This window comes from Hymenobacter crusticola, assembly GCF_002154225.1.
GTDB classification, from domain to species: domain Bacteria; phylum Bacteroidota; class Bacteroidia; order Cytophagales; family Hymenobacteraceae; genus Hymenobacter; species Hymenobacter crusticola.
In genome coordinates this window covers 1-230,686 of the sequence record NZ_MTSE01000007.1, presented here as the reverse complement: position 1 = coordinate 230,686, position 230,686 = coordinate 1, and the positions used below count along the sequence as shown (strand labels likewise).

The following is a 230,686-nucleotide window of genomic DNA, read 5'->3' as shown; positions in this document are numbered from 1 at the left end:
CTCGTTCCAGTGCTTGCGTATATTGCTCGTATAAGATCCGTTCGCGCGCGGCCGCTTGGTCAATGAGCATCACCCCCGACTTCACAGGCACCATCAGATACTGTTGATTGATCTGAATAGCTCGGCTTCCTGGGCCGCTGCTGCTTTCGCGCAGTGGCAGCTCAGCGGCGGCTGGCTCCGTAGGCGTTGGCGGCGTAGCGCTAGCAAACGAACTAGGCGGAGTTGTAGCAGGCACGTCGGGCACTACCGTCTGACCAAGGGAGCGGTAAAAATCTTCCAGGCCGCGCTTTGCTTCCTCCGTCGGGCGCGGTGGCGCATTTCGCTCGGGGGTAAACTTTTCCTTTGAGCTAGCTTCCCGCGGTGTAGCCGCCGCCCGCGCGGCAGCCGAAGCAAGGGCATCCGGACGGAAGTTGGTATCGAAGCTATTCTTGGCGGTATCCGAGATGCGTAGCGGCTGAATAGGCGCAAAGTTCACGTCGCCCTCAAAGTCAAGCGAAGGCGCCATGTTGTGGATACCTAGCGACTGCTTCACAGCGGCACGCACGATGGCATACACCGTTTTCTCGTCCTCAAACTTGATTTCCGTCTTCGTGGGGTGCACGTTGATATCAATCGTTTTGGGGTCGAGCTCCAAGAACAGCACGTAGAACGGATGAGTGTCGCGGGGCAGCAGGCCTTCGTAGGCGGCCAGTACAGCATGGTTGAGGTAAGCCGAACGAATAAAGCGGTTGTTGACAAAGAAAAACTGGTCGCCCCGACTTTTCTTCGCCGATTCGGGCTTACCGATATAGCCCTTCACGCTAATAAATGGCGTCACCTCCTCGCACTGAGCTAGCTGCTCTTTATAGCCATTCCCGAGCAGCGCCACGATGCGCTGGCTAAGCTTACCCGCCGGTAAGTTGAACACCTCTAGCTCGTTCTGATGCAAAGAGAAAGCAATCTGGGGATTGGCCAACGCCACGTGCTGAAACTCATCCAGAATATGCCGCATCTCTACCGCATTGCTTTTCAAAAAGTTGCGACGAGCGGGCACATTGTAGAAAAGGTTCTTGACCGAAATGCTCGTACCATCGGGGCAAGCAACGGGCTGTTGGCTGGTCACCTGCGAGCCGTCGACTAATAGCAACGTGCCCGTATCGTAGTCGCGCTGCTTGGTGCGCAGTTCCAACTGCGACACAGCCGCAATACTCGCCAGCGCTTCGCCGCGAAAACCTAGGGTACGAATTTTAAAGAGGTCCTCCGTGGATCGGATCTTGCTGGTAGCATGGCGCTCCAAGCTCATGCGGGCATCGGTGGGCGACATACCCGCCCCGTTGTCGACAACCTGCACAAGCTGCTTGCCCGCTTCCTTAATAATTAAGCGGACCTGCGTGGCCTTGGCATCCACCGCATTTTCCAGCAACTCTTTGACCACTGAGGCCGGGCGTTGCACCACTTCTCCCGCCGCAATCTGATTGGCTAGGTACTCGGGAAGCAACTGAATCACGTCCGCCATGGGCCGGGAACTGAAGTTGAGAATGAATAGGTTAACAAAAGCAAAAGTGGCCGGGCGAGGCTGAGGCTACATTTGGCCTCGGGAAATAATCCGTAACTTCGCGGCCGACCTTTGTTTGCGCAGCCCCAAATGGAATTTTGGGCTGGTGCTTTTGGAACGTTTGACGCCACCTAGGAGGCAGCTAAAATTGGCCGCCAACGGGGCGTTTATCGCTTTCAATAGTAGACAAAAGTACGGCTATTTCCACTCGAATTCAACATTACGTTATCATCACGGGAGCCGATGCTCAAGGATTTTCAGATTAGACTCTTACTGCTTTTACTGGCCGTTACGGGTCTATTAATCTCTTCCTCCGCCCCCAACGACAAAGGTGAAAGGCCCATTACGGCGGCCGAGCAGAATTGGGTCGACAGCGTGATGAACACGCTCACGCCCGACCAGCGCATGGGTCAGCTGTTTATGGTGGCGGCCTATTCTAATAAGGATAAGAAGCACGTCCAGCACATCGATGACTTGGTGCGCAACTATCATATTGGCGGGCTAATGTTCTTGCAGGGTGGACCACGGCGACAAGCGATTCTCACCAATCGCTACCAAGCCGAAGCCAAAGTACCGCTGCTCATTGCCCTTGATGCTGAGTGGGGCCTCGATATGCGCCTCGATAGCTCCATGCACTTTGCCAAGGAGATGACCCTAGGTGCCACCGACGATGACCAGTACGTGTATCAGATGGGCCGCGAAATCGCGCTCAAGATGAAGACCTTGGGCGTGCAGGTGAGCTTCTCGCCCGTCATCGACGTTAACTCCAACCCCGCCAACCCAGTGATTGGCAATCGGTCGTTTGGCGAGAACAAGGATCAGGTATCGAAGCTCGGGGTAGCTTATATCAAAGGGCTGCAGGATCACGGAATTATTGCCGTAGCCAAGCACTTTCCTGGCCACGGCGACACCGATATTGATTCGCACGTGGCGCTGCCGGTCATTAATACCGATATGGCTCGGTTCACCAACATTGACCTGTACCCTTTTCAGCAGTCCTTCGAGGCCGGCGTGATGGGGGTGATGGTGGCGCACCTGTACATGCCGCTCTTTGACACGGTGCGTACCCAGGCCACTACTCTTTCTCGGAACTTAGTGACTGGACTGTTGAAGGAGAAAATGGCCTATAAAGGCCTGGTTTTCACCGACGCCCTAAATATGCGCAGCGTTGCGAACCTCTACAAGCCCGGCGAAGTAGATGCCATGGCACTCGTGGCCGGCAACGACGTGCTGCTGTTCTCGGAGGACGTACCGATTGCGCAGCAGAAAATCCGAGAGGCTATTACTGCTGGCCGCATCACCCAAGAAGAGATTGACGTTCGGGTGCGCAAGATTTTGCGGGCAAAATACTGGGCTGGGCTCAATCATTACCGACCAGTAGATCTGCCAAATCTGATGCAGAACCTAAACCGGCCGTTGAGCCGCACGGTGCAGCAGGAAATCTACGAGCACGCTGTTACGGTGGTGAAAAACGACGACAAGTTGCTGCCGTTCACGCGGCTCGACACGTTGCGCATTGCCTCCGTCACCATTGGTTCGCCCGTGGGCAGCACCTACGGCGACATGATGAACAAGTACCAGGCAGGCCCGGTGTACTCCGTGCCGAACCGCTACGCCGTCGACTCTACTTTTACGCGTATTCTCACCCAGCTAGCTCCGTATAACACGGTAGTAGTCAGCCTGCACAACATGAACAACACGCCAACCCACAGCTACGGCATTGGGGAAGGCGCTATCAAATTCTTGCAGCAGCTACAAGCCAACAAGCGCATCAAAACGGTAGTAGTGGCGATGGGTAATGCGTACTCGCTCAAATACCTGGAAAGCGCCCGCACGCTGGTTTGTGGCTACGAAGACAACTACCCCTCGCAGCTTGTAGTGCCGCAGGTTTTGTTTGGAGCATTGCCGGCCCGGGGCAGACTACCCGTTACTGTGTCGCCGACGTTGAAGTCTGGGCAGGGTATCCAAACTGCCAACCTGCAACGGCTGCGCTATGCGACACCCGAGAGCGAAGGGCTGGATTCTAAGATGCTCAGCCAGATCGATAACATTACGCTCGAAATGGCGGCTTATGCGGCGGCACCTGGCTGCCAGGTACTTGTAGCCAAGAATGGCGCCGTGGTATTCGACAAAAGCTACGGCTACCAAACCTACGAGAAGAAAAGCCCCATCGACGAAAGCACGCTCTACGACCTAGCCTCCGTTACCAAAGTGGCCGGTACGCTCCAGGCCGTGATGTACTTGAAAGATCAAGGCAAGCTGAACCTAGATGCGAAGCTGGTAGAGTACTTGCCCGAGTTGCGCGGCACCAACAAGCAAAACATGACCGTGCGCGACGTGCTGTTGCACCAAGCTGGCCTCAAGCCTGGCATCCCGACCTGGGAGCGGACGGTAAACAAAGGTGCTCTGAAGCCGACCTTCTACGCCAGCGCCCGCTCCGGCGACTTCCCCAACGAGGTAGTTCCCGGCACCTACAGCCTCAAAACCGCTGATGACTCCGTTTGGACGTGGATTCAGCGGTCTACCTTGCTACCCAAGGTGAAAGGCAAGTATCCCGTAGAGTATAGCGACCTGAGCTTTATCATCCTGAAGCACGTGTGCGAGAAGCTGCTACAACAGCCCATCGAACAGTTTTTACAAAAGACGTTCTACCAGCCCCTAGGGTTGAGTACCATGAGCTTCAACCCGTTGCAGCACTTTCCGCAGGTGTGCATCGCCCCGACGGAAAACGATACGTACTACCGCCACGCCCAATTGCAAGGTACCGTGCACGACCAAAGCGCGGCCATGGTGGGGGGTGTTAGTGGCCACGCGGGGTTATTCTCAAATGCCAACGACCTAGCTATCCTGATGCAGATGAACCTGCAAAATGGCCAGTACGGCGGCCGGCGTTATTTTCAGACGCCCGTGGTATCAGACTTTGCTAAATCGCAGACCAACAACAACCGCCGGGGCCTAGGTTGGGACCATGGCACCCCGGAAAAAGCCGAAGGACCTACCTCCAACCTGTCACCGGCTAGCACCTTTGGTCATACGGGTTTCACGGGCACCTGCGTGTGGCTCGATCCTGAAAACAAAATCCTCTACATCTTTCTTTCCAATCGGGTGTATCCCGATGCGGGCAACAACAAGTTGCGTCAATATAACATCCGCACGCGCATCCACGACGTGATTTATAAGTCTTTGCTCAAGACATGATGTGTTGCTGTTTTCACCCGTATACTCCTTGACCCGCAATTGGCGGTAAGCATCTTGTTGGATGACTTGCCGCCAATTTTTGTTTACGGCGCGAAGCTCCAGCTTCGCCCTTCGTTGCGCAGATAGAGGTGCATCTGCCAACGAGAAACTTTTAACGAGGCACGAAGCTGGAGCTTCGCGCTACTGCCCGCCCCTCTTTACACCATGAACATCGGCATTGTTTGTTATCCCACCTTCGGCGGTTCTGGCGTTGTTGCTACCGAGCTCGGTAAAGCACTAGCGCTCAGAGGACATCGGGTGCATTTCATCACGTACAGTCAGCCTGTGCGCCTTGATTTCTTTAACGAAAACCTCTTCTACCACGAAGTATATGTACCGCCTTATCCGCTGTTTCAATTTCCGCCTTACGAGCTAGCCCTAGCTTCGAAAATGGTGGACATTGTGCAGAATGAGAAGCTCGACGTGCTGCACGTGCACTATGCCATTCCACATGCTTCGTCGGCCTACATGGCCAAACAGATTTTACGGACGAAGGGCATTACCGTGCCTGTTATCACAACGCTGCATGGCACGGATATCACGCTAGTGGGCAAGGACGCTAGCTATGAACCGGTAGTCACCTTCAGCATCAACCAGAGCGACGGAGTAACGTCGGTATCTGCGGATCTGCGGGCCGAAACGTACCAGCACTTTGCCATTGAAAAGGACATCGAAGTAATTCCCAACTTCATTGACCTGACGCGTTTTAAAAAGCAAAACAAGGGACACTTCCGGGCGGCCATTGCCCCGCAGGACGAAAAGCTGCTCGTGCACACGTCTAACTTCCGCTCAGTGAAGCGCGTGGATGATGTTATCAGCATCTTTGCTGGCGTGCGGGCTCAAATCCCCGCCAAGCTTCTGCTGGTAGGAGACGGCCCCGATCGTCAGCGCATTGAAAAAGTAGTGCGTGAGCTAGAGCACTCCAATGATGTTCGCTTCCTCGGAAAGCTCGAAGCCGTAGAAGAAGTACTCAGCGTGGCCGACTTATTTTTGATGCCCTCAGAGAAAGAGAGCTTTGGCTTAGCAGCCTTAGAGGCTATGTCGTGTGAAGTACCCGTGGTGAGCACCGACGCCGGCGGCATTCCTGAGCTGAATGTAGACGGCGTAACGGGCAGCATTAGCGCCATTGGCGACGTGAACGACATGGTACAGAAGTCCTTGTTCATCCTGCAAGACGACAACCTACCTAGGTTCAAAGCCGCCGCCCGCGCCCGCGCCGAGGAGTTCGACATCAACAAGATTGTCCCGATGTACGAAGCGTGCTACCAGAAAGCCATCGACACGCAGCTAGCAGCAGTATAGCTCAAGCTAAGCTGGCTATATCATGAAAAAGCGTCATGCCGAGGCCACTACCTCAGCATGACGCTTTTATTTTCTGATGTACAGCAACTTAAAATAGCCCGGTCGCCTCACGCTTTACAGCACTGATTGCCTGCGCGGTGGGGTCGGCTTCGTCGGCCATCAAGCCTTCCAAGATGCGCTTTGCTAGCTCAGTACCACGGGCTTGTTGGGGCGTATTGATGCCCTGATACGCTTGGTTGATAAGCCCTAGAATGTGTTCCTTGGCCTGCCGAACTTGTTCCCAAGCATCAGGGCTCATATAGAGCTGCTGGCTCAGGTTATGGTCGTATTCGGCGCGAACTTCTTGCAGGAGCAAGCGGTGAAACTCAGATGCTGACTGCCCGGCGCTGTTTAGGCGAACCAATAAATTGTTAGGCGTGATGCGCTCCAAGAGCAAAATCACCCGCTCGTAGGCTTGCAGGCGCACCGGCAACACTTCTTTGGTGCTCTGCAAACGCAACTCAATTAGGCGGCGCTGCTGCTCTTTTTCCAAGTATTGCCGAATCAGCAAGAACACAGAACCGGCCACGATAAGCGCGGGCAGAATGATTTTGAGAAGGTCGAAAAGGTAAAGAGTTGTATTCATGCGGGTAAGCGGGGCAAGCTGGCAGCTTGCAAATCAGTAGATAAGAGAAATGTGGTATGGCAACCTATGAACGAAACGCTGGCGTAATAGTTGACAAAGATAGTTGTGAACCGGATGGGCACCCTCGCTGTTAAGCAACAGAGGGTCGTGCAACGATTCTACCGACTTCGTATCTTCGTACTTTCTTTACTTAACCAGGAACGCACCATGGCAACAGCCGTTTCCACCAAGCTTGCTCCTATCAGCCTCACTCCTCGTGCCCTGGAGGAGGTTAGAAATATCCTTACCGAGAAAAACGTACCAGCCGAATATGGCTTGCGCGTAGGCGTGCAGGGCGGCGGTTGCTCGGGCCTGAGCTACCTACTAGGCTTTGATAAGCCGAAAGAGCAAGACGAAACCTTTGACCTCGACGGCGTCATCCTCATCATGGATAAGAAACACGCCATGTACGTGATGGGCATGGAAGTCGATTTCCAGGATGGCTTGAACGCTCGGGGCTTTGTCTTCAACAACCCCCAAGCAAAAAGCACCTGCGGCTGCGGCTCGTCGTTCTCGGCGTAAGCGCAGCCTTCGCAGCCCATAATACCTAGCCCCGGCAACCTTGGTTGCCGGGGCTTTGCTTTTACAATACTTTCTCGCCGCTCATAATCTTGACGGCAGAGCCATCGGCCATAAACACAGACCTAGGTTCCTGCTGCAACGTCTCAACGAACTCGGAGCCATAAAGCGCCGCCACGTTGCAGTGGAAGGAAAAATCAGACACCGTGCGAATCGTCCAGCGCGGGTGCACCACCTCATATTCTGAGGTTTTAGTTGCACTTCGCCGCGTGAAACCCCAGTAGTTTTCGGCTAGGAATTCCGCCTCGCTATGCTCCAGCATGGGCTCCGAGCTAGCGGCAGCCGTACCACGCAAGTAGTTCCATTCTCCTTTTATCTTCCAGTTGTAATCCAGCGTCAGCTCGCCGGTGGGGCTAGCTTCGATGCGGTGTCGCATGGGCAAGGCCACATATTTCTCTTGGTAGAGCGTATTAGCGACCAACACGATAGCTGGCTTCGATACGATTTCTTTCACAAACACCACCCCATGCTTCCACCCCGCGGCCGTCTTGCGCCGGACATAAAAGCGCAGGTTCACCTCGGCAAAATTGCGGTGCCAGGGAAAGCCAATACCTAGCATGCGAGTATCTTCAAACAGCAGCCCAACCATGCTCGCGTAGTGCGTGCCGTTCCAATCGTCGAGTTCTACCCCGGCTGGTAAGTGACGCCGCAAGACGCTCGCCTCAACCGGATAGTTTGCGAGAAGCAGATAACGCCAATCGGCCGTGAGAAAGGTGGTTTTTGTTGCCATGCACTGTGAAGACAGCACAACGACCAAGGTTGTTTAATAAATGTCGGATTCGGTATTCTTGGCTTCAAAAATTATTTGACTAAGAAAAGATAAATAAATGGTGCCAACCAAATCAGCATGACTAAAGCTTGATTCAGGAGAAAAGCACGCAAATAAATAGCACCTGCCTTTGTTCGATTTATAAATGTTCCAGCAGGCGCTAACCAAATAGTAATGATAAACAAAGGGATACCGAGGTATAAGGCGGCCCAAGCATAATACATAAATAACCAACCTAGTGTCAGACTAAATGGCAAACCTTTAGGATATACATTAAATGCTATTGCCGTGAATAAACCGTATATGTTGAGTATTAAGTTGGCGTAAACAAAATTTAACCCTAATGCCTCTGATTTATTCATTGCATACTTTATTTTTATTATAAAGCACAGAGCTGCTTAACTTCTTATCTATTAAAGTTATTTTTCTACGCTACTTAATTAGCAGGCCAACAGTTAATTAAAATCATAAGGATAGCCAATTTCTTGTAGGTCTCGTTCGAGCTGCTGCCAATCTTCTACATGGGGTACAATGGCCAGCGCTAGGTCCTTGGTTAGTGGTTTACCTTGATAGATGCTCGTTACAGCATCCAAAGAGGGCGCCGGCCGATCCTGGTCTTCATCATAGTATTCGCTAGCCCACTCGATATAGGTGTGCGGGTTGCCATCGAAGATGTCAAGAAAGTTTTCGGAGCCATCTTCATCCGTTTCGAGCTGCCCAATCTGCCACTTGTGCGCCGGCGTGTACCACAGGCAGAAGGTTGTACCGATAGAGTTAACAGGCTCACCGAAGATAAACTCATCAAAAACGTCCGGTAAGCCACGCGTTAGTTGGTTCTTATCAGATTCCTCATAGTCAGAGGCATACCCGTTGATGACGCAGCCTTCGGCTCGAAAGAGAATGAGCATCTGGTCCCCCTCGCCGTCCTGCATCTCGAATACTTCTTCGCCTTCTGCCCACCCCTTGTTGTAGGAATAGTAGCGGTATTCGTACTCGGGTGAGTTCAAGGCATCTAGTACCGCTACAGCCTTGCAGATGGCTTGCAGCTTTTCTTGGCTAGGTAGCGCGGTGTAGGTTAGGGTAGAGAGCATAGCGTCATTAATACGTCTTCGTCATGTCAGTTGGCACCACCAATACGTAATCGGCTTTTTGCTCGTTTTCCTTCTCCAGCTTGCCTAGCTGCTCTTGCGCCACCGTCGATATAGTTAAAATCTTCAGCTTCGGGTCGGCTTGCTTGAGGTACCACACGATGCCGTCGTGGTTGTCGGAGTGGTAGCTGCCATTGAAGTGGAGTAGCACTTGGCCGGGTTGGCGGTTTTGGCGAATGAAGTAAGCCATAGTGGCATCTTTGAGCGCTTGGGCTTGGATGATGTTCTGCACGCCGGCTCCGTGGGCCGCGTCGCCCCCGAACATAGCTTGCATGTTCTTGTATCCCGGCAGCTCGTAATCGACGGTGATGGGCAGCGGCGCCAGCCAAGCTTTTTCACTGGCGGGCAATGCATCCAAGGAGCCAAGGCTAGCTTTGGCCACCTGCGACGCGTAGCGGCGCGGCACATTGGTGCCCACTACTCGCAGCTTTTGTTGCTGGGCTAGCTTGAGCAGTGGTTTGTAATCGGTGGCGTAGTTAGGCCACGGGCGGCTTTGCTCCTCAAAGGCTTTATCATCTAGCTCGCCCACGTTGTATTGCTCCACCAGCGGTTGCACATCGCGCTCAAACATCTCCATGCCTAGTACAACCTGGCCGGCTTTACGCTGGGCTAGGTCTTTGGCTACCTGAAGCTCCAGCCAGTGCGCAATGGGGTCGTTGTGTTGCTCTCCAAATAGCACTACATCAGCCTGGGCTAGCTCTTTAAGCATCTGGTCGTAGTCGCCCGATTTGCCATTGGCGATGAAGAGGCGATACGCGGGCCGGTCGGCGGCGGTAAAGCTGAGCAAGGCAAGTAACAAAGGCAGCAGAAAAAGCTTGTGCATCATGAGAAAGGAAGCAAAGTAAAAACGCCACTTGTTGTCAGCCGCGCTTCGTGATTAAGCTATAACGTCGTAGAGACACACAACTCCACGTCTTCTACCAGAACAACCCAACCTAGCTTTTTAGGTTCGTTTGCTCCAGCAAGTCAACGCAAAGTAGCGCGTCTCTACGACGTTATAGATTGGCTAGTGCCGATTTATCCTTTGTAGAACATCCATTTCCCTAGCTCCCGGTAAGTCACTTTCTTGCCGTACATCAGCACGCCTACGCGGTAAATGCGGGCCGCCAGCCACACCGTCCCAATGAAACCGGCTATCAGCAGGGCCACCGACAAACCTAGCTGCCACAGCGGCACGCCAAACGGCAACCGTATAACCATGGCAATAGGAGAAGTAAACGGAATCATCGACATCCAGAAGGCAATCGGACCATCCGGATTGCGCAGAATAACCGACACGCCAATGATGTAGCTGAGAATGAGTGGTATCGTCACTGGAAACATAAACTGCTGCGTATCCGTCTGATCGTCGACGGCCGCACCAATGGCACCAAACAGGGCACCGTAGAGCAGATAACCACCAAGGAAATAGATGAGGAAACCACCCATAATCATTCCGATTGGCAAATCACCTAGGGCATCGAAAATAGCCGAGCGCCCGCTCATCATTGCTGTTTCCGGGCGGGTATTGGCTGCGTTTGCTTGAGCAGTTTGCTTGTTGTCCGTTTCGGCAGAAGTGGCAGAGCGTGTTGCAGCGGTTGCTACGGGCTGAGCATTGTTGCCGCCAAACACGGCTGAGCCTACTAGCGAACTAGCCCCAAACGAAAGCACACCCCACAACAGAAACTGCGTAAGGCCGACCGCGGCAATACCCACAATTTTGCCCATCATCAGGTCAAACGGCTTCACCGACGACAGCATTACTTCCATAATACGGTTCGACTTCTCCTCCCCTACGCCGCGCATAATTTGCACGCCGTAAATGAAAATGAACATGTAAATGAGCAGTGCCAACGCGTACGCCGCGGCCGTAGTCGCCATGGTGTCGCTGCTCTTCTCCTGCCCTTGCTCATCCAAGGCGACGGTCGTGAGCAAGACTTTGGAGCGAAGCCGGTCGAGCTGCTCTTGCGTCAGCCCCGACTGCTGCATCTTCAGGTCCGATAAGGTTTTGTTTAGCGCATTCTCAACGGCCCGCTGCTTGCGCATACTCACGTTGCCCTTGGCGAAAAGCTGAATACCCTGCGGATTCTGCACATCCAAATTTGGCGGGAGGTAGAGCAAGCCATCGTGCTTCGACTTCTGAAAGCTTTGCTTCGCCTCGGCCAGCGACCCAGCCGCTGGCAAAAACAACAGCTGCTCCGTTGTGGGTAGTCGGCTCGTGAGACCTAGGTTGGTGTCGTCGCGCACCTCAATGACGTCCACTTTGTTGTCATCGGACTTCGCCAGCTTTGCGACGAACGCGAAAACGCCCGCCATCAGCAGCGGCACAAGTACTGTCAGCACCACGAAGCTCTTTTTGCGGACGCGCGTCAGGTATTCGCGTTGGGCGATCAGCCAAAATTTGTAGTTCATCTCTTCAACTAGGTATATAAGGGACTAAAGAACGTCATGCTGAGCTTGCTTAAGCATGACAGCAGGTTGTGCATTTACTGGGTTACTTCCTCCACCAACGATTCCGGCATGGTCTCCTGCACGCGCCGAATAAAAATCTCGTTGATGCTCGGAATCTGCTCGCGGAAGGCGTGCACCTCCACATTATTGATGAGGTAGCGCAGTAAATCATTGGGTGTGGCACCCGCGTGCAGCCTAATTCGGTCGTAGAAGAAGCCGTTTTCGCGCTCTTTGTGCTCCAATACCTCAAAATCGGGATGCACTACCATGAGCCGGCCTTTGCCCTCTACCTCGTAGGTGTTGGTTTTGAAGGTATTCTTGATCTGCCCCACGGGTCCGTCGAGCACCTTGCGGGAGCGGTTGATCAGGGCAATATTGTCGCACATTTCCTCCACCGATTCCATGCGGTGGGTGGAGAAGATGATGGTAGCACCTTGCTCCCGTAAGTTGATAATCTCATCTTTGATGAGGTTGGCGTTGATGGGGTCGAAGCCCGAGAACGGCTCATCCAATATGATCAAGCTAGGTTCGTGCAACACCGTGGCAATGAACTGCACTTTCTGCTGCATGCCTTTGCTGAGGTCTTCCACAAACTTGTTGGCCCAGGGCTTCAGGTCTAGGCGCTCCAGCCACGCTTTGATGCGCTGGGTTGCATCAGCCCGACTTAGGCCACGGAGCTGGGCTAGGTAGAGCAGCTGTTCGCCCACCTTCATCTTCTTATACAGCCCGCGCTCCTCCGGCAAGTAGCCAATTTGGGCAATATGCTTTGGGTTGAGCTTCTCGCCCCGGAATCGAATTTCGCCCGAGTCAGCGGCCGTAATCTGCGTGATGATGCGAATGAGCGAGGTCTTACCCGCCCCGTTCGGCCCTAGTAAGCCGAAGATGCTACGTTCCGGAATTTCGAGACTAACGCCACTCAGGGCGACGTGCGCAGCGTAGGCTTTGCGCACATCAATGGCTTGTAAAATATTGGTCACAGTTGCAGGAAAGGCGTTAAAAGTGGAATGTGCTAAATGTAGAAACTTTGCTAGGCATCTAGGTCAGGATTTTACCCAAGCGGTAAATTTAGGCCCCCAACTCGCGCAAAACGGCCTCTAAGCGGTCAATATGCTGGCCGTAGAGGCGCTGTAGGTACCAGTGCGTAAAGCGGCGCATCAGCCCGTAGGTAAACCAGCCGATGAGCGCGTAAGCTGCCAGCAGAACTATCAGCATGCCGGCTAGCTTTAAGCCGTATTCGTTTCGCGCAAACCGCAGCGCCTGCATCACCAGACCAATGCCGAACGTACCAACGAGCGTGAGCATGGTGAAACGGTAGTAGATCTGCACCAGATGGCGCAAGCCCGCCGTTTGCTGTATTACTTGCTGCTGTAGCGCCTGCGCCGTGGGTCGCAGTTGGTCGAGCGCCCGTAGTTTGTGATAGAAATAATACAGTAAGCCCACGCACACCAGCATCAACCACAGGGCCATCACCCGCGGATAGGTTTCGCGCACGAACAACAATACCCCAGCAGTCACCGGCAGCAGAAGCAGCGTAAAAATTGCTTCGTATCGAGCGTTGCGGCGGATGCGCAGCAGCGGACTGTTAGCAGCCTGGTTGAGATAAGCTTGCATAGCTTCGGAAGTCAAGGGTGGCGTGGGTTCAGTGGGTTGCTGCCGCCAGCGCTGGCGCAAGTCATCGAGTTCCATCAGGCGGGGTGAGTTAGCAGTTGGCGAAGTTTCTCCTGAACGCGGTGCATTTTCACCCGCACGTTGTTTTGCGTGATACCTAGGATGTCGGCTATTTCCTCGTAAGTGCGCTCTTCCAGGTAAAGCAGCACAAACGCCTTTTCGACTTCCGACAGCCGTTCGATGGCGCGGTAGAGCTGGGCTAGGTCGTCAGCATCAGGGCCGGCATCGAGCGGCAGGGCTAGGTCCGGCATGGTGTCGCCGAAGCGGGCAGCTGATGGCTTGCGGGTACGCTGGCGCAAGTCGGAAATAGCCACGTTCAGCGCCACACGGTAGAGCCATGTGCTAACCTTCGCCCGCGGTTCGTAGTGCGGATACGCTCGCCAGAGTTGCAACACAATTTCTTGGTACAAGTCCTGGCGGTCGTCAGCGCCCTGGCAGTACAATCTGCACACGCGCTGAATCAGCGCTTGGTGGGCGTTGATGAGGGCGACGAAAGCGGCTGAGTCGAGCGGCAAGGTGAGGCGGTCAGGATTTACACGATATGAATCGCCAACCTAGGTTTTGCATTACAGAATAGGCAAAAAATATTTATAGCGGGCTTGTAACCATTGACTCAAACTTTCGCAAAAACGACAACGCCCGCCTTCCTGTGGGAAGACGGGCGTTGCCTACAATCGAAATGCTAAGGCTTACTGAAAATACTCCTTCACTTTCTCGAAGAAGCCCTTCTCATTTTTGCCGGGGTTCGGCGTGAAATTCTGCGCGTTACGCAGCTTTTCGAGCAACTCGCGCTCTTCGCCGCTCACGTTCTTCGGCGTCCAAACATTAATATGAATGAGTTGATCGCCGCGGCCGTAGCCATTGATGTCCTTGATGCCCTTGCCGCGCAGACGCAAAATCTTGCCAGGCTGGGTACCAGGTTCCACCTTGATCTTTACTTTCCCTTCGATGGTAGGCACCTCGACGCTAGCGCCTAGGGCCGCATCGACGAAGGAAATGTACTGATCGAACATGATGTTGTTGCCGTCGCGCTTCAGGAACTCGTGCGGCTCCTCTTCGATTTGGATGAGCAAGTCGCCGGGCACACCGCCGCGCTCCGGGTAGTTGCCTTTGCCGCCCATCGAGAGCGTCATTTCGTCCACTACGCCGGCTGGAATATTGATCGGGATGATTTCCTCTTGTAGCTGACGGCCTTCGCCGTGGCACACGTCGCACTTCTGGCTCACGATTTTGCCTTCGCCGTTACAGGTGGGGCAAGTCGACGAGCTAACCATTTGCCCAAGCATGGTGTTCACTACACGCTTCACTTGGCCTTGGCCATGGCAGGTGCCACACTCTTTTACCTCGGTGCCATTCTTGGCGCCGGTACCTGAGCACGTGTTGCACGCTACGTAGCGCTTTACTTTAATCTTTTTCTCAACGCCGTTGGCTATTTCCTCTAGGTCGAGTTTGAGCTTGATGCGCAGGTTGGAGCCTTTCTTCACCCGGCGGCCACCAGCCGAGCGGCCCTGCCCACCGAAGAAGCCTTCGAAGCCACCGCCACCGAAAATATCGCCAAACTGGGAGAAAATATCCTCCATGTTGGGTCCACCGCCGCTCGCGCCGCCCACACCCTGGTGACCAAACCGGTCGTAGCGGGCGCGCTTGTCGTTATCCGACAACACTTCGTACGCTTCGGCCGCTTCCTTGAACTTCTCTTCGGCCGTTGGGTCGTCGGGATTCTTATCGGGGTGAAACTTGATGGCTACCTTTCGGTAAGCCTTCTTAATCTCATCACCCGACGCGGTTTTCGCCACGCCCAACACCTCGTAATAATCTCGCTTCGTTGCCATATCTCCTCAGTACAGAGTATTTTGTATTGAGTATTGAGACTCGTTGACTGATTTTGTAGCGGCCCCGGCAGGCAATGCCTCCCCTAGCTTACTACTCAATACCAACTACTCAATACTAGCCTAGCTGCCTAGCACCACTTTCGCGTGGCGAATGACCTTGTCACCTAGGTAATAGCCTTTTTCTACCTCATCAACTACCTTGCCTTTCAGCTCTTCCGAGGGAGCCGGAATCTGGGTAATTGCCTCATGCAGATCAGGATCGAATGCGCCACCCTTTGTTTCCATCGGGGTGAGCCCTTTCTGTTGAAGCGTTTTGAGCATCTTGTTGTAGATGATATCGACACTCTCACGCACCACGTTCACGTCTTCGGAAGACTGCGTATGGGTGCGCGCACGCTCAAAATCATCGATTATTGGCAGCAACACCTGCATTAGCTCTTGGTTAGCCGTCTTGAATAAATCCTGACGTTCCTTGGCGGTGCGGCGCTTGTAATTATCAAACTCAGCCGCCAAACGCAAGTACTTGTCTTTCAGTTCAGCTAGCTCTGCGTTGGTTTTAGAGGCCTCCGCTTGCGGAGCGCCACTTTCAGCGGCGGCTGTATCCGTCACTTCGCCAGCTACGTGGTCGGTGTCGGCGGTCAGGTTGTCATCCTGGGGTACGTTGTTCTCGTCAGCCATTTTATCAAAAAGTCGTCGAAACGGGTTTTTCACTGATTTTTAGCCGATTGGCAAAGGGGTGCGGGCAAGGAGTTTGCCAAAGGCTAGGTTGCTGCCATTGTGGCACGGAAACCTACAAGCACAGTAGTTAGTTCAGACGAGGTAGCGTCAAGTCGCGTCATTATATAAGCTTCGTCGTAGGCTAACCCATTCCGAAATGACTATCCATCTAACGCGCGACAGTGTAGCCGCCAGCGACGATCTAACTAGCTCCCGCTTTATCGTACCGGATAGTACCACCTTGCCTGAGGTTCTACAGCTTGTGGTCGCTCAATCTTACCTAGCTTCTATTGCGGGCGGCAAGGCTACTTGGGTAGCGGAGCTGCAAGGAAAGCCAATAGTAGTACTGGCCCAACAGTGGCAACGGCCCGTTTTTTTGTCGAGCGAGTTATCGGCTTTGCCAGTTAAGAAGAAGGCGCTTCAACTGCACTTTCGCTACTACACGCAGCAAAATCCAGAAGAAGTACTCTCCGCTTTGCGCCAGACAATAACCTAGGTTTCCTTACTCATGCAGCGCCTTCCAGATCATATCTTTTAGGGGCTGAATATTCTTATTAGTCAGGCTAGAAATAAAGACGCTCGGCACATCCGCCGGCAGCGTGACTCGCATCTCGGCTTCTAACTCGTCGTCGATCAGATCCGCCTTCGTAATAGCGAGTACCCGGCGTTTCTCCAGCAATTCTGGGTTAAACTGCTCTAGCTCACTGATCAGCACTTGATACTCAGCGGCAATATCGTCGCTGTCAGCCGCAATCATGAAGAGAAGCATAGAGTTGCGCTCAATGTGCTTGAGAAAGCGCGTACCGAGGCCCCGGCCTTCTGCTGCCCCTTCGATGATGCCCGGAATATCGGCCATCACAAACGACTTGTAGTCGCGGTAGGCCACCACACCTAGGTTGGGCACCAGCGTGGTAAAGGCGTAGTCGGCAATCTTTGGCTTAGCGGCCGATACTACCGAGAGCAGTGTACTTTTGCCCGCGTTCGGGAAGCCGACTAAGCCGACGTCTGCCAGTAGCTTCAGCTCCAATACCACCCATTCTTCAATACCGGGCTCGCCGGGTTGGGCGTATTGCGGCGCTTGGTTGGTAGCCGTTTTGAAATGGTCGTTGCCAAGGCCACCGCGGCCACCAGGCGTCAGAATTACACGTTGGCCGTGCTCGGTTATTTCTACTTTCTTCTCGCCTGTTTCGGCATCGCGGGCAATGGTACCGAGGGGCACGTGCAGAATCACATCTTCTCCTTGGGCACCACTGCGCAGGTTTTCGCCGCCGCCCTGACCGTGGCCGGCAATCACGTGTTTCTGATACTGCAAGTGCAGCAAGGTCCAGAGTTGCGAGTCGCCTTCTAGGATGATGTGGCCTCCCCGGCCGCCGTCGCCGCCATCAGGCCCACCATTGGGTAGCCCTTTGGCACGAAAAAAGTGGTGCGAACCTGCCCCGCCCCGCCCGGAGCGGCAGCAGACTTTAACGTAGTCAATGAAGTTATTAGAAGCCACTTTCTTGGAAGTGTTGAAGGTTGAGAGTTGATTGTAAGCAGTCCTTGACAATAAGGCGAAGGATCTGAGTTAAAAGCCAGAGCCTGGCAGAACAACTCAGCTTACCTCGCCTGCGCGGAAGGACAGACCTAGCTTTTCCGCCAAGGCTAAAAACGGCTGTCATCCTGACGAAGGAAGGACCTTATCAGGTGAAAACGAGTTGTTGGTAACAACCGTTCTTACGTGATAAGGTCCTTCCTTCGTCAGGATGACAGCTGTATGCGGTTATAGCCGCAAAGTTACGCTTTTACTTCGTCAGTGGCTTGTTGCCCGTCCGCAACGGATGTTGTGGGCTGGTGCTTGTTGATAATCTCGCTGATTTGCTGGAAGATCTCATCGATAGCCCCAATGCCGTTCAGCGAATGGAATTTCCCTTGTTCTGCATAGTAGCCAGCAACTTGCGCGGTTTCCGTGTTGTAAACCGTCACGCGGCGGCGAATTTTGGTTTCGTCCTGATCATCGGGGCGGCCGCTGGTTTTGCCACGCTCTAGCAGGCGTTTTACGAGCTCTTCCTCAGCCACTTCCAGCGCAATCATGCAGGAAATGCCAGTGTCGTAACGCTGCGTAAGCGCGTCAAGGGCTTCCGCTTGCGCCACCGTACGGGGGAAGCCATCGAAGATGAAGCCGTTGGCCTTGGTGTTGTTTGCTAACTGACTTTCGATCATCCCAATGACAACTTCATCGGGTACTAGTAAGCCTTCGTCCATCAGGCGCTTGGCGCGCAGACCTAGCTCGGTCCCTTGCGCAATTTGGGAACGCAGCAAATCACCCGTCGACAGATGCACCAAGTTGTAGCGGGCAATCAGGTTTTGGCTTTGCGTTCCTTTACCGGCACCGGGAGGGCCGAAGAGCACGATATTCAACATAATAGTAAAACGTTGCGCGAGAGAAAGTGGGCTGGGTTGTGAAAAGATACTAAAACTACCGCAATCAAAATTCTACGAAGAGGGCGTTGTGCTGTACGATGTTGCCCTACAACACCTTGTACACATCGGGGTAGTTGCGGCCTAGCCCATCGTAATCAAGGCCATAGCCAACAATAAATTCGTTGGGCAACTCAAGGCCAATGTAGCGCAGGGCTAGCTCATGCTGCAGGCACTCGGGCTTCGTGAACAAGGTGGCGACTTCCAATGAGGCAGGTTGCTTGGCTTGCAATTGTTGCAGCAACTCTTGCATGGTGTGCCCTGTATCAACGATATCCTCGACAATAATCAGGTGGCGACCAGCTATTTCTTCCTGCAAGCCCATGATTTCCTTTACTTCGCCGCTGCTGGTAGTGCCTTGGTAAGAAGCTACCCGGATGAAGGTTACTTCGCACTCAATGGTCATTTCCTTCATTAAGTCGGCGGCAAACATGAAGGAGCCGTTCAGAACCACCAAAAATAACGGACGCTGCCCAGCGTAATCTTGGTTGAGGCGCGTCGCAATCGTACGCACCGCACCTAGTATTTGAGTAGCCGGCAAGTAAGGAGTGAATTGCTTGTCGTGCAGTGAGATAGTAGACGGCGACATCCGGGTTTGGTTGAGCTCTGGTAATGAAGACGTCAAAGGTAGTACAAAAAAGCTGCCCCTCCGGTGCGGAGGAGCAGCTTTAGCAGCCACAAAGCTAGGTAATAGTACCTAGGCCGTGCTTCAACGCAGTAGCAGTTGCGTAGCGGCCTGCCTTTTTGCTAGCTCCACTGGGGCTGGCGCCGGAAGAGAATTAGTTGCGGCCCACTGCTGTGTTTGATGCGTTGGCACTGGCGCCATGGCTTTATCGGGCGCGGCAATATGCGGGGCGATTACCAGCGACACGATAGACATCAGCTTGATCAGAATATTCATAGAAGGGCCCGACGTGTCCTTGAAGGGGTCGCCGACGGTGTCGCCAGTGACGGAGGCTTTGTGCGCGTCGGACCCTTTGTATTCCATCTTCCCATCAATCAGCACGCCTTTTTCAAACGACTTCTTGGCGTTATCCCAGGCGCCACCCGCGTTGCTTTGGAACATAGCCATGAGCACGCCCGACACCGTTACGCCGGCCAGCGTTCCACCTAGCACTTCGGGGCCCATCGTGAAGCCAATAATAATCGGCACGACGAGCGCAATAGCGCCTGGCAGCATCATCTCTCGAATAGCGGCCTGCGTCGAAATAGCCACGCACTTCTCGTACTCCGGTCGGCCGGTTCCCTCCATGATGCCCGGAATTTCGCGAAACTGCCGGCGTACTTCCTGCACCATGGCCATGGCTGCGCGCCCCACCGCCGAAATAGCGAGAGCCGAGAAGATGAAAGGAATCATGGCCCCCACAAACAAGCCCGCCAATACGCGTGCGTTGCTGATATCGATGCGCGCAATATTGGCCGTGCCCATAAAGGCCGCAAACAGAGCTAGGGAAGTAAGGGCCGCGGAGGCAATAGCGAAGCCTTTTCCCGTAGCAGCGGTGGTGTTGCCAACGGCGTCCAGAATGTCGGTTCGCTCGCGCACCTCTTTAGGCAACTCACTCATTTCGGCAATGCCGCCAGCGTTATCGGCAATGGGTCCAAAAGCATCAATGGCGAGTTGCATGGCTGTCGTAGCCATCATGCCCGCGGCAGCAATGGCTACCCCATAAAGCCCAGCAAACTGAAACGATAGAATAATGCCAGCGGCTAGCACCAGAATCGGCAGCACCGTCGATTCCATGCCCACAGCTAGCCCCCCGATGACCGTCGTAGCGTGTCCAGTGCTGCTTTGCCGCACAATGCTCAGCACGGGCCGCTTGCCCATGGCGGTGTAATACTCGGTGATAATGCTCATCAGCGTCCCAACGATCAGCCCAACAATGATGGCGTAAAAGACGTCGAGCGACGTGAAAGGCACGGCCCCAGACCGCCCGATGATCAGGTCGCCGGGGGGCAACATCCAGCGCACCAAAAAGAAGGACGAAGCCGCCGTAAGCAGCACCGAAACGTAGTTGCCAAAATTCAGCGCCGCTTGCACGTTGCCACCCTCCTTTACCCGCACCATCAGCACGCCAATTAGGGAGGAGATGATGCCAACACCAGCTATGACCATTGGCAACAAGATGGGCGATAACCCGTTGAACTTGTCGCCGACGGCTACCACTTCACGCCCGAGCACCATGGTCGCCAAAATAGTTGCCACATAGGACCCAAACAGGTCGGCACCCATACCGGCTACGTCGCCTACGTTGTCGCCTACGTTATCGGCAATAGTGGCCGGGTTGCGCGGATCATCTTCGGGAATGCCGGCTTCCACTTTGCCCACAAGGTCGGCGCCTACGTCGGCAGCTTTGGTGTAAATACCACCTCCTACGCGCGCAAACAAAGCAATGCTCTCGGCGCCCAACGAAAAACCCGTCAGCACTTCCAGCGCCTTTTCCATCTCGATGCCATTGGCCCCCGCTCCTACGTTGACCACAAACAAGTTGTAGAACACAATGAACAGAGAACCTAGCCCCAGTACTGCCAAACCGGCCACGCCCATGCCCATCACCGATCCGCCCGAAAACGACACGTTCAATGCCTGCGCCAAGCTCGTGCGGGCTGCTTGAGCTGTGCGCACGTTAGCCTTCGTGGCAATTTTCATCCCGATGAAACCGGCTAAGGCAGAGAATACAGCGCCAATAAGAAATGCAATGACAATGATGGGGCTGGATTTTTCGCCGGTGCTACCTAGATATCCTAAAAAAGCGCACGCAATAAGGGCAAACAACGCCAAAATGCGGTATTCGGCCCTAAGGAAAGCAATAGCTCCATCGGCGATGTAGCCGGCAATGGTTTGCATGTGCTCATTGCCAGCGTCTTGCCGGGCCACCCAGCCCGCCCGAAGCCACGTGTAAAGCAAGGCCAGCACGCCAAGCGCCGGCGCAACGTAGAGAATACTCATCATAAGCGCTGAAAGTAAGAAGGTGGGAGTTTGGAGAAGAATGGGTTGAGGCTGGTAAAATAGACCTTTTAACCGCAATGTCAACCCCCTACTACCCAACTACTTTCAGCCTTTTTGAGCTGCCTTCCAGATTCTTCGTCGTGGCACCTAGCTTTGTGCTGCTACGCCCGGCCAAGCAGGCTATAATTCTCGCATTAACACCTGATATAAAGCAAGCATACTGGCAATGTCCCGTTTGTCCACTATTTCGTCGGGAGAGTGGACGTTGTCTTCCGGAGCACCCACGAAGCACCAATCCCAGGGGTACGCGCTGTGCTGAAGCTCCTTGGCGTCGGAACCGCCCCCACCTTCTACTTCCAACTGATGCGGAATACCCGAAGCTCCAGCAATAGCGCGAATCCGGTCGACGTAGGAGCGCCGTGGAATGAGCGAGTCGCGAAGTGAAATTGCGACCCCAGCGCCGGGGCGTACTCCCTCGGTTACCCAAGTAATATCCGAGATAAGGGCCTGCCGTACCCCATATTCTTCGTAGATGTACTTCGCTAGGTAAGCCACCGAGCCACCACCGTGCTCTTCCCAACAGCCAAACGCAATGATGCCATCGGTGAGCGTTTCGGCCAGGCGCAGGGCATTCCACACCCCCAGGCGATTGTCGAGGTAGCAGGACTGCACCGTATCCGCCGTTTCGCGAAAATCGCAGTAAAAGGTGAGCTCCGTACCGCGTTCAATATCGCGGGTGAACTCATAACCTAGCTCACCGGTTTGCCTTTCTACAGTAAGAGTACACTCCACGGGCCCGTGCCCATCTTGGCCCACCAACCGGTAGCCAGGCTCTGTGCGCGGACCACCAATACACACAAGTTGGCGCCCGTAGCGCACCGTGAACCCAATGCTATCGAGGTGGGCAAAAACAGCCGTCCGGGGCTTACCGAAAACGAGTATTATGCAATCCTGAAAACGCTCATCATACACTATTTTCGGTTCGGCTTTCCAACTTGCCTGCTGCTCACGTATATACTGCAACAAAAAGTTGGTCAGGGGTGCTTCGTTGCCAGAAGGCGCGGCGATCTGACACAAGGTGCGTAAAAGGTCCATTCTCGTTCGTCTACTACTTCAATACTAGGATAAAAGCCATACTTTAGCCTTTCTGTTAGGCGGCTTACGCGCAGCTAAGGTTGCTTGTTCGGCCGCAATTAGACGCCTCCATGCTCCAAAAAAACTTCTTCGTCTTCTTCCTGGCTTTGTTGTCCATTCCTGCCTTGGCACAACAGCCCGACACGGCCAAAAAAGCGCCCATGCGCAATATTGAGGTCGAGAATGTAGATGTGATGCCGGGCGCTATCGACACAAAAGGGTGGTTGCTGCTAGACAAAGACATTCAAACGGAGTTGGATGGGGCCGTACAGAACCTCTACAACTTTAAGTTCGACAAGGCAGAAAAGCAGTTTCGCTCGTTGCGTCGGCGCTACTCACATCATCCTATGCCGTACTTTCTGCTCGGCCTAAGCACTTGGTGGAAAATTGTGCCGAGCAACGTGCAGACGAAGCAGTACGACAACATCTTTTTCGCCTACATGGATACAGCCATCGTGAATGGAGAGAAGCTTTACGAAGCCGATCATAAGAATTACGAAGCCTGTTTTTTCCTAGCCGCCGCTTATGGGTTCAGTGCCCGCTTGCACGCGGAACGCAAGGACTGGCGCAAGGCCACCGTCAACAGCAAAAAATCACTCGATTACCTAGATAAGAGCAAGGAAGCCAACGGCCTCAGCCCAGAATTCCTGTTCGGGCAGGCGCTTTTCAATTATTACGCCGTTTGGATTCCAGAAAACTATCCGTTGCTCAAGCCGGTATTGCTGTTCTTCCCTAAAGGGAACAAGCAGCTAGGTATTCAGCAGCTGCGCAATGTGGCGGATAATGGGTTTTACGTTGGGCTGGAAGCCAAGACTTTCCTGATGCGTATTCTCAATAACGAAGAAAACAACCCGGCGCTGGCCATGCCTATCTCGCGCTACCTAGCTACGCATTACCCCGACAATGCGTACTTCCAGCGCTTTTACGATTTGTTGTGCTTCAATAACGGCGAGTTTCGCGAATGTGAACGGGTAAGCAACGAGATTCTGGACAAGCTAAACCGCGGCTTGCCAGGCTACGAAGGCATCAGTGGCCGTTATGCCACTTACTTTCTAGGATGGCTGATGCAGAACAAGTACAAAGACCTTGTGAAAGCAAAGGACTATTACCAACGCTGCATTGTTTTTGCCGAAAGCACCAATGACACTGCTGGCGGCTTTTACCTCTATTCTAACCTCAACCTAGCTCGCCTTGCCGAACGGGAGAAAGATAAAACAGGAGCGCGGCGCTATTACCAAGCCGTAGTAGACCACGCCGACCACGACCTAGAGCAATACAAAGAGGCGAAGGCCTACCTCAAGAAAAATAAAAAGTAAGCGGGCGCTACGTGCTGTTGTATGGAATTAAAGGACCTTTTTCTTACGCCCATTTACTTGTTGCTCTTCTACGGCATTGCCTTCGCCGTACGGAAAAAAGTGACGAATAAATTCACGAAAAAGTATTTTATCCCTGCACTCACTGCCAAGTTCGTCGGTGCTCTTGGCCTAGGTTTGATTTATCAGTTTTACTACGGTGGTGGAGATACGTTTAACTATTTCGCTCATACCAAAGTCGTTTATCAAGCATTCAGCGACTCTGCATCTGTTGGTCTGAAACTCATTTTCGGCGACAACACCAAATTCGACCCTGAATTAACGCGCTACATTGCGCAGATGTACTGGTACGGTTCCTCTACCGAATACTTTGTTGTGCGTGTGGCCGGCTTTTTTGCTATTTTCTCTTTCTGCACCTATGCGGTAATCGGGTTGATGTTTGCGGCCTTGAGTTTTACAGGCATGTGGGCTACCTACATCACATTTGTCCGTATTTTTCCCTTAGCTTATCAAAAGCTAGCATTAGCCGTATTTTTTCTTCCCTCCGTTTTTTTCTGGGGTTCTGGCTTGATGAAAGACTCCCTATGTGTTGGAGCACTAGGCTGGACCTTTTACGGCTTTTACCATGCCACCATCGAGAAGAAAAACATCCTATTTGCTGGTGTACTGGGCGCTCTAGGAGCTTATGTCCTTGTCTCGGTTAAAGTTTACATTCTGTTATCCTTTTTACCGCCAGCATTGCTCTGGGTGTTCAATGAAAATAACCAGCGTATCCGTTCCGCTAGCGTACGCATGCTGCTTAAGCCGTTCTTCTTGGTTTTAGGTGGTGCCACTGCGCTTCTAGGCACTACCAAACTAACGGCGGGCGATGATAAGTACGACGTAGATAAAATTGGCGAGCGGACTCGAATCAATAGTACCTATCTGACCTCGCAGGTTGCTACAGGCTCGGCTTATAACATTGGTACGTTCGACGGTTCTATCGGCTCCATGGTTAAAGTAGCGCCACAAGCGGTAGTTGTCAGTTTATTTCGTCCTTTCTTGTTTGAAGCGCGCAACCCAGTCATGCTGCTGTCGGCACTGGAGGCCACTTTGTTCCTGTATTTAACAATAAAGCTATTCTACCGGACAGGTATACTTAAAAGTTTAAAACTCATCGCTTCTCAACCTATTCTGACGTTTTGCTTTCTTTTCTCTATTGTATTAGCAGTGGGGGTAGGCACTAATAGCGGCAACTTTGGTACGTTGGTGCGTTATAAGATTCCGTTAATGCCCTTTTACTTATCGGCCCTTTACATTATGCAGTATAAGGCTGCCGTACCAAAGAAGCCCAAAAGGCCTCAGCTGAACAGGCTGAGAAATACTCCTCGGTTGGCCGTTACAGAATAGCGCGCTTCCACGGTTGCGCGGGCAGCCTGCCCTAGGTGCTGGCGCAGGGATGCATCTTGCAGCAGGGCACGTAACGCCGTTTCCCATTCGGCAGGCGTGGCACACACATAGCCGTTTACTCCCTCTGTTACGACTTCTGTGTTCATACCAACGGGCGACACAAGCGCCGGAACGCCGAGTGCCATGTATTGCAGTGCTTTGAAGGCGCATTTTCCATTTGCCCAAGCATCATCTTCTAAGGGCATCAAGCCTACATTGAAAGCCAGCAAGTCGGCTATTTCCGTGTCTTTTCGCCACGGCTGGTACACGAGTGACTTGAGAGGTAATTGGGGTGGTTGATTGGAAATGACGCGAAATTCAAAATCGTATTCTTGTTCAAGCTTCGTTAGTACCGGTACTACTTGCTCGATGTAGCGTAGAGTGGAGTGCGTACCCGTCCACCCGATAACAAACCTGCCTGACTGCGTCTGATTTTTTACCTGGTTATGCAGGTTGACCGTGTCAATTGTGGTTGGGTTGACAATAGCCTGCGAGTTGAACCTTTTGGCATACGTCTGCAAATAAGCATTGCCGCAGCTTACTTTATATGCCCAGCGGCAGATGCTACCTACTTTCTGATGCCATTTCACCCCAGCCACGAGCTTATTCGCCTCAGATGTATTGGGAATCCAAATAGCGTCGTCGAAATCGTAGATAATTTTTTTCCGCAGAATCTTTGCTATGATCCATTCAAAGATAGGTGGGCCGATTGGTGATGCTTCCCGGTGAATAAATATGTAATCGTACTTGGCAGCAGTAGCCATCAGTAAAAAGCGTCGGCCAAAGCCGGCAAGTATGCCTCTAGCTTTGGCAAGCGTATGCCCCGGCTTGTACAAGATGCCCCAGGTTGCATCAGAAATAAACGGGGCCATGTGCCACGTGTGCCCGGCTTTGGTTAAGAAGTCAAGGTACTGCTCGAACCGGAAGCGCTGAGAAGGCGCTTTGCCAGGCGGGTAAGGCACAATAAAAAGCAACTGCATAAGAGAATAACGAACTAGCAAGAGCCAACAATAAGTTTGCAAAGGTCGGCAATGCGAGGCAGATAACGCGGCAGGTGTTCCGCTTATGCTAGCTTTCCCTTCCTCTGCTTTGCTACTGCTTATGCCGTCACTGTCGTGGAGTCGGTAACTTTCGCAAGAATCATCTTTCAGCCTCACCGAGCGAGCTGCTCTCCCCTACCAGTGCTAGCTTCCATCCCTTTCAACAAACCGTACCTTTCTGGCCAGGAGCTAGCTTACATCCAGCAGGCCCTGCGCAACGGAAAACTCTCTGGCAACGGTTGGTTTACCCAACAGTGCCAACAGTTTTTTGAACAACGATACGGTGTTCGCAAAGCGCTGCTTACTACGAGCGGGACGGCAGCCTTGGAAATGGCCGCGTTGCTACTTGACATTCAGCCTGGTGATGAGGTAATCATTCCTACGTTCACTTTCACATCTACAGCCAATGCTTTTGTGTTGCGGGGCGCCCATGTTGTTTTCGCCGATAGCCTACCCGATCATCCCAATATCGATATTACGCAACTTGAGCAGCTAATTACGCCGCGCACACGCGCACTAGTAGTCGTTCACTACGCCGGTGTTGCCTGCGACATGGCAGCCGTAATGCAGCTAGCGCAACGTTATAATCTGTTTGTGATAGAAGATGCCGCGCAAGCCATCGACAGCTATTACCAACAGCGCCCCCTAGGTAGTATCGGTCATTTGGCAGCCTTTTCCTTCCACGAAACCAAGAATGTGATTGCAGGCGAAGGCGGCTTACTGGCCATTAATGATGAGCAATTTCAAGCACGGGCCGAGATAATTTGGGAAAAAGGCACTAACAGAGCGGCCTACTTTCGGGGCGAAACCGCACGTTACCAGTGGGTTGATGTGGGCTCTTCCTACCTAGCCTCAGAATTAAACGCAGCTTATCTCTGGGCACAGCTCGAAAACCTAGCTTTCATCCAAGCACAGCGCCAGCAACAATGGGAACAGTACTATACTGCCTTGGTACCATTGGCAGCTGCCAATGCCTTTGCGTTGCCCATGGTACCTGCTTATGCGCGGCACAACTGGCACATCTTCTATGTAGTATGTCGCACGTTGGAGGAGCGTACTGCTCTTATCAAGTACCTAGGTACCCACCGTATTTTAGCGGTTTTTCATTATCAGACGCTTCACAATAGCCCCTTTTATTACGCTCGCCATGATGGTCGTGCGTTGACTAGAGCTAGCTTTTATGCTGATCATCTTGTACGCCTGCCTTTATTCTATGAGTTGACGCTTGCTGATCAGCAAAGAATCATTGCGGTCCTACACGAGTTCTACGCTTTGGCACCCAATAATTCCTGATAAATACGCCCTAACTTCTCATACGTGGTGGCCTGCTGAAACTTGTGCCGCACATAGTCTCTCCCAGCAGCGGCAAATCGTGCTCTTTCTGCCGGATCAGCCGCCAACCTACCTATGGCTTCTGCCATGGCATCTACATCCCGGTTGGGCACCAGGAGCCCTGACTTTCCGTGCTCAAACAGCTCCGCCGGTCCGCCGCAATCGGTGGCAATGAGAGGCGTACCATAATACAAAGCATCAAGGCAAGTAAGGGAGAAGGACTCAGACTCAGAGAAGTTCAGCAAGATATCTGCCTCTTTGATACGCTTTTCTACGTCGGTCACGAAACCGCCAAAAGTCACTACGGCGGCTAGCCCGTGCTGTTGCACCTGTACCTCTAGCTGCTGCCGGAACTGCCGGTTCTTTTCTAGGCCCATGTCGCCACCCACAAACGTCAGACGTAAACGGTCATTGCGCATGTATGCTTTGCGAAAAGCTTCGAAGGCAAAGTTCTGCCCTTTCCCCTGGATATAGTTGCTCAAGTACAGCAGTTGCACAGTTTTATCCGAACGCTGCGCCGGCACAACCGACACAGCATGCTTTTCTGCCGTCGGAATAGGATCAAATACTACACGTACCTTGTCAGTGGCGCTGAAGTAACGCCGCACGGCTTCAGATACACAGAGTACCCGATCAGCAAACCGTTCGGCCAGCCAACGCCACGTACGAGCTAATGGCTGCGGCAGGCTCTGCGGCAAAAACCGTACGTGCGTCACAACTTGCAACTTACCTAGGCTAAGTAATTTGGCCACATAGCCCGTTAGGTTATAGAAGTCGTTAAGATGGATGATACTAGCCTTATGAAGTTGCGCTAATCTGTGCAGTCGCCAGCCATTCAGTAGGAGCATAGGTCCGTAGCGTAGCAGCGCTGTTTTACGCCGGCTAATTTCTACAAACGGTAGCTCGTGCACTTGGTAGCCAGCTTGCTCTAGCACTTGCTTACCTGAACTCCCAGTAGGCAAGATGTATACAAACTCGTATCGCGCTTTTAATTGGTCAGAGGCATTACGAATAGCAACGAGTGCGCCCGTCACCGCCACTGAATTATCAGCAATAAAAATGACAGGTCTGGAATTCAACAAAGTCTGAAATAAAAAGCTAAAATAATGACAGTAAGTATAAAGGCTGCAAATGATAAGACTATTAGCTACCTAAAACTTCATCTATTATTTGGCTCCAACGCTGGAAGGTGCGGGTGTGCGAGAAATCATCAGAACGCTGCTGTGCCAATTGCCCTAAGCGCTTGCGCTCGGTTTCATCATTTAATAACCGCATTAACGTATCTACCCATATTTGCTGGTCAGCGCTCAACGTAGATACGTTATTAAGCATCGGCATTAATACTCCGTATTCAGCCACCTCGGCAGTGCGAATAGGCGTAGCGGGGGTAGTAGAAGAAGGGGCTAGCATTTCTCGCGGACCAGTTGGACAATCCGTAGTTACTACAGCTACCCCACAAGTCATAGCTTCGCCGAGCGCAAGCGGAAAGCCTTCCCAAGATGAGGGAAATACAAATAAGCTAGCAGGCCGAATGTATTTGAATGGGTTCTTCTGCAAACCCATAAAGTATACGTCGTAGTTAGGAGAAAGGACATCTCCAGCCCACGCTTCGTACACGCGTAGACCTAGGTCACGTGCCTGACGAGTCAGGGAATTACGTAAATCGCCATCGCCAATAAAAACCAATTTAGCAGTTTGCCGCCTAATCAATTCAGCGAAAATAGTTAATAAGGGCGCTTGGTTTTTTTGTATGGCTAATCGTCCAGATGTTACTAATACTGGAGCTGTTGCATACACAGCCTGCATAGCAGCGTCCAGAGTTTCGAGCGACTCAGCCCGGACCTGTTCCACCTCAAATGAATTATTGATAGCAACTAGCTTATCTGGAGATACGCCAAATTCGTCTACCATTTCCGGGATTATATCTCGACTTACCGTCACTATACGATCGGCCCTTCGATATAGCCAAGGCATGAGTCCTTTCTTACGCAGCCATCCAATAGGGCCGCTAATATTATGATCATGCGTTTTGGACCCCTGAATTAATAAAATAACTTTCTCACGCCCCTTGCTTAGCAAATTTATATAGTCAGCTCCTTCCAAATGGCTAATGCAGATATCTGTACTCAAACGTTGCTTTAGTTCCCGAAGACGAACAATTCGTTTTCTAAAATTTGAAGCTTTATTAAAGGGACTTCCACCACCAGACACTCCCAAGCTTTCCACGGGGTTGCCGCTAGGATAGATGTTGGGCTCATCTAAATTGAACACAACCTCCGTCACTTCGTAGCGTTTCTGCAACTCTACGCTATGGTCATGAAAGGCACGCTGAGCACCACCTAAACCTAGGTTCGGAATCACCATTAATAATTTTGCCTTCTTCATGAAATCTCACAAGCCATCACCCTAGCTTAGTTTAAGAAATTATTTTGACAGATGAGTAAAAATAAAATAATACACTAAAATATTAATTACCACAAAAACAATCAAAGTATTACTACCCAATCATTCATTTAAACAGCTTACCTAAACCATATAACTATAGCAAGTACACAGATTATAAACAAACTCTCCTATCATATAAAATGATAGTTATGTATTCTTTCTAACCCCTACTGAATTAGCTAAAGCTATGAATTTTTTCTCGATTACCAGATAAAATACATAAGAGCCTAGTATAGCAAATAGCAAGCATAGAGCTAAAATAAGTATCTTATTCACCAAGGATGTAGGGTCAACAATTTTAATGAGAAAGTATTCACAAGTAGTCCCAATTAGAACATGAAGCAAATAGAAAGAATAAGATATTTTACCTAAAAAATCGAAAGCAGGATGCTTGAACCTAGCAAAACTAATAACAATAGCACTTACAAATCCAGTTAAAGCCATATAAAAACTAAGCTGAAAATAGGCAATAGTGGAAAATATTAGAAGCAATATAAAATACTCAATTATGTTTATTTTCTTAATATAATACAATAGCGCTGTTCCACCAAGAGCAAAGAACAAGCTAAATCTAAAGAAATTCTCATTACTTTGGAATGGCAAATACTGAATAATATTCAACAATGTAAAAATTATAACAAATTTATATACATTAAAATCTTCAAATAAATTTCTAAAAATTAATCCGATTATTATATAGAATTGAAATTCTATTGCGAGTGTCCAAAATATTCCTAACACCCATTTATATTTACTAAAAGGAACTGTAAAAAGAATATTATTCAAAATCTGCCCCCAAGAAACTCCCGCAGTATAGACAACTTTATGTGCAATAATATAATCAATGAAAAAACCTTGCATTAACACCAAAGCTAAAGCAACATATGCTGGAGGATTTATCCTAACAACTCTTTTCTTCATATAAGCAAGGAACCCATTAATTCCGTGCTGTTTACCAAGAAGACTATAAGGAATAATAAATCCTGACAACACAAAGAATATATCTACACCTAACCACCCGTTACTAAAAAACATTTCAATTCGAGGGTCTCTTATCTTAGGCAAAGCGCCTCCTGTAAAATGATATAAGCAAACGCATAAAGCGGCAACTCCTCTCAAAAATGTAAGACCTTCTACAAATTTCTTTTTGGGCGTAGTAACGACTTCATTCTTCTTGTCTTCTTCGGTAGCAGCCACATCAATCATTTTTTGTAATTAAAAGTTACTTTTACAAACACTTAATCTATAGTAAATGCTTTATTGACGCCAAAAACCTCCGCCGCCAAATGACGGAAGGATCTACTTGTAACGCTTTACCCAAATACCATAACGTATCCAAACGCCGCTTTTTTGACAATGCCAACGCTAAGGTGATAAAGGTATACCGATTGGCAATAAAGTAATTAACTTGCTGAGGATAACGCTGTCGAAAGCTAGCGTTTTGGCGAATGAGTTGTCCGAAGAGCTCATCACGGGCAATAATGGCATCGGGCGCAATAGTATTAAGACTGCGTCCTTCGTGCTCTCGCAGGCAGAACGTTTTGACAGAAATACTGTGAAACAAATATTGGCTTGCCAAGCGTAGCCATAGTTCCCAATCCTCTGCTGATGCCAGCCGTCGATCTTCTACAAATGGGTTAGCTAGCGCAATGTCACGACGTACGAAGACTGTATTACAGGCCAGGAAGTTATTTTCTATGAGACCTTCGTTAGTACTCTGTTGAAAGTTGCATACTTCCAAAACTACGTGTCCAACAGCATCAACAATTTCGTATCCTGTATGCACTATTTCTATTGCCCCTTTCTGATCGAGAAAGTCCTTGACAACCCGAAGATGATTAGGATACATCTCATCATCGGAATCGAAGAAATTTAGATACTGACCACGAGCTTGTTGAGCACCATAATTACGAGCTGCACCACGCTCCCCATTTTCCTTATGAAAGTAGCGAACACGCGAATCTGTAATAGTTGCTACTATCTCCCGCGTGTTATCCCAACTACCGTCATCGACCAAGATTAACTCAAAATCTGAGTATTCTTGACGCAGAATAGAGGCTACTGTGTCGAGAATTATAGTAGCGCGGTTGTAACAGGGTACGATGATCGAGAAATAAGGCTGCCGCATCAGCTAGAAGCATTGGAATGGGCTTGCAGATCCCGGCCAGTCAATAGACGACCATATTGCTGAGCTAGATGACGGTTTGCTTTGCTGCGACCACCTGATAACAACAAGTTCACAATTTTGACACAATAGTAACTTGCCGTAGCTAATGATCCATACTCACGCCGCAGAAAAGTATCTTCATTGCGCAAAATCATGTTCATTTGATTAAGCTTCTTCTCTCGACGGGTGCTCTGTGAAAAGTGGTGAAGAATTCGTGCTTCGGGCAAATACTGAATTTCGTATCCTAGCTTACGTATGGCATAACACCATTGCAGGTCTTCAGCATACATAAAAAAATCATCTGGTAACTTACTATCAGGTAGTTCATCAATAACACGCCGCTTAACATGAAAATAGGTGCCCCAGATCCAATCTGGATTTAGAGCTGTTTCATGCCCAAAAAAAGTGCCTAGCATTAAATGACTACGTCGTCGAGAGTTCATTAACTTTTGTAGGCGTAGTAGCTCCACTACCTGCAAACTTAGGGATGGGAACCTACCACACTGGTATTGCAGCCGCCCATCAGGATATTGGAGCCGTCCAGTTGTCACACCTACTTTCTGATCAGCAGCTAAAGCCTGGTAAGTTATAGTAAGAGCATCATTAAGCAACGCGGCATCGCTATTGAAGAGCAGAATAGTTTCGCCTTGGGCATATTTAATACCTAGGTTGTTGCCCTTAGCAAAGCCAGAGTTCTCAGGATTACGTACTAGGCGTATCGCAGGAAACCGTTCTACAAACCGGCCGGGGTCGCACTCGGTGGAGGCATTATCTACTACTATAATTTCATAAGTCACGCCCTGCGTGTAAGTAATAATGGATTCAATTGCCTCACAGCTTAATTGAAATGTATTATAGTTGATAATTATAACGGAAACCTGAATCATAATCGCTTATTTTCTTGTGTCTTTTTCAGCTAGCACTTTCTGAAAAAGCCTTTCATACTTTTCTGCACAAGCTGCCATTCCAAACGTTTCGCGAATATGCTTAGCTGCTACCCCATGTTGTATCCGTAAGTTTGAATCAGTAGCATAAACCGACATCTGTTCTACCAGATGCTCAATGCGGGGAGTTGCATCGGAGTTCATTGATACCAGCAAACCGCCCGGTGTACCATCTTTAGGCTGTACTATCTCCGGAATCCCGCCTAAAGTACTGGCGACTACCGGTATGCCATGTTCATAGAACTCGATAATAGACAAAGGTAAGCCTTCGGAGAAACATGAAGCCATTATCCCTATATCACAGGCCGGCATCCAACTGTGCGGGTCATCAACGCTGCCGATGAAATGAATGTCCGAATGACTAGCTCCTACTTGCTTCTGTAGTTCATCAAGCACTGGCCCGGCTCCCATGCAAATGAAAGCCATTAGTTGAGCGGGAAGTTGCTCCTTCAGCTGCATGTATGCCCGTAGTGCATACTCCCAGCCTTTTTGCGCAGTTCCCCGTCCGATCATCCCAAAAACCAGCGTCGTAGCAGGAATATTTAGTCGCTGACGAATGGTAGCACGCGCTGGCAACTCACCCTGATGGACTTGTACCCCATTATAAATGGTGTATACCGGCACCGTCAACGGGACCTTGGTAACTAGCTTACCAGAATGACGTAAGCTACTAGCTTCCGCCTGAAAGTCTGCGGCAATAATTCTTGCTCCTGTTTTCTTTAGTGCTTCACTATCAACCGCCACGTCCGACGCATCCTGCTCGAGCAAGTGGCGGGAGTACTCAGATACTGCAACAATGGCGCTTCCTAAGTTGGCATAAGGCGTAAATGACCGATCCCCCATTTTGATAAGCATGGAGTACCCGCCATGATCTGTAACAACCAGTGGAATGCGACGACTCAGCTGTACCAACCTGGAGGTTCCAACCAGAAGCTCATGGCTATGCACCAAATCAATCTTGTATCGTCTTACTACATAAAATAGAAGAAGCGTTTTACAATACTCATGAAAAGATGCTTTTACGCCCAACCGTTTTAGTAAGCCGTTCAACTTCCAGCAGAATGCATTGAGCACCGGATAGCTATCCATTCCGATTACTGGAATTTCAGGTCGTAGGTACTGTGCTACCATGCCGCTATCCACCAGCTGTTCTCCCTGATTGAATAAGAATAGCTGATGGCCACGTTCGGCCATGGCGGAAGCTAACGACAACGCAAGCACGTGCGAACCAGCCTTCTCTAAACACAAAACAGAAACAAGAATCCTCATTAGTAGCTACTAGGCTTGGATGGCTAATACCTGCTGAAACGCTTGCTCGTATTGTGCGGCACAAGTTTGCATAGTAAACTGTCGGCTAGCCTGCTGGGCATTATGCGCATGCCTATTATATAGATCTGGTTCTGCATAATAGCGTCTCATTGCATGAGCCAACATTTTGACATCAGACGTATGAGTAACCGAGTTTAGTTCAATCAATTGCCCTGCAGAACCAGAAATCGGCTCCAACAACTCTGCTATACCACCTATACGAGTGGCAATGGCAGGTTTGCCACTTATCATATACTCAATAATGGCTAGTGGCAATGCTTCCGCTTGGAAGTGAGTAGGTAACAGGCCAACATCGAAACCTGCGATATAAAAATCTGGGTCAGGTACTTGCCCAACGAAGACAATATTTGTGTCAGTAGCGTAAGTATCTTGTAGGTGTTGCAAATAATCGCTCCCTCCAATGAACACCAGATAAGCTGGGCGCTGTGATACAAAACCGCAGAACTGTTGGAAAGCTTGTATAGCTTGCTCCCATCCCTTTTCCTTGATGCCCCGCGCTACCATTCCAAAAACAAAGGCGTCTGGGGGCAACGACAAACGTTGCCTCATTCCCGCTGCCGTGTGCTTACTGTCCGTCCTAACGCCATTGTAAACCGTCTGCACGCACGGAAGGTCCGTAAATGTTTGTTGTATTATTTGCTGGTTGTACTTCGAAACAGTTAGGATTCGACTGGAGGCACGCAGTGTGTCCACAAAATCACGACGTCCCTCCTGTATAAAGCGACTGTATTCACCATGCTCAGTTATGACTAGTGGTATCCCAAGCCCGTGCACAACTGGAGCACATATACGATCCGAATAAGTTGCGTGGCTGCTAACTAACTCGATCCGGTAGCGTCGCAGGCAGGCGCCTAGGTATGCTTGTTGGCGTTGCTCGTAAAATGTAGCCGCTTTGCCCAATGCTCCTTGCAGTGCATTTACCTTGTAAGCCCAATAGCTGCCGAGAGGATTATCCGCCATTGACAGCACCTTCACCTGAGCCGGCAGTAGGCGCTGTACCAGTGCATCATCAATCAACTCGGCTCTTTGGTTAAATAAGACTACTTCGTGGCCACGGCTTACTAACTCTGCCGCTAAATTCATAGCTAGCACCTCTCCCCCACCTACCTGCAACGACCATGTAGAAATTAATATCCTCATCAACCCTTACACTTTCCTGCAAAGATACAGGGAAGCATTGTGTCCTGGTGCTTTCCCTCCCTACTCTGATGCGCTAGCCTCACACTTGTTAGGCTAAGCCCCTGGCTGTTTACAGATAGTTCAGCACGAAATACAGCGCCTTCAGGGATAGCCGCCGTAGCTTTGCTAGCTCCAGTAACGAGAACACAACTCCGAACTTACGCTTATCGGAAGCACGGAGGTAGGTAGCTATGACAAAGGGGAACTTCGGATCATCTAAGGTAAGCTGATCCAGACTTCTCTTGATATTGAACACTAAACCGGCTTTTAGCAGCTGGCGCTTGGCAGGATAAGCAAAGTACAAATCGGATAGCGCCTCAACTGCCTGGGTTAAATTAAAACGACCTGTATTTGTGCTAGATACGGAAGCGCCATGCTCGCGATAAGCTGAATAGATGCCGGGTATGCATACCAGCTTACTGCCTGTCAGCAGCATCTTCAGCCATAAATGATAATCCTCAGCATTTTGAATAGGAAGTAGTTCGGTAAAGCCACCCGCACGCTCAATTGCGCTACGCGTAGCTAGCACCGTCAGAATAGGGATACTGTTATACTGCAACAGCACCTGTAATCCTGCTTCTCCGACGTAGAGCCCAGGAACTGACTGCATCGTCTTGGTTGAATCATTAAGTGTTAGCTCATCATGAAAGACGTAGGTATTCGAGAATACCAAATCAGCTTCCTCTGCCTCTAGCGCTTGCACCTGGACACTTAGCTTGGTTGGCAGCCACAAATCGTCTGCGTCCAAGAAGGCGATATACTCACCCGATGCCTTAGCAATACCATTGTTACGAGCCCGTCCTTGGCGGGCATTTGTCTGGTATACGTATTTGATGCGTGGGTCTTGGTGGCAATATTCTTCTACTATGGTGCGGGTGGCATCCGTGGATCCATCATCCACTACGATTAACTCCCAGTGGGTATATAGCTGCGCCAGTACACTTTCAATCGACTGAGCAATATAATGCCCCGCATTGTAAGCGGGCATAATGACGGATACTAGTGTGCTCATTCAGACAGCAGCAGAGAACAGACAACTTCTTTTTACCAAGGCCAGTCGAAATCCTTATTTTCATCTAACAAAGGCACCATCCACTTTTGAATATGGCTGACATCCCGCATTATATGATTTGACAATTGATAATACCACTTCAGCTGAGAGTAAAACTTTGCAAGCATCAATTGATAATGCTCTTCTCTCGGCTTCAGCCAGTATGCCAGGTGCTGCTTCGTTGTCATGTACGATCCATACTTCAGAATCGCAGATAGCACCTGCTTTTGAGCGGTGTACTTTCGTACTATCTTATGCTCTCTGTTCGCTTTTACTGCTACTTTGTAAAGCGCCATAAAGTAGCTTACATACCCTAGCACCTCAAAGTTACTTTTAAGTTTGTTCCAGGTAATTCTTTCAACCGGCATGAAGTGCCGATACTTGAGGCCTGGGGAATAGTAAGCCTTGCGACCCAGAATAATTAAGGCTAGCGCTAACTCAGTATCCTCTCCAGCAGCCTTCCCTGCTAGCTTGCTAGTCAGAAATGCGAAACCGTTTTGGCGTAGATAGACCCAATCCTGCCGCTTAAATACCATTCCCGCTCCCCAAACATCAAAATTATTCTTGGGGTAATACCCTGCCTTTTCCACGGGGGAGCCAATGATGAAGTATAGTTCATTCTCCTTTACCCAGGTAGGAGGGGCAACTTCAAATACCCCCTCACTCATCCCTTGAAGAATACCCACGTCAGGATGAGCAGAAAACAAATCGATGGCTTGCACCAGGTACTGTGAGTCGAGCCAGTTGTCATCGTCGACTGTCAAAATGTAGGAGTAGCTAGCAGCGTCATACCCTGTCTCGACTGCATACCCCTTGCCGGCTCTGCTCTCTGGTAAAACGATCAGGGGATAGGGAGCACCTAACTGTCCCCAAACTTGTTTAGCAAAAACTTCGGTCTGATCAGTTGACCCATTATCAATCAGCAGAAGCTCCACATTATGACCAACAGGCAGCTGTAAAGCAGCAAGATGCTCTAAAGTTGGCTTTAAACGGTTATAACCATTATAGGTGCATAACACAATAGAAAAACCGTTTGACACTACCTGAAGCATTTTCTACTCAGTGATGAACTTCAATAAGGTTTCTTCGGGGCGAATGTCAGTGATGCTTACAGCATGGTGGAAGGCATCTCTGCCCATTCCCTCAAGGTTAGCCTTATTATTCCAAAGATCCTCCAGGCACTGCGTCAGGCATTTCACGGAAGCCACATCGGCTAGGAACCCTGTTTTAGCACTAATAACGTAGCGTCCACTGTCTCCCACGTCGGTGGCTAGAGCAGCCCGGCCAGACAGCATTGCTTCCACAAGTGCCAGCGGTGTGCCCTCACTCAGTGAGGGTAAAACCAAAACCTGGTTTGTCTCCCATATCTGGTCTATATCGCTGACCTGGCCTACTATGGTTACTTTATCCCGAAGCTCGTAGAGCCCAATAAGCTTTTCAATATGCCTAAGGTGAGGACCTGAACCATATAGCTTAAGATGGTAAGCCCTATTCTTCCAAGTACTGCTTGCTAAAGCCTCTAGCAAAATATCCTGCCCTTTGAAGGCACAATCGAATCTGGCGACGCAGGCCATCAACAACGTTTCTGAAGCAGGAAAGGGTTTTATAGCTGGCGTTGTAATATTAATAGGATTACTTACAACCTGCGTGTTAGGAATAAGACACGCGAGTTGCCGCTCGGCGCTCTCCAAATTTCTCTCTGCAACAAAGAAGTTTTTGCTTGCTCCGCTGAAATAGCGAACAACGTACTCTACCTGCTCTAGAGTAGGAATATTACCGTTCTCAAAGTTGTGCTGGTTGATGATAAGATAAGGCTTCCCAGTCTTCGTAACAGCGTTTACAATGTCAGCTTGAGCTAGGCAATCCAGTACCGTTCCGCTAGACATGACGTAAACATCAGCATCGACTGCAGGTATCACATTCGCGACACTTTTCTGCAACCTAGCTTTTATTTTAATTCTATCTAATAAAGAGTAGTTCGCCCTTTGATAGAATGTTGTATCAGCCCCTGCTTTTGCCAGTTCAGCAATCTTACCAGGAATAGCTTCCCATTGTTGAGTGAGAGAGTAGACTTCGTGCCCTTCTGCTAGTGCGAGTTTGGCAGTTCTGAACCATAGTTCCTCACTTCCACCCCAGGGAAGCACTCTTAGCAACGAAACAAATGCTATTCTCATGCTTATGCTCTCATAAATAAGCTAAATTAAATTTATTAAACCCCTTTTAAGGTAATGTAGTATGTGCTTCAGATTTTCTAGATAACTACCTGTAACACGGGCATTATAAAGAAAGAGCTCTATTCCTTTTCTAAATTTCTTATCATTGAAATACATGCTCCCTAAGCGTTGACTTAGCTCAATCAACCTATCCATATTATATTGAGCTATATCAACATAAATTTTGGAAGCAAGATCAGTTCTTAGTAGCAAGCGCATTTCCCGCTCGCCTATTACCATTTTGATGTTATCGTAGCTAGCACTTGTTTCGTGTACGCGTACGTAGGAAAGACCTTCTACTGCATCATCATAGACCATGTGCATGCCAGCTAGTGCAAACTTTATCCATAAATACCAATCTTCATTATAACGCATTCCTTCTTTGAAGTGGCCCGTCTTATCCAAAGAAGCTTTCTTTATCAAGGGTGATTGAATTACCATAATATTACTTTTCACTAAGCGAAAGAGTATACCATACCCCTTCCCACTTACCTTGGGCATCCAAGGAATAAGTGATTTATCTAGTGACTCTCTAAATGAGCCAAAGCAGCCATTGTCAAAGTACTTTACTGGCCCATAAACTAAATCAACTTGTGGATTCTGCAATAAATAATTTAAGTGAACCTCAAGCTTTCGATCAGCCAGTAAATCATCAGCGTCTAAAAACTGGATGTACGTTCCTCGCGCGTGTTGCAGACCATTATTGCGGGCCCGAGATACTCCTGTATTGGTCTGATATATATACTTAAACCTTTTGTCACGCTTAATAAAGCTACGGGCAACCTGCTCTGTATCATCCTGTGAACCATCATTCACCACAATACACTCCCATTGCTGATAAGTTTGGGCTAGTACTGACGATAATGTCTCAGCTAAAGCCCAACCATAGTTAAAACAAGGAATAATAATGCTGATTAACTCCATTATTTGAACAACTCAGCTAAGAACGGGTAAACCACCGAAGCAAAAATTTAGGCAGAATATTATGCTTAACTATTTGCCGAGCTAATGTAGCATTAAGAGGATGTCTACTTCTACGAACGACAGCTAAACACGCGCCAGCAGAAGCGAAATCCTTCATCTCATTGTAATACTGTACAGCTTGCCATGCGAAATAGCGCATGAACGAATCTAACTCTGCCACTGGGATGTTTACAGGATATTTTGTAGGGCTAAATTTCTTAAAGTCCAATATATTACGTCTCATGAAGTTAAGTAATGAAGGAGTATTATCAATACTTAACACTATATTGTAAAACACCTTGCGAATATCTTCTTCAAAACGCATATTTTCCGCTACCGATTTGGAAGTCTCATGCAAACGAAAATACGTCAAGAGCTTATCCGAAAACGATACTCTATCCTGTCCAGTCTTTAACAAATAACGATACCATAGATCAAGATCCATAGTATAATGAAATTGTTCATCTATATCTAGCTCCTTTATTACTGAAGCTTTGAAGAACGTAGAAGGTTGATTTATTTTATGGCTTAAGATAGTATCTCCAACTGTACTCGATAACCCCATTCGCATATTACGTAAATCTAAGTTCTCTAACTCACCTTTAAAGTAATCACAATAGCCGCACAGAACATCTTTATTTGACAAATCCAACTCATTGGCAATAGCATAAAATGCACCAGGAGCTACTATATCATCACTGTTAATCCAATTGACAATATCACCCGTAGCAATCTGTAAGCCTTTGCGAATTGCGTGACTTTGGCCTCTGTCTTTTTCGCTTACCCAATAGGTGATCCAGGGCTCATATTTATGAATCACATCCAATGTACTGTCGGTACTACCTGCATCAATTATTATTATCTCATAATTAGGATAGTTTTGCAACACAATAGACCGTATTGTCTCTTCTAAATACCGACCTTGATTGTAGCTAGGTGTGATTATAGAAATCTTAGGCAGTTCTTTAGTTATTGCAGAAATCGCTACGCCAGCAGCCATCCATGGCCAACCTTCCTTTCCATGTATTTCAGGAAAAAGGGTATTATCAACTAACTTCATGACTTCTTATTAAAAACGAACACTAAACCAAGACAACTATGATCTTAAGCTATATTTCAGTATCAGTCCTTCCAAAATTTATTTTGTTAAGCGATAAAAAAGTTAAATTTTAAATTTCTGATAAATCCTATCAAAATTTATAACAGAAGGATAATGAAAATATTTTCTTTCATAATAATTTACAATAAAATCAACATTAAATATTCTAGACTTGCGAATAAAATTCGCAACCTTACTTAAAATATTATACAAAATTATTATTCTTTTGTCCAATTTACTTAACTCCTCAGATTTTATCAAGCTATCTGCTTCCCCTCTATATTCATTCAGTGAATCTAAGGACAATTGATTTTTTGATCTTTGTCTAAATCCACCTATTAAAGCTGGTGTCACATAGAGTTTCTCATAACGAAAAAATCTTAGCCATAATTCCAAGTCTCCAGCTAATCTTAGATTGGTATTCATTTTTCTCCCAGACTTATTCCATAATTCTTTACTCCAAAACACAGATTCCTGCTGTATCCACTCATAGTTAAATATATAATAATTGTACTTAGACCACCTTTGTAAACTAGCACAGGCAACAGTTCTTCCATACTCATCAAATGTGGTCGGAATACCTTGTAACCAATGCACATTTTTAAAAGAAGAAAATATTTCGGCTACTGTAAAAAATGCTTTAGCATGATACATATCGTCCGAGTTTATCCAAGCCATTATATCACCAGACGCTTTATCAAAGCCTTTTTGTATAGCGTCGTATAAACCATGATCAGGCTCACTTACCCAAAACGATATTCTACTTTCATACTTTTTTATTATTTCAATAGAGTTATCTGTGCTACCACCATCAATTATTATATACTCAAGATTAGGATAACTTTGCTCTAGTACCGATAAAATTGTTGATTCTAAGTACTCACCGCCATTAAAATTCGGTGTAACTATTGATATTAATGGCAGTGTACTCATACAAGAAAAACAGTTAGGGTAGATAGCAAAACAAAATTAGATGCAATTCTGCAAAATAGCATAACAAAATGAAAAATAATTAAATACAAATAACAAAGTGTGTCATAGCTAAATGATCTGCTAGTATCGTTGATACACCGTTATGCTTGAAATATAATGCAGTTTTATCACCAACTATAGGCAGATGCTCTCCTTCAAGTATAGTATATTTTATATTATTGGAACGAGTTTAATTTTGAATAAGATCAATAATAGTTAGCATCAATCTTTTTACTATTTTTTTACACGAATTTTTTTCAAGTTTTCTAAATAATTTATAAAATCATCATATTTATCATACATTTCCATATGTTCAACCCATGACTGCAATCTTACCATATATGACAAGCTAAACTTATCAGTTACCTTTTTATGAGATTTTAAATAATGGTATATACTATAAACACCTTCTTTCTCTAGGAACATCTTGCTTCTTTTGAAGAGGCTAGTGCTCCACTTTTTGTCATAGTTTCTATTATCTAGTAAGTCCCAATAATATGCTAATTTGTATGATGCTTTAGCATGTCCAAGCATCAATCTCACTACATATGACCACTGCAATCTATCAGAGGACATAAAGTGTTTTAATTGAAGTTTGGATGAATAAGCAAGTTCATACCCAAGAAGTATTGCTCCAAAGCATATTTCAGAATCTCCTCCAGAAGACAACTCTACACCTTTTCTATCTGACAGCTGTGACGTAAATTGTTTCTCTTTAAGCTCTTCAAATATTTTTTTTCTTATTACCATGCCTGCTCCCCATATATAGAACCGTTTCGTGACGCCATCTTTGTCACCTTGTGTTCCACAAGCATATTCTGATTTTAATTCCTCAAACCACGAGGGAAAGTCACTCTCTGCTACTGCTGTATTGTTTCCCCCTACAATGCCAAAGTATGAGTTGTCCTGCATTATACCATAAGCAGTCTGCACATAATTACTATTTAACCAATTATCATCATCACAGAAAATTAGTATATCATATCTAGCCTTATTCACCCCTGCTTCTCTTGCAAAAGACAATCCGGGCTTACTTTCATTAACAATAGTGCATGTAACAGACGAGGTATACTTTGCCCACTCTTCTTGTACTACTGCTACTGTTTGATCTTTGGAGTTATTATTTACAATGATTAACTCCCATTCAACGTTGCTGTCTACTTGCTGATCTGCTAGGTGCTTTAGAGTCTGAGGCAGCTTTTTAGCACTGTTATAGCAACAGATTATTACAGAAACGCCTCTCATAAAATCAATTGTATTAAAATTTTATTTACACCCAATTATTTTCTAACTCCGATAACATATTCACCACTACGACTTATTGAAAAATCTTTTTTCAAAATATCTAATATTTTATTTTCTATATCATACTCATCATGAATTTCAATTGCAACAATTTTTGTTATTTTCAGGAATTCTAAGCCAAAACCAGTTTCATTAAATATAAACCTTTCTCCACCTTCTATATCGATCTTTAACAAATCTATCTCTTCTAAAGAATAATCTTTAACTATATCATTAATACTTACTGCTTCCACAAAATCCGAACTATTGGCTTCTTCAGTCAGAGAAATAGACCATTCTTTACCATCTCTAAAGGATCTGTCAAAATAAAGTTTACATGACTTATTCCATATCCCTTTTTTAATTAATATAGCTGAAACGTTATTTGCCTTAACATTTTTCTGCAGGACTTTAAAATTATCAGCATCTGGTTCTATAGTAATAATCTTTGATTTTGGAAATACGTTACTAAATTTAATTGTCGACAAACCAATATTGCCACCAGCGTCTATTATACTGTTCACACATATATTATTCTGATTGATTATTTTAAACAAATCCTTAAATTCATCTTGAACAAAAATTTGTTTCACAACATCAAGGTCACTTGAGAATCTTCTGCAAAATATTTTATTAAGACCGTCTTCAACAGTAAAGTAGTTATTATTTTTTACAACATTATAATTGCTATTCCTAAGCTCTTCAATATTATCTCTATCATTAACTAATTTCCTAAACCTATCATTTCTAAAGCTACTCAGACGACTTCCTATTACCAGTCTAAAAGCATCTGTTAAACTCCATACAGCAAAGAGATTATTAACTCTTTTCACAATTTTAAGCGTAGACATCTTTTTGATCCTTAGAAGAAACAAACTCCGTATGTTTTAGTTATTGGGAGCAATACTTGAGAATGGAACAACATAGCCGTGGTCTGTTGTGTGTGGAAAGAGTCTACCTTCAGTTGGTGATTCAACAATCTCAAAACGCAAAATCTCGTTTTCAAAATCTATTGTTTGATCGTTATGAGACCCTGCCCAAAAACTCACAAAATACTCTCCAGGAATTAATGGAGGTAACTCAATAGACAATTTATAGTTAGAATACTCATTACTTCTAAATTTTAAGAATTTATCTAAAGTTGGCAGCGCTTGCATCAATACATTTTCTCTACTATCGTGTAAATCAACTGCTATAAATGAATCTTTATGGATTAAATTATGAAAATAAGTCAAACTAATTTCTATGCTAATATTCTTTTCTCCTGCAGATATTTCATTAATTTCAGCCGAAATAAGTTTCAAGGACACTTTCGACATATCACCTTTATATTTCCATTTCAAGGAAGCACTTTGATGATTTTCCGTTAAGTACTTCTCTATTACTTTACCAGTATAGCCTGAGAACCCGACTACTCCTTTATTCAACAAGATAGATTGAGTGCATAGTCTTTGTATAGCGCTCATATCATGACTAACAAATAATATAGTCCGGCCATCATTCACACTTACATCTTTCATTCGTCCCAGACACTTCTTTTGAAATTCCGCGTCGCCTACGGCTAATACTTCATCTACAATTAAGATTTCTGGTTCTAAGAAAGCAGATACTGCAAAGGCTAAGCGCACGTACATACCACTGCTATATCGCTTGACAGGAGTATCGATGTAGCGTTCTACTCCAGAGAAGTCTACAATCTCATCGAACTTGCTACGGATTTCGGCTTTGCTCATACCTAATATAGCACCGTTCAAAAAGATATTCTCTCGACCTGTCAACTCAGGGTGAAAACCAGTGCCTACTTCTAACAGAGAAGCAATACGGCCATCTATTTTAATCTTACCTGTAGTTGGCGCTGTTATTTTCGAAAGAATTTTAAGCAAAGTAGATTTACCGGCGCCATTACGACCGATTATCCCAAGCACCTCTCCTTTTTTTACTTCAAAATTTACGTCTTTCAGTGACCAAACAAAATCACTGGTACCTTTACTTGTACGATCATTAGTTTCTCCAATTGTAGCGAAAGGATCTTCTTTGCCACGCACTCTGGCCCACCAGCGATTTAAATCCTGGCTTATCGTACCCGTACCTACTTCACCCAAACGGTAAAGCTTACCTAGGTTTTCTACTTTTATCGCAATATCACTCATTCGTCTTCGGCTTATTGAGAAGCAAAATAAAAAGCAGTAAAAGCTGCCTTATACCGTATCAGTAAAGCTTTTTTGTACGCGGTTGAAGATGATGATACCTGTTAGTAGAATAACTATTGTGAACGCTAAACTATATACCAGGTAGCTCCACGCGAATGTACCAGACCCTAAGAAGGCGTAGCGGAACGACTCTACGATTGACGTCATAGGGTTAGCTAAAATGAGCAGACGATATTTTCCTGTAATACTGGATAGAGGATAGATAACTGGTGTAGCATACATTAATAATTGTACGCCAAACGCCAGCAACATTGCCAGATCTCGGTATTTGGTGGTCATGGCGCTGAAAATCATCCCTAAACCCAGAGACATCAACCCCATAATTATTATCAGAACAGGTGTAAGCGCAATGAACCAATTAGGATGTATGCCACTTCCTCCCTTCAGCAAATAGTACAGCCACACAATAACGAATAACCCGAACTGAATGGCAAACCGTACCAAGTTTGAGATAACAATAGATAAGGGCATAGTAAGCCGAGGAAAGTATACTTTACCGAACATACCAGCATTGTCACGAAAGACAGTAGAAGTATTTGTCAACGTCTGAGCAAAGTAATTCCAGATGGTGATACCGGAGAGGTAAAAGACCATCATGGGCAAACCATCAGTGGAAAGCTTAGCAACGTTACCAAAAATGATAACATAAGTAATAGTAGTCAGCAGCGGTTGAATGAAAAACCAGATTGGTCCTAGCACCGTCTGCTTATAAGTCGAGACAAAGTCACGACGAACAAACAACATTACTAAATCTCGATAGCGCCATACATCTTTTAGCCCTAGGTCCAGCAAATTAGTTCGGGGCTGGATGACCTCGGTCCACTCCTCTGACTCTACAGATGGAAGTGTTGGGCGCTCAGGTTTGGTTAAAACGTTAGTAGAATCCACAGTGAACTATAAGAGGCTATTTGGGGGCACAAAGTTAATCAAAACAAAACCAAGCGCTGTTATCACGATTTTATGCATGGTGTTAGCAACGATTTCTCCTCTTAGGCGGCTCTCCAATAAACAAGCCATCTGTGCTTACTAATATTTCATAATAAGCTGCAACTATCTGACTAATAATAGTATATCATTTTATAGCACGGTAGAACGAGCTATCGAAAACGTAGTACTAGGAAGCTAGTCGGGTAGGTTTTGTGCCTCCTTTTGCTGTCCATGTACCTGTCGTACTACATACAACGGCCGCTTACGAGTGGCATCCAACCCACGCCACACATACTCCCCAATAATACCTAGCGCTATCATCTGGAAGGCCGCGACGAACAACATGACGACCATCAGGCCCGTCCAACCTTCGACCTGTATATCACCAATAGTACGCAGCACCGCCAGGTAGATGCCGTAAAACAATGCGCTTAAACCAAGCAGAATACCGAGCACAGAAATTGCGCGGATTGGAAAAAAGGAAAAAGCCATAATAGAGTCTATCAGGAGCTTTACCTTCTTTTGAAGCGTCCAGCGCGACTTCCCGAGCTTGCGTTTGCGCCGCACATAGGGAATGTTGACATAAGGGTAACCTAGCCAGACCATTAGGTAGAAGATATTGCTATTGCGCTCCTTGATGCGCAGTATTTCTTCACTTACTTGCCGGTCAAAGAAAACAAAGTCGAAGCCGCCGTCGGGGATATTGGGGAGAGCAATACGCTTCATCAACGCATGAAAAGCATTGGAGAAGAGCTTTTGTATACCTGTCTCTTCCCGGTCTTGTCGGTTGCCAATAATAAGCTTCAATCCTTTTTTCCAATAGTCGTACATCTGTACCATCAGCTCCGGCGGATCTTGCATATCAGCGGTAATGATGGCTAGGCAGTCGCCTGTAGCGTACTCCATGCCGGCTACAATAGCATTGTATGACCCTACATTGCCAGCGAGTTCTACTACTCGCACTTTATCGGGATGCGCGGCCTGGAATAGCAGTAGCTGCTGCAAAGTACCATCACGTGAACCGTCGTCGACCATCACGTATTCAAAGGCGACCTCAGGCGGGAACAGGGCTTCGTTAGCAATCAGCTCGTGGGCAGTAACGGGAATGTTCGCCTCGTTAAAATAACACGGAACGACGATAGAAAGCGTAGGCATAGGCAGTAAAAGTAAGCAGCCTAACGATGCAATGCAGCCACTTGCAGGGACTGTTCCTTTAAGGTTGTGCTAGCACGCTGTCTACTCCATAATAATGCGCAAAGCCAACTACATCATTATCGTTATAAGGTACTGTGTACAGGATCTTTGGCTGTTTATAACTCTCTGGGGCGGAAAGAACTGATGCAACACGTCCAACTTTACCTGAGTATTGAGCTTGTTGCATATCGAGTGTGCGTTGCAAGGTGCGTTGATAGTATTCAGGGGCACGAAACTTTAGGTCCAAGTAGGCGATATTCGTATTACTATTGCTTCCGCCGAAACAGATCAATAGAAATGCTATCCGACAAACCAGCTGCACTTTGTCTGTAAGAGCCCGCTCGAATATGGCATACCTAGGTCGTAACCAACGAAAGGCTATTGAGGCACTAAATGCCCAGCCTAAAAGGAAAAAGCCGTAAACGCACTGCCAAGTATGTTCCCAGACGTCCTGATAAACAAGGATAGAAGGGAAAATGCACACGCTTAATCCGGCTACTAACCAAAGTAATAGGCTGATTACGCGTCGTGCCTTGGGAATACTTAAAAAGCTAGAGCACTCTTGTTGGCGGTGAGTCACAAACGGTAGCAGAACGATGGTTCCGAGTATCAGCAGCAAATTGTTGCTCCAACTTAGGAGCATGCTACTCATAAAATAAAGACTCTTTACCCCAGAGACCATGATGCGGCCAACAGCGAATAGATGGGTATCGCTAGGCAACGCAGTAGCAGCCCGGCTGAGGTTGCCGGGAGCACTCAGAGAGAAACAAGCACTCAGCAGCCATAGTAGAAACAACGACAGCCACCACCAGCGAGTACTCCCCTTCTGTTTGAAGGTTACGATTAGGCCCGTTGAAAGCAGCCAGCCGAGAGCTAGCAACACAGTTTCATAGGTCCCTACTCCGACGATAGTAGCTAGACATGCCCCTACGAAATAAAAAAAGCGTTCGTAGCTACTGCGCTGGGTCTGGTGCATCGCGGCTAGACAACTCAGCAACATCAAGAAAATGATAATGCCCGCTGTGTAGGCAGTATAGCCATCAAACCAGTAAAAGACTGGTCCAACGCTTGAAAGACCGTTAAGAAATAAAGTAAAGAGTAGCAGACTACTAGCGAAAGGAGACTTTATTTTTTTCTCCTTGGCTAACACCTTCAATAGGCCATAAATACTAGCGAAAAAGCCTAGAATGACACCAACAGCACCTATTTTTTCTAACTGCCATGCATTTTGGTAAGTCAATGGCTCCAGATAGGCTTTCAATACGAGCTCCGAGTAGCGTCCACTCCAGGTATAGTAAGTCTTAACTATATAGTGCGCACGGCCACCACGAAGGATTGCATTGGCTGTCAAATAGTTGTCATGGATGCTCGGATAGGTGTAGCAGGCTAACAGTAAAAAAGGTAAAATAGTCAGCGCTAACAGCACCATCCAGACTCTACTTACCTTTCTCTCCTGCTGGGTGCTACTGATCAGAGGTGCGCTTACCCGCTCTTTCACCTTACTCATGCTTGTGGTGGAAAGAATGAATATGCTCCGCAATAGTCTTCACCTGCTCGTGACTCATACCCGGCCACAGCGGCAAGCTCAAGCAGGTAGCTGCTATTTCTTCAGCCACGGGAAAGTCGCCCGCTTGATAGCCTAGGTTTTTGTAGGCTACTTGTGAATGAGGAGGAACAGGGTAGTGAATAAGTGTGCCGATGCCTTGCTCAGCTAGATAGCGCTGCAGAGCATTGCGCTTCGACGAACGCACTACATACAGATGGTAGACGTGCGTGGCATCCGGAGCCACAACAGGCAAATGCAGCTCCGGGATACCAGCAAGTTCTGCTTGATATTGGGCAGCAATGGCTTGGCGCTGCTGCGTCCACTCAGTCAGGAAAGGCAGCTTGACACTCAGTACGGCTGCTTGCAGCTCATCCAGTCGGGAGTTGTAGCCAAGCACTTCATTGTAATACTTCTGCTGCGAACCGTAGTTTCGCAGGGCCTGCAGTTGCTGTGCTAGGTCTGTATCGTTCGTGGTGATGGCGCCTGCATCCCCTAGGGCACCTAAGTTTTTACCTGGATAAAAGCTGGTTGCGTTGAGTATCCCAAAGCTTCCCGTTGGCTGTCCGCCGAAGGATGCGCCTTGAGCCTGTGCATTATCTTCCACTACATGTAGGTTGTACTTTGTCGCAATAGCCATAATTTCCGACATCTGACAGGCCTGCCCATACAGATGCACCGGTAGGATAGCGCGAGTGCGTGGTGTGATAGCGGCTTCCAGCCGCGCCGGATCTAGGTTGTAGGTGGCAAGGTTCGGCTCGACTGGCACTGGCGTAGCACCTACCATCGATACGGCCAGCCAGGTAGCGATGTACGTATTGGATGGTACCAGCACCTCGTCGCCAGCGCGAATACCGAGCGCACGCAAAGCTAGGTGCAGGGCATCTAAGCCATTAGCAACCCCTACACAGGCAGCCGTTTGATTGAAAACGGCGTACTCGGCTTCAAAGCGCTTTACAGCTTCACCTAGCACGTACCACTCCGAGTCAAATACTTGTGCCATGGCAGCTAGCACCTGCGCCCGTATTTGCTGATTTTGTGGTCCGAAAGACAGAAAGGGAATAGACATGATACCGTACCTCAGGTCAGTTGGAGCAGGCCAGGATGTGGCTACACCCACCTAGCTTAAAACCCAGTTTTTCGCACGTCCGGAATACGGCGCGGTTAGTGGCCTGCGTGGTCATCAACACATAGCGTTGGTTGAGCTGATGGGCACGCTGAATAGTTTCGGCGACTAACTTCAAGTGCCAGCCCCGATTAGCGATACCCACGGCTGCCAGAACAACGCGCGAGAAGCCACAGCCTAGATAAGCAGCATCGGAATTCAAATCGCTGATAGCTAAGAAGGAATCAACAGGAAACCCTGGCTCATTTGGGACCAACACTTGGTCGCAGTAGCCAAGCACAGCGGCGGATGCATAGCGCGCCAGAAAAGCATCGGCTACCACTGGCCCGAACCAACCATCGGCGTGAAATCGGTCGTACTCATTGCGAGCAGTGGCCGCTATTGCCCCTAGGTGAGCCGCTTCGTCTGCGCGCGCGCTGCGAACAGAATACCGACTGTGTTGGAAGGTGGCAACGGCATCGTGGAAGTACGTCAGTCTATTTTCTACGCAACGCCACCCAGCACTAGTAAGCGCCTGAATAAGCTTGCTATCTTCGGCAGGTATATCTGCGAAACAATAGAAGCGAGCCTGCTGTAGCTCCTTTTTGAATACTTCGGCCGCGTGAGCTAATGCTTCCAGTGATGTATTATCGGCGAATAGAACCGTGAACAGCTTATAGCTAGGAGCGCCAAAAAAATCAGTATCCCACGATAAAAGCTGATACAAAAATTGGATAGGCCCAGCCGGTGACACTACTTCAAACAAGTAGTGCTGGGGATGAGTCGTGAAGGACCTAGCTTTTCCAATACCAAACAACTCTTGTTGTTTCGTGGTATCGAGGGTGCGCAAGCCGGCATAAGGCGAATAGAAAAATAGCTTTGCGCTACGAGCAACTATTAGCGCTTCTATTACCTCGCCCATGTTTCCCGAAACACGTTATAATCCCGGATGTAGTCCTTCTCGTTGTAGGATGATGAGGCGAATACCAACTGTACAGCGGTGTGCGAGTACTGCATCGTATGCCAAACGTTTGGCGGAATGTACACGCCGACGTCTGCTCGCTCTAGTGGAAAAGTAAGAATTTCGCCATCCGGCAGCTCAGTAAACACCACAATGCGCCCGGTAACGGCTATTAGCACCTGTTCGGTTCGGTAGTGTGCATGACGTCCCCGTACGATGCTTTCGGGCGTGAAATAGGTCCAGAAGCTACGCTTGATTTCAAAAGGAATTTTTCCGCCACCCTCCCCCACGGATATATACCCCTCGTGCGGGTTGCCAATCCTTGGAAATTCAATTAAGTGTGGCTTGCTCCAAGAGTGGTCATTTTGCATAGGTGAGGACAGTGCGCGGCAGAGAAATAATTGGTAAATTTATATAAAATATTAAAAAACCCCAACCACCTACCGGTGGTTGGGGTTTTTTAATTAAGCTATTAAAGATTTAAGCTACTGGCACGTGCTCTTTAAAGAATTCAAGCGTACGACGCAGGCCTTCAGCACGATCTACCTTCGGCTCCCAACCCAAAATTTCTTTAGCCTTGGTAATGTCTGGCTTCCGCTTCATGGGGTCATTCTGCGGCAGCGGCTGATAAACCGGTTTAAACTCTACGCCAGCTAGCTTAGCAATCTCTTCTCCGAACTCCTTGATCGTGATTTCGGACGGGTTGCCGATGTTCACGGGAAGCGGATAGTCGGAGAGTAACAATCGGTAAATACCCTCAACCAAGTCGTCTACGTAGCAGAACGAACGGGTTTGGGAACCGTCGCCGAACACCGTTAGGTTCTCGCCGCGTAATGCTTGCGACAAGAAAGCTGGCAGTACCCGGCCGTCGTCTAGACGCATGCGCGGACCATAGGTATTGAAGATGCGAATAATACGCGTTTCTAGGCCATGGTGTGTGTGGTAAGCCATCGTAATGGCCTCCTGAAAACGCTTGGCCTCGTCGTAGCAACCGCGCGGACCCACAGGGTTTACGTTGCCGAAGTACTCTTCCACTTGAGGGTGAACTTCGGGATCACCATACACCTCGGAGGTGCTGGCGATGAGAATGCGAGCATTCTTTACCCGGGCTAAGCCTAGCAGATTGTGCGTACCCAGCGAACCTACCTTCAACGTCTGAATCGGAATTTTCAGATAATCGATAGGCGACGCGGGCGAGGCAAAGTGCAGGATATAGTCGAGCTTACCAGGAACAAACACGAATTTTGATACATCGTGATGGTAAAACTCGAATTCTTCGCGGCCGAACAAGTGCTCAATGTTTGCGAGGCTACCAGTGATGAGGTTGTCCATGGCAATAACATGGTAACCTTCCGCCAAGAAACGGTCGCAGAGGTGAGATCCTAGAAAGCCGGCGCCGCCGGTAATCAGTATGCGTTTTTTGTCTGACATGTAGTTGATGGTTGATTGCTGATCGCTGACTGTCAGGTTGCAAGTACAATTACTTAACAAGTAACAGCCAGCAATCAGTAATTGACTTTACACAGAAGCTGGTTCTTTATGGGCCGTCTTGATACCAATGCAGTGGTACGTGTACCCTAGCTCCGCCAGTTCCTTCGCATCGTAGATGTTGCGGCCATCAAAGATTGCTTTCTCTTTCATCAGCTTGCCTACTACCCCAAAGTTAGGAGCACGGAATTCAGGCCACTCCGTTACCACAAGTAGCGCGTCGGCATCAATCAGCGCCTCGAACGGATCTTTGGCATACGTAATAGTATCACCAAGAGAATGTTTGGCTTCCTGTATAGCTACCGGATCATAAGCAGATACAGAGCAACCTGCGTTGAGCAGTTTTTCGATGATTACCAGCGATGGGGCCTCCCGCATGTCATCGGTTTTTGGTTTGAAGGACAAGCCCCATATAGCCATTTTCTTGCCTTTCAACTCGCCGCCAAAGTGCTTGCTTACTTTGTCGAACAGCACAGACTTCTGTGCCTCGTTTACGCTTTCCACGGCCTTGAGCACTTGCATGTCATAGCCATTTTCGGAAGCTGTCCGGATCAGGGCTTTCACGTCTTTGGGGAAGCAAGAGCCGCCGTAACCGATACCAGGGTAGATAAAACGGTGGCCGATGCGGGCATCGGAGCCGATACCTCTGCGCACCATGTTCACGTCAGCACCCATGATTTCGCATAGGTTAGCAATATCGTTCATGAACGATATCTTAGTGGCTAGCATTGAGTTGGCCGCGTACTTCGTCATCTCCGCTGATGGAATGTCCATGAAGATGATTGGATGACCATTAAGCAAGAAGGGCTTATACAGCTTGCTCATTACGTCTTCAGCCCGCTCAGAAGATACTCCTACTACAATGCGGTCGGGCTTGAGGAAGTCGTCGATAGCTGCTCCTTCTTTCAGGAACTCAGGGTTGGAGGCAACATCAAACTCGATGTCAGCGTCGCGACGCTCCAAGGCAGCCTCTATCTCACGCCGCACTTTGGCAGCCGTACCAACAGGCACGGTGCTCTTGGTTACGACTACGCAGTAGTCGGTCATATTCTCCCCGATACTGCGGGCTACAGCCAACACATATTTCAGGTCTGCGGAGCCATCTTCGCCGGGCGGTGTGCCCACGGCAATGAAAGCAACATCGCACTCCTGAATAGCTTCGCCTAGGTTAGTGGAGAAGTGCAGACGTCCTGCATCCACGTTACGAGATACAATTTCTTCTAAGCCAGGCTCGTAGATAGGTAAAATACCTTGCTTGAGGTTGTCAATCTTCTTCTGGTCGATGTCGATACAAGTAACATCAATGCCCACTTCGGCGAAACATGTGCCTGTTACCAGGCCAACGTAGCCCGTACCAACTACTGCGATTTTCATGACGGTAAGATTAGATATGAGAAACCCTATTTATCTTATTTTGGCGAAATATAAGAATATTCCGCTATTACATCATCCACTTCTTCCACCAATGTTGAAAAACAACCAGCGCCCAGATGCGCGCATGCACATCACCAGGGTTACGAGAGAACAATTGTTCTTTCAACTTACGGATGGCGTCTACGTCGAATACTCCTTGCGCCTCGACAAAAGCATCGGAAAGTAAATCATCCGTAATTAGAGGACGTAGCTCATTGCGAAACCACTTTAGCAGAGGCACTTCGAATCCTTGCTTAGGCCTTTTGTACAGCTCTTCAGGCAGCATCGGGCGAAATGCATCCTGAACAAGCCGCTTCTTCATCTTTGCATCAATCTTACTTTCGACTGGCAAGGAGAAAGCAAAGTTGACCACGTTCGGGTCTAAGAAGGGCGGGCGCACTTCCAATGAGTTCGCCATGCTCATCATGTCCACCTTTGTGAGCATATCGTAAGGCAGCACGAGTTGCATATCGGTAAGCAGCACCTCGTTTAGGTCTCCCTCGGCATGCAGGTTTTCCAGGATATCCCGACGGCGTTTCTCTGCTAGCTTCTTACCTACCTTTTTGCGGGCGTCAACGCTTAATAGGTTGCGTGCATCCTTTTCATTAACGAACGACGCCCAATCCCAGTAGCGGTCTTTGGGCCCGCTGAGCATACCCCGCGAAAAGCGTTGGAACTGCCGGATGCGGTTGCCAAAGAAGGAATTTCGCGACTTTGGCAGCACATCCCACAGCAAGTTCAACCCTGTTACGGCTTCGGCTTTAAAGCCGCCTTGTCGCACCTGCAACTCGCCCATGTGTTTGTTGTAGCCAGCAAACATTTCGTCGGCCCCATCGCCGGAAAGCGCAACTGTTACTTGCTCGCGCGTGCGTTTGCTCAGAATGTACACCGCCAGCGCCGACGAATCGGCAAAGGGCTCGTCGATATAGTTAAGGACGTCGAAGATATGGTCATACAAGTCTTGGTTCGTGAGCGAGAAGACTGTGTGATTAGTTTTATACTTATCAGCCACCAGCTTAGCGTACTTCGTTTCGTCGAAGAAAGGCTCGTCGCGGTAACCAATACTAAACGTATTCAGGTGCTGTGTATGGCGGGAAGCTAGGGCCACGATGACAGAAGAGTCAATGCCACCACTGAGGAAAGCGCCCAATGGCACATCAGCTACCATCCGCCGCGACGTGGCTTCGTCCAGCAGTTCGACTAGCTTTGTTTGCTGCTGCTCGTAGCTCAGCTTGTTCTTCTGCACCTTCTTCGGATCGTAAGGGATCTTGTACCAGCGCTTCCGAACAATTTTCTTCCCTTTGATATATAAGTAGTGCCCCGGCAACAACTTCTTCACTCCTTTGAAGATAGTAGCTGGGCCCGGAATATAGTTGAGCTGTAAGTAATGGCTAAGCGAAACGTAATCCAGCTTGCGCGGAATACCGAGCGCCAGTAGCGACTTCATTTCCGAGGCAAACAACAGTTTATCCTCGTCGCGGTAAACTAGCAAGGGCTTCTCCCCCATCCGGTCGCGCGCAATGAAAAGAGAATCTTCCTCCTTATCGTAGATAGCTAGACCAAAAAACCCATTTAACTTCTTTAGGAACCCGCGGCCTTCAGAAATATAGAGCTGCAAAATCACTTCGGTATCGGTTTGTGAATGAAACCGATATCCTTTCTTCATGAGTTTTTGCCGTAACTCACGGAAGTTAAATATTTCGCCGTTAAAGACGATTGTATACCGTCCAGCTTCGTCAGTCATAGGCTGATTACCATCAGCAGTCAGATCGAGGATAGCGAGGCGGCGGAAACCTAAGCCGCAGCGGTCATATACAAAGTGTCCTTGTGAATCGGGCCCGCGGCTAACGATGGCATCAGTTGAAGCCTGCAACGAGGCTAAGGAGGCGCGCCCGGCGTCCGTAAAAGCAAATGTTCCGGTAATTCCACACATAATGAGGCCCAAATTACAAACTATCGAGGCTTGCTTGGCGCAAGGTAGCAGCCACGGCTCGTAACCAAAGCTATGCCATGCTAGTACACGAAATTAATTCCCCTTTCTAACTATATGGCCATGGACCTTCAGAATCGAATGAATTTGCAGCAGCAATTTGAGGCCGCCGTGTCGCGCGTAGATAGCCTACCTCCTGCTGAGGCTGCCCCCCATATGACGGATCTTTACGGACTTTACAAGCAAGCCACCGCAGGTGACCACGACGCCAAAACGAATGAAGTAGGCGATGACACGCCCGATAACCCAAGCGGCCCCGAGGGCATGTCACAGGCGCAGTGGGATTCGTGGAGCAAATACAAAGGCACCAGCCAAGAGGACGCCCAACGGCAATATGTTGCAAAAGTAGAGGAAATAGCCGGACCGGTTAGCGAAAAGACAACCGTAATTACAGGCAACGGTCAGCCAGCCACCGGCTCTCAGGTGAATACAGATAATACGACTACCGCACGACAGCCCGAGAGCAGCCCTGGCATTTCGAACGGTGGCTTGCAAGGTGATATTACCGCAGGAGCGCCGTACGGCGGCGAGGACAAACTGAAAGGCGAGCAGTAAACCTGAACCACGGATTCGGTCGGATTTTACGGATTCCGCGGATTTTGTGGACACTATTAGAACACAAAAGGCATCCTGAATAGGATGCCTTTTGTCTTTACAACGTGGTGATAAATTCGTGGAAGTCATCCGCGGAATCCGTAAAATTCTACTAAATCCGTGGTGTAGATAGACTTAGAATATTTTGCCAGGGTTCATGATGCCGTGAGGGTCGAATACTCGCTTGATGCCTCGCATTAGCTCTAGCTGCACCTCACCGATGGCAATACCGATATAGGGCTTCTGCACGAGGCCAATGCCGTGCTCGCCGGAGATTGTACCACCTAGGCTCACGCACAACCGGAACAACTCCTTTATAGGCTCGCGCAGTCCATGGTTCCACATCTCATCCGACAGGTTCCCGCGGATAATATTGATGTGGAGGTTGCCGTCCCCAGCGTGACCGTAGCATACAGAGTTGAAGCCATAACGACGCCCGATTTCTTTCACGCCCTTCAGCAGCTTCGGCAGCTCAGCGCGGGGTACGACGGTGTCCTCTTCTTTATAAACCGAATTGTAGCGCACGGAATTACCCACATTGCGACGAATTTTCCAGAGTTCTTCTTTCTGCGCAACCGTGTCAGCGAGTAATATTTCTCCGATGTCGTACTTCTCCAGTACGCCATACAGGTTTTCAGCTTCCTTATATAGCTGATCCAGATCTTGCCCATCCAGCTCAATGAGCAAGTGCGCAAGGATATCTTCGGGCAACGTGAGCGGAATATTCAGGTAGCGTGATGACCATTCGATGGCTTCTCGTTCCATAAACTCCATTCCGGAAGGCACAATACCCTGACGGAATATCTCGGACACGGCCGCTGCGGCTTGTTCTTCATTCCGAAACGGTACCAGCAACACGATGTTCTGCTGCGGGTACGGAATCAAGCGGAATACAATACGCGTGATAATACCTAGGGTGCCCTCCGAACCAATCATCAATTGGGTCAGATTGTATCCCGTAGCATTCTTCAGTACGTTGGCTCCAGTCCAGATGATATCACCTGTGGGTAACACTACTTGTACATTCAGCACGTAGTCCTTCGTCACACCATATTTTACGGCCTTCGGTCCACCACTGCTTTCGCTTAGGTTACCGCCCAAAAAGCAGCTGCCTTTACTAGCCGGATCGGGTGGATAGAACAATCCCTTTGCCTGCACCGCTTCCTGAAATACCTGATTGATTACGCCTGGCTCTACTGTAGCTTGCAGGTTTCGCTCATCAATCTCGATGATTTTGTTGAGGCGTTCTGTACTGATTACTACACCGTTGTGCACAGGCAATGCACCTCCACTCAGACCCGTACCGGCACCGCGGGGCGTTACGGGAACATGGTGCTCGTGGCAAAGCCGCACAATTTGGCTAATCTCTTCAGCGTTAGCCGGACGCAGCACCACATCAGGCGCGTAATGCAGGTCTTCGGTATGGTCGCGGCCGTAGTCAGCGTATACGTCGGCTTCGACGCCTTGGGCGGTGAGCACGTGGTGCTGGCCTACAATTTGTTCGAAAGCAGCAACCAATTCAGGTGTTAGCGGTTGAAAATTCATAGAGACAGAAGGTCGAATGGCCTATTCACGTATCTTTGTCCCCCGATGCAGGAACAGGTTGCGAAGGTACAGCATTCAGGGCGTTGGCGCTGCTTACTAACGGTAATTATGCTCGGGATTATTACTTGGCTGGCAAGTTGCGGGCCTACCCGAAAAGTGAACTACCGGAATGGCCGTTACCATTCAGCCCGCGAGATGGCACGCCTAAAAGCCAACGCACGCCGCCGGAGCAGCACTCCTACTGTGCGCTCAAAATCGAAAATTTCTTCTCTTTCCGGCAACACCAAAGTAGTAATCAAGCGCGCCCCGTCTGAGCGGCGTCCACTGCCCGCTAATTTGCCCCAAGCCCTTGCCACAGTCATCGAGACAGCCCGTTCCTACGAAGGCACACCTTATAAATATGGCGGAACAACCCGCCTAGGTATTGACTGTTCTGGCCTGCTTTATGCTGCCTTCGCGGCTATTGATGTTCAAATTCCTCGTTCCTCTAACGAGCAAGCAGTTTGGGGAGACCCCGTGAAGCCGCAAAATCTTCAAGTTGGTGATTTGGTATTTTTTGGAGCCTCGCCGGGTAGCTCTGTCATAACGCACGTGGGATTAGTGACGCAAGCTACAGCCGAAGATGTGCAGTTTATTCATTCTTCTACCAGTTTAGGAGTAGTAGAAAATACTTTTGACACGGACTATTTTCTGAGTCGGTTCATCAAGGCGGTCAGGCCAAAACTATGATTATCATCTTGTTAATGTAGCATTATCACGTTTTATTACCTAGGTTACTTGGTAGTAACAATTCGGTAACCTATTGCTCTAAACTCGTTCGTAGCTTTGTGCGGCTTTTGCACACACCACTTCAGCCTCTTTTTTCACTTTTTTCACTCTTTATGAAACAAATACGTTTACCCCATCTACTGCTGCTGTTGCTGACATTACTGTCAGTGCACACGGGTTGGAGCCAGGGCATAACGACCTCTAGTATGACCGGTGTCATTACTGATCAATCTGGAGCCGGCTTGCCTGGAGCTACAGTCATTGCGGTGCACACACCTACGAACACTCAGTATGTAGCGCCTACAAACTCAGATGGCCGCTTTAATCTGCAAAATATGCGCGTGGGTGGCCCTTATACCATTCGTGTAACGTTCGTAGGCTATCAAGATGTTACGCGAGAAGGTATCTTTCTAACTTTGGGTCAGACTCAACGTCTCGATATCAACTTGAGCGAGACCAGCACGCAACTAGCTGGTGTAACAGTAACAGGAACTGATCCACGTTCCGTTCTTAATGCAGAACGCTCTGGTGCTGTCACGAACATTGGCACACAGGAAATTCAACGTCTACCTACTATCAACCGTAGCTTGAATGACTTTTTACGTTTGACTCCGCAGGCCGCAACTACAACTGGTAACGCAGCTCCTTCCTTCGGTGGTGGCAATTACCGACAGAATAATATTACTGTAGATGGCTCTGACTTTAATAACAACTTTGGCATTGGCGGCAACCTACCAGCTGGTGGCTCGCCTATTTCGCTGGATGCTATTGAAGAAATTACGGTAAACCTCACTCCTTTTGACGTTCGTCAATCAGGTTTCATTGGTGGTGCTATTAATGCTGTAACTCGTTCAGGCACTAATGACTTCTCGGGTTCAGTCTATGAGTACTGGCGCAATCAAAATTTCGTGGGCAACGAAGTTGGCTACGATAAATTCACTAAGCAGTCACAGAATATCAAGCAATACGGTTTCCGTTTAGGTGGCCCAATCATCAAGGACAAGCTCTTCTTCTTTATAAATGCGGAGCGTGGTAACGAAACCAACCCCGGTCAACAGAATATAGCTTCTACTACCGCGGTTCCTTATGGTGGCAGTAACTCGCCCGCTAACGTAGTGCGGCCTACTGTTGAGAATTTGGATGCTTACAGTGCTTTTCTACGCGAAAAATATGGTTACGAGACTGGCCCATACCAAGGTTATAGCTTCAAAAGCGACAACACTCGCATTCTAGGTCGTCTCGACTGGAACATTAACGCTAACAACCGCTTTACGGTACGTTATAACCAGGTTGAAAGCAAGTCACCTTCTTTTGTTAGCACCTCACGTAGCCCTTTAAGTGGTTTTCCAAACTCGCGTACTAGCAACTTTGCTCTGTCTTACGAGAACTCAAACTATTTCCAGGAAGCGAACTTCTATTCATTCGCAGCTGAGTTGAACTCGACTATTGGCGGCAAGTTCTTTAATACCTTGCGTGGCACCTTCACACAACAGAACGATCCACGTAGTTCTAACAGTACGCTTTTTCCGTTCGTTGATATTCTGGATGGTACTAGCCCTAGGAATGCTGCCAACACTACTTATACTGGTTATGGTAACCCTTACACTTCGTTCGGATACGAACCATTCACGCTCGGCAACCTACGGGATGTAAAGACTACCTCTATTGTTGACTTTGTAACAACAACTGTGGGCAAGCATACCTTGACGGCAGGTCTCCAAGGTGATATGCAAATTACCAAGAATGGCTTCCAGCGTTTTGCTACTAGCTATTATACTTTCAACTCTTGGAGCGACTTTGCAGAAGGTCGGAACCCCATCGATTTTGCGCTTACCTATTCGCTACTACCTGGATACCAACAAGCTTTCCCACGCTTTAAGACAGCACAGGGCTCTATATATGCTCAAGATGAATATGCAGTTACAGATCGTCTGCGCATAACGGCTGGTCTGCGTGCTGAGTTGAATGCCTATTTGAACGTAGACGAAGTAAAAACGCACCCGTTGGTTGCTGAACTGAACTTCACAAACGGCAGAAAGATTGACACGGGTGTTCTGCCTAAAAACCGCGTTTTGCTATCGCCCCGGGTTGGTTTCAATTACGATGTGAAGGGCGACCGTACGCTGCAAATCCGTGGTGGTTCGGGTATCTTCGCTGGCCGTGTGCCAACTGTATGGATTGTATCTCAGTCAGGTGACGCTGGCCTGTTACAGGTGACGCAAACTTGGACGACGATAAACAACCCTAACGGCTTACCCACTGGTATGAACGGCTTCAATCCTGATCCGAATGCATATCTTCCAGCGATGCAGCCGACTCCAGGTTCAGTTATACCGAGCACTATTAGCGCGACTGATCCTAACTTCAAGAACCCACAAGCTTGGAAAAGCAGCTTAGCAGTGGATGCTCAATTGCCTGGTGGTATCGTTGGTACCTTAGAAGGTATTTACAACAAAGACATCCGCGTAGCATTAGGACAGAACTACAACTTGGTAAACCCAGTGAAGTTGACTGTAAATGGCTATCCTGACAACCGGGATATTTACCCAAACTCACCCACACAGAAGTTTACGGTACCTTTGACTGGTACTGGTCTAGCTAGCTCGACTGGCACTACGGCCTTCAACCCAATTGTTTTGACCAATGGCCATAAAGGTTATTATTGGTCGGCTACAGCTAAATTAGATAAGCGCTTCAGCAACGGCATGTTTGCTTCGTTAGCTTATGTACGTAGTGATGCTCGCGTACTATATGATGGTAGCGGTGACCAATTGATCAACACATGGTCTCTTAATTCGGTTGTAAATGATGCTAATAAACCGACCTTGAGCTATGCTAACTATGTTGTTCCAAGTCGTCTAGTAGCTTCGTTCTCATACCGTAAGGAATACTTAAAACACTTAGCTACTCAATTCTCTGTATTTTATTCAGGATCTGCACAAGGTCGCTTCTCATACCTCTATGGTGGTGACTTAAATCGTGATGGACAAAACAATGACCTGATCTACGTACCGAAAGACGCTACGGAGATTACCTTCACTGATTTCAATTATGGTACAACTGCAGCACCGAACAACTATACGGCTCGTCAGCAAAGTGACATGTTTTTCCGTTACATTGAACAAGATCCTTACCTCAATTCGCGTCGTGGTCAATATGCAGAGCGCAACGGCGCTAAATATCCCTGGCGTAACCAATTTGACCTTAAGTTCGCACAGGATGTATTCGTAACAGCTGGCAAGCGTAACACCCTACAGTTTACACTTGATATCTTCAACGTTGGCAACTTGCTCAATAAGAATTGGGGTATTTTCCAAACAGTGAACAACAACTCGATCTTGGTACCAACAAACCAAGCTAACTTGGTTCCTGGTGGTACAGTTAGGCCAACTTTCCGCTTAGCAACGGACCGTAATCAACCTATCACGTCGACGTTCCGTAATACAGTCTCTACTTCTTCGACTTACTACATGCAAATGGGCTTACGTTATACCTTCAACTAGGTCAGCTCATTATCAATTTAAAAGCAGGCGGAGAAGAATCTCCGCCTGCTTTTTTTGTGAACAGTTTCAACTTTTTTCCACAAAACATGCTTTACGGTCTTGCAGATTTAGAAAACCGCAGTACTTTTGTCCCACCAAAACGCGAATGGCGGTTGGTACAAAAGAATTGGGGGATTAGCTCAGCTGGCTAGAGCGCTTGCATGGCATGCAAGAGGTCATCGGTTCGACTCCGATATTCTCCACTCCAAGAACAAACAAAAAGGACCTAGCTAATCTTAGCTAGGTCCTTTTTGTTTATGATAGTTAGGTTTCTGGGCCTTGCGCTACTTGCCCGAGCAAAAAAGCCACGCTGTTGTAGCGTGGCTTTTTTGCTCTCGGAAACGCTCTTAGTTAGACAAACAGCCCTTCTACTGACAAATACCGCTCGCCTGTATCGTAGCAAAAGGTGAGTACGCGGCTGCCTTCGGGCATCTCTGGTAGCTTCTTGGCAACGGCAGCTAGCGAAGCACCCGACGATACGCCCATAAAGATTCCTTCCTCACGAGCGGCACGCCGAGACATATCGAAGGCCTCCTGTTGGGTTATTTGAATGGTGCCATCTAAAATATCGGTGTGCAAGTTCTCGGGGATGAAGCCGGCGCCAATACCCTGAATTGGGTGCGGACCAGGGGCCCCTCCGCTAATAACTGGTGACAGTTCTGGTTCGACTGCGTAAGTCTTCAGATCTGGGAAGTGCTGCTTAAGTACCTGGGTAACGCCCGTGATGTGGCCGCCGGTACCAACGCCCGTGATGTGATAGTGGAAGCCTTCGGGAGCATCGCGGAGAAGTTCCTGCGCCGTAACGTCCACGTGCGCTTTGATATTGGCGGGGTTAGAGAACTGCATGGGCATCCACGCGCCTGGTGTGTCACGCACAATCTCGTTGGCCTTTTCAATAGCTCCCTTCATGCCTTTTTCGCGCGGCGTTAGCTCTAGGTTGGCACCATACGCCGTCATGAGGCGCCGTCTTTCAATGGACATTGACTCGGGCATCACTAAGGTTATTTTATACCCCTTCACGGCGGCTACCATAGCTAGGCCTACGCCGGTGTTACCGGAAGTAGGTTCTACGATGAGGCTATTGGGGTTTAAGATGCCATCTTCTTCGGCTTGCTCGATCATAGACAGAGCAATACGATCTTTGATACTGCCGCCCGGGTTGGCACGCTCTAGCTTCACCCACACCTCTACGTCGGGGCGGGAAGCGAATAGGCGATTCAACCGGAGCAGAGGTGTGTTGCCGATGGTATCAAGGATGGTAGTAGCTTTCATTGTTGAGTGGTTAAGTGGTGGGGCAATTAAAGTGGTAATAACAAACAAAGGCTATTTGTTGGCGCCTTCTCGCTCAATGAGGCGTAAGTACATAGCTAGTAGAAAGTATGCTTTATGGCACCTAGCCCTATCCTTACTTCTCGTGAAACAAGTATAGTAAGCATTCTATTCAATTGCTCAAATGGAAAAGGTAATATCCGCTAAGGGGTCTTCTGTGCGCGTTACTTGAATCTGGGCGCGGTGATATACGCGAGAGTGTGACGGGACGCTCTCGGTAAGCCAGACGTTGCCGCCAATAATGCTGTGACTACCTACTACTGTGTTACCGCCCAGAATGGTAGCCCCTGCGTAGACGACCACATGGTCTTCGATGGTCGGGTGACGCTTGATACCCTGCAAATGCTTGGCGACACTGAGTGCCCCGAGTGTAACCCCCTGAAAAATCTTGACGTGAGCGCCAATAACGGTGGTTTCCCCAATGACGATACCCGTCCCATGGTCGATGCAGAATGAAAGGCCAATGCGGGCACCAGGGTGAATGTCGATGCCCGTGCGGGCGTGCGCATACTCGCTCAAAATACGTGGCACGCGCGGTATACCTAGCTGGTACAGCGCGTGCGAAAGCCGGTGCAGCGCAATAGCGTAGAAGCCTGGGTAAGTAGCAATTACCTCCGTCAGGCCCTGAGCCGCCGGATCGGCGGCAGCAATAGCGGCGGCATCATGCAATAAGTGATTACGCAAGGTGGGCAACTGCGCGACGAAAGCAGCTACCGTTTCCGTTGGGGAGTTGGGCAACCCCGCTACGAGGTGCAATAAATCTGTGAACTCAGCACGTAGTTGACTTAGTAACGCCGCAACGGCATCGGCGCTACCAACGGGGCGAGGCGCACGCTCAGGGAAAAGCAATTGGAGTAGCTGCTCGGTGAGTTGGCAAAAAGCTGCTCCTGGCAGCGGCGCCGCCACTTGCTGGTGAGCTAGTGCTAAGGATCGAACGAAAGCGGAATGCATAGAACGAGGAAGTGACGCGGAGGGTAGCTAGGTCTGACAGCACGCTACGGATAGTCACGGACAATAGGTGCAATAGTCATGAACCTGTGGCGAGGCCTAAGGTTTTGCAGGACACCTTATCTACGCGACAACGAGTTAGTAATAATAGCTAACACCCGGATTTTAACAGACCACCTTACTGCTTCCTAACAACCACAGCCATACCCTAGCCGTTAGCGAAAGCGCATATCGTTTCACTTTAAATAGCTCCTGTCATGGCTGATACCACCATCACCAAAGTAGATTCTCAATACTCTCCACAAGGAAAAGACGGCGAAAAGTACCTAGCCTCTGGCGTGCACGTAGCAATGCGCCTCTGGGAAAATGAACAACCCGGCGAAGCAAAAGAACCCGTGGCACGCCCCTACGAAACCGTAGGCTACGTGCTGAGTGGCCGCGCCGAGCTGCACTCAGAAGGCCAGGTTGTCGTGCTCGAGCCAGGTAACTCTTGGGTTGTTCCGAAGGGTGCCACCCACACGTACAAGATTTTGGAAGCTTTCAGTGCCGTAGAAGCCACTACGCCCCCCGCACAAGCACACGGCCGCGAAGACAAGTAATTCTGTCTGCTAGTCGGCTCTCGCAGGCGCCAGCTCCATCCGGGGCTGGCGCCTTTTTTGTATGCCCTTTTTGCACTAATTCAACAGTTGGTGCACTATCCCATGGCCCTATTTTTCGTCACGCTTTGGGCTAGCTTCTTCTTCGTTCTATAATCTATCCTTTCGTGTCACTGAGTCAACACCAAGGAGCTTACTCGACTACATGCTAAAACCATTACCTACTTTCTCTACTGTTGCCAGCCTAACTTTATACCTAGGTACCTGTGCCCTAGTCGCTTCCGCACAAACGAGTTTAGCCCCGGCACAGCTTTATGTGAATGATGCCACCACCAGTGGTGACCGGTTTACCACAGCGGCTGGCAGCGACGTAACCGGTGATGGTAGCGCGGCCGCCCCTTTCGCGACAGTAAAGCAAGCCTTGGCGCACGCCAGCGCCGGCACAACGACCATCCTCATCGACGCTGGGACGTATAATGAGCGGGTTATCTGGAACAAGAATATCAGCCTACGAGGCGCTGGTACGCTGGCCGCCGACTCTACCGCCGCCACTATTTTTGATGGTGGCCTAGCTCCTTCGGCCGCGCAGACGAGTGAAGTTGGCATTTTTATGACGGCCAGCGGTGGCACGGCAACAGCACCCCTCACGCTGTCGAACCTTACCATCAAAGCCTATGACTTTGGGCTCCAAACTGATAATGGGACCAACAGGGCTCATATTCTGCTGGAAGACGTGGAGACGGTTCGTAATCGTCAATGCGGGATTTACTGGAATAGCTTAGGTGGCCGATCAGAGGCTATTACATTCCGACGAATTCGTGCGGCACGTACCGCCCTAGCACCCAATACGACTGCTAATGGCGCGGGGCGCGGCTTATTCCTGGTAAATGGCAGCAAGGTGAATATTCTCATCGAGGATGGCTCGTACGAGTTAAACCGCCGCTCAGGCATCGACGTGAACGACGGCAGTGTGAGTGGCCTGGTCATCCGGAACTGTCAGTTTGCATTAAACAGCGGCCCGGCCATGTCGGTTTTGGGAGCAGGCGGTCTGCGCAATGGCTCCGTATTTACGACGCCAGCCGCTCTAATAGAGCATAATACGGTTCGTAACAACGGCTCTCAGGGGCTGGAGCTGAAGTCCTGCACGGGCAACGGCCGGCCGGCTGGTCCGGGCAGCTTTGTGGTGCGCAACAACTACATCGTGCGCACCCTCGGCGCGCCCACGCGTATTACCTCCGACAACGCGGGCATTGCCTTTGTCGACCGCGACCGGAGCGCCACGGGTATTGTGGGTGGCATCAACGGTGATTTAGTAACGGGTGGCGCGTTTATTCAAGGCAACACTATTCGGGGGTACCTCGCCAACGATACGGTTAGTGCTTTTAACATCAATGGGTATGGCATTGTGCTGGAAGGAGTTAACAACAAGGTATTCAATAACGTGGTGGCGCAGTGTCAGCGCGGCGTGCAGGTACAGGACCGCCCCACGGCTAGCACCGGAGTCACCCCTTTCTTCGATATTTCGGGCAACCTAGGTTTGCTATCCAGCGGCGACAGTATCCGCAACAACCGCCTGGATAGTTGCGCCACCGCCATCCGAACGATAAATCTAACCCAGCCTATAGATGCTTCTTTTAACTGGCTAGGTAGCAACGCCGCTTCGGCCGTACAAGGTCCCGATGGCAAAAAGGGCTTGGTAGTCACGCTGCAAGGTCCGTCCGCAAATTTCGCGGAGGTTCCGAAGGCGGATGCTGCCAGCCGGGTAGACTACTCCCCTTTTCTAGACACCCGTACTGATGCTGCTTCTGCTAGTGGCTTTCAACCAGACCTAGCGTACCTACATGTTGATTGCAACAGCGTGCAAACTGGTAATGAAAATCACTTGCAAGAAGCGGCTTCTGCCATAGTTGAAGGTGGTACCCTTGAAGCTGCTGCTGGTACCTACGTTGGCACTACTACCTTCAGCAAAAGTCTGACGTTGACCAATACGGGAACCACAACGCTCGGCAGTATTACGTTGGACGGGCCTGGCAAAACGGTACTGCTAGGTGCTCCTTTCCAGCTAGCTGGCCACCTCGGACTTTCTAATGGCGTGCTGTACACTACTGCTTCTACCCTGCTGACGCTCACAGACGACGCAACAGCTTCGGCGGGCAACGCGTGCTCTTACGTAGCGGGGCCACTTCGGAAGCTAGGTTCGCAAGCTTTCGTTTTTCCGCTGGGTAAAGCGGGTGTATGGGCACGCTTGGGTATCTCCGCCCCTGCCGAACCAGCAACAGGTTTCACGGCTGAGTACATGGGCACCCCGCCTGCTACCACTACCGTGACGGCTCCGCTTCAACGCATCAGCCAAGTAGAACACTGGACACTTACGCGCACTGGCTCTACAAGCGCCGTGCAAGTACGTTTGTACTGGGAAGACGCTTTTCGTAGTGGCATCAATGATTTCTCACCCGCTTTGCAAGTAGCCCGCTTCGATGGTACAACTTGGGTAACTGAAGGCAACGGCAACCTAGGTGGCAGTCTGACGGCCGGCTCTGTGGCTTCGGTAGGTCCGGTGGCTAGCTTCGAGGCTTTCACCTTCGGCTCCGCCTCTGAAAGCAACCCGCTGGCAAAAGAGCTACTCAGCTTCCAGGTCACCCAGGCGCAACCACGAGTAATCAATCTAACTTGGGTAACACAATCCGAGAACAACCCGCAGGGCTATGCCGTTGAGCGCTCGTTTGATAGCGTGATTTGGCAGTCTATCGGCTTCGTTGAGGCAAATAGCCGCAGCCTCGTGGCGACTACATCGCACACGTATTCCTACCAGGATCGACCCATTACGACGGCTACTCAGGTGTATTATCGGCTGCGTCAAGCTGGCTTAACGAGCGGCAACCGGTATTCTGGTACGCAGGTAGTTGCTCTGCAGCCGGTTATACTAGCTACACGTACTACTGCCGTTGATCAGCTTTCTCTTTACCCCAATCCTGCAACGGACCATTTCACGTTGCGTCTGCCAATGGCGGCAGGTAGTGTACACGTGACGTTGCTGGATGTAGCCGGCCGGCCCATTTACACGCAGACTACTGCCGTTGATGCAGCACATGAGCGACAAGTACAGTTGCCAGCTTCCCTCCCAGTCGGCACGTATCTGGTACAGGTGCAAGGAGCTAGCTTATCCCGCTGTACTATTCGCTTTGTGAAGCAATAAAGCGTATTTCTTTTCTTTAACGACAACGGCCGCTCGTAAGAAGCGGCCGTTGTCGTTAGTAGCCATTTTTTTACTGACCTAGGTCAACCCGCTCAATTCGGTCGCCGATTTCGAGGCGACTGACCACATCCATCCCACTAACTACTTGGGCAAATATGGTGTAGCGACCGTCGAGGTGGGGTGTGGGCGAGTGTGTAATAAACCACTGGCAACTTTCGGTGTCTTTGCCGGCAGAAGCTAAGCCCACTGCGCCTTCGCCGTAGCGTAAGTCAGCAAATTCAGAGCGAATATTATAATCGGTGCTGCCCCATCCATCGCCGCGCGGGCAGCCGCCCTGCGCAACGAAGTTGGGAACGACCCGGTGAATGGTTTTGCCATTATAAAAGCCTTGGCGTGTTAGCTCCACGAAGCTAGCTACCGAGCCAGGCGCTTCATTCACTAAAAGTTGAAAAACGATGGTACCCTTACTCGTACGCACCGTTGCCCGCTGACTGGCTGGGATGGTTTGCACCACGGCCCAATTGATAGGATGGGAGGCGGCTTTGGCAATAGGGAAGGGGGCAGTGGGCACCTTATCGAGGTAGGCAACCGTTTGCTGCAACGACTCCCAGGCCTCCAGGTCGCGAGGCAGAGTGAGTTTATCGCGCGCCGATTTCAGAAAGTCGCTGTTTACGAACAAGGGCCGCAAGGCTAGCTTTGGGTTTCGGATGGCTTCAGCCGCAATACCCATCATAGCTACATCACCGGTAGCGATGCCGCGCTGCAGGGTGAGCGCGAAAGCAGCCTGCTGCTCAGTAGGAAAGTCTGAAAGGCTGCGCATGCTCACCAAAGCTTCCATGCCATAGGTGCCGACCACCAACGCCGCAGGCTTTGGGAAGATGGCCTTCTCCACAAACTCGTAAGCGGCAGGGTCTTCCGCTAGCGCTCGTAACAAGTACCCTTTCTCATAAACATCAGAGCTGGCAACATACCGCTGCTGGACGGCCGCTCGGATGGCTCCGCGTGTAGAGCCGCCATACTTCAAAGCGGCCGCTAACAGCGTGGCCCGCACCCGCCACGGGGTTAGCTGATTAGCCTTCTCTAAAAAGATGGTTCCAGGCTCCCCGTTTGCATTAGCAAGGAAATACTCGGCGGCAGTGAGTGCTACTTGATCGTTTTTGTCGGTGAGAGCTACCCAAACACCCTCCTTCACTGGGGCGTACATGGCAGGCGTCATGGCCCGAATGGCACTAAGCCGTACGCGGTAATCAGAATCGTGACGAGCTAGGTTGGCTAATACCCCAGGCACTGCTGGTGCAGTAGACGCTTTGCCGAGGGAAGCCGCCACGGCGCTGCGCACTGCATAGCTAGGGTCGTTTTGGGCAACACTCAGCAAGGCGGTAGCATACGGCGCCAAATTCAGACTACGCGTACGCGCCAGCATATTGGCTGCCGCCAAGCGCGCGCCGTAAGGATTCGTCGGTGCCAGCAGCTGCACGACACGTCCGACAGCTGCTTCGGAGGTAAGCCCGCGCAAGCCAGCCCGATACAGTCCCCACGCTTGTCCGGTTAGCGCCGCCGTATCCGTAGCGAGGTTAGCAGGCAGGCGCGTCAGGTTTGCCAGGCCCACTCGGGAAACACAGCGGCCTAGGGCCTCCAGTAGGTAGCGGCGGGCGGTAGGGTCCACCTCTACACTAATTCGTTGTAGTAAGGTCCCTTCCGCGGTAGAGTCAGCCGTTTGTCCCAAGGCATAGGCAGCGGCTTTGCGTACGGAGGCATCTGCGTCGGCAAGATGTGTCAGCAAGGCTGGGATGGCTGTTTTGTCTTGCACAGAAGCAAGCGCCAAGGCAGCTTCGCGCCGGTACTGTGCTTCTGACCGAGCTAGGTATGGAAGCAGTGCCACGGCACGACGCTCATCTTGTAGCGTTGCAAGCCGACGCAGCGTACTATCGGCAGCAAACTTATTGGCAGCAGCGACTTGCTCTGTGACGCGAGCAGTAGGAGCGCACGCCGCTAACCCAAGGCCGAGACCACCAATGGTAGCTGTAGCCCCTAACCAGAAAAAGACAAATGATTTCATGGTCAGCAAAATAGCCAAATGCGGCGGAGGTTGCTGCTTGGAGCCCTCATTTCTGGTTGTACGCAGAGTGCGCTAGTCAGCCAAACGGCGCTGGGCCAAGCCGGTCATTAGGCTACACAATGCGCAATAGCTTATCCAATTGCGCGAATAGCGCCGTGTTGCCTGCTTGTTGGTAGTTGGCTAGCGCCTGCTCAAATGTGTTGAGGTCGTACAGAAAGGCTTTGACGTTGTCGGCAGTCAGGGCCGAGAAGTGCCGCCCGTAGCCTAGCTTTTCAACTTCGGCGGCGTTCAAAAACTGTTCAAACTGCGCCGGGATAGGTATTGCGCAGATGGGCTTGTGCAAATACACGGCTTCGCTGATAAGCGAAAAACCGCCGTTCGTCACAACAGCCTGCGCACTAGCTAGGTCCTCGATGAAGCCCTGCTCACTGAAAGCACGCAACTGTACATTGCCATGATTTTCCTCTTTGTTGAAGCCGTATACCCGAAACTCCTGCTGGGGCAAGCCTTGTAGCAGCGGCACCAAGTCTTTCTGCGTGGTAGCTGACTGATACACCAGCACATGTTTCCCGATGGTTGGCTGCACAGCCAGGATTTCGGGCCGAATGATTGGTGGTACCAGCGTGGTCTTTTCCTTGACTACGGGTAAGTCAAAGAAGGTAGTAACATAGTAATGATGGCTACCCGGCAGCTTAGCGCGCACAATTTGGCGGGCTAAGGTCAAATTGCCCCGTTCGGCGACGGGTACTGCAATGTCGAGCGCGGCCCGACTGATAATTTGCATGTTATCAATGCTAAGAACAGGTAGCCGGTGCGCCTTGGCAAACAAGTAGCTAAACGACTCAAAGTCTGAAATGACGAGGTCGGGCGTGAAATTGCGTAGCAGTTGGCGGTAGCGCGTGAAGTTGGTGAGTAGGTTTTCCGGAGCGGTGCGCAACGTCATGGCCGCCGTGCGTGACTTCGACACCGTCAGATTCTTGTAAGCTAAGTGAAAGCCTTTAATCTCGTAAACGCGCCCTGGAAAGTTAGCCGCCAGCACTTGGTACGCCCGCGAGCTGCTCACTACGTGCACCTCGTGCCCTTGGCTTAGCAAATATCCGATTACCACTTTGCTACGGGTTGCGTGCCCAAGCCCTTCGCCTGGTACGCCATACAGGATATTCATGAGATAATTGAGTAAGAGGATATCGTAAAAGATTGCCGATAAGTGCGAGCGGGCCGCAAGGCGCCACGCCGTCCAGCCGATGAGCGTTGTTGCAGGCGCCGAGCAGCAGCCAACAAAGAAAAAGGGTTGCCATGCGCGATAAAGATGCCGAAAAACCATGCTAGGTTTCGGCGTGGTTTTGGCATAAATGCTAGATCATCTTTCCTTTTCCGAATTTCGCCGCTTCTTTCACCTCTCTTTCTCCATGAAAACCGCCTCTTTGTTTTGTTTGCTGGCCTTGGCGGCCACTGCCTGTACTGCTCCCCGTACGATTGTGAGTTCGGGCAAAGTCACCCCGCGCGGCGAGTTTAAAGTAGGTGGCAATGTGTCGTTTAACGTAGCTACCTCGACGCTAGGTCAGGCGGGCAGTGCGGTGAAGAACTTTGCCCAAGCTGCGGCCAATAAGGACACTATTCGCTACAGCGCATCTGTTGATAAGCTGCAAGCGGCAGCTCTCTCCTACATACTAGACCCGGTACAGCCTACCTCCGACTTCTACTTGCGCTATGGCGTCATCGACCGGCTTGATGTAGGGTACAAGTACGCGTTTGGCTCGCACGTTTTTGATGCCATGTACCAATTCTTGGGCCCTGTTGGCACTCCCGAGCGCCCCGGCGGGCAAGCAGGTGCCACCTACGGTAGCATCGGTTTGCAATACGCCACTCAACGGGCCAAGCTCCCCAGCATCCCATATCTCGACAATATCTCCGACGTACTAAGGCTGAACGCAAGCCGTCACGATCTCATCGTGCCGCTGGTGTTCAGTACCTCCTTCGGACCCGAAGAACAAGCTGGTGCGCTTTCTTACGGTCTCGTGTACAGTCACACGTTTCTGCGCTACGGCTTCGAGGCTCCCAAAATTTATAACAGCGCTGGGAGCAGCCAGCTGCCAACGTTACCCGCGCAACGCAAGAGCTTCTCGTCGTATGGTGGCTTTCTCAGCATAAAGCTAGGCTACCGGTATGCGTATGTCGTGCCAGCAGTGGCCATCTATTATCAGAACTATGGTACCTATCAGTTGCTGAACAACAAAACAACGCAGCTCGACGGATTCACTATCATTCCGAGCATTGGGTTGCAATTTCGCATTCCTTCGGCAACGGCTCGGCGCTAGCAGGTAAGGTACGTATATGGGTTGCACTACTCGCGCGCCAAATACTGGGCAGCCGCAAGTAGTAAGGTAGCGTTGTCCATTAGCTGCCCCTACAACGTCGCCAAACTGACAAATAAAAAGGACGATGAAAGCCATCTTCTCTAAGAGAAACTGACTTTCATCGTCCTTGTGCGTTAACAGTTTTCGCCTGCCGGATGGCGTGTGGCTTATTGCTCGCTGATATTAGGATCGCCGCCTCCGTCTCTATCCGTGTAGCCCTGCGTGAAAACCCGGTAGCGGTCGAAGATAGAGCCCACTGAGCGCCGAAGCACCAGCATCCCCCGAGGCCCCTGCGGAACTTCCACACCCGACGCGTAGCCGTTCCAGACTGCCCGGTTCGTGCGATGATCAATGAGGGTGATAAGTAAGGTGCCATCTGTGAGCAACATACGCACTGGCTGGTAGCCTACCCGCTCATCAGTAGGAGTTTCCTCGTCTTCCACTAGGCCATTTTTCACCCACTGTGTGATATCCTGTTGCGAGTACCCCTGAAAGCGCATATCACCCTCAAACAATCGGAATGACACCAGCAAATCGGGCCGATTACGGGCAGGCTTGTACCCCTGAATGCGCATCCGGGTACGGATGGCCTCGCGTAAAATGTTACCTAGCTTGCTAGTGTCAGCTGCTAACCCATCACCGGCCACGAACTCATAAGTGCGGTAGCGCCGAAAGTTGCCGCTGTAACTATAATCCGACTCAACTCTTGCTTCGCGCGCCGCAAAGCAGCCTGACAGCGCTAAACAAATCCCAATTCCGCCAAAAAGAGTAGAAGTAAGTTTCATAAGTGTACTAGAGTGGGAGGAAACACACCAACCAAGATACGAAACTCAAGCCTGTTAGGCGCTGACGCACAACCAAAAGCTGAAAAAAAATTTAAGGTTGCGGCTACCGATATCCTGCGGCCTGCAATTGGAACAATTCCGCATAGCGTCCGCCCCGCGCGAGCAATTCGGCATGCGAGCCAATTTCAACAAATTCGCCATGCTCAATGACTAAAATACGGTCGGCCATGCGCACCGTGCTGAATCGGTGAGAGATGAGCACGGCCGTTTTGCCGGCCGTCAGATCCGCGAAGCGTTGAAATACTTCGTGCTCGGCGCGGGCGTCGAGGGCGGCAGTGGGCTCGTCGAGAATGAGCAGTTGGGCGTCGCGCATGTAGGCACGGCCTAGGGCAATTTTCTGCCACTCCCCTCCACTCAAGTCAACGCCTCCAGCGAAGCGTCGCCCAATCATTTGCTCATAACCGCCGGGCAGCTTTTTTACTACCGTATCGGCTAGGCTCTGCGCCGCCGCCGACTGGATACGGGCTTGGTTTGTTTTTTCCTCAATGCGGCCCACGGCTAGGTTTTGTCCGGCCGTTAATTGAAAGCGCACAAAGTCCTGGAAGATCACGCCAATTTCTTGGCGTAGCTCAGCTGGGTCGTACTCGCGCAAATCGTAGCCATCAAGCAAGATGCGACCTTCCGTAGGGTCGTAGAGGCGGGAGAGCAGCTTCACAAGCGTGGTCTTGCCGGCGCCATTTTCTCCCACCAAGGCTAGCTTTTCACCAGCTTCCAGCGTGAAATTGAGATGACGAATGGCCCACTTTTCGGCGTTATTGTATTTGAAGCCGACATTATCGAACGTGAAGCCTTGCCGAATGGGCCGTGGGAATGGCCGGACGGGCCTCGTTTCGTCGCGCGCAATGCGCGGCTGCATGTGGAAGAAATCGAAGAAATCTTGCAGGTACAACGCACCCTCGGCCACACTGCTAAAACGACTCAGAATACCTTCCAGCAAGCTGCGCATCTGTCGAAATGAGCTAGCTAGAAAGGTCAGCTGTCCCACCGAAATTTGTCCGCGCACGGCATCAGTGATGATATACACGTAGGCCGCGTAATAGCCCGTTGCCCCAATAGCTGCGAAGAAGGTACCCCAGCTGGCCCGTCGCACCACTAGCGACTTGTTTTGCTGGTAAAATTGATCAGAGAGCGTGCGAAAACGGTCAATTAAGAAGTCTGATAGACCAAAGATCTTGATTTCTTTGGCTGTTTCGTCGGAGGCTCCCGTTTGGCGCAAGTAGTCTAACTCGCGCCGCTCGGGCGTCCAGCTGTGCACGAGCGAATAGCTGCGCTCATTGAAGTGTGACTCGCCCCAAAACGCTGGAATTACGGCAATCAGTAGTAGGAGCAACAACCACGGGTTGAAAGCCACCAAGCCCACCGCCAACAATGCCATCGTGATAAAGTCCTGAGCCTGGCTGAGTACCTGCGCCATGAGCACCGTGCGCGACAACGTCTGCCGACGGGCCCGCTCTAGCTTGTCGTAGAATACGCTGTCTTCAAACTGATCGAGGTCGAGGCGGGCCGCGTGCTCCATCAAGCGTACTGAGGAGCGGTTAGCAAACAGGTCGCCGAGCAAACTATCCAGCAGCGCAACGGCCCGACCAAGCGCATCGGACAGAATAGCTAAACCAAATTCTAGCGCTACCAAACTGATTATTGGTGTCAGCGAAGGCTGCCCCACGGTGTGCGGCGCGCGTGCTAACCCGATGATACCATCGAGAATGAGTTGCCCCACGTAAAACATGGCCGGCGGCAACGCAGCCCGCAGCAACCGCAAGCCTACGTTGCCGAGGGTAAGGCTAGGGCTGGTTTCCCAAATAAGCTTCAGAAACTCCGGCAAGTTGCGCAATGCCGAAAACCGCTCACGCACGGTAAGCGTGGGCTTGCCTTCTGGCTTGGGCCCTTTAATAGATGTAGGTGCGAAGTTAAAAATAGAAGCCATTGCTGTAGCGAGACATCATCGGCGGCAAATACGTGCCATTCCGCGAAGCTACTCACATTGGCTAGTGCTATTACTCATCTTCTACCAGCAGCAAAGCAGCTTGTTCGCGCGGATGGTCAGGATGGAAGGCCCCTCGCAGCACCAGCGTATAGGTTTTGCCGGGCGCCAAGGTCACCCTTTGTGTGATCTGCTGTTGCACAGCTGCATTGGTACGAACGGTCACTAAATTGTAAGTACGGGCAGCGACAGGCATATAAGCTCGTATCTCTCCCCAATCAACATCTACTTGAAAATCTCCCCCTGGCTCTTCAATATGTACGAGAGCGTACTCCGACGCGGCATTAATCAGACGCAGTTGCGCTTTCCCGACCACCGGAGCCGGCATCGCTTCTTCTCGCAATAATCTGGTTTGGGTGAAGCTTTGAGTGTTATAAACTAGGAGTGAGTAGCGCTTATTTTCCTCAATAGTTAAGTTAGTCGGCATCCACTGGTAGGCCGACTCTGAAGCCGGTTTCAAGTTAACGTCAGCCGTTGTAGCTCCTACTTCTATGGGATAGTACTGGCTGGTGCTGCCAGCGCCTAGGCTTCGTCCATACTTCTTCGTCTTGATGCTGAGTTGCACGGAATCATTGCGTAGTTGGTACATCGTTGGCTCCATAGCTAGCCCATTGATTACACGGATAAAACCATGTGGCCCTAGCGGCTGCGTAGTAGGAGGGCTAGGTTGCGGGGTAGGTGCTGGGGCCGCCGGGTCTTTTTTGCAAGCGGTTACCAAGGCTACCACAATGCTTATCGCGATACTCGACGGGAAATAAGTAACACGGAGCATAAAGAATAGAGAAAAAGTTAACAAGGATAGCATCCGTGGGCAAAGCATGTGCCACAGTAAATAGGTTATCTACAATTTAATCCTTCTATACTTTTAGTTTCTCTTATAAAGTAAACAGTGTTCGTTGACGCTGAACTTCATTAAAAAGTAAGGCGTGACGAGCAGCACAACATCCCCTAGGTTCAGCTAAAGTTTGAGGCGCAGAGCATGTCTGCTTGGGCGTCATGCATAGACGTTATCTAGCATTAAACTAGCCGAAGTCAACCCTCTCCTTGTTGCTGCTGACCGACTCAACTGAGGCTCAGTAACTGCCCGAACGAAGCTTTACAGGCTGCTGATTCAGAGCGCTACTTGACACAACACACTCGCCAAGGGCTTCAATCACCACACCTTGTAGGCTACCTTTGCCGCATGCCTTTCTTCAAAAACAGCGTGTACACGCCTGGTTTCTGGCTGATGTGCCTGAGCTCTTTTCTGTTCTTTGCTAGCTTCAATATGCTCCTGCCTGAGCTGCCTGATTATTTAACGCGGCTGGGCGGCGCCGACTACAAAGGCTTTATTATCGCGCTTTTTACGCTCACAGCTGGCATTTCACGCCCTTTCAGTGGCAAGCTAGCTGATACCGTGGGGCGTATTCCGGTGATGGTATTTGGCTCACTGGTGTGCTTTGTGTGCGGCTTCTTTTATCCATTGGTAAGTACGGTCGCGGGCTTTCTTTTCTTGCGCTTGTTACACGGATTTAGTACCGGCTTCAAACCGACGGGCACAGCTGCCTTCGTCGCCGATATTATCCCGGTAGAGCGGCGCGGCGAAGCGATGGGATTACTAGGTGTGACGGGCTCTTTGGGCATGGCAGCTGGGCCATCTATCGGCGGCTGGCTCGCCACGCACTTCTCTCTCAACACCATGTTTTATTGCTCCTCGGCGGCCGCTTTGTTGTCGTTGGTTGTGCAGGGTACTATGACTGAAACACTCCCAGTAGCCCAGCGGCAGCGGTTTAGCTGGCACCTGCTCAAGCTACAGTGGAACGAAATTTTGGAGCCACGCGTACTGGCGCCCGCGGTTGTCACGCTGTTGTGCCTCTTTTCCTACGGCGCCGTTCTGACCGTTATACCCGACCAAAGTGGCCTTCTCGGCATTCATAATAAGGGACTGTTTTTTACTTGCTATACAGTGGCCTCTTTATTTATTCGCTTGGTAGCAGGTCGGGCTTCCGACCGCTATGGTCGCGTGCCGGTATTGGTGATTTCATCCGCCATCTTGGTTTTCGCGATGGGTTTGCTAGCCTTTGCCCAATCGGCCGAAATATTTTTGGCTGCTGCCGTATTGTTCGGCTTAGGTGCGGGGCTCAACTCCCCTACCTTGTATGCCTGGACCATTGACTTAAGTCACGAGGAACGCCGGGGCCGGGGCGTAGCCACAATGTACATTGCGCTGGAAGCTGGTATTGGGCTAGGTGCACTGCTGGCAGGCTGGATTTACCGGAACGTGGCCACTCATTTACCCTACGTGCATGCACTCAGCGCGCTCTGCGCCGCAGCAGCTTTGGCTTACCTACTGTGGCACACCAAGCGGCAACAAAATAGTATTACTTAATATTTATAGTAAAATACTTTTATTTCAGATATCAATTGTATTTTTAAGCTCAGCTTTCCGCGAGCTAAAGTAAGCACGCGCACTTATTTTATTTGATAACTATTTATTCTGTAGGCTTCCCGAGGCCTAGCTTTCATCCTTGGTTACCATGTTCCGTTATTTAGGCAGCGCCTGCTTGCTGTTTATTGCCTGCACAACTATTTGCGTAGTACAGGCCCAAAAATTAAAAGACCCTATTCAATTCGGTACGGTTGGAGCCGCCGATTTTGCCGCAATGGCTCCTGTGTCGCAGGCCGATAGCGCCGCGCCAGCCGAAATCCTATGCGACTTCGGTAAGTCACGCATTGAGGGGGCACGTGAGAAATTTCAGGTGGTGTTTGAACGCGTAACCCGCATTCGAATTCTGCGGAAGGCAGGTTATGACTGGGCCACGGTTCAGGTACCACTCTATGTGAAAGATAACAGCACCGAAGAGCTGCAAAAGTTAAAAGGCATGACCTACAATTTAGTAGGTGGCGATGTGATGAAAGACAAGCTCGATATCAGCAAAGCGGGCTTCAAAGAAGTGATCGACAAGAATCACCGGCTATACTCCTTCACGCTGCCTAACGTGCGCGAAGGTTCTATCATTGAGTTCAGCTATACCATTAAGTCCGACTTCCTGTTCAATCTACAAGACTGGCAGTTTCAGCACGATATACCGGTGCGCTGGAGCGAGTATCGTGTCGTCATTCCCCCTTTCTATCGTTACAAGCAAACTGTACGCGGTTACTTACCCTTCGCACTGGAAGAAAGCCAAGTAGTACCTTACAGCACTTCCTACAGCGAGGATGCCCGTGACTCGTTCGGCAATTCCTTCGGCAACTCCGGCCATAGTGCTTCTCTCTCCGGGCAAGCACTTCAAGTGCGTTGGGCCGTAAAAAATGCTCCCGCCTTTCGAGAAGAACCCTACATGACCAGCGCTAGCAATTACCGGCGTAGCGTCGACTTCGAGCTAGCTGGTTATGACTTTTCTAGGAATGGCAATGAATATCATGATCTGACGGGCACGTGGGAAAAAATAACGAAGAGCCTGCAAGAGGAAGAACTGTTTGGCGTGTTGCTGACGCAAAATGGGCCGCTCACGGCCGAGGCACAGCTTCTACTAAAGACGATTACCGGAGCAGCTGAGCGCGCTGCCGCAGTACTCGCGCTGGTACAACAACGTGTGAAATACAACGGACAAGAACGCATCTACGCGTCGCAGTCGTTTCGCAAAACGTGCGAGCAGCACCTAGGTAATTCCTCCGACTTGAATTTGCTACTGGTGCAGACATTGCGCTCTGCTGGCCTAGACGCCAATCCGATACTGCTCAGCACCCGTCGGCATGGGCTCGTGCAAACCGACTTGCCGGAATTAAGTCAATTCAACTACGTAGTAGCCCACGTGGCCCTACCTGACAAATCAGATTTGCTGCTCGATGCGACGGAGCCTTTGGCACCAGCTGGTCTGCTACCAGAGCGCTGTCTCAATGGTCAGGGCCGACTACTAGCCAATACTGGTCGTTGGGTGCCACTAAAACCTACCAAGCGCTACATGCAGTTTACGACGGCGCAGTTCACGATGAACGACAAAGGGGGCTTGCAAGGCAAGATGCACCTGGAGTACGACGGCTACGCCGGACTGGAAACCCGCAAGCAAATACTGGAGCTAGGAGAGCAAGGTTACCAAACCCAGTTCACTCGCCGCTGGTCTGATTGGCACTTCACGGGTCCGCTAACGATGACGGAGCTGCAAGATCCCACCAAGATTTTGAAGGCGGATGTCGCGCTTACTCTGCCAGAGCCAGAAGCTCCAGCTCCGCTGCTGTATTTACCCTTGGCACAAACGCTAGGGCAGTTCACCAACCCCTTTAAGCATGAAGAGCGGCAGTACCCGGTTGATTTCAGCACGCTTCATGATTACCTGCGGATGGTAACGCTCACACTACCGGCTAATTATACCGTGCAAGAACGCCCAACTAATCTTGTGCTGACCTTGCCCGACAATGGTGGCAGGTTTACATACAACATTACGCAGTCTACGCCTGGTACGCTGCAAATCGTTTCACGCCTGCAACTACTCAAATCAGTCTATACGCCGGACGAGTACACGGCGCTGCGGGAGTTCTACAGTCGCGCCATCGCTAAACATGGCGAGATGCTCGTGCTACAACGCAAATAGCTTTTCGTTTACACTTGAGTTGCCAAATAGCAACCAATGATTGCTTAAATACACACTTTAATATTAAATAATATATATTATTTAATCAAAAGAGTCTTCCCCCTAACTTATTGCTCATTTAACTATAAATCTACCCCTTATGCAACTACGCTTACGCCGTGCAGTATTTGCCCTAGCAGTACTCAGCGGGGCTACGCTCACCGCTTATGGCCAAGCTGACCCCATCAAGTTTGGCAAACCCGATCCGCAGGACTTTGAGGCAAAAAACTTTGTAGCCGACAGCGCCGCCGAAGCCGTTATCCTGTGCGATTTTGGCAGCTCGCGCTTTGCTATGGTCGATAACGACTTCAAAGTAGCATTCGACCGGGTGCTCCGCATCAAAATCCTGAAAAAATCAGGCTATGACTGGGCTACGTTGAAAGTTCCACTTTATAAGAAAGGCAATCAAGAGGAGAAGTTGACTAACCTGCGTGGCTACACATACAATATGGTCAATGGGCAGCTAACAAAAGATAAATTAGAGTCGTCGGCTGTGTTCAACGAGCAAACCAGCGTCAATAACTCTATTCGCAAGTTTACGCTGCCTAATGTGCGGGTGGGCTCAGTGATCGAAGTAACTTACACCGTGAACTCTGATTTTCTGTTCAACTTCCAGGACTGGCAGTTTCAGAATTCCATTCCGGTTCGCTGGAGCGAATACCGCGCAAGCATACCAGAATACTTTGACTACAAAATGCTGATGCAGGGCTACGAAACGCTAGCCGAGCAAGAGCGCACCGATGGCAGCGCCCAATTCACCCTGCGCTCGGCTGGGGGCTTCATTGAAGGAAGCAGCGCCTTCTCCGGCTCAGGTGGGCGCCAGGCAGCTAGCTCCGAAACCGTTACGGCCCGGGTTACAAACTACCGTTGGGCCATGAAAAACGTGCCTGCTTTCCGCGACGAACCTTTTATGACGACCGCCGACGATTACATGTCTCGGATCGATTTTGAGCTAGCTGGTATCCGCTGGCCGAATCAGCCTTATCAGAGCGTAGCAGGTTCGTGGGAAAAAATTAACACGAGTCTGCTGGAACACGAAAGCTTCGGAGACCAACTCAAGCGCACCGGTTTTCTCAAGGAGAAAGTAGCCGCCATTATGGCACAGCACACTGACCTAGCTACGCGGGTAGCAGCTATCCACCAACTTGTGCGCCAGTCGGTGAAGCACAACGGCAAAAGTGGCTTTTATGCGACCAGCACGCTCCGACGTGCATATGATCAGCACACGGGTAATGCAGCTGATGTCAATCTGTTGCTTATTGCTTTGCTGCGTGATGCAGGTCTAGAAGCCAATCCTGTACTACTCAGCACTCGCAGCAATGGTATGGTGAACCAAAGCTTGCCGTTGCTCTCAAAGTTCAATTATGTGGTTGCACACGTAGTGCTGCCCGAGAAGCAGGAAATGTTCGTAGACGCTACCGAAGAGCTATTACCCTGCGGGACCTTACCTACGCGCTGCCTGAACGGACAGGGCCGTCTGATCATGCCGCGTGCTCAAGATTCTCGCTGGGTTGATTTGCAACCAACGCAACGCTATGTAGAGTACCGAAAGGTGGACCTAAAGCTCGACGAACGGGGCACCATTACGGGCAGCGTGCACCAGGAGCACGGTGGCTACGATGCCTATCATGAACGCGAGCGGCTCCATACGCAAGGCGAAAAGAAATACATGGAAGAGCTTGCCAAACGTCACGAAGGATGGAGCGTAGGTAAGTTTACCTTCCACCAGCAGGAAGATTTGCTGAAGCCGTTGAGCCTAGATTACGAATTTGCAGTGACTGGTGCTGATGCTTCCGCTGCTACGCTGTACCTCAATCCATTGCGCGAATTCGACAGCGTAAAAAACCCCTTTGTGCATGAAGACCGGCGCTTCCCCGTGAATTTCGGTGCGGCCATGGAGGAAACGACACTGCTCACTATTACGCTGCCCGCCGGCTACGAAACTGAGGAACTTCCCAAACAAGCTATCCTAGACTTACCCGATAATGGTGGACGTTTTATGTACAGCGCCACCAGCCAGAACGGGGCAGTACAAGTAGTTAGCCGGTTGAACCTGCGCAAGCCTGTGTATTCGGCGGAAGAGTATGCTAGCCTACGGGAGTTCTACACGCGCATGCTGGCCAAGCATGCCGAGCAGATTGTGGTCAAAAAGAAGTCATAAGCTGATCCATGCGCTTTTCCAGCTTATTTTTATTTGTAAGCCTAGGCTGCTTACCTACGTTGGCAGCAGTGGCCGGTGGCAAAGAGCCGCATTACCCTGTAACGACCCTAGCTCCTACGCTGCGCGAAAATGCGCATGCAGTTGTGCGCATGGAGGATGAAACGCTGCTCGTCAAATCGGTGGGCCGCACCGTGCGCACGGTGCGGCGCGCTACCACGGTGCTCGATGAGGCCGGTGCTGAGTGGGCTACTCAACTAGTGTACTACGATCAGCTGAGCAGCGTGAGCTACCTACGTGGTGCTGTGTACGATGCAGAGGGACAATTGGTACGGCAGCTTCGTACCTCCGACGTAAAAGACTATAGCCTCTCCGATGGCTTCAGCCTCGCAACTGATGCACGTGGCCGCGTGGCCGATTTACGCCAACCAAATTACCCGTATACCGTCAGCTTTGAGTACGAAGTTGTTTCTGACAACTCCTTGTTTTACACCACTTGGCAGCCGCAATCTGCTGAGCAGCTCGCCGTAGAGCAAGCTAGCTTCCGGGTGCTAACTCCCGCTAATTTGCCGCTGCGCTTTCAGGAGCGGCATTTACCCAAAGGGGCAGCCGTAGTACGTAGTCAGCAAGGCGATATGCAGGTGTACCAGTGGGAGCTGAAGGCGCTTCCGGCTCAGGAGGAAGAGCCGTATGGGCCACCCTTATCGGAGGTGGTACCAACAGTAGCTACAGCGCCCACTACCTTTGAGGTGCAAGGCCACGCAGGTACGCTTACGTCTTGGCAGGGCCTCGGACAATGGGACTACGACCTAAATATGGGCCGCGATGTCCTTCCCGAAGCAGTCCAAGCTCGGGTTGCAGCGCTAGTGAAAGACGCCCCTGACGAGCGCACGCGCATCAGCCGGGTCTATGACTTATTGCAATCCTCCACCCGCTACGTCTCGGTGCAGTTAGGCCTAGGTGGTTGGCAAACCATTCCGGCGACTAACGTGAGCAGTACCGGCTACGGCGACTGCAAAGCGTTGTCGAACTACTGCATGGCCTTGCTAAAAGCGGCGGGCGTGCCGAGCTACTGCGCTTTAGTATTGGCCGATGAACCTGATATTCACACCGAGTTTCCAAGTAATCAGTTCAACCACGTGGTATTATGCGTGCCGTTAAAAAAAGCGTCAAAACCAGATACCGTGTGGTTGGAATGCACCAGTCAAAATACGGCGCTGGGCTACATGGGCAGCTTTACTGGCAACCGGCACGCACTCCTGCTCACTCCTGCGGGCGGGCAACTGGTGCGGACGCCCCGCTATGGCGCTGCCGAGAACCGGCGCGAACGTAGTGCGGACGTGTACCTAGATGCGCAAGGTAGCGCCACAGCAATGCTACGCACCCGCCGCACGGGTTTGGAACAAGATCAATTCAGCCAGCTTATGCACGGCTTGGACCCAGTGCAGCAGAAGAAAAAGATTGCGGAATCCTTACCCCTGAGCAACTTCAATATTACCAAGTTTGCTTTGGTCAGCGATGCGAAGGCCGCCATCCCGACGATCAACGAAACGCTAGGGCTAACGCTGCCACAATTTGGGACGCCAAGTGGACGGCGCGTGTTCCTACTGCCCAATCTGTTGAGCCGTTTGCCGGCTGTAACCATGCCGGTAGGTGAGCGCCAAACGGATATTTGGCTGGCCAGTGCTTATGCACACGCCGACACCGTACGAATTCACGTACCGGCAGGCTTCCAGGTAGAAAGTTTGCCTACTCCCGTGCAGCTCACAACTACTTTCGGCACGTATTCGGCCCAGGTACAAAAGCTAGCAGACGGCACAATCCAGTACGTACGCACGCTCCGGATGCCACATACTCGCTTCCCACGCACGGACTACCCGGCTTACGTCGAATTTCGGCGCAAGATCAATGCAGCTGACAAGGCGCAACTAGTCTTAGTGAAGACAGAAAGCTAGGTTACAGGCCCCTCGTAGCAGCACAGCTAAATAATTTAACAGATTGCACCAATTTTATTTTCCAAAGCCCATTCGCGCAGAGCGGATGGGCTTTTTTCGTCAAAACCAACCTAGGCCTAACCTACGGAGGGCAAACCGCATCAGCCCTGCTACGTGCTATTGGTATTTTACTAACAATGAGTGCAATACCTTTTCGAAGCTGGCACAATAAAATATCGGCATCATACTATGAAATTTTATTTTTCAACAGATTACCCTTTATCTTGATGGCGCCTGATACTTCACAAACTATTCATCCGTCTCTATTATGAAAGCAACCTTTACCGTATTTACCGCATGGCGCTCTGCCATAGCAGCGGGTATCCTAAGCGCCGGGCTAGCTTTGCCGCAGCAAAGCGTGGCCCAACGAGTGCTATGGGCCGATGATCCGCAAGTGCCGACACAGGCGCGCAACGTAACGACTTCGCTGCGGCAATTTCGCCCGGTGAGCTTTCAGCTCGATGCTGTCCGTAGCGCGCTGCAAACAGCCCCCGCGGCTGCTACCAACGGCGTACGGCAGTCGAGCACTGTAATTTCGCTTCCCCTACCCGATGGTTCTTCCGGGCGTTTTCGGGTGGCGGAGTCTGTGGTGATGGATCCGGCGTTGGCCGCCCGCTATCCGATGATTAAGACGTACGTGGCCGAAGGCATTGACGACGTTAATGCTACGGCTCGCCTGGACGTAACGCCAGCTGGCTTTCATGCCATGATTCGGTCGTTCAACAATATTGTATTTATTGATCCGGCCGCCAAGGGTGACAATAGCCACCACCTCGTGTTTGACCGGCGCGCCATGGACTTTGCCAGCCAGCAACGGACGTGCTACACCAACGAAGTATCGACGGCCACGGCTTTGGCGCCAGCTTCTGTGATGGCACCCAACGGTGACATTTTGCGCACCTACCGCCTGGCACTGTCGTGCACGGGGGAATATGCCATCAACAAATCGGTGAATGCTACAGCCCCCACGAAAGCAGAGGCACTGGCCGGCATAGTATCGTCGGTGAACCGCGTCACGGGGGTATACGAGCAGGAGCTAGCAATTCGCTTAGTACTTATCCCAACGACGGACCAGGTTATCTACCTAGACCCAGCCACGGACCCATTTACCAACCTAAGCAACGGCGCTACGCTCACAACAAACCAAGCCACGATTGACAACATCATTGGCACGGCTAATTATGACATCGGGCACATCTTCAATACAGCTGACGGTGGCATTGCCGGGCTAGGTGTTGTGTGCCGGGCCGGGCAAAAAGCGCGGGGCTCCACGGGCTTACCTAACCCTACTGGCGACGCCTTCGACATTGACTATGTGGCGCACGAAATGGGTCACCAATTTGGCGGCAACCATACCTTCAACGGCAACGTGGGTTCTTGCGCTGGCGGCAACCGCTCGGCAGCCAATGCTTATGAGCCAGGCAGCGGCACTACTATTATGGCCTACGCTGGCATTTGCGGCGCACAAAACACGCAATCGAACAGCGACCCGTATTTCCATAGCCGCAGCTTCGACGAAATCACGACCTACGTACGGGGTAACGGCAATTGCAGCGTAAATACGCCTACGGGCAACCGGGCGCCCGTTGTGAATGCTGGCTTGAGCTACAACATTCCGCTGAATACGCCTTTCACGCTGACTGGCTCTGCCACCGACCCTGACGGCGACCAGCTCACGTACTCTTGGGAGGAATTTGACCTAGGTCCGGCCGGAGCGCCAAACGCGCCGGTTGGCAATGCGCCTCTGTTCCGCTTCTTCCCGCCTACCCCGAATCCTTCCCGGACGTTCCCTTCCGCTGTGCGGCCTAACGGCCAGCCAGGAGCGCTGCTCACCAACGTACCCGTTATCGGTGAGATTCTGCCGAGCTATGCCCGTACGATGAACTTCCGCTTGGTAGCCCGCGACAACCGCGTTACGGGCGGAGCTATCGACTACGCCGCTACCACGGTTACGGCCGTGGAGAATACAGGTCCTTTCGTGCTGACGGCACCTAGCGCTGCCAACCTCACTTGGACGGCCGGCATTCCACAGCAAGTAACCTGGGATGTGGCCAACACCACGGCCGCGCCCATTAGCGCAGCGCGGGTAAACATCCTGCTGTCGACGGATGGCGGCCGCACGTTTAGCATTGTGCTGCTCGCTGGCACCACCAACGATGGCTGCGAATACGTGACTATTCCCCCAATCTATGGCAACATTGCGGCCGCACGCATCAAGGTAGAAGCTGCCGGCAACATCTTCTTCGACATTTCGGACAACAACTTCGCTGTGCAGGTGTCTACCACGCCAACCTTCTACCTAGCTCCGGCTTGCGCGCCGGCAGGTGGCTTGGCTTTGTGCCCCGGCAGCGCCGTTACGGTACCGATAGCAGTTGGACAATTCCAGAACTTCAAGGGCCAAGTAGCCCTGACGGCCACTGGCTTACCAGCTGGCGTAACTGCTACGTTCACACCTAGCTCTCTGCTTGCTGGTAACAGCACGCAGCTGCTGCTCAGCACCACGGCGGCCGTTACGCCAGGTACTTACCCCATCACCGTGACGGGTACCAGTGGCAGTGTTACCCAGAGCAGGGTTATCAGCCTAACGGTGTCGCCGTCGGCTTGCCCACTGGCGACGATAACGCCAGGTATCCTGAAGGGCGTGGAAGTTTATCCGAACCCTAGCGCCGGTGTGTTCCAGGTGCAGATTAATAACACGCAGCGCGGGGCCGTTCAGCTAGAAGTAACCGATGCCCTAGGCCGGACGATGCTCAGCCAGAAGCTCACCAAGAATGGCGCAGCCCTGCAACACACTGTTGACCTGAGCCAACTAGTCAACGGCGTGTACCAGCTCCACCTGGCCCTCCCCGACGGCTCGACGGTGACGCGCTTGCTCAAGCAATAAGCAGCGTAGCTAGGTTCTGCAAAAGAAAAGCGGCTCTCTCGGGAGCCGCTTTTTCTTTTTAATTTCTATTGAAAGAACGAAGTCATTCTCACTAACCGTTGGCACATCAGTGGCCGGTAGGCAGGCCATCTTGCACATGATTCCTTTGCTGTTGATTTTTGCTATGCGTCAACGTTTATCGGCTTTTTTGCTTCTGACGGGCAGCTGGCTGATAGCTGTAGCTTGCACTGGTTTTTCGCCTAGATTATTGCCTACCTCTTCCGAAGTGGCTTCAGAAACTCCCCTCGACTTTTGGCAGTTTACTCCTGCAGCAGAAGTACAGCAGCTAGGGCCGCCTCGGTTTAAGGCGTCGCATTACCGTATAATGACGCTTGCTATACACGACTTGCAAGCAGCACTAGCCGCCGTTCCGGCCGATGGCTCGCCAGGTCCGCTTGTTGCGTTGCCTTTCCCCGACGGTACGCGCCGTGCGTTCCGCCTCCGAGCTACGCAAGTAATGGCCCTGGAGTTAGCGGCCCGCTACCCCGAACTGCGCACCTACGCCGGAGAACTGCCGGGCCACCCCGAAAACCGAGTCCGCCTGGAGCTTACGCCAGCCGGGTTGCGCGCTAGCCTCGTGCATGAAGGGCACCAGCTGCTCATTGAGCCTTTCCGCCCTGGCGATACAGCTCATTATCTCTGCTTCGATACGGCTAGCTTGCCAGCAGATAGCAAACGTAACAGGGAAGAAGCTAGGCCAGAAGGTAATTAGCCCCAAGCTTCTTTCATTTGTGCCGCATAACCTACCCGCCGATCGTCTTCCTTTTTTTTCTTATGCTTTCTATCGCTGCCGCCCGACTACCTAGCTTCTGGCTTCGCTTCCTAGGAGTAGCTGGTTTGTTAGGTGCCTTCCTGATAAGCCCACGGCACGCAGCGGCTCAGCGCGTGTGTTGGTCGGACGCACCGCAAGCCTCCAATGCAGCGCGGGTGCAGCACCAGCACCTAGCTCGCTACCGCACAGTACGCTTTCAGCTAGGCATGTTGCAACAGCTTTTACAGCCCGCGGCCACACCCGCCCTTCGCAAAGCTAGCCCAACCGCCGCCGTACTGACCCTGCCTCTGCCAGACGGTACCTCAACCCGCATGAGCGTAACGGAGGTGCAAGTGATGGCCCCCGAGTTAGCGGCGCGCTACCCAGCCATCAAAACTTACACAGCGCAGGGGCTAGACGACGCTAGCCTTACGGCTCGGCTAGAGCTTACTCCGGATGGCTTCCACGCAATGCTTCGGCTGCGCAACAAAACTGTATATATCGAGCCTGCTGGCCCTAGCGATGTGACGCGCCACGTGGTATTTGAGCGGGCAGCCATTCAACAACGGGACAGTTGGGTGTGCCGGAACACGGAAAATACCCCTGCACAGAACCCGCAAAAACCAACAGCTACTCAACAACGGCTACCGAATGACAACTTGCTGCGCACTTACCGTCTTGCCCTAGCTTGTACGGGCGAATACGCCGTGGCCGTAGCGGGCACCAACCCGACGAAGGCAGCGGTACTGAGCAAGATGGTGACTTCTATCAACCGGGTGAACGGTGTGTATGGGCAGGAGCTCTCGGTGCGCTTGGTTCTGGTCGCCAATACCGATCAACTTATCTACCTAGATCGCACCACAGATCCGTACTCTAACCTCAGCAACAACGCCACGCTCGCCAAGAACCAAATAACGACCGACAGTATTATCGGCACGGCTAATTATGACATCGGACACGTATTTAATACGGCTGATGGCGGAATTGCCGGTTTTGGGGTGGTGTGCCGGGCTGGGCAAAAAGCGCGGGGCTCCACGGGCTTGCCCAACCCCACCAGCGACGCCTTCGACATCGACTACGTGGCGCACGAAATGGGCCACCAGTTTGGAGCTGAGCATACTTTTAACAGCGTCCAGGGCAATTGTGGAGGCGGCAACCGGGTCGCAAACTCTGCCTACGAGCCGGGCAGCGGCTCCACCATTATGGCCTACGCCGGCATTTGTGGCACCGACGACCTACAGATAAACAGCGACCCATACTTTCACTCCCACAGCCTCGACCAGATCACCGATTACCTTACCAGCACGGCGGGTTGTAGCGTGAATACCCCCAATGGCAACCTGCCTCCCGAAGTGAATGCGGGCAGCAATTACATCATTCCGATTAACACGCCCTTTACCCTCACAGGCACCGCTACCGACCCCGATGGCGACGCACTGACGTATTCGTGGGAGCAATTCAACCTAGGAGTGGCCGGCGTTCCGGCAGCACCCCAAGGCGATGCTCCTATCTTCCGGGCTCTGCCTCCCACGAGCAGTTCTGCCCGTACCTTTCCACGACTAACCGATCTGCTGAATAACACCACGATGCTCGGTGAGCAGCTACCTACCTACGACCGACGCCTACTTTTTCGGCTGGTTGCCCGCGACAACCGACCAACGGGCGGCGCCATCAATTACGACTCCATGCAGGTAGTAGTAGCGGCGAACACCGGCCCGTTTCTGGTGACTTCGCCTAGCACAACGGGCGCCACGTGGTACAAAGGCGTGGCGCAGCCGGTAACCTGGGATGTAGCCAACACGACTGCTGCCCCTATCAACGCGGCTAGTGTTAGAATCTCGCTCTCAACGGATGGTGGCCTTACATTTCCGACGGTACTGGCAGCTAGTACCCCCAACGATGGCAGTGAGGTTATTACCCTGCCAAGCAGCCTAGGCAACACGACCACGGCGCGCATCAAAGTAGAAGCCATCGGCAACATCTTCTTTGCTATATCAAGGCAGAACTTCACCATTCAAACGCCGACAGCACCTAGCTTTGTTGTCAGCACTACTACTCCGACTACTACAGTCTGTTCTAGCAGTAGCCCAACGCCTAGCATCGTCGCGGCCACGCCAGTGCTAGGCTTTACAAATGCTATCACGCTATCAGCCAGCAACCTGCCAGCCGGAGTCACAGCCTCTTTTACCGCCAATCCGATTTCACCCGGTACCAGTACCCAGTTGTTTCTGACTGCCACAAACGCTGCTACCGCTGGTAACTACCAACTGACGCTCACGGCTACCAGCGGCACCATCAGCCAAACGCAGCTCATCAGCTTCCGGGTGTGCGCCCAGCCTACTGCCCCGCTCGCACCCATTGCCCTGGCGGCCGTCCTCAACAACGCGACTGTTACGCTCACTTGGGTGGATACTGCCAAGGATGAAACCGGCTTCGAGATAGAGCGTTCTGCAACTAACAATACGAGCTACCAACTTATTACCACCACGGCGGCCAACGCTGCTTCCTATACCGACCTGCTGCCCGCGTCGGGTATTTATTACTACCGCGTGCGAGCTATCAATGCCGTGGGACCTTCTACTTACTCCGATGAGGTAGTGGTGACGTACAAGGTGCTGGCTGCGCAGGAGAATGTCAAGGTGGCTGGAGTTTCCGTTTACCCTAATCCTAGCACAGGGCAGTTTGAGGTGGAGCTTGAAAACGCGCAAAACGGTCCGGTTACATTGCGCGTCACCGATGCCCTAGGTCGTGTGGTGCAACAGCATACGTTGACCAAAGGGGCCTCTTCGCTACACTACCCTCTCGACTTACGACAGCTCGCGAATGGCGTCTATCACTTGTACGTGGGCTTGCCCAGCGGCCCAACTGTGCTACGTTTGCTCAAGCAGTAGCGAACTTCGATAGCGACCTCAGAATCTATAGGTTTCCTTAAAATCGGTAACGCACCTGCGCCTTTACTTCGGAGCGGCGCGCCCCTTCAATTTCCTCCAAACCGGAGCTTATGGTTTGCTGATACCGATAATGGGTTTCGGCGTAGCGCACCCATAGGGTGAGGTGGTTGGTGCAACGGATTTCGGCCAACGTGTAGACGCGGGTGCCTTGGCCATAGAGCGGCGGCACCGAGAAAGCATAAAGTACATCTTGCTCGAAGGCATACTGACGCGTGTCATAATCATCGGTGTCGAAGAGGGCATAGCGCCCGCTCAGCCGCACCCGGGAGGTCACGTGCACAATGGCATCCTGAGCTAGCACAAAGCCGGTGCGCCTTGCGCCATTGCCTTCCTGATATCGTGAGCCTTGCACCCGCGTGCGCAAACTCAGCACGGGCGTCGGATTGGCATCGTAGAATAGCAAGAGGCTATGGCGCACCGTGGCCACGGGCATTGGCATCGGTCGCACGGCTTGGCCGGGCGCGGGGTCGGCGTCGTAGGCTTTCACTCGGCCACGCAGCTGCGCATAGAGCAGGCTGGTTTTGGTGGGCGTAAACGCTAGCCGTAGCAGCCAGTCGTGCCCCACCGAGGGTGCGCTCACCTGGTACTTCAACCACGGAAAGCGAAACTGGTCGTAGTAGGCGGCTAGCTCCCAACGGGCCATGGGCCGCACTTTTAAACCTAGGTAAAGGCCACTCTCATTGATGTTGCGCGAATTTTCACCAAGCGCGTTTCCGTAGAAAGTATGGAAGTTGCGGGCGTAGTGCCGATATAGGACGGAGGCATCCACGTTGGGTGCCAGTGTTGCCAACAGGCCATTTACGGTACCTAGGCCACCGCCGCTGGAGCGGGCCGTTTCGCCAAACAGCAGCACGTTGCGCACCAAGTAGCTGTAGTTCAAACCCAGCGCTACGTTATGCGTGCCCCGAAACGCATACCGATTGTATAACTCAGGCCGCTTCTGAATAGCCATGCCGTAGCGCGTATCAACCAGGGTGCTGCCCGCGGAGAAATTACCGCCTCGACTCGTGTAGGTTAGGTTGCCACCGCTGATCATTTCGCGCATCCGATGCCGGTTTGCTAGTTCCGTCGCGGTGCGGTGCAGCCCCGTGAGCAGCACGCCCGACGAATACTCATCGAACTGCGCTAGTGAGTCGCCGCTGCTTTGGTGGTTGGCATCCACGTTCTTAAGCGAGAAGAAACTCGTCGCTCGGACTGTTTTGCTCACGGCTACGGTCGAAGCTAACCCTCGAAAAAAGGTATTTTCCAGCACCGATGAGTACGGTCGCACACCTAGGCTGCTGCGCCGAATGCTGGTAATGGTTTCGCCTCCTTTGCCCACTTGCAAGCCGGATGAAAGCAGTAAGCCTTGTCCGAACTGGAGTTGGTAGTCGCCGATGGCCAAAGTTTTGAGTTGGCCGCGTTCCTGCACCACGAGGTGTGCCGAGTAAAAGTCAGCGCCGTATTGCCCGGCAGTACCATTCCAACGCAGCTGTTCTCCGGCATCTTTCTCGGCCGTCACGCCAAAGCTGAAGTCGTGGGCTTGGCTCACGCGGTAGCGCACCAGCAGCTTATCCGGCGAACCTAGGTAGCGGCTGGTGAGGCCCCGGCTCGTGGTATCAGGAGCAGTATAACCCTTGCGCTGCTGCAGCACGCGTTCGTAGCGCACGAATAGGGCATTGTTGTCTTGGCGCAACAAGCGCTGCCACAACGGACCACGGGCTAGGTTTGGGCTGCTGGTCTGCACCGTCACGAAAGGAGCTACCCGGTAAATAGAGCGCACATCAAATCCCTGAATGCTTTGCAACTCATACAGGCTTAGCAGCGCGCCGTGCTTTTGCCGATGCGCCAACAACGCTGAAATCTGAGATTCGGAGAGCAATAGCAGCGCGCGCAGTTCTTCGCGACTGGCGGTATTCAGGTTGAGCGGGGTCTGGTAGTATTGTAGCAGCGTTTCATACAAATCTTCGTATGGCATTTGGTCGCTTTGCATTTCGGCGAACAGCTCCTGCACCAGCCGATCTACGTCGAGGGGTGGGCGCACATACTCTTGCGCTTGCAGCGGCCAAGCTAGGCTCAACAGCAGCCCCAGCACCGCGTAGCATCGACCGGCGCTTTTCAACCAAGCCTTCATTTGGTCCCCGTCTGAAAGCTGAGCCCGACGTGTTGACTTAGCCCCAGAGCTGTTTGCCAAGCAGCTGCGTAGTCAATTTGAAAACGGCCGGCTACGAAACCTAGCCCTGCGGTTGTCTGCTCGGTGAGAGTGGCTAACCCGGCCCGCAGCGACAAGGCCTCGATGACGTGGTATTCCAGCCCGGCTTTCAAGTTCACCTCCTGCTCCACGCTTTTTTCGGTTTCCACGTTGAGCAGGAGCTTCTTAGAAGGCCGGTAAGATAGCCCAGCCTTGAGTACCGTAGGCACTCGTTCGTCTTCATACCTAGCTAGCTTAGCTTGGTTTAAGTTGTACAAATACGCCCCGAATATCAGCCGCTGCGGCACTACCTCTGCTTGTCCCCCTAGCGACAGCGCTACTGCCCGGCGGCTTCCGAGCCCCTCGATACTAAGCTGCAACAAATCGGCGCGCACGCCTACGCTTACTTGCCCGCCCCGGTAGCCATAGCCTGCCCCGAGGCGTTGCTCGGCATAGAGCTTGTCGCCAAAGCGCTGGGCTTCAAACCCAAGCACGCCGTTCTTTGCTTTGGTATCGGTTTCGGCTACTGCACCGATGGGCAGTACCACGGCCAGAGCTGTCGAGTTGAGCGCACGTAGCACAAACTGATTGGCAGCATAGAAGCCAATGCTTTTTCGCGTTACTTGCCCTAGGCCAGCCACGTTATTGCCTACCGACCACACATCATGTAGCGTTACGGAAGCATTACCCAAAGCCGCCGCACGGGCGCCACGCACACCAGGACCGCTACCTTGCGCTAATGCGCAAGTAGTACCGCCTAGCCATAATGCACTAATTAACCCAGGGTATAGTTTCCTCATAAATACTGCTTATCGAATAGCGCTTGCGCAAGAAGCACCGCAACCTTGTTGCTTTTACTGCTTGCCTAATTTGTGCCACCTAGCTGGCGACACGTAATTGATATACCTTGGAAATATTTTATAAAAAACCCAACAAGTATGCCGAAAACTATCTTTTATTCTAAATCGCTCTAATCATCCGCTTCTCCCTTACCAAAGATTCTACGCTTTTATTTTAGCGCATGCATTTCCTTTTTCGCCAGCTTCTACTTGGCCTGATTTGGGTCTATCAGCATCTGATTTCGCCTCTGACACCGGCTAGCTGCCGCTACCAGCCAACGTGCTCGGCGTATGCAGCCCAGGCGGTGCAAAAACATGGTCCGTGGCGGGGTGGCTGGCTGGCGTTGCGACGCATTGGCCGGTGCCACCCCTGGGGCGGGCACGGCTATGATCCTGTACCTTAAGCGCGTAAGCCTCGTATAAGCTGGTACCTGTAGCTGCCCAAACTACTAGTTCGGCGCAGCTTTTTTCATGTAAATAGCTGATTACCTAATGCGTACCCTTCTCGTACTTACTACCTTGCTAGGCGTATTGAGCAACAGTAGCTGTTCCCAAGCGCAAAGCGATGACCCTACCGCCAAAACCCATAAGGAATCGAAAAAAGGTGGTAAGAAGGACGGTAAAAAGGGAAAGAAGAACAAGGAAGACACCTTGGAAAACCGCTTCATTGATGCTGCGATACCGGGCCTGAGCAAGCTAGCTGTCATATCGAAGGTGCCCGAAAGCTCAAGCCTAGCTCTAGCTGATCAACCCGGCACGTTTTACACGAACGCTGATGCCGGCAATTCGCCCACATTGTACAAGGTCGATTTGAAGGGCAACCTGCTCCAAGAGATAAACTTGCCTGTAGCCAACCATGACTGGGAAAGCCTCGCCAAGGATGATAAAGGCAATCTGTACGTGGTAGATGCCGGTAATAACAACAACAGCCGGAAAAACCTGGTCGTCTACCGTCTTAACCCTGCCGCGCCACAACAGGTTAGCCAAATCCCGTTTTCTTACGCCGACCAAACGGATTTTCCTCCGAAGAAAGAGAACCGAAACTTCGACTGCGAAGCCTCGATCTGGCACGCTGGCAAGCTGTACTTATTTACGAAAGACCGCGCCCAACAATCTACTAGTAAAGTGTACACGCTCAACGATCAACCAGGGCAACAAACGGCTAAGTTGATTGCCAAGCTAGCTATTCCAGGCGAAGTGACAGATGCAAACCTGAGCCCTGATGGCAAGCGCTTAGCGTTGCTTGGGCGCGAAGAATTATTCATTCTAGAAGGCAACGACCTGAACGCCATCTTCAAAGCCACGCCGCGCAGAATCGACCTAGGTGGCGCCGGCCAGACCGAAGGCTTGGTATTCACCGATAACCAGACGCTGATTATCAGCACGGAGCAAGGTAGCTTGTACCAGTATAAGCTGTAGCTGATAGCTAGGTTCAACAAAAAAGGCCCGCTTTCGGCGGGCCTTTTTTGTTGAAATTATTTCACCTTGACGGCGGGGTTGTTAGTAGTTTCCTCGCCTAGGTCGCGGGGCGCGTAGCCAAATGGATTGCCGGGCCACTTACCGGCTTTCAGCACTACCCAAATACCGACGAAAATAAGGGGGATGCTAAGCAATTGGCCCATATTCAGCGGCAACCGATTTTCGAAGTCAACCTGGTTTTCTTTTAAGAATTCTACCAGAAAACGGAAGGTAAACAGCAGCACGACGAACAATCCGAACAGCAGTCCGCGTGGTGTTTTCTCTTTCGTACGGTTCCACATGCCGTAAAGCAAGATGAAGAGAAACACGCAAAAAAGTGCTTCATAAATCTGCGTAGGGTGGCGCAGCTCGTTTGGAATGGTGGTTAGCTCGTGGTGAATTTCGTTGTAGCGCGCAAACTTGAAGGCCCACGGCACATCCGTCTGACGACCGATGATTTCCGAATTGAACAGGTTACCCAGGCGGATCATAGCACCGCCCGAGGCCACAACAATCACGATGCGGTCGAGCGTCCAGAGGTAATCAAATTTGTTGTTTCGTGAGAATAGCCACACCGCCAACAAGATACCGAGGGTAGCACCGTGGCTAGCCAAGCCCCCTTCCCAGATTTTGAGAATATCAAGCGGATGCGCTAAGTAATAATCGGGGTCGTAGAATAGGCAGTGGCCGAGCCGTGCTCCTACCACCGTCCCGATCAGCATATACACCGTAATAACGTCGACCCACCGCGGCGACACGCGCTCTGATTTGTAGATGTGGGTTAGCACGAAGGTGCCAATTACAAAGCCCGACATAAACAGCAGCCCGTACCAGCGCAGCGTAAGGGGGCCTAGCTTAGCGATGATCGGTGAGGCAGTCCAGGTGATATAAGCCAAGAAAGAAAGCATGAGCGCAGAGCGTTAAGAAGTAGCGCAAAGGTAATGGAATGTACGTGCGACGCGCAGCCGCGCCTGCTAAGGTACATATTCAGGAACGCGAAAATCCGTTCTGCGAGGAGCAACGCGAGTATCTGGGTATCAGAACTTGCGTTGCTCCTCGCAGAACGGATTTATATGCTACGACCACGTCTATTAAAATGCTTTTCTAGCTTCGAAAAGCACTTAATCGTTAAAGTGCATTTAGCTCCTCGTGGTAGCCACCGCTCAAGATCGGGAAACGCAGCCAAGAGCGCGGATCCACGTTGTAATCGTCGAGGTGGAAAGAGGGAGCGTACCGCTCGCGTTTCCATTGATTGCGGGACCACAGCGAGTAAAAGCGCTTCACGTACGTTTTGAGCAACTCCGAGTCGGTGTTCGGATTTTCTTCTACCAGTGTAGCCAGCGTTTGTTGCGGGCTCAGGCGGTTGTAGAAAGCGAGACGCTCGATGTGGTTAAGCATGGGGTACGGCATCAAGTCGCGCTCGTCGGTTTGCTTTTCTTCCAAGGGGCGCAGTTCAGCCGTAGGCTCCAAGTTGTTTACCCGCGCCAAAGCCAAGTACCCTAGCTCCTGCTGCGCCCAACGCAGCCACAGCTTCACAAAATACTTATCGACTCCCGCAATGGGCGAAATACTACCGGCCGTGTCGCCGTCCATGGTGCAGTAGCCGACGGAGGCTTCTGAGCGGTTGGACGTGGTGATCAGCAGGCAGTTTTTCACGTTGGCGACAAGCCAAATACCGGGGGCGCGTACCCGCGCCTGAATGTTTTGCAAAGCTAGATCGTCGGTTTGCCAGGTTAGCGGTCGGCCCAAGGCGTGCTCGATCTTGCCTACGTAGCCCTTCACCTCATCGTCGATGGTCCAGTCGAAGAACACGGCCCCTATCGAATCGGCTAGCTCCTTGGCCGACAAGTAGGTATCATCCGAAGAGTTGACAGTGCCTTGGTAGGCGCACGTCAGCAGGCGTTCCACTAGCGGTTTGTTGGCGGTAGCAAACTGGGCAGCTTGGGGCGGTTGCGTAGCAGTACGCCCCACTGCCTCCTGCGTTACCTGAGCGGTACCAGGCGCCGCTGCGCTAGGTTGGCTGCCGCTGTTTTCGCGGTTCAGCACTTTGGCAAAGCCTGCGTCTACTTCGCCCGCCAGGTTCGTGATGTCCTCTGCCGAAAAGCAGCCCGAACGGCGCATAAATTCGGCCGCTCCTAGCTCTGCCACGCCTAGGCGCACCATCTCTGCCACCGACACTGCACACATGCAAGAGTCAGCACCCCCGCTGAGCGATAAGACGAAGCCTCGGCTGTGTGCTTTGCGCAAGTAGTCGAACAGCCCTAGGCTCAAGGCTTGATTTAGCTCGCGGTATTCGTCGGGGGTAGGAAGCGGCGTGATTTCTTCGGCAATAGGCAAGTCGACCTCAAAGTCCACGTCGGTGCACTCTAGGTCTACCTCCTTAAAGCTCATAAGCTGGTTGCGGGTAATCAGGTGGCCATTGCGCGCCACTAGAATTTCACCGTCGTAAATCGTGCGGCCGGACTCGTTGCCAAGCAGGTTGGCGTAGAGATAGGTGCAACGGTAGTCACGCGAAGCCTCCAGCACAATATGGTAGCGCTGGTCGGTTTTGCTCATGGCAAAGTGGCTAGCCGATGGGTTGACGATGAGCTGCACCCCGCGCGGTATCAGGCGGCCCGCTGGCCGATCGGCAGCTGGGCGCCACGCATCCTCGCAGATTTCAAAGCCAAACTTCACGCCTTTATGCTCAAACACGAGGTCACCGATGGTGTATTCCTCCCCTTCCCAGGTGAACTGAGCCGTTGTGCCGGCTTTCCACGACACAAAGAACCTAGGTTCGTAGTGTACACCGTCGTTGGCCAGAAACTGCTTGGCCGCAAAACCGAGTATCTCGCCGTCGCGCAGCACGCAGGCGGTATTGTAGGTACGGCCATGGAGGCGCACTGGCAACCCCACGCACACTAGAATGCCTTGCGTCCAGGGTCGAATCTGTTGCAAATGCGCTAACGCCGCTTCGGGTAGCCAATCGCTCAGGAACAGGTCCTCACAATTGTAGCCCGTCAGACACAGTTCGGGCAGACAGAGCAGCTCCACGCCTTGCGCTTTGGCTTGCTTGATGGCCTCCTCGATGTTGCGAAGGTTATTTTGCCAATCAAAAGGAATTTGGTTGAGGGCAGCGCCGGCAATTCTCATGAGCGGTAAGGAAAGGTTTGAGAAGAAAACTCGTTTTCGGCTCGGCAGGTTGTGTCTGGCGGGTAAAAACATGCCCGATCGGCACCTAGAACCTTGCTTTTATGCGTCGGCCGGCCTTAATTCAATGTAAGTATACGGCAGCTTCCTGTTTCAGCTTGCTCAGCAAAAGCGAGCTAACCAGCAGTAGATAGATGGGGCAGAAAGCAAGTATGCTTCACGAACCTAGCTTACTTCTATGGACAATTCTGCCGCTACCAACACCAAGAAATGTCCGCATTGTGGGCAGTGGTCAGCTTGGGCCCTGCACCACGAAGATCGGTGCACACACTGTGGGGAACTGCTCGACCCGCAGGCATACCAGCAGGTCATTCAACGGGATGCCGCCGAACAAGAAAATGAGAAAGCACCCCGCGTATTCATCAAGATAGATCCAGCCGACGGCCTTTTTACCCGTCTGTGGAAGTATGTTGTGCTGAGCGGTCAAGTTCTTTTTGCCGCAATTATTTCCTTTTTCTTATGGCTGGGAGTGGTATTAGCAGGGTAATACGCCCGGGGGTAAAACTACTAGAACTGCACCGACCGCTGTTCGCCGGGGCGGCGGCGGTGTACGGACTCTTCAAAGTGCTGCAACTTTCACACTGGGTCTCTTTCCCCACGTACATCACCTCCTACCTCGCCGACCTCACGTGCATGCCGATCCTGCTGACGCTCACGCTGGTTGTGCAAAGGCGCCTCACCCAGAACCTAGCTTTTATTTTTCCCTCCAGGTGGCTCGTGGCCGCCTGGCTCTACGTCTCCGTTGTGTTCGAGGGGCTTGTTCCCCAGTGGTCAAGCCGCTACGTAAGCGACCCACTGGATGTAGTAGCCTACGCCCTTGGTACCCTAGCTTTTAGGATTTGGCTTAATCGGCCCGCTTTGCCGCACTAAGGCAACTCGCCTTTACACTCCTAGTACTGCTAGCGCCCGCTCGGCGGCGGTTTGCTCGGCCTGTTTTTTCGACAGACCCATACCCGTAGCTACGGGTTCTTCATCAATCAGCACCGTGGCCGAAAACTCCATCGTACCCCCGATCTGCGGCTGCCCCTCAATATCGTAGCGCAGGTTTTTGCCCTGGCGCTGAGCCCACTCTATCAGCTTACTTTTAAAATTGCTGGTCGTCGTGGCTAAGGCCTTCACATCAACATATGGCTTGATCAGGCGATTCAGCACAAACTTGCGAGCCGCTTTGTAGCCGTGGTCAAGGTACACGGCTCCAACCAATGCTTCTAGCGCATTGCCATTAACGGAGCGCGACCGAGAAGCCCGCGTCTGGGTTGGGTCAAGCTGCACGAGTTTATCAAGGCCGATTTTTAAGGCTAACGCGTTCAGGCTCTCGCGGTTCACAATGCGGGAGCGGGTCTCAGTCAGAAAGCCTTCTTGCTCGTACGGATACTTACGAAACAAGTATTCCGCCACCACGGAGCCGAGGATAGCATCACCCAGAAACTCGAGGCGCTCATTGCTTTGATGCCGCCCTTGCTCCGGCTGTTGGCGCACCACCGAGGAGTGCGTAAAGGCCAAATGATAAAGCCGCACGTTGTCAGGCGTGCGGCCGATTACCGTGGCAATTGCTTGCCGGAAGGCGCGGTCTTGACCAAGAAACCGTCGGAAAAAACCGAACAGCGGAAGTGGCTGGCCGGAACGAGGCATTATTCGTTGAATTTGCGGAAGATAACCGATGTGTTGTGTCCGCCGAAACCAAATGTGTTGCTCATCGCGATGTTCACCGTGCGGGTCTGCGCTTGGTTGAACGTAAAGTTCAGGCGCGTATCTAGCTCCGGATCGTCGGTGAAGTGGTTGATGGTTGGCGGTACAATATTATTCTGAATAGCCAAGATAGCCGCTACGGCTTCAATACCGCCAGCGCCACCCAGCAAGTGCCCCGTCATACTCTTGGTCGAGCTGATATTCAGGTTATAGGCGTGGTCGCCAAATACCTTCTGGATAGCTTTGACTTCGGCGCCGTCGCCTAGGGGCGTGCTAGTGCCGTGCGTGTTGATGTAGTCGATATCCTCCGGATTGAGGCCAGCATCCCGCAGGGCATTCTTCATTACCAATACCACTCCATTTCCTTCCGGATCGGGAGCCGTAATGTGGTACGCATCAGCCGACATGCCACCACCGATTAGCTCCGCGTAGATTTTGGCTCCGCGGGCTTTGGCGTGTTCGTACTCCTCCAGCACCAAAGCCCCTGAACCCTCACCTAGCACGAAACCATCACGATCTTTATCGTAAGGTCGCGAAGCTAGCTCGGGAGTGTCGTTCCGTTCGCTCATTGCTTTCAGGGCATTGAAGCCCCCTACGCCCGATTCCGTTACGGCGGCTTCGGAGCCACCCGTCACCACCACATCAGCCATATTAAGGCGAATGTAGTTGAAGGCGGAGATGATCGAGTCGGAGGAAGACGCACAGGCCGAAGTCGTTACGAAGTTCGGACCGCGAAATTTGTGGCGAATAGAGATGTTGCCCGACGCACTGTCGGCAATCATCTTCGGAATGAAGAAGGGATTAAAGCGCGGCGTACCGTCGCCTTTGGCAAAAGCAATACACTCCGCTTGCAGGGAGGTAAGGCCACCGATGCCGGAGCCCCAGATAACACCTACTCGGTCTTTGTCAACGCCTTCGTCGATGCCAGCATCTTTGATGGCTTCGTCGCTGGCAATGAGCGCAAACTGAGTGAAGATATCCATCTTCCGACCTTCCTTCGTGGGAAAGTAATCGTCAGGGTTATACCCTTTTACTTCGCAGGCGAAGCGGGTCTTGAACTTGCTGGCGTTAAAGCGGGTGATGGGCGCGGCACCACTGACCCCCTGCGACAAACCGCTCCAGTAGTCGGAGACAGTGTTCCCAATGGGAGTGATGGCACCTAGGCCGGTCACAACAACTCTCCGAAGAGACATAGGCTAACGGGAGGGCGAAAGAAGAACTGGACTAAAAAGCAAAACGGCCGGCGGCGGGCCGGCCGAAAAGCACTAAACTTTACTAATTAAAAAAGCGCAAACCTTACTTGGCGTGCTCTTCTAGGTAGCTGATGGCTTGGCCTACCGTGGCAATGTTCTCAGCTTGATCGTCCGGAATCGATACGTTGAATTCTTTTTCGAACTCCATGATCAGCTCAACGGTATCCAGCGAATCGGCACCCAGATCGTTCGTGAAGCTTGCTTCTGGCGTAACTTCTGAAGCTTCAACACCAAGTTTATCGATGATAATGGCTTTTACTTTTTCTGCAATTTCAGACATTTCCGTGGGGGTTTGAGGAAAACTAGGCACAAATAACACTATCTTCCCTAACATTTTCAAACAAAGCCCCCCGAATCTTCTAGGTACAAGATTATGATGGGACAGGTTCCTTGGCCTTGTGCTTGTGCTTAGTTTTGCTGTTTAGTGGCTCCATTTTCTGCGATGAAAACACTTACGCTGGAGGTAGAATACGACTGCGATTTCGACTTATTTGGCCTGGTTTCCTCGAGCCGGGAACACAAGCTAGCCTGGGCCCTGAACCATACATTAGGGCTACGTTTGATCAAGCAGCAAGACCTTATTTATCCGTTAAATCAGGGTCGTTTGGTAATCAGCAACTATTTATACGCAAATGAGGTGAGCACCTTGCGCCTATTTCGCAACCGCTCCCTCGACCCCTCTACCCTCAAAAAACCCTACCTAGCGCCTGATATTAAGGAGTACGACTATTTGGTACAGATTTGCAATGGCATGGGGCGGCTAGCGAGCGAGCTAATAGTTGAGCGCTTAACGACACTGCCCGACGTGCAATACGCGTGTCAGTTCGACCCGAACGAGCTAAAATTCAAAGAAAATCTGCTCTTTTGAGCGGCCAATGCCGCCGCAACGCAGACGCCCACACCTCACGTATTACGTCTGCAGCCGTCCGTTGGCATGCTCATCGGGCGCCTAGGTCTGCTGTCTTCCCTCGATCAAGCTACCTTTGGGCCTGCCAATCACATTCTGACACCTCTTACTAAGTTCATGGAACCTCGTCCCACGTTCAACAAAACCAAAATTGTGGCCACTGTTGGGCCCGCCTCTAATTCGTATGAGCGCCTAAGCACCCTGATCCGGGAAGGGGTTGATGTGTTTCGCCTCAACTTTTCGCACGGCTCCTACGAGGACCACCTAGCTGTTATCAACACAGTTCGGCGCGTAAACAAGGATCTGCGCACCAACGCTGGTCTACTGCAAGACCTGCAAGGGCCGAAGATTCGCCTGGGCGAAGTAGAAGGCGGCAGCGTAGAAATCAAGGCCGGCGACCGAATCAAACTGGTGTGCGGGGAGAAGGAAACTAGCACAGCTACGCGCCTGAGCACTATTTACCTGGGCTTAGCTCGCGACGTGAAGCCTGGTGATGCTATCCTCATCGACGATGGCAAAATCGAATTGCGCGTGCTCCAAACCGACCGCGAGAAAGAAGTTGATGTGGAAGTAGTGTACGGCGGTACGGTGAAGCCCCGCAAGGGCATCAACCTGCCCGACTCCGACGTATCAGCTCCGTCCATGACGGAGAAAGATATTGCTGACTTGCAGTTTGGCCTGGAGCATGATGTGGACTGGGTGGCTCTTTCGTTTGCCCGGCGCGCCGAGGATATCCGCTTTATTAAGTCGCTGATTGCCGAAAGTGGCAAGCAGACGCGTGTTATTGCCAAAATCGAAACGCCCGAAGGCCTGCGCAACGTCGACGAGATTATTGCTTTGACGGATGCTGTAATGGTAGCACGTGGCGACCTAGGAGTTGAAATTGCTAGCGGAGAAGTGCCGCTCGCCCAGAAAATGATTATCCAGAAGTGTAATCAAGCGGGCAAACCAGTTATCGTGGCTACTCAGATGATGGAGAGCATGATAACGAACCCACGCCCAACGCGAGCCGAAACCAACGACGTGGCTAATGCCGTACTCGATGGCGCTGATGCAGTGATGCTTTCCGCAGAAACGGCAGTGGGCTCCTACCCCGTTGAAGTTATCCGCCAGATGGCAAGCATCATTCGTAGCGTAGAAAGCCGCTCCGCTACCATCTATCACCACTGGTTTCCCATCGATCCGAAATCGTCGTCCTTTATGGTCGACAGCTTACTTTCGGCAGCGGGGCACCTGGCGAAGAACACTGGCGCCAAAGCCATTACGGGCATGACCTTCCGGGGCTACACAGCTTTCCAGATTTCCAAGTATCGCCCGAAGGCAGACATTTTTATCTTTACCAGCAACCGCAGTCTGCTCACGGTACTTAGCCTGGTGTGGGGCGTGCGCGCCTTCTATTACGACCGCATGCTCAGCACCGACAGCACCGTTTCGGATATTCGTTATGCCCTGACGGCAGCGGGTCATTTGCAAAAAGGCGACGTGTTCATTAATACTGCCTCTATGCCGATTAATGAAAAGGGTAAAACAAACATGGTAAAGGTGAGTGTTGCCTAGGCAGGTCGTCTCACTTTCCATAGAATAGCAGCACTCACAATGCTATAGCCTGCTATATTTATTAAAGTGTTTTCCAAGGCCTCGCTACTGGTAGCGAGGCCTTATTGCTTATGCACCTTTCTTAGTCTACTCAGCAACAATAATCTACCATTAAAGAAAGTACTCTAAATAAAAGTATACTTCCGACTTGACTACGTGCACCAGATAAGGCAAGCAATTAGCCTTCGCAAAAGCGTATAAACAAGGCTTCGTGCTATACTACTATATTGATATTTAACCTAGGTATCTGGCTCGCTGCTTGCCGCGAGTATTTCAGCTCATAGTCGTTGGCTAGTTTGCTTCCGCAAACGTTTTTTTGGCTCGCTAACTCCTATTTTTCAGTTTAGAAATAACGAATTCATTCATATATCGCTGCTTCCAATGCACCAAGTCATTGTAGGATTATTCTCATTAAATCACACATCACAATCCAGCTTATTTCACTCCCCTATCATTGTTTATACACAACTATTTTCCTTATTATTCACCGAATTTTAATAAAATATGTAGTTTATTGCATGAGGTAAGGCGAAACAGGCGTAATTTTGCCCCTGACTGAAATAGTCTAATCCAAGCCATCGTTTTTATGGTTTTTTTGTACTGCCAAGATCGGAAAGCGACCACACTATTCGATCTGATTCCAAGCTGTGTTCTTCAAAAGCCGACGCACCTAGCCTCACGAGTAGCCTTCTTGTGTAGCTTAGCAATTTTGCTATTGGCAAGTATTACTGCTAATAAAGTGCTGGCGCAAACCGTAGCTGATTGTGGCTTTCAAACCCACACGCAAGCGTACTACAGCTCGGCTACTACCGGCACTTATCTGGCCGAGCGCTTTTCCACTGCTTTTCCTACTGGTTTGATTGCAGGCTGCTCTAGCGGGCGCACGCTTAAGCTAGCTTCTGCTGCTGCCGTAGCTAGCTTTCTTCCCTCTCCTGCCAGCACGACCGAGATACTTGACGCCAGCTATACCAATCCTAGTAAGCCGGGCGGCGGCTCCAATGTATATGCAAGTAATTTTGCCGGTCAGGTGGTTGCGTTAACGCTGTCGGTGGGCTTTGATTTAGTAGATGCAAACTACAGTAGTGCCAGTATTGCGCTCAAGGATGCGGTTATCACCAGTGGAACATTCACGGGCAAAACGGTCAGTTTTGTTTTAAGCCAAGCGAACTTAGTGCTAGGCGGCTGTAACAGCCAATACTCCGTTGCGCAACTGACTACTGCTATTACCGCCATTAACGAAGCCTATGAAGCCGGCAGAACCAGCGACTTGCTGACTTGCTCCGGTGCCTGCGCCGTGCCTCTGCCTACAGTAGCAGGCTTGGTAGCTTACTGCCAAGGCTCGGCAACGACTCCGCTCAGCAACAGTATCACCACAGCGCCTGGCGCCACGCTGAATCTTTACACTACGACGGCTGGTAGCACTCCCCTAGCTAGCAACTTTCAACCGTCAACGACTGCCATCAGCAGCACCACGTATTACGCTTCTCAAACCCTAGGTGACTGCGAAAGCAACCGTATCCCAGTTGTCGTGAGCATTGTCACGCGACCAAGCGCTCCTACTATTGTCAGCTCGTTGCTAACCAATACCAGCAATGTGGCTGCCTGGGGCGACTCTTTCACTGATTCCAACTTTGGACGGTATCCCACTGTGCTCTCGAGGCTCAGTGGCTACAACGTGGTGAATCTAGGTGTTGGCGGGCAAAGCTCCACCCAAGTTAAGACCCGCATGCTGGCCGACACGGAAAAGCGCACCTGGCCATCGATCATCTGGACTGGGCGCAACGATGCACGCGACCAGCGCGCTTTGACGGAGGCTAACATCGCGACTATGGTAGCGAACCTGACGCACACTAATTTCTTGGTGCTCTCTGTGTTCAACGGCGACGGCGAAGGCAAAGGCACCTATGCCTACCAGCAAATCCTAGCTTTGAACGCGGCCTTGGCCAAAACGTATGGCAATCACTACTTAGATGTGCGCAGTTACATGGTGGCACAGTACAACACCAGCAGTTCACAGGATGCGGCCAACTTCACCGCCGATATCCCGCCTGTTTCGCTGCGCCAAGACTTTCTGCATCCCAACAACACGGGTAGCGACTTGATTGCCAACTATATTTATGCGCACCTCAACCAACTCGTAAGCGGTGGCGTTGCGGTGCAGTATTGCCAAAATGCCCAAGCTACGCCTCTGAGCACTGCATTCAACACACCTTCTACGGGTGCTACCCTGCGTTTCTACGATAGTGCTACAGCTACTGTCGCAGTAGGCTCAGGCAATACATTCAGCCCCCCTACTTCTACCCTAGGTAGTAAGGTCTATTACGTTTCTCAGGCTATTGGAAGCTGCGAAAGTACTCGTATCCCTATTCTGGTAAACGTAAACGACTGCGATGCTATGGGGCGCGGGAGCCTAATGAATCCGGCCGACGTCGAAGCACTAGCGGTATTTCCTGACCCGTTTGACACGCAAGCTACCGTGGTTGTTACGTTACCAGCCGGACAAACGTACACCGTAGATCTTTACAACGCGACCGGTAGGTTGGTACGGCAGGTGGCTCAGGGCACTGCCACAACCAACGAACGGTACACTTACTCCATCAATGGTACGCCGTTGGCTGCAGGTCTCTATATCGTGCGGCTCAACGCCGGTCACGCCTCTCAGAGCCAGCGCGTACTTCTTGTCAAGTAGCAGAGGCAGTAGCGTGACACTGATATATGCTACGCTACTGCCTCCTGTGCTACCTAGCTATAAACGGAAAGGCTCCGCACATACATGCGGAGCCTTTTCTATAGAAAGAGCAGAGACAGTCCTGTTGCTTAAGCAGCCAGTGACTTCACGAACTTAGCCAACTTCGATTTGTTGTTAGCGGCTTTGTTCTTGTGGATGATGTTCTTCTTTGCCAAGCGGTCTATCATAGAGGATACTTTCTTCAGCAGCTCTTGTGCTTCAGTTGCATCCGTGGTAGCGCGCAGCTTCTTGATAGCGGTGCGGGTCGATTTAGCTTGGTAACGGTTCAACACGCGCTTTGCTTCGTTGGAGCGGATGCGCTTGAGGGCCGACTTGTGATTCGCCATGGGTATATAGAATTGACGTTCTGCTCGGTTTTGATTCAGTTTGGGTTTGCAAAGGTACGAGTTCTGCTGAAAATAGCAAACCTAGCAGCTCTTATTTCCTATTACGTTCTACTCTAGCGCCAACTGCGTCAGACCTAAGCTAAGAGTATTCTGCGCAGAGACAGTGCTGATTTATCACTCAAGGCGTCAGTAATTAGTAGGCATGCAGAACTTTCACGGGCTAAATTGTTTTGCCCCTATAGCCGCTGTATCTTCTACTTCTGGTCTTCCCTATTTACAGTTTTAGCAGCTGGTCATGCCCCTCATTGCCACCTCCGCCTACCGACCGCCTTTTTACCTTTTTAACGGTCACTTACAAACCATTATTCCAAGTGTGTTGCGCTCTGTCCCCGAAGTGCAGTACCAGCGCGAGCGAGTTGAAACCGAAGACGGTGACTTTCTCGATTTGGATTGGTCGCGGCTACCTGGTACGCCAGCAGATACATTAGCTATTGTCTCGCACGGCTTAGAAGGCGATGCCAGTCGGCCATACGTACGCGGCATGGTGCGGGCTTTGAACAAGGCCGGCTTCGACGCGCTGGCGTGGAATTACCGTAGCTGCAGTGGTGAGATGAACCGCCTGCTCCGCACCTACCACCTAGGTGACACGGAGGACCTCGATTTTGTAGTACGCTATGCGCTAGGCACTGGCCAGTATCGTCGCCTCTACCTGACTGGCTTTAGCGCGGGGGGTAACGTCACGCTCAAATACCTAGGAGAGCATCCGGAGCGGGTGCCCAAACAGGTACAACGCGCCGCCGTGTTTTCGGTCCCAACGGATTTGAAGTCGAGCTCACATCAAATTTCTCGACCAGAAAACCGCCTGTACCTCAACCGCTTTTTGAAGTCATTACGAACAAAAATTCGGCGCAAAGCGGAGTTGCTACCCGGCCAGATCGACTTAGTCGACATTGATGAGTTGCGTGATTTTCCTCAGTTTGATGCTCGTTATACGGCACCCATGCACGGCTTCAAATCGGCGGAGGATTACTATGAGCAAGCTAGCTCTGGGCGCTACTTAAGCAAAGTCCGCATCCCAACGTTGCTGGTAAATGCGCAAAATGACCCTTTCCTCGCTCCTACTTGCTTTCCACGTGACGTAGCAGCGCAGAGTGAGTTCGTTTTTCTAGAAACTCCTCCTGAGGGCGGCCACGTAGGCTTTGCGGAAGGCACACCAGATGGCATTTATTACTCAGAGCGGCGCGCGGTCGAATTCCTGACGGCCGAAGTGCCCAACTAAGCTAGGCTACCTAGCTGAACTCGCGGGCACAAATACTACCTTCTTGGTCTCAAAAAATTCTTCTGCAAAATAATCGCTGAGGTTATAGATAGCAGTTGGCAAACCGGCTTCTGCAATTTCTTCTTCTAAATCGCCGCCTTTCAGGTAATACAAGCCCTTGGTGTTGCTGTCGCCCGGCTTGTAGCGATGCATAATCCAGGTATGAAAAGTGGCTAGGCGCGCCACAGCCCTACTGACCACATAGTCGTACTTGGGGCGGAGCTGCTCTGCCCTAGCTTGTTCGGCCGTTACGTTGTGCAAGCTTAGGGCCAGCGCCATCTCCTGCACAGCATGAATCTTCTTGCCGATGCTATCTACCAGATGAAATTTCACCTCTGGAAATAGAATAGCCAGTGGCAAACCCGGCAAGCCGCCGCCAGTTCCTACGTCGAGCACTGAAGCACCCGCCGGAAATTGCACCACCTTCGCAATGCCAAGTGAGTGCAGAAAGTGCTTTTCGACTAGGTTTGCCACGTCCGTACGGGCTACTAGGTTTAGCCGGGCGTTCCAGCTTTGAAACTCCGTTTCTAGTTGCTCGAAAAGCTGTTGCTGCTGGTCGGTGAGCTCAGGGAAGTAACGTTTGATAATATCCATCGGCAGCAAAAGTACGACACGAGCAAAACAAAAATGCCCTAGCAAAAAGCTGGGGCATTTTGCTAGGGCAGCAACTCTATAAGAAGCACCTTAGATAATATGCTTCTTGTTCTTCACCATGTCGAAGAGCAACTCACGGGCGCGGTGCAGTTGGGCTTTCACTGTACCGAGAGGGGCTTTCAATTCCTGCGCAATTTCCTCGTAGCTCAACTCATCGAAATAGCGTAGCGTGACCAAACGCTGATACTTATCGGGCAGCCGTGACACGACGTGCTGCATAATCTCGATTTTCTGATTTTTAATGGCCGACTCCTGCGGGTTCAAGTTCTGGTCGCGGAAGTCAATCGTGATTTCGTCGCCGTTATCAATCTTGATGGCCGAGTCAATCGACATCGTCTTGATTTTATTCTTGCGAATAAAGTCGATACAGTTGTTGGTAGCAATACGGAACAGCCACGTACTAAAAGCGTACTCGGGGTTGAACTTGTGCAGGTTCCGGAAGGCCTTAGCAAAGGCTTCAATCGTTAAGTCCTCCGCATCATCAGGGTTGCGTACCATCTTCAGCACGACATGGTACACCGGCTTTTTATAGATCTGCATCAGCTCGGCGTAGGCTTTCTCATCGCTCTGCTCGACAGCAGCGCGAATCAGCTTGAAATCATGCTTGGCCTTGGCGGAGAACTGCTTTTGTATTTCCTGATTATTTACTTCCATCGGAGAGTGCGGTAGAGAAACAGGGACATGCCCAGAGCGAGATAATTGAAAAAGTAAACTGCGTCGAGCACTGGCAGCCACGCTACCGGGAGTCGATCGTCGAGGCGCTGGCCAAGCCGATCATAAAGAGCGCAAATTAATACTGTTCGTACTCCCAATAGCGAAATCAAAGGTACCCAATCGGACCGGGAAAACAGTAACGCTAGCACGGTGAAATAAAAAAGCAGATTAGTACCAATAAAGTTTCCAATGCGCACGCGGTCGGCCAGTTTGTAGCGGCCGCCAGCAGACAAATGCCGCCGCTTTTGCCGCCACCAAGCGCTCCAGGTTTGCGCCGCTTGACTCACCGTATGCGCCTCGGGTCGTGCTTCAACGGCCACCCGCAGCCCCGCTCTCACGGCATCTTGCACCAGTAAGTCATCGTCGCCGCTCAGGTTGCGAATATGGGAAGCAAATCCTTTGGTGGCCCGAAAGCACTGCTGCGTATAGACTAGGTTGCGCCCCACGCCCATGTACGGTTGTCCACGCCACGCGAACGACAGATACTGTGCTCCGGTAAGTAGGGTTTCAAACCGAATCAATTTATTTAAGAAGCCGGGTTGTTCCGCGTAGGCCGAATAGCCGAGCACCACTTCCGCCGGCTGAGCAAAGCCTCTCTGCATCAGCCTAATCCATTGATCGGTGTTTGGAATACAATCAGCATCTGTAAAAAGCATGCGTTCGTAGCGCGCTACTTTGACACCTAGGGTCAGGGCGTATTTTTTGGGCGCGAATCCGGCTGGGGTGCGGTCTACAGTAACAACTCGCACATTGGAATAATATTGCGTGAGCTGCTGCAGGTACAGGTACGTTTCGTCCTGGGAGCGGTCGTCAATCAACAGTACCTCAAAGCCCGCCGGGTAGTCTTGGCGCAGCAGCAACGGCAGCAGCCGACGCAAGTTTTCTAACTCATTGTGGGCACAAACTAACACCGAAACCGGCTCTGTATCAGCGGTAGCAGAGCTAGGTTCGGCTGGCTCCGGTCGTAGTGCAAAGGGCAGAAAGTAGTAGGCGGCGTAGAACAACTGCACCAGCACGCAAGCGAGCAGGAGCCACACAACTGGCGAAAAATGAAAGGGCAACACAGCAAACGAGATAAGCAGGCAAAAGTAGGCATTTGAGTTACCTTTGTTGTTCTAACGTTGGTTCCTGCGGAGGGCGCAGGGCTTTCGCAGAAAGCGCTGCGTTGAGTGCCTTTCGCGAAAACCCTGCGCCCTCCGCAGGAACCGCTTCCGTACCATGACTTTCGACTTAGTAACGCAAGACCCGCATACCAAAGCCCGCGCTGGCGTAGTGCACACTGCACACGGCGCCATCGAGACCCCGATTTTTATGCCTGTCGGCACAGCTGGCACCGTCAAAGCCGTGCAGCAGCGCGACCTCACGAACGATATTCAGGCGCAGATTATCCTCGGCAACACGTATCACCTGTACCTACGGCCGGGCCTAGAGGTGCTCCGTCAAGCTGGCGGCCTGCACAAATTCAACGGCTGGGACCGACCCATCCTGACGGATAGTGGTGGCTACCAGGTGTATTCGCTGAGCAACACGCGCAAGATCAAAGAGGAAGGCGTGAAGTTTCGCTCCCACATCGATGGCTCGCAGCACTTATTCTCGCCTGAGGGCGTGATGGACATTCAGCGGACTATCGGTGCCGACATCATGATGGCCTTCGACGAGTGCACGCCCTGGCCTTGTGAATACGATTACGCTCGCAAGTCGCTGGATATGACGCACCGCTGGCTGCTGCGCTGCATTCAGCGCTTCGACAGCACCGAGGGCCACTACGGCTACGACCAAACCTTATTCCCGATTGTGCAGGGCAGTACTTTCAAGGATCTGCGTATCAAATCGGCGGAGTTTGTTGCCGAGCAGCAACGCGAGGGCAATGCCATCGGGGGCTTGAGCGTGGGCGAGCCGGCCGAGCTCATGTACGAGATGACTGAGCTGGTCTGCGACATTCTGCCCAAGGACAAACCTAGGTACCTGATGGGCGTGGGCACACCAGCCAATATTCTGGAGAACATTGCGTTGGGCGTAGATATGTTCGATTGTGTGATGCCGACCCGCAATGCCCGCAACGGTATGCTCTTCACCACGCAGGGTATCATGAATGTCACCAATAAAAAATGGGCGACTGACTTCGAGCCAATTGACGCTGAACTTGGTGGTTACGTTAGTACGTTTTACTCGCGGGCTTACGTGCGCCACCTGTTTCAGAGTCAGGAAATGCTCGGCGCGCAAATTGCCTCTGTGCATAACCTGACGTTCTACTTGTGGCTGGTCAAACAAGCGAGGCAGCAGATCCTGGCGGGTACCTTCTGTGAATGGAAAGAGCGCATGGTCAAGCAAGTGATGACCCGATTATAATCCCCATGAACAATTATCAAGGAGCGATGAGTACTGTTCTCCTGAACAACTACAGCTAATTGCTCACAGATAATTGCTCGTTGCTCATTAACTACCATGAAGCTGCTCGATAAGTATATTCTCCAGAAGTTCTTGACTTCCTTCATCTTCACGGTGCTGGTGCTGGTGATGGTTATCTGCGTGATTGACTTTACGGAGAAAAACGACGACTTCATCAAGCACAACCTATCGGCGAAGAAAGTACTGCTGGAGTACTACGTGAACCTGTTCCCGTATTTCGCGAATCTGCTTTCTCCCATTACAGTATTTATTGCGGTGGTATTCGTGACGGCTCGGTTGGCAGCCCGCACCGAGATAGTAGCTATTCTGGCTAGTGGTGTGAGCTTCAAGCGGTTGCTGCTGCCTTACATTATGGGCGGTACCATTATCGGCATCGTCACGTTTGGGCTGACCGGCTGGATTATTCCGCTGGCGAACAAGACGCGGGTAGCCTTTGAGCGCCTCTACGTGAAAAACCCGTACGTGTACAAAGGCCGCAACGTGCACATCAAGATTGGGCCGCGGAGCTACGCCTACATGGAAAGCTACGACAACACCAACAACGTTGGCTACCGGTTTGCGCTCGAAACCATTGAGGGAACCCAATTGAAGCGGCGCATGACAGCCGATGCCATCAGTTGGGATTCTACCCGCAAGGCCTGGAAACTGACGCCACAGCTCGTGCGCACATTCAATGGGCAGCAGGAAAAGCTACTGACGCTACCCGCCCGCGACACCACGCTTAACCTGTACCCCAAGGACTTTGCCAGCACCTATCGGCTTTCCGAAACGCTCACTCTGCCGGAACTCAACGCCTTCATCAAGCAGAAGATAGAGCGCGGCGCCGACGACACGCAGATCTACCTGAGCGAGAAATACGAACGGTACGCCTATCCTTATGCGATTCTCATTCTAACCGTTATCGGAGTTATTCTGAGTGCTCGCAAGTCGAGAGCGGGCGTTGGCGGGCAGATTGCTCTTGGCTTTGTGCTGGCCTTCATTTTCATCATTTTTGTGATTCTGAGCCGCAACCTAGCTCAGGTCGGGCAGGTCCATCCCATGCTAGCAGCCTGGATACCTAGCCTTGTGTTCACCGGCATTGGTATTACGCTCTACCGCTTCGTGCCGCAATAAAGAGTAACCGAGTGGCTGATTGTTCTTCAAACGTCACTCAGTCACTTCGCTACTCAGTCATTCTGTTACTCGTGTTAAAAGATTACCTCCGCTTACACTTTCTCGTCTTGCTTTGGGGCTTCACGGCCATTTTGGGCAAGCTTATTTCCCTACCACCCGTCGAGCTAGTCTTCTGGCGCACGTTCCTAGCCACAGTGGGGCTAGCTGCTTTGCTAGTTATCAGGAAGCAAAGCTGGAACATCAAACCCGCCGACGTATTGCGCTTGCTGAGCGTGGGCGTTTTGGTGGCTATTCACTGGATTACCTTTTTCCTAGCGGCACGGCTTTCTTCCGTAAGTGTGTGCTTGGCCGGCATGGCAACGCTGGCGCTGTGGGCCTCACTGCTGGAGCCATTGGTGCTTTGGCGCCGGGTCCGCATCTACGAAGTAGGCCTAGGCCTGCTGACAATGGTGGGGCTTTACTTGGTATCGCAGGCAGAGCTAGATCAGCTTTTGGGGCTAGGTGTGGCAATTATATCTGCCGGACTGTCGGCCCTGTTTAGTGTACTGAACTCCAAACTGGTAAAACAGCATTCTCCTCTGCGCCTAACGTTTTATGAGATGCTCGGTGCGTGCCTAGCTATTGCGCTGTTCCTGCCGGTTTATAAGCAGTATTTCACGGCTGGCGCTGGCTTACACCTCGTTCCTGCAACCCTGGATTGGGTGTGGCTATTTGTGTTGTCGGGCGCTTGCACAGTCTATGCTTTTTCCAGCTCTGTAGAGTTGATGAAGCGACTTTCGGCGTTTGTTGTCAACCTCACGATCAACTTGGAGCCCGTGTACGGCATTATTCTGGCGGTGCTCATCTTCGGCGCCCAAGAGAAGATGTCGCTGAATTTCTACCTAGGTACGCTGGTCATTCTGTTTAGCGTGCTCGTGCACCCAGTGCTCGACCAATGGAACCAGCGCCGTCGCAAACCCGCGCCGGTAGAAGCGGTACTGTAAAAGTCTAGCTACTAGAGCACGCCGTCCCACACCTGAAACTCTTCGGGCAGCAGCAGCTTTGGCAACGTTTCGCGGTCCGGAAAAAGCCCATACACCGCCGAGCCGGAGCCCGACAAACTCGCGTAAGCGGCGCCAGCAGTATAAAGCGCCTGTTTCAATTCGCCCAGAATTGGGTACTGGGGCGTAAGGGCTTCTTCAAAATCATTGCTTACCAAATCGCGCCACTGCTCTAGGGGTTGCGCTAGGCTCGCGCGCAAATCGTGACGGGGGGCGCGTGGCACTACCCGGGCGTACGCCTCAGCCGTGCTGATGTGCAGACCAGGGTAAATAACTTTGCAGGCTACGCCAGTCAAGCTTACTGCAATTGGCTCGAATACGTCGCCCTTTTCATAGGCGAAGATGGGTTTGTTGCGAATAAAAAAGGCACAATCGCTACCTAGCTGGCGGGCATAATCTTCCAATCTTTCGGGCGACAGGTGTAGCTCAAACACCTCGTCTAACGCACGCAAGGCAAATGCCGCATCGCTCGAGCCGCCCCCTAGGCCCGCGCCAATAGGCACAGCTTTGTGCAAATGCATTTGGACGGGCGGCAGCTGGAAGTCGGTCCGCAACAGCTCGTAAGCGCGCCAGCACAGATTGGTTGCGGAGTCGCCGGGAATAGGGATGCCGCTAAGCGTTAGCACATTAGTTTCGGCCGGCAAGACCTCCAAGGCATCGCACCAGGGTAGCGGCACAAAAACCGATTCCAGGTTGCGGAAGCCATCAGGGCGTAGACTCGTAATATAAAGACCTAGGTTAAGCTTAGCGTTTGGGAAGACAAGCATGGAAAAAGGGTGGCGAGGGGGTGAAGGGCCAACGGGCAAGAGTTACCAACGCGGGTGCAAACTAAAGCTTACGCCATAGAAAAAGCTATTTTTGCTCTTTGTCGCGGTCCGTCTAGCTTGCTTTTTCGTATGTCTGCCTCCTCTCCTACCGACTGGTATCGTTCTTGGGGTAAGCGCCTGTTCGATCTAGCATTAGCCGGCCCGCTCCTGCTGCTCACGTTGCCGTGGCTGCTGAGCACAATGCTGCTACTAGTAGTGACCAACCACGGGCAGGTATTGTTTCGCCAACGTCGGCCCGGCCGGTACGGGATCTTGTTTACGCTCTATAAACTTCAGACAATGACCGATGCCCGCGACGCCCAAGGCCAGCTGCTCCCAGACGCAGCCCGCCTCTCTCGCTTAGGCCGTTGGCTGCGCGCTACCTCCCTCGACGAACTTCCGCAGCTCTGGAATGTGCTCCGCGGCGACCTGAGCTTGGTAGGTCCGCGCCCGTTGCTACCGCAGTATCTGCCACTTTACTCCGCCACGCAGGCTCGTCGGCATGAAGTTTTGCCAGGTATCACGGGTTGGGCACAGGTCAATGGCCGTAATGCCATTTCTTGGCAGCAAAAGTTTGATTACGATGTATGGTATGTCGACCGGGTATCGCTAGGGCTCGATCTGCGCATCCTGGGGCTTACCTGCTGGAAAGTACTGCGCGCCCAGGGCATTACCTCAGCAGGGCAGGCGACAACCACCGCTTTTACCGGCAATCCGCCGACCCAAGTTCCGCCTTCCGTATGAGTGATTCGGTTCCCACTGTCAATGTTCGACCGCGCCTAGCTATTTTCGGCGCAGGTGGTTTAGGTCGCGAAGTACTTGTGCTAGCTCGCCAGATCAATGAGGCCGCGCCCACTTGGGACCTCGCAGGCTTCTACGACGACAGCGCCCCCGCGGCCGCGCAGCTTCACGACTTACCCTACCTAGGTACCTCCGCCGACCTGAACGCAAGCCGAGAACCGTTGTACGTGGTGGTGGCCGTGGGCAACAGTCGCCACCGAGCCGCCATTGTGCAGCGGCTTACCTCCCCCCTGTTGCGCTTTGCCAAGCTTATTCACCCAACGGTTGCGTGCCAGCCGTACCAGCATCTCCAAATCGGAGAAGGCAGCATCATCAGCCAAGGCTGCATTCTCACCACCGATATCTACCTAGGTCGGCACGTGCTGCTAAACCTAGGATGCACTGTGGGCCATGATGCTGTGCTAGAAGACTTCTGTTCGCTGATGCCGCACGCCAACGTGGGCGGGGATGCCTACCTTGAGGCAGGCGTCTACTTAGGCACGAATGCCACCGTTATCAATCAAGTGCGGGTGGGGGCGCGTACTATTGTGGGTGCCGGTGCCGTAGCCGTGCGCGACCTGCCCACCGATTGTACCGCCGTGGGTGTGCCCGCTGCCGTTATTAAAACCCATGCGTAGTCAAGATCACGATCGAATTTTCCTCTCGCCCCCGCACCTAGGTCGCCATGAGCTCAACTACGTACACAAAGCCATCGAGGATAATTGGGTCGCGCCGGTGGGGCCGAACGTTCGCGGCTTCGAGCAGGAGCTTTGCCACTACACCGGCGCGGCACACTGCGTGGCCTTGAACTCAGGCACGGCGGCCATTCACCTAGGGCTGGCGGTGCTAGGCGTAGGGCCCGGCGATGAGGTACTGTGTCCGTCCTTCACGTTCGTGGCTACCGCTAACCCCATCACTTACCTAGGTGCCACCCCTGTCTTCGTCGATAGCGAGCCCACCACTTGGAACATCTGCCCCGATCGGCTGCGCGAGGCTATTGAGGACCGACTGCGGCGGGGCAAAAAGCCCAAGGCGCTGCTCGTGGTGCATTTGTACGGCATGCCCGCGCAGCTAGAGCAGGTATTGGCGGTGGCCGCTGAATACACTATTCCGGTGCTAGAAGATGCCGCCGAAGCGCTCGGCTCACGTTACGCCGGACAGCTGCTCGGCAGCTTCGGCGCGGTGAGTATGCTTTCATTCAACGGCAACAAAATCATCACTACTAGTGGTGGCGGCGCCCTGCTCACCAATCGCGCCGACCTAGCTCAGCAAGCGCAGTTTTTGGCGACCCAGGCAAAAGACCCCGCACCTTATTACAAGCACTCCGTGGTAGGGTACAACTATCGGCTTAGCAACATCCTCGCGGGTATTGGTCGTGGGCAGTTGGAGCTAATTGAGGACCGCGTAAAGAAGCGGCGAGAGATTTATACGTGGTATAGCCGGCACTTGCAAGCTATTTCAAGTCTGCAAATTGGGCCGGCAGAGCCTGCTGATAGTCGCTCCAACCGTTGGCTTACCACACTGTTAGTAGATCCGCAACAAACCACCGTTTCCGCCGAGCAATTACGCCAGCACCTCGAAACGCGCAACATAGAATCGCGCCTTTTGTGGAAACCGCTGCACTTGCAGCCGCTCTTCGCCCAGGTACCGAGGTACGGCGGCGCGGTGTGCGAAAACCTGTTTGCGCGCGGCCTCTGCTTGCCCTCTGGCTCTGCCATGACTGAGGCTGACCTGGAGCGGGTATCCCAAGCTATCCAAGAGCTCTTCTAAATCTGAAGAACTTGCGGACAATTAGGATAGCTTAATGCCGCCGCTTATCACAGCTACAGACGCGACATCTATAGTTAGGCAAACAAAGTTGCTTCGTTATTAGCAACAGATAAGATCATTGCGAAAGCATCGGCTGAATTTACTTTGCTATTCAGTTGCGTCGAATACACCAGCGCCAGCGGCACAAACCTAGGTGTACCGCTGGCGTCACAGGTTTAAATCTCGACGATACTTAATCCAAGGCTTGCGCCAAATCAGCCATCAGCTCTTCCAGCGGCTCGATGCCGATAGACAAGCGCACAAGGCCCGTCGTGATACCTAGCTGCTGTTGCTGCTCCGGCGTGAGAGCGCGGTGCGAAGTACCCAACGGATACGACAGCGACGAATCGACGCCTGCCAACGAAGGCGCAAAGGGGAAATACTTGGTCCGGCGCATAAATGCATTTACCACTTCCGGATCATCGGCCAGCAAGATAGACATCATGCCGCCGAACAGCCCCGCCCCTTGCGCTACTGCTAGCTCATGCTGTGGATGCTGCACGAGGCCCGGATAATAGATATCGCGTACGGCCGGATGGTCGGCCAGAAAGTTGGCAATAGCCAGGGCATTACGGCTGTGTTCTCGCACGCGCAAGCGGAGTGTTTTTAGGCCGCGCACGGCCAGCCAGCTCTCCATTGGGCTTAGCGTGAGGCCATAAATAACCCCGATTTGCTTCAGGCGCGCGGCTACTCCGGCGTCGGCGGCCACCACCGCCCCGGCTGTCACGTCGCTGTGCCCAGATAAATATTTCGTTACGCTATGCAAGACGATGTCGGCGCCCAAGGCCAGCGGCTGGGTGAGCACGGGCGTCGCAAAGGTATTATCTACTACCAGCTTTAAGCCGTGAAAGTGGCATTCCTCTGCCAAGCGACCTAGGTCAGCTACGCGCAGCAATGGATTGCTCATTGTTTCTACGAGCATCAGGCGCGTGGTGGGTTGCACGAACGACTGCAACTCGTAGAACTGTTCGAATGGCACGTACGTCACCGAAATACCCATTCGGTTCAGCTCCGTATTCAGCAGTGTGGAAGATCCGCCGTAAATATCGGCCGCGCATAACACATGGTCTCCTGCTTGGCAATACGCGAGTACGGCCGCAAAAATAGCCGCCATGCCCGAGCCCGTGACCATCGCACCGGCGCCACCTTCGAGCCGATTGATGGCTTCGGCTAGCTCATCGGCGTTGGGGTTACCGTTCCGCGAGTATAAATAACGGCTGCCAGGTTCGCTAAAATAAAGCTCCAGCTCGTTGAGGTCTTCAAACTTGAAAACAGAAGTCTGGTAAATGGGGGTAATCTTGGGATGAATCTCCATGAGCCACTGATAAAACAAAAAGCCTTTCCTCAGTAAAGGAAAGGCTTTTTGTAGGATTCAAAAAAGCTAGCTAGGCCGCAACGCCTTCCGCTAGCACCGTTACGTTGTTGCGCAGCACTTCTACCACGCCGCCTTCAATCTGAAACGCTTCGCGGCCACCACCACTCGTTACCGTGATAGTACCCGCTTTCAGCGCGCTGATGAGCGGAGCGTGATTGTTTAGCACTTCAAACAACCCATCGGAGCCCGGAAACTGCGCCGAGGTAACTTCACCCGCAAATACTTTCCGGTCCGGCGTGATGATTTCTAAATGCATGGTTTGAATTGTTAAATGGTTACTGGTTAAATGGCTGTTCGTTGCACGATTAACCATTCAACCATCTAACCTTTCAGCCATTTAATTACTTCGCTTCGGCAATCAGACGCTCGCCTTTCGTCACAGCGTCCTCGATGGTACCCACGAGGTTGAACGCTGCTTCAGGTAGGTGGTCGTACTTGCCGTCAATAATTTCGTTGAAGCCTTTGATGGTATCTTTGATGTCAACAAGTACACCGGCGAGACCCGTAAACTGCTCAGCTACGAAGAACGGCTGCGACAGGAAACGCTGCACGCGGCGGGCACGCGATACGGTCTGCTTATCTTCTTCCGACAATTCGTCCATACCTAGGATAGCGATGATGTCCTGCAGTTCCTTGTAACGTTGCAGAATCTCCTTCACGCGCTGGGCCGTGTCGTAGTGCTCCTGGCCAAGTACGGCAGCATCTAGGATGCGCGACGTAGAGTCGAGCGGGTCTACAGCGGGGTAGATACCTAGCTCGGCAATCTTACGCGACAATACCGTGGTAGCATCCAAGTGAGCAAAGGTGTTCGCCGGAGCTGGGTCAGTCAAGTCATCGGCAGGCACATACACGGCCTGTACCGAAGTGATAGAACCACGCTTCGTGGAGGTGATACGCTCCTGCATGGCACCCATCTCGGTGGCCAGCGTGGGCTGGTATCCTACGGCCGAAGGCATACGACCTAACAGAGCCGATACTTCCGAGCCCGCCTGCGTGAAGCGGAAGATGTTATCAATGAAGAACAGGATGTCACGACCAGCACCAGTACCATCACCATCGCGGAAGCTTTCGGCAATCGTCAGACCCGACAAAGCCACGCGAGCACGAGCTCCTGGAGGCTCGTTCATCTGACCGAACACCAAGGTAGCCTGCGACTTTTCTAGTTCCGCTTGGTCTACTTTCGTGAGGTCCCAGCCGCCCTGCTCCATCGAGTGCTTGAACTCCGCGCCGTAGCGAATGATGTCTGACTCAATGAATTCGCGCAGCAAGTCATTGCCTTCGCGGGTACGCTCACCCACGCCAGCAAATACTGATAGACCTGAGTAGGCCTTCGCAATGTTGTTGATCAATTCCTGGATCAGAACTGTTTTGCCAACACCTGCGCCACCAAACAAACCGATTTTACCACCCTTTACATAGGGAGCGAGCAAGTCGATTACTTTGATGCCAGTGAAGAACACTTCGGAGCTGGTAGCTAGGTCTTCGAACGGCGGCGCTGAGCGGTGAATAGACATTCCACCGTTGCTTTTGGGCTGGGGAATACCATCAATGGCTTGGCCAATTACGTTGAACAGACGGCCTTTCACCCCGTCGCCGGTAGGCATGGAGATAGGCGAGCCTAGGTCGCGCACTTCGGCGCCGCGGGTCAAGCCCTCGGTCGAGTCCATGGCAATCGTACGCACCCGGTCTTCACCAAGGTGTTGCTGGCACTCGAGGATAACCACCTGGCCGTTGTCTTTGGTGACTTCCAGCGCGTCGAGGATATTAGGAAGGCGTGTGTCTTCACCCGCGAAGCTCACGTCCACGACGGGACCAATGACCTGGGTGATTTTTCCGTGATTCGCCATTGCGTGTGTTTATCTTATCTTTATTTAGATGTAAGCAAGGTTTCTGACTGCAAAAGTACGGCGAAATCGCCGCTTTGCCAAGGACCTCTTCATAGTATCCTCATCGCTGCCCAACTACCTAGCTGAAGCCCTGAAAACCAATCACTCAGGTCTCTAAAAAGGCTGTTTCCACTGCTAGGGCGCAGCATTTTTTGAAAAAATATTTACCACAAAGTTTGCCTTGAATAATTCCAGTCGTACATTTGCACACCCAAACGGCAGAGCGGTTTGGAATTTTGTCCGATGGTGTAACTGGCAACACGCTTGATTTTGATTCAAGAAAGTCCAGGTTCGAGCCCTGGTCGGACAACTGCAACGAAAGCGAAAGGCGCCGATACTTCCTTCCCGGAAGCTATCGGCGCCTTTCGCTTTTTTATTGCCTTCGCCTTTCTTACTTCATTTCTCCCCCTTTTCTGAACGACTATGCCTCCACAGGTCAAGATTTTTGCGGGCAACGCCTCCCACGAACTCGGTGAAAAAATAGCTGCTGCTTACGGCACCCGTCTCGGCGACTTAAGCATCCAACGTTTTGCGGACGCGGAACTGGGACCTAGCTTCAATGAAAGCGTACGTGGTTGCGCCGTTTTTTTGATTCAAAGCACCTTCCCACCAGCGGAGAACTTGATGGAGCTGATGCTGATGGTAGACGCAGCGAAGCGCGCCTCGGCAGCGTCCGTCACGATTGTAATGCCTTATTATGGCTACGCTCGCCAAGACCGCAAAGACAAACCGAGGGTGAGTATTGGCGCAAAAGTGGTGGCCGACTTCGTGCAAAGCGTCGGTACCGACCGCCTCATGACCTGTGACCTGCACGCCGGCCAGATTCAGGGGTTCTTCGACATTCCCGTCGACCACCTTGATGGTGCAGCCGTTACGGTACCTTATATTAAATCGTTAAACCTAGAGAACCTGATTTTCGCATCTCCCGACGTGGGTGGCGTCGTGCGGACCCGGGCCATAGCCAAACGATTTGGCGCTGAAATAGTAGTCTGCGACAAAATGCGTTTGCGGGCTAATGAAATTGCCTCGATGCAGGTAATTGGTGATGTAACGGGCCAGGACGTTGTACTAGTCGACGATATCGTGGACACGGCTGGTACTATCTGCAAAGCGGCTGAGCTGCTGATGGAGCGCGGTGCTAATTCTGTGCGGGCCATTGTAACCCACGCCTTGCTCAGCGGTCCGGCTCACGACCGAATCAGAGCTTCCGTATTAGAAGAACTCATCATAACTGATACCATTCCGTTACGTCAGGAAAATGAGAAGATCCGCGTGCTCTCCGTTTCTGACTTGTTTGCCCAAGCTATCCGGAACGTAGTCACCCACGAATCGATTAGCTCACTCTTTATATAAGCGGGACACGGGTAAGCTTTGCCGCTTATGTAAGTAATAGAGCCAGAGACTTTTTCTTCTGCAACTATACGTCTATCTTTGCGGCCCGTTTGCCCGCGTTGGGCACGCGTTTCATTTCTTCAAAAGAACACGTTTATGAAAAGCCTCGAGATTGTAGGGTTTAAAAGAGCGAATCTCGGTAAGAAGGATGCCAAGGCACTGCGCCTAGATTCTTACGTACCATGTGTATTGTACGGCGGCACCGAGCAAGTGCACTTCTCAGCGCCTGCTATCCTTTTCCGCGAATTGTTGTACACGCCAGAAGTTCACATCGTGGACCTGAACGTGGAAGGCACTACCTACCGCGCTATCGTGCAAGATGCCCAGTTCCACCCCGTGAACGAGATGCTATTGCACGTTGACTTCCTCGAACTGCAGGAAGGCAAAGAAGTGAAAATGGAAGTACCTGTACAGTTCGTAGGCGTTTCGCCAGGTGTTCAGCAAGGTGGCAAGCTGGTAACGAAGCTACGCAAAGTGAAGGTACGGGCTCTGCCCGAGAACCTGCCCGATGCAGTACAAGTTGACATCAGCGACCTAGAGCTAGGTAAATCGATCAAGGTGAACAAAGTAGTTCCTGAGAACTACACCATCCTCACTAACCCCTTGGCCCCCATCGCGACGGTAACCATCCCACGTGCACTGAAAGGCCAAATGGGCAGCTAATTAATCCAGACCACGGATTCGGGCGGATTTTTCGGATTCCGCGGATTTTGTGGGCGGTCCATTTATTCAGCACAAAAAAGCCGTCTAGTTGTAGACGGCTTTTTTGTGTAGTACGAAAAAGATTGAGCCAACTGCAAAACCCACGGAATCCGAAAAATCCGCCCGAATCCGTGGTCCAGGTATAAATTAAGAGTAACGATGAAATACCTTGTTTTAGCCTTAGGTAATATTGGCCCGGAGTACGCCAACACGCGACACAACATCGGGTTTATGGTGGCGGATTATTTAGCCGAAAAAAACGATGCTCGTTTCGAGTTAAGTCGACATGCTTTTGTCGCGGAAATCAAGCACAAGGGCAAGACCTTCGTGCTTGTAAAGCCAACCACGTATATGAACCTGAGTGGGAAGGCTGCCGCGCACTACCTTACCAGCCTCAAGATTCCGGTGGCTAATATGATCGTGGTAACCGACGACCTAGCTCTCCCCTACGGCAAGCTGCGCCTCAAAGGAAAAGGCTCGGCTGGTGGGCATAATGGCCTGAAGCACATTCAAGAGACGCTCGGCACGGATGAATACGCCCGCTTGCGCTTTGGGGTCGATGCTAACTTCTCCAAAGGCCGCCAGGTAGACTACGTGCTCAACCCGTTTTCTGCCGACGAGCAGATTGACTTGCCTACACACATTGAAAAAGCCGCCGATGGCGTGCTCATGTTCGGCCTACAGGGGCTAGAGCGCACGATGAACGTGGTAAATACGAAGTAGTGCTGTAGCACGAAGCTCCTGCTTCACGTATCGTTGAATGACAGGCTCCTAGGTTGTGCCTAGAGCAAGCATTCAACGATACGTGAAGCAGGAGCTTCGTGCTTTTATAAGAAGCCTACGCTACGTGGCTGCCGTTGCGTACTTCATGGCCCGGCTGCATCAAGGCTAGTGAGCCATCGGCATTTTCGGCTAGCAGCAGCATGCCTTGGCTAGTAATGCCTTTAATCTCGCGGGGAGCTAGGTTGGCGAGCACCATCACTTGCTGGCCGATGAGTGCTTCCGGGATGAAGAACTCGGCAATGCCACTAACGATAGTGCGCCGATCTAAACCAGTATCGACGGTCAGCTTCAGCAGCTTTTTCGTTTTCGCTACTTTCTCGGCGGCCACTACGGTGCCAATGCGCAAGTCCATGCGCTGAAAATCGTCGAACGACACGTCCTCTTTGGCGGGAGCAGCCACGGCTTTGGCTAGCTCATTCGCCTTTTTCGTGTCGAGCAGTTTCTGCACTTGAGCTTCTACGGTGGCATCTTCAATCTTATCGAAGAGCAGTTCGGAAGGTGCCAATTGCGTACCCGCAGCTAATGCATCCGATCGGCCAGCGGCTTGCCATGGGCCTTTTTCGACGTTCAGCATCTGTCCTAGCCTTTCGGCCGCAGTGGGCAAGAAGGGCTCCAACAGCGTTACTAAGCTAGCAGCCAACTGCAACGACACGTGCAGTACCGTACCCGTACGGGCCTCATCGGTTTTGATGAGTTTCCAGGGCTCCATGTCAGCCAGGTACTTATTACCGAGGCGGCTCAGGTTCATCAACTCGTTCAGAGCATCGCGGAACCGGTAGTTGTCGATCAGTTCGCCAATGCGCTGTGGAAATTCGCTGAGTTGCCGTAATACGTCTTCATCTTCGGTGGTAAAGCCAACTGCCGCCGGCACTTTACCCTCGAAAAATTTGTGCGTGAGCACCACAGCCCGGTTCACGAAGTTACCTAGGTTGGCTACTAGCTCGTTATTGTTGCGCGCCTGAAAATCTTTCCAAGTGAAGTCGTTATCCTTCGTTTCGGGAGCATTGGCGCAGAGCACGTAGCGAAGCACATCGGCCTTGCCGGGGAAGTCAGCGAGATACTCGTGCAGCCATACGGCCCAGTTGCGTGAGGTGGAGATCTTATCGCCTTCCAGGTTCAGGAACTCGTTGGCTGGCACGTTGTCGGGTAGGATATAATCGCCGTGCGCTTTGAGCATCGCCGGGAAGATGATGCAGTGAAACACGATGTTATCCTTGCCAATAAAGTGCACGAGCTTAGTGCCACTATCTTTCCAATACGTTTCCCAAGTGTCGGGCAGCAGGTCTTTGGTAGCGGAGATGTAGCCAATGGGCGCGTCGAACCACACGTAAAGAACTTTACCCTCAGCGCCGGGTACGGGTACAGGTACGCCCCAGTCTAGGTCGCGGGTGACAGCGCGTGGATGCAAGCCCTGATCAATCCACGATTTACACTGACCATACACGTTGGCTTTCCAATCGTTTTTGTGGCCTTCCACAATCCATTCGCGCAGCCAAGGCTCATACTGATCGAGGGGCAAGTACCAATGTTTGGTTTCGCGCAGTACGGGCTGGTTGCCGCTGAGCATGCTACGCGGGTTAATCAGCTCCGTAGGGCTGAGCGACGAACCACATTTTTCGCACTGGTCGCCGTAGGCATTTTCGTTGCCGCAATTGGGGCACGTGCCAACGATGTAACGGTCGGCAAGAAACTGTCCCGCTTGCTCATCGTAGTATTGCTGCGAGGTTTGCTCAATAAATTTATTTTCGTCGTACAGCTTCTTGAAAAAACCACTGGCGACTTCGTGCTGTGTTTGCGAAGAAGTGCGCGAATAAATATCGAACGAGATACCGAAATCAGCGAAAGAATCTCGAATCAAGGCGTGATATTTATCCACAACTTGCTGCGGGGTAACTCCTTCTTTTTGAGCACGAATGGTAATAGGCACCCCGTGTTCATCGGAACCGCAGATGAATTTTACATCCCGGCCGGCAGCCCGCAAGTAACGCACGTAAATATCGGCGGGCACGTACACCCCGGCTAGGTGCCCGATATGCACCGGACCGTTGGCGTAGGGCAAAGCTGCCGTGACAGTATAGCGTTGAGGATCAGCAGACATGAGTAAGAAAAACAGAAAAACTGTAAACGAAGGCAATGCGTTCAGTTAGTTGGCACCAACTAGACTGAGTGCAAAAGAACAAGGAAAAAAAGGGAAACATGCCGACTAAACGGCGTAAAACTTCTTAAAGACTTAATTGTGCTTAGCGCTTGGAAGCTCGGCAGATTAGTTCTTTTGTCCGTTAGTAACTAGTAGCGTTTATTTCACTCCTCTCCCATGAAAAAAGATTCGCAAGAACAACCTGAAAAGAAAGCAAAAAAAACCCCAGCTGAGAAAGCGCAGCGCAAAGAAGAAAAAGAAGCTGCTCGTGCAGCAGATTCTCTAAAGGATACGCGCAGCGAGAAGAAATTAGATCAGAAGAAAGTACTGAAAGCCGCCGCCAAGCAGCTGCAGAAAGAGCTAGATAAGCGCATAAATGAAGTAGTAAAGCGGATTCGCAAGGAAACGAAGGCCCGGCTCAAAGAGGTAATCAGCGAAGCCCTGCAGCACGTAGACAGCGAAACCGAACGGTTGTTTGAGCAGGCGCTCCATAGCATTGTGCGCCACTCTGATGGTGCTACTCCTGGTGCCTCTGATAGCATCGCCACCACAGGCGATTTGCAGGCAGAGCCAACGTCGCAGCCTGTAGCGTTGCTTCCTGAAGAAGCTGGTGCCGACGGCCAAGCCATTGCCAGCGGCAAGAACGCAGCCGCTCGCCCAGCCAAAGCGAAGCCCGCCTCAGCACCTAGCGCTAGCCGCCGTAACCGTCCTGTCAAACCTGGTGCTCGTTCCGCCGGCACGGCTTCGACGTCAGCAGCCGGCTCTGACGATACTGCTGCGTAACGCCTAGCAACTTTTTTAACATCAAACGGGCCTGCTGCTAGGTATAAGCAGCAGGCCCGTTTGTGTTATCAATTAGTAACCTGTTGCGCGCCGCAGAGTATCGACGGGCGCGTCGTTGAGACGGCGCAAACGAGTCTCGGGCGTAGTGTTATTGGGGTCGTTAGTGTTCACACTCTCGGGCCGCTTGCGGTTATTGATGCCGCTCGCTTGCTCACCCAGCAGTACACGGCCGGGGGTAGCGTCCGGCACGGAGCCGCCATAACCCGTGCCACTGTTGTACGCTGCCTGCCGATCTGCATCGGAACGGATGGCTGTCGGGACGCGTGGCTGTTCATACTCAGCCCCTTCTTGGGCCGTAGTGCAGGCACCTAGCAGCATACTAACCAGTACCACTAGTAGGAGGCGTGCGGAGATGACAAAAGAAGTAAAATAGGAAGTCATGAGGGACGTCGTTTGTTTGTATGCAGATCCTAGGTAGATCCTGCTTTGTACAACGCACTTCCCTGCTTTGGGTTGACTTCTAATTTACTACAATAACCGAAGTACAGATATTTGGCTCGATGCTGTCTCGACGAGCCGTTCTAACCTGCATGCAGTAAACCGCTATTCTTGCCGTTTGCTATCATCAGTCGGCTGAAGTATGTACAGTCCGCGTACCATTTTGGGCGTCGAAAGGCACCTAACAACAAAATATTTGGGAGCTCTAAAACTAAATGACCCACTGGATTAGGTTACCAGCGGGCCAATAGGAAGCTAAGTCAGATGCGGCTTATTTAGTTTTCTCGAATACCATGGCGTCCGAGTCCATGCAGTAGCGTTGGCCCGTGGGCTTCGGGCCGTCGTCGAAGACGTGACCTAGGTGCCCACCGCACTTGGCACAGACAATTTCGTCGCGGCTCATCCCTAGGGTATTATCGGCTGTCACTTTCAAGCTGGTGTTGGTAGCTGGCGCCCAAAAGCTAGGCCAGCCCGTGCCCGACTCAAACTTGGTATCGGAGGAAAACAGCAGGTTATGATCGGCAGCACAGTAATAGTTGCCCTTCGCGTGATTGTCGAAATACTTGTTCGAAAATGCCCGCTCGGTGCCTTGCTCGCGCAGAATGTAGTACTGCGCGGGTGTGAGCTGCTTGCGCCACTCGGCATCGGTTTTGCGCACCGGAAACTCGTCGGGCTTGTGCGTGACCACCTGCGGCTTGGGATACGCGCCGGCCGAGGCCGCAGGCTTGGTGGCAGCTTGTGGTTTGGCTACGGCCACTTCGGTCCGCTTCTGCGAGCAGGCCGAATTCAAAGTGAGTACCGACAACGCCAAAATCAGAAAGGAAGAATGCAAAGACATGTATGTATAAAGAAATGAGAGAGAAAGCCGAACTAGCTAGCCTAGTTCTACTGTTTACTCAACATACGCAGTGCAGCTTCTGTTCGGTTGGCGCACCAATAGAGGATTTATGATTGCTTAATCTTTAACAATTGATTTACACGGGTTTTCCCGCCTTTATTGCGTACCTTTGCGCCCGCAAAACTCTTTGTATGCAGAACATTCGGAATATAGCCATCATTGCCCACGTTGACCACGGCAAGACCACGCTCGTGGACAAAATCATTCATGCCTCGAAGCTTTTCGACGAGCACCAGCACTTCGACGATCTGATCCTCGACAACAATGACTTGGAGCGTGAGCGTGGCATCACTATCGTCAGCAAAAACGTATCCGTCCGTTATAAGGACGTAAAAATCAACATCATCGATACTCCTGGTCACGCCGACTTTGGTGGTGAGGTAGAACGCGTACTGAAAATGGCCGACGGCGTGCTTCTGCTCGTCGATGCCTTTGAAGGCGCCATGCCCCAAACGCGCTTTGTGTTGGGCAAAGCCATCGACCTAGGTTTGAAGCCTATCGTGGTGGTGAACAAGGTGGACAAGGAAAACTGCCGCCCTGATGAGGTACATGAGCAGGTATTTGACTTGATGTTCAACCTAGGTGCTTCGGAAGATCAGCTGGACTTCGTGACGCTGTACGGCTCGTCGAAGCAGGGTTGGATGAGCACCGATTGGAAAGTGAAGACCGACAGCATCGTTCCGCTGCTCGACGCAGTAGTAGCTTCTATCCCGCCAGCTCCTACCTTGGAAGGCACGCCTCAGATGCAGGTTACCTCGCTCGACTACTCGTCGTTCGTAGGTCGTATTGCTATCGGTCGTGTACACCGCGGCACGCTGCGTGAAGGCGCTAACATGAGCTTAATGAAGGCTGATGGCAGCGTGAAGAAAGTAAAAATCAAAGACCTACAGGTTTTTGAAGGCCTAGGTAAAGTGAAAGTGGCCGAAGTTAGCTCGGGCGAAATCTGCGCTGTAACCGGTATCGAAGGCTTCGACATTGGCGACACCATCGCCGACGCCGATAACCCGGAGGCACTGACGCGCATCAGCATCGACGAGCCGACGATGAACATGCTGTTCACCATCAACAACTCGCCGTTCTTCGGTAAGGAAGGTAAGTTCGTGACCTCGCGTCACTTGCGTGACCGTCTGTTCAAAGAGACTGAGAAGAACCTAGCGCTCCGCGTAAAGGAAACCGACAAAGAAGATACATTCTTGGTATACGGCCGCGGTATCCTTCACTTGTCCGTACTCATCGAGACCATGCGTCGCGAAGGGTTTGAGTTGCAGGTAGGTCAGCCACAAGTTCTCTTCAAAGAAGACGACAATGGCAACCGTATGGAGCCTGTTGAACACTTGGTCGTTGACGTGCCAGAGGAAACCGCCGGCAAGGTTATCGAATTGGTGACCATGCGTAAAGGCGAGTTGACCATCATGGAGCCGAAGGGCGACTTGCAGCACTTGGAGTTCAACATTCCTTCCCGTGGTCTGATCGGCTTGCGTAACAACGTACTGACGGCTACCGCTGGTGAGGCGATTATGAACCACCGCTTCTCGGCTTACGAGCCCTACAAAGGCGTGATTCCAGGTCGTATCTCTGGTTCGCTGATTTCGATGGATACTGGTGCTGGCACCGCTTATACCATTGACAAGATGCAGGACCGCGGCGAGTTCTTCGTTGATCCAGGCGAGGAAGTGTACGCTGGGCAGGTTATCGGTGAGCACACCCGCCCGAACGACTTGACTATCAACATCCAAAAAGGCAAGAAGCTCACAAACATGCGTGCTTCTGGCTCGGATGAAAACGTGAAGATTGTACCGAAGCGTCAGTTCTCGCTGGAGGAAGCTATGGAATACATCCAGAAGGATGAGTACCTGGAAGTAACCCCCAAATCGGTGCGGATGCGTAAGATCCTGCTCGACGAAAACGAGCGTCTACGCTCAGCTAAGAAAGTAGACTAAGCTTTCTGACCCAGATCAAAAAAGGCGCGGCGTTGGTCGCGCCTTTTTTATTGAATACCGGACTGGTTATCGAGCGGAATACATAATCTCATCTGATCTTCTGCTCTCGCCCAGGGCTAGATTCAAAAGCCAAGAAGATAATGCTGCCAACTACTCGCAGACGCAGTAACAGAGTCAAGCTCCGTTCAATTAAAGCAGCGCGTGGAAAGCTTGCAGAAAATGGCAAACGTACAAAGCCAACTAGCTTATATCACTTGTTGGCTTACTATGAAGGCACGACCTAGGTCGTGCCTTTTCCATGCTTAGGCAGCTGCTTCTGAGTGCTCTTTTGCTTCGTGCTGGAAGCTATAATAGAGATAATACAAGGCCGGCAGAATAAAAAGACTACCAATGAGCAAGGCCCAACCAAGCGCGCTCATTGTAGCGGCGGGTGCATGGTCTTTTAGGAGTGAAAGATTAGGAGCATCTTTCATAACGATAAAATCTGGGAAGTGCCGGTAACCGATAGCTAGCAAAATCATGGTCACTTGAAAGCCTGCCAGAATGCGCGGCAGAATGGTTTGCTCTTTCTTGACTGCGTAGGCCATCACCCCTAACGAAATCGTGGCTAGTACCACCGCGGTAGTCCCCACGATGTTGCCGAAGATCCACTGCCAGAGCGGAATACTTTCTACCGCCGCCGCCACAAACACCAGCCCGCCAGCCGTGAACGTAATGCTAGTCATGGTTAGCGTTTTGCGAATGAAGTAGCGCTTATCAGCTTCGTTTTCGGCTTCACCAATACTATACACGCTAGCTAGGTAGCCACACAGCGCCACCGTAAATACACCCACCGCCACCGCAAACCAATGCAGCCAGCTGAACACATAAGCCGTTAGGAAATCAGGAGCTGCGGGATCAACGTAGCCGGCGAGTACACTAGCGGCAATGACTCCCAGAAAGAAGGGCGTAACGGCGCTAGAAAGCACGAAAATTCGGTTGTATACCGCCTGCATTTGATCTTTCACGGCATCGTAGTGCCGGAACACGAAAGCCGTGCCGCGCGCAATGATGCCGAGTAGCATAATTAGCAATGGAATGTGCAAGCTGACCGACATGACGCTGTAGATGCGCGGGAACCCCACAAACAGAATCACGACGGCAATAATCAGCCACATGTGATTAGCTTCCCAAATTGGCCCGATGGCATGCGACATGGTTTGCCGGGCGGTACGGCGATTCTTGCTGCTGGTAAATAATTCCATGATGCCCGCCCCGAAATCGGCGCCGCCAAGTAACAGGTATAGCAGAATGGACAGGCAGAGGAAGGCGATAACAACGTAATGCATGGCAGAAAAAGCTAGGCAGCAACCAATTGCTGGGCGGGGCGGTCGTACAACTCAGGCACCATCTTGATCTGCCGGTAAAGCAAGAAGACCACGATCAAGCTAAGAGACAGGTAAACAGCCGTGAATAAGTAGAACGAGTACGCAATACCGGGCATGGGCGTCACGGCGTCGGCGGTACGCATAACGCCGTACATGATCCACGGCTGCCGGCCTACTTCTGTCACCGTCCAGCCAGCTTCCACGGCAATAAAGCCCGCAGGAATAGCTGCCACAAAAAGCCTCAAAAACCACTCGCGACGCAGCCACTGCTTTTTGCGCCACGAGGCCCAGAAGTACAGCCCAGAAAGTGCCATCATGAACATACCTAGTCCCACCATGAGCTGAAAAGCGAGGTGCGGTACTACTACCGGCGGCCGGTTCTGCGCCGGAATTTGGTCGAGGCCGGTGACCTCCTGCTTGAAGTTGCCGTGCGCTAGGAAGCTCAGCATGCCGGGAATCTTGATGGCATAATCGACGCGCTGCTTTTCTTCGTTTGGCAAGCCGCCGAGCACAAGCGAAGCAGACTTTTCGGTGTGGAAATGCGCCTCCATCGCAGCTAGCTTAGCTGGCTGCCGCTTAGCAACGTCTTTCGCTGAGAAGTCGCCGCTAAGGGGCTGGAGCACGGCCGCAACAGTAGCGAAGAATGCCGCAATGCGAAACGCGTGAGTATGAAAGCGAATATTCTTGCGCTTCAAGATCATGAGCGCATGCACGCCGGCTACGGCAAACCCGGTAGCCGCAAACGCCGCCAGCGACATATGAATGGCCTGCGACAGCCACGCATCGTTGAACATGGCCCGCATCGGATCGATGTTCAAGTATTTGCCGTCGACGAAGTCGAAACCGGCGGGGCTATTCATCCAGGCGTTGGCAGCCACCACTAAGATTCCAGAAGCTAGGCCGCTGATGCCAACGACGACGCCTGTGAACCAGTGAAACCACGGATTGAACCGGTTCCAACCGTATAAGAAGAAACCGAGCGCAATGGCCTCAATGAAAAATGCCGTGCCTTCGAGCGAAAAGGGCATCCCGAAGATCGGGCCGGCATGCTCCATAAAGCGCGGCCACAGCAGCCCTAGCTCAAACGACAGCACCGTACCCGACACGGCGCCGGTAGCGAAGAAGATGGCGACGCCTTTGCTCCAGGCTTTTGTGAGGTTTTTGTAGGATTCATCGCCCTTACGCAACCATTGAAAGTGCGACACGGCCATGAAGAAAGGCATCACCATTCCGATGCACGAGAAGATGATGTGGAAGCCCAGCGACAACGCCATCTGCGAGCGGGCAGCAAGAAAATCGTCCATAGTGTAAGGCACTTAGCGCGTGAAACCATCCAGATGATGGCAAGCGGGCCGGCATTATCACGACGAGGCTAGCCCGCTCTAACTACACAACTAAGGTAGGTACCGTTCACTAGGGAGCCTAGCTTTATTTGCGGTTTTACGTTGCCTTTTGAGCACTAAGCACAAAGCCACCTAGCCCCTTAGCCGCCGCGCCGAACCTCGAATTCTTGGTAGCCCTGCATAGCGCCTTTCTCCACCTCTACCCGATCGACGCGTGCGTGCGTTGGGCCTTGCCGACACCAGCTCTCAAAGGCATTCAATGCTTCCGCTGACCCTTCTACCTCGATCAGAACAGAACCATCCGGCTCGTTGTGCGCGTAGCCAAACAGCCCTAGCTTTTGGGCCTCTTTCTGGCTTGATTGGCGAAAGAAAACGCCCTGTACGCGGCCGTAAATGCGGTAAGTGCAATGGTTCATCATGCAAAAAGTAACGTAGCGAATTAGCTACCTAGACGCAGAACCAAAGCAGGAGGTTTGTAAAACCGTGTCATTTCGAGCAACGCGCACAATCCTGCTGACCTAGGTAGGAATGCTACTCTAGCTTTTATACGCAGTAAGTTTTACGCATTACGCAGCGAAAATATGTTGTCGGGTTTTGTTAAGCCCGATACCTAGCCCCGCTGCCGCACGGCTTCAAAAGTCATGATGGCGGTGCAGGTGCTCACGTTGAGCGAGTCGATGTAGCCGGCCATGGGGATCTTAATTTGCTCGTCGGCGGCAGCAAGCCACTGGTCACTTAGGCCCGTCGCCTCCGTGCCCATCACAATAGCCGACGGGCCGCGGAAGTCCCTGTTAGTATACAAGGCCGTAGCTGCCGGCGTGGTAGCAAAGCTGCGAATGCCATGCTGGCGCAGCCACCCCAGTACCTCTTCGGTAGGCGCCGCTACAACCTGGTTGGTGAACACGCATCCAATGCTGGCCCGGATGACATTTGGATTATACAGATCGGTGCGGGGGTCGCAGACAACGACGGCATCGACGCGGGCGGCATCGGCCGTGCGCAGCACGGCACCTAGGTTGCCTGGTTTTTCAACGGCTTCCAGAATGAGTAGTAGCGGGTTGGCTGGCAACTGCAAATCGGCCAGCCGACGGCGTGGGGGTCGTGCTAGCGCCAGAATACCGTCGGAACCCTCTCGGTAGGCCACTTTCTCAAATACCGGCCGCGACACCGAAAACCAGTCGAGCGCTGTACCTAGCATTGTAGCTAGCTCGCGTTGCCGGGCGTCGTCGGCTAGCTCAGGGCAAACAAACAGCGCTGTGATCTGCACACCGGCCTGGTGCGCAATAGTTAACTCGCGGTAGCCCTCAATGATGGTCAGATCCTGCGCCCGCCGTTCGGCTGGCTTCTGCTGAAGCTTTAGCAGGTTCTTGATACGCGGATTTTGCGGACTGGTAATCGGATCGGCGGCAGGCATAGCTATTTTACAAAAGCAGGCGGCGCATAAGCCAAGCTAGCTTAGAACACGGGCACCTTCGGCGCGAAGATACGGCTGTAAGGCACAAGGCAGCCCACCACAAAGCGCATACTTTTTCGCAAGACTAGCCCGTACCTTTAGCCTGCTGCTTACGGCAAATAGCTAGCTTCTGCTTGGTTCACTATGTATTTAAAGCTCAACACCAAAATTATTCTGGGCTTCAGCATTGCGCTGAGCATGCTCTTGCTCACTTCCTTAACCGCTTATTTTAGCATTCAGCAACTCGCTTCTTCCACGCGCCTAGTGGAGCACACGTACCGGGTAATCCAGTATACTTCCGATCTGCGCATGCAAATCCGGGATGCACAAAGTTCTCTGCGCGGCTATTTGCTCACCAGCGACTCTTCTTACCTGAGCCACTCCGAAGGCTATTTACCTGCCGTGCTGGTCGATTATGACTCCTTGCGCCGCCTAACGGCCGACAATCCTGGCCAACTCCAACGCCTAGATACACTGCGCCAGATCATTGATCATGAAGCCAAGTTCTTGCAGCACTGGCGGCAGGTGAAGCCTTCGGCGGACGCGGCAAAGGGACTTCTACTTAGCGACCGGCACACGCTGGAGAGGTTACGAAATGTTATCATGCGCATCAAAGACGACGAAGAATCGTTGCTGAGCCACCGGAGCGCCCGCCAAAACTTTTTTGAAATATCGACGCCGATAACACTCGTTGTATCAGCAGTCCTGGCTATCCTGATTGTTCTTTGGCTCTTCGTCAAAATATCAAACGAGCTTAAGGCAAATGCGCGGCTGCAAGTAGAGTTAGCCCAAGTAAACGCAGATACCAAACGACGCATTCAAATCATTGAGGGCCTTGCCGATAGAGTAGTACAGGGCGACTACACCGTGCGCATACGCGACAAGGAGCAAGATAGCTTGGGCAACCTAGCTACCTCGCTCAACCGCATGACGCAAACGCTCGATACCGCCTTCGGCGCCCTCGAAAACCGCAACAAGGAGCTCGATCAGTTTGCCTACGTCGCCTCCCACGATTTAAAAGCGCCGTTGCGAGGCGTCATGACGGTGGTGAAGTGGATCGAGGATGAGCTTCCGCACGAGCTTTCTGAGCAAATGCGCCAATACCTAGGTATGATGAAAGGCCGGCTCGCTCGCCTAGAAGACCTGATCAACGGTATTTTGGCGTACGCTCGCATTGGCCGCACGCAGCATACGCTGGAAATGGTAGACGTCGAGCAGTTGGTACAAGACGTGCGTGAACTCATTGTGCCCACCGATTTCGTGGTTCATACGCCCACCGCCCTTCCCGCGTTCATTACGGATCGGCTCAGCCTAGAACAGGTATTCACCAACTTGATGAGCAACGCCGTGAAGTACCACGGTTCGGGGGCAGGCACGATCACCGTTCGCTGCACCGAAAAGCAAAAGTATTATGAGTTTACGGTGGCCGATGATGGTCCCGGCATTGCGCCCGAATACCACGATAAGATTTTCCTGATCTTCCAGACGCTGCGTGACCGTAATACGGCGGAGAGCACCGGTATTGGTCTGAGTATCGTGAAGAAAATTATCGATGAGCACCAGGGTAGTATTCGGGTCGAATCGGCGCCCGGTGAAGGCGCAGCCTTTATCTTTACGTGGCCAAAGAAGTAAGTGAGCGACAGAGTAACTGAGAGAAGTTATTCCGTTGAAACTTACTCATTCACTCCGTTACTCACTCACTCTATGCGTTCTGTTTTGCTACTCGAAGATGACTTCTTCGACACGATGGTCGTGCAGAAATCCTTTGCCAAATTCAACGTGCCGCATAAGCTTTATACGGCGTTCAATGGCATAGAAGGGCTCGACCTGCTCCTGGGACGCAACGGTGCGTCTGCCATTGATCCACTGCCCGAAGTAATTTTGCTCGACCTAAACATGCCCAAAATGAACGGGCATGAGTTTCTGGCTGAGTTGCGCAACCACCCCGAACTGCGCGACATCCCAGTATTTATCACAACCACTTCCTCAATGGATGTAGACCGCCTTAACGCTCAAAACCTTGGGATAAGTGGCTATATCCTGAAACCCATCGACTTCGAAACCAACCAGGACATGGTGGATAGCATGAGCTTGTTGGAAAAGCTGCTGAAGTAGAAGCACTTTTTGCGGAAGCTAGGTCACGACACGAAAAAGGTTGCTTCCTGAGAAGCAGCCTTTTCTGTTGTAAAAGCATTGGGTGGCAAGCCGACCGTTCCTAGCTACGCTTGTTGTTGCTCAAAAAAGCGCGAGCTTCCTGGTACATCTCCGATTTGCGCTCCGCTTTGTCGTTGACCACTCGGTAATAGCGCATGGCATTTTTCACGTCCCCATTTTGCACCGCAAAGTTGGCTAGGTTCAGATTGGCATCGAGGTAGTAGAAGCTGTTCGTTTCGCCTGTGCTTTCGGCAAACACAATGCACCGCTGGTAGTATTCTGCGGCTTTCTCCAAGTCCTTGTAGCGATTCTGCATTACCCAACCTAGGTAGTAGGTAGCATAGCGCCCGCTTATAGCTTCGTAGCCGGGCATTCCCCGATTCAATTTGTCCAGGATTTCACGGCTTACCCGCTCGCATTCACGAAAATTACGCGTATTGAAACAGCTCAACGCGTAGAAGCGCTGGAAGTAAGCGTTATCCGGAAAGTTGGTAGCTAGGTAACGCGAAACCGGCAATGACTCGGCTGGTTTGTTTTCCTCATTCATCAATATTTTCATGAGGAAATAGCGAGCTTCTAGCCCCGTGTAGAAACCCGTTTCTGCCACGGTCTTGAGCTGCTGTACCCCTAGCTCCCGGTTGCCGCGCGGGAAAAAGAATAACACGGGTTTAAGCAGTGGGTAAGTATCGCCAATCCACACGGCGTAATAATTTACGAGCGCCTGTCCAAACAAAAACTCTGGGCTTAAGCCATTTGCCTCCTGGCTTTTATTCAAGTATTCCAACGCCCGCTTGCCCCCCACTACTGCTTTTGCCATATCGCGCCGCTCCCCGTGTAGGTGCGCCGCAAAGCCATAGGCGGCAGCTAAGAAAAAGCAAGCTTCGTAGTTCTGGTGGTCGGCTTCGTAGAGTTTCTCGCCGTTGATAACGGCCGTGTCCATGTAGGCGTAGAAAATCTTGTCGTACTGCTTAGTTTGTAGATTTGTCGGGATAATCTTCCACCAGGTGCTCAGGCCTAGCAGGAAATACGGCATGGGGTGATGTGGATAGCGCCGGCGCAACGAGCGGAACTGCTTTTCCGCCTTGTCGAATTTGAAGTTATAAAGGTTCTGGACTGCCCCTTCCAGCTCGGTCTGAATATCAGTATCCGTTAGCAGCCAGCCTTTGGTGTCGATAGCACTCGGTAGCACGTCTACGTTCCCGACTTCAATGGTCCGGATGACCGTATGGGTCGTGTCAGCAACTTGCTGCGCCTGCGCCCGCAGGGTGACTAGAGCCAATAATAAGATAAAGTATAGTCTTAGGATCATATAAAGGCAGCTTACAACCTTTTGCTACTGACAAGCTTATGCCACTGACGTAAAGCAAAAATACCTGTTTATAATTATTTTTAGCAATTGGCCAGAAAACTATTCTTGCTGCAAACCTTGTACCGAGTACCTAAATCTTACACAACGACACCCAAATCGGCTTTCAGGGTAAGAGCCTAACAGCAGTTATCGTTGTACGTTAGTATAAATAATCTTCATATAAATTGTATTTATGTAATATGCGAGAATAACAATTACGCTAAATATCACCAACAGTACAGTTTTCTGCTGTTGTGCTGCGAATAGGATGAAATAAGTAATATCGCATTGCACTGTAAGGAGTACCCCTAACCACCCGCACAGTTGAGCACGACCCGTACAAGGTCTTTAAGCAGTTGAATGCCCAAGGAGAATTTCCACCCAGCAGTTTTACGTAGTCATGCGCACGAAATCTGGCGCATTTACCGTTAATTCAAGCTCGTAAGCAGTGCCATGACGAGTTGCAGCTGATGCGCTTTTTCACGCCCTATGCACCTAGCTATTCCTGCCTTCGGGGCTGTACATTTTCCTTTCACCTTATGCGTCCTCACCCGCTCTTATTACTTTTCCCTCTTCTTACGTTCTGTCCTGATTTGGCGCGAGCCCAGGAAACTCCACGGGAATTGAATACGCTGCCTACTGCTCCCCCACCAGCGCAAAGACCTGCTCCGGAAGCACCTAGGCAGCTTAGCACGACCCCGGTAGTACCCGATTCCGTGCGTCAGCAGCAACGGCAGCGCCAAATGGACCAGATGCCCGCGGAAACTAATCGCTTTGCGGTGGGACTGAAAAATGGACAAGTGCTGCGTGCCTATGATGTGGAAGTAAAGCAACCTGTCTTCGGTCGCAGCTTCTTGCTGGTAGATGGCTTGCAGCGCTACGACCTGAGCGACGTTCGTTATTACGACGACGAAACGGGCCACTACGTACGGACAACGCTACCTAAGTCGCGCCGCGAAACTACGTTGCGCCGCGACCGACCAGGCCGAATTAGTTTGTATTCTATCACCAGCACGCAGTACGCGGGCAATGGGTTTGGATACCCTTATGGTGGCTACGGGGGCTTCGGCCGCTACGGCTACGGCGGCTTTGGGCCGGCGTACCGCACGGTAAAAACGGAATACTTCAGCAAAGACAACGGCCCAGTCGAAAACCTGACTATCCGGAATTTAGCTATTGCCACCTCCGATAATGCTGGGAGTAGCGCGCTGCTGGCCAAGGCTCGTAGCTTTCAGCGTATTTCTACCCTGAGTTATGTAGCGGCGGGCGGAGTTATCCTGGCCGGCTTGTTTACAACGCTCAACCCTAGCAGTGCGGGGCCGACGATTTCGCCCTTGGTGTACGCAGGACTGCCCCTGCTAATTGTGCCGTTAGTAGTGCAAAGCAAGCAACAAAACAGTATCCGGCAGGCCATTGCCCTCTACAACCGCGGCTTATAGTCAACGGGAGCTAGGTGGGTTGCGTAAGCAACCATGTGACCCGCCCAGCTATTCCCCTCCCCGACTCCGATTTGGAAGCACGCCGCACCAAGGCGTTGCTCGTGCACGAACGATTGTGTGCCCAGTACGGTGCGCCTTTTCCGTTCTTCAGCACCAAAGACCCACTGAGCGAGCTTATCAGCGCGCTACTATCGCACCGTACCCGCAACCAAGATTCGCATCGTGCCTACCAGCAGTTGGTAGCCCGCTTTCCGACTTGGGAGCAAGTGCGTGACGCTCCCACGGAGGAGGTGCAAGCCGCTATCAGTTCGTGCACGTGGCCCGAACAAAAGGCCCCGCGCATTCAGGCCGTATTGCGGGAAATAAGTGCCCGCTGCGGAGGCCCCTGCGACCTAGCTTTTCTCGCGGAGAAGACGGTACCCGAAGCGCGAGCTTGGCTTGAAACTATTCCCGGTGTAGGGCCCAAAACCAGTGCGGCTACGTTGCTTTTTAGTTCGCTGCGCTTGCCCGCCATGCCCGTCGACAGCCACCATCACCGGGTGGCCCAACGACTGAACTTAATCGGACCAAAAGTAGGCACGGAAGCGGCTCACGCCTTGTTGGAAGCCTTATTGCCACCCGATTGGAGTGCTCAACAGGTTTATGACCACCACGAAGCCCTCATGTTTCACGGGCAAAAATGTTGTTATTTCCACTCGCCCGCTTGCGGACGCTGCGTCGTGCTGGATCAGTGCCCTTTTGGTCAAGCCCGACTAAGTGGCGCACCCTTGCCTGTATTGGCCTATAGTAAGTAATTCTTCAGCTGCTCCCCCGAACCTAGCCACCTAGCTTTTGCCTCACAAACACTATGAAAACAACCTACGGCGTACCCGCTCTGATTTCGTTTTTCATCCCAGGCTTAGGGCAACTTATCAAAGGACAGTTTCTGAAAGCCTTCATTATCTGGGCAATTGGCGGCACATTGAGCTTTTTGCTGGGCTGGACGATTGTTGTGCCTTTTCTTATTTGGGCCTGGAACGTGTACGATGCTTACAACTCGCCGGCCTAGCTTTTAGGAACTAGCAAGGCCTATTCAGTGCATTTTGTAGCGGCCTCGTGTGCCCTTAGCTTTGTGGCTCATGCCTACCGCCCTGCACCTCAAAGCCAAGCCCAACAGCAAAGTCAACCAGCTGGTACTAGCTGCGGATGGCAGCCTGACGATTCGCCTGAAAGCGCCGGCGCAAGATGGCAAAGCCAATGCTTGTCTGCTCGCTTACCTAGCTGAGTTATTTGGCGTCAGCAAATCAAGTATTACGCTGGTCACAGGGCACGCGACTCCGTTCAAAAAAGTAGTTTTTGAAACTCTGGATGAGGCTATTGTGCAACAGGTACTTGCCCAGCATCAGCCTTGACAAGGGTACGCTGCCTACCTAGCTAATTTGGGCATGGCGCAGGCCTACTTCCATCTTGGCAGCATAACCAGCAATGGCATCCGCCCGATCGACGCCATTGATAATTCGACGCGCATTTCGATAGTCAGTTACAGGCCCGTGCAAGTAGTGCTCCAGCGCTTTGCCCGTAAACAAACCCTGGCGCATTCCTAGCGAAGCAATGCGGTAGCTTACCAGAGGGTCGAGGGCTAGCTCGGGGGTTTGCTCTAGCCCAATACTCAGGCGCCGACCAAATTGACGGTAATTTGCCCGGCCAGTCAGCTGCACGTAGCCCCTACCTTTATAGCGAGCACCATCTCCTTTTTCCACATTGCCCAATACTCGTCCCGTTTTAGTGGTAGGTTCGTAGCGTTGAAAATACGTTTCGGGGCCCCTCTCCTCAATGGGTTGCCAGGTACCGGCACACTCGTGCTTCACGGTAGCCAACATATAAGCTACCCAGCGCAAGTCGATTAGCCCCGGGTCGTGCTCAACAAAATCGAGCAGATTCTCAATGCCTGCAACCTGATTGGGGGTGAAGCGCAGATTCGTCTGCTCGCGGTACAGGTCGAATAAGGTTTTGTGGTCAAATTTCATGGCTTATCTCGCGTAGTACTATCCTCACTGCCTATCGGCAGCTACCAATTGGCCTAGGCAAATAAGCATCCCTAGCCTTCTGCGTCAATCGCATAACTATGTGATAAGCAGCAAAAAACCCGCAATCATCTAGGCTGAACTAGAGTGGGCAATGGGCTCCGGATAGCCCAATAGTCAGAACCTAGCTCTGGGCGCAACCTCACTGCGCGCTATTCGGTAAGGAGTATCCTACTTTTCTTTTTCCCCTCATGACATTTCCCACCTGGGCCCTCGCCGGTTTTTGGGGCCTTGTATCTGGTTCGGCCTTGCTGATAGGAGCAGGAGCCGGCTACTTTTTGCGCGTGCCGCAGCGCCTTGTTGCTGCTATTATGGCATTTGGCAGCGGAGTACTTATTTCCACGCTGTCGTTGGAGCTGATGGAAGACGCCTACCGGAAAGGCGGCTTCGATGCTACTGCTATCGGTTTTATTGGGGGAGCGGCTACTTACACTATAGCCAATTGGCTGCTAGCTCGCCAAGGGGCGAAGCACCGCAAACGCTCTGGTAGCCAACAGCATGAGGAAAGACAAAAAACGCAAGCGGGCGAAAAAGCGGGTACAGACGCTGGCGACGACAATGGAATGGCCATTGCCCTAGGTGCCCTCCTCGATGGCATCCCGGAAAGTATTGTTATCGGCTTGAGCTTGCTGGCGGGCGGTGCCGTGAGTACTGTAGCGGTAGTAGCTATTTTTCTGTCTAACTTACCCGAAGGCTTATCGAGCGCCGCGGGCATGAAGAAGTCGGGTCGGTCGGCGAGCTACGTCTTTTGGCTATGGTCTGGTATTGCTATTATTTCGGGACTGGCCTCGCTGGTGGGCTACGCCGTATTCAGCCACTTTTCGGCTGATGTAGTGGCCGCTACCACAGCCGTTGCAGCGGGCGCCATCCTAGCGATGCTAGCCGATACCATGATGCCAGAGGCTTTTGAAGAGGCCCACAATTTCACGGGCTTGATTACCGTACTGGGCTTTTTAGCATCCTTTTTCTTGAGTAAAATGGGTGATTAAGCCACTTATTAAAGCTAGGTGCCAGTGCTGCCAAGCCTTGGCATGGTGTTAGTCCGAATTCAGCTTTTGATTAGGTCTGTTACTTTATACTTTTTTGTGACGCTGCCCTACGCTAGTAGCTGGCGGTAGTTGCTTGTTAACGTTAGTATGTCCACCTTTTCCGATCCTGCTGCTATCCAACCTCTACTAGAGGCCCTTTCTTTTTCTCCCGATAATCTTCCACTGCGCAAGCATGTTGCGGCATTGCTGCTGCAGGTTGGGCGCTTAGTAGAGGCCGAAGACACGTACCGCGCCGGTCTGCGCCTAGCCCCCGCCGACCCCGACTTGCAGCTCGGCCTAGCCGAAGTGTACGCAGCGCTCAATAAAACCTCGGCAGCCTTTGTGGTGGTCGAAGAGCTGCTGAAGGGCTACCCTGAACATGCGCGCGCTCACCTGTTGCATGCACGCTTGCTGGCGCGCACCGGTCAGCTTACCGCCGCCCGTGAGGCTTACGAGACGGCCCAACAATACAATCCTGCTCTAGAAGATGCCGAACTCTTGGCTCAGCTCCGGGAGAAGAGTCTAGCGCAGCCCGCGCAACCAGCACACGGAGGGCCGCCCACCGAGATGCCTAGCAGCGCCGGTTTAGTTATTGATGAACAAGCGTTATTCTCCGGTTTAGAGAAGCCCAAAATCAACTTCTCGGATGTGGGCGGTATGGAGGCAGTAAAGGAGGAAATTCGTCTTAAGATCATCCATCCGCTCCAGTACCCCGACCTGTATAAGGCGTACGGCAAAGCAACCGGCGGCGGCTTGCTGCTGTACGGCCCCCCCGGCTGCGGCAAAACGCACCTAGCTCGTGCCACTGCTGGCGAGGTGAAGGCTTCCTTTATCAACGTTGGCATCAACGACATCCTGGACATGTGGCTGGGCAACAGTGAGAAGAACTTGCACCAGCTTTTCGAGATGGCCCGCTTGCAAGCGCCGTGCGTGCTATTCTTTGACGAAGTAGATGCCCTGGCTGCTAACCGCCACGACTTGCGTCAGAGCGCTGGCCGCTCCTTGGTCAACCAATTTTTGGCGGAGCTAGACGGCGCTACCCGCGCTAATGACGGCGTGCTCATTATGGCAGCCACCAACGCGCCCTGGCACCTCGACGCCGCCTTTCGACGCCCCGGCCGCTTCGACCGCATTGTGCTGGTCACCCCGCCCGATGAGCCGGCTCGGTCCGCCGTACTGGAGGTGTTGCTGCGTGAAAAGCCCTTGGCCACTAGCGTGAACATAGCCGCTGTAGCGGCCAAAACGCCTGGCCTTTCCGGCGCCGACCTCAAAGCGCTGCTAGATGTAGCTATTGAAGCTAGGTTGCGCGAATCGATGAAGTTAGGGCGGCCATTACCTATCGAGCAAAACGACTTGCTGAACGCAGCCAAGCAGGTCCGAGCTAGCACAAAGGAATGGTTTGCCACGGCCAAGAATTATGCGCTCTACTCGAATGAAGGCGGTGTGTACGACGATATTCTGGTGTACTTGGGCATCAAAAAACCACGAGAGTAAGTCTGCAGCGCGTAGATGGCCGTCAGAGGCCTGAGCCAGTACAGCAGTTGCTAGACATGCTGCTATTTGAATGCCTTGTCCCTAGGTTTGTTGAATTGAGGCTAGGTGCTGGTGTGGCAAGCGACACAATAGCCAGCACGGCTGGTTCGCTACCAGTCGTTAAGAGCTACGTCATGGCATCGGTTTTCGATGATACCGTAGGCAGACCGCTGCTGGCCTATTCCTAGCATGTTATGCATCTACGCAGCCTTACGACCCGTTCGTGATGCTCCCGCGCAAGCACCGTATTCAGTGGGGTCAGATACTGATTTATCTAAGCGTCTTTTGCTACCAAGTAAGCAACCGCTCTATCCGATAGAATTATTCTTTACATGGAACACGCCTCCTCCTACCATTGGTCTGAACGCGTCTTGTTGCTGCTTCGCCAGGGCCGCGCGCCGCAAGCCGAGCAGGAGCTGCGCCGCATTCTTCAAACCGATCCAACTGATGCCCTAGCCCACGCCTGGCTGGGCATGTGCTTACTCGATCAGGCCAAGTTAGAGGAAGGCCAAGCCGAAGCAGAAACCGCGATTCACCTGGCGCCCGAATACGATTTTGCTTATTACTTGCTCAGCCTGGCGCACCTGCGGCAGCATCGGCAGCCAGCCGCGCTGGTAGCCATTGAGCACGCCCTAGCGCTCGACCCCACGGATCCGAATTATTACCACACGCTAGGCATTATTCGCTTTCAGCGGCATCAGTGGCAAGCCGCATTGAAGGCCGCCGAAACGGGCCTTTCCTATGACCCCGAACACGTTGATTGCCTGGGACTACGGGCCCGCTCTCTGACTCGCCTTGGTCGGCGCGATGAGGCGGCTGACGCCCTCGGCCGCGCCTTGCACCACGACCCGGATGACGCCGGCACCCACGCCGACGCAGGTTGGGTGGCATTAGAAACAGGTCAGGCCAAACCGGCTTTGGAGCATTTTCGACAGGCCCTGCGGCTCTCTCCTACTTCTGAGTATGCTCGGGAAGGCTTGGTTGAAGCGCTTAAAACGCAGTATTGGGTGTATCGCGGTTTTATGCGCTTCGCCTATTGGTCGTCTTCGCTCAGCGACAGCGCACGCCGGGGCCTCTTCCTAGGTCTGTTTATTTTCTCGCGCTTTTTTCCGCTGCTACTACCACTCTACTTGGTACTGGTTTTTATGAGTTGGTTTGCTGATCCGCTGTTTAACACACTGCTGCGCTTTAACCCGTATGGTCGCCACGCCTTGAGCGCCACGCAGGTGCGGCAATCGACGCATTTTTCGGCGCTGTTAGGCACGGGCCTTTTGCTCCTCGCGGCGGGTTTTCTGACGAAGCTAGCTCCCTTAAACATGCTTGGCTTCGTGGCAATGGGACTTCTCTTTCCCCTTGTGGGTACCTGGCGTTTAGCAGTACCGGCGCAACGGCAGCGTTCCTTTTGGTTTGGTGTGAGCTTGGCCGTACTTGGGCTCGTTGCCGTCGGGATTACCGCCCTGCACCTAGGTCCGCCCTATGAAAACATCTTCTTCGGTGGTTATATAATCGGCACGGTGCTCTACGTTTGGTTTTACGCTTTGCGCTGAGCCGTCTATTACTAAGCCGTTCGCCACTGAAGGCCGAACTGCTACATTTTTTTTGCTGGCGAGGGTGATAGTCAGGCAAAACGAGGATTAATAAGCAGAACTTCCGTTTGCATGAGAACTCCACTTGCCACACTCGCCCCATCGATGCCTGACCTAGCGCTGCAAGAGGCGCTGCTCACCAACCGTGAGCGGGTCCTCACGCAGCTGTACCAACAGACCTTTCCGCTGGTACGGCGGCACGTGTTGCGGCACAGCGGCTCTAGCCAAGACGCCCAAGATATCTTCCACGATGCCCTAGTTATCTTCTACGAAAAGGCAGTGCACGGTTCGTTGACCCTGACCGCTGCGCCGAGCACATACCTCGTCAGCATTTGCCGCAACTTGTGGCACCGCGAGCTAGCTCGGCGCAGCCGCCAGCCCAGCACCACGCTAGAGGAAGAACATACCGACTTTGCCGAATCGGCACCCGCCGATTCAGAGACAGCGCCCACCACCTCCCAGGCAGAACTGGTGTTGGATTACGTGGAAAATCTCGGTGCGAAGTGCAAGAGCCTCCTGGTCTCTTTTTATTACTTCAAAGAGCCCCTGGAGCAGATTGCGGCCACTCACCACTACAGCAGCGTGCGCTCGGCCACGGTTCAGAAATTCAAATGCTTAGAACGCTTGCGCACGGCGGTGCGCAAGGTTGCAGCCACTGTCTTTTTTTACGAAAATCATGCGGCCTGAACTAGAGCGTTTGCAACGAATTGAGGATCACCTGCTTCACCAGCCAGCCGCCGACTGGTACGTGCAGGAGCTAGTAGATGCTGACCTCGCAGCTGATACGGACCTTCAGCGCCAGCTGTACCAAGGCTTGTACGTAGCGGGGCAGCAACAGCTTCGCCGTGAATTGGCTGTTATTCACCAACAGCTTTACGGGACAAAACGCCCCAGCCGAATAGCGCAGTGCAAGGCCCTACTCTCCGCCTTACGTTATCAGCTGCGCTGTTATTTCTTCCTCGCCAAGCGCTAGGCGCTGTATCTTACCTAGCCGCTGCGCTTTCTGGCTGGCGCCTAGGTGTTTCTGGTAGCTCGCGACTACTCCCCCACGAACGTATTGTCTCACTAGCAAGCACTTTTCTGAGTGCCCGGCTCGCTGTTGCCGGCGCGCGGAAAAAGGCTTTGCGTCTCTTACCTCCTTCTTATGCTTACCAAGCAAGAATTTCGCAAGTTTGCTGTGCACAGCCAAGGACTCAGCGGCCTAGGGGTAGACCGGTACGTGCGCCACCTAGAAGGCCAAGCACATCCTTTCGTTACGGCCATGACGCGTTCGGTTATTGAAGAGCGGCCCACCCGTTTTGCCGAAATCGACGTGTTTTCGCGCCTAATTATGGATCGGATTATTTTCCTGGGCACTGCCGTTGATGATCAGATTGCCAACGTCATCACGGCTCAGCTTTTATTTCTGGAATCAGTTGACGCGCAAAAAGATATCCTGTTGTACGTCAACTCGCCGGGCGGCTCGGTGTACGCCGGGCTAGGTATCTACGACACCATGCAGTACATCGGGCCCGACGTAGCCACCATTTGCACGGGTGTGGCGCTCTCAATGGGCGCGGTGCTGCTAGCGGGCGGCGCAGCGGGTAAACGCTCAGCCTTGCCGCACGCCCGCGTGATGATTCATCAGCCCTCGGGTGGCGCGCAAGGCCCGTCGACCGATATCGAAATCACGGCGCGCGAGATTCTGAAACTGCGCGCTGAGCTGTACAACATCTTGGCCCACCATACCGGCAAGACCTACCAGGAAATCTACGACCACTCCGACCGGGACTACTGGCTGCGCGCCGACGAAGCAAAAGCCTACGGCTTGATCGATGAAGTACTGATGCGCCATGATGAGACGCCGCCCCTGCTGTAGCATGCCCGGCTGGGCAACTTGAGGCGGTTATATAACCAGAAAGCCATCGGCTTGTGGCCGATGGCTTTCTGGTTATTACTCTTGCGCTAGTCTACCTAGCTTAGGCAATTTGCTCGATGCGCTCCGCTACCGAGTCCTTTTCCTTACGGTAGGTTTTTTCAAACTCTTCGTCAACGTGGTAAGTAGACTCCTCGTGCTGGCTTAGGTCGAGGCCTAGCTCTTCGTCCGATTGTTTCACGCGTAAGCCAAAGAGTTTATCGGTGACTTTCAGCAGGATCCAGGAGCCCACGAAGCAGTACGCTATTACAATCACGAGCCCGAGCATGTGGTAGCCAAACAGCGTAGTGGTGCCGTGCACAAGGCCGCCGTTAGAAGCAAACACACCCGTCAGGATCATGCCCACAATACCGCCTAGGCCGTGGCAAGGAAACACGTCGAGTGTATCATCGATGTTCGTACGGCTGTTTTTCCAATGCACGGCCGCAGCACTAATTAGCGACGCTACCATGCCGATCAGCACGCTTTGACCATAATCGACGTAGCCAGCGGCGGGCGTGATGGCTACTAGGCCAACGACGGCCCCGATGCAAGCGCCCATTGCCGTGGGCTTACCGCCACGAGCCACTTCAATCAGCAACCACATCACTAAGGCCGCCGCCGAAGCGAGGTTGGTATTCGCAAACGACAGTGCCGCTAGTTCGTTGGCACCGAGGGCCGAGCCAGAGTTGAAGCCAAACCATCCCATCCAAAGCAGGCCCGTACCGAGGAGTACGTACGGCACGTTGGGCGTCGAGAAAGACGTGCTACGACCCTGCGCCACGCGTGGCCCTAACACCATAGCGCCAGCTAGGGCAGCAATACCTGCCGAAATGTGCACTACCGTGCCGCCCGCAAAATCGAGCACGCCCCACTTGTGCAGAAAGCCTTCGGGGTGCCAGGTCCAGTGCGCCAACGGGCAGTAGATGAATAGGCAAAACAGCACCATAAAGGCTAGGTAGCCCTTAAACCGCACCCGCTCAGCGAAGGAACCCGTGATGAGGGCCGGTGTGATAATGGCAAATTTCAGCTGAAAAGCGAAGTACAAAATCAGCGGAATGGTAGGGGAAAGCAGCGGGTGCGTGGCCGTACCTACGTTGCGCAGCATCGCAAACGTGAAGGGGTTGCCAATCAGACCGTGCCAACTGTCGCCGTAGGCCAGCGAGAAGCCCACAAAGTAAAACACCAGCGTGATTACGCCCATCGCCACGAAGCTTTGCAGCATCGTCGAAATCACGTTTTTGGGCCGCACCATGCCGCCGTAGAAAAACGACAACCCAGGCGTCATGATTAGGACGAAGGCCGTAGCGGTTAGCATCCAGGCTACATCGGCACCGTTGATGGTGCCAGGTGCCGCTGCCGGGTGATTAGCAGGCATAAAGGCCGCTACAGCTCCCAGGGCCAAACAAGCTAGGAGCGCAAACAAACTCAGACTAGGCCGAAAGCCCGTGGAGGAACTAGACATAGTGCTTTGAACGGGTAATTTTTGGAATGTGGCTGCTATGAAATATGATGGCAATATACCGTAAACATTAATAATTACACAAGATATACCTCGAAAATTGAGGTAGTTTATCTAAAAACACTACATTATTTAACAACCTACTCGATAAATAACAGTAGCCTGTCCTAAATTTGGTTTTATCGAAAAAGTACCTCTTCTCCCAAAAAATACCTTTCTGAAGCGGGTCTCTCTGCCAGTTACGTTCCCTCTACTTATGCCTGGTAAACTTCGCCTTTACGTTTCAAGCCTGTTTTTTGAGGCATAGTGCGTCGGCCGACCAACCTAGGTGGTTAGCCGAAGACATAGGAAAACTCCAAACGCTTAGATCCGCTTCAGGAGCTGCTGTAACAAAACGTAGCCCGCGGGCCAACTACCTAGGTTCGAAGCGGCATTGAGGTGACCCAGAGCACCAACGTTGACAAACGCACTGCCCCAAGCTGCTGCAAAGGCCTGAGCGCGTGCGAGGGAAACATATTCGTCGTTCGTAGAAGCTACTACTTGGCTCGCAAATGGCAACCGTTGCTGAGGCATGGGAGCAAACCCCATAGCTTCGACGGGGAAATCGGCCCGGTCGGTGTCTGCTGGCGCAACTAATAGTGCGCCAACAACGGCCTGAGTGGGGTGCTGCTGCGCCCAGTGTCCAACGGTACTACACCCGAGGCTATGCGCCACTAATACGACCGGCGCTTCGGCGCGCAGGATTGCTTCGTGCAAACCTTGCACCCAATCGGCGCACCGCGGGTGGTCCCACTCTTGCTGCTCCACCCGCGGATACTGGTAGAACGCTGCCCACAGGCTCTGCCAATGCTGCGGCCCCGAGTTACTAAGACCAGGCACTAGTAAGATAGTTGGGTTCATAGCAGCCCTAAGATAGCTCCGTACACCCCATTCACAACTTCTGCCATGCGCTTGAAATCCAGCGTATCGATGGTGTCGGAGGACTCGTGGTAGTTGGGATTGCGCAGAAACGATGTGTCATTGATCATGACGGCTTCGTAGCCGTAGCGCCAGTAGTTGCGGTGGTCCGACAGGCCAGCTAAGCCTTGCGACGTAGGTAGATTGATGCTTTGCACGTCGATTTTGCTATGAGCGCTCATCAGCGTTTTTACTTGCTGCGTGAAAGCTTCTTGGCCCTGCCGACCTACTACAATAATAAAATTGCCGGTGTTAGGATAAAGGGCCGCCAATGCTGGGTCGGGGAATTTCTGGGAGCCAGGCTCGTCGCGGAAGTAGCCGATCATTTCGTAGCAAAGCATGGCGCGCACGGGCACTTTTTCCGTGTGCAACGACTTGGCGTGCACAGCACTGCCCATGTCCTCGGTAGCGAAGAAGGGTGGCTCTTCGAGCGAGTAGGCCACGAAATCGATGCGGTACTTGAGTGTAGGCGCCTGGGCTTGCAACAGCCGCGCCGTTTCGAGCAAGCCAGCTATAGCGCTGGCGTTGTCGTCGGCGCCAGGCTGGTCGCCGCACACGTCGTAATGCGCCCCCACGATGATGCGCGCCGCCGTGGGTGGACCCAAGGAGGCAATGACGTTGCGATACTCGTGCTTCCGCACCTGAAACTTTTGTTCTTGCACCGAGCAACCTAGCTTCTTGAACTCAGCGTGAATGTAGTCGGCGGCTTTGTTTAATGAAGCTAGGTTTTGGTAGTTGCGGGCGGGCTGGAGCGAAGTCAGGAACTGCACATCCGCGTGCAGCCGGGTTTGATTAGCGACAGACATAGATAACAGAAAGCTAGCAGTAACATCTTGACTTGGCCCCTGCGCGTGCAGCCTCAAGCAAGACATCAGATTCAGGGCGAGTGCGGCTATCAGTGGGTTGCGTTTTGTCATTTGCTCACGAAAAGGCCGCCAGGCTGCGGGTTGCAGCATCTGGGCTGCAATAGTAACTCTTAATAAGGAGGTTCTTACTGCAAGCGAAATGCGGCGCCCCGCAACAGGACGGCTCTTCCTGTCGGCTACCTAGCCTAGCTTCTATTGATCAAAGCGACCTTCCACGTTTTCCAGATACTTCTGCCCGGAGCCGGTGTTGAGCAGCAAGATTTGTTCATCGGCGCTGATCCAGCCACTAGCCAGCAACTGGCGCGCAGCCATCCAAACCGCAGCGCCTTCGGGCGCTACAAACAAACCCTCCTGCTTACCTAGCTCGCGCATACCTTCCAGCATCTCGTCTTCGCTAATGCTCACGGCTGTGCCCTGCGACTCGCGCAACACGTCCAGCATCAGCGGCTCGCCGATAGGGCGCGGCACGGCTAAGCCGTTGGCAATGGTGGGGCGACCATTATACTGCTGCGAATTGGCCTGCCGACCTAGGAATGTTTCCACCAATGGCTGACAGTTTTCGGCTTGCACAGCTACCATGCGCGGCAGCTTCACATCGGCCGACAACCAGCCAAGCGCCTGCATTTCGCGAAAAGCCTTCCAGATGCCGATCAGGCCGGTGCCACCACCAGCGGGGTACAGCAGCACATCGGGCAGCTGCCAACCGAGCTGCTCAGCAATTTCGTAGCCCATTGTTTTCTTGCCTTCGATCCGGTAGGGCTCTTTCAGGGTCGATACATCCAGCAGGTGATTGTCAGTATTGGTTTCGCGCACCCAGGCGGCGCAGTCGTTGATGAGGCCATCTATGAGGTGTACTTCGGCGCCATACCAGTAGCACTCTTCTCTGAAGGCTTTGGGGGTGTGGCGCGGCATGGCTACTACGGCGCGCATACCGGCTTTGGCGCAGTACGCAGCCATGGCCACGCCCGCGTTGCCAGCTGTCGGAATAATACAGCCTTGTACCCCTAGCTCTTTGGCTTTGGAAATGGCCATGCTCAGGCCCCGCGCTTTAAACGAGCCCGTTGGGTTCTTGCCCTCGTCCTTCAGCAGGAGCGAGCGAAGGTTATAACGGTTAGCTAGGTTTTGCAGCGTGATAATGGGCGTAAATCCCTCCCCAAGGCTGACCCGGTTTTCATCATCGAGTAGCGGCAGCAACTCGCGGTAACGCCACATGCTGCCTTCCACCGAATGGATGCTTGCTTTCGACAGCGGATCTTGCAAATCGTAGCGGGCAATGAGCGGCATACCGTGACATATCGATAGGCGCTGTAGCTTAAATGCAGAATAAGGAGCGCCACAAACCGAGCACTCAAGGTTTGTGATCCGACTAGAAGTTTCGGCGCAAATGGTCATGACAAGCCAAGGTTGAAAACCTGAGCAAGTAGGAAACTCGTTATACCGAAATCAAATAGTGATTCGGAATAGGCTATTCCTTTCCGGAATACCAGCGCTTCGTATACCGCACAAAATCATGGTAAGGTTGGTTGTTCTCCGTACCCTTCCGTTGAATGAAATTGAACTGGCGCGTGAGTTTCAGATTGCGAATACGCACTTCCACTAGTTCGCCCGATTCTAGTTCTTTTACCACAGCCTGCCGGGGCAAAAAGGCTAGGCACGTATCCACGCGCACAAAGTTCTTCAGCGCTTCGGTGCCGCCCAGCCGCACTTTCACGGGCAAATCGACCAGCTTAATTTGCTGCTGCTCCAAGGCTTCTTCCAGCACTGCGAGCGTACCCGAGCCGTATTCGCGCAGGGCGAGCGGCGTTTCGTACAGGTCTTTCAAGTCTAGTTCTGCTTTGGGCAATGGGTTGCGGACCGAGCGTACCGCTACTACATCATCAGTCAGAAACGGCGTGTAAGTCACGTTGCTGACTTTGTTGATGCCCTCGATAATACCTAGGTCGATTTCGTGCTCAATCAGCGCTTTCAGGATGTTCTCGCTGTTGCGGTTGCGCAGGGTGAGTTGCGTATTTGGGTTCTGCTGCAAATACGCCGATAGCACGGGCGGCAGCACGTACAGCGAAATCGTCGTGCTAGCCCCAATCATCATCTGCACCTGGGGGGAAAAGCTAGTACTGATGCTGGCAAACTCTTGGTGCAACTCGTGTTGCAGCTGCTTGGCCAGCAGGAGTTTGTCGTACAATAGTTTCCCGGCCGGCGTGAGCACCACGCTGTTGCCTAGCCGTTCAAACAAGCCAATCTTGTAATACTCTTCCAGCGCTTTTACCTGCTTGCTCACCGCCGATTGGCTCGTGAACAGCGTTTGGCTGGCCTTGGTGAAGCTCAGCTGCCGCGCGACTTCCAGAAAGATTTCGTGTTTGTGGGAAAGCATGTGCCTGCAAGGTATTTCAAAGTTGGTGTTCCTTCCAGTATAGTACCGCAGACTTCCGACTTAGGTATGCGCATCCAAAGTTTGTCGCAAAGCGAGGTTTAGCCCTAGCTTTGCACACCGTTTCGCATGACCGGCCCCTTCTTCCATATTGCCCTTACGCCACCGTGAGCCACTAGCGCTCCGCGGCGCTTGCGGGTGCAAGCGCCTGTCGTCATGCTTTTTACCTTTTTTATAGGTTGCTGGCTAGCCGCGCTTTGTAGCGCTCGGTATTAGCTGCGTCCTTATTTCACCGGATTTCCCCTCTAATGTCTTTTCTTGAAAAATTAACCCGAGGCCACAGCGTTAAGGACGAAGTATTGGCGGGTCTCACTACGGCCCTGGCCCTTGTACCCGAAGTAGTGGCTTTTGCCTTGCTCGCCCACGTTGGCCCACTGGTGGGTATTAGCTCGGCTTGTATTATCTGCTTAATCACCAGTCTTTTTGGCGGAAGGCCAGGCATGATATCGGGCGCGGCTGGTTCCGTAGCCGTGGTTATCGTCAGCTTGGTGGAGCAGCACGGCGTGGAGTACCTGTTTGCCGCCGTCGCGCTGATGGGCGTTATCCAGATAGCCATTGGCTTGCTGCGCCTTGGCAAGTTTATCCGGCTGGTACCGCAGTCGGTGGTGTTTGGGTTTGTGAATGGGCTGGCACTGATCATTTTCATGGCCCAGTTGGAGCAGTTTAAGGTGGCCGATGCAACGGGTGCTACGCACTGGCTCAGTGGTTCGGCCTTGTACCTCATGCTCGGTCTGGTGGCCCTCACGATGGCCATTATTTTCCTGCTACCTAGGCTCACGAAGGCCGTTCCGCCTTCCTTAATAGCCATTTTGGTTGTTTCGGGGCTGGTTATTTTCGGCAAGTTGCCCACAAAGTCGGTGGGCGATATTGCCTCGATTGCGGGCGGTTTGCCGCAGCCGCATTGGCCCCAGGTGCCACTTAACTGGCAGACGCTGAGCATCATCTTTCCCTACTCGGTTATTATGGCGCTGGTGGGCCTTACCGAAAGCCTGCTCACGCTCACGGTAGTAGACGAGATTACCGAAACGCGTGGCCGCGGCAACAAAGATTGCGTAGCGCAGGGCCTAGCCAATATCACCTCTGGCTTCTTCGGGGGCATGGGCGGCTGCGCCATGATCGGGCAGACCATGGTCAATATTGAGTCGCGGGGGCGGCAGCGGCTGTCGGGCGTAGTGGCGGCGGTGGCGCTGCTGCTGTTCGTGGTCGTGGGCTCGTCGCTGATCGAGCGGCTGCCGCTGGCGGCGCTGGTGGGGGTGATGTTTATGGTGGTTATTGCCACCTTCGAGTGGGCGAGCCTGCGCATCATCGGCAAAATGCCGCTCACCGATGTAGTGGTGATGATTCTGGTGACGCTCATCACGGCCATTTCTCAGAACCTAGCCCTGGCCGTGCTCATCGGCGTGGTGATTTCGGCGCTGGCCTTTGCCTGGGAAAACGCCGTGCGCATTCGGGCCCGCAAGTACGTAGATGAGCAGGACATCAAGCATTACGAAATCTTTGGGCCGCTCTTTTTCGGTTCAGTAGCGGCGTTCAACGAGAAGTTCGACCTAGCCAACGACCCGCAGGAAATCATCGTGGACTTTCGGGAAAGCCGCGTAGCGGATCTGTCCGCCATTGAAGCGTTGAACAAGCTTACAGAGCGCTACCACAAAAGCGGCAAGAAGCTGCACCTGCGCCACCTCAGCCCCGATTCTCGTCGCTTGCTCGCTAATGCTAAAGCGTTAATTGACGTCAACTATTGGGAAGACCCGACCTACAAAGTCTCCGTCGACGCAATGGAATAGCTAGGTTACTCCATCAGCTTAAACTCCTGACGCAAAATCTTTTCGGTAATCAACCGGCGGCCCTGCACGAATTTCTCCGTGGCGGGGCCGTTGTTTTTGGGCTCCATATTTAGGGCAAAGAAGTACAGGCGCCCCTCTTGCTCCAGCCAGCCCACAAACCAGCCATTGTGGGTCTTCGGTGCGTTGCCGCGCGAATAGCCCGTCCAGCCGGTTTTGCCGCGCAACGTCCAATTGCTGCCTTTGCCGAGCACCAATAGCGCCTTCACTGCTTCTTGGTGGCGCGCAGCCACGGATAACTTGTTGGCCTGCAAGCGACGCAGAAAATCGACCTGTTCAAACTGCGTAATGCGCGAGGCACCCGCTAGCCAAAAGGTATCGACCGTAGCCGCCGTGACGAGCATGCGCCCAAACCGCAACCTAGGTAGCCACAGGTTGTAGTTCTTGGCCCCGATGCGGCGTGCTGACTGCTGGTAACACGGCACGCACGACACGCGCAGGGCTTGCGCGTAGGTCATGTCGGCGTTCCAGGCTGCTACCTCCCGCGTCACGCCGTCCCAGCGGCAAATTTCACTGGTATCGCGCAGGGCGCCGGTTTCGAGCCCAATCAAAGTGTTGGGTATTTTGAAGGTGGAAGCGGGCAAAAAGCCTTGGTAACAACGCGTGAGATTGTAGGCCGTGTACTGGTTGGCTTGCGCATCGAACAGCAAAAAAGAGCCCTGCACATCTTGCTCATCGAAGTACTTCTTGAAGTCGCGCTGCACGGTGCGCTGAGCGGCGGCAACGAAGGAAACCAGCGAAAACAGCAGTAGAAGCAAGGAGCGCATAGCTAGGTGGTTGTGAGGAGTTGAAGGAAACAGTTTTAAGAACGTCATGCTGACGACGGGAAGCATCTCGCGTGCAATGGTAATCCTAATCCGGTGATTTTAGCATTGCACGCGAGATGCTTCCTGTCGTCAGCATGACACAACGCGTTGGTTGTGCTAGCTTCTGGTTAAATTTCGCCCGCTCTGCTTACCGCCTTATGTCGCTCACTTACAAAAGAATCATCGTTAAAATCGGCTCCAACGTGCTAACGCAGGACAACGGTCTGCCCGACACGGCCCGCATTCAGCACTTGGTAGACCAACTCGCCGCGCTCAAAAAGCAAGGCCGGGAAGTTATTGTGGTGTCGTCGGGTGCGGTGGCGTCGGGGCGCAGCCTCGTGCAGGTGTCTGACAAAGCCGACGCCGTGACCAACCGCCAGTTGCTCGCCGCCGTGGGCCAAGTGAAGCTGCTCAGCACCTATGCCCAGCTGTTCAGCCAGCACGACTTAGTGTGCGCGCAAGTGCTGGTCACGAAGGAAGATTTTCGCGACCGGGTGCATTACCTGAACATGCAAAACTGCTTCGGCGCACTGCTCCAGAACAACATCATTCCCATTGTAAATGAAAACGATGTGATTTCCGTCACGGAGCTCATGTTCACCGACAACGACGAGCTAGCCGGCCTCATCGCCTCCATGCTGAACGCCGACGCGCTGCTCATCCTCAGCAACGTCAACGGTATTTACACTGGCGACCCGAAAGATCCTAGCTCCGAGCTTCTCCGCGAAATCGAGCCGACTACCACTAGCTTCTCGTCGTTTGTGACCACGCAACGCTCGCAGTTCGGCCGCGGCGGCATGATTACCAAGTGCCACATGGCTCACAAAGTCGCGCAGCTTGGCATTGCGGTGCACATCGCCAACGGCAAGACGGAGAACATCTTACCTAGGTTGCTGAGCGGCGAAGTGGAAAACACGCGCTTTATCCCGAGTAAAATTGCCTCGGGTAAGAAGAAATGGATTGCGCACTCCGAAACCGCGGCGAAAGGCGTAATACACATCAACGCAGGCGCCAAGGCGGCCCTCACGACGCCCGGTAAAGCAGTGAGCCTGTTGCCGGTAGGCGTTACGCGCCTTACCGGCGAATTTCAAAAGGGCGACATCATCAAACTGGTGGATGAACACCAGAAACCCGTCGGCCTAGGTCTGGCCGAATACGGCTCCGACAAAGCCGCCGAGCGCCTCGGCCAGAAAAATCAGAAGCCGCTGGTGCATTATGATTACCTGTTTTTGAATGCCGAAATCAGCTAAGATGCCCCATTCAGAATAGCCTAAGCGGCTAACGGTCATGCTGAGCTTGTCGAAGCATCTCTACCGCTTCGTCCTCCCATCAGGATTACCATTGCAGTAGAGATGCTTCGGCAAGCTCAGCATGACGTTCAAAAAGAAAAAGTAGGAACAAGTAGCAAAAAGTAGAAAGTCATTGCGCATGAACTTGCAACCCCTATTCGAAGCTTCCCAAAAAGCTAGCCGCAGCCTAGGCCTCGTAGCAGCCGATAAAATCGATGCTTTGCTGCGCGACCTAGCCGATGCCGCGGTGGCGAAAACGCCGTTTCTACTCGCGGAGAATGAGAAGGACCTAGCTCGCATGTCGCCGGACGACCCCAAGCATGACCGGCTCAAGCTAACGGCGGCACGCATCAAAGCCATTGCCGAGGATATTCGCAATGTGGCCGGCCTCACGTCGCCGTTGGGGGAAGTGCTGTTGCAGCGGGAACTGTCGAACGGCCTGCACCTCTCCAAAGTGCGCGTACCGCTGGGCGTGGTTGGCGTCATTTACGAAGCGCGCCCCAACGTGACGTTCGACGTGGCCGCGCTGTGCCTGAAAACCGGCAACGCGAGCATCCTGAAAGGCGGCAGCGACGCTAGCTTCTCCAACGAGGCCATCATCTCCGTCATCCACGACGTGCTGCGCCAGCACAACCTAGCCCCCGAAGTAGCCACCCTCCTCCCCCCCGACCGCCAAGCCACCGAAGCGCTACTGAATGCTGTCGGCTACGTGGATGTGCTCATCCCGCGCGGCAGCCAGGGCCTAATTGACTTCGTCCGCCAAAATGCTAAAGTGCCCGTTATCGAAACCGGTGCGGGCGTGGTGCACACCTTCTTCGACGAAACCGCCGACTTAGCTAAAGGCCGCGCTATCATCTTCAATTCCAAAACGCGCCGCCCGAGCGTGTGCAACACCCTCGATTGCCTGCTGCTGCACCAAGCCCGCCTCATCGATCTGCCGGCCATCACGGCGCCGCTCGCCGCCGCGCACGTGCTCTTGTATGCTGATGAGCCTAGCTACGCGGCCCTGCGCGGCTTGTACCCCGCCGAGCTGCTGCAACACGCCACGCCCGAGCATTTCGGCACCGAGTTTCTGTCGTTGAAGCTAGCTATCAAAACGGTAAACGGCTTGGAAGAAGCCCTTCAGCACATTGCCGAACACAGCTCCAAACATAGCGAAGCCATCCTCTCGGAGACGCCCGAGCATATCGAGCAATTCCTGAACAGCGTCGATGCCGCGGCCGTGTACGCCAATGCTTCCACTGCCTTCACCGATGGCGCGCAGTTTGGGCTAGGTGCCGAAATTGGCATCAGCACGCAAAAGTTGCACGCCCGCGGCCCCATGGGCTTGGAAGAACTCACCAGCTACAAGTGGCTCGTGCGCGGCGACGGGCAGGTGCGGACTAGCTAGGTTCAGCGTCAATCCTTCTTCCGATTAAGGCCGTCAGCACTTCTTAGAGTAGAAGTGCTGACGGCCCTACTACTTAGATATGAGTTGGGTTAAGCAGCAGGGCGCAGTTGCCACTTTATGCGCGTGTAGGCAATACGGAAGCCATTCTTCTCCACGTTTCGTTGTGACTGACTACCTGGTAGGGCGCCTATCATTGCGACAGTACACCCTTGGTCAACAGCGTATTGCAGACGTGCATTGAGCAACGCCATCTGAGCACCTTGCTGCCGGCCTTCGGGCACGGTACTAGCCCCCGCCAGCAGCGCCACACCGTCGTAGATAAAGAGACCCCCGGCAGCAATCGGTTCACTATCTAGTTCAGCTAGAAAGGGAAATGATCCGGCGCTGCTCGCGGTGACTTGCCCAAATTCCAACATAAAATCAGAAAGATCCAGCGTCTCAGCACTCCAGCCCTGAGCAGAAATGCGTGCCCACAGCGCTGCTTCTCCGGCCTCAATCAAGCGAGTTTTTAACAACGGATTGCGCGGAGTTTGCGGTTCGAAGCCATCCGTAAGGTCGCGGTACAGCACATTGGTAAACTCAAGTGGCTGATAACTTCTCTCGTTCAACAGTTCCAGCAGCGAGCTAGGCGCCATTGGACTCACTTCATGAAAAACCGGCGCGTTTCGCTCTTTGAAAAACGCTTCCAGCTTATCTAGATCCTGATGCGTGATTTCATCAAAGACACCGAGCCCAAAGGTCTGCGTCAACGGTGATTCAGGACCGTCGAACATGGCATACGCACCGGCAACCTCTAGCCATTCGGCCTTGCTTTCCGGAAAAAGCCTAGCTCGCTCTTCTACAATCGACGCATTAGCACGTGCTTCCGTGCGTTCCAGTTGGCAGGCTAATTTTCGATCAGAGAAAATCATGGGCATTTAAGCGTCACTAAAGAGTCAACTTCAAGATAATAATTCGGTAGACAGCACTTTTTCACTTAGGTGCTCGGCCAGATTACAAATCCAGCCGAGTGAGATGCCTCAACTGCCTTTCCAAATAGCATATCCACCCTCGGATTCTGCTATAAGCAGCGTGCCGCCCTCGTTCACGCTTGTTCCATCAGATAGCTACCAAGGTTCATATCCATCATCGGAAGTACCGCTAACTTGGAACCACGAGCCGTCTTCAAAATGCACTTCTAAATCGCTCGATTCTAAGCAGAAAGCGTCAATCACTTTCTTGAGGTTAACGCTATTCATCCCTAACAACATCTGCTCTTCGACGCTAAGGTGCTCCTGCGGCCTAGGGTGAAACAGCATATTAGCTTGGATGGAAAGGTAAATATCCTCACCCTGCGAATTTCTAAACTCTATAAAGGGTATTTGATGACTTACCCCGAAGCTCTCCACACTAGTACCGATCAGCAGCGTGCGGGCAACTCGATTGGCAGCTTCCGTTACGCTAGCTCGGTTATTATCCATGCTTTAAGAATACAACAAAAACCTATACACAAGCCTACTTAGCTACTCAATAATCCCGTTTTCTCTATACCTTCCGGCGTCCTTTCTAGCTCATCCTTATCCATGCTTTCCCGCTCCTTATTTCGCGTGCCATTGCTGGTGCTGCTGGCGTTGCTATGCGCTTGCTCCAAGCCTGATTCCAACACCGAAAAAGCCGCGGCGAGCTCCGAAGGCGAAGAAATTGACCCGTACCAGAACGTGGTGTTCACCTTCGACGAGGACGTGGTCGGCGACGCGCAGCAGAACCACTGGGACACGGTGCAGTACGTGAAGTTTGAGCCGGCGGTGCGCGGCAAGTTCAAGTGGACCAGCAACCGCGAACTGACCTTTTCGCCCGCCGAGCCGTTTCGGCCGAGCACGGCGTTTCAGGCGGCGTTGCGCAAGGAAGCCATGCCGAGCGGCAAGCAAAAGCTAGCCCTCAGCCGCACCAAGTTTCACACGCCGTACCTGGAAATGAGTGCGCCGCAGGTGTTCTGGGGCCGGTCGCGGCGGGTGGCGGGCTCGGCGGAGATGCGCGCTAACCTTGTGTTCAACTACTCGGTACGGCCGAGCGACGTGCGCGGCAAGTTGCGCGTTACGCAGGATGGGCAGCCGGTGGCCTTTGAGGTGGTATCGGCGGAGCCGGACAAGCTGGTGGGCATCAGCTTCACCCAGCAAGTGCGCCCCTACTCGCCGCTGACGCTGACCGTGGAGCCCGGCCTGCGCGCCGTGGGCAGCGACCGAGCCACCACCAAGCCCCTCACCGCCGATGGCGACGTGCCCGACCAGCAAACCCTGCAAGTGCGCGAACTCACCGGCTCCCTGCAAGACGGCGAACCCGTCGTGACGGTGCTCACGAACCAGCCCGTTTCGGTGGATGATATTCGGGAGCAGCTCAAGGTGTCGCCGGAGGTGTCGTTTGCGGTGGAGGCGTTGGAAAGCGGCTTTGCGCTGAAAGGCGGCTTTGAGGTGGGCCGCAGCTACCAAGTGAGCCTGAACGGCGGCACGCGCGGGGCCTTGGGCGGACAGCTCGCCGAGCCTTTCAGCCAAACCGTGAGCTTCGGCGACGAGCAACCTAGCCTCTCTTTCGCCAACGGCGACAAAGCCATGTACCTCGACGCGCTGGGCGCCCGCAACCTAGGTATCCGCATCAACGAGGTGGAGAAGGTGAAGGTGACTATTGCCAAGGTGTACGCCAACAACATTCAGCAACTGATGCGCGGCGGCAGCCAGTACGGCTACCCCGAATACAACGAGGATGAGCCCAGTACCGACGATGAAGGTGGCTACATCGACCGCTCGTTCCAATACTACGACGTCGAGAACCTAGGCAATGTGCTCACCGAGCGCACCTACACCGTGTCGGGTTTGCCGAAGCAACAGGGTCTGCGGCTGCTCAACCTGAGCATGAAAGACCTGGAGTTTACGGGTCCGCTGAAAGGGCTGTACGTGGTCAAAGTAGAAGACACCGAGCACCAATGGCTGCAAGTCTCGAAGCTGGTGGCGGTGTCGGATATTGGGCTGATTGTGAAGCAGGGCAAGGCCGGCAGCACGCTGGTGTTTGCCAATTCCATCCGCAATGCTAAGCCGCTGTCGGGCGTGTCGGTGCAGTTTGTGAGTTCTAATAACCAGGTTATTGCGTCGAGCACGACCAACGGCGACGGCCTAGCGAAGTTTGACAGCACGGCCGCCACGAGCCGCTTCCGCCTGAGCATGGTGACGGCCCAGCGCGAATCCGATTTCACGTTCCTCGATTTGCCGCGCAGCCGCGTCGAGACGTCGCGGTTTGAGGTGGGTGGTTTGCAGAGCAACGTGGCCCGCTACCAAGCCTTCCTCTATGGCGACCGGGACCTGTACCGCCCCGGCGACACGATTCGCACCAACACCGTTATCCGCACCGAAAACTGGAAAACGCCGCCCGCCAACCTGCCGGTCAAGATTCGGCTGCTGCTGCCCACGGGCAAGGAGTACGCGAGCCTGCGCAAGAAGCTGTCGGTAGCGGGCTCGTTTGAGTCGAGCTTCATCCTGCCGCCCAGTATCATGACCGGCCTTTACACGCTGGAAATCCTCACCGGCAACGACGTGCTGCTCACCTCGCGCCAGCTCAGCGTGGAAGAATTCATTCCTGACCGCCTGAAGGTGACGGTGAAAGCTAGCCTCGCCGTCGTGCGGCCAGGGCAAACGGTGACGGCTAACATCACGGCCGCGAACCTGTTCGGTCCGCCCGCTTCCGACCGCAAGTTTGAGGTGGAATTCTCGCTGAAAGAGAAGTTCTTCAACCCTAAGAAATACCCCGATTACGACTTCCAAATCAGCACCGGGGAAGAGCGCCGCGCGAGCTACGACGAGGAGTCGGAAAGCACGTCGGCCATTTCCAGCCGCTTCGAGAAAGCCGTGCGCGAAGGCAACACCGACGCGGCCGGGCGCGGCGCGGCCACGTACGAGGTGCCTAGCTATTCCGACCTAGGTATTTTGGAAGGCGCGGCCTTCACGACAGTTTTCGACGAAACGGGTCGGCCGGTGAACCGCCTGACTACCTTTGAAGTGCAAACCCAGCCGGTGCTCTACGGGCTCCAGCGCATCAGCGACTTGATCAGCACGCGCCAGCAGTTGCCGGTGCGCATTGTGGCCCTCACGCCGGCCGGGCAGCCGACCAATGCCAGCGCGCAAGTGACCATTGTGCGGCTGTTGTGGGAAACGGTGATTGAGCGCCGCGGCGGCCGCTACCTCTACAACTCGCAGAAGCGCGAGCAGGTGGTGATGAACCGCACCATTCCGCTGTATGCGGGCGGCAACCCCGACGCGAACCTAGGTTTTGCGCCCACCTACTCCGGCGAATACGAAGTGCGGGTGAGTCGGCCCGGCGCCCGCACCTACGTGGCGCAGCGCATGTACGCCTACGGCTACGGCGATACGCAGAGCAACTCCTTCGAAGTAAACAACGAGGGCGAGGTGACCATTGAGGCCGATAAAGCCAAGTACCAGCCCGGCGAAACCGCTAATCTGCTGCTGAAAACCCCCTTCCCCGGCCGCGTGCTCGTGACGGTGGAGCGCGACCGAGTGCTCGACCACTTCTACGTGACCACCGACGAGAAATCGGCCCGCGTGCGCATCCCGATTCGCGGCAACCACGTGCCCAACATCTACGTGACGGCCACTGCCATCCGCGAAATCACTGACAACCGCCTGCCGCTCACGGTGGCCCGCGGCTTTGTGCCGCTCACGGTGGAGAAGCCCGACGCCCAGCTGCAAGTCGCCCTGAATGTGCCCCAGCAAAGCCGCTCCCAAACCTGGCAAACCATCGAAGCCACGACCGCGCCTGGCGCCAACGTGACCCTAGCTGTGGTGGATGAAGGCATTTTGCAGCTTAAGGATTACCGCACGCCCGACCCCTACGGCTACTTCTACCAGAAGCGCGCCCTCGAAGTGCAGGCCTACGACGTGTACCCCTTCCTGCTGCCCGAGCTAGGTACCAGCAGTTCCGGGGGCGACGCCGCCGACCTCTCGCGCCGCACCACGCCCGTGCCCTCGCGCCGCGTGAAGCTGCTCGCCAAATGGAGCGGCGTTCTGAAGGCCGATGCCAGCGGCAAAGTGCGCTACAAAGTGCGCATTCCGCAGTTTTCGGGTGCCGTACGGGTCATGGCCCTCGCCTACAAAGACGACGCGTTTGGCTCCGCCGAAAAAACCATGAAAGTGGCTGACCCAGTGGTTATCAGCACCGCGCTACCTAGGTTCCTCAGCCCCGGCGACACTATTGACGTGCCGGTAACGCTGACGAATACGACGGGGAAAACTCTGATTGGAGATATATCCCTAGGGTCAGATTCAAAAACATTTGTGGAAGTCTTTACAAAAAGAGAGGACTTCACGAATGAAGTAGACTCCTCTCATCCTGCTGGTGATTATCGTCTGTACTACGAAGGTCATGCTATCAAATTACAACCGAATGCAGAACAGCGAGTGATGTTCCATTTGGTAGCTAGGTCAGTAGGCACAGCAGTTATCAATGTTCGAGTGTCAGGTAATAACATAGTTCGCCTTGATGACAAAGGAAAGCCAAGACCTTACACCGAAACCATCGAACTCCCAATCCGTCCCGCTTCGCCGCTCGAAAAACGCACCGGTTCCGGCGTCGTAGCGGGCGGCAGCGGCGCGACGTTTAACCTGAAAACCAACTTCCTGCCGTCGTCGTTGCGGAGCCAGCTGGTGGTGAACCGCTCGCCGATGACGGAGTTTGCCAAAGACCTGCGCTACCTGCTGCAATACCCTTACGGCTGCCTGGAGCAAACCGTGTCGGCCGCTTTCCCGCAGCTCTACTACGGCGACCTAGCTGCCACGCTCCAGCAGAAAACCGGGCAGGCCGCCAAAGCCCAGCGCTACAACCCGAACTACAATGTGCAGGAAGCCATTCGCAAAATCGAGTCGATGCAGCTCTACAACGGCTCGCTCAGCTACTGGCCCGGCGGCGACTACGATAACTGGTGGGCTACCGCCTACGCCGCGCACTTCCTGCTAGAAGCCCAACGCGCTGGCTTCGACGTGAATAAAACCGTGCTCGACAAAGTGCTGCGCTACCTGCAATTCCGCAACCGCAAGCGCGAAACCGAAGAGTACCGCTACTTCGACGCCAACAACATTGCCCGCCAGAAGCTTATCGCCAAGAAGGAAATCACCTACAGCCTCTACGTGCTAGCCCTAGCCGGTCGGCAAGACCCGGTGGCGATGAACTACTACAAGGCCAACCGGCCGCTGCTCGCCCAAGATGCGCGGTTCTTGCTGGCCTGCACCTTCTCCCTCAATGGCAACGAGCGCAGCTTCCGCGACGTGCTGCCCACCAAGTTCGGCGGCGAAACTGCGGCGGCCCGCGCCCTCGATGGCTCGTTCTACTCGCCCATCCGCGACGAAGCCTTGGTGCTCAACGCCCTGCTCGCCGCTGACCCCGGCAATGCGCAAGTAACGAGCCTCACGCGCCAGCTCAGCCGCCAGGTGAAGCAAGCGGGCTGGCTCAGCACCCAAGAGCGGGCGTTTGCCCTGCTAGCTCTCGGCAAAGTAGCGCGCCAAAACGCCAGCAGTACCGTCACGGCCTCTCTCCTTGCCGACAGCAAGAAGATCGGTGAATTTTCGGGCAAAGACCTCACGGTGAACAACGTAGCGAATCGGCAACTAGCCTTGCGCACGGCCGGCAGCGGCAGCCTCTACTACTTCTGGGAAACCGAAGGCATTTCGCCCACCAACACCATCCGCGAGGAAGACGCTTACTTGAAAGTGCGCCGCCAGTTCCTCGACCGCAGCGGCCAGCCCCTCGGTTCGCCCACCTTCCGCCAGAATGACTTGGTGGTGGTGAAAATAACCCTGCAAGCGGCCGACGCAGCCGGCGAGGTGAAGAACGTGGCCATCACCGACCTGCTGCCCGCCGGCCTGGAAATCGAGAACCCACGCATTGGTGCCGTCCGCGACCTAGCCTGGGCCACCGACGCCGCCCAACCCGACTACCTGGATGTGCGCGACGACCGGATCAACCTGTTTACCACCGCCACGGGTCAACCGAAGTCGTTCTACTACCTGGCGCGGGCCGTGAGCAAAGGCACCTTCCGCCTGGGCCCGGTAAGCGCCGACGCCATGTACAACGCGGAGTATCACAGCTATAATGGTGCGGGTGTGGTGCGCGTGCAGTAGAGACACCTACTCGTGTCTCGTCGTTGAACGAGCGGCAACGCGCCGTATGATAAACATCTCGTCCATAGAACGTTCAATGGCAATTATTCAACGTCAGTCGTTCAACGAGGAGACACCAGTAGGTGTCTCTACATGGCACCTATGAAGCGGCGCGTCAGCATACGGTTTTTTGCGGGGCTAGGGCTGTTGCTGCTTCTGCTAGCCGGCCTCAACCTAGCTTTCCCGCTACCGCACCCTCCGCAATATTCGCCCATCGTGACGGCGGCTGATGGCTCGGTGCTGCACGCCTTTCTGAACCCAACGCAGAAGTGGCGCATGAAAACGGAGCTGCGCGAAATCACACCGGCGCTGCGCACGGCCATTGTTGCCAAGGAAGACCGTTGGTTTTACTATCACCTCGGCGTGAATCCGCTGGCGATTGTGAAGGCCGCTGGGCGCAACGTGTTTGGCCAAGGTCGCACGACGGGTGCCAGTACTATCACGATGCAGGTGGCTCGTTTGCTCGAGCCCAAGGAGCGCACCCTAGGCAATAAGCTGCTAGAAATGCTGCGCGCTGTACAGCTCGAAGCGCACTACAGCAAGGACGAAATCCTACAGCTTTACCTCAACCTGGTACCCTACGGCGGCAACGTGGAAGGCGTGAAATCGGCCGCGCTGCTCTACTTCCAACAGCCGCCCGATTATCTGTCGCTCGCCCAAACCGTGACGCTGGCCATCATCCCAAACCGACCTAGGGGGCTGGTGCTAGGCAAAAACAACGCGGCCGTGTTGCAAGAACGCAACCGCTGGCTGCGGCGTTTTGGCGAGCAAGGCTTGTTTACAAAACAGGACATTGAAGACGCGCTGCTGGAGCCGCTTGATGTGCAGCGCCATGCCGCCCCTACGCTCGCGCCGCACCTTGCGCGGCGCCTGGTCCGGCAGCTTCCGCACGAGGCGATTGTCGCTTCTACCCTCAACCGCAGCAAGCAAGCCAAGGCCGAAGACCTCACGCGCAACTACGTGCGCCGCCTGCACGAGCTAGGTATTTCCAACGCGGCGGTGCTGGTCATCAACAACCGCACGCGGGCGGTGGAAGCGTACGTTGGCTCCGCCGATTTCCAGGATGCTTTCAACCAAGGGCAGGTCGATGGTATTCAAGCGGTTCGCTCGCCGGGCAGCACGCTCAAGCCGTTTCTTTACGCCCTAGCCATGGACCGTGGCCTGCTCACGCCCAAGCTCGTGCTACCCGACGTGCCCACCAACTTCGGCGGTTACCAGCCCGAGAACTTCGACAAGCATTGCAACGGCGAAGTGACGTTGGAGCGCGCCCTAGCGCATTCCCTCAACATCCCGGCCGTGCGCGTACTCTCTGAAATGGGCGTGCCCACGTTCACCGATAAGCTGCGCGAAGCAGATTTCCAAAGCGTCACGCAGAACCGGACACAGCTCGGCCTGTCGAGCATCCTGGGTGGTTGCGGGGCTAGCTTAGAGGAGTTGACGAACCTGTACGTGACCTTGGCCAATAGCGGCAAGTACGCCCCGCTGCGGTGGACCCGATCCTCGCCTAGCACTCGCCCATCTGCGAAGAACCTAGCTCCTAAAGGCACTGCACTGGTTTCCGACGCCTCGGCCTTCCTCGTTACCGACATCCTCAGCCAGCTTACGCGCCCCGACTTACCCATCAACTACCAAAGCAGCATGCGCCTGCCGAAAGTGGCCTGGAAAACCGGCACCAGCTACGGCCGCCGCGACGCCTGGAGCATCGGCTACAACCGCGAGTACACCATTGGCGTGTGGGTAGGCAACTTCAGCGGACAAGGCGCGCCGGCTCTCACGGGTGCCGACGTAGCCACGCCGTTGCTATTCGACCTGTTTAACACCATCGCCTACAACTCGCCCAACGACTGGTTCCAGCCACCCGCCTCCCTCGACTTTCGGCTGGTGTGCGCCGAAACGGGTCTGCTGCCCGGCGAGCATTGCCCCAACCAAATCATCGACTATTTCCTGCCCGGCACTTCCTCCACCCAGCGCTGCCAGCACCAGAAAGAAGTGCTCGTGTCGGCCGACGGACAGTATGCGTACTGCCGAGCCTGCGCGCCCGCGACGGGTTTTCGGCGCGAGCTCTACCCTAATATGCTGCCGGAGGTGTTAGCCTACAAGGAAACGCAGGGCATTCCGTACCATCGCTTGCCGCCCCACAATCCCGGCTGTCAGTTGGTGCGTGGCGGCACGGAGCGGGCACCTAGCATCACGTCGCCCTTGGCGAACACCGAATACGTGCTCAATCGCCACGAGAAGCAACAGTTGCTGCTTAGCTGCGCCGCCGACAATGAGGTACGGCAAGTGTATTGGTACGTCAACGACCGGTTTCTGCGGGCCGCTTCGGCCTCAGAACGCGTATTTTTTCAACCGCCACCCGGCCCGCTAAAAATCTCCTGCGCCGACGACCACGGCCGAAACACCGATATCCAAGTGACGGTTACGGAGATGTAGAGACGCAATATTTTGCGTCTCCGCGTTGAACGATGGGCCTAGAACTAGCTGGTTCAGAACGATGCGCCGTAAACCACAGCAACGACAAGACGCAAAATATTGCGCCTCTACACCGCTCGGGATAAACTTTCCTTCTCACAAAGCTGAGCTTGCCTGAATTACGTACAGTTCACCCTATGAAGCAGCTTAAAGAAAAGCACCCCCTAGCTATCCGCTGGTTTCACTGGATCAACTTTCCGGTGCTGATGTTGATGATTTGGAGCGGCTTGCTCATCTACTGGGCCAACGACATTTACCGTATTGGCTGGGGCAAAACCACACTTTTCCGCTTTTTCCCCGATTCTTTTTACAAAGCGCTGAACGTGCCGTTTCGACTAGCGGAGGGCATGTCGCTGCACTTTGTGTTTATGTGGCTGTTCGTCATCAATGGCGTGCTGTACATGGCCTACACGTTTCTTTCTGGCGAATGGCGCTACTTGTTGCCCAATCGCCATTCGTTCCGCGAAGCGTGGCAGGTAACGCTGCACGACCTAGGTTTGCGCAAAACGGAGCCGCCCGTGCGCAAATACAATGGGGCCCAGCGCATTGCCTACACAGCTGTTCTGCTCATGGGCATCGGCTCCTTGCTCACGGGCCTAGCTATTTACAAGCCCACGCAACTTGCTTGGCTCACCCAACTGTTAGGAGGGTACGAAGCCGCTCGCGCCCAACACTTCGTGCTCACGATTGGCTACGTGCTGTTTTTCGTGGTGCATGTGCTGCAAGTAGCGCGGGCCGGCTGGAACAACTTCCGCTCTATGATTGCGGGCTTTGAGGTGGTGGATACGCCCGCGCCCCAAGCGTCGACGGCCCCCGCCGCCGACCGCCCCGCTCCTTCTTCGATCTAGCTTTTATGGCCAATACTCCGCAAAATCCCAGCTCCCCCCCCGACGAGCAAGTACAACGTGAAGCTGCTAGCCGCTCGCGGCGGGCCTTCTTGGTAGCGGGAGCAGCTGCTTTAGCGAGCCTAGGTGGCTGGCGCTGGCTGGTCTCGCAACCGAAAGAAGCCGGCATTCCGCGCCCCCTGCGCACCGTGCTCGATGCCAACGGCAAGCTAGCTGGCGAGTATTTCAGCAATGCCCACCTAGCCCCTGTGTTTCCGAAGCACTTGGTGCGGGAGCCGCGCGTGAATGGCAAAATCGGCATGCGCGGCGAATTTGACCCCGCGGCTTGGCGCTTGCAGGTCAGCGCTTATGCTGACCCTAAACAGGTCCGAACCTTTTCCCTCGAAGACATCAAAGCCCTCCCGCGTGTCGAAATCACCACGGAGCTGAAGTGCATCGAAGGTTGGAGCGTGGTCGTGAACTGGGCTGGGGCTCGCTTCTCCGATTTTGCCGATAAATACGGGCTGGCTACGTCCAACGGCGCTGCCACAGCCACCAGTGCCGATGCACTAGCGCCCTACGTACGCGTGACTACGCCCGACAACGCCTACTATGTTGGCCTCGACATTGCCAGTGCCATGCACCCCCAAACGCTGCTGTGCTACGAGATGAACGGCGAACCGCTCAGCATCACGCACGGCGCGCCCCTACGCTTGGCCATGCCGGTGAAGTATGGCATCAAGTACCTCAAGCGCATCGGCACCATCCAGTTCCTAGACCAGCGGCCCGCCGACTACTGGGCCGACCGCGGCTACGACTGGAATGCCGGCCACTAAACACCTCTCAAACAAAGAGCCCCAACTACCTAGGTAGTTGGGGCTCTTTACTGTATTGAAGGGCAAAGTCAGCCGCTTACACAGCGTCGCTGTTGTGGCTGCCGCTACCGCTTAGCGTACCTCTTACTTTGTCGCTGATGGTACCCATCGCTGAGTCCGTAGTTGTCATTTGTTCTTTCTGGGCGTGGCCGCGTGGGTCCGGAGGCGCTAGTACGGGCACACCACCGAGAGGCGCTGCTTTTTCCAGATGGAACTCACCTTTGCCATCTATCGACGGCCCTGATACCCAACGACCAGCCGGGGTGGGTTCGTTACCGACGTAGGTGCTCACGAAAGCGTAGTTGAAGCCTTGTACTTCTTCGCTCTGGGGGAAGCTGTTCGGAATCGGCATCGCATTTAGGCCGCCATTTTCTTCAATCACTGCCATCCACTGGTTTTGGTGCATAGTGTCGCGGGCGATGAGGAAGGCCAGCATATCTTTCATGCCGGGGTCGTCGGTCATTTCCCAAAGACGGGTGGCTAGGGTGCGGCCGGTGCTTTCGGCGGCTACGTTGGTGTACATATCAGCCACAATGTTGCCGCTGCCTACTACCCACGAGCCATTAAAAGGCACACCGTTGGCATCCGTAGCTAGGGCCGACATACCGGCCGAAAGAATATGGCGAGGATCCATGCCGCCCATGATGGCGCCTACTACTTTATCCTTCGCAAACTCATCCTGCATGCTCATAGGAGCGCCTTCGAGGTTGAGCGCTACGGCCGTGGCTAGCATTTCGATGTGGGCAATTTCCTCGGTGCCGGTCTCCAGCAACATGTCGCGGTACTTCACCGGGCCCCGTGAACCCCACGCTTGAAACAGGTACTGCAAACAAACGCGAATTTCGCCTTCGATGCCACCAATGGCTTGCTGCAACATGCGAGCAAATACAGGGTTGGGCTTATCTACGCGCACTTTGTACTGGAGTTCTCGGTCGTGATAGAACATGGTGAGAGGGACGTTAGGTGTGAAAAACAACTACCGTTGGTATGCATGCCAACGGTTTTGCTGTCTATACGCCTCTCTGCGCGGCTTCAACGATCCGGGAAATACGGGTTTTCGCAATAGAATTTTGGAGATTCTGTTACGTATAAATCCTAGCTGCTACGGAGTTATACTCGATCAGCCTGCAAAATTTGGGTATTCCTCGCCATCAAATACCGGCTCTAGGTTGGCTTCTTCCTCCTGCGTGAACATGCGAGAGCGGATCAGGAAACGGACGCCGTGCGGAATTTCCAGCGAAAAGCTAGCCCCCCGGCCTTTCGTCACGTCAACGGTTAGCTGGGTGTGTTTCCAATACTCAAACTGGCTGGCGCTCATAAAGAAGTCGCAGCCATGGATGCGGCCGAGCCACACGTCGTTGGTGCCCACCTTGAACTCGCCGGCCGCAAAGCACATGGGCGAAGAACCGTCGCAACAGCCGCCGCTCTGGTGAAACATGAGCGGGCCGTGCTCGTCGCGCAGAATATCGATTAGGGCCTCGGCGGCGGGCGTAACGAGGACGCGTGGGATGAGTTCAGAAGACATTGGTGGGGTAAGAAAGGAGGTGGTAGCCAGCTACTTTTTACGCGTGAACGTGTACACGGTGCTCGTTCGCTCATCGCGCACCACTACCTGCTTATCGGGGGCTATGCTACCGCTATTTGGTTGACTCAGCCATTGGTACGCTAGCTGCTGCTGAGCATCCCAGTGGTAATGACGATTGCCACTGCTGGATATGCTTTTCAAGCTATTGAGCATCTGGTCGGTGGCAGGTGGCAGTTGCCGAAATACCCCGTTATCGGTTTGCACCTCGGCTTTTTGTAGCGTCCAATCTGGGTTCAGTTTGCCTGGAACAGGCAGCAGTTGCGCGTGAGTGGCGAAGGATACACAACCTAATGCCAGAAGAATTGGCAAGCGTTTCATGAGCAGATAATACTAAGTGACCGTAACGTACAATAGAGACGCAAATCATTAGTAGAAAGATGCTTGCTAGGGCCTAGTAGCTATATAGTAGACCGTCATGCTGAGCTTGTTGAAGCATCTCTATCGCCTCGTTGCGCTACTGTTGAAGTTAGCACTGCGGTAGAGATGCTTCGACAAGCTCAGCATGACGGTCTGCTTTCAACGTTCTAGCCGGAACTCGCTAGCTTCCTAGAAGAAACCTAGCTTCTGCTGGCTGTAGGAAATCAGCATGTTCTTGCTTTGGCGATAGTGCTCCAGCATCATCTTGTGGTTCTCGCGGCCAAAACCTGACTTCTTGTAACCGCCAAATGGGGCACCAGCGGGGTAGTCGTGGTAGCAGTTCACCCACACGCGGCCCGCTTGAATGGTGCGCGGCACTTGGTACAGCTCGTGCGCGTCGCGGCTCCATACGCCGGCACCTAGGCCGTAGAGTGTGTCGTTGGCAATTTCGAGGGCTTCTTCCACGGTTTTGAACGTGGTAACGGACACCACCGGGCCGAAAATTTCCTCCTGGAAGATACGCATCTTGTTGTGGCCGCGGAACACGGTGGGCTGAATGTAGTAGCCTTCCGCAAGGGCGCCGTCTTCCTGGTGGTACGCGTCGCCGCCAACCAGCACTTCGGCGCCTTCGTCCTTGCCAATTTCGAGGTAGCTCAGGATTTTCTCGAACTGGTCGTTGCTGGCCTGGGCGCCCATCATGGTTTCCTTGTCGAGCGGGTTGCCTAGCTTAATGGCTTTCACGCGCTCAATGACGCGGGCAATAAACTCGTCGTAAATATCTTCCTGAATCAGCATGCGCGAAGGGCACGTGCAGATTTCGCCTTGGTTCAGGGCGAACATGACGGCGCCTTCAATGGCTTTGTCGAGGAAGTCGTCGTCGGCATCCATCACGCTCTTGAAGAAGATATTAGGCGACTTGCCGCCTAGCTCCATCGTCACGGGGATGATGTTCTCAGAAGCGTACTGCATGATAAGGCGGCCCGTGGTGGTTTCACCCGTAAACGACACCTTCTGGATGCGCGGCGACGAGGCCAGCGGCTTACCGGCTTCCAGCCCGAAGCCATTCACCACGTTTACCACGCCGGCCGGAATCAGGTCCCCGATCAGCTCCATCAGCACCATGATGCTGGCGGGCGTTTGTTCGGCGGGCTTCATCACCACGCAACAGCCAGCAGCCAGCGCGGGGGCTAGCTTCCAAGTAGCCATCAGCAGCGGGAAGTTCCAGGGAATAATCTGGCCTACTACGCCCAGCGGCTCGTTGATAATCAACGACAATGTGTTCTCATTCAGTTCGGTAGCAGAGCCTTCCTCGGCCCGAATAACGGCCCCGAAGTAGCGAAAGTGGTCGACTACCAGCGGCAAGTCGGCGTTCAGGGTTTCACGAATGGCTTTGCCGTTTTCCACGCACTCCACGGCGGCTAGGTGCTCTAGGTGCTGTTCGATGCGGTCGGCAATCTTCATCAGCATGTTGCTGCGCGTAGTCGCCGACGTATTTTTCCAGGTCTTAAACGCTTCGTGGGCTGCGTCGAGGGCTAGCTCAATGTCCTCTTTGGTGGAGCGCGCTACCTTGGTAAAGGCCTTGCCATCGATGGGCGACGGATTGTCAAAGTATTGGCCTTTCACCGGGGCGACCCATTTGCCACCAATAAAGTTATCGTAGTGCTCTTTGAACTGCGGACGGGCAACGAGAGTGGTGCTTTCTACTAAGGTTTCCATGAGGTAGAAGTTAGGACGTAAAGACTAGGTCCAAGGTAGCTCTCGTTATAGCTTCAGAAGGTGTAGTATCCTCTCAACATCCTCTCCGATAGTCGCAAACGTTTGAGTTGGCTTGCAGCATGTTTTTCACACTGATAGCTAGTCCCGAAGCTAGGTAGTAGCGGGCGCCGCAAACGTTTGTGGTTGAGGTTAGTTATATTGCGTACACCCGTTGCGTTTTCCTAAAGCCTTTGCTCATGCCGCGTACTTCTTTATCGAACGCCCTTGCGCTACACCGCCCCGACCAGCTTCAAACGCTGGTTGAAAACCGCACTGTTTACTCGCTCGATGCTTTTGAGCTGAACATCTTCGAGACGCACCAAACGGCCAGCCGGGTCCCGCTAAGCATGGGCAGCCTGGTACTCACCACCATGCTGCGCGGCAAGAAGGTGATGCACTTAGCCGGCCGCAACGCCTTCGAGTACCTGCCCGGCGAATCGGTAGTAGTGGGCGAGCAGCAGACAATGGAAATCGATTTCCCTGAGGCGAATGCGGAAAACCCAACGCAATGCCTAGCCGTGGCCATCCCCGCCGACACCATTCGCCACACAGTTGACTTGCTGAACGAGCGTTTCCCGCTGGCCGAAGACCACAAGCCCTGGCACCTCAACGATTCCGACACGGCCCACCTTACCAACACCCCCGAGCTGACCGGCACGCTCGAACGCCTCGTGCATCTCTCGCAAGAAACCCACGCCGCCAAAGATGTACTAGCAAGCTTCACGCTTCAAGAGCTGCTCGTTCGCCTTATGCAGACGCAAGCGCGCCAACTCATCTTCCGTAACTACGCCCAACACCTTACCTCCCACCGCTTTGCCGCCGTGGTACAATATATTAAGCAGCACCTCACCGACCAGATTACGGTGGAGAAATTGAGCGAGCTAGCCTGCATGAGCAAGGCAACGTTCTTCCGCGTGTTCAAGCGCGAGTTCGGCCTAACGCCCGTCGAGTATATCATCCAAGAGCGCCTCAGCGAGGCCAAACGCCTGCTGCGCAACCCCTTGTCAACCGTAGCCGACGTGTGCTTTCGGGTGGGCTTCAACAACACCAACTACTTCCAGGTGCTGTTCAAGAAATACGAAGGCATCACGCCGGGTCTGTATAAGAAGCAGTGCGCGCTGTAGGTAGAGGCCAGAACCTAAGCTCTTCCTTAACACGGTACTTCGGCATTTGCTCGGCTGGATGTATAATCCGGTCGTTGGAGTTGCGGATTTGTAATCCGCCCGTACGCGTCGTTTGAATGATCGTTCGCAAACACAGGCACGCGTTGCAAGCGAGAATTGCAAACCCTCGCCTCCGAGCAGCCGGATTACAAAGCCGGCCGGACAATCCGGGCAAACCTAGATTTCTTCGCTTGTCGAAGCGCCGTAACTGCCTCCGTAAGCAACCCCCACGTTGGCGCTTTGTCTTCTGCTAACTTAGCCAGAACTCAAACCAACTTTCTATGCAAAAGCTCTCCGTTCTTACCGGCGCGCTGTGGTTGTCTGCCTTGGCGGCCCAGGCCCAAGAGGCAACTTACCAAACACCGCCCAAGATTATTGCCGACTTAGTCGATGCGCCGGCCACCCCGCGCCTGAGCCTTTCCTCGGACGGTAAGTGGATGGTGCTCATGCCGGTGCAAGACCTGCCATCCATCGCCGAGTTGTCGCAGCCGGAGTTGCGCATGGCGGGCTTGCGCCTCAACCCGCGCACCAACGGACCTAGCCGCGTGAGCTACTCCACGGGCCTTACGTTGAAGCGGATTGGCGATACCAAAGAAACGCCGGTACAAGGCCTGCCGAAAGCTGCCAAGATCAGCGAAGTGAGCTGGTCGCCCGACAACACCAAGCTAGCTTTTGCCCTTACCACCGATGCCACGCCCACCGACAGCCGCATGGAGCTGTGGCTGGTCGACGTAGCCTCTGCTAAGGCGCGCAAGCTGATGAACTTGCCGCTGAACGGGGTTTTTGGCAACTCATTCGATTGGGTGGCCGATAGCCGCACGCTCATTGCGCATACGGTATTGCCCAACCGCGGTGAAGCCCCTGCCAGCAACGCCGTTCCCACTGGCCCCATCGTGCAGGAAAACGCGGGTAAAAAGGCAGGCGTACGCACCTACCAAGACTTACTGAAGAATCCCAGCGACGAGAAGATATTCGACTACTACGCCACGACCCAACTCGTGAAAGTTGACCTTGATGGCAAGACGACGCCCCTAGGTCAGCCCGGCGTCATTCAGGTAGCGGCGCCTTCCCCCGATGGCAAGTACGTGCTGGTGAAAACGCGCCACCGCCCCTACTCTTATCAGCTCACGGTGGGCAGTTTTCCGGTCAAGGTTGATGTGCTCGACCTGAATGGCCAACCGGTGAAAACCATCACCGACCTCCCCCTGGCTGATAACGTGCCTACTAGCTTCGATGCAGTGCCCACTGGCCAGCGCCTTCACGCATGGCGGGAAGATGCCCCGGCTACGCTCTTTTGGGTGGAAGCTCAGGACGGCGGCGACCCCAAGGTACAAGCGCCCGTGCGCGACAAACTCTTTACGCTGGCAGCTCCTTTCGCGGGCGCCCCGCAGGAGCTAGCTGCCCTGCCACTACGCTACAATGATATCTACTGGGGCACGTCGTCGCTGGCACTAATACAGGGTTCTCGCTGGGCCGACCGCAAGGAAATGACCTGGACGATTAACCCCTCGGCGAAAGGCGCCCCTACGGTACTCTTCGACCGCTCGTCGCAGGACACTTACAACGACCCCGGCACGCCTTACCAGCACCGCAACGCCGCGGGTCACTACGTGCTAGCCACCGACGCCAAAGGCCAGTCGATTTATATGGTAGGCACCGGCGCCTCTCCCGAAGGCGACCGGCCGTTTGTTGATCAGCTCGATCTGAAAACCAAAAAAGCTAGCCGCTGGTGGCGTTCGGAAGCACCGTACTACGAAGTACCCGTTGCCATCCTAGATACCGACAAGCGCCTACTCGTGACGCGTCGCGAATCGCCGAAGGAAAACCCTAACTATTTCCTGCGCGACGTCAATAAGAAGAAAATCACGGCTCTCACGAAGTTCTCGAACCCCTACGCCGCAGTAGGCAGCCTGCAAAAGCAAGTGCTCAAGTACAAGCGCGCCGATGGTGTCGACTTGACCGCCAACCTCTACCTGCCCCCGAACTACAAGAAGTCGGACGGTCCGCTGCCTACGCTCATAGAAGCGTACCCGGTGGAGTTTAAAGACAAAAGTGATGCTGGCCAAGTAAAAGGGTCACCTTACACGTTCACCCGCCTGAGCTGGGCTACGCCTATTTTTTGGGTAACCCAGGGCTACGCCGTGCTGCAAGGCACTTCCATCCCGATTGTGGGCGAAGGCAATAAGGAGCCCAACGATACCTACACCGAGCAGCTCGTTGCCAGCGCCAAAGCCGCCATTGATGAGGGAGTTAGGCTAGGGGTGGTCGACCGCAACCGCGTAGGCGTGATGGGACATTCCTACGGCGCCTTTATGACCGCCAACCTGCTCGCGCACAGTAACCTGTTCAAGGCCGGCATTGCGCGCAGCGGCGCCTACAACCGCACGCTCACGCCCTTCGGTTTCCAGGCCGAGGAGCGCACTTACTGGCAGGCGCCCGAGGTGTACAACGCCATGTCGCCCTTCAACTACGCCGATAAAGTCAAGACGCCTATTTTGCTCATCCATGGCGAGGCCGACAACAACTCCGGCACCTTCCCGCTGCAAAGCGAGCGTTTCTACAACGCCCTGAAAGGCCACGGTGCTACGGTACGCTACGTAGTGCTGCCCTTCGAAGCACACAGCTACGCTTCGCGTGAGAACATTATGCACATGCTGTGGGAGATGAATACGTGGCTTGATAAGTACGTGAAGAATACACCAACTTCCTCAGCGCAACCAGCGCAATAATTCGGCAAGCGTAAGTAGACGTAAGTATGCGTCTACTTACTAGCAGAACATTTTTACCCAATACTCAAGTACTTTTATCCAATACAAGAGGCGTCATTCGAATGAATGACGCCTCTTGTATTTATGAGTTTAAATAAATGGAAGCGCTTATAAACGACTCAGGCAAACCTTTAAACTCTCGCGCCAGTGTGGAACGGCAACACCTAGGTTGGTCTTGGCTTTTGTTTTATCCATTACCGAGAATGCCGGCCGCGTAGCTTTCGTAGGGTACTCGGAAGTGCGAATGGGTACAGTGCGCACTACGGTATTACTCAGCTCAAAAATAGCCGTGGCAAAGTCGTACCACGAAGTCACGCCTTCGTTGCTGTAATGATAGAGGCCATATTGCTGATTCTTACTCTCAATGATGGTGAGAATGCAGCCAGCCAAGTCAATAGCGTAAGTAGGCGTGCCGACTTGGTCCCAAATGATGCGTAGCTCTTCCCGTTCCTGACCTAGCTTCAGCATCGTTTTTACGAAGTTGTTGGCGTATTCAGAATAGAGCCAACTCGTACGCAAGATGAAATAGTGCTCTGTATGCGTCGGAATGACCTGCTCTCCTTCCAGCTTCGTGAGGCCATATACACTAATGGGTTCGGCGGCATCCGTTTCCACGAGGGGCTGATTACTCGTGCCGGCAAATACAAAATCGGTGGAAATATGAATAAGCGTCGTGCCGTATTCGCCGCACAACCGAGCTAGGTTCTCGGCGCCTTCCTTGTTGATTTTGCGGGCTAGCTCTACCTCATCCTCTGCTTTATCTACGGCAGTGTAAGCCGCGCAGTTGATGCAATAAGCTGGCTTATGCTGCTCAAATACCGTCCGCAGTTTATCTGTATCTAAGATATTGGCCTGGTCTTCCGCCGGGAAGATAATGTCACCGATTGCTCGCTCTTGTGAAACATGGCGGAGGCACTGACCTAGCTGGCCAGAGGCTCCAAAAACCACTGTTGTACTCATATGCTATGCCTGGTTGATAAAGCAAGTTGATAATGAGCCCGAAAGTAGTTCTTTTGTCGGAGCGCAATACAGCACATTCTCACCTTCACAAAGACGAACGCTTATTCTTAATAGGCTCGAATCGCTGCTCACGTGGCTGCTTTTCACTCAGATACTTCCAATACCGCAACGGAATGTGGCGGCGGTGTAGCTTCAAGTTTTTGCGCTCCGGAATGTTGGCGTGGTCAAAATACGTTTGCCAGAGCAGCTTGAACAACGGCTCCCGCTCATCCAGTACCGTCGCCGACACATCGGTGCGGCGCTGGGGCGCTTCAGTTTCAAACTCGACAATGTCGGTGCGAGCTAGGTCGTAGTACAGACCATAGCGGCGGCGCTGGTCGAAAATCAGCCAGCGCTGATCGGCGTAGCGCTTGGTGAAATGCGGCGCAATAAGCGGCAACACGTCGAAGTCGGGCTCAATCGTGGCGTGGAATAACTCTTCGGAAGTTTTCTCAAAGCGCACAAAGGCCTCCATCCGGTGCTTCTCACGCCCTAGTTGCTGACTAATGTGGTGCACGAGCCGCACGGTATCGTCAGCATAGTTTTCCGAAACATCTACCCGTCCGCGTGCCGTCACGGCTTGCTGCACAAACCGACAAATAAGCATCTCGCGGTCAGGCCGTTCAGAAAGGAAGACATGGTACAGCTTCGTGCGCGTGTCGTTATCCATGTACTTCAACATTCCCTTCCAGACCCGCTCGGCTTTTTCCTCGTTGGTTTGAATAGGTACGGTAGCCGTGAACAAGCCTCCTTGCACCGCGTCGGCGGGCTGAACGCTATTGGGCTGCACCTTGCGCTCATACATTTCCAGCAGTACTGTTAGCAAGCCGTCGAAAGAGCCGTCGTAGGTGTAGTCGTGAGTCATGGCAAGAATGCACTATGGTGCATTCGATAGTTAACGGTAGTGATTAGGATACAGTTTAATGTGGTTCCTGAACGTTCGCATACGCCGTAGCGCATTCCTACTTCGCCATGAACTTGAGCAGCAACTCATTCACCTCCGCTGGTTTTTCCAGGTGTGCCCAGTGGGTAGCATCCGGTAAGTACTGCAGCGTGCCGTTTTCACAGAACCGACCACTTAGTTCCGCCAGCTTTGCATTCAAGGTCACATCCTGTTTTCCCCAAATTACCTGTACCGGAATCGTGATGCGTGGGTTCTCTTCTTTGTGGCCGAGCGTGTAGCGGAAGGCCCGGTACCAGTTGATCATGCCGGTCATGGCGTGAGGGCGCAGCCACGCGGCGCGGTAGCGTTGCAGATCGGCTTGGCGAAAAGCGCCGCGATGGCTCGTATCCAAGAGCAGGTTCAGCCCTTTTGCGTGCATGAACTGCTCGGGCAGCCACGGAGCCTGGAAAAAGAACATGTACCAACTGCGCAACAGCTGATCGGGAAGGCGCAGAAAGGCGCTCGGCATCACCGATGGGTGCGGGGAATTCAGAATAGAGGCGTTGATAAAACGCGTATCGTGGTACGTGGCTAGGTACCAGGCCACAATGCCGCCCCAATCGTGACCAATTAGGTAAGCCTGCTCGCGACCTGCGGCATCAAGCAAGCCCACAATATCACGGGCTAAGGCCGGGAGTGTATACTCGCGGATACGTTTCGGCTTATCACTCAGGTTATAACCGCGCTGGTCGGGCACCCACACGCGGTAGCCGGCGGCGACTAACGGCTCGATTTGGTGCCGCCACCCATACCAAAAATCGGGAAAGCCGTGCAGCAGCATAGCTAGCGGACCATCCTGCGGCCCGCATTGGACCACGTGCAGCGTGACGCCGTTGGTCCAGACATAGTGGTGTTCGAGTTCGTAGCGCATGCCTGGCTATACCTAGGCCTGCTCCAGCAGGTTACGGTTGAGCTACAACCTAGGCCGCCGTTTTGGCCGGGTTCGTAGGCGGTGTAGGATTCGACTGCGTAAGCTGCTTAACGCGCGGAATCAAATCATCAAGCTTGCAATAGCACGACAGCGGCGCAAGTTTCATAGGCTTAGCGGCCGTGGTCATTTCAGCGGGAGAGCGATGTGAGATATTCATGTCACTGAGTAAAATTGAGTTCTATACTGTGTTAAGCTGCTGAGGCAAAAACTATGTACAAACACTATATTTTCCGGCCTGAATACAATAAGCTCGCCAAAAACCCTGTTTGCCAAAAACTTATGCTTATATTCAAAGCGCATTGCGCGGCCTGACCGCTCTACCCGGCCTGGGCAAAGAGGTCAAGCTGTTGCGTAACTAAGGCCGACCGCACCGACCCTGCCCCAAACAGAATCTGGCGGCGGATACTTTGCTCATCGTAGTCGCGACGTTCTAGGGCTTGGCCGCGGCACGTGATGAAGAACTTAGCCCGCTTCATGACCACCCCAAACTTTTGCAAGTGGTCAAGGGAAAGGCTAGTGAAGCGCCGGGCCGCCACGATGCGTTTCGCCGACCTAGCGCCGATGCCTGGCACGCGCAGGATCATCTCGTAGTCAGCGGTATTCACATCGACCGGGAACACATGGCGGTTGCGCAGTGCCCAAGCTAGCTTCGGGTCAATTTCAAGATCGAGGTGTGGGTGCTGCGGGTCCAAGATTTCGTCGGCCTGAAAGCCGTAGAAGCGCATCAGCCAATCGGACTGGTACAGGCGGTGCTCCCGGATGACGGGCGGCTGGGTGAGTTGCGGCAGCCGTGCGTCGTCGGTGATGGGCACATAGCCGGAGTAGTACACGCGCTTCAACCCATATCCTTTATAGAGCGAGTCTGATAGCTGCAAGATCTGGTGGTCAGTTTCGGGCGAAGCACCCACAATGAGCTGCGTGCTCTGACCGGCCGCGGCGAACTGCGGCACCTTCTTGAACAGCGCCTTCTCCTCCTTATTCTGCACGATGTTGTCGCGGATCTGCTCCATCGGCGTCAGGATTTCCTCGTAGTTTTTCTCAGGAGCTAGGTTGGTCAAGCTCATCTCCGAGGGCAGCTCGATGTTCACGCTGAGGCGGTCGGCGTAGAGGCCGGCTTCCTGAATCAACTCCGGCGAAGCGCCCGGAATCGTCTTGACGTGGATATAGCCGTTGAACTTATGCTCGGTGCGCAGCTTCTTAATGATGCGCACAAGTCGCTCCATCGTGTAGTCGGGCGAGGAGAAGATACCCGAGCTGAGGAACAAGCCTTCGATGTAGTTGCGGCGGTAAAAATTCATGGTCAAGTCCACTACCTCATCCACCGTGAAAGCAGCCCGTTTCACGTCATTGCTTTTGCGCGATACGCAGTAGGCACAGTCAAAAATGCAATGGTTGGTGAGTAGAATCTTGAGCAGCGACACGCACCGACCGTCTTCCGTGAAGCTGTGGCAAATGCCCATACCTTCAGCATTGCCGAGGCCACGGTTCTCATTTTTACGTTTGCCACCGCTGCTGGAGCACGATACATCGTACTTCGCGGCGTCTGCCAAAATACTTAGCTTTTCCTGAATACGCTCGTTCATTCGGAACCAATTTTCGCCTTAAAAATAGAAGCTTGTTCTCATATACGCACTATATCATTAAGCTAATTTTTTTAGGAAAAGTTTCGTTACCTAGGTTCTTTTGTAGTCATAAGCCGCTGCTTTTGGCCTGCACGAAATGCTGTACTGTGCTCGTTATACCTAGCAGTGGTGTGTTGGCTCAGCCAAAAGCGGCGCCTATACGCGCGTTGCTTTCTACTGCCCTCATCAATTCGTATCTTGCCTGTTGCCAAACGGCCCGCACCACTCGTTATAGGGCCCGTTTTGTTTGCTATTTCCCCTGATGCTCCGCTTCGTGTTTGCTCCTCGCCTGCTTAGCCAACTCTTCTTGGGGCTGGGTTTGCTGCTGTTGCTAGCGACCAACGTGGTGTACGCGCAGCAAACTACCCAGCCAGTCGTTAGCGACTCTGCCCGCACGCAGCCCGCCGCCCGTCCCGACTCGTTGCGCCGGCGCTTCGATCAAGAGCGCATGCTGAATGGGTTGAAGGCGTACACCAAGCGCAAAACCATTGCCGGCAAAGCCGCGGCGGCGCTCTTCAACTTTCGAACACGCCAAGAAGACCGGGCGGGTCTCGATGTCGCATTGCTTGACCGCCAGTTCGACCAGCACAACTACAAGGTTGTGCGCAGCATTAATATTACCACCCTCGATGCGTTCGGTTATAGCATCGCCGACCCGAACCGGGAACCCCGCAACATTTTGGAGAAAAGCGGCAATATGCTGCACATCAAAACCTCACGGGCTAGGGTGCGGCAGGTGCTGCTGTTTCGGGTGGGCGACGAGCTAGAGCCGCAGGACCTAGCCGAGTCGGAACGCCTACTTCGCCAGACCTCAGAGATTCTGGATGCGCGCGTGTTTGTGAACGAGGCCACCACCACCGCCGACAGCGTGGACGTGCAGGTGATTACCAAAGATGTATTTAGCATCAGCGGCACGCTGCAAGTGCGCGACGTAGCGGCGGGGGTTATCGGGCTGCGCGACAACAACTTTCTGGGGCAAGGCCACCAGTTTCGGAACCGCTACGAGTACGGCCGGGGCAAAACGCAAAGCTGGAGCTACCGGGGTAGCTATCAGGTGCCTTTTCGCAACTTCATTTACGCCCAGGCACGCTACCGCAACGAAGACCAGTACCGCCAAGGCGGCTTTTCGGTGTTCCGCGACTTTGCTTCCGTTAATACAAAGTATGCGGGCGCTTTTTCAATGGAGTCGTATTATCAGGGAGTTCCCTTTGTTGCCTCTCCCGGTACGACGGATGAGCAATACGTCTTTTACCCGCTGCGCTATAACACGCAAGACTTATGGGTTGGTCGGGCGTTTCACTTGCATAGCTACGACCTAGGTTACGAAAACCCCGGCCGGATGATTGTATCCGGACGCTTGCTGCGTACACGCTACACCAGCATTGCCGATTCGATTAAAGCCAATCCGGATTATCAGTACGATAATGCGTTGCTCGGCCTAGCCACTATTGGCTACAGCGTGCGGCGCTACTACAAAGACCGATACCTTTTTGGCTTTGGCCGCACCGAAGATATTCCGACTGGCTCCCTCGTAAGCCTCACCACGGGGTATGAGCTAAATGCGCGGCAGAATCGTCGTTACGTGAGTCTGCGCACGGCGTATGCCGGCTACAGCTTGCGCCACGGTTACCTCTATATAAGCGGCGAGTTTGGTAGCTACGTGCGCACCGAGGACAACGACTGGCAGCAAGGCCTGCTTAGCAACGAGCTACTGTATTTTACGCGTCTTTACCATGCTGGCAACTATCAATGGCGCAGCTTTTTGTGGGTACGCTCACTCATCGGATTTCACCGACGCCCAACCGATTACCTAATTTTGGACACGCGGCGCGGCGTGCGAGGGTTTTCAATTGATGAGCAGCTGCGGGGGCAAAGCCGGTTTTTGCTCAACTATGAGACGACGGTCTACACTCCCGTTTCCATCCTAGGTTTCCGATTAGCCGGGGTTGCTTTTATTGATGCGGCGTGGCTAGCTACTACGCCGGGTCGCTCCGATCCTTTTCGCGAAAAGCCGTACACAGGTTTCGGCATCGGCTTTCGCTTCCGCAACGAGTACACGGCCATTCGAACCATCCAAATTTCGCTTGGCTTCTATCCACGCGGCCAAGTAAGCGGCAGTAGTTTTCGGCTGTTCGAAAACACTTCCAACTACTACAACTTCAGCGACTTCAACTTCGCGCAGCCTGGCGTGGTGCGCTACGAGTAGTTTTCCAATTGCTCGTTATGCTCTACCATTTACCCGTTAGTAGCATTCGCCTAGCCCCTGTAAGCTAGCTATTCATTTATAGCGGATAACTAGCAACCGAATGCAACGGCCCAGGGTATTTATGGACGTACTTTGCGGTTTCACAAAAGGATTACGCATCGCTCCTCGTAAAATACGACTGGTAGTTGGTAACTGTTAATTGGTAATTGAAAACATGAACCTAGGTGATTATAATGATTTGGAAGTAGCGCGCTTCGTCGATTTTGGTCTCTACCTGAGCTCCGACGATGGCGACTTGCTGCTGCCTAACAAGTACGTTCCCGAGGGCACCCAGCTAGGTGATGTGGTGCACGTATTTGTGTACCGCGACTCAGAAGACCGCCTGATTGCCACTACCTTGAAGCCACTGGCGCGTGTGAATGAGCTAGCGGCCCTCACCGTGCGCGACGTATCCGAACACGGCGCTTTCCTGGATTGGGGCTTGGAAAAAGACCTGTTTCTTCCTCACCGCAACCAGCGTAACAACGTGCGCCCTGGTCAGCGCCTAACGGTGTACGTGTACCTCGACGAAACTTCCGACCGCATCGTGGCTTCGGCGCGCTGGGAGAACTTTCTGCAACCCGACAAACCATTTGAAGGGAAGCCCGGCGATGCGGTACAATTGTTTGTAGCCCAGGAAACTGACCTAGGGTATACGGCAGTGGTGAATGGGCAGTACCTAGGGTTGCTGTATTATAACGAGGTATTTCGTCCGTTGCGCCTCGGGGACACGCCCACTGGCTATGTCCGCCAAGTACGGCCCGACGGCAAAATCGACTTGCGACTTCAGAAACCCGGCTACGAAGAAGCCGTGGATGCCGCCGATACCTTGCTAAATGCGCTCCGCGCGGCACCCAATCAGCGACTTCCCCTATCCGACAAGAGTGAGCCTGACGACATTTACCGGCGTTTGGGCATGAGCAAGAAGGTATTTAAGAAAGCCCTCGGCAGCTTATATAAGCAGGGGCTGGTAGAGTTGTCGCCCGAGCATACGCAGCTTGTGGACAAGCCGTAGACTATTCAGCTGCATTCTGTTTCCTGGCGCACCTAAGCAGACAACCTCTGCTTGCTTCGTATCGTCTTATGGCTCGGATACTTCCCTAGCGGCCGCAAGTTGTAGTGGCTGCTACGGCGCGACAGTGCCGTTCTATTCCGACCGCTATGAAACCAAATAAAACCGCGCTTATTGCTGGCGCTACGGGCCTAGTGGGTAGCCAATTGCTGCCGCTTCTGCTCGCCTCCGACCGCTACGCTAAGGTCATTACCGTGGGACGCCGGCCGTTGCCCCTAGTGCACCCTAAGCTAGAACAGCGCGTGCTCGACCTAGACCACCTAGAGGAAGCGCGACTCTCGCTCATTGCCGATGATGTGTACTGCTGCCTAGGCACTACCATGAAGCAAGCAGGCTCTAAAGAGGCTTTTTACAAAGTTGATTATCTGTATGTGGTGAAGTTGGCGGCCCTCACGGCGGCCAACTTCGCTTCGCAACTCTTGGTAGTGTCGGCCATGGGAGCCGATGCCGAGTCGCGCCTCTATTACAACCGAGTAAAAGGCGAAATGGAAGACGCCGTGCGACAAACGCAGTTTCGGGCAATTCATTTGTTTCGGCCGTCGCTGCTACTGGGTGAACGTGCTGACAAGCGCGTGGGCGAGCAAATCGGTGCCGTGCTGATGAAACTGCTAAGCCCTTTGTTGCTAGGTCCACTGCGCAAGTATCGGGCAGTGTCGGCTCGCGCTGTGGCGCAGGCTATGATGCATGCGGCCGAGGAAGAAGGGGGCGGGGTGCGTGTGCACTTATCAGATGAAATTGCGGCGACAGGTAGCCGTTAGGTCCAACTAACCTGAGCATGTTTGGCATGTTAAGTGTGTGCTGGCGAGAAATAATTCACCTTTATTTCTCTGTTTTAATGACAACACGCTTATTCCGCTTAACAATTTTAGCGCTATGCCTTTCTTCCGTAGCTAGCTTTGCCCAACGCAAAAAAAGCGCCCCCGCAGCTAACGCCGGGTATCAAACAGGTATTGGCCTGCGTGCTGGCGGTTATTCTTCTGGCCTCACCATCAAGCATTTTCTGAGTGGCAAAAACAACGTCGCCGTCGAAGGACTGGTCACGACGGAGTATGCCGCGCACGGGGCCCGCTTCACGCTGCTGCTGGAGAAGCACGTGCCAGTGAAAGACCTCAAAGGTTTGCAGTTTTATTACGGTGCCGGTGGTCACCTAGGCGCTTATCGGGGCCGCTACTACTTCGAGGATGTGCGGTATCGCCGCGGCAAGAAGTATGATTACTACTACGTCTACTACATCAACGATGACCGCACCCGCGTAGCCGGCGGCGCCGACTTAGTGCTAGGTCTGGAGTATAAAATGGACGATCTGCCTTTCGTGATTGGCGTTGATTACAAGCCGTTTTTTGAAGTGTTCAACGGCTACACCGGTTTTTATCATGATGCGGCTGTCAGCCTACGATTTACGTTCTAAACAAAAGAGCGCCTAAAAAGCAAAAGCCCCGCTGCGAGAGACACAGCGGGGCTTTTTTTATAGCTAGGTTGACTACCGTACCCGCACAGACCGGTGAGGCCGCACGTTGTTGTGGTAGTAGCCAGGGCGCGGACCCGGCATCGGGCGGTAATACCGGGGCCGGTCGACGATAACCGTGCGTGGGCGGTAGTAAGGCCGGGCGGGGTAGTAGCGCGGGCCATAATAAGGCCCATAGTACGGACCGGGCGCTCCAACGCCTACACCTACGTAAGCAGGACCAGAAGCAACGCAACTAAAAAGCAGTTGGCTAGCCAAAGCTAGCACGACAAATATTGGAAGGCGCGTTTTCATAAGTAAGATGACTGCCTGGGGATTACAACCAAGAATCATATCTTTTAGACGCTAAAAAATCACGAAGGTTTAATCAGAACCTGGTTTTTTTGTTACCACTCATATAGGCTCAAAACAGCTTGATACGGTACGTGGCATCAGCCGCGCCGCCGAACAAGCCGTAGCCCGGTTTGACGTTGGAAGCGAGGGGTGCCGGTTCGGCAAAGGGGTTGTCTCGCGTCTCTTCGTAGCTATGGCTCGACTGATAAAACCGGTACGCCTCCGGCGTCATATTGCTCACTCTGACCTCGACATAGCCTAGCTCCTGGCAGACCACCGGCCGCGACGGCGAACTGTAACAGCCTCCTACATAGTAGCTCACATTAGCGCTGAGAGAGAATTGCTTACCGCTCACGTTGGTGTCCGCGTAGGGGTTTAGGTTGGTGCCAAACGAGTAACTATCTCCTGAAAGCTCAAAACGGCCAACCTCAAAATCACTATCCTGGTCGTCGAAATCGGTATAAATGGAGGAGGCCTGAATGGCTTTACCTTGTTTGTCCAACAAGCGCACAAAGGCGGCGTAGTAATCCGTCGTCGACGGGTTGTCGGTGAGCGTAATGGTGAGCCGGGCTTTGCCTTGCGTGTTCCCACCTAACATGCCGCCGGAGCGCACTACAAAAGTAGCATCGTCGATGACGGGCTTGGTGGGCATTGTAAGAGTGCTTTCTACGGTTTCGAAGCCGGGCACCGAGGCGCGTAGCGTATAAGTCTGGCCCGCTTGCCCCACTAGGCCCATCGTGGGCGTGTAGTAGCCGGAAGAGGGGTAATAGTAATCTAGTTTGCGCGGGTAGCCCGCCTTGAAACGTTCCACCACGGCTCCCGTGGCATCCTGTATTTCGATACGGGCATCGTCGCGGCCAGCGAGGTCTCTTGTGTCGAACAACCGCTTGCTATAGCTGACAAATGGCTGCCGCGTGACGGATAGTACATTGCTCGTGTCGAGCGCTTGATCACTGAGTGTGTAGAGCAAGGCAATACGCGGCGTATGGGCTGGTTCGGGCAGCGTCACTGTTGACTCGCAACCGGCCAAACCTAAGGCAAACAGTAAAAAGGTGGCTAGCTTTTTCATAGTTTCACTCGATAAGTAACTAGTTCTTGGGCACTAGTAGCCAGGCGTCTGGCTCGTTCAACAGCTCAGTTAGCCCGTGGCTTTCCACTTAAAATCGGAAGCTTTTGCTGAAGGATGGGATGATTGGGAATAGGGAAATTTGCTTGTAAGCGGGCTTTCTCTCCACATTGCCATTCTGATCCTCCCGCCCTTCCTGAAAGTAGATGTAGTAAGGATTCTTGCGGCTATAGAGGTTGTAGAAGCTGAGACTATTCACCACTTCGCCCCAGCGTTTCTTCTTAGTTTTGCTCAGGTCAACATCCATGCGGTGGTAAGCGCGCATGCGGTAGCTGTTCCGGTCGCCGTAGTCGTCGTAGGTAGCATAAGGACCTAGCTGAAAGCGCGCCTGCGAAAGTGTAACGGCGTTGCCGGTGCCGTACACCCACGTGCCGGATAGCGTGAGCGTTGGGCTAAACTTGTGAATCACCACCAACGACGCATCGTGGCGCCGGTCGTACTTATAGGGGAAGATGCGGCCTTGATTTAGCTCGGAAAAGCGGCGCTTGCTCCAGGCTAGGGTATAGCCGATCCAGCCCGTGGTGCGGCCGGTTTTCTTCTGAATAAAGAACTCCCCGCCGTAGGCCCACCCTTTGCCGCTGGTCACCTTATCCTGCCAGTTGTTGTCGGTAGTGCCCAAAAAGCTAGCTCCCTCGCGGTACTCGATCAGGTGGCGCATGGGCTTGTAGTACGTCTCGAAGCTAAACTCGTAGTCTTCGTCGTGGAAGCGCAAGTCGCGGGCAAAACCTAGGCTAACTTGCTGAGCCCGTTGGGGCTGTACTTTGGCCGTGGCCGGCACCCACAAGTCGGTGGGCAGACCGATGCCGCTGTTGGTGAGCAGGTGAATAAACTGCGTGGTACGGGCGTACGAGGCTTTCAGGGCCCACTCCGGAGTTAGCAGGAAGCGGGCCGATACCCTAGGCTCGATGGAGTTATAAAACTTGCCTTCCACCAGAAAGCCGTTTAGGCGCAGGCCGCCATTCACCTTCAAGCGCTGCGTCACGCGGTAGTCGTCTTCGGCGTAAATGCCAGCTTCGCTGGCCATGGTGCGCGCCACCGAATTCAGTTGATTACCTAGGTCGCTGCTGTTATCCTTAACCTGCAAGGCTCCCGGACGAAACGAGTGCAGAATGTATTGCCCGCCGAAACGAATGTAATGGTCGGGGTTGGGCGCATAATCGAGGTCCGTTTTAATGCTCAGGTCCCGAATGTTGGACAGGTAGCGCAGGTTGAACTTGTCGGTGCGCACTTCGTCCTGGGTGTGGTAGCGGTTCTCCTGCTCAATGCCAACGTTGAACTGGTACTTGCTGTAGGTCACGTGCGTGTTCATGAACAGTTGGTCGTTCAGCAAGTGGTTCCAGCGTAGGCCCGTCGTGAGGTTGCCCCACCCTAGGTTTGAGTTGTTGCGGTCGTAGTCGCCGTCTTCTTCTTTGTCGGTGTAGCGCGCGTAAAACTTATCGTAGCCCGTGTAAGCACTCAGGTAGAGCCGGTCGCGGCTACTTACTTTCCAGTTGAGCTTCGCGTTGATATCATGAAAAAAGTAGCCCACGGTAGCTGCCTGGCCAGTCTCACTCCGGGTAGCAGCCCAGATGATGGGCCTAGCTAGCAGATCGATGTAGGTCCGGCGGGCCGAGATGATGAACGAAGCGGTGTCTTTCTTGATAGGCCCTTCCAAAGTGAGTTTAGAAGCCACGAGACCAATGGCGCCTTCTCCCTGAAACTTCTGCATGTTGCCCTCCTTCATGGAGATGTCCAGCACCGACGATAGGCGCCCGCCGTAGCGCGCCGGAAAACCGCCTTTGATCAGCTCCACGTTGTTCAAAGCATCGGCGTTGAACACGGAGAAAAAGCCGAACAGGTGCGAAGCATTGTACACCGGCGTTCCATCCAGCAAGATCAGGTTCTGGTCGGGTGAGCCGCCGCGCACGTAGAGGCCGCTGGTGCCTTCACTGCCGCTCTGCACGCCAGGCAGCAGTTGAAGCACCTTCAGCACGTCGGTTTCGCCTAGCAGCGCGGGCAGATTCTTGATCTGCGCCACTGGCACGTTGATGGTGCCCATGCGCGTAGTCTGCGCAATTTTTTCTTCCTGACTACGACTCCCAACTACCTCCACGCCGGCTAGCTCTGCCGTCAGGGGCCGCAGCTGGAAGTTGTGCGCCACATTGCGCCCGGCGGCAGCCGCAAACCGCAACTTCTCATACCCTAGGTACGACACCAGCAGCCGCGCCGAGTCGCCCTCCGCGACGGGTAGCGTCAGCGAGTAGAAGCCGTAGTTGTTGGTGGCGGTGCCCTGCCCCGTGCTAGGGCTCACCACTGCCACTCCAATAAGGTTCTCGCCCGTGCTCCGGTCGCGCACGTACCCACTGATGGTCACCTTCCCCGCTTGCTGTGCCCACCCCACCGATCCGGTCGCCACTACTAATCCTACCCCACCGATTATCCCACGGATAAATCTTACCATAAAGAAATAGTTTAATTATTCCTAGCTATTAATTGTCAAATATATACAGCCAACGAAGCCCTCCACCTTCGTATTTGGCTGATAGAGGCCGACTACAGAAAAAAGGTTGGCAGCTCAGCTCGAAAATGGTGTGGACTCAAGCTAGGCCGAAGCACTCCTCTCTTTTTGGAGGAGGCGTAGGTGGTGTAGCTAAAGCTGGAATACTACACCTAGCTACCTGTTCAACGACAAGAACTACGCTCAACCACTGCTCAAAAAGAGGAAGTTAAATCCTTATACCAGTGCTAACGATGCACAAAAAAGCCCGCTGCTTTCTGGAAGCAGCGGGCTCTAAAGTAGTTTGCTATGCTAGGTCTTACTTCTTTGAGTAAGAGGCATTCAGGTGCTTCAATACTTGCGGCGTGATATCGAGGTCTTTGCGGCCGTAGGCAATGGTGCCGCTGGGCGCCGCGATCAGGATCATCTCGTAGCCGTTGTCTTTGCCGTACTGCTCCACCAGCTTGTTCACACGTTCCAATACTTGCTGGGTCACCTTGGCTTCTTCTTCCGCGGCTTGCTGCTGAAGCTTCTGCTGCTGCTGGCCTACTTCGGCTTGCTGGGCCTGGAGGCGTTGCTCGGTGGCAGCGCGCTGCTCGGGCGTGAGGCTAGCGGCCTGCTGCTGATACTTCTGTACCGCCGACTGAAATCCACCTACTAGGTTACGGTTTTGCCGCTCCCATCCTTTGGCCTTCGTCTCAAAATTACGCCGGGCATCCTGCATGCCTTTGTAGCCATCCAGCATTTTGGTCGACTCCACATAAGCAATCTTGCCGTGCAAGATGGGTGTAGCGGCCGCTGGGGTAGGCTTCGCTGCTGTGGTGTCGGCGTTTGCGACAGAGGTTGTTTTGGTAGAGTCAGCACTCGTACTGGCTTGCACTACGGCGGGCTGCGCGGGCGCTTTGGCCGACTTATCGGAGAAATGCAGGTAAAACAATACGGCTACCGCTACAACGAGCACCGCGTCGATAATCAGGCGCAATGAATTATTCATTAGGTGGGATTAGTGAAGAGAAAACGCCTTGAAAGGCAGACCAAAGAAACGCAGAAACTAGCAGGCACGAAAATCGGGAGGCTAAAGCCCGACACGAACGCAGCTGTTGTGGTCCGCGCAGTGATAGGCTCTTCCTAGGTATTCTGTGCTGTGCAGGCTACCACGTTCAAGCTAGAACGCCGCCACGTCCGATTGCGTATCGGGATGCGGCTCGTGCTCCTTGCTTTTGCCTTTGGCTTTCTTGCTTTTGCTCTTGCCTTTGCGCTTGGTCAACTCCTCTGTGTACTCGATAATTTTACCGGCAATATCGAGTCCGGTTGCTTTTTCAATGCCCTCTAGGCCCGGCGAGGAATTAACTTCCAGCACCAAGGGGCCGCGCTTACTTTGCAGCATATCTACGCCCGCAATGTCGAGCCCCAGCGCTTTGGTAGCTAGCAGTGCGGCGGCTTTTTCCGCCCGGCTCAGCTTCACGAGCTGCCCCGTGCCACCACGGTGCAGATTGGAGCGAAACTCCCCCTCTTTTCCCTGCCGCTTCATAGCGCCTACCACTTCGCCATTTACCACAAATGCCCGTAGATCAGCCCCTTTGCTTTCGGCAATGAATTCCTGCACGATGATGCGTGCTTTGAGGTTATGGAAAGCTTCGATAACTGATTGCGCCGCCTTGGCTGTCTCGGCCAGCACGACACCTAGGCCCTGCGTACCTTCCAGCAACTTGATAATTACGGGGGCGCCGCCGACCTGCTCAATCATCTGCGGTACTTCGTCAGAGTAATTGGTGAAGGCCGTTTTGGGCATCCCAACACCAGCACGAGCCAGAATCTGCATGGAGCGCAGCTTGTCGCGCGAACGCACAATGGCTTGGCTATCAACAGCTGTTCGGACCTTCATCATCTCAAATTGCCGTACCACGGCCGTGCCATAGAATGTAACCGAAGCCCCGATGCGCGGAATAACGGCGTCGAAATCGGTGAGGGTTTGGCCTTGGTAGATAATGCCGGGCTTACCTTTTTCCAGCACGAGGTTGCACCGCAGGTGATCTACCACGATGGCTTCGTGGCCGCGCAGCTGGGCTGCTTCCACCAAGCGCCTCGTGGAATAGAGCGTGGGCTCACGCGACAAAATCGCCAGTTTCATGCAGAAAAGTTTCGTAAAGGGGTGGGACGCGGAAACCGGGTCAAAAGTACGGCACCTAGCTTTCAAGACCGCATACCGCCGGGCGCAAATCGTTTCTTCTGGGCCTCGTACCGCTTCGACACGTCGACCAAAAAGCCGCCGCGCCGTAGCAACGACCGCCCAATGAGCACGGGGTACTTCATATCGGATCGGTCGGAGAGGGAGAACTCCGTCGTAAAATCTTCTTCGAACAGCCGAATTACCGTTCGAATGACGTAGCGCCGTTGCGCTTCGCCAATGGAGCTCTTGATAGTACGCAGCGAGAAGTCAGTAAATTCCATCAAGTACCCATCAAAATTCGGGTGTGCGTCGTCGAGCAGGTTCACGCGCAGCCGCGTTTGGCCGTCGGCTAGCTTTATCACCTGCATATTGGTGCAGTGAATGGCGCCGGTGTAAGCACCCGTGTCGATCTTGGCTTCTACGCCTTCAATCTGAAACTGAGGAAAATCGACCAACTCCAGTCGCCCGATGATGCGCTTTGGAACGTGCTTCTTTTTCTTCATGAGCCGAATGTAGCGCGCAGCAGGAAGTTTCGTTAGCCTTTGTAGCTGATACGGTACACCGCATCATTTTGATCATCAGAAACGAGCAGCGAGCCATCCGGCAGTTGCAGCAAGCAAACGGGACGGCCCCACGGGGTCTGGCCTTGCAGCCAGCCCTGGGCAAATGTAGTATAGCCAGTAGCTTTTTTGCCACTGGCGTCGAGCGTTACGAGGCTAATACGGTAGCCTATTTTCTGGCTACGGTTCCAGGAGCCGTGTTCGGGAATAAAGATCTGGTTGCGGTACTTGGCCGGAAACTGCTTGCCCGTGTAAAACTTCATGCCCAGTGCGGCCACGTGCGGACCTAGCTTTTGGGCCGGCTTCACGAAGCTGTCTGCCACTTTGCCTTTGCTCAGCTCGGGGTCGGGCACGTCGCCCGCAAAGAAGTACGGGAAGCCGAAGTTCAGGCCAGCGGTTGGGGCGCGGTTCAGCTCGTCGGAAGGTTTGTCGTCGCCGAGCTGGTCGCGGCCGTTGTCGGTAAACCAGAGCGCTTTATCCACGGGGCTCCAATCAAAGCCGACCGTGTTGCGCACGCCTTTGGCAATGGTTTGAAACCCTGAACCATCGGGGTTCATGCGGTTAATGGTGGCAAAAATGGGTGCTTCGGGCAGGCAGGAGTTACAGGGCGCTCCTACCGGCACGTAGAGTTTGCCATCGGGTCCAAAGGCAATGTAGCGGTAGCCGTGCCACTCTTTATCGGGCAGCTTGCTGTACACCACCACGGGCTTAGGGCTAGCTTTCAGCTGTTTGGCAATGTTATCGTAGCGCAGCACGCGGTTTATTTCAGCCACGTATAAGGCGCCGTTGCGCACGGCCACACCGTTGGGTGAGTTTAGGCCGGTGGCAATGGTAATGACCTCATCGGCGCGGCCGTCGTGGTTGCGGTCGGGCAGGGCGTACACTTTGTTGCCAACGCTGCCCGCGTACACCGTACCATCTGGCCCCACGGCTATTTCGCGGGCGCCACTCACGTTCTGCGCGAAGTAACTAATGGTGAAGCCCGGCGGCAGTTTGATCTTGCTCAGGTTTGCATCGGCCGGAGCCGTGGGGCGCTCGGGCGCAAAAGCTAGGCTCAGGGGCGCTAGCAAGATGGTTGGTAGAAATCGGCGGAAGCGCATAAGAAAGTAGCTGCGTAAAAGCGTAACTGCATAAGATTACATCCTGTTCAACGGATTTTTCTCTTATGTAGCTACGCTTTTACGCAGCTACTTTCTAGCGAAGTTTTTCTTGTTTTTGGCGGAGCAGCCGCTCGTACTCACGCTCCATCATCGTTCCTCGGCCGTAGCCACCGTAAGTATTAACACCCTGAATGAACAAGCCAAAGCCCCAGAAGATAGTAGACCAAGCGGGCCAAGGCAAAGGATAGAACTGATGACGCGAAGTGACGGCCCAAATGATCCACAGCAGCGCATTAACGGCTAGGTAAGTAAACAAGCTAGCCTTGAAGCGAGCACGGGATTTTGCTTGGTGCCAGAGTTGGGGGTCGCGGGGTGTCGTTTCCATGGTGCAGCGATTATAAGGAGAGGTTTTGTTCTTGATTGATGATCAAAGCTAGCTTTCCCTACTGCCCGCTGAAAAACAAAGCTACCCAAGCGGTAGCTTTCAGCGTTGAACTGTTTGAAAAGACAGATGAACGGTAATCGCCGGTCAGCTGCTTATTCCTTTTATCGCTAGTTGTCCTATGGCCATCTCCTCCCCTCCTGCTAGCTGGCGCACCCAGGCCCAAGCATTCGGTCGCATTTTACTCTACCAAGGCGATATTACGAAGCTCGATACTACCGGCATCGTTAACGCAGCTAATTCATCGTTGCTCGGCGGTGGCGGCGTCGATGGAGCCATTCACCGTGCGGGCGGCCCCGAGATTTTGGAAGCTTGCCGCCGCTTGCGCGCGGGTCATTATGGCAAGGGCCTAGCTACTGGCGAAGCAGTGATTACTACCGGCGGACGGCTACCAGCTAAGTACGTTATTCACACCGTCGGCCCCGTGTGGAATGGCGGGCAAAAGCGTGAAGCCGAACTGCTTGCTAACTGCTACCGCAATAGCCTGCACCTAGCTACTGAGAACAATTTAGAAAGTGTTGCTTTCCCTGGTATCAGCACGGGCATTTATGGCTATCCAAAAGCCGAAGCCGTTACCATTGCCGTACGCGAAGCGCGTGAGTTTTTGGCGAAGAATCAGGTGCCAGCAATAGTTGTGTTCGTTGCCTTTGACGCAGAAAATCACCGGTTGTATGAGCAAGAACTGACCTAGGGTCGTCATCTTTCCTCCGTTAGCCCGACGCCCACGGCGGCCGACTGGTTGTCGGAGTGGTCCGCACACACCTAGGTTTGTATAAACGACCGCAATGATATTGATCGGATGCTGACGCATCGGACTGGTATCATTGCGGTTGTCTTTTCTTACAAGCGCGTCTCTGGGTGGCGACGCAAGTAAGCGGCCACGTCATAGATTAGGCCGCCGTGGCCGGCGTCAAGCATCACCAAATCGGCTTTCGCCAACGAGCCAATAAACTGCTTCAAGCCCGTGTGCGGAATCACCCGGTCGTACTTACCTAGGAAGAAAGTTACTGGCGTCGGTTTGCGGTTGAGCAACGTAGCGAGCCGCTTCAGGTCGAACGCTAGGTTCTTGAAGCCAACCCAACTACGGTACACGCGCAACCGTTTCTCACGGCTATCTAGCTGCCACTCGGCGAAGCGCACTAAGCCGGGATCAACCAGTCGTTTTTCGCTCAGCTTATTGATAAAGCCTAACAGCCGTTGGGGTCGCAGCACGGCACGGCCCAGCAGGCCGCGCATCAGCAGCGGCGAAGTTGCCAAAGTGTACCAGAGCTGCGCACGAATGCCATCGGGCGCCACCAGCCACACTTGCTCTATCTGGTCGGCGAAGTTTTCTACGGCCGTGAGAGCAAACTTGGCGCCCATGCTAAAGGCCAGCAGGCTAAACTTCGTAATCTTCTGTTCGTGCAGAAACTCGCCCAGGAGCTCGGCCAAACGCTTCTTCGTGATGGGCGCGTCGGCTTTTACAAGACGGCTCTTCCCGTGGTAAAATAAATCAAACGAATACACGCTCACTTCCGGCCCTAGCACAGAAGCCACCGAGCGCCAGTGCCCTTCACTTTGTCCGTAGCCGTGGAAAGCTAGCACCGCCCGCGGCCCGTCGCCGTAGCGTTGATAGTGCAGCTTGGTCTTGCTGGCTACGTACGTCTTTTCGATTGTTAATTGCTCAGTAATCATCAAGAATAGAACAGAATGATGGCTCTATTCGTCCCCGATTTAGCAAGTAGTAGCTTATGAAATGCGGTGCGAAGGCTGAGCATCGCGCCACTGCCTAGCTCAGCCGCGACACCCCACCCGACACAATGAACTTCATCACCTCACTGCTCGGCAATTCCAGGTACGTTACGTTTTCCTTGGGCACGAGTACTAGTTCGCCGGAGAAGTTGTAAGAGTGCGGAAAGTACACAGCTAGCAGCTGTTCCCGATTAATGGCTGCCATGTGGTCTTGCGTGACAAAACCAAGCTTAAACACTTGATCGGTGGCATTTAGCCGCACCAGCACCGGGCAGTTGAACTTCTGATTGTCGCCTACAAAGGCATCAAACAGATCCTTGAGGCTGGAATAAATAATGCTAACCAACGGCGTGCGGTGCAGAATGCGCTCTGTAATCACCAGAAACGGCCGCACCATAAAGGATTTGGCAATGTAGCCAACCACCGTGAGCACCACGATAGCCGAAAGCAGACCTAGGCCCGGCGGCATACCATTGAAGCGAAACAGCGCATCGAGCCAGCTGATGCTCGCGTACAAAATGTACATCGTGAGGCTGATGGGCGCCACGATGAGAAAGCCGTTAAGAAAGTAATTGAAAAACTTACGCATAAAAAAGAGGGACTGAGTAGCTGAGGGACTAAGTAAGTTCTTGAACAACTTTACCCAGTCACTCAGCTACTCAGTCCCTCTTTAGCGAAACTACGCCTCAACTGCCACTTGCTCGATGCGGTCGGCTACGCGCTGCATGAGCCACATGGGCGTGCTAGTCGCGCCGCAAATGCCCACCGACTCAGCGCCGTGGAACCACTCGTCGTCTAGTTCCTGCTCGTTCTCCACGAAGTAGCTGCGCGGGTTGGTCTTGTTTACCACGCTGAACAAAGCTTTTCCGTTGGAGCTTTTGCGCCCGCTCACAAACACGATGATGTCGTGCTGCACGGCAAACTTGGCAAGTGCTGGCTCCCGGTTGCTCACTTGACGACAGATGCTGTCGTTGGCGTCAAACGAATCCAGGGAACTACCAGCCAGCGCAATGCGCTCCTCGATCAACTGCTTCATGCGGTAAAAACCGGCCGTGCTCTTAGTCGTTTGGCTGAAAAGCGTAACAGGACGGGTAAAGTCAATCTGGTCGAGGTCGGCTTCCGTCATCACGATAAGGGCACGGTTGCCGGTCTGGCCCGTGAGGCCAGTAACCTCCGCGTGGCCGGGCTGACCGTAGATGACAATCTGGCCGTCTTGACGCTTGATGGAGTCGTAGGCGTGCTTCACACGGTTTTGGAGCTTAAGCACCACGGGGCATGAAGCGTCAATGAGCTCTAGGTTGTTGCGCAAAGCTAGCTCATAGGTTTCCGGCGGTTCGCCGTGAGCCCGGATGAGCACTTTGCAATCGTGAAGCTCAGCTAGCTGTTCTCGGTCGATAATGCGCAGCCCCTGCTGATAGAGGCGTTCCACCTCCATCCGATTGTGCACAATGTCGCCGAGGCAATACAAAGTCTCTTCGTGCGCCAGTTCGTCTTCGGCCATCTGAATGGCAAACTCGACGCCGAAGCAGTAGCCGGAATTCTTATCTATGGTAACGTTCATGCGCTTTCTTCAACAAACAGAACTTACTCTTACAACTTTCGCGCCCCAATCCGAGCTGACAAGGTGGCTAGGTTTTGCCCTAGCTATTCTGCGACTGCGCCAACATGGCCCGCGAAAACAAGGCGGCCGACACCCGTTCTAGCACAAAATCAACTTGCTCGTCGATGGTGATGTGCGTGGTGTCGAGCAGGACGGCATCGGCAGCCCGACGCAAGGGGCTTTCGGCGCGCGTCGAGTCAATATAGTCACGCTTGGTGAGGTTTTCGATAATTGCCTCCAGCTCCACCTGCTCGCCTTTCTCGGCTAGCTCCTCCTGCCGGCGCAGGGCCCGGGTGTGCGTATCAGCCGTCATGAACACTTTCACTTCCGCATCAGGGAAGACGGTCGTACCGATGTCGCGCCCATCCATCACGATGCCACGCTTGCGACCCATGCGCTGCTGTTGCCGCACCATGGCGTGGCGCACAGCCGGGATAACCGACACTTCACTTACATTATTCGAGATGTACATCTGCCGAATTTCGTCTTCGCGCACCTGCCCATCAAGGCAAAGCTCGTTGCGACCCGTCCGGCGGTTGCGCTTGAAGGTGATGTGCATGTCGTGGAGCGCTTGCTCGATGCGGGGCAAGTCGTCGAACGCAATTTTGTTTTCGAGCAAGTACAGCGTCACGGCGCGGTACATGGCGCCAGTATCAATGTAGGCGTAGCCCAAGGCGGCGGCTACGGCTTTGGCCGTGGTGCTCTTGCCGCACGAAGAATAGCCGTCGATGGCAATGACAAGTTTCTGCATGGCAAAATCGGTCGGCTGAGGGCTAGGTTGAGTCACGAATGTTGTTCTTTACGGCCGGACGCGGCAGCCAGACGTTCAGGCAGTTCCGTAAAGAATACGGCTACCGACGAAGGTCGGCCGTGGGCGAGCTGTTCGGCAACGCGGTAAAAGGGATTAAAAAAAGAGTGTCCGCCAATGCCAACCCCCGTGGTACCATCGGGTCCGGCGGCCCACTGCCCGCCGTAGGTTTGCACCAAGCACTGACCTAGAAAGCAGCCTAGCGCCGTTACGGCGTTTTCGCGGCTGCTATCTGTTAAGCTAGGTCGTTGCGTCTCAATAAGTTCTGCCAAGCGCTGCACCGCTTCAGCATCGAAGGCAGGGAGCCGGAGCTGCTGACGAACAGTTTCAGCGGCGTTTTGCAAAGTACCTAGGGGCGATTCGACAGCCATTGAGAAGTTAAGAGAGCTAGGATTACGTATTGCCTAATGACTGTCGCACGGGCAAGGAATATGGCCGGATTTGGCTTTGCGCTTATACGAAGCGGTTTTCTTCTGCTGCGCTGTGCGGCCCGCGCAACCGGTGGCAGCCACACCCGAACCCAAGAAAAGGGCAACCCAAAGCATCGTTAGAATCTTTCTCACAGGGGTGGATTTTCCCACAAATATAAGGTTCTTTACCCGTTCGCCGTTCTGTGAACTGAACTTTACCGTCGTTTTGTACCTAGCTTATGCCTGCTGCCTTCGCCCTCCGCGCCAACGTTATCAATCTATTTACCAACACCATAACGCCTGGCACTATCCACGTAGCAGATGGCAGCATCCAGCGGATGGAGCTCTCCGAGGTAGGCCCCGATCCAACACTGCCGTATGCGTTGCCAGGCTTTGTGGATGCGCACGTGCACGTCGAAAGCTCGCTGCTAGTGCCCTCGGAGTTTGCTAGGTTGGCGGTAGTGCACGGCACGGTAGCCACGGTATCCGATCCGCACGAAATTGGAAACGTGCTCGGCGTGAAGGGCGTGGAGTACATGCTGGCGAGTAGCAACACCGTGCCGTTCAAATTTTGCTTTGGGGCACCTTCGTGTGTGCCAGCTACGCCCTTCGAAACAGCCGGCGCCACCATCACGGCCGCCGACATTGAGCAGCTTTTCCAGAACCCTGCCGTGGGCTATCTAGCTGAGATGATGAACTGGCCCGGCGTGCTGCACCGCGACCCGCTGGTGATGGAGAAAATAGCCCTGGCCCAGCGCTACAACCGTCCCGTGGATGGACACGCACCCGGCTTGCGCGGCGACGATGCCCGCCAATACGCCAGCGCCGGCATCAGCACCGACCATGAATGCTTTACCGCCGAAGAAGCCCTCGACAAACTGGCTGTGGGCATGAAGGTTTTGATTCGGGAAGGCTCAGCGGCCCGCAACTTCGAGGCGCTCATTGACTTGTTGCCGGAACACTACGAGCACCTGATGTTCTGCTCCGACGACAAGCACCCCGACACGCTCGTGCTCGGTCATATCAATCAGCTCGTGCAACGCGCCGTGGCGCGCGGCCAAGAGGTATTGAAGGTGCTGCGCGTGGCGTGCTTGAACCCTGTACTCCACTATAAGCTACCTGTTGGCTTGCTCCGTGAGGGCGACCCCGCCGACTTTATCTTGGTTGATAACCTGCAAGAATTCAACGTCCAGCGGACTTACATCAATGGAGACGTGGTGGCTGAGAACGGCCAAACTAGAATTCCGGCGGCGGCCGTACCCGTTATCAATAATTTCCACACCGACCTTGTACAAGCTACCAGCTTTCGGCTGCTTGCTCCCGCGGAGACGGCGACGATTCGTGTTATTGAATGCTTTGATGGGCAACTCATCACCGCACGCCACGACCTAGCTGCCCTAGTAGAACAGGGCTTTGTAGTGCCCAACTTACCTACTGATGTTCTGAAACTAACAGTCGTGAACCGTTACGCGGCTGCTCCGCCAGCAGTGGCCTTCATTAAAGGATTTGGTCTGAAGCACGGCGCGCTGGCTTCCAGCGTCGGCCACGACTCGCACAATATTACCGCCGTCGGCTGCGATGACGAGAGCCTAGCTCGCGCCGTAAACCTAGTGATGCAGGCCAAAGGTGGCTTAGCAGCCGTCAGCGCCGACGGCGAAGAACTGCTTCTGCCGTTGCCCGTGGCCGGCCTCATGTCAGACCAAGATGGCTATGCCGTGGCGGAGGCGTATACCGCCGTTGATGCACTGGCCAAAAAGCTAGGCAGTCCGCTCGCTGCGCCCTTTATGACGCTCTCCTTCATGGCCTTACTAGTTATTCCGAGTCTGAAGCTCAGCGACAAAGGTTTGTTCGACGGCGAAGCCTTCCAGTTTGTAGATGCGGTAGTTTGAGCATAAAAAAACCCTGACAGGGCTTGAAGCCTCTGTCAGGGTTACTGATCAGTCCAAAGCCCATTCAACGGCCTAGGTCGAGGGCCTACAGCATGAGCTCGATGAGCAACCTAGCTTAACGAAAAGCGTTTGGTCAGGAGCTTTTGCATTTTCTCCTCGGTGAGCGGTTTGGTAAGGTATTCCACGTCTTTGAATTGAGAAACGCGGGCCGTATCGGCGGCATGCATGGAAGTAGTCAGCACGGCCATCACGGTTTTGCTTTTCACTTCGGGCGGAAGGCTGTCGTACTGCTTCAGAAACTCAAAGCCATCCATACCCGGCATTTTCAGGTCGACAAAAACCAGCTCCGGCAGGTGATCAGCCGCATCGGATGGCTGCCGGCCGTTGCCCCACAGAAACTCGTAGGCTTCTTCCGCTCTGGTAAAGGTGCGCACCTGCTCCGCAATAGCGAGGCGGTTGAGCAAGCGGTTATTTAGGAAGCTGGTTGTTTCGTTATCATCAACCAACACGATGTTCTGGAGCTTTTTGGTCATAGTCAAAATCACTGAAGCCAATCGTTACAGGGTTCTAAATTAAAGATTTATCACAACCAGCCCTGCGCGCGCATCCAGTCGTCATTATAAATTTTGGCTAGGTAGCGCGTGCCGTGATCGGGCAGAATTACCACCATCGTGTCGTCTTCTTGCAAGTGTTCCCGCGCGTATTCCAGTGCGCCAAACACGGCCGAGCCGCACGACCAGCCCACAAATAAGCCTTCTTCCTTCGCCAAGCGACGCGTCATGAGAGCCCCGTCGCGGTCAGCAACTTTGATAAACAGGTCAATTTGATCGAAGTCAACGTTTTTGGGCAGAATATCCTCCCCAATTCCTTCGGTTTTGTACGGATAAATTTCGTTCTGATCGAAAATACCGGTTTCCTTATACTTCTTGAAGACCGAGCCATACGTATCGATGCCGACCGTAACCAGCTGCGCATTCTGCTCCTTCAGGTACTTGCTGGTGCCGCAGATTGTACCGCCCGTGCCCACGCCGCAAGCTAGGTGCGTGATGTGGCCATTGGTCTGTACCCACAGCTCCGGCCCCGTTTGCTGGTAGTGCGCGGCGGTGTTGGAGAGGTTATCGTACTGGTTAGGATAAAAGGAGTTCGGAATTTCGGCGTTGAGCTTGCGCGCCACCGAGTAGTAAGAGCGCGGGTCGTCAGGCGTTACATCGGTAGGGCAGATGATAATTTCGGCGCCTACGGCCTTCAGAATATCCCGCTTTTCCTGGCCCTGCTTATCGCTCATCGTAAAAATGCACCGGTAGCCTTTGCTGATGGCTGCCAAGGCTAGGCCCATGCCCGTGTTGCCGCTAGTGCCTTCAATGATAGTACCGCCTGGCTTGAGCAAGCCAGCTTTTTCGGCATCTTCAATCATTTTCACCGCCATGCGGTCTTTCACCGAGTTGCCGGGGTTGAAATATTCGACCTTGGCTAGCACGGTACCGCGGATGCCATCGGTTACTTTATTGAGTTTCACCAGCGGTGTGTTACCGATGGCTTCCACTATATGATTCAGGTACATGAGTGTGGGGTGGTTGGAGCGACAAAGGTACGAAAGAGTAACCGAGTGGCTTCGCACGGAGCAGCAGAGTAAATCGTTGAACAGCATTACTCCGTTGCGCCGCTACTCAGTTACTCCGTTGCTTGCCTTGCAGCCGGACCAAAAAAGCCTACTTTTGTGCGCCGGCATTTTTCCGATGCTGGCGTTCTTACCCCCAACGGAATAGCTACTCTAAAACCCGCTTCGAATGAGTGTTCTGGTTAACAAGGATTCTAAAGTGATTGTGCAGGGCTTCACCGGCTCGGAAGGCTCCTTCCACGCTCAGCAAATGATTGAGTACGGCACCAACGTAGTGGGTGGCGTGACGCCTGGCAAAGGTGGCACCCAGCACCTCGACCGGCCCGTGTTCAACACGGTTGCTGAAGCAGTTGAGCAAGCTGGCGCCGATACGAGCATCATCTTCGTGCCCCCGGCTTTTGCCGCCGACGCCATCATGGAAGCCGCCGACGCTGGTATTAAAGTGATTGTAACCATCACCGAAGGCATTCCGACCAAGGACATGATTGCGGTGAAAGAATACCTCAAAGACCGCGAAGGCCTGCGCATGATCGGCCCGAACTGCCCCGGCGTCATGACTGCCGGCGAGTGCAAAGTGGGTATCATGCCCGGCTTTATCTTCCAGAAAGGCAAAATCGGTATCGTATCGAAGTCGGGTACGCTGACCTACGAAGCCGTTGACCAGCTCACCAAAGCTGGCCTAGGGCAGACCACGGCTATCGGCATCGGTGGTGACCCCATCATCGGCACCACGACCAAAGAAGCGGTGGAGCTGCTCATGAACGACCCCGAAACGGAGGGCATCGTGATGATCGGCGAAATTGGCGGCGGCATGGAAGCCGAAGCAGCCCGCTGGATTAAAGAGAGCGGCAACAAGAAGCCAGTTGTGGGCTTCATTGCTGGCCAGACGGCTCCTCCCGGCCGCCGCATGGGCCACGCCGGTGCTATTGTAGGTGGCGCCGATGATACGGCTGCGGCTAAGATGGCCATCATGCGCGAGTGCGGCATCCACGTAGTGGATTCGCCCGCCGAGATTGGCGACACGATGCTGCGCGTGTTGAACGGCTAGGTTAGCTCGCTTTTAAGAGAAAAGAAAGCCTCGGTTTGCGCCGGGGCTTTTTTGTGCTCGGTTCTTACGTCACCTATTTTCTTCTGGCCAGTGCCCTAACCTAGATACGCGCAAGGCTGTTTGACTTCTTCCTGACGTGCGCTGCCACCTTACACTTGCTATCAGATTTCACCGCCATGTCGTTGTCCACAGCGCCAGCCTTCCTACGCCCCACCGCCATCCTCTTCGACCTCGACGATACGCTGTTCGACCATGCGACTACCGCGCGGGCGACGTTGGCGGCTAGTACACATCAGTTGCCCTTCGCCGCCGACATCGTATTGGATGAGTTATACAACCGCTACAGCGAGATTCTGGAAGAGATGCACCCACTCGTGTTGGCTGGCCACTACAGCTACCTAGAGGCGCGGCGGCTACGCTTCCAACGGTTGCTGGCGCCGTACGGCGCCCTAACCTCGGATGCGGCAGCTGATGAATTTGCGCAGTTTCACTACGAGCACTATCGTGGTTTGCGCCAGCCTATTACGGGTGCGCTGGCCTTGCTGGAAGCCCTGAAGCCGCAGTACCGCATCGGGATTGTAACGAACAACCGCACGGCGGAGCAGGAAGACAAACTGCACTACCTAGGTATGCGCCACTTGGTAGACGCGCTGATTACCTCTGAAGAGGTGGGCATGCCAAAGCCCGACCCATGCATTTTTCAGGTAGCCATGCAGCGCCTAGGTGCCGAGCCCGCTACTACCGTGATGGTTGGTGACAACTGGACGGCCGACGTGCTCGGCGCCTTGGCAGTGGGCATACGGCCGGTGTGGCTGAATCGCTTCGGCGCCACCCGACTGTTGCCTGATGTTGAAGAAATTACTAGCCTTGAACCGCTAGCTGATGTCGTGCAAAAGATCGTAGGCGTTGGTTCGGCGGCTGATAGCCACTAAACGGAGGCTTGCTGTTACCGCTTACCCTCCTGCCCGCCAATATTCACCACCACGCCAAAGTTGAATACTGAGTTGGCTGCCTTCAGGAACTTGCGCTGCCGCAAGCCAAAGTTGCTGCCGCTGATGAGCTGAAGCTGCACTGGCCCAACAAGTTGGATGCGGGTGTACGTGATAGGCTCTATAAAGACGTTCTCCTCGCCTATTGTTGGCACATTATCCAACTTGAAGTTTTCGAGCTGTAGGTAGCTTAGGCGCAATGCCGTGCCGTAGGTAATTGGAAAGTCGCGGCCGAAAACGTGCACGTTGCTGTTGTCCTTCGAGCTGTAGTTCACCTGTAGAAAGTACTTCGTCAGGCCGCTTTCCAGCGTGCGCGTGGTCACTTTCTCTGCATCACGCTCAACGCGTTTGGAGTGCCCCCCGCCTAGGCCGCCATATACTTCCAGTACACGCCGGTCGCTTAAGCGCGTGTAATACCCTAGGCCTACTTCGCCAAAGTCGTGGTCGAGCACTCTTTTCTTCTTGTCAGTGTGCAGGAAGGAGGCACTGCCCATCACCCCTAGGTGTTCGCCCACGGCATACGCCCCCTGCAACGACACGTTGTTGTCTAAGTTTGTGTGCAAACCGCCGCTGAACTCACCCTTTTGGGTGAGCAAAGGCACTTGGGGGGGCGGCGGAAAATACAACGACGAGCAACTCGCCAGGAAGGGTACGAAGAGCGTCAGCAGCGCCCGCAAATAGAGCTTCATATCCGAAAGCTAAGCAGATTGTGGAGCCAAAACGAATAGAGTAGCATTTCGTTGCCGACCCTTCGTCGGGCGGCTGCGTATAGCAAGCCCAACTGTAGGCTATTTCTGCCGTCCAAGGGCCACCTATTCCGCGCACATTCTATGACCACTTCTTACGATGTTCTCATTATTGGCTCCGGCCAAGCTGGCAACCCACTTGCCGTTTCTTTTGCCAAAGCGGGCCGCAAGGTGGTGCTGGTGGAAGAAAAGTTTTTTGGTGGCTCCTGCATCAACTATGGCTGTACCCCCACGAAAGCCCTGCTAGCTTCGGCTGAGCGGGCACACCACGTTCGCACGGCCGCCGAGTACGGCATTGAAGCGTCGGAACCCAAAGTTGATTTTGCTGCTGTTATGGCCCGCAAGAATCATATTGTGGGCGAGATGCGCGAGGGCACCGTCAAAAACCTTACGGAGGAGCAGCCCGACATTACCGTGCTGCATGGCCACGCGGAGTTCACGGGCCCACGTAGCCTCCGCGTAGCACTCGATGATGGCCACATGCAAGAGCTCGAAGCGAAGCTAGTCTTTATCAACACCGGTACACACGCGGCCGCACCCGATGTCGAAGGCCTAACGGAAGTGCCTTACTTCACCCCTACGCAGCTGCTAGACACCTCGGAGCTGCCTGAGCACCTACTGATTCTGGGTGGCAGCTATATCGGACTGGAGTTTGGTCAGATTTTCCGTCGCCTAGGTAGCCAGGTTACTATTATCGAGTCGAACCCGCACGTCCTGTCCCGCGAAGATGACGACGTGTGCGACGCCATGCAGCAACTGCTCGCCGACGAAGGCGTGGAGTTTGTGCTAGGTGCCAAAGCCCGCCGCGTGTCGCAGAATGCAGAAGGCGTGCTAACGTTGAGCGTCGATACGGAGGAAGGTGAGCGGCGCTTGCGAGGCACGCACTTACTCGTAGCTACCGGCCGCAAGCCCAATACCAACAAGCTAGGTCTGGACAAAGCAGGGGTAGAACTCGACGAGAATGGCTATATTAAAGTCGACGACGACTTGCTCACTAACGTGCCTGGTGTGTATGCGCTTGGCGACGTACACGGTGGTCCCCAGTTCACACACATCAGCTACGACGATTACCGCGTCGTGCGCGACGCTATTTTGCACGATAAACCCCGCTCGGCCAAGCAGCGCCCGCTACCGTATGTGGTGTTCACGGAGCCACAGCTAGGTCGCGTTGGGCTGTCGGAAAAGCAAGCCCAGGAGAAGAAGGTGGCTTATCGGGTGGCTTCCATGCCCGTCGCGACGATCGGGCGGGCTCGTGAAACGGGTCATACAGCGGGTTTCATCAAAGTGCTGGTAGATGAAGAAAACCACATTCTCGGCACGGCAGTTTTGAGCGAGCAAGGCGGCGAAATCATGACGATGCTTCAGCTAGCGATGGCAGGCAATCTAACCTGTACCATATTACAGAATATGGTACTAGCCCACCCTACTTGGGCGGAAGCACTAAATAATTTGTTCTCCAAACTTATGCCGCCGGATGAAGCGTAAGCGCTAATCGCATATTGCTTCTTATTCTATGCAAGGCTGCCCGGATTCGGGCAGCCTTCTTTAATATAACTGTAGATAGAATAAATTTACTTATTGTTGTATATGAATTTGTTTTTAAACTTTCCTTTTATAAAATTTGACAAGTCGTTAAAGACGTACAAAAAATCATAGCCATAATTCAATACGCACCGCATGAAAAAAGCTTTACTCTTCATTAATCTGCTTCTTTCTTACGGTGCTTTTAGCCAAACGATATCTAGCCACGACGCCAATGGGTTTCCACTGGGCAATGTCTCTACCTACACGCCTTCTAGTTTACCGGGCGCAAGCACAGCGGCTACTACATACTCTTATACCGGGGTCCGTGCCCTAGCCGAGATCAACGACGCAAACGACGCCGATGCCTACCCGTGGCTTTCTCCTAGTGGCCTGCGCTTGTACTACATCACAGGCACCGACAGCAAGCTGATGTTTACGCAGCGTGCAAGCGTCACTGGTACTTTTTGCGCCCCCGTTACAGTACCGCTGGCATTGCCTTTTGCCCCTGGTTCTTGCTGGCTTTCTGCCGATGAACTAGATATCTATTTCACGGCTAACAACTGCCTTTATTTTGCCCAGCGCCCTTCCCTAACGGCTAGCTTTGGCACGCCCGTCATGATTGCGCTCAATGGGTTGCTCACGTCTTTCATTGCAGCGCCGTCGCTCACGGCTACGAAAGATCGGCTTTTCCTTTTCGCAGCGGCCATCGGCATCGTAGAATTTGTCCGTACCTCGGCTACTTCTTTCAACTACGTACGCACGCTGCCCTTGCCGGCTGGCTATCAGCCTTTTCCAGGCCAGTTGTCTAAAGACGATCTGACTTATTTTCTGGGGGCCTCCCATGGCACGGCCCAACGCTCGCTGTACCAGATTACTCGTTCCACAACCGCCAGTGCTTTCGACGCTAGCTCTTTTCAGCAGGTCCAAGGCATCAACGACGTGACGCTCTACAATGGTCAGCCTTCTATGTCGGCCAACATGGAGTGCATGGCTTTTACCGGTACGTCCCTCAATAGCTGGGCTTCCAACGAGTTATACCTAGCTACCCGCAACACCACCGTTTTATCGACTATTAAAAGTGAGGCCTTAAGCGTAGCCAGTTATCCCAATCCGGCGGCCGAGTACATTAAGGTCACTTATCCATATTCGGCTGCCCACCCAGGCAACCTAGCTATCGTGAATGCTGCGGGCGCCCTGGTTCTGACGCAGCCGCTCACTGACGCTTCCGGCCAGCTCACGCTCAATACACAGGCCATGCACAATGGCGTGTACTTCTACCGCATCTCGCAACTTGATAACCACAAGCTAGCGGTGAGCACCGGCAAATTCATTGTAGCACATTAACAGCTAGCGCGTTGAGTATTGCTTCTTAAACCGGTGCGGGTAAATTACTAGCCCAAGTGAGGTAAGCACCTGTGGTTCTTTTAAATCTCTAAGGGGCTGTTCGTACCAAATCTTTTTTGAGTAGTCGGCTGACCACGACAAGCTGACTGCTAGCTGCAACTGCGCCCACGGAAACACCCCTTCCCGGTCCCAGTACCGCACGAAGAACATGGGCTCATTTCGGGTCATACGTCGTAGGTTTATAGGTATTCCGTTGTTGGTCAACGCCGGAAATCGTACCTGCGATAGCCGGTACGTCAGGCCCATCGTCGTTCGCTCGCCTTCGTAGGCCGCAAACACTTCCCCGAAAACCTTGTGAAAACGCGCCTCATACTGGTAGGTCGTTACGCTATCGTTGAGTGATTCAAAGCCACCTGCGTCGAAGCGTCGGCTGCTCTTGCCCCGACCGTAGCCCCCTAGGCCACCCACCAGCCACTGACCGGAAAGCGGCCAGTACGTACCCGCACCAAGTTCGAATTGGCGGAGGCGGAAATAAGTACGGGTCGTATCCACTTTACCCGGTCGTAGCCCACCTGCGGCGCGTACCAGCACGTGGCGCGCCGGCGAATAAGCGACAGAGCCCTCCAGCCGTTTCGCCAGGAAAACACTCCCTGCCACCTCCACTTGGCCTTTGTCACGCAGCAGGGGCGCGCTCGGCTGCAACGGCGTGTACACCGAGCAGCTGGCCAGCAAGCCCGTAGAAGCCAACGCTAGGTTTCTTTTCTTTAGTAAAGGAGGATACATAGAATAGCTAGGTGGCATATAAGATCGCGCACCAATATGATCAAGTTAGCTCACATAGCGTTGCATGCGTTAGACGCAAAAAAGCCGCCGCAGCTTTCGCTACGGCGGCTTTTCAATACGTTACGCTATATTATTTGGCGTATGCCACGGCGCGCATTTCCCGGATTACGGTAATCTTGATCTGGCCAGGGTACTGCATTTCTTTCTCAATCTTCTGCGAGATTTCGTAGCTCAATTCCTGAGCCCGCTCATCGCTCACGTTGTCGGCGTTCACCATCACGCGCAGCTCGCGGCCGGCCTGAATGGCGTAGCACTGGTTCACGCCTTCGAAGCCAACGGCCGTTTCTTCCAGCTGCTTCAGGCGCTTAATGTAGCTTTCCATCATCTCGCGACGAGCGCCAGGACGCGAGCCGCTGATAGCGTCGCAGGCCTGTACGAGCGGCGAAATCATGGCCGTCATTTCAATCTCATCGTGGTGGGCACCGATGGCGTTTACCACGTCGGGGTGCTCCTTGTATTTCTTGGCCATCTCCATGCCGAGGATGGCGTGGGGTAGCTCGGGTTCTTCGGTGCTTACTTTGCCGATGTCGTGCAGGAGGCCGGCACGTTTGGCGTGTTTCACGTTCAGCCCTAGCTCGGCAGCCATGGTGGCGCAGAGGTTGGCTACTTCACGCGAGTGTTGAAGCAGGTTCTGGCCGTAGCTGGAGCGGAAGCGCATCCGTCCAACCATCTTAATCAGCTCGGGGTGCAAGCCGTGAATGCCTAGGTCGATGATGGTCCGCTCGCCAATTTCAACGATTTCCTCGTCAATGTTCTTGCGGGTTTTAGCTACGATTTCCTCGATCCGGGCCGGGTGAATACGGCCGTCTTTCACCAGCAAGTGCAGCGACAAACGTGCTACCTCGCGGCGCACCGGATCAAAGCCTGAGATAATAATCGCCTCGGGCGTATCATCCACAATAATTTCAACACCGGTAGCGGCTTCTAGCGCCCGAATGTTGCGGCCTTCGCGGCCAATGATCTTCCCTTTTACGTCGTCCGATTCAATATTGAAAATCGAGACGCAGTTTTCGATGGCATGCTCAGCGGCAGTGCGCTGAATGGTTTCTAATACAATCTTCTTGGCGTCTTTGGTCGCCGTGAGCTTAGCTTGCGCCACCACATCTTTAATGTAGGAGCTAGCCTGAATCTGGGCTTCATTGCGCAAAGAATCAACGAGTTGCTCGCGGGCTTCAGAGGCCGAAAGGTTAGCTATCGTTTCGAGTTGGTGTTGAATCTGAAGGCGCTGCTCTTCTACTTCTTGCTGCTGGCGGGTAAGCTTTTCGAGTTGCGCTTCGTGCGTGGTGCGGCGCTTCTCGTCCTGAGATTCCAGCTTTTCGCGTAGTTGCTGCGACTCAACCTGAATCTTGTCGCGCAGCATGTCGAGGTCCTTTTCCTTCTTCTGAAGCTGTTCGAGTTGGCGCTGCGTGGTTTGGGTCAGTTGCTTGATGCTCTGCTCCTGCTCCTGAATACCGAGGCGGCGCTGGTTTAGGTCGGCTTCTAGCTCCGTTTTCTGGCGGCGGCTGTCGAGGTCGAACTCGTTCTTGAGTTGACGAAACTTATCCTTGGATTGCTGAATTCGCTCGTCGCGGATGCGGTTGGCCTTTTCTTCGGCTTCTTGGAGGAGTTGTTGGGCGCGGGCTTGCGCCTGGGCTTCATGGTCCTGCCGGGCCTTTCCGGCCAGCAGGCGTCCTAGCACGACGCCGGCCCCGAGGGCAACGACAGCGGCAAGGACAATATACACAATGGTGGGCATGAGCTATGGTTTATGGGAGGAATTGAAAACCATAACAACAAACGCTTGCCCAACGTCCCCGAAAAGCAGCAAAGCCGCTTGCTTCGCTCCTGATCAGACATAAAGCCGTGCCAGTACTCTGATTAACTGAGTACTAGCGTCGCAAGCAACTTATCTAGGCGCGACAAGCGCTCAGACAAAGCTGCATCGGTCCCATCCTTTTCCTTACTGACTTTCAGGCTGTCAGCCATGGTCGACAACGCGGCCATGGCGAGCAGATCTTGCTTGTCCTGAATGCCGTACTGTTCACGAAACTCCTTAATCCGGTCGTTGAGCAGCTTTCCCGCCATACGCAGGCGCTCCTCTTCCTGGGGACTTACCCGCATTGGATAATCCCGGTCGGCGACGCGAATTTTAATGGATAAATCGCTCATAATCAGCGGCAGGTGGAATCTTGATGGTCGTTACTCCCTCAAATAGGCAAGGCACTTATCAATTTCTCGAATATAGTCGTTGAGGCGGTGTTTCAGCTCGGTGGCGTGGGCAGGGTCTCCTGCTATGGTATTGACAAGTTTAACGATATTCTCCTGATTTTGGAAATCCTTCACCTGCCGGTCCCGGTCACGCACGTCGGCGCGGAGCTGCTGGATGGTGGTTTGGGCATCGGCTAGCTCCTCGCGCAACTGCTGATAAGCAGCCACTAACGTGGTTACCTGCCGCTCCAGGCGGTCGAGATGGGCAAGTTGCTGAGAGGAGGCCATTTTTTGGTTTTTGGTGGTTCGTTGCTGGTTTTTGGCGCTAGGTCAACAGCCTAGGGCTCTACTAATCTGGAACGGTCATGCTGAGCCCCGCGAAGCATCTCTACCGCAGTGGTAACAAAGCAGTAGCAAAATACTTGGCTTGCGTCTCCCTGTGGGTCAGCAGGCCAAGCATGACGTCTTAAACCTAAAAAACAAACCCAAACTTCATTGCTGTTCGGCACAATGGACTCCACTACTGTGCCGAACGTAGTTGCTTTACTTCCATTTCTAGCTGGTTTACTCGGATAGCCAAACGGCGGCTGTAGCGACTATACGCTAGCAAGGATAACATAAAGCCGAACACGACTACTGATGTTCCCGTCCCAACTTCCACGAAATGCCCAATTCGTAAGAATACACCAAGCAAAAGCAGAAAGGAGCCAACAGCGTACAAAAGTTTTCCTGTGTATTCATAGTGAGATGGTTATGTAGGTGGAAGTTTCCGACAAAATGCCGGAAACTTCCGCTATTTCCGAATCAAGGCACCAGCTTGTTTCTCAAACTGTCCGATGAGGCGCTGCATCACTGCGTCAATAGCTTGATCGGTAAGCGTCTGCGTGGGGTCTTGCAAGGCGAAGCTCACCGAGTACGATTTCTTATCGGCACCTAGGTTTTCGCCCTCATACACATCGAACACGTTCACGCTTTGCAGAAGCTTCTTCTCGGTGCGCTGCGCAATCTGCCGAAGCTGATCGAAAGTCACGGTGCGGTCGACTACCAACGACAGGTCGCGGCGTACTTCCGGGAACTTCGGCAACTCGCGGGCCACTAGTGCTGCTTTGTACTTGCGCACCAGCCAATCCCAATCCAGCTCGGCATACCACACCGGCTGGCCTACATCGAGGCGCTTGAGCACGCCCGGCGAGACGGCACCTAGCTGCGCTACGGGCTGGTTTTGTACTAGGAGCGTGAGGCCGCCGGCTAGATATGGGTGCTGCACAGGCTGCGGCGCGGGCGCCGCGTGACCTAGGACATTTAGCACCTGCTGCACCACGCTGGCTAGGTCGTGGAAGGTGGTTTTCTCGGCTTTATGTTGCCAGGTTTCGGCGGTGGCATTGCCGGTCACATAAATAGCTAGCTTGTTCTTCTCTTGGTACTGCCCATCGGCTTGGCGGTGGTAGGTTTTGCCGAACTCGTACAACTTCAGGTCGCGCTGGCGGCGGTTGAGGTTGTAGCGCACCACTTCCAGGCCGGAGTGCAACACGCTGGGGCGCATTACGTTTAGGTCGGCGCTGTTGTAGTTGAGCACGTGCACTAACGTCTCATTCGGCTCGCCTTCCTTTTCGAAATATTGCGAGTTGGTGAGTGAGTTGGTAATGATTTCGGAGAAGCCTTGTCCGCTGAGCAGCCGCGCCGTGTTCTGGCGAATTACTTCCGGATCGGGGTTCGGAAACTTAGCGAGGAACGAAGCCGAGTTGAAAGGCCGCAGTGCCACGTTGTTGTAACCGTAGATGCGCAAAATTTCCTCGATTACGTCGGCCTCGCGCGTCACGTCCACTTTGTGCACCGCTACCGTCAAGTTCCACTCCTCCGTGCTTTCCTCGCTGATCTGAATATCTAAGTCCATCAGGATTTGGCGAATCCGCTCGGGCTCAATGTACTGGCCTACCAAACGCTCTACGCGGGATAGGCGCAAGCGCACCGTAGCAGGCTGCACCGGCGCGGGATACTCATCGACCACTGGCGCGGCGATGCTAGCTCCCGCTACTTCTTGCAGCAGCAGCGCCGCGCGTTGCAGCGCCACCGGCACCATGTTTGGGTCGGTGCCGCGCTCGAAGCGGAAGGAAGCATCGGTTTTGAGCTGGTGCGTTTGGGAAGAGCGACGCACGGCAGCCGGCGCGAAGTAGGCGCTTTCCAGAAATACGCGCGTAGTAGCGTTGCTCACGCCCGATGTTTTGCCACCAAACACGCCGGCCAGGGCCATGGGCGTACCGTTGGCATCGGCAATAACTAGGTCATCTGCCTTCAGGGTGCGCTCGGCGCCGTCGAGCGTCACGAACTTCTCGCCTTCGGTAGCACGCTTCACGCGAATTTGGCCACCCGTAATCTGGTCGGCATCAAAGGCGTGCAGGGGCTGACCTAGCTCGTGCAGCACGAAGTTGGTGACGTCGACCACATTGTTGATCGGCGATAAGTCGATGCTGCGCAAGCGCCGCTGCAGCCACTCCGGCGAGGGGCCTACCTGCACGTTCTCTAGCAGCAAACCTGCGTAACGGGGGCTAGCTTGTTCGTCCTCAATGGTTACGCTGATGTTGCTGGCGGCGGTGGCAGGCGCTTGGAACTGGCTCACGTCGGGCAGGTGGCAGGGCTGCTGAAGCAGGGCGCGCAGTTCGCGGGCCACACCGTAATGCGAAGCCGCATCGGCACGGTTCGGCGTCAGACCAATTTCGAATACCGAATCGGAACCTAAGCCGAAGTACTCGGCGGCGGGGGTGCCGTTGGGCAGCGGCGTATCCAGCACCATGATGCCGGCGTGCGAGGTGCCTAGGCCAATTTCATCCTCGGCGCAGATCATGCCTTCGGAAGCAGCCCCCCGAATTTTCGACTTTTTGATCTTGAACGGCTCACCCTGCGAAGGGTAGAGCATAGCACCTTCCAAGGCCACAACCACTTTTTGGCCGGCAGCCACGTTGGGGGCCCCGCACACGATTTGGCGTGGAGTACCGTCGCCCACGTCCACAGTGGTGAGGCTGAGTTTGTCGGCGTCGGGGTGTTTTTCGCAGGTGAGCACTTCGCCAAGCACGACGCCGCGCAGGCCGCCCGGCACGCTTTCCAGCTCCTCAATGCCTTCCACTTCCAGCCCGGAGCCGGTGAGCAGTGCCCCAATTTCGGCGGCAGATTTGTCGGTAGGAATAAGCGTGCGGAGCCAGTCGAGGGAGATAAGCATTTGCTTGTAAGTTGTCGGTTATCAGCTGCCGGCCGTTCGCGTTGAGCTAGGCAGGCAAGCACAAAGGTACAGATTTGCGCAGCCGCCGAAAAAGCAGCTCGCTCCTGTAATCTTTGTGGCTGTTGGGTAAATAGTTGTAGTGTTGAGGCGGAAACAACCTAGGTAGGTACGCTGAGCTTACTCGAATACCTCTGGCATTCCGGCCGAAAAGTCTGTTTTGTAGCGTACCCTCGGCGAAACCAGAAGTTAACCCTCAGTCTCTACTTCGTGAAGATCGTATCGCCTTTGTAGATCCGCCACGCGCCGGCAGCTTGTTTTACCGCGTAGGCAGTGATTGTCGCCGTCGACTTTTCTCCCTTCAGATTAATCTGAAGGATGAGCGAGTCTGGTTCGGAACTGCGCTTATCCAACCTGTGGCTTTCCGAAAGTATTGTGCCCGTGCGACCAACGATCTTCGGAGACGCCTTGGCACTATTGATGGCCTTCAGAATAACCTCGGGATGGGCACCTAGCATCTGCTTGTCCAGCCGGTTCAATATGGGGTCGAAAGCCAGATACAGGATCAGACTTGCGGGGAGCAACAAAAGCCACTTATACTCTGACAACCAGCTTTTATCCTGCATAATAATGGGGGCTTGTTGCCGTAAAGAACGTGCACTAACAAGCGCATTCCTAGTCTTTTCCCGGCCGTGGCTGTGTTGCAAACAAACCGCTACAGTTAGGCGCGCAACTGGCTTGCTTCGTTGCGCTGGGACTTTTCTAACCTAGCTTACTCGTGAAACGACTTTTCACCCGCTTTAACAGCTACTTTCATTCGGTTGTCGGCGGGCGGCACGGGGCAGACGTATTCGCTGTTGTAGGCGCAGTAAGGATTATACGCCGCGTTGAAGTCGAGCGTGATTTCCTTGTCGTTGGGCCTAGGTTTGGGCGCGTCGAGGTAGCGGCCACCGCCGTAGGTGTCGAAGCCGTTGGTTTTGTCGGTGAAGGGCACAAACAAGGTGGTGTCCTTGCCATCGGCTTTCAGCAAACAGGTGAGCTGCTGGGGCTGGCTATCGAGGGTGAAGGAAGCACGGCCCCAACGCAGGTACTTTTCCACCTTGCCGTTGGTGAGCGGGATAAGCACCGTGTCGTGCGCGGCAAGCGGCTCCCACTGGGCAATAAACCGATAAGTTTTATCGGGCGCGAAGTAGCGCAGGCTGTCGAAGGTGGCGCGCTGAGCCGTCAGCAGCGGCGAGGTGTTGCCGCGGCGAAAAGAATCGTTTTTCTCAGACCTAGCTTTCTTGATACCGACAGCATATTGATCGTTGCCGAAAACCAAGTCTTGCAGGAAATAGCCGAAGATGAGCAGCAGCCCTAGGCCAATGAGGAGTTTGGGATTGAGTTTCACGTGGCAAAGGTACGCAAGTGGTTGTAGCGCGAAGCCAGCACAGCGCGTATCGTTGGCCAACCGGCAGCTAGGCTGGTGCATGATTAATCACTGATACACGCCGCGCCGGCTTCGCGCTACCTCACAAAATACCTTCGTCGGCGAAGCTGTAGTAGCCGTGGTCGGTGTAGATGAGGTGATCAAGCACGGGCAGATCCAGAAACTTGCCGGCTTCCTTCACTTTGCGCGTGAGGGCAATGTCGGCGGCGCTGGGGTTGCGGTTACCGCTGGGGTGGTTGTGCACCAAAATGACCGAGCTGGCCAGCTGCTCCAGCGCGTGCTTGAAGATCAGTTTGGGGTCGGCGACGGTGCCGGCCACGCCGCCGGTGCTGATGGGCTGCTTGCGCATTACCACGTTGGCGCGGTTGAGCAGCACCACCCAAAACTCCTCGTGGGGCAAATCCTGCAGGTTGGGGCGCACAAGGTTATAAATATCGCGAGAGCACGTGATGGTAGCACGCTGCGCTGCCGCGCTTTCCTTGCGCCGCCGACCCAGCTCCAAGGCTGCTATGATGGTAATTGCCTTGGCTTCACCGATGCCTTTGTGGCGCATCAGGTCTTTCACCGACAGCCGAGCTAGCTCGTTCAGGTCGTTCTGCACGGCGTTCAGGATAAGCTTGGCCACATCCACGGCCGAGAGCTTGGCCGTACCCGAGCCAAGCAGAATCGCCATTAGCTCGGCATCCGACAAGGCGGCGCGGCCTTTTTGGAGAAGCTTTTCGCGCGGCCGGTCTTCCTCGGCCCAGCTCTTGATGCTGAAGCTAGCGGGTGCCTGGTAGGGCCCGGCTGGCGTTTCGTCTTCTGATAAAATAGCAACTGAATCCATTGTGCCCTGTTGTTGTTATCCAACCTAGCGCCTCAAGGTTGCCCTCATCCAACTCTGGGTGGCGCGGGCAACCTAGGGCGCTACCTAGGTACTTGAACAACAGTGGTGCCATGAAGCTTCAGCAAGAGCCTAGGTCTTTTTCCAAAATAAAGTAAACTCTCCCCTCATTCGTCTAGTTTGGACGTAACGCGTCCGGGAAGCTAGTGCCCGGCGCTGTGGACTCTTGATTTTTCTATGTCACGCATTTTCTCCCCTCTCCTGTTGGTCGGCTTGGTGCTGGCCGAATGGTATGGTTTACAGGCTATTCGCACGCTGCTACACGCAGCCACGCCTACTGGCCGCCGCCTCACAACCGTTCTTTACTTACTCGTCACGATTGGCATCTGGTTCCTGGGTATTTGGGGAATGATGGCCCGGCGTGATCTGCATGCCACCTACAAATCGTACTTCGGCGGGCTGCTGCTGGCCATGATAGCCGCCCAGCTCCTGATTGCCTTGCCGTTGCTGCTGGAAGATGTGGTGCGCCTTGGCCGCTTCGTAACGCGGCAGGTCACCCAATCTGGCGGCGTTTCTGGCCCGCCTATCTCACGCAGCACATTCATTAGCCAGCTAGCACTTCTGCTAGGCGCTATTCCCTTTTTCGGGTTGCTGTGGGGCATGTTCAAGGGAGGCACCGACTACCAAGTGAAGCGCGTTACGCTGCGCTTCCCCAACCTGCCCGCTTCGTTCGACGGCCTTAAGATTGCGCAGATTTCTGATTTACACACGGGCTCTTTTCAGTCGAAAGAACCGCTGCAACGAGCGGTGGCGCTGATCAATAAGCTCAAAGCGGACCTTGTTTTCATGACCGGCGACCTAGTGAACAACTACGCCCAGGAAGTGGAAGAGCACATTGAAACGCTAGCTGGCATTGAGTCGGAGCACCCGATCTTTTCCATTCTCGGCAACCACGATTATTCCGACTATGTGCAGTGGGAAAGCACCGAGGCCAAACGCACCAACCTAGATCGGCTGAAAAATAACCACGCCAAAATCGGCTGGCGCCTCATGCTCGACGAGAGCCACACGCTGGAGCGCAACGGCGAGAAGATTGCCATCATCGGGGTGCAGAACTGGGGTACCAAGTTTGCCAAGTACGGCAACCTAGCCAAGGCACACGCCGCCTCGGGCGACGCTCCGTTTAAGATCCTACTCTCGCACGACCCCACACACTGGGATGCCCAAGTGCGCGACTACCCCGACATCGACCTGACGCTTTCGGGCCACACGCACGGCGCACAATTCGGTGTGAATCTGCCCTTTATGAAATGGAGCCCGGTGCAGTACGTGTACGAGCAATGGGCCGGGCTATACCAAAAAGGCAAACAGTACCTGTACGTGAATGTAGGCCTAGGTTTTCTGGGGTATCCTGGCCGGGTGGGTTTCTTACCCGAAATTACCCTATTAGAGCTGCGGCAGGCCTAGGCTTGAGCTGTTCTAGCTTATTCGATACCTAGGTTCTGGATAAAATTTAATGCGCTAAAAGGCCGCTGGTAAAGCACCAGCGGCCTTTTTTGTCTTCAGAGCTGATGGTGGAAGTAACTCCCTTTAAAACTCGACCGTATATCCGCCAACGCTAATACATTCGGCGTTATTTCCTGTACGCTCACCATCTCCCTCATGAAAAAGACCATCCTTTTGCTATCGTGCGCTGCGGCGCTGACGATGGCTTCTTGTTCGCAAGAGAAAACCACCGATACGGCTACCAGCACCAGCACCACGACGACGGACGCTACGGCAACCGCTTCCACTGATAACGATGCCGTGTACCACACTCGGGCTCAGCGCATTGCCCAGCGCATGGCTTCGGATATGAAGATTACGGACACCGCCGTGGTATCTCGCATCGAGAATACCTACTATAACCGTTCGCGCCGCCTAGGTGAGCTGCAATCGAAGTACACGGCCGATACTGCCGGCATGGCCGCGGACATGCGGAGCGTGGGCACCGACACGGATACGGAGTTCAAGGGCATCTTCACCGATCCTACCCAATACTCAGCCTACGAATCGAGCCGCTCGACCTACGACGAGTCAAACTACATGGACGACAACAGCGCGGCGTCGGATGATAATTCGGCCACGGCTTCGGGCGTGATGGTGGACAACTCGACACCGATGAAGGTGAAAGACGAGGCCGGCAACAAGCTGAAAGTAAAAAAAGACGGCGACGTAAAACTCAAGGATTCGGAAGACAACAAGCTGAAAATGGACGCTGATGATGGCACCATCAAGGCCAAGCCTGCCGATGGCAAGAAGCAGAAGATAGAGCAATAAGCGCCGTTAGTCGATTTATTGCCTGCTGAGAAGCCCGCGCCTGCAACGGTGCGGGCTTTTTTTGGTTCTTGAGTTCATTACCTTGCGTATTGGTTACGTTTATTTGCTTGTGCTAAATTCCCTGCGTTCCACTCTTCCGGCTAGCTTGCCTCGGTGCTTTTACTTAGTGCTGCCTTTGTTGTTGCTATTCTCGGGGGCAGCTACGGCGCAGGTACGCGTGACGGGCACCATTGCGAATGCCTCCACGGGCAAACCGGTGCCGGGCGCTACGGTGCTCATCAGCCGCACCAAGCAAGGGGTTATTGCCAACAACGAGGGCGAGTTCAGCATCGACGTGGCCAACTCGGCCGATACGCTGGTATTTAGCTCCGTCGGCTACCAGCCGCAGCGGCTGCCGCTCGGGCGTACGGGCATTTCTCAGATGATTCTGCAAATCAAGCTAGTACCCGGCAACGTGCTGCTCGGCGAAGTGCGCGTGGAAGAAGGCCGCCCCGACCGCAGCCAGATCAACAGAGCCCTACGCAACCTTCGGAAACCGCCTGCGTCGCCTACCAGTGTCGTGCGGTTGCCTAAGCGGGTTCCCCTGTTTCCCGTCGACTCAACCGCGCCAGGTCCGCCGAAGGTTACTATTCAGAGTCCGGTTAGCCTGATTTATGACCAATTCTCCAAAGCGGGCAAGGAGCGGCGCAAGCTAGAATCGCTGCAAGCTGCGGATGAAGCCCAGAGGAGAGCCGAGCAGGCCCGCAAAGAACGGGAGCGATACAACCGCAACTTCAAGGACAACCGCGGCTACGAATAAGCTAGGCTGCCTTTTACGCCCCTAGCCCGCCCCAAACCTTTCTCGAAAAGAGGCAAACTCTTCCTTTTAATTAACCTAGCTTTCTTCATTGTACCCTGAGGTGAGCCAACCTCGGCGGGCGCCGGCCGTAAGCCTAGGTATGAGAATCGGTTATCCTTGCGTCAACGAAACGCTCGACTGCACTTCCGCCACCACCTTCCGGCTGGCTTCTTATAATGATGAGCGCCTCGTGCAAACGGTGGCAACCAACCTAGCTTGTTTGCAGCGCATCCTGGAGTATAACGTGGAGCGCGGTCTGCTATTCTTTCGCCTGAGCTCGGGCATCGTACCGTTTGGCTCCCACCCCATCAACACTTATCCGTGGCAGCACCACTTTGCCGCGGAGTTTCGTCAGATCGGTGATTATATCAAGGCCAACAACATGCGGGTGTCTTTTCACCCCGATCAGTTTGTGGTGCTCAACTCGCCCGACGAGGGCATTGTGCAGCGCAGCATCGCGGAGCTAGTGTATCAAGGCAGCATGTTCGATCTGATGGAGCTCGACTCAAAAGCCAAGCTCCAGATTCATGTGGGTGGCTTGTACGGCGACCGAGACCTAGCTATTAGCCGCTTCATTGCGACCTACCGTACCTTGCCTGAAGCTGTGCGCGTACGCTTGGTAATCGAGAACGACGACCGTTTGTTCAGCCTCCAAGATTGTTTGCGTGTGCACGAAGCCGTCGGTATTCCCATCTTGTTCGACAACTTTCACCACGAGTGCCTCAACCATGGCGAGCCCATGGCCGAAGCCCTCCAACTGGCTGCTGGCACGTGGGACCCCAACCTCGACGGTCCGCTGATGATGGATTACAGCTCGCAGCAGCTCGGCGAGCGGAAAGGCAAGCATACCTCTTCGTTGGAAGAAGAGCTATTCCGCGAGTTTCTACCCAACGTTGGCAACCTAGAGCCAGACATTATGCTCGAAATTAAAGATAAGGAAGCCAGCGCGCTACGAGCCGTGGCGATCCTGCGCGAGCTAGGTCGGGTGCCGGCCTTACCCGAGCCCACGGCTTAACGGCCTCCCTTTTCACCTACTCCTCACTAACTCTTCTTTTCCTCATGGCTGACGAACAACTTCTCAGCGGTGCCGTCCACTTGGCGCAAACTATTCATACGTTGCAGCGTGGCCTCACCAGCATTCCCCTCAGCGACGCCATCCTCAACATTGATACGTGGTTTGATCAGCTGCAACGCAGTGGCATCCCGGATCTGCAAAACGTGGCCCGCGAGCTAGGCAACTTGCAGTCGCTGCTGAGCAGTGGCGATGCGGGCCTTGATGGCGGCGCTATTGGTGCTTCGTTGAGCATGCTTGGCTCGCAAGCTACCGAGCTAGCCGTGCACGCCGACCCCGACGCGCAAGCGGAGCTGCGTACCCTTGGCGACTTGCTTTTGCAGGCGGGCGCTTCCCTCTCTGGCCAATAGCCAGCGGCCAAACTCAGCGCGTTTTTTCGCCCCCGAAAAAGTCCTTGCAAAATAATACGTAACTCAAAAGGGCGCTTGTACTTGTACAAGCGCCCTTTTGGGTTGAAACGGAACTAGGTTAATGCGTTTTACCGTGTGCTTGGGCTTCAGTAAGAAATATTTCAGCACAACCGAATCCCGGTACCCTAGAGGCAAACACCTTAAGGACGTGGAGCCGTCGTGGGTTGGGTTGTCGTGCTGCTTCCCGCTTTCTTCCCAGTGCGTAGTGCGTTGATTTCTGACTGCTCAGCTGTCGTCTTCGTCTTATTTACCCTATTTGCCGGATGAAGATTAGCGTTTCGGTTCGCTTGAATAAAGTCAGCACCCGTAACTCCCTGTTGCCCCTTGGTAGTAGTGGTAGATTGATCTTTTAAGTCAATCGTAGCTTGGTTGATTGGGCTTTGAGTTACCGCTGGGTTCTGGTTAGTTGGAGGACCTAGGTTAATGGGAGGCACCGTCGGCTGGGGCAAAGCAGCCGCGTTGGTGGTGTTTTGCGTGGTCGTGGTTTGTGCTTTCGCTGTCAGGCTCAAGCCAGCAGCCAGCAAGAAGGTCAGGTATAACGGTTTCATACGGAAGACGGGATTACAAACCCTTTATTGGTTAGACCAAGGTATACGTTTCGGCAATGACAACAGTCGACTTCCATGGGCTTCGACATAAAAAAACCGTCGTTGCCAGTTGGCAACGACGGTTTTTTGAACTAGAAAGCTAGGCAGCTTACATCGTCGACGAAGACGACGACTTCATTTTGCCTTTGCCTGATTTGCCAGACTTTTTCATTTTTTTGTCGGAGCTCATCGAACCGCTCGTGCTGCTAGAGCCATCGCTCATAGTGCCCGAAGTGGTGCTCATCGAACCCGATGTAGTACCGGTTGTACCGCTAGTGGTACCCATAGTGCCGCTAGTCGTGCCCGAACCAGCTGTGGTGCCGTACGTAGTAGAGCCCGTGCCAGCTGTGGTCGAACCCGACGTGGTGCTCATTGTACCCGAAGTAGTACCAGTGCTACCCGACGTAGTGCTCATCGAACCTGACGTAGTACCGGTGGTGCCAGTAGTGCCGGTGGTAGTTTGAGCAGAAGCAGTGGTGATACCAGCAGCGAGAAGCGAAGCGAAGATGAATGCAGTTTTCATGTTGAGAGGTTGTGTTGAGAGAGGGAAGTTGGGGTGTAAGACTTTGCGTCTTTCGTATGGCCTTGTACGGGGCAGCGAGGCTTATGTTCGCTTATGCCATGATTTTGTTCAACTCCCACTGCTATTTGCCTTGGTTTAATTCACTTTTACATGCTTTAGAGCCTGCTACGGCAACTTCCAAGGCGTTCTTTAATATTCACACAGCTTCGCCCAAAAGCTGCAACCAACACTAGGTTTGTGCCCGTCAAAGGCATGAGCCTTCCTTTCTATAGAGACGAGTTGTGGAAAGTCCTGATGCGCTCCATGTTGAGCACGAGGACAACCGCGCCATGCGCCGAAGCCAGCACGCGGCGAATGCGCCACGCTAGTTCCTTACTGCACGCACCGAAACCCGACGTGCGACATGCCCGAATCGAAGGCGGTGCCGCGCCGGGCGCTGGGGCGGTAGCTTTCGCAGTAGCTTATGTGACACAGGAAAGAGCCGCCTTTCGTGACACGCTTCGGCACGGTGGGCTCGTCGGGGTCGAGGCTACCCTTGGGGCCGCTGGGGTTTTCGCACTGGCCTAGGCTAGCCAAAGTCACGTGCTCGTCGGCGCGGTACCAATCGGAGCACCACTCCCACACATTGCCAGCCATGTCGTAGAGGCCGTAGCCATTGGCGGCAAACGACGCCACGGGGGCTGTGCGGTCGTAGCCATCCGCTTTCGTATTTTGATACGGAAACTTTCCCTCCCAGATGTTGGCCTGCTTAGCTGTCGGCGGTGTATTGCCCCACACGAAGCGTTTGTTGGCAAGGCTACCCCGGGCGGCCCACTCCCACTCAGCTTCGGTGGGTAGGCGCTTGCCGGCCCACCGTGCGTACGCCACGGCATCGTCCCACGACACCTGCACGACCGGATGATTTTCGCGACCTTTCAGGGTGCTATTCGGGCCTTCTGGGTGGCGCCAGTTTGCGCCCGTTACCCAGCGCCACCACGCCGTGTAGTCGTCGAGGGGCACGGGGTGATCGGGCTGCGTAAATACCATGGAGCCCGGAGCTAGGTTTGCTTCGGGCGGCTTGGGTGTGCCAGGTGGCAGTTGCGTTTTGAGTTGCTCCCAATCGATGGGGCGCTCAGCAGTGGTTTTGTAGCCGGTAGCAGCTACGAAGCGGGCAAACTCCGCATTCGTTACTTCGTGCTCATCCATCCAAAAGCCCGTGAGGCGCACCGCGTGCGCAGGCCGTTCGTTCGGGAAGCTGTGCTCGTCGTTGGTGCCCATCTGATATTCGCCGGCCGGCACCCACACCATGCCGGTGGGCTTTGGGCCTTTTGGCGGCTCAGCGTTGACCTGGTTGGCAACAGGCTCACTACCGACCTGCGCACCTAGCTTTGAGGTGGGCGCTACGCACATCGTTTGTGCGGTGGGCGTGGCAACGGTGGCTTGTTCGGTCGGGCTCGTTTGTTGGCAGGCCGACAAACCTAGCCCCAGGCAGACGAGGCTCGACACAGCTGCCAGCCGGCTGGCAACTAGCCAAACGCCTTGTTCAGCACGGCAATGGATAGATTCTAATTTAGCTGGCATAACACAAATCTACCTTTCCGCGGCATAAAGAACGCCCTACTGAGTCGATGTATTCCAACGCAGCTACTTGTTTGCTTTGGGCTTCAGCTCGTCGGGGCTGTCTTTGGTATACGTTGCGAAGGTTTCCTTGGAGGGTGTTTCGAAGATATCCTGCACCGTTTTCAACTCCACGGCGTAGGCGGGCTTGAACTGCTCCGATTGCATAGCATCACCAGCACCTTGACAAACCAGAAGTCGTCCTTCAATCTTTTAGGCAGCATCGCACGGAAGAGCTAACGTGAAAGCAGGACCGCAGAACGATAGCCTGCTCATCAAAACAGCCTCAACCTAGCATGCTCTCCGCAAGATGGCCGCCTGCACTCACCTGTTCTGTTGCCCTCGCCTAGAAGGGGAGGCTTGCCAAAGTAAGTTGCGCTACAAGCGACGGGCCACGGTGAGGCTGTGGGCTGGCGATATCCTGTTGCTACCGATACCATTTTCCACGGCTGATTTGATCCCGAAGTGCCAGCGTTGGGCGGCGTCTATGGCAACGTCCAGGTTTAGCGAGCCTACTAGGCCGGCGTGCATGCCTTCCCGCGAAACTAAGCTGTAGTCCGTCAGCTTTCCGGCTACGGCTTTCAGGTAGGCGTACGTGTTCTTTTCATAATAACCCACAAACCCACCAACACCTATTCCGAGCCGAATCCGTTTGTGGATGCCGAAAGGATAAAACACGGATTCCTGTTCGAGGTAAGCTGATTTGTAGTTTTGGTTAGGCGCTTGCCGCTCTAGCAGACTGTTAGGTCTTCCAACCACACTGGCGAGCCGAATGACCGTCCCTAGGTTTTTGGAAATTGCAGGAGCAAATTCCAAGGCGACGCGCGTGCATCGGTAGGCGCCCTCGCCGTCGTAGGTAGTGCCAAGGCTCAGGCGTAGGTCAATGGGTTCGGGTGCTGGCTCGACGGTCGGTAGCGCCTGAGCGGTTTTGGCGTAGGTAGCCGATGACTGCGCGGTTGCTGCTCCGGCAGACAACCCCACGATCAGCAAAGTAGAGTTAGCGGCCCGATGATACTGCGCCCAAGACATACCCCTTACAGTTTACGCGTAGTCTTGATGGTTTACAGTCGCCGGGCGATGGTCAGGCTGTGCGTAGGAGAAGTTGTGTTGCCGCCCGTGCCGTTCTGAACGCTCGATCGTAGTCCAACGCGCCAACGCTGCGCAGTACCTACGGCTACATCTAGGTTCAACGACAGCAAATAGCCGCCATGAAATCCTTCGTACGCAGCAAGCTGGTAGTCCGTGAGCTTGCCTGACACCAATGATAAATACGAATAGGTACTCTTTTTATAATAGCCTAAAAAGCCACCAGCGCCGACGCCGAAAAGCACTTTCTTATCAGCACCGAAAGGATAAAAAACAGCTTCCTGCTCCAGATAACCAGCTTTATACTCCTGATGAGGAACTTGCCGCTCAAACCGGTTGGTAGGCTTCCCCAATACTCCTACTATCCGACTCGCTAGTCCGAAATGGTGCGTGAGCATAGGAGCGTATTCTACGGATAGGCGCCCGCACCGATAACCGCCATTTATGTCATAGGTTGTGCCTAACCCGAGACGTAAGTAGGCAGGTTTGCGCGTAGTAGCCTCTCCCGCGGGCGCCGGAGCCGACGCCAAATAGGTTTGTGCTCGGGCTACCGACAACCCAACAAATAAAAAGAGTAGACTAGCAACAGAATAGTACTTATTCATATAAAATTATGAGTAACCGAGGATAGTAGGAAGAGGCCAGATTGCGGCCATTGGTTGCACTACAGCCAAATAATTTATCCTGCCTCTGAGTCTATTTCCACGGTTGCTCTCCGCACACGAGCTTAAGTTTACCTTTTCAGCAAAGCCTCCACAACAGCAACTGCCTTTTTAGGTGCGCCGCTTGGTTCCGTCTGCGATAAGCTGGTTTGCTAGCTAAGCGTGCAACGCCTGTGCAGCTAGCACGGGCCGGCCACCGGAAGTTGCTTTCGAAAAAGCATCGTTAGTCTTGGGTGGGGTTCCAGTTGCGGAGCACTTTGTCGCGGGTGTACTCCTTCGCCTCCTGGTCGGTGAGCTGGTGCGACCAGGGCACGCGCTGCTTGGGCTGGAAGCCCTTGCCTTTGTTCTGGTACTCGGCGTAATAGGCGGTTTTCTTGTTGTTTTCATTGCCCCAATGGTCCCAGCCTTCCGGCTTGATGTGCGGACCTAGGTCGCAGTTGAGGTACACGGTTTTGGCGTAAGGTCGCCATGGCCGACCTAGGTAGAAGCTACCCGCCGGTGCGTCGCCCGTGATTTTGCAATTCTTGAACACGTAGCCGTAGCGGGTGCTATCGGGGGTGGAAGCTGCCGTGACGTAGCCATTCTGTTTGCAGAAAATGGTGCAGTCTTCGAACCACGCGGTGCTGGAGCCGAAGATAAAATCCACGGTGCCTTCGATGTAGCAGTCTTTATAGTATTGGCGGCTGCCGTAGCCATACGTATATAAGGTGTCTTGAAAACCCAGGAAGCGGCAGTTCTTGAACCTAGCTTTGTCGCCGGCTACCCACACGGCTACCGCCTGCCCCACCGGCCCCGAGGAGTTTTGAAAGGTGATGTTCTCGGCCGAAAAGTCGCCGCCGTAGATGTAGATACTCGACGAGCCCGAGGTGCCTTTGTCTTCCCCGAAGATGTTTTTCTTCTGGTTGTAGTCGTCGTAGGTGAGCACCGTTTTGGTCAGGTCTTCGCCAATGATCTTCACCAAGTTCTTCGAGCCGGCCAGCACCAGCTTTTCTTTGTACACGCCCTTCTTGATGAAAATGGTTGTGACTTTCTTGCGAAAATCGGGCACGGCGTTGAACGCTTCCTGCACCGTTCGGTAGTTGCCGCTGCCATCTTGCGCGACCACAAAATCATAGGCAAAGGCGCGACCGATCAGCAGCCAGCTCAGGCACAACAGAGCAAACAGTTTCTTCATGGAGTGGTGGGTTGTGCGTCTTTGCCCTTGGTGGGCGGCACGGCATTTTTGGGCAATGGCTTGGCTAGGCGCTCGGCCAGCGGCAGGTGTTGGGCTTTGATTTCGTTTATGGCTAGTTGCGCCATCTTGCGGGCACCTAGCTCCGTGAAGTGCGTGTTGTCTTCTTTGCCGTACGGGTAATTCGGGTGGTCGCCGGGGGCGAGCTGCAAGTACAATAGCTTCGAGTTTTCGGCGCCAAACTGCTGCACCAAGTCGCGGCTCATTTTATCGAGGTCGATAAGCGGCACCTTGTACTGCTTGGCTACTTCGGTGGTCACGCGCGAGTAGGCCACGTGCGTTTCCTGCTGGTGGCCGTCTTTGTCGAACTTGCGGCGCGTGATGGGCGTGAGCAGCACCGGGCTAGCTTTTCGGCGCTGGGTTTCGGTCACGAACTTGATGAGGTTTTTGCGGTAGTCCTCGGGCGGCGTGTAGCGGTCGGGGTAGTTTTCGGCCTCGTCGTTGTGGCCGAACTGAATGAACACGTAGTCGCCTTCCTGCAACGCATCCACGATGGGCTGCCAGCGGTTTTCGGCCAAAAACGTGCGGGTGCTACGCCCGTTCTGCGCCCGATTATCGACTACCACCGTCGAGTCGAAGAAGGTAACGAGCGGCATGCCCCAACCCGTTTCGGGGAAGGTTTGCTTGACCTTATTCGCCATTGTTGAGTCACCGATCAGGTAAAGCTTGATCTTCTTCGGCGGCGCGCCGGCAAAAGCGAGCAGTACGAATAGGCTGAGCGGCCAGGCTTTCTTTATGCAGGAAAAAAATATTCTCATAGGTAAGAAGCATAAGACCGTCATGCTGAGCTTGTCGAAGCATCTCTACCGCAATGGTAAATTAAACGGTGTTAGCAACGAAGCGGTAGAGATGCTTCGACAAGCTCAGCATGACGGTCTGGAGTTTTAACCCTAACTTTTACTTGGCTTGCGCATCTACCGTCTTGGCGGCTTGGCGCTGCACAATGTGGTTGGCGAGGTCTAGTTTCAGGGCCCGAATGTCGGCTAGCACGATCTGCGCCATCTTGCGGGCACCTAGCTCGTTGAAGTGCGTGTTGTCTTCCTTGCCGTCGGGGTAGTTGGGGTGTTCGCCGGGCACGAGTTGGTTGAACAGCAGCTTGGAGTTCTCTACACCATACTGTTGCAACAGCGCCTGACTTTCGCGGTCTAGGTCGATCAGGGCGACTTTCTGCTCCTGGGCGGTTTTGCGCACGATTTCGGAATAGACCTCGTGGGTGCCTTCTACCTTGCCGGCCGCGTCGAACTTGCGGCGGGCCACGGGCGTGATGAGGATGGGCGTGGCTTTTTTGGCGCGCGTTTCGCTGACGAAGCGGATCAGATAGTTCTTGTAGTCGGCTTCGGGCGTGTAGCTGCGCTTGGTGGGCACCTCGTCGTTGTGGCCAAACTGGATAAACACGTAGTCGCCTTCCCTGAGCGCGCTGGCTACCGGCTGCCAGCGGTTTTCGGCTACGAAGCTCTTGGTGCTACGACCGTTCTGGGCGCGGTTGTCTACCGTCACGGTTTCGTCGAAAAAGATGGCGAACGGCATACCCCAGCCCGTTTCCGGGTAGTTCTTTACCTCTTTAATCGACATGGTCGAGTCGCCGATGAGGTAAACAGTGGTTTTGTTTGGCGGTGAGGCAAAGGCCGTTATCAGGAGAAAACCTAGGATGGCGGTACTCGTCAGCAGGCGGTTGTGCATACGGGTGGAGTTGGAAGCAGACACCCAAGTACGCCGCATTTTCAGCGTAAAAAACGCTCAGCAGCAAGATTATTTATGCAAACGTTCCCGGGATTGTAGAGACACATAGTTGTGTCTCGTCGTTAAGCGGCATGGCCCGGCTCAGAACAAACTGGCCTAAACAACATCAGCAACGACGAGACACAAGTATGTGTCTCTACAGCTCTACCATGGCTTTGATCACGCCATTGGCCGGATTAAGCCAGTTGGCAAACTCCTCCTGCACCTGCCCGAATGTTACGCGGTGGGTGATGTAGGTGGTAGGGTCTACCTGCCCGGCTTTCATAGAGGCAATGACGTGCTCGAAGTCTTCGCGCGTAGCGTTGCGGCTGCTCATGAGCGTGGCTTCGCGCTTATGAAATTCGGGGTGCGAGAAACTGATTTCGCCTTTTTGCAAACCTACCAGCACGTAGCGCCCGCCGTGGGCTAGGTATTGAAAGCCGTTGTTGATGGCCCGCTGACTGCCCGTGGCATCAATCACGACGGTGGGCATGTCGCCATTCGTTAGCTGCCGAAGCTGTTCGGTTACGTCGGGAGCTAGGGCGTTGACGGTGTGGGCCACGCGTAGCTTATCCTGGCAGAAAGCTAGGCGCTGCTCGTTGATGTCCATGGCAATGACATGGGCGCCGGCGATGCGCGCAAACTCCATGATGCCAAGGCCAATAGGCCCAGCTCCTACTACCAGCACAAACTCGCCGGGCCGGACGGCGGCGCGACGCACGCCGTGGGCACCAATGGCCAGCGGCTCCACCAAAGCTAGCTCGTCGAAGCTCAGTCCTTCGCCGTGTACCAGCGAGTAGGAAGGCACGGCTAGGTACTCGGCCATGCCGCCGTCGATGTGCACGCCGCATACATTGATGTGGGTGCAGCAGTTGGGCAAGCCCGAGCGGCAGGCAATGCAGGTGCCGCAGTTGAAATACGGAATAAACGTGACGGCCTCCCCCACTGTGAACCCCTCAGCGGCGCCCGCATCTGCTACTTCGCCGGCTAGCTCGTGGCCGAGCACGCGCGGATAAGCGAAGAAGGGCTGGGTGCCTTCGTAGGCGTGCAAATCGGTGCCGCAGATACCGATGCGCCGAATTTTCAACAAGCTATACCCTTCGGGCGCGACGGGCGTTTCCCGCTCCGCGTAGGCAAACTGGCCTGGCTGTTCGCAAACTAACGTATTCATTTTTCTAAAAGAAGCTAGGAGTCAGGAGCTAGAAGCGCGGAGCGTGTTCCTGCGATTTGAAAGACGTAGGCACGCTCCTCAACTAGTTACGCGTTAGCCAAGGCACGGTCGAGGTGCACGTACCCGCCGTCGACGTGGATGATCTGGCCAGTGGTATGGCTGGAGCACGACGACAGCAAAA

Annotated in this window: 200 protein-coding genes, 2 tRNA genes and 2 pseudogenes (1 of these 204 cut by a window edge); 77 read left to right on the top strand and 127 right to left on the bottom strand. The window is 53.2% G+C overall.

The annotated features are described in order from the left end of the window. Nucleotides 1–1,495 carry the 5' portion of a DNA mismatch repair endonuclease MutL gene (gene mutL, locus BXP70_RS15210; protein WP_086594950.1) on the bottom strand. Its footprint begins 440 nt before the window's first position, so 1,495 of the gene's 1,935 nt are visible here — the first part of the coding sequence; it begins with the start codon at nucleotides 1,493–1,495; its stop codon lies beyond the left edge, outside the window. Nucleotides 1,496–1,777: 282 nt separating this feature from the next. Here mutL and BXP70_RS15205 point away from each other — a divergent pair, with 282 nt between their 5' ends. After that, nucleotides 1,778–4,732 carry a glycoside hydrolase family 3 N-terminal domain-containing protein gene (locus tag BXP70_RS15205; RefSeq protein ID WP_086594949.1) on the top strand — a complete coding sequence of 985 codons (2,955 nt, stop codon included), beginning with the start codon at nucleotides 1,778–1,780 and terminating at the stop codon, nucleotides 4,730–4,732. Between the two features lie 204 nt (nucleotides 4,733–4,936). Then, nucleotides 4,937–6,073 (top strand): N-acetyl-alpha-D-glucosaminyl L-malate synthase BshA, encoded by a 1,137-nt coding sequence (bshA, locus tag BXP70_RS15200; RefSeq protein WP_086594948.1) that lies wholly within the window; start codon nucleotides 4,937–4,939, stop codon nucleotides 6,071–6,073. 88 nt (nucleotides 6,074–6,161) lie between these two features. Here bshA and BXP70_RS15195 read toward each other — a convergent pair whose 3' ends face one another. After that, on the bottom strand, nucleotides 6,162–6,698 hold the full coding sequence (locus tag BXP70_RS15195; protein WP_086594947.1) for a DUF7935 family protein: 537 nt from the start codon (nucleotides 6,696–6,698) through the stop codon (nucleotides 6,162–6,164). A 207-nt stretch (nucleotides 6,699–6,905) separates the two neighbouring features. On the opposite strand from BXP70_RS15195, the gene BXP70_RS15190 reads away from it, so the two are divergent. Continuing rightward, complete coding sequence (locus tag BXP70_RS15190; protein WP_086594946.1) at nucleotides 6,906–7,259, top strand: HesB/IscA family protein; 354 nt, start codon at nucleotides 6,906–6,908, stop codon at nucleotides 7,257–7,259. A 61-nt stretch (nucleotides 7,260–7,320) separates the two neighbouring features. Here the strand turns inward: BXP70_RS15190 and BXP70_RS15185 are convergent, their stop codons facing one another. The 10 genes from BXP70_RS15185 to BXP70_RS15140 all read right to left on the bottom strand — a co-directional run bounded on the left by BXP70_RS15185 (nucleotide 7,321) and on the right by BXP70_RS15140 (nucleotide 15,841). Then, entirely contained in the window at nucleotides 7,321–8,046 is a 726-nt protein-coding gene (locus BXP70_RS15185; RefSeq protein ID WP_086594945.1) for a YqjF family protein, read from the bottom strand. 71 nt (nucleotides 8,047–8,117) lie between these two features. Next, a complete protein-coding gene (locus tag BXP70_RS15180; protein WP_086594944.1) occupies nucleotides 8,118–8,447 on the bottom strand; it encodes a hypothetical protein in 330 nt (109 codons plus the stop codon). Nucleotides 8,448–8,540: 93 nt separating this feature from the next. Then, entirely contained in the window at nucleotides 8,541–9,176 is a 636-nt protein-coding gene (locus tag BXP70_RS15175) for a hypothetical protein (RefSeq protein WP_086594943.1), read from the bottom strand. A 7-nt stretch (nucleotides 9,177–9,183) separates the two neighbouring features. Next, entirely contained in the window at nucleotides 9,184–10,059 is an 876-nt protein-coding gene (locus BXP70_RS15170) for a ChaN family lipoprotein (RefSeq protein WP_317044470.1), read from the bottom strand. A gap of 191 nt (nucleotides 10,060–10,250) precedes the next feature. Beyond that, the gene (locus BXP70_RS15165; RefSeq protein WP_086594942.1) at nucleotides 10,251–11,624 is read right to left on the bottom strand and encodes an ABC transporter permease; all 1,374 of its coding nucleotides are present in this window, start codon (nucleotides 11,622–11,624) and stop codon (nucleotides 10,251–10,253) included. A 74-nt stretch (nucleotides 11,625–11,698) separates the two neighbouring features. After that, nucleotides 11,699–12,640, bottom strand: coding sequence for an ABC transporter ATP-binding protein (locus tag BXP70_RS15160; RefSeq protein WP_086594941.1), 942 nt, complete (start codon nucleotides 12,638–12,640; stop codon nucleotides 11,699–11,701). An 88-nt stretch (nucleotides 12,641–12,728) separates the two neighbouring features. Then, nucleotides 12,729–13,349 (bottom strand): hypothetical protein, encoded by a 621-nt coding sequence (locus BXP70_RS15155; RefSeq protein ID WP_086594940.1) that lies wholly within the window; start codon nucleotides 13,347–13,349, stop codon nucleotides 12,729–12,731. Further along, complete coding sequence (locus BXP70_RS15150; RefSeq protein WP_086594939.1) at nucleotides 13,349–13,846, bottom strand: RNA polymerase sigma factor; 498 nt, start codon at nucleotides 13,844–13,846, stop codon at nucleotides 13,349–13,351. Before BXP70_RS15150 ends, BXP70_RS15155 begins: the two co-directional genes overlap by 1 nt. 174 nt (nucleotides 13,847–14,020) lie before the next feature. Further along, a complete protein-coding gene (gene dnaJ / locus BXP70_RS15145; RefSeq protein ID WP_086594938.1) occupies nucleotides 14,021–15,163 on the bottom strand; it encodes a molecular chaperone DnaJ in 1,143 nt (380 codons plus the stop codon). Nucleotides 15,164–15,283: 120 nt separating this feature from the next. Then, a complete protein-coding gene (locus BXP70_RS15140; RefSeq protein WP_086594937.1) occupies nucleotides 15,284–15,841 on the bottom strand; it encodes a nucleotide exchange factor GrpE in 558 nt (185 codons plus the stop codon). A gap of 196 nt (nucleotides 15,842–16,037) precedes the next feature. On the opposite strand from BXP70_RS15140, the gene BXP70_RS15135 reads away from it, so the two are divergent. Further along, on the top strand, nucleotides 16,038–16,376 hold the full coding sequence (locus BXP70_RS15135) for a hypothetical protein (RefSeq protein ID WP_086594936.1): 339 nt from the start codon (nucleotides 16,038–16,040) through the stop codon (nucleotides 16,374–16,376). 6 nt (nucleotides 16,377–16,382) lie between these two features. Here BXP70_RS15135 and obgE read toward each other — a convergent pair whose 3' ends face one another. From obgE to BXP70_RS15110, 5 genes are all read right to left on the bottom strand, one after another. After that, nucleotides 16,383–17,375 (bottom strand): GTPase ObgE, encoded by a 993-nt coding sequence (gene obgE, locus BXP70_RS15130; protein WP_086594935.1) that lies wholly within the window; start codon nucleotides 17,373–17,375, stop codon nucleotides 16,383–16,385. A gap of 278 nt (nucleotides 17,376–17,653) precedes the next feature. Next, entirely contained in the window at nucleotides 17,654–18,280 is a 627-nt protein-coding gene (locus BXP70_RS15125; protein ID WP_086594934.1) for an adenylate kinase, read from the bottom strand. 106 nt (nucleotides 18,281–18,386) lie between these two features. Beyond that, complete coding sequence (gene hpt, locus BXP70_RS15120) at nucleotides 18,387–18,962, bottom strand: hypoxanthine phosphoribosyltransferase (protein WP_317044469.1); 576 nt, start codon at nucleotides 18,960–18,962, stop codon at nucleotides 18,387–18,389. 84 nt (nucleotides 18,963–19,046) lie between these two features. Continuing rightward, a complete protein-coding gene (locus tag BXP70_RS15115) occupies nucleotides 19,047–21,287 on the bottom strand; it encodes a sodium-translocating pyrophosphatase (protein WP_086594932.1) in 2,241 nt (746 codons plus the stop codon). Nucleotides 21,288–21,464: 177 nt separating this feature from the next. Continuing rightward, nucleotides 21,465–22,379, bottom strand: a complete 915-nt coding sequence (locus tag BXP70_RS15110; protein ID WP_086594931.1) for a M20/M25/M40 family metallo-hydrolase — start codon at nucleotides 22,377–22,379, stop codon at nucleotides 21,465–21,467. 110 nt (nucleotides 22,380–22,489) lie between these two features. Between BXP70_RS15110 and BXP70_RS15105 the strand changes: the two genes are divergently transcribed. Continuing rightward, entirely contained in the window at nucleotides 22,490–23,734 is a 1,245-nt protein-coding gene (locus tag BXP70_RS15105) for a tol-pal system protein YbgF (protein WP_086594930.1), read from the top strand. A 21-nt stretch (nucleotides 23,735–23,755) separates the two neighbouring features. Continuing rightward, nucleotides 23,756–25,120 (top strand): hypothetical protein, encoded by a 1,365-nt coding sequence (locus BXP70_RS15100; RefSeq protein WP_086594929.1) that lies wholly within the window; start codon nucleotides 23,756–23,758, stop codon nucleotides 25,118–25,120. Here BXP70_RS15100 and BXP70_RS15095 read toward each other — a convergent pair. Further along, on the bottom strand, nucleotides 25,072–26,139 hold the full coding sequence (locus BXP70_RS15095) for a glycosyltransferase family 4 protein (protein WP_086594928.1): 1,068 nt from the start codon (nucleotides 26,137–26,139) through the stop codon (nucleotides 25,072–25,074). The genes BXP70_RS15100 and BXP70_RS15095 overlap by 49 nt on opposite strands. Nucleotides 26,140–26,340: 201 nt before the next feature. On the opposite strand from BXP70_RS15095, the gene rffA reads away from it, so the two are divergent. Next, nucleotides 26,341–27,492, top strand: coding sequence for a dTDP-4-amino-4,6-dideoxygalactose transaminase (gene rffA / locus BXP70_RS15090; protein WP_086594927.1), 1,152 nt, complete (start codon nucleotides 26,341–26,343; stop codon nucleotides 27,490–27,492). Here rffA and BXP70_RS15085 read toward each other — a convergent pair. From BXP70_RS15085 to asnB, 25 genes are all read right to left on the bottom strand, one after another. Further along, nucleotides 27,465–28,610: a glycosyltransferase family 4 protein gene (locus tag BXP70_RS15085; protein WP_143436518.1), complete on the bottom strand. Its 1,146-nt coding sequence runs from the start codon at nucleotides 28,608–28,610 to the stop codon at nucleotides 27,465–27,467. The two genes, rffA and BXP70_RS15085, sit on opposite strands and share 28 nt — an antisense overlap. A gap of 64 nt (nucleotides 28,611–28,674) precedes the next feature. Then, nucleotides 28,675–29,916, bottom strand: coding sequence for a glycosyltransferase (locus BXP70_RS15080; RefSeq protein WP_086594925.1), 1,242 nt, complete (start codon nucleotides 29,914–29,916; stop codon nucleotides 28,675–28,677). Nucleotides 29,917–30,123: 207 nt separating this feature from the next. After that, nucleotides 30,124–31,173, bottom strand: coding sequence for an acyltransferase family protein (locus tag BXP70_RS15075; protein ID WP_218779799.1), 1,050 nt, complete (start codon nucleotides 31,171–31,173; stop codon nucleotides 30,124–30,126). Nucleotides 31,174–31,219: 46 nt separating this feature from the next. Then, entirely contained in the window at nucleotides 31,220–32,104 is an 885-nt protein-coding gene (locus BXP70_RS15070) for a glycosyltransferase family 2 protein (RefSeq protein ID WP_086594923.1), read from the bottom strand. Continuing rightward, the gene (locus BXP70_RS15065; RefSeq protein WP_086594922.1) at nucleotides 32,104–33,030 is read right to left on the bottom strand and encodes a glycosyltransferase family 2 protein; all 927 of its coding nucleotides are present in this window, start codon (nucleotides 33,028–33,030) and stop codon (nucleotides 32,104–32,106) included. The genes BXP70_RS15070 and BXP70_RS15065 overlap by 1 nt, the downstream gene beginning before the upstream one ends. Before the next feature lie 6 nt (nucleotides 33,031–33,036). After that, nucleotides 33,037–34,356, bottom strand: a complete 1,320-nt coding sequence (locus BXP70_RS15060) for a glycosyltransferase family 4 protein (protein ID WP_086594921.1) — start codon at nucleotides 34,354–34,356, stop codon at nucleotides 33,037–33,039. 9 nt (nucleotides 34,357–34,365) lie between these two features. Continuing rightward, nucleotides 34,366–35,556, bottom strand: a complete 1,191-nt coding sequence (locus BXP70_RS15055) for a glycosyltransferase family 4 protein (protein ID WP_086594920.1) — start codon at nucleotides 35,554–35,556, stop codon at nucleotides 34,366–34,368. A gap of 109 nt (nucleotides 35,557–35,665) precedes the next feature. Next, nucleotides 35,666–36,583: a glycosyltransferase family 2 protein gene (locus BXP70_RS15050; RefSeq protein ID WP_179197708.1), complete on the bottom strand. Its 918-nt coding sequence runs from the start codon at nucleotides 36,581–36,583 to the stop codon at nucleotides 35,666–35,668. Between the two features lie 56 nt (nucleotides 36,584–36,639). Beyond that, nucleotides 36,640–37,698 (bottom strand): glycosyltransferase, encoded by a 1,059-nt coding sequence (locus BXP70_RS15045; protein ID WP_086594918.1) that lies wholly within the window; start codon nucleotides 37,696–37,698, stop codon nucleotides 36,640–36,642. A 3-nt stretch (nucleotides 37,699–37,701) separates the two neighbouring features. Continuing rightward, the gene (locus tag BXP70_RS15040; RefSeq protein WP_143436517.1) at nucleotides 37,702–38,820 is read right to left on the bottom strand and encodes a glycosyltransferase family 4 protein; all 1,119 of its coding nucleotides are present in this window, start codon (nucleotides 38,818–38,820) and stop codon (nucleotides 37,702–37,704) included. Between the two features lie 21 nt (nucleotides 38,821–38,841). Further along, on the bottom strand, nucleotides 38,842–39,783 hold the full coding sequence (locus tag BXP70_RS15035; protein ID WP_086594917.1) for a glycosyltransferase family 2 protein: 942 nt from the start codon (nucleotides 39,781–39,783) through the stop codon (nucleotides 38,842–38,844). A gap of 16 nt (nucleotides 39,784–39,799) precedes the next feature. After that, complete coding sequence (locus BXP70_RS15030) at nucleotides 39,800–40,882, bottom strand: glycosyltransferase family 2 protein (protein ID WP_086594916.1); 1,083 nt, start codon at nucleotides 40,880–40,882, stop codon at nucleotides 39,800–39,802. A gap of 102 nt (nucleotides 40,883–40,984) precedes the next feature. After that, nucleotides 40,985–41,854 (bottom strand): glycosyltransferase family 2 protein, encoded by an 870-nt coding sequence (locus BXP70_RS15025; protein ID WP_086594915.1) that lies wholly within the window; start codon nucleotides 41,852–41,854, stop codon nucleotides 40,985–40,987. Nucleotides 41,855–42,127: 273 nt separating this feature from the next. Further along, nucleotides 42,128–43,138, bottom strand: coding sequence for a glycosyltransferase (locus BXP70_RS15020; protein WP_086594914.1), 1,011 nt, complete (start codon nucleotides 43,136–43,138; stop codon nucleotides 42,128–42,130). A 35-nt stretch (nucleotides 43,139–43,173) separates the two neighbouring features. Beyond that, nucleotides 43,174–44,028, bottom strand: coding sequence for an FkbM family methyltransferase (locus tag BXP70_RS15015; RefSeq protein WP_143436516.1), 855 nt, complete (start codon nucleotides 44,026–44,028; stop codon nucleotides 43,174–43,176). A 36-nt stretch (nucleotides 44,029–44,064) separates the two neighbouring features. Next, nucleotides 44,065–45,327: an ABC transporter ATP-binding protein gene (locus tag BXP70_RS15010; protein WP_086594912.1), complete on the bottom strand. Its 1,263-nt coding sequence runs from the start codon at nucleotides 45,325–45,327 to the stop codon at nucleotides 44,065–44,067. Nucleotides 45,328–45,375: 48 nt separating this feature from the next. Next, nucleotides 45,376–46,275 (bottom strand): ABC transporter permease, encoded by a 900-nt coding sequence (locus BXP70_RS15005; protein ID WP_245849644.1) that lies wholly within the window; start codon nucleotides 46,273–46,275, stop codon nucleotides 45,376–45,378. Between the two features lie 234 nt (nucleotides 46,276–46,509). After that, nucleotides 46,510–47,469, bottom strand: coding sequence for a glycosyltransferase family 2 protein (locus tag BXP70_RS15000; protein WP_086594910.1), 960 nt, complete (start codon nucleotides 47,467–47,469; stop codon nucleotides 46,510–46,512). A gap of 58 nt (nucleotides 47,470–47,527) precedes the next feature. Beyond that, nucleotides 47,528–49,015, bottom strand: coding sequence for a DUF6056 family protein (locus BXP70_RS14995; RefSeq protein WP_086594909.1), 1,488 nt, complete (start codon nucleotides 49,013–49,015; stop codon nucleotides 47,528–47,530). Beyond that, nucleotides 49,008–50,120 (bottom strand): DegT/DnrJ/EryC1/StrS family aminotransferase, encoded by a 1,113-nt coding sequence (locus BXP70_RS14990; RefSeq protein WP_086594908.1) that lies wholly within the window; start codon nucleotides 50,118–50,120, stop codon nucleotides 49,008–49,010. The genes BXP70_RS14995 and BXP70_RS14990 overlap by 8 nt, the downstream gene beginning before the upstream one ends. A gap of 16 nt (nucleotides 50,121–50,136) precedes the next feature. Then, a complete protein-coding gene (locus tag BXP70_RS14985) occupies nucleotides 50,137–51,078 on the bottom strand; it encodes a GNAT family protein (RefSeq protein ID WP_086594907.1) in 942 nt (313 codons plus the stop codon). Beyond that, nucleotides 51,066–51,488: a sugar 3,4-ketoisomerase gene (locus tag BXP70_RS14980; protein WP_086594906.1), complete on the bottom strand. Its 423-nt coding sequence runs from the start codon at nucleotides 51,486–51,488 to the stop codon at nucleotides 51,066–51,068. The genes BXP70_RS14985 and BXP70_RS14980 overlap by 13 nt, the downstream gene beginning before the upstream one ends. A gap of 109 nt (nucleotides 51,489–51,597) precedes the next feature. Then, the gene (locus BXP70_RS14975) at nucleotides 51,598–52,548 is read right to left on the bottom strand and encodes a UDP-glucuronic acid decarboxylase family protein (RefSeq protein ID WP_086594905.1); all 951 of its coding nucleotides are present in this window, start codon (nucleotides 52,546–52,548) and stop codon (nucleotides 51,598–51,600) included. A gap of 87 nt (nucleotides 52,549–52,635) precedes the next feature. After that, nucleotides 52,636–53,979, bottom strand: a complete 1,344-nt coding sequence (locus BXP70_RS14970; protein WP_086594904.1) for a UDP-glucose dehydrogenase family protein — start codon at nucleotides 53,977–53,979, stop codon at nucleotides 52,636–52,638. A 67-nt stretch (nucleotides 53,980–54,046) separates the two neighbouring features. After that, complete coding sequence (gene asnB, locus BXP70_RS14965) at nucleotides 54,047–55,951, bottom strand: asparagine synthase (glutamine-hydrolyzing) (RefSeq protein ID WP_086594903.1); 1,905 nt, start codon at nucleotides 55,949–55,951, stop codon at nucleotides 54,047–54,049. Nucleotides 55,952–56,065: 114 nt separating this feature from the next. Between asnB and BXP70_RS14960 the strand changes: the two genes are divergently transcribed. Then, nucleotides 56,066–56,563, top strand: coding sequence for an acyl-CoA-binding protein (locus BXP70_RS14960; RefSeq protein ID WP_086594902.1), 498 nt, complete (start codon nucleotides 56,066–56,068; stop codon nucleotides 56,561–56,563). Between the two features lie 174 nt (nucleotides 56,564–56,737). On the opposite strand, the gene BXP70_RS14955 is transcribed toward BXP70_RS14960, so the two are convergent. Next, on the bottom strand, nucleotides 56,738–58,147 hold the full coding sequence (locus BXP70_RS14955; protein ID WP_086594901.1) for an FAD-binding oxidoreductase: 1,410 nt from the start codon (nucleotides 58,145–58,147) through the stop codon (nucleotides 56,738–56,740). 243 nt (nucleotides 58,148–58,390) lie between these two features. On the opposite strand from BXP70_RS14955, the gene BXP70_RS14950 reads away from it, so the two are divergent. From BXP70_RS14950 to BXP70_RS14940, 3 genes are all read left to right on the top strand, one after another. Continuing rightward, complete coding sequence (locus BXP70_RS14950) at nucleotides 58,391–58,876, top strand: C40 family peptidase (RefSeq protein ID WP_245849643.1); 486 nt, start codon at nucleotides 58,391–58,393, stop codon at nucleotides 58,874–58,876. 152 nt (nucleotides 58,877–59,028) lie between these two features. Next, nucleotides 59,029–62,418: a TonB-dependent receptor gene (locus BXP70_RS14945; protein ID WP_086594899.1), complete on the top strand. Its 3,390-nt coding sequence runs from the start codon at nucleotides 59,029–59,031 to the stop codon at nucleotides 62,416–62,418. Nucleotides 62,419–62,586: 168 nt separating this feature from the next. Then, nucleotides 62,587–62,660 (top strand) — tRNA-Ala (locus BXP70_RS14940). Between the two features lie 148 nt (nucleotides 62,661–62,808). Here the strand turns inward: BXP70_RS14940 and cysK are convergent. Then, on the bottom strand, nucleotides 62,809–63,729 hold the full coding sequence (gene cysK / locus BXP70_RS14935) for a cysteine synthase A (protein ID WP_086594898.1): 921 nt from the start codon (nucleotides 63,727–63,729) through the stop codon (nucleotides 62,809–62,811). A 177-nt stretch (nucleotides 63,730–63,906) separates the two neighbouring features. Then, entirely contained in the window at nucleotides 63,907–64,737 is an 831-nt protein-coding gene (locus tag BXP70_RS14930; RefSeq protein WP_086594897.1) for a serine O-acetyltransferase, read from the bottom strand. Nucleotides 64,738–64,991: 254 nt separating this feature from the next. Between BXP70_RS14930 and BXP70_RS14925 the strand changes: the two genes are divergently transcribed. Then, a complete protein-coding gene (locus tag BXP70_RS14925) occupies nucleotides 64,992–65,333 on the top strand; it encodes a cupin domain-containing protein (protein WP_086594896.1) in 342 nt (113 codons plus the stop codon). 202 nt (nucleotides 65,334–65,535) lie between these two features. After that, entirely contained in the window at nucleotides 65,536–68,526 is a 2,991-nt protein-coding gene (locus tag BXP70_RS14920; RefSeq protein WP_086594895.1) for a T9SS type A sorting domain-containing protein, read from the top strand. 70 nt (nucleotides 68,527–68,596) lie between these two features. Here the strand turns inward: BXP70_RS14920 and BXP70_RS14915 are convergent, their stop codons facing one another. Together BXP70_RS14915 and BXP70_RS14910 are read right to left on the bottom strand one after the other, a co-directional pair. After that, entirely contained in the window at nucleotides 68,597–70,585 is a 1,989-nt protein-coding gene (locus tag BXP70_RS14915; protein ID WP_143436514.1) for a peptidylprolyl isomerase, read from the bottom strand. A 112-nt stretch (nucleotides 70,586–70,697) separates the two neighbouring features. Then, nucleotides 70,698–71,750 (bottom strand): MJ1255/VC2487 family glycosyltransferase, encoded by a 1,053-nt coding sequence (locus tag BXP70_RS14910; protein ID WP_086595064.1) that lies wholly within the window; start codon nucleotides 71,748–71,750, stop codon nucleotides 70,698–70,700. A gap of 244 nt (nucleotides 71,751–71,994) precedes the next feature. Between BXP70_RS14910 and BXP70_RS14905 the strand changes: the two genes are divergently transcribed. Then, nucleotides 71,995–72,903 carry a hypothetical protein gene (locus BXP70_RS14905; RefSeq protein WP_143436513.1) on the top strand — a complete coding sequence of 303 codons (909 nt, stop codon included), beginning with the start codon at nucleotides 71,995–71,997 and terminating at the stop codon, nucleotides 72,901–72,903. Nucleotides 72,904–73,109: 206 nt separating this feature from the next. On the opposite strand, the gene BXP70_RS14900 is transcribed toward BXP70_RS14905, so the two are convergent. From BXP70_RS14900 to BXP70_RS14890, 3 genes are all read right to left on the bottom strand, one after another. Next, on the bottom strand, nucleotides 73,110–73,727 hold the full coding sequence (locus BXP70_RS14900) for a DUF4136 domain-containing protein (RefSeq protein WP_086594892.1): 618 nt from the start codon (nucleotides 73,725–73,727) through the stop codon (nucleotides 73,110–73,112). A 103-nt stretch (nucleotides 73,728–73,830) separates the two neighbouring features. Next, on the bottom strand, nucleotides 73,831–75,711 hold the full coding sequence (locus BXP70_RS14895) for an ABC transporter ATP-binding protein (protein ID WP_086594891.1): 1,881 nt from the start codon (nucleotides 75,709–75,711) through the stop codon (nucleotides 73,831–73,833). Nucleotides 75,712–75,781: 70 nt separating this feature from the next. Further along, nucleotides 75,782–76,540, bottom strand: coding sequence for a DUF4397 domain-containing protein (locus BXP70_RS14890; RefSeq protein ID WP_179197707.1), 759 nt, complete (start codon nucleotides 76,538–76,540; stop codon nucleotides 75,782–75,784). 411 nt (nucleotides 76,541–76,951) lie between these two features. On the opposite strand from BXP70_RS14890, the gene BXP70_RS14885 reads away from it, so the two are divergent. From BXP70_RS14885 to BXP70_RS14855, 7 genes are all read left to right on the top strand, one after another. Next, nucleotides 76,952–78,136 (top strand): MFS transporter, encoded by a 1,185-nt coding sequence (locus tag BXP70_RS14885; RefSeq protein WP_179197706.1) that lies wholly within the window; start codon nucleotides 76,952–76,954, stop codon nucleotides 78,134–78,136. A gap of 148 nt (nucleotides 78,137–78,284) precedes the next feature. Further along, on the top strand, nucleotides 78,285–80,339 hold the full coding sequence (locus BXP70_RS14880) for a DUF3857 domain-containing protein (protein ID WP_086594889.1): 2,055 nt from the start codon (nucleotides 78,285–78,287) through the stop codon (nucleotides 80,337–80,339). Between the two features lie 139 nt (nucleotides 80,340–80,478). Next, nucleotides 80,479–82,539, top strand: coding sequence for a DUF3857 domain-containing protein (locus tag BXP70_RS14875; RefSeq protein ID WP_086594888.1), 2,061 nt, complete (start codon nucleotides 80,479–80,481; stop codon nucleotides 82,537–82,539). Between the two features lie 8 nt (nucleotides 82,540–82,547). Then, nucleotides 82,548–84,491: a DUF3857 domain-containing protein gene (locus tag BXP70_RS14870; RefSeq protein ID WP_086594887.1), complete on the top strand. Its 1,944-nt coding sequence runs from the start codon at nucleotides 82,548–82,550 to the stop codon at nucleotides 84,489–84,491. 307 nt (nucleotides 84,492–84,798) lie between these two features. Next, nucleotides 84,799–87,414, top strand: a complete 2,616-nt coding sequence (locus BXP70_RS14865; protein ID WP_086594886.1) for a reprolysin-like metallopeptidase — start codon at nucleotides 84,799–84,801, stop codon at nucleotides 87,412–87,414. Between the two features lie 364 nt (nucleotides 87,415–87,778). Next, complete coding sequence (locus BXP70_RS29505; protein ID WP_143436511.1) at nucleotides 87,779–88,165, top strand: hypothetical protein; 387 nt, start codon at nucleotides 87,779–87,781, stop codon at nucleotides 88,163–88,165. A gap of 62 nt (nucleotides 88,166–88,227) precedes the next feature. After that, nucleotides 88,228–91,095: a reprolysin-like metallopeptidase gene (locus BXP70_RS14855; RefSeq protein WP_086594884.1), complete on the top strand. Its 2,868-nt coding sequence runs from the start codon at nucleotides 88,228–88,230 to the stop codon at nucleotides 91,093–91,095. 37 nt (nucleotides 91,096–91,132) lie between these two features. Here BXP70_RS14855 and BXP70_RS14850 read toward each other — a convergent pair whose 3' ends face one another. Further along, nucleotides 91,133–93,268, bottom strand: a complete 2,136-nt coding sequence (locus BXP70_RS14850) for a helix-hairpin-helix domain-containing protein (RefSeq protein WP_086594883.1) — start codon at nucleotides 93,266–93,268, stop codon at nucleotides 91,133–91,135. Further along, entirely contained in the window at nucleotides 93,265–94,125 is an 861-nt protein-coding gene (locus tag BXP70_RS14845; protein WP_143436510.1) for a PorV/PorQ family protein, read from the bottom strand. The genes BXP70_RS14850 and BXP70_RS14845 overlap by 4 nt, the downstream gene beginning before the upstream one ends. 221 nt (nucleotides 94,126–94,346) lie before the next feature. On the opposite strand from BXP70_RS14845, the gene yidD reads away from it, so the two are divergent. Beyond that, entirely contained in the window at nucleotides 94,347–94,568 is a 222-nt protein-coding gene (gene yidD / locus BXP70_RS14840) for a membrane protein insertion efficiency factor YidD (protein WP_086594881.1), read from the top strand. Nucleotides 94,569–94,656: 88 nt separating this feature from the next. Continuing rightward, entirely contained in the window at nucleotides 94,657–95,583 is a 927-nt protein-coding gene (locus tag BXP70_RS14835) for an NHL repeat-containing protein (protein WP_086594880.1), read from the top strand. Between the two features lie 56 nt (nucleotides 95,584–95,639). Here the strand turns inward: BXP70_RS14835 and lgt are convergent, their stop codons facing one another. Both lgt and nadE read right to left on the bottom strand, forming a co-directional pair. Next, nucleotides 95,640–96,530: a prolipoprotein diacylglyceryl transferase gene (lgt, locus tag BXP70_RS14830; RefSeq protein WP_086594879.1), complete on the bottom strand. Its 891-nt coding sequence runs from the start codon at nucleotides 96,528–96,530 to the stop codon at nucleotides 95,640–95,642. A 220-nt stretch (nucleotides 96,531–96,750) separates the two neighbouring features. Further along, nucleotides 96,751–98,754, bottom strand: coding sequence for an NAD(+) synthase (nadE, locus tag BXP70_RS14825; RefSeq protein ID WP_086594878.1), 2,004 nt, complete (start codon nucleotides 98,752–98,754; stop codon nucleotides 96,751–96,753). A gap of 235 nt (nucleotides 98,755–98,989) precedes the next feature. Here nadE and BXP70_RS14820 point away from each other — a divergent pair, with 235 nt between their 5' ends. Both BXP70_RS14820 and BXP70_RS14815 read left to right on the top strand, forming a co-directional pair. Continuing rightward, nucleotides 98,990–99,298 (top strand): hypothetical protein, encoded by a 309-nt coding sequence (locus BXP70_RS14820; protein ID WP_086594877.1) that lies wholly within the window; start codon nucleotides 98,990–98,992, stop codon nucleotides 99,296–99,298. Beyond that, complete coding sequence (locus BXP70_RS14815; protein WP_179197704.1) at nucleotides 99,271–99,681, top strand: hypothetical protein; 411 nt, start codon at nucleotides 99,271–99,273, stop codon at nucleotides 99,679–99,681. The genes BXP70_RS14820 and BXP70_RS14815 overlap by 28 nt, the downstream gene beginning before the upstream one ends. A 12-nt stretch (nucleotides 99,682–99,693) precedes the next feature. Here the strand turns inward: BXP70_RS14815 and rnc are convergent, their stop codons facing one another. From rnc to BXP70_RS14800, 3 genes are all read right to left on the bottom strand, one after another. Then, entirely contained in the window at nucleotides 99,694–100,443 is a 750-nt protein-coding gene (gene rnc / locus BXP70_RS14810) for a ribonuclease III (protein ID WP_086594875.1), read from the bottom strand. Further along, nucleotides 100,443–101,693, bottom strand: coding sequence for a beta-ketoacyl-ACP synthase II (gene fabF / locus BXP70_RS14805; RefSeq protein WP_086594874.1), 1,251 nt, complete (start codon nucleotides 101,691–101,693; stop codon nucleotides 100,443–100,445). Before fabF ends, rnc begins: the two co-directional genes overlap by 1 nt. Nucleotides 101,694–101,796: 103 nt before the next feature. Continuing rightward, on the bottom strand, nucleotides 101,797–102,033 hold the full coding sequence (locus BXP70_RS14800) for an acyl carrier protein (protein ID WP_073109216.1): 237 nt from the start codon (nucleotides 102,031–102,033) through the stop codon (nucleotides 101,797–101,799). A 162-nt stretch (nucleotides 102,034–102,195) separates the two neighbouring features. Between BXP70_RS14800 and BXP70_RS14795 the strand changes: the two genes are divergently transcribed. The 3 genes from BXP70_RS14795 (at nucleotide 102,196) to BXP70_RS14785 (ending at nucleotide 106,945) form a co-directional block, all read left to right on the top strand. Continuing rightward, a complete protein-coding gene (locus BXP70_RS14795; RefSeq protein WP_086594873.1) occupies nucleotides 102,196–102,621 on the top strand; it encodes an IPExxxVDY family protein in 426 nt (141 codons plus the stop codon). A gap of 156 nt (nucleotides 102,622–102,777) precedes the next feature. Beyond that, a complete protein-coding gene (gene pyk, locus BXP70_RS14790; RefSeq protein WP_086595062.1) occupies nucleotides 102,778–104,217 on the top strand; it encodes a pyruvate kinase in 1,440 nt (479 codons plus the stop codon). Nucleotides 104,218–104,971: 754 nt separating this feature from the next. Further along, the gene (locus tag BXP70_RS14785; RefSeq protein ID WP_179197703.1) at nucleotides 104,972–106,945 is read left to right on the top strand and encodes an Ig-like domain-containing protein; all 1,974 of its coding nucleotides are present in this window, start codon (nucleotides 104,972–104,974) and stop codon (nucleotides 106,943–106,945) included. Nucleotides 106,946–107,073: 128 nt separating this feature from the next. Here BXP70_RS14785 and rpsT read toward each other — a convergent pair whose 3' ends face one another. Further along, entirely contained in the window at nucleotides 107,074–107,331 is a 258-nt protein-coding gene (rpsT, locus tag BXP70_RS14780; RefSeq protein WP_086594871.1) for a 30S ribosomal protein S20, read from the bottom strand. 295 nt (nucleotides 107,332–107,626) lie between these two features. On the opposite strand from rpsT, the gene BXP70_RS14775 reads away from it, so the two are divergent. Further along, nucleotides 107,627–108,610 (top strand): YheT family hydrolase, encoded by a 984-nt coding sequence (locus BXP70_RS14775; RefSeq protein WP_086594870.1) that lies wholly within the window; start codon nucleotides 107,627–107,629, stop codon nucleotides 108,608–108,610. A 6-nt stretch (nucleotides 108,611–108,616) separates the two neighbouring features. Here the strand turns inward: BXP70_RS14775 and rsmG are convergent, their stop codons facing one another. From rsmG to BXP70_RS14760, 3 genes are all read right to left on the bottom strand, one after another. After that, nucleotides 108,617–109,243 carry a 16S rRNA (guanine(527)-N(7))-methyltransferase RsmG gene (gene rsmG, locus BXP70_RS14770; protein ID WP_086594869.1) on the bottom strand — a complete coding sequence of 209 codons (627 nt, stop codon included), beginning with the start codon at nucleotides 109,241–109,243 and terminating at the stop codon, nucleotides 108,617–108,619. A 90-nt stretch (nucleotides 109,244–109,333) separates the two neighbouring features. Then, on the bottom strand, nucleotides 109,334–109,957 hold the full coding sequence (locus BXP70_RS14765) for an RNA polymerase sigma factor (RefSeq protein WP_086594868.1): 624 nt from the start codon (nucleotides 109,955–109,957) through the stop codon (nucleotides 109,334–109,336). Next, nucleotides 109,948–111,078 carry a glycosyltransferase gene (locus BXP70_RS14760; RefSeq protein WP_179197702.1) on the bottom strand — a complete coding sequence of 377 codons (1,131 nt, stop codon included), beginning with the start codon at nucleotides 111,076–111,078 and terminating at the stop codon, nucleotides 109,948–109,950. Before BXP70_RS14760 ends, BXP70_RS14765 begins: the two co-directional genes overlap by 10 nt. Nucleotides 111,079–111,235: 157 nt before the next feature. Between BXP70_RS14760 and tgt the strand changes: the two genes are divergently transcribed. The 3 genes from tgt (at nucleotide 111,236) to BXP70_RS14745 (ending at nucleotide 114,522) form a co-directional block, all read left to right on the top strand. After that, a complete protein-coding gene (gene tgt / locus BXP70_RS14755) occupies nucleotides 111,236–112,366 on the top strand; it encodes a tRNA guanosine(34) transglycosylase Tgt (protein WP_086594866.1) in 1,131 nt (376 codons plus the stop codon). 96 nt (nucleotides 112,367–112,462) lie between these two features. Continuing rightward, nucleotides 112,463–113,539: an LptF/LptG family permease gene (locus BXP70_RS14750; RefSeq protein WP_086594865.1), complete on the top strand. Its 1,077-nt coding sequence runs from the start codon at nucleotides 112,463–112,465 to the stop codon at nucleotides 113,537–113,539. Nucleotides 113,540–113,610: 71 nt separating this feature from the next. After that, nucleotides 113,611–114,522, top strand: a complete 912-nt coding sequence (locus BXP70_RS14745) for a DMT family transporter (RefSeq protein WP_245849642.1) — start codon at nucleotides 113,611–113,613, stop codon at nucleotides 114,520–114,522. Between the two features lie 11 nt (nucleotides 114,523–114,533). On the opposite strand, the gene ispE is transcribed toward BXP70_RS14745, so the two are convergent. Further along, a complete protein-coding gene (ispE, locus tag BXP70_RS14740) occupies nucleotides 114,534–115,346 on the bottom strand; it encodes a 4-(cytidine 5'-diphospho)-2-C-methyl-D-erythritol kinase (RefSeq protein WP_086594864.1) in 813 nt (270 codons plus the stop codon). 129 nt (nucleotides 115,347–115,475) lie between these two features. On the opposite strand from ispE, the gene BXP70_RS14735 reads away from it, so the two are divergent. Genes BXP70_RS14735 through BXP70_RS14725 form a run of 3 tightly spaced genes read left to right on the top strand, consistent with a single transcriptional unit; the run spans nucleotide 115,476 to nucleotide 117,935 of the window. Then, nucleotides 115,476–116,129 (top strand): sugar transferase, encoded by a 654-nt coding sequence (locus BXP70_RS14735; RefSeq protein ID WP_086594863.1) that lies wholly within the window; start codon nucleotides 115,476–115,478, stop codon nucleotides 116,127–116,129. After that, nucleotides 116,126–116,803, top strand: coding sequence for an acetyltransferase (locus BXP70_RS14730; protein ID WP_086594862.1), 678 nt, complete (start codon nucleotides 116,126–116,128; stop codon nucleotides 116,801–116,803). The genes BXP70_RS14735 and BXP70_RS14730 overlap by 4 nt, the downstream gene beginning before the upstream one ends. After that, on the top strand, nucleotides 116,796–117,935 hold the full coding sequence (locus BXP70_RS14725; RefSeq protein WP_086594861.1) for a DegT/DnrJ/EryC1/StrS family aminotransferase: 1,140 nt from the start codon (nucleotides 116,796–116,798) through the stop codon (nucleotides 117,933–117,935). Before BXP70_RS14730 ends, BXP70_RS14725 begins: the two co-directional genes overlap by 8 nt. A gap of 232 nt (nucleotides 117,936–118,167) precedes the next feature. Here the strand turns inward: BXP70_RS14725 and BXP70_RS14720 are convergent, their stop codons facing one another. From BXP70_RS14720 to atpD, 3 genes are all read right to left on the bottom strand, one after another. Then, nucleotides 118,168–119,289 (bottom strand): trans-sulfuration enzyme family protein, encoded by a 1,122-nt coding sequence (locus BXP70_RS14720; protein WP_086595060.1) that lies wholly within the window; start codon nucleotides 119,287–119,289, stop codon nucleotides 118,168–118,170. A 70-nt stretch (nucleotides 119,290–119,359) separates the two neighbouring features. Then, entirely contained in the window at nucleotides 119,360–119,605 is a 246-nt protein-coding gene (gene atpC / locus BXP70_RS14715) for an ATP synthase F1 subunit epsilon (RefSeq protein WP_086594860.1), read from the bottom strand. 85 nt (nucleotides 119,606–119,690) lie between these two features. Then, nucleotides 119,691–121,196, bottom strand: a complete 1,506-nt coding sequence (atpD, locus tag BXP70_RS14710; protein WP_086594859.1) for a F0F1 ATP synthase subunit beta — start codon at nucleotides 121,194–121,196, stop codon at nucleotides 119,691–119,693. Nucleotides 121,197–121,472: 276 nt separating this feature from the next. Between atpD and BXP70_RS14705 the strand changes: the two genes are divergently transcribed. The 4 genes from BXP70_RS14705 (at nucleotide 121,473) to pth (ending at nucleotide 124,052) form a co-directional block, all read left to right on the top strand. Further along, nucleotides 121,473–121,545, top strand: a tRNA-Gln gene (locus tag BXP70_RS14705). A gap of 113 nt (nucleotides 121,546–121,658) precedes the next feature. Beyond that, the gene (locus BXP70_RS14700; protein ID WP_086594858.1) at nucleotides 121,659–122,588 is read left to right on the top strand and encodes a ribose-phosphate pyrophosphokinase; all 930 of its coding nucleotides are present in this window, start codon (nucleotides 121,659–121,661) and stop codon (nucleotides 122,586–122,588) included. 135 nt (nucleotides 122,589–122,723) lie between these two features. Further along, a complete protein-coding gene (locus BXP70_RS14695) occupies nucleotides 122,724–123,290 on the top strand; it encodes a 50S ribosomal protein L25/general stress protein Ctc (RefSeq protein WP_086594857.1) in 567 nt (188 codons plus the stop codon). A 198-nt stretch (nucleotides 123,291–123,488) separates the two neighbouring features. Further along, entirely contained in the window at nucleotides 123,489–124,052 is a 564-nt protein-coding gene (pth, locus tag BXP70_RS14690; protein WP_086594856.1) for an aminoacyl-tRNA hydrolase, read from the top strand. 115 nt (nucleotides 124,053–124,167) lie between these two features. Here the strand turns inward: pth and metG are convergent, their stop codons facing one another. After that, on the bottom strand, nucleotides 124,168–126,210 hold the full coding sequence (gene metG / locus BXP70_RS14685; protein WP_086595059.1) for a methionine--tRNA ligase: 2,043 nt from the start codon (nucleotides 126,208–126,210) through the stop codon (nucleotides 124,168–124,170). Nucleotides 126,211–126,426: 216 nt separating this feature from the next. Here metG and BXP70_RS14680 point away from each other — a divergent pair, with 216 nt between their 5' ends. Next, nucleotides 126,427–127,032, top strand: coding sequence for a hypothetical protein (locus tag BXP70_RS14680; RefSeq protein WP_086594855.1), 606 nt, complete (start codon nucleotides 126,427–126,429; stop codon nucleotides 127,030–127,032). Nucleotides 127,033–127,104: 72 nt separating this feature from the next. Here the strand turns inward: BXP70_RS14680 and BXP70_RS14675 are convergent, their stop codons facing one another. Both BXP70_RS14675 and msrB read right to left on the bottom strand, forming a co-directional pair. Then, nucleotides 127,105–127,473 (bottom strand): hypothetical protein, encoded by a 369-nt coding sequence (locus BXP70_RS14675; RefSeq protein ID WP_086594854.1) that lies wholly within the window; start codon nucleotides 127,471–127,473, stop codon nucleotides 127,105–127,107. 328 nt (nucleotides 127,474–127,801) lie between these two features. Continuing rightward, a complete protein-coding gene (gene msrB, locus BXP70_RS14670; RefSeq protein ID WP_086594853.1) occupies nucleotides 127,802–128,368 on the bottom strand; it encodes a peptide-methionine (R)-S-oxide reductase MsrB in 567 nt (188 codons plus the stop codon). 191 nt (nucleotides 128,369–128,559) lie between these two features. On the opposite strand from msrB, the gene typA reads away from it, so the two are divergent. After that, nucleotides 128,560–130,368, top strand: a complete 1,809-nt coding sequence (gene typA, locus BXP70_RS14665; RefSeq protein WP_086594852.1) for a translational GTPase TypA — start codon at nucleotides 128,560–128,562, stop codon at nucleotides 130,366–130,368. Between the two features lie 302 nt (nucleotides 130,369–130,670). On the opposite strand, the gene BXP70_RS14660 is transcribed toward typA, so the two are convergent. From BXP70_RS14660 to BXP70_RS14645, 4 genes are all read right to left on the bottom strand, one after another. Beyond that, nucleotides 130,671–131,696 (bottom strand): cytochrome d ubiquinol oxidase subunit II, encoded by a 1,026-nt coding sequence (locus BXP70_RS14660; RefSeq protein ID WP_086594851.1) that lies wholly within the window; start codon nucleotides 131,694–131,696, stop codon nucleotides 130,671–130,673. 11 nt (nucleotides 131,697–131,707) lie between these two features. Next, a complete protein-coding gene (locus BXP70_RS14655; protein ID WP_086594850.1) occupies nucleotides 131,708–133,039 on the bottom strand; it encodes a cytochrome ubiquinol oxidase subunit I in 1,332 nt (443 codons plus the stop codon). Nucleotides 133,040–133,218: 179 nt separating this feature from the next. Beyond that, nucleotides 133,219–133,497, bottom strand: coding sequence for an acylphosphatase (locus BXP70_RS14650; protein WP_086594849.1), 279 nt, complete (start codon nucleotides 133,495–133,497; stop codon nucleotides 133,219–133,221). 191 nt (nucleotides 133,498–133,688) lie between these two features. Continuing rightward, on the bottom strand, nucleotides 133,689–134,492 hold the full coding sequence (locus tag BXP70_RS14645; RefSeq protein ID WP_086594848.1) for a TrmH family RNA methyltransferase: 804 nt from the start codon (nucleotides 134,490–134,492) through the stop codon (nucleotides 133,689–133,691). 183 nt (nucleotides 134,493–134,675) lie between these two features. Here BXP70_RS14645 and BXP70_RS14640 point away from each other — a divergent pair, with 183 nt between their 5' ends. Then, nucleotides 134,676–136,163, top strand: a complete 1,488-nt coding sequence (locus BXP70_RS14640; RefSeq protein WP_086594847.1) for a sensor histidine kinase — start codon at nucleotides 134,676–134,678, stop codon at nucleotides 136,161–136,163. A gap of 72 nt (nucleotides 136,164–136,235) precedes the next feature. Beyond that, nucleotides 136,236–136,646, top strand: coding sequence for a response regulator (locus tag BXP70_RS14635; protein ID WP_086594846.1), 411 nt, complete (start codon nucleotides 136,236–136,238; stop codon nucleotides 136,644–136,646). Between the two features lie 100 nt (nucleotides 136,647–136,746). Here the strand turns inward: BXP70_RS14635 and BXP70_RS14630 are convergent, their stop codons facing one another. Further along, a complete protein-coding gene (locus tag BXP70_RS14630) occupies nucleotides 136,747–137,964 on the bottom strand; it encodes a tetratricopeptide repeat protein (protein WP_245849641.1) in 1,218 nt (405 codons plus the stop codon). 608 nt (nucleotides 137,965–138,572) lie between these two features. Between BXP70_RS14630 and BXP70_RS14625 the strand changes: the two genes are divergently transcribed. From BXP70_RS14625 to BXP70_RS14610, 4 genes are all read left to right on the top strand, one after another. Beyond that, nucleotides 138,573–139,472 (top strand): hypothetical protein, encoded by a 900-nt coding sequence (locus BXP70_RS14625; RefSeq protein WP_143436508.1) that lies wholly within the window; start codon nucleotides 138,573–138,575, stop codon nucleotides 139,470–139,472. Nucleotides 139,473–139,507: 35 nt separating this feature from the next. Continuing rightward, entirely contained in the window at nucleotides 139,508–140,266 is a 759-nt protein-coding gene (locus BXP70_RS14620; protein WP_245849640.1) for an endonuclease III domain-containing protein, read from the top strand. Between the two features lie 53 nt (nucleotides 140,267–140,319). Continuing rightward, nucleotides 140,320–140,520 carry a hypothetical protein gene (locus BXP70_RS14615; protein WP_086594843.1) on the top strand — a complete coding sequence of 67 codons (201 nt, stop codon included), beginning with the start codon at nucleotides 140,320–140,322 and terminating at the stop codon, nucleotides 140,518–140,520. A gap of 70 nt (nucleotides 140,521–140,590) precedes the next feature. After that, nucleotides 140,591–140,863, top strand: a complete 273-nt coding sequence (locus BXP70_RS14610) for a DUF167 domain-containing protein (RefSeq protein ID WP_086595057.1) — start codon at nucleotides 140,591–140,593, stop codon at nucleotides 140,861–140,863. 18 nt (nucleotides 140,864–140,881) lie between these two features. Here the strand turns inward: BXP70_RS14610 and BXP70_RS14605 are convergent, their stop codons facing one another. Continuing rightward, the gene (locus BXP70_RS14605; protein ID WP_086594842.1) at nucleotides 140,882–141,478 is read right to left on the bottom strand and encodes a hypothetical protein; all 597 of its coding nucleotides are present in this window, start codon (nucleotides 141,476–141,478) and stop codon (nucleotides 140,882–140,884) included. Nucleotides 141,479–141,726: 248 nt separating this feature from the next. Between BXP70_RS14605 and BXP70_RS14600 the strand changes: the two genes are divergently transcribed. The 6 genes from BXP70_RS14600 (at nucleotide 141,727) to BXP70_RS14575 (ending at nucleotide 147,540) form a co-directional block, all read left to right on the top strand. Continuing rightward, entirely contained in the window at nucleotides 141,727–142,524 is a 798-nt protein-coding gene (locus BXP70_RS14600; protein WP_086594841.1) for a ZIP family metal transporter, read from the top strand. A gap of 147 nt (nucleotides 142,525–142,671) precedes the next feature. Beyond that, the gene (locus tag BXP70_RS14595; RefSeq protein ID WP_086594840.1) at nucleotides 142,672–144,057 is read left to right on the top strand and encodes an ATP-binding protein; all 1,386 of its coding nucleotides are present in this window, start codon (nucleotides 142,672–142,674) and stop codon (nucleotides 144,055–144,057) included. 371 nt (nucleotides 144,058–144,428) lie between these two features. Beyond that, nucleotides 144,429–145,643 carry a tetratricopeptide repeat protein gene (locus BXP70_RS14590; RefSeq protein WP_086594839.1) on the top strand — a complete coding sequence of 405 codons (1,215 nt, stop codon included), beginning with the start codon at nucleotides 144,429–144,431 and terminating at the stop codon, nucleotides 145,641–145,643. 111 nt (nucleotides 145,644–145,754) lie between these two features. Then, entirely contained in the window at nucleotides 145,755–146,369 is a 615-nt protein-coding gene (locus tag BXP70_RS14585; RefSeq protein WP_245849639.1) for an RNA polymerase sigma factor, read from the top strand. Then, nucleotides 146,359–146,655 (top strand): hypothetical protein, encoded by a 297-nt coding sequence (locus BXP70_RS14580; protein ID WP_086594837.1) that lies wholly within the window; start codon nucleotides 146,359–146,361, stop codon nucleotides 146,653–146,655. The genes BXP70_RS14585 and BXP70_RS14580 overlap by 11 nt, the downstream gene beginning before the upstream one ends. A gap of 171 nt (nucleotides 146,656–146,826) precedes the next feature. After that, on the top strand, nucleotides 146,827–147,540 hold the full coding sequence (locus BXP70_RS14575; RefSeq protein ID WP_086594836.1) for an ATP-dependent Clp protease proteolytic subunit: 714 nt from the start codon (nucleotides 146,827–146,829) through the stop codon (nucleotides 147,538–147,540). Between the two features lie 100 nt (nucleotides 147,541–147,640). Here the strand turns inward: BXP70_RS14575 and BXP70_RS14570 are convergent, their stop codons facing one another. The 5 genes from BXP70_RS14570 to BXP70_RS14550 all read right to left on the bottom strand — a co-directional run bounded on the left by BXP70_RS14570 (nucleotide 147,641) and on the right by BXP70_RS14550 (nucleotide 153,232). Then, nucleotides 147,641–149,041, bottom strand: a complete 1,401-nt coding sequence (locus BXP70_RS14570) for an ammonium transporter (RefSeq protein WP_086594835.1) — start codon at nucleotides 149,039–149,041, stop codon at nucleotides 147,641–147,643. A gap of 360 nt (nucleotides 149,042–149,401) precedes the next feature. After that, a complete protein-coding gene (locus tag BXP70_RS14565; RefSeq protein WP_086594834.1) occupies nucleotides 149,402–149,938 on the bottom strand; it encodes an RBBP9/YdeN family alpha/beta hydrolase in 537 nt (178 codons plus the stop codon). After that, nucleotides 149,935–150,801: a M28 family peptidase gene (locus BXP70_RS14560; RefSeq protein ID WP_086594833.1), complete on the bottom strand. Its 867-nt coding sequence runs from the start codon at nucleotides 150,799–150,801 to the stop codon at nucleotides 149,935–149,937. The genes BXP70_RS14565 and BXP70_RS14560 overlap by 4 nt, the downstream gene beginning before the upstream one ends. Nucleotides 150,802–151,053: 252 nt before the next feature. Further along, nucleotides 151,054–152,253 (bottom strand): threonine synthase, encoded by a 1,200-nt coding sequence (locus tag BXP70_RS14555; protein WP_086594832.1) that lies wholly within the window; start codon nucleotides 152,251–152,253, stop codon nucleotides 151,054–151,056. A gap of 73 nt (nucleotides 152,254–152,326) precedes the next feature. Beyond that, nucleotides 152,327–153,232: a LysR family transcriptional regulator gene (locus tag BXP70_RS14550; RefSeq protein ID WP_086594831.1), complete on the bottom strand. Its 906-nt coding sequence runs from the start codon at nucleotides 153,230–153,232 to the stop codon at nucleotides 152,327–152,329. Nucleotides 153,233–153,537: 305 nt separating this feature from the next. On the opposite strand from BXP70_RS14550, the gene BXP70_RS14545 reads away from it, so the two are divergent. Continuing rightward, nucleotides 153,538–155,073: a SulP family inorganic anion transporter gene (locus BXP70_RS14545; protein WP_086594830.1), complete on the top strand. Its 1,536-nt coding sequence runs from the start codon at nucleotides 153,538–153,540 to the stop codon at nucleotides 155,071–155,073. A 5-nt stretch (nucleotides 155,074–155,078) separates the two neighbouring features. Here BXP70_RS14545 and BXP70_RS14540 read toward each other — a convergent pair whose 3' ends face one another. Then, a complete protein-coding gene (locus tag BXP70_RS14540) occupies nucleotides 155,079–155,897 on the bottom strand; it encodes a class D beta-lactamase (RefSeq protein WP_179197701.1) in 819 nt (272 codons plus the stop codon). A gap of 197 nt (nucleotides 155,898–156,094) precedes the next feature. Between BXP70_RS14540 and proB the strand changes: the two genes are divergently transcribed. Both proB and BXP70_RS14530 read left to right on the top strand, forming a co-directional pair. Beyond that, nucleotides 156,095–157,186, top strand: coding sequence for a glutamate 5-kinase (gene proB / locus BXP70_RS14535; protein ID WP_086594828.1), 1,092 nt, complete (start codon nucleotides 156,095–156,097; stop codon nucleotides 157,184–157,186). A 178-nt stretch (nucleotides 157,187–157,364) separates the two neighbouring features. Further along, nucleotides 157,365–158,615, top strand: a complete 1,251-nt coding sequence (locus BXP70_RS14530; protein WP_086594827.1) for a glutamate-5-semialdehyde dehydrogenase — start codon at nucleotides 157,365–157,367, stop codon at nucleotides 158,613–158,615. An 89-nt stretch (nucleotides 158,616–158,704) separates the two neighbouring features. On the opposite strand, the gene BXP70_RS14525 is transcribed toward BXP70_RS14530, so the two are convergent. Together BXP70_RS14525 and BXP70_RS14520 are read right to left on the bottom strand one after the other, a co-directional pair. Further along, nucleotides 158,705–159,526 carry a GNAT family protein gene (locus BXP70_RS14525; protein ID WP_086595056.1) on the bottom strand — a complete coding sequence of 274 codons (822 nt, stop codon included), beginning with the start codon at nucleotides 159,524–159,526 and terminating at the stop codon, nucleotides 158,705–158,707. A 195-nt stretch (nucleotides 159,527–159,721) separates the two neighbouring features. Then, nucleotides 159,722–160,075 carry a hypothetical protein gene (locus BXP70_RS14520; protein WP_086594826.1) on the bottom strand — a complete coding sequence of 118 codons (354 nt, stop codon included), beginning with the start codon at nucleotides 160,073–160,075 and terminating at the stop codon, nucleotides 159,722–159,724. Between the two features lie 102 nt (nucleotides 160,076–160,177). On the opposite strand from BXP70_RS14520, the gene BXP70_RS14515 reads away from it, so the two are divergent. The 4 genes from BXP70_RS14515 to BXP70_RS14500 all read left to right on the top strand — a co-directional run bounded on the left by BXP70_RS14515 (nucleotide 160,178) and on the right by BXP70_RS14500 (nucleotide 169,940). Further along, nucleotides 160,178–165,769, top strand: a complete 5,592-nt coding sequence (locus tag BXP70_RS14515; RefSeq protein ID WP_086594825.1) for an alpha-2-macroglobulin family protein — start codon at nucleotides 160,178–160,180, stop codon at nucleotides 165,767–165,769. Between the two features lie 141 nt (nucleotides 165,770–165,910). Beyond that, on the top strand, nucleotides 165,911–168,241 hold the full coding sequence (pbpC, locus tag BXP70_RS14510; protein WP_086594824.1) for a penicillin-binding protein 1C: 2,331 nt from the start codon (nucleotides 165,911–165,913) through the stop codon (nucleotides 168,239–168,241). A gap of 176 nt (nucleotides 168,242–168,417) precedes the next feature. After that, on the top strand, nucleotides 168,418–169,128 hold the full coding sequence (locus BXP70_RS14505; protein WP_086594823.1) for a cytochrome b/b6 domain-containing protein: 711 nt from the start codon (nucleotides 168,418–168,420) through the stop codon (nucleotides 169,126–169,128). 5 nt (nucleotides 169,129–169,133) lie between these two features. Then, complete coding sequence (locus BXP70_RS14500) at nucleotides 169,134–169,940, top strand: molybdopterin-dependent oxidoreductase (RefSeq protein ID WP_086594822.1); 807 nt, start codon at nucleotides 169,134–169,136, stop codon at nucleotides 169,938–169,940. Nucleotides 169,941–170,016: 76 nt separating this feature from the next. Here BXP70_RS14500 and BXP70_RS14495 read toward each other — a convergent pair whose 3' ends face one another. The 4 genes from BXP70_RS14495 to BXP70_RS14480 form a co-directional block, all read right to left on the bottom strand. After that, nucleotides 170,017–170,925, bottom strand: a complete 909-nt coding sequence (locus BXP70_RS14495; RefSeq protein WP_086594821.1) for a manganese catalase family protein — start codon at nucleotides 170,923–170,925, stop codon at nucleotides 170,017–170,019. Between the two features lie 174 nt (nucleotides 170,926–171,099). Then, the gene (locus BXP70_RS14490; RefSeq protein ID WP_086594820.1) at nucleotides 171,100–171,504 is read right to left on the bottom strand and encodes a DUF779 domain-containing protein; all 405 of its coding nucleotides are present in this window, start codon (nucleotides 171,502–171,504) and stop codon (nucleotides 171,100–171,102) included. A 30-nt stretch (nucleotides 171,505–171,534) separates the two neighbouring features. After that, a complete protein-coding gene (locus tag BXP70_RS14485) occupies nucleotides 171,535–171,882 on the bottom strand; it encodes a hypothetical protein (protein WP_086594819.1) in 348 nt (115 codons plus the stop codon). A gap of 228 nt (nucleotides 171,883–172,110) precedes the next feature. Beyond that, nucleotides 172,111–173,637, bottom strand: coding sequence for an aldehyde dehydrogenase family protein (locus BXP70_RS14480; protein WP_086594818.1), 1,527 nt, complete (start codon nucleotides 173,635–173,637; stop codon nucleotides 172,111–172,113). 236 nt (nucleotides 173,638–173,873) lie between these two features. Here BXP70_RS14480 and BXP70_RS14475 point away from each other — a divergent pair, with 236 nt between their 5' ends. Further along, nucleotides 173,874–174,800 carry an AraC family transcriptional regulator gene (locus tag BXP70_RS14475; protein ID WP_086594817.1) on the top strand — a complete coding sequence of 309 codons (927 nt, stop codon included), beginning with the start codon at nucleotides 173,874–173,876 and terminating at the stop codon, nucleotides 174,798–174,800. Nucleotides 174,801–175,120: 320 nt separating this feature from the next. Further along, the gene (locus tag BXP70_RS14470; protein WP_086594816.1) at nucleotides 175,121–177,568 is read left to right on the top strand and encodes an alpha/beta hydrolase family protein; all 2,448 of its coding nucleotides are present in this window, start codon (nucleotides 175,121–175,123) and stop codon (nucleotides 177,566–177,568) included. Nucleotides 177,569–177,715: 147 nt separating this feature from the next. On the opposite strand, the gene rfbD is transcribed toward BXP70_RS14470, so the two are convergent. The 5 genes from rfbD to BXP70_RS14450 all read right to left on the bottom strand — a co-directional run bounded on the left by rfbD (nucleotide 177,716) and on the right by BXP70_RS14450 (nucleotide 182,063). Next, nucleotides 177,716–178,567, bottom strand: coding sequence for a dTDP-4-dehydrorhamnose reductase (gene rfbD / locus BXP70_RS14465; RefSeq protein WP_086594815.1), 852 nt, complete (start codon nucleotides 178,565–178,567; stop codon nucleotides 177,716–177,718). Between the two features lie 85 nt (nucleotides 178,568–178,652). Further along, a complete protein-coding gene (locus BXP70_RS14460; protein WP_086594814.1) occupies nucleotides 178,653–179,471 on the bottom strand; it encodes a TIGR03915 family putative DNA repair protein in 819 nt (272 codons plus the stop codon). Between the two features lie 97 nt (nucleotides 179,472–179,568). Continuing rightward, nucleotides 179,569–180,420 (bottom strand): alpha/beta fold hydrolase, encoded by an 852-nt coding sequence (locus BXP70_RS14455; protein ID WP_086594813.1) that lies wholly within the window; start codon nucleotides 180,418–180,420, stop codon nucleotides 179,569–179,571. 49 nt (nucleotides 180,421–180,469) lie between these two features. Continuing rightward, a complete protein-coding gene (locus BXP70_RS29930; protein ID WP_179197700.1) occupies nucleotides 180,470–180,637 on the bottom strand; it encodes a hypothetical protein in 168 nt (55 codons plus the stop codon). A 160-nt stretch (nucleotides 180,638–180,797) separates the two neighbouring features. Further along, nucleotides 180,798–182,063, bottom strand: a complete 1,266-nt coding sequence (locus tag BXP70_RS14450; protein ID WP_086594812.1) for a putative DNA modification/repair radical SAM protein — start codon at nucleotides 182,061–182,063, stop codon at nucleotides 180,798–180,800. Nucleotides 182,064–182,364: 301 nt separating this feature from the next. Between BXP70_RS14450 and BXP70_RS14445 the strand changes: the two genes are divergently transcribed. The 4 genes from BXP70_RS14445 (at nucleotide 182,365) to BXP70_RS14430 (ending at nucleotide 186,827) form a co-directional block, all read left to right on the top strand. Continuing rightward, on the top strand, nucleotides 182,365–184,308 hold the full coding sequence (locus BXP70_RS14445) for a BamA/TamA family outer membrane protein (RefSeq protein WP_143436507.1): 1,944 nt from the start codon (nucleotides 182,365–182,367) through the stop codon (nucleotides 184,306–184,308). A gap of 214 nt (nucleotides 184,309–184,522) precedes the next feature. Next, nucleotides 184,523–185,362 carry a CvfB family protein gene (locus BXP70_RS14440; protein WP_086594810.1) on the top strand — a complete coding sequence of 280 codons (840 nt, stop codon included), beginning with the start codon at nucleotides 184,523–184,525 and terminating at the stop codon, nucleotides 185,360–185,362. Between the two features lie 146 nt (nucleotides 185,363–185,508). Continuing rightward, nucleotides 185,509–186,177, top strand: a complete 669-nt coding sequence (locus BXP70_RS14435; RefSeq protein ID WP_086594809.1) for an NAD-dependent epimerase/dehydratase family protein — start codon at nucleotides 185,509–185,511, stop codon at nucleotides 186,175–186,177. A gap of 77 nt (nucleotides 186,178–186,254) precedes the next feature. Next, nucleotides 186,255–186,827 (top strand): hypothetical protein, encoded by a 573-nt coding sequence (locus BXP70_RS14430; protein ID WP_086594808.1) that lies wholly within the window; start codon nucleotides 186,255–186,257, stop codon nucleotides 186,825–186,827. Nucleotides 186,828–186,899: 72 nt separating this feature from the next. Here the strand turns inward: BXP70_RS14430 and BXP70_RS14425 are convergent, their stop codons facing one another. The 8 genes from BXP70_RS14425 to BXP70_RS14390 form a co-directional block, all read right to left on the bottom strand. Next, a complete protein-coding gene (locus tag BXP70_RS14425; RefSeq protein WP_086594807.1) occupies nucleotides 186,900–187,178 on the bottom strand; it encodes a hypothetical protein in 279 nt (92 codons plus the stop codon). 109 nt (nucleotides 187,179–187,287) lie between these two features. Next, nucleotides 187,288–188,286: a DUF4249 domain-containing protein gene (locus BXP70_RS14420; RefSeq protein ID WP_086594806.1), complete on the bottom strand. Its 999-nt coding sequence runs from the start codon at nucleotides 188,284–188,286 to the stop codon at nucleotides 187,288–187,290. A gap of 88 nt (nucleotides 188,287–188,374) precedes the next feature. Beyond that, nucleotides 188,375–190,783 (bottom strand): TonB-dependent receptor, encoded by a 2,409-nt coding sequence (locus tag BXP70_RS14415; RefSeq protein WP_086594805.1) that lies wholly within the window; start codon nucleotides 190,781–190,783, stop codon nucleotides 188,375–188,377. Between the two features lie 355 nt (nucleotides 190,784–191,138). After that, nucleotides 191,139–191,813 (bottom strand): OmpH family outer membrane protein, encoded by a 675-nt coding sequence (locus BXP70_RS14410; protein ID WP_086594804.1) that lies wholly within the window; start codon nucleotides 191,811–191,813, stop codon nucleotides 191,139–191,141. Between the two features lie 171 nt (nucleotides 191,814–191,984). After that, nucleotides 191,985–192,950, bottom strand: coding sequence for a 30S ribosomal protein S6--L-glutamate ligase (gene rimK, locus BXP70_RS14405; RefSeq protein WP_086594803.1), 966 nt, complete (start codon nucleotides 192,948–192,950; stop codon nucleotides 191,985–191,987). 62 nt (nucleotides 192,951–193,012) lie between these two features. Next, nucleotides 193,013–193,492, bottom strand: a complete 480-nt coding sequence (locus BXP70_RS14400) for an ATP-dependent zinc protease family protein (protein WP_086594802.1) — start codon at nucleotides 193,490–193,492, stop codon at nucleotides 193,013–193,015. Nucleotides 193,493–193,524: 32 nt separating this feature from the next. Beyond that, nucleotides 193,525–194,649 carry a PQQ-dependent sugar dehydrogenase gene (locus tag BXP70_RS14395; protein WP_086594801.1) on the bottom strand — a complete coding sequence of 375 codons (1,125 nt, stop codon included), beginning with the start codon at nucleotides 194,647–194,649 and terminating at the stop codon, nucleotides 193,525–193,527. 94 nt (nucleotides 194,650–194,743) lie between these two features. Further along, nucleotides 194,744–195,034: a 2TM domain-containing protein gene (locus tag BXP70_RS14390; protein ID WP_086594800.1), complete on the bottom strand. Its 291-nt coding sequence runs from the start codon at nucleotides 195,032–195,034 to the stop codon at nucleotides 194,744–194,746. A gap of 178 nt (nucleotides 195,035–195,212) precedes the next feature. Between BXP70_RS14390 and BXP70_RS14385 the strand changes: the two genes are divergently transcribed. Continuing rightward, complete coding sequence (locus BXP70_RS14385) at nucleotides 195,213–195,782, top strand: O-acetyl-ADP-ribose deacetylase (RefSeq protein ID WP_086594799.1); 570 nt, start codon at nucleotides 195,213–195,215, stop codon at nucleotides 195,780–195,782. Nucleotides 195,783–195,931: 149 nt separating this feature from the next. Here the strand turns inward: BXP70_RS14385 and BXP70_RS14380 are convergent, their stop codons facing one another. From BXP70_RS14380 to BXP70_RS14360, 5 genes are all read right to left on the bottom strand, one after another. Beyond that, the gene (locus tag BXP70_RS14380) at nucleotides 195,932–196,765 is read right to left on the bottom strand and encodes an alpha/beta fold hydrolase (protein WP_086594798.1); all 834 of its coding nucleotides are present in this window, start codon (nucleotides 196,763–196,765) and stop codon (nucleotides 195,932–195,934) included. A 94-nt stretch (nucleotides 196,766–196,859) separates the two neighbouring features. Continuing rightward, nucleotides 196,860–197,411: a DUF502 domain-containing protein gene (locus BXP70_RS14375; protein ID WP_086594797.1), complete on the bottom strand. Its 552-nt coding sequence runs from the start codon at nucleotides 197,409–197,411 to the stop codon at nucleotides 196,860–196,862. A gap of 90 nt (nucleotides 197,412–197,501) precedes the next feature. Beyond that, the gene (locus tag BXP70_RS14370) at nucleotides 197,502–198,383 is read right to left on the bottom strand and encodes a 4-hydroxy-3-methylbut-2-enyl diphosphate reductase (protein WP_086594796.1); all 882 of its coding nucleotides are present in this window, start codon (nucleotides 198,381–198,383) and stop codon (nucleotides 197,502–197,504) included. A gap of 79 nt (nucleotides 198,384–198,462) precedes the next feature. After that, nucleotides 198,463–199,173, bottom strand: coding sequence for a (d)CMP kinase (gene cmk, locus BXP70_RS14365; protein ID WP_086594795.1), 711 nt, complete (start codon nucleotides 199,171–199,173; stop codon nucleotides 198,463–198,465). A gap of 32 nt (nucleotides 199,174–199,205) precedes the next feature. Beyond that, nucleotides 199,206–199,601 carry a hypothetical protein gene (locus BXP70_RS14360; protein WP_086594794.1) on the bottom strand — a complete coding sequence of 132 codons (396 nt, stop codon included), beginning with the start codon at nucleotides 199,599–199,601 and terminating at the stop codon, nucleotides 199,206–199,208. A gap of 278 nt (nucleotides 199,602–199,879) precedes the next feature. On the opposite strand from BXP70_RS14360, the gene ade reads away from it, so the two are divergent. Then, complete coding sequence (gene ade / locus BXP70_RS14355; RefSeq protein WP_086594793.1) at nucleotides 199,880–201,529, top strand: adenine deaminase; 1,650 nt, start codon at nucleotides 199,880–199,882, stop codon at nucleotides 201,527–201,529. Nucleotides 201,530–201,639: 110 nt separating this feature from the next. On the opposite strand, the gene BXP70_RS14350 is transcribed toward ade, so the two are convergent. Beyond that, nucleotides 201,640–202,062 carry a response regulator gene (locus BXP70_RS14350; protein ID WP_086594792.1) on the bottom strand — a complete coding sequence of 141 codons (423 nt, stop codon included), beginning with the start codon at nucleotides 202,060–202,062 and terminating at the stop codon, nucleotides 201,640–201,642. A 53-nt stretch (nucleotides 202,063–202,115) separates the two neighbouring features. Next, nucleotides 202,116–203,090 (bottom strand): annotated as a pseudogene (locus BXP70_RS14345) (PLP-dependent cysteine synthase family protein); the annotation flags it as partial. A gap of 226 nt (nucleotides 203,091–203,316) precedes the next feature. Here BXP70_RS14345 and sucD point away from each other — a divergent pair. Then, nucleotides 203,317–204,195: a succinate--CoA ligase subunit alpha gene (gene sucD, locus BXP70_RS14340; RefSeq protein ID WP_086594790.1), complete on the top strand. Its 879-nt coding sequence runs from the start codon at nucleotides 203,317–203,319 to the stop codon at nucleotides 204,193–204,195. 176 nt (nucleotides 204,196–204,371) lie between these two features. Next, nucleotides 204,372–205,127 carry an HAD family hydrolase gene (locus tag BXP70_RS14335; protein ID WP_086594789.1) on the top strand — a complete coding sequence of 252 codons (756 nt, stop codon included), beginning with the start codon at nucleotides 204,372–204,374 and terminating at the stop codon, nucleotides 205,125–205,127. A gap of 14 nt (nucleotides 205,128–205,141) precedes the next feature. On the opposite strand, the gene BXP70_RS14330 is transcribed toward BXP70_RS14335, so the two are convergent. Then, the gene (locus BXP70_RS14330) at nucleotides 205,142–205,873 is read right to left on the bottom strand and encodes an outer membrane beta-barrel protein (protein WP_086594788.1); all 732 of its coding nucleotides are present in this window, start codon (nucleotides 205,871–205,873) and stop codon (nucleotides 205,142–205,144) included. 141 nt (nucleotides 205,874–206,014) lie between these two features. Here BXP70_RS14330 and BXP70_RS14325 point away from each other — a divergent pair, with 141 nt between their 5' ends. Together BXP70_RS14325 and BXP70_RS14320 are read left to right on the top strand one after the other, a co-directional pair. Next, nucleotides 206,015–207,415 (top strand): mercuric reductase, encoded by a 1,401-nt coding sequence (locus BXP70_RS14325; RefSeq protein WP_086594787.1) that lies wholly within the window; start codon nucleotides 206,015–206,017, stop codon nucleotides 207,413–207,415. 192 nt (nucleotides 207,416–207,607) lie between these two features. Continuing rightward, nucleotides 207,608–208,798 carry a T9SS type A sorting domain-containing protein gene (locus BXP70_RS14320; protein WP_086594786.1) on the top strand — a complete coding sequence of 397 codons (1,191 nt, stop codon included), beginning with the start codon at nucleotides 207,608–207,610 and terminating at the stop codon, nucleotides 208,796–208,798. A 3-nt stretch (nucleotides 208,799–208,801) separates the two neighbouring features. Here the strand turns inward: BXP70_RS14320 and BXP70_RS14315 are convergent, their stop codons facing one another. The 8 genes from BXP70_RS14315 to radC form a co-directional block, all read right to left on the bottom strand. Beyond that, nucleotides 208,802–209,581 (bottom strand): hypothetical protein, encoded by a 780-nt coding sequence (locus BXP70_RS14315; protein WP_143436506.1) that lies wholly within the window; start codon nucleotides 209,579–209,581, stop codon nucleotides 208,802–208,804. 130 nt (nucleotides 209,582–209,711) lie between these two features. Then, the gene (gene rny, locus BXP70_RS14310; RefSeq protein WP_086594784.1) at nucleotides 209,712–211,376 is read right to left on the bottom strand and encodes a ribonuclease Y; all 1,665 of its coding nucleotides are present in this window, start codon (nucleotides 211,374–211,376) and stop codon (nucleotides 209,712–209,714) included. A gap of 122 nt (nucleotides 211,377–211,498) precedes the next feature. Next, nucleotides 211,499–211,789: a cell division protein ZapA gene (locus BXP70_RS14305; protein WP_086594783.1), complete on the bottom strand. Its 291-nt coding sequence runs from the start codon at nucleotides 211,787–211,789 to the stop codon at nucleotides 211,499–211,501. A 30-nt stretch (nucleotides 211,790–211,819) separates the two neighbouring features. Then, nucleotides 211,820–212,116, bottom strand: coding sequence for a hypothetical protein (locus BXP70_RS14300; RefSeq protein WP_086594782.1), 297 nt, complete (start codon nucleotides 212,114–212,116; stop codon nucleotides 211,820–211,822). Between the two features lie 505 nt (nucleotides 212,117–212,621). Then, nucleotides 212,622–215,042, bottom strand: coding sequence for a phenylalanine--tRNA ligase subunit beta (pheT, locus tag BXP70_RS14295; protein WP_086594781.1), 2,421 nt, complete (start codon nucleotides 215,040–215,042; stop codon nucleotides 212,622–212,624). Nucleotides 215,043–215,302: 260 nt separating this feature from the next. Beyond that, on the bottom strand, nucleotides 215,303–215,665 hold the full coding sequence (locus BXP70_RS14290) for a hypothetical protein (RefSeq protein WP_086594780.1): 363 nt from the start codon (nucleotides 215,663–215,665) through the stop codon (nucleotides 215,303–215,305). 146 nt (nucleotides 215,666–215,811) lie between these two features. Beyond that, the gene (locus BXP70_RS14285) at nucleotides 215,812–216,429 is read right to left on the bottom strand and encodes a DUF1684 domain-containing protein (protein WP_179197699.1); all 618 of its coding nucleotides are present in this window, start codon (nucleotides 216,427–216,429) and stop codon (nucleotides 215,812–215,814) included. Between the two features lie 121 nt (nucleotides 216,430–216,550). Continuing rightward, entirely contained in the window at nucleotides 216,551–217,294 is a 744-nt protein-coding gene (gene radC, locus BXP70_RS14280; RefSeq protein ID WP_086594778.1) for a RadC family protein, read from the bottom strand. 234 nt (nucleotides 217,295–217,528) lie between these two features. Here radC and BXP70_RS14275 point away from each other — a divergent pair, with 234 nt between their 5' ends. The 5 genes from BXP70_RS14275 (at nucleotide 217,529) to BXP70_RS14255 (ending at nucleotide 221,870) form a co-directional block, all read left to right on the top strand. Beyond that, the gene (locus tag BXP70_RS14275; RefSeq protein ID WP_086594777.1) at nucleotides 217,529–218,758 is read left to right on the top strand and encodes a metallophosphoesterase; all 1,230 of its coding nucleotides are present in this window, start codon (nucleotides 217,529–217,531) and stop codon (nucleotides 218,756–218,758) included. 195 nt (nucleotides 218,759–218,953) lie between these two features. Then, nucleotides 218,954–219,610, top strand: coding sequence for a hypothetical protein (locus tag BXP70_RS14270; RefSeq protein WP_086594776.1), 657 nt, complete (start codon nucleotides 218,954–218,956; stop codon nucleotides 219,608–219,610). A 175-nt stretch (nucleotides 219,611–219,785) separates the two neighbouring features. Further along, entirely contained in the window at nucleotides 219,786–220,409 is a 624-nt protein-coding gene (locus BXP70_RS14265) for a carboxypeptidase-like regulatory domain-containing protein (RefSeq protein ID WP_179197698.1), read from the top strand. A gap of 100 nt (nucleotides 220,410–220,509) precedes the next feature. Next, nucleotides 220,510–221,463: a UV DNA damage repair endonuclease UvsE gene (uvsE, locus tag BXP70_RS14260; protein WP_245849638.1), complete on the top strand. Its 954-nt coding sequence runs from the start codon at nucleotides 220,510–220,512 to the stop codon at nucleotides 221,461–221,463. Nucleotides 221,464–221,507: 44 nt separating this feature from the next. Next, nucleotides 221,508–221,870 (top strand): hypothetical protein, encoded by a 363-nt coding sequence (locus BXP70_RS14255; RefSeq protein WP_086594773.1) that lies wholly within the window; start codon nucleotides 221,508–221,510, stop codon nucleotides 221,868–221,870. Between the two features lie 200 nt (nucleotides 221,871–222,070). Here the strand turns inward: BXP70_RS14255 and BXP70_RS14250 are convergent, their stop codons facing one another. From BXP70_RS14250 to BXP70_RS30570, 11 genes and pseudogenes are all read right to left on the bottom strand, one after another. Next, nucleotides 222,071–222,478 (bottom strand): hypothetical protein, encoded by a 408-nt coding sequence (locus BXP70_RS14250; RefSeq protein WP_086594772.1) that lies wholly within the window; start codon nucleotides 222,476–222,478, stop codon nucleotides 222,071–222,073. A gap of 148 nt (nucleotides 222,479–222,626) precedes the next feature. After that, nucleotides 222,627–223,040: a hypothetical protein gene (locus BXP70_RS29500; protein ID WP_143436505.1), complete on the bottom strand. Its 414-nt coding sequence runs from the start codon at nucleotides 223,038–223,040 to the stop codon at nucleotides 222,627–222,629. A gap of 372 nt (nucleotides 223,041–223,412) precedes the next feature. Next, nucleotides 223,413–224,600, bottom strand: coding sequence for a formylglycine-generating enzyme family protein (locus BXP70_RS14240; RefSeq protein ID WP_218779798.1), 1,188 nt, complete (start codon nucleotides 224,598–224,600; stop codon nucleotides 223,413–223,415). Nucleotides 224,601–224,663: 63 nt separating this feature from the next. Then, nucleotides 224,664–224,804, bottom strand: a complete 141-nt coding sequence (locus BXP70_RS29925) for a hypothetical protein (protein ID WP_179197697.1) — start codon at nucleotides 224,802–224,804, stop codon at nucleotides 224,664–224,666. Between the two features lie 210 nt (nucleotides 224,805–225,014). Then, nucleotides 225,015–225,665 (bottom strand): hypothetical protein, encoded by a 651-nt coding sequence (locus BXP70_RS14235; RefSeq protein ID WP_086594769.1) that lies wholly within the window; start codon nucleotides 225,663–225,665, stop codon nucleotides 225,015–225,017. A gap of 32 nt (nucleotides 225,666–225,697) precedes the next feature. Beyond that, nucleotides 225,698–226,327: a hypothetical protein gene (locus BXP70_RS29495; RefSeq protein ID WP_143436504.1), complete on the bottom strand. Its 630-nt coding sequence runs from the start codon at nucleotides 226,325–226,327 to the stop codon at nucleotides 225,698–225,700. Nucleotides 226,328–226,607: 280 nt separating this feature from the next. Then, complete coding sequence (locus tag BXP70_RS14225; protein WP_086594767.1) at nucleotides 226,608–227,558, bottom strand: pectinesterase family protein; 951 nt, start codon at nucleotides 227,556–227,558, stop codon at nucleotides 226,608–226,610. After that, nucleotides 227,555–228,373 (bottom strand): rhamnogalacturonan acetylesterase, encoded by an 819-nt coding sequence (locus BXP70_RS14220; protein WP_086594766.1) that lies wholly within the window; start codon nucleotides 228,371–228,373, stop codon nucleotides 227,555–227,557. Before BXP70_RS14220 ends, BXP70_RS14225 begins: the two co-directional genes overlap by 4 nt. Before the next feature lie 139 nt (nucleotides 228,374–228,512). Continuing rightward, a complete protein-coding gene (locus tag BXP70_RS14215; protein ID WP_086594765.1) occupies nucleotides 228,513–229,295 on the bottom strand; it encodes a rhamnogalacturonan acetylesterase in 783 nt (260 codons plus the stop codon). A 196-nt stretch (nucleotides 229,296–229,491) separates the two neighbouring features. Further along, a complete protein-coding gene (locus tag BXP70_RS14210; RefSeq protein ID WP_086594764.1) occupies nucleotides 229,492–230,505 on the bottom strand; it encodes a zinc-binding alcohol dehydrogenase family protein in 1,014 nt (337 codons plus the stop codon). A gap of 86 nt (nucleotides 230,506–230,591) precedes the next feature. Then, nucleotides 230,592–230,686: pseudogene (locus BXP70_RS30570) on the bottom strand (short-chain dehydrogenase); the annotation flags it as partial.

What these genes read in the sequence shown, in the direction of transcription:
- BXP70_RS14775 (WP_086594870.1), top strand. Translation starts at nt 107,627, where the DNA reads ATGCCCCTCATTGCCACCTCCGCCTACCGACCGCCTTTTTACCTTTTT.
- BXP70_RS15045 (WP_086594918.1), bottom strand. Translation starts at nt 37,698, where the DNA reads ATGCTTCAGGTAGTGTCAAACGGTTTTTCTATTGTGTTATGCACCTAT.
- cysK (WP_086594898.1), bottom strand. Translation starts at nt 63,729, where the DNA reads ATGAAAGCTACTACCATCCTTGATACCATCGGCAACACACCTCTGCTC.
- BXP70_RS14420 (WP_086594806.1), bottom strand. Translation starts at nt 188,286, where the DNA reads ATGAAAAAGCTAGCCACCTTTTTACTGTTTGCCTTAGGTTTGGCCGGT.
- metG (WP_086595059.1), bottom strand. Translation starts at nt 126,210, where the DNA reads ATGTCTGCTGATCCTCAACGCTATACTGTCACGGCAGCTTTGCCCTAC.
- BXP70_RS15030 (WP_086594916.1), bottom strand. Translation starts at nt 40,882, where the DNA reads ATGAAGTTAGTTGATAATACCCTTTTTCCTGAAATACATGGAAAGGAA.
- BXP70_RS15190 (WP_086594946.1), top strand. Translation starts at nt 6,906, where the DNA reads ATGGCAACAGCCGTTTCCACCAAGCTTGCTCCTATCAGCCTCACTCCT.
- BXP70_RS14395 (WP_086594801.1), bottom strand. Translation starts at nt 194,649, where the DNA reads ATGCGCTTCCGCCGATTTCTACCAACCATCTTGCTAGCGCCCCTGAGC.
- fabF (WP_086594874.1), bottom strand. Translation starts at nt 101,693, where the DNA reads ATGTCTCTTCGGAGAGTTGTTGTGACCGGCCTAGGTGCCATCACTCCC.
- BXP70_RS29930 (WP_179197700.1), bottom strand. Translation starts at nt 180,637, where the DNA reads ATGAATATCTCACATCGCTCTCCCGCTGAAATGACCACGGCCGCTAAG.
- bshA (WP_086594948.1), top strand. Translation starts at nt 4,937, where the DNA reads ATGAACATCGGCATTGTTTGTTATCCCACCTTCGGCGGTTCTGGCGTT.
- BXP70_RS14460 (WP_086594814.1), bottom strand. Translation starts at nt 179,471, where the DNA reads ATGACTCACGACTACACCTACGACGGCTCTTTCGACGGCTTGCTAACA.
- BXP70_RS14410 (WP_086594804.1), bottom strand. Translation starts at nt 191,813, where the DNA reads ATGAATAATTCATTGCGCCTGATTATCGACGCGGTGCTCGTTGTAGCG.
- BXP70_RS15010 (WP_086594912.1), bottom strand. Translation starts at nt 45,327, where the DNA reads ATGAGTGATATTGCGATAAAAGTAGAAAACCTAGGTAAGCTTTACCGT.
- BXP70_RS14215 (WP_086594765.1), bottom strand. Translation starts at nt 229,295, where the DNA reads ATGCACAACCGCCTGCTGACGAGTACCGCCATCCTAGGTTTTCTCCTG.
- BXP70_RS14865 (WP_086594886.1), top strand. Translation starts at nt 84,799, where the DNA reads ATGAAAGCAACCTTTACCGTATTTACCGCATGGCGCTCTGCCATAGCA.
- BXP70_RS15060 (WP_086594921.1), bottom strand. Translation starts at nt 34,356, where the DNA reads ATGAGGATTCTTGTTTCTGTTTTGTGTTTAGAGAAGGCTGGTTCGCAC.
- BXP70_RS14250 (WP_086594772.1), bottom strand. Translation starts at nt 222,478, where the DNA reads ATGAAACCGTTATACCTGACCTTCTTGCTGGCTGCTGGCTTGAGCCTG.
- BXP70_RS14985 (WP_086594907.1), bottom strand. Translation starts at nt 51,078, where the DNA reads ATGGGCGAGGTAATAGAAGCGCTAATAGTTGCTCGTAGCGCAAAGCTA.
- sucD (WP_086594790.1), top strand. Translation starts at nt 203,317, where the DNA reads ATGAGTGTTCTGGTTAACAAGGATTCTAAAGTGATTGTGCAGGGCTTC.
- BXP70_RS14590 (WP_086594839.1), top strand. Translation starts at nt 144,429, where the DNA reads ATGGAACACGCCTCCTCCTACCATTGGTCTGAACGCGTCTTGTTGCTG.
- BXP70_RS14990 (WP_086594908.1), bottom strand. Translation starts at nt 50,120, where the DNA reads ATGTCTATTCCCTTTCTGTCTTTCGGACCACAAAATCAGCAAATACGG.
- BXP70_RS14430 (WP_086594808.1), top strand. Translation starts at nt 186,255, where the DNA reads ATGACAACACGCTTATTCCGCTTAACAATTTTAGCGCTATGCCTTTCT.
- BXP70_RS14290 (WP_086594780.1), bottom strand. Translation starts at nt 215,665, where the DNA reads ATGCAGGATAAAAGCTGGTTGTCAGAGTATAAGTGGCTTTTGTTGCTC.
- atpC (WP_086594860.1), bottom strand. Translation starts at nt 119,605, where the DNA reads ATGCATTTAGAAATCATCACGCCGGACCGGAAAGTATTTGCGGGTGAA.
- BXP70_RS14660 (WP_086594851.1), bottom strand. Translation starts at nt 131,696, where the DNA reads ATGCATTACGTTGTTATCGCCTTCCTCTGCCTGTCCATTCTGCTATAC.
- BXP70_RS14585 (WP_245849639.1), top strand. Translation starts at nt 145,755, where the DNA reads ATGAGAACTCCACTTGCCACACTCGCCCCATCGATGCCTGACCTAGCG.
- BXP70_RS14795 (WP_086594873.1), top strand. Translation starts at nt 102,196, where the DNA reads ATGAAAACACTTACGCTGGAGGTAGAATACGACTGCGATTTCGACTTA.
- rsmG (WP_086594869.1), bottom strand. Translation starts at nt 109,243, where the DNA reads ATGGATATTATCAAACGTTACTTCCCTGAGCTCACCGACCAGCAGCAA.
- proB (WP_086594828.1), top strand. Translation starts at nt 156,095, where the DNA reads ATGTCGCTCACTTACAAAAGAATCATCGTTAAAATCGGCTCCAACGTG.
- BXP70_RS14550 (WP_086594831.1), bottom strand. Translation starts at nt 153,232, where the DNA reads ATGCTTTCCCACAAACACGAAATCTTTCTGGAAGTCGCGCGGCAGCTG.
- BXP70_RS14480 (WP_086594818.1), bottom strand. Translation starts at nt 173,637, where the DNA reads ATGGAAACCTTAGTAGAAAGCACCACTCTCGTTGCCCGTCCGCAGTTC.
- BXP70_RS15140 (WP_086594937.1), bottom strand. Translation starts at nt 15,841, where the DNA reads ATGGCTGACGAGAACAACGTACCCCAGGATGACAACCTGACCGCCGAC.
- BXP70_RS14820 (WP_086594877.1), top strand. Translation starts at nt 98,990, where the DNA reads ATGGACAATTCTGCCGCTACCAACACCAAGAAATGTCCGCATTGTGGG.
- BXP70_RS14335 (WP_086594789.1), top strand. Translation starts at nt 204,372, where the DNA reads ATGTCGTTGTCCACAGCGCCAGCCTTCCTACGCCCCACCGCCATCCTC.
- BXP70_RS14380 (WP_086594798.1), bottom strand. Translation starts at nt 196,765, where the DNA reads ATGATTACTGAGCAATTAACAATCGAAAAGACGTACGTAGCCAGCAAG.
- BXP70_RS14925 (WP_086594896.1), top strand. Translation starts at nt 64,992, where the DNA reads ATGGCTGATACCACCATCACCAAAGTAGATTCTCAATACTCTCCACAA.
- BXP70_RS14625 (WP_143436508.1), top strand. Translation starts at nt 138,573, where the DNA reads ATGCGTCCTCACCCGCTCTTATTACTTTTCCCTCTTCTTACGTTCTGT.
- rny (WP_086594784.1), bottom strand. Translation starts at nt 211,376, where the DNA reads ATGCCCACCATTGTGTATATTGTCCTTGCCGCTGTCGTTGCCCTCGGG.
- typA (WP_086594852.1), top strand. Translation starts at nt 128,560, where the DNA reads ATGCAGAACATTCGGAATATAGCCATCATTGCCCACGTTGACCACGGC.
- BXP70_RS15080 (WP_086594925.1), bottom strand. Translation starts at nt 29,916, where the DNA reads ATGAAGAAGGCAAAATTATTAATGGTGATTCCGAACCTAGGTTTAGGT.
- BXP70_RS14800 (WP_073109216.1), bottom strand. Translation starts at nt 102,033, where the DNA reads ATGTCTGAAATTGCAGAAAAAGTAAAAGCCATTATCATCGATAAACTT.
- BXP70_RS14900 (WP_086594892.1), bottom strand. Translation starts at nt 73,727, where the DNA reads ATGAAACTTACTTCTACTCTTTTTGGCGGAATTGGGATTTGTTTAGCG.
- BXP70_RS15175 (WP_086594943.1), bottom strand. Translation starts at nt 9,176, where the DNA reads ATGCTCTCTACCCTAACCTACACCGCGCTACCTAGCCAAGAAAAGCTG.
- BXP70_RS14450 (WP_086594812.1), bottom strand. Translation starts at nt 182,063, where the DNA reads ATGAACGAGCGTATTCAGGAAAAGCTAAGTATTTTGGCAGACGCCGCG.
- BXP70_RS15205 (WP_086594949.1), top strand. Translation starts at nt 1,778, where the DNA reads ATGCTCAAGGATTTTCAGATTAGACTCTTACTGCTTTTACTGGCCGTT.
- BXP70_RS15055 (WP_086594920.1), bottom strand. Translation starts at nt 35,556, where the DNA reads ATGAGGATATTAATTTCTACATGGTCGTTGCAGGTAGGTGGGGGAGAG.
- BXP70_RS14650 (WP_086594849.1), bottom strand. Translation starts at nt 133,497, where the DNA reads ATGATGAACCATTGCACTTACCGCATTTACGGCCGCGTACAGGGCGTT.
- BXP70_RS14560 (WP_086594833.1), bottom strand. Translation starts at nt 150,801, where the DNA reads ATGTCTGTCGCTAATCAAACCCGGCTGCACGCGGATGTGCAGTTCCTG.
- BXP70_RS14220 (WP_086594766.1), bottom strand. Translation starts at nt 228,373, where the DNA reads ATGAGAATATTTTTTTCCTGCATAAAGAAAGCCTGGCCGCTCAGCCTA.
- BXP70_RS14530 (WP_086594827.1), top strand. Translation starts at nt 157,365, where the DNA reads ATGAACTTGCAACCCCTATTCGAAGCTTCCCAAAAAGCTAGCCGCAGC.
- BXP70_RS14960 (WP_086594902.1), top strand. Translation starts at nt 56,066, where the DNA reads ATGGCCATGGACCTTCAGAATCGAATGAATTTGCAGCAGCAATTTGAG.
- BXP70_RS14885 (WP_179197706.1), top strand. Translation starts at nt 76,952, where the DNA reads ATGCCTTTCTTCAAAAACAGCGTGTACACGCCTGGTTTCTGGCTGATG.
- BXP70_RS15165 (WP_086594942.1), bottom strand. Translation starts at nt 11,624, where the DNA reads ATGAACTACAAATTTTGGCTGATCGCCCAACGCGAATACCTGACGCGC.
- BXP70_RS15100 (WP_086594929.1), top strand. Translation starts at nt 23,756, where the DNA reads ATGGAATTAAAGGACCTTTTTCTTACGCCCATTTACTTGTTGCTCTTC.
- BXP70_RS14235 (WP_086594769.1), bottom strand. Translation starts at nt 225,665, where the DNA reads ATGTCTTGGGCGCAGTATCATCGGGCCGCTAACTCTACTTTGCTGATC.
- BXP70_RS14440 (WP_086594810.1), top strand. Translation starts at nt 184,523, where the DNA reads ATGAACCTAGGTGATTATAATGATTTGGAAGTAGCGCGCTTCGTCGAT.
- BXP70_RS14360 (WP_086594794.1), bottom strand. Translation starts at nt 199,601, where the DNA reads ATGGCTGTCGAATCGCCCCTAGGTACTTTGCAAAACGCCGCTGAAACT.
- BXP70_RS14890 (WP_179197707.1), bottom strand. Translation starts at nt 76,540, where the DNA reads ATGCTCCGTGTTACTTATTTCCCGTCGAGTATCGCGATAAGCATTGTG.
- nadE (WP_086594878.1), bottom strand. Translation starts at nt 98,754, where the DNA reads ATGAGAATTGCCGGCGCTGCCCTCAACCAAATTCCTTTTGATTGGCAA.
- BXP70_RS14970 (WP_086594904.1), bottom strand. Translation starts at nt 53,979, where the DNA reads ATGAAAATCGCAGTAGTTGGTACGGGCTACGTTGGCCTGGTAACAGGC.
- BXP70_RS14635 (WP_086594846.1), top strand. Translation starts at nt 136,236, where the DNA reads ATGCGTTCTGTTTTGCTACTCGAAGATGACTTCTTCGACACGATGGTC.
- BXP70_RS14490 (WP_086594820.1), bottom strand. Translation starts at nt 171,504, where the DNA reads ATGTCTTCTGAACTCATCCCACGCGTCCTCGTTACGCCCGCCGCCGAG.
- BXP70_RS15135 (WP_086594936.1), top strand. Translation starts at nt 16,038, where the DNA reads ATGACTATCCATCTAACGCGCGACAGTGTAGCCGCCAGCGACGATCTA.
- BXP70_RS14730 (WP_086594862.1), top strand. Translation starts at nt 116,126, where the DNA reads ATGAGTGATTCGGTTCCCACTGTCAATGTTCGACCGCGCCTAGCTATT.
- BXP70_RS15020 (WP_086594914.1), bottom strand. Translation starts at nt 43,138, where the DNA reads ATGAGAGGCGTTTCTGTAATAATCTGTTGCTATAACAGTGCTAAAAAG.
- BXP70_RS14435 (WP_086594809.1), top strand. Translation starts at nt 185,509, where the DNA reads ATGAAACCAAATAAAACCGCGCTTATTGCTGGCGCTACGGGCCTAGTG.
- BXP70_RS15000 (WP_086594910.1), bottom strand. Translation starts at nt 47,469, where the DNA reads ATGCCTACGCTTTCTATCGTCGTTCCGTGTTATTTTAACGAGGCGAAC.
- BXP70_RS14425 (WP_086594807.1), bottom strand. Translation starts at nt 187,178, where the DNA reads ATGAAAACGCGCCTTCCAATATTTGTCGTGCTAGCTTTGGCTAGCCAA.
- BXP70_RS29505 (WP_143436511.1), top strand. Translation starts at nt 87,779, where the DNA reads ATGACGCTTGCTATACACGACTTGCAAGCAGCACTAGCCGCCGTTCCG.
- BXP70_RS14675 (WP_086594854.1), bottom strand. Translation starts at nt 127,473, where the DNA reads ATGACTTCCTATTTTACTTCTTTTGTCATCTCCGCACGCCTCCTACTA.
- rpsT (WP_086594871.1), bottom strand. Translation starts at nt 107,331, where the DNA reads ATGGCGAATCACAAGTCGGCCCTCAAGCGCATCCGCTCCAACGAAGCA.
- BXP70_RS15185 (WP_086594945.1), bottom strand. Translation starts at nt 8,046, where the DNA reads ATGGCAACAAAAACCACCTTTCTCACGGCCGATTGGCGTTATCTGCTT.
- BXP70_RS14615 (WP_086594843.1), top strand. Translation starts at nt 140,320, where the DNA reads ATGAAAACAACCTACGGCGTACCCGCTCTGATTTCGTTTTTCATCCCA.
- BXP70_RS14385 (WP_086594799.1), top strand. Translation starts at nt 195,213, where the DNA reads ATGGCCATCTCCTCCCCTCCTGCTAGCTGGCGCACCCAGGCCCAAGCA.
- BXP70_RS14680 (WP_086594855.1), top strand. Translation starts at nt 126,427, where the DNA reads ATGAAAAAAGATTCGCAAGAACAACCTGAAAAGAAAGCAAAAAAAACC.
- BXP70_RS15195 (WP_086594947.1), bottom strand. Translation starts at nt 6,698, where the DNA reads ATGAATACAACTCTTTACCTTTTCGACCTTCTCAAAATCATTCTGCCC.
- BXP70_RS14895 (WP_086594891.1), bottom strand. Translation starts at nt 75,711, where the DNA reads ATGGCTTCTATTTTTAACTTCGCACCTACATCTATTAAAGGGCCCAAG.
- ade (WP_086594793.1), top strand. Translation starts at nt 199,880, where the DNA reads ATGCCTGCTGCCTTCGCCCTCCGCGCCAACGTTATCAATCTATTTACC.
- BXP70_RS15095 (WP_086594928.1), bottom strand. Translation starts at nt 26,139, where the DNA reads ATGCAGTTGCTTTTTATTGTGCCTTACCCGCCTGGCAAAGCGCCTTCT.
- BXP70_RS14505 (WP_086594823.1), top strand. Translation starts at nt 168,418, where the DNA reads ATGAAGCAGCTTAAAGAAAAGCACCCCCTAGCTATCCGCTGGTTTCAC.
- rfbD (WP_086594815.1), bottom strand. Translation starts at nt 178,567, where the DNA reads ATGAGTACAACAGTGGTTTTTGGAGCCTCTGGCCAGCTAGGTCAGTGC.
- yidD (WP_086594881.1), top strand. Translation starts at nt 94,347, where the DNA reads ATGCATTTCCTTTTTCGCCAGCTTCTACTTGGCCTGATTTGGGTCTAT.
- BXP70_RS14275 (WP_086594777.1), top strand. Translation starts at nt 217,529, where the DNA reads ATGTCACGCATTTTCTCCCCTCTCCTGTTGGTCGGCTTGGTGCTGGCC.
- BXP70_RS14645 (WP_086594848.1), bottom strand. Translation starts at nt 134,492, where the DNA reads ATGCCTGCCGCCGATCCGATTACCAGTCCGCAAAATCCGCGTATCAAG.
- BXP70_RS14855 (WP_086594884.1), top strand. Translation starts at nt 88,228, where the DNA reads ATGCTTTCTATCGCTGCCGCCCGACTACCTAGCTTCTGGCTTCGCTTC.
- tgt (WP_086594866.1), top strand. Translation starts at nt 111,236, where the DNA reads ATGACTTTCGACTTAGTAACGCAAGACCCGCATACCAAAGCCCGCGCT.
- BXP70_RS14580 (WP_086594837.1), top strand. Translation starts at nt 146,359, where the DNA reads ATGCGGCCTGAACTAGAGCGTTTGCAACGAATTGAGGATCACCTGCTT.
- BXP70_RS14880 (WP_086594889.1), top strand. Translation starts at nt 78,285, where the DNA reads ATGTTCCGTTATTTAGGCAGCGCCTGCTTGCTGTTTATTGCCTGCACA.
- BXP70_RS14225 (WP_086594767.1), bottom strand. Translation starts at nt 227,558, where the DNA reads ATGAAGAAACTGTTTGCTCTGTTGTGCCTGAGCTGGCTGCTGATCGGT.
- BXP70_RS14920 (WP_086594895.1), top strand. Translation starts at nt 65,536, where the DNA reads ATGCTAAAACCATTACCTACTTTCTCTACTGTTGCCAGCCTAACTTTA.
- BXP70_RS14315 (WP_143436506.1), bottom strand. Translation starts at nt 209,581, where the DNA reads ATGTATCCTCCTTTACTAAAGAAAAGAAACCTAGCGTTGGCTTCTACG.
- BXP70_RS14330 (WP_086594788.1), bottom strand. Translation starts at nt 205,873, where the DNA reads ATGAAGCTCTATTTGCGGGCGCTGCTGACGCTCTTCGTACCCTTCCTG.
- radC (WP_086594778.1), bottom strand. Translation starts at nt 217,294, where the DNA reads ATGGATTCAGTTGCTATTTTATCAGAAGACGAAACGCCAGCCGGGCCC.
- BXP70_RS29500 (WP_143436505.1), bottom strand. Translation starts at nt 223,040, where the DNA reads ATGAAAACTGCATTCATCTTCGCTTCGCTTCTCGCTGCTGGTATCACC.
- BXP70_RS15070 (WP_086594923.1), bottom strand. Translation starts at nt 32,104, where the DNA reads ATGCGGCAGCCTTATTTCTCGATCATCGTACCCTGTTACAACCGCGCT.
- BXP70_RS14445 (WP_143436507.1), top strand. Translation starts at nt 182,365, where the DNA reads ATGCTCCGCTTCGTGTTTGCTCCTCGCCTGCTTAGCCAACTCTTCTTG.
- BXP70_RS14305 (WP_086594783.1), bottom strand. Translation starts at nt 211,789, where the DNA reads ATGAGCGATTTATCCATTAAAATTCGCGTCGCCGACCGGGATTATCCA.
- BXP70_RS14240 (WP_218779798.1), bottom strand. Translation starts at nt 224,600, where the DNA reads ATGCCAGCTAAATTAGAATCTATCCATTGCCGTGCTGAACAAGGCGTT.
- msrB (WP_086594853.1), bottom strand. Translation starts at nt 128,368, where the DNA reads ATGTCTTTGCATTCTTCCTTTCTGATTTTGGCGTTGTCGGTACTCACT.
- BXP70_RS15105 (WP_086594930.1), top strand. Translation starts at nt 22,490, where the DNA reads ATGCTCCAAAAAAACTTCTTCGTCTTCTTCCTGGCTTTGTTGTCCATT.
- pyk (WP_086595062.1), top strand. Translation starts at nt 102,778, where the DNA reads ATGGAACCTCGTCCCACGTTCAACAAAACCAAAATTGTGGCCACTGTT.
- pth (WP_086594856.1), top strand. Translation starts at nt 123,489, where the DNA reads ATGAAATACCTTGTTTTAGCCTTAGGTAATATTGGCCCGGAGTACGCC.
- BXP70_RS14415 (WP_086594805.1), bottom strand. Translation starts at nt 190,783, where the DNA reads ATGGTAAGATTTATCCGTGGGATAATCGGTGGGGTAGGATTAGTAGTG.
- BXP70_RS15015 (WP_143436516.1), bottom strand. Translation starts at nt 44,028, where the DNA reads ATGTCTACGCTTAAAATTGTGAAAAGAGTTAATAATCTCTTTGCTGTA.
- BXP70_RS15035 (WP_086594917.1), bottom strand. Translation starts at nt 39,783, where the DNA reads ATGGAGTTAATCAGCATTATTATTCCTTGTTTTAACTATGGTTGGGCT.
- BXP70_RS14600 (WP_086594841.1), top strand. Translation starts at nt 141,727, where the DNA reads ATGACATTTCCCACCTGGGCCCTCGCCGGTTTTTGGGGCCTTGTATCT.
- BXP70_RS15025 (WP_086594915.1), bottom strand. Translation starts at nt 41,854, where the DNA reads ATGAGTACACTGCCATTAATATCAATAGTTACACCGAATTTTAATGGC.
- BXP70_RS14735 (WP_086594863.1), top strand. Translation starts at nt 115,476, where the DNA reads ATGTCTGCCTCCTCTCCTACCGACTGGTATCGTTCTTGGGGTAAGCGC.
- BXP70_RS14695 (WP_086594857.1), top strand. Translation starts at nt 122,724, where the DNA reads ATGAAAAGCCTCGAGATTGTAGGGTTTAAAAGAGCGAATCTCGGTAAG.
- BXP70_RS14370 (WP_086594796.1), bottom strand. Translation starts at nt 198,383, where the DNA reads ATGAACGTTACCATAGATAAGAATTCCGGCTACTGCTTCGGCGTCGAG.
- BXP70_RS14930 (WP_086594897.1), bottom strand. Translation starts at nt 64,737, where the DNA reads ATGCATTCCGCTTTCGTTCGATCCTTAGCACTAGCTCACCAGCAAGTG.
- BXP70_RS14640 (WP_086594847.1), top strand. Translation starts at nt 134,676, where the DNA reads ATGTATTTAAAGCTCAACACCAAAATTATTCTGGGCTTCAGCATTGCG.
- BXP70_RS14720 (WP_086595060.1), bottom strand. Translation starts at nt 119,289, where the DNA reads ATGGAGATTCATCCCAAGATTACCCCCATTTACCAGACTTCTGTTTTC.
- BXP70_RS14495 (WP_086594821.1), bottom strand. Translation starts at nt 170,925, where the DNA reads ATGTTCTATCACGACCGAGAACTCCAGTACAAAGTGCGCGTAGATAAG.
- BXP70_RS14390 (WP_086594800.1), bottom strand. Translation starts at nt 195,034, where the DNA reads ATGGAAACGACACCCCGCGACCCCCAACTCTGGCACCAAGCAAAATCC.
- BXP70_RS14850 (WP_086594883.1), bottom strand. Translation starts at nt 93,268, where the DNA reads ATGAAGGCTTGGTTGAAAAGCGCCGGTCGATGCTACGCGGTGCTGGGG.
- BXP70_RS14455 (WP_086594813.1), bottom strand. Translation starts at nt 180,420, where the DNA reads ATGCGCTACGAACTCGAACACCACTATGTCTGGACCAACGGCGTCACG.
- BXP70_RS14610 (WP_086595057.1), top strand. Translation starts at nt 140,591, where the DNA reads ATGCCTACCGCCCTGCACCTCAAAGCCAAGCCCAACAGCAAAGTCAAC.
- pheT (WP_086594781.1), bottom strand. Translation starts at nt 215,042, where the DNA reads ATGCTTATCTCCCTCGACTGGCTCCGCACGCTTATTCCTACCGACAAA.
- BXP70_RS14525 (WP_086595056.1), bottom strand. Translation starts at nt 159,526, where the DNA reads ATGATTTTCTCTGATCGAAAATTAGCCTGCCAACTGGAACGCACGGAA.
- atpD (WP_086594859.1), bottom strand. Translation starts at nt 121,196, where the DNA reads ATGGCGAATCACGGAAAAATCACCCAGGTCATTGGTCCCGTCGTGGAC.
- rimK (WP_086594803.1), bottom strand. Translation starts at nt 192,950, where the DNA reads ATGAAACTGGCGATTTTGTCGCGTGAGCCCACGCTCTATTCCACGAGG.
- BXP70_RS14595 (WP_086594840.1), top strand. Translation starts at nt 142,672, where the DNA reads ATGTCCACCTTTTCCGATCCTGCTGCTATCCAACCTCTACTAGAGGCC.
- BXP70_RS14565 (WP_086594834.1), bottom strand. Translation starts at nt 149,938, where the DNA reads ATGAACCCAACTATCTTACTAGTGCCTGGTCTTAGTAACTCGGGGCCG.
- BXP70_RS14320 (WP_086594786.1), top strand. Translation starts at nt 207,608, where the DNA reads ATGAAAAAAGCTTTACTCTTCATTAATCTGCTTCTTTCTTACGGTGCT.
- cmk (WP_086594795.1), bottom strand. Translation starts at nt 199,173, where the DNA reads ATGCAGAAACTTGTCATTGCCATCGACGGCTATTCTTCGTGCGGCAAG.
- rnc (WP_086594875.1), bottom strand. Translation starts at nt 100,443, where the DNA reads ATGCCTCGTTCCGGCCAGCCACTTCCGCTGTTCGGTTTTTTCCGACGG.
- BXP70_RS15065 (WP_086594922.1), bottom strand. Translation starts at nt 33,030, where the DNA reads ATGATTCAGGTTTCCGTTATAATTATCAACTATAATACATTTCAATTA.
- BXP70_RS14375 (WP_086594797.1), bottom strand. Translation starts at nt 197,411, where the DNA reads ATGCGTAAGTTTTTCAATTACTTTCTTAACGGCTTTCTCATCGTGGCG.
- BXP70_RS14655 (WP_086594850.1), bottom strand. Translation starts at nt 133,039, where the DNA reads ATGGACGATTTTCTTGCTGCCCGCTCGCAGATGGCGTTGTCGCTGGGC.
- BXP70_RS14575 (WP_086594836.1), top strand. Translation starts at nt 146,827, where the DNA reads ATGCTTACCAAGCAAGAATTTCGCAAGTTTGCTGTGCACAGCCAAGGA.
- BXP70_RS14325 (WP_086594787.1), top strand. Translation starts at nt 206,015, where the DNA reads ATGACCACTTCTTACGATGTTCTCATTATTGGCTCCGGCCAAGCTGGC.
- BXP70_RS14270 (WP_086594776.1), top strand. Translation starts at nt 218,954, where the DNA reads ATGAAAAAGACCATCCTTTTGCTATCGTGCGCTGCGGCGCTGACGATG.
- BXP70_RS14955 (WP_086594901.1), bottom strand. Translation starts at nt 58,147, where the DNA reads ATGAATTTTCAACCGCTAACACCTGAATTGGTTGCTGCTTTCGAACAA.
- BXP70_RS14470 (WP_086594816.1), top strand. Translation starts at nt 175,121, where the DNA reads ATGCAAAAGCTCTCCGTTCTTACCGGCGCGCTGTGGTTGTCTGCCTTG.
- BXP70_RS14725 (WP_086594861.1), top strand. Translation starts at nt 116,796, where the DNA reads ATGCGTAGTCAAGATCACGATCGAATTTTCCTCTCGCCCCCGCACCTA.
- BXP70_RS14875 (WP_086594888.1), top strand. Translation starts at nt 80,479, where the DNA reads ATGCAACTACGCTTACGCCGTGCAGTATTTGCCCTAGCAGTACTCAGC.
- BXP70_RS14915 (WP_143436514.1), bottom strand. Translation starts at nt 70,585, where the DNA reads ATGAAATCATTTGTCTTTTTCTGGTTAGGGGCTACAGCTACCATTGGT.
- BXP70_RS15180 (WP_086594944.1), bottom strand. Translation starts at nt 8,447, where the DNA reads ATGAATAAATCAGAGGCATTAGGGTTAAATTTTGTTTACGCCAACTTA.
- ispE (WP_086594864.1), bottom strand. Translation starts at nt 115,346, where the DNA reads ATGCTTGTCTTCCCAAACGCTAAGCTTAACCTAGGTCTTTATATTACG.
- BXP70_RS14400 (WP_086594802.1), bottom strand. Translation starts at nt 193,492, where the DNA reads ATGAAGAAAAAGAAGCACGTTCCAAAGCGCATCATCGGGCGACTGGAG.
- BXP70_RS14980 (WP_086594906.1), bottom strand. Translation starts at nt 51,488, where the DNA reads ATGCAAAATGACCACTCTTGGAGCAAGCCACACTTAATTGAATTTCCA.
- BXP70_RS15050 (WP_179197708.1), bottom strand. Translation starts at nt 36,583, where the DNA reads ATGCCCGCTTACAATGCGGGGCATTATATTGCTCAGTCGATTGAAAGT.
- BXP70_RS14815 (WP_179197704.1), top strand. Translation starts at nt 99,271, where the DNA reads ATGGCTGGGAGTGGTATTAGCAGGGTAATACGCCCGGGGGTAAAACTA.
- dnaJ (WP_086594938.1), bottom strand. Translation starts at nt 15,163, where the DNA reads ATGGCAACGAAGCGAGATTATTACGAGGTGTTGGGCGTGGCGAAAACC.
- BXP70_RS15170 (WP_317044470.1), bottom strand. Translation starts at nt 10,059, where the DNA reads ATGATGCACAAGCTTTTTCTGCTGCCTTTGTTACTTGCCTTGCTCAGC.
- BXP70_RS15125 (WP_086594934.1), bottom strand. Translation starts at nt 18,280, where the DNA reads ATGTTGAATATCGTGCTCTTCGGCCCTCCCGGTGCCGGTAAAGGAACG.
- BXP70_RS15040 (WP_143436517.1), bottom strand. Translation starts at nt 38,820, where the DNA reads ATGAGAATAGCATTTGTTTCGTTGCTAAGAGTGCTTCCCTGGGGTGGA.
- asnB (WP_086594903.1), bottom strand. Translation starts at nt 55,951, where the DNA reads ATGTGTGGAATTACCGGAACATTTGCTTTTACGGACGCCGGGCGCGCC.
- BXP70_RS14995 (WP_086594909.1), bottom strand. Translation starts at nt 49,015, where the DNA reads ATGAGTAAGGTGAAAGAGCGGGTAAGCGCACCTCTGATCAGTAGCACC.
- BXP70_RS14300 (WP_086594782.1), bottom strand. Translation starts at nt 212,116, where the DNA reads ATGGCCTCCTCTCAGCAACTTGCCCATCTCGACCGCCTGGAGCGGCAG.
- BXP70_RS15155 (WP_086594940.1), bottom strand. Translation starts at nt 13,349, where the DNA reads ATGGAACTCGATGACTTGCGCCAGCGCTGGCGGCAGCAACCCACTGAA.
- BXP70_RS14905 (WP_143436513.1), top strand. Translation starts at nt 71,995, where the DNA reads ATGAAAACCGCCTCTTTGTTTTGTTTGCTGGCCTTGGCGGCCACTGCC.
- BXP70_RS29495 (WP_143436504.1), bottom strand. Translation starts at nt 226,327, where the DNA reads ATGAATAAGTACTATTCTGTTGCTAGTCTACTCTTTTTATTTGTTGGG.
- BXP70_RS14540 (WP_179197701.1), bottom strand. Translation starts at nt 155,897, where the DNA reads ATGCGCTCCTTGCTTCTACTGCTGTTTTCGCTGGTTTCCTTCGTTGCC.
- BXP70_RS14500 (WP_086594822.1), top strand. Translation starts at nt 169,134, where the DNA reads ATGGCCAATACTCCGCAAAATCCCAGCTCCCCCCCCGACGAGCAAGTA.
- BXP70_RS14765 (WP_086594868.1), bottom strand. Translation starts at nt 109,957, where the DNA reads ATGGAAGTAAATAATCAGGAAATACAAAAGCAGTTCTCCGCCAAGGCC.
- BXP70_RS14750 (WP_086594865.1), top strand. Translation starts at nt 112,463, where the DNA reads ATGAAGCTGCTCGATAAGTATATTCTCCAGAAGTTCTTGACTTCCTTC.
- BXP70_RS15110 (WP_086594931.1), bottom strand. Translation starts at nt 22,379, where the DNA reads ATGGACCTTTTACGCACCTTGTGTCAGATCGCCGCGCCTTCTGGCAAC.
- BXP70_RS14515 (WP_086594825.1), top strand. Translation starts at nt 160,178, where the DNA reads ATGCTTTCCCGCTCCTTATTTCGCGTGCCATTGCTGGTGCTGCTGGCG.
- BXP70_RS14870 (WP_086594887.1), top strand. Translation starts at nt 82,548, where the DNA reads ATGCGCTTTTCCAGCTTATTTTTATTTGTAAGCCTAGGCTGCTTACCT.
- BXP70_RS14255 (WP_086594773.1), top strand. Translation starts at nt 221,508, where the DNA reads ATGGCTGACGAACAACTTCTCAGCGGTGCCGTCCACTTGGCGCAAACT.
- lgt (WP_086594879.1), bottom strand. Translation starts at nt 96,530, where the DNA reads ATGCTTTCTTTCTTGGCTTATATCACCTGGACTGCCTCACCGATCATC.
- BXP70_RS14975 (WP_086594905.1), bottom strand. Translation starts at nt 52,548, where the DNA reads ATGTCAGACAAAAAACGCATACTGATTACCGGCGGCGCCGGCTTTCTA.
- BXP70_RS14520 (WP_086594826.1), bottom strand. Translation starts at nt 160,075, where the DNA reads ATGGATAATAACCGAGCTAGCGTAACGGAAGCTGCCAATCGAGTTGCC.
- BXP70_RS14945 (WP_086594899.1), top strand. Translation starts at nt 59,029, where the DNA reads ATGAAACAAATACGTTTACCCCATCTACTGCTGCTGTTGCTGACATTA.
- BXP70_RS14210 (WP_086594764.1), bottom strand. Translation starts at nt 230,505, where the DNA reads ATGAATACGTTAGTTTGCGAACAGCCAGGCCAGTTTGCCTACGCGGAG.
- BXP70_RS29925 (WP_179197697.1), bottom strand. Translation starts at nt 224,804, where the DNA reads ATGCAATCGGAGCAGTTCAAGCCCGCCTACGCCGTGGAGTTGAAAACG.
- BXP70_RS14570 (WP_086594835.1), bottom strand. Translation starts at nt 149,041, where the DNA reads ATGTCTAGTTCCTCCACGGGCTTTCGGCCTAGTCTGAGTTTGTTTGCG.
- BXP70_RS14475 (WP_086594817.1), top strand. Translation starts at nt 173,874, where the DNA reads ATGCCGCGTACTTCTTTATCGAACGCCCTTGCGCTACACCGCCCCGAC.
- BXP70_RS14605 (WP_086594842.1), bottom strand. Translation starts at nt 141,478, where the DNA reads ATGAAATTTGACCACAAAACCTTATTCGACCTGTACCGCGAGCAGACG.
- BXP70_RS15115 (WP_086594932.1), bottom strand. Translation starts at nt 21,287, where the DNA reads ATGATGAGTATTCTCTACGTTGCGCCGGCGCTTGGCGTGCTGGCCTTG.
- BXP70_RS14700 (WP_086594858.1), top strand. Translation starts at nt 121,659, where the DNA reads ATGCCTCCACAGGTCAAGATTTTTGCGGGCAACGCCTCCCACGAACTC.
- BXP70_RS14845 (WP_143436510.1), bottom strand. Translation starts at nt 94,125, where the DNA reads ATGAGGAAACTATACCCTGGGTTAATTAGTGCATTATGGCTAGGCGGT.
- BXP70_RS14545 (WP_086594830.1), top strand. Translation starts at nt 153,538, where the DNA reads ATGTCTTTTCTTGAAAAATTAACCCGAGGCCACAGCGTTAAGGACGAA.
- BXP70_RS14485 (WP_086594819.1), bottom strand. Translation starts at nt 171,882, where the DNA reads ATGAAACGCTTGCCAATTCTTCTGGCATTAGGTTGTGTATCCTTCGCC.
- pbpC (WP_086594824.1), top strand. Translation starts at nt 165,911, where the DNA reads ATGAAGCGGCGCGTCAGCATACGGTTTTTTGCGGGGCTAGGGCTGTTG.
- BXP70_RS14835 (WP_086594880.1), top strand. Translation starts at nt 94,657, where the DNA reads ATGCGTACCCTTCTCGTACTTACTACCTTGCTAGGCGTATTGAGCAAC.
- BXP70_RS14555 (WP_086594832.1), bottom strand. Translation starts at nt 152,253, where the DNA reads ATGACCATTTGCGCCGAAACTTCTAGTCGGATCACAAACCTTGAGTGC.
- BXP70_RS14910 (WP_086595064.1), bottom strand. Translation starts at nt 71,750, where the DNA reads ATGAATATCCTGTATGGCGTACCAGGCGAAGGGCTTGGGCACGCAACC.
- BXP70_RS14350 (WP_086594792.1), bottom strand. Translation starts at nt 202,062, where the DNA reads ATGACCAAAAAGCTCCAGAACATCGTGTTGGTTGATGATAACGAAACA.